Below are 230686 nucleotides of genomic sequence, written 5' to 3'. Positions count from 1 at the left end.
CCTGAAAAGCAGGCCCCCGGAACCTGGACGGTTCCGGGGGCCTGCTCACACGTTCCTGAGCGGAGCGGTTACTTGGACTCGGCCTCGACCTCGGCGGAGTCGGTGGCGGCCTCGGCGGCCTCCTCCGTCTCCTCCTCGTCGTCCTCCAGGTCGACGACCTCACCGTTGGTGTCCTTGACGGTGGCGGCCTCGACGACCACGGCAAGGGCCTTTCCGCGGGCGACCTCGCCGACCAGCATCGGGACCTGGCCACCCTCGACGACGGCCTGGGCGAACTGGTCGGGGGACATGCCGGAGGAGGCGGCGCGGCGCATGAGGTGCTCGGTGAGCTCCTCCTGGCTGACGTTCAGCTTCTCCTTGTTGACGAGCTCGTCGAGGACGAACTGCGTCTTGATGCCCTTGACGGCCTGCTCGCGCGTCTCGGCGTCGAACTCCTCGACCGTCTTGCCCTGGATCTCGAGGAACTTCTCGAGGTTCAGGCCCATCTGGCCGAGCTGGTGGTTCTCGAGGTTGTGCTTGCGGGTGTTGACCTCGTCCTCGAGGAGCTTCTCCGGGACGGGGACCTCGACCAGCTCGAGCAGCTTCTCCAGGACGCGCTCCTGGGCCTGCGTGGCCTGGTCGTACTGCTTCTGGTTCTCGAGGCGCTTGCGGCTGTCGGCCTTCAGCTCGTCGAGGGTGTCGAACTCGGAGGCGAGCTGCGCGAACTCGTCGTCCAGCTCCGGCAGTTCACGCTTGGCGACCTGGCTCACCTTGACGGTGACCTCGGCGTCCTTGCCCTCGGCGGAGCCGCCCTTGAGCTCGGAGTTGAAGGTGGCCTCGCCACCGGCCTCCAGGCCCTTGACGGCGTCGTCGATGCCGTCGAGGAGCTCGCCCGAGCCGATGGTGTACGAGACGCCGGAGGCGACGCCGTCCTCGAGGACCTCGCCGTCGACCTTGGCCTCCAGGTCGATCGTCACGACGTCGCCGTCCTCGGCGGCGCGCTCGACCGGAGCGGTGGAGGCGAAGCGGTCACGGAGCTGCTCGACGGCCTTGTCGACGTCCTCGTCGGTGACCTCGACCGCGTCGACCTCGACCTCGATGCCGGAGTAGTCCGGGATCTCGATCGTCGGGCGGACGTCGACCTCAGCGGTGAAGTTCAGCGTCTCGCCGTCCTTCAGGTCCGTGATGTCGACCTCGGGCTGACCGAGGACGTTGAGCTCCGCCTCGTTGACGGCCTCGGTGTAGAACTTCGGGAGCGCGTCGTTGACGGCCTCCTCCAGGACCGCACCGCGGCCGAAGCGCTGGTCGATGACGCGGGCCGGGATCTTGCCCTTGCGGAAGCCCTTCACCGTGACCTGCTGGTTGATCTTCTTGTACGCCGCGTCGAGGCTGTCCTTGAGCTCCTCGAAGGGCACCTCAATGCTGAGCCGAACCCGGGTCGGGTTCAGGGTCTCGACGGCGCTCTTCACGGTGGGTCTCCTTGGGGGCTGACTTCTGGGATCGTGCCCGGCTTGAGAGACACACGGGCATGCAGCTTGCATAGTAACGGCACGCCGCTGCGGACCCACAATGCGATCTTGGAGAACCCCGGGGCGACCGGGCCGGGGCCCGACGGTCGCCTTCCGAACGCTGGTCGGGGTGGCGGGATTTGAACCCACGGCCTTCCGCTCCCAAAGCGGACGCGCTACCAAGCTGCGCCACACCCCGTCGGTGCGACACGTAGGGTACATGCCCGCCCGCGGTGCGGCTCCCGCCCTGCGGGCCGCGGAAAACAGGGTGTGCACTCGACGCCCCGGACCCGCTACGATGCCTGCGTACCGCGGTCGCCGACCTGCGGTGCAGCCGTGCGGGCGTAGCTCAATGGTAGAGCCCTAGTCTTCCAAACTAGCTACGCGGGTTCGATTCCCGTCGCCCGCTCTCGCGAATGGCCTCCGGCCCGGATCCGCTCCTGTGGATCCGGGCCGGAGGCTTTTTCGCGGGCCTGCGCCGGGCGCCGTGGCCGCCGCGTCAGAAATTGATCGCGCTGATGCTGTCCGCGACCGAGTTGAGGAAGTTGTTGATCGCCGGCGCCATTCCGGTCGACGCGAGGAAGAAGCCGAACAGGATCGCGACTATCGCGGGCCCCGCTTTGAGCGAGCCGCCCCTCATGAGGACGACGAGGACGATCGCCAACAACAGCACAACTGACAGCGAAATGGCCACACTGATCACACCCTAGGTCGGTCCGCTCTCCCGGCCCGGGGGGTACAGGCCCCACCCCCCGCCAGAACCATCGTGCCACCAACCCGGCGCCCCTATGCGGCCCGTGACGCATCGTCGGCCACGCACCCGCGGGTTTCGGCTTGATCGTTTCTATCGTCCGGGCCGCCCCGGCCGGGCACCCCCCGTACGACCTGCAGGGTTTCTCTCAGTTTCCCCTTGGTTCGCACACAGGAAAACCAAGGAATTGCGATGTCCAATTACCACCTGGGCAACAACGGGCGAAACGGTCATTTCACCAGCCACGGACAAACCGTCCGAGCACAACCGCACAATCCGCATGTCGACTTCTGCGCAATCGGGGGTACCTGGAAACGCCAAGGAGGAATCGAGTTGAGGGTTTCACGAAATCGCAGGAGCGCCACTAAGGTGCCTCGGATGTTCCCCACTGCCATCATCCCCACTGGCGCAGTGCGGCCCCCCACGGTCTCCCCGAGTTCCTGGTGGGAGGGCCTGTGACCAACTCGCTGCACCCGCAGGGCGCGCACCGCACCGCGCTCCCGCCGGCCGCGCGGCCGGCGGCGGACGTCGCCCCCCAGCCCCCGAGGACCACGGCCGCCGCTCCGGCCGATGCCCCCAAACCCAAACAGCGCGACGCGTTCTTCGACAACGCCAAGTACCTCGCCATCGTGTTCGTCGCGATGGGGCACGCATGGGAACCGCTGACCGACGGCAGCCGTACCGCCGAAGCGCTGTACATGATCGTCTACACGTTCCACATGCCGGCGTTCATCATCATCTCCGGCTACTTCTCCCGCAGCTTCGACATGCGGCCCGACCGGCTGCGGCGCCTGATCACCGGCGTCGCCGTGCCGTACGTGATCTTCGAGGTCGCGTACAGCGTCTTCAAGCGGTACGCCGACGACGATCCCTCGCACCCGATCAGCCTGCTCGACCCGTGGTTCCTGACCTGGTTCCTGGTCGCGCTGTTCATCTGGCGGCTGACCACGCCGATCTGGAAGGTCGTGCGCTGGCCGGTCCCGCTCGCCCTCGCGGTCGCGGTGCTCGCCACGGTCTCCCCCGACATCGGCGACGACCTGGACCTCCAGCGCGTCCTCCAGTTCATGCCGTTCTTCGTGCTCGGTCTCGTCATGAAGCCCGAGCACTTCCAGCTCGTACGGCGGCGCGAGGTGCGGATCCTGTCCGTGCCGATCGCGCTGTGCGCCTTCGCGGTCGCCTACTGGGCGGCGCCGCGCATGTCGTCGGTGTGGTTCTACCACCGCGACAGTGCGCAGGAGCTGGGCTTCCCGTGGTGGATCGGCGTCATCATGACGCTCGCCCTGTTCGGCTGCTCGATCGTGCTCACCGCGTGCTTCTTCGCGTGGGTGCCGGGGCGCAGGACGTGGTTCACGGTGCTGGGCGCCGGGACGCTGTACGGGTATCTGCTGCACGGTTTCCTGGCGAAGGGCTCCCGGTTCTGGGGCTGGTTCGACGCGGACTGGACGCACCGGCCGTACGGCGAGATCGCCGTCACGCTGATCGCGGCGGCCGTCGTCACCGCGCTGTGCACACCGCCGGTGCAGCGCGCCTTCCGCTTCGCCATGGAGCCGAGGATGGCGTGGGCGTTCAAGAAGGACGCCACCGAGACGGCTCGGGCCAGGCAGCGCTCCTGAGGCCGCTCGGGTAAGGGTGGGTACGCGGGGACGACCCCGGCCCACCCCTACCCGAGCCACGAGGAGCCAGGCCCATGCAGATCGACCTGACGGGACGCACCGCCCTGGTCACCGGATCCACCCAGGGCATCGGCGCCGCCATCGCGACCGGCCTGGCCCGGTCCGGGGCGCGCGTCGGCGTCAACGGGCGGACGCGGGAGCGGGTGGACGAGGCCGTCGCCCGCATCCTGGACGACGCCCCCGGAGCGGATCTGGTGCCGGTGGCGGCCGACGTCACCTCCGAGGAGGGGCTGCGGGACACCGCCGCGGCGCTCCCCCACGTCGACATCCTCGTCAACAACCTCGGCATCTTCGGCTCCGCCGACCCGCTGGAGATCACCGACGCCGAGTGGCGCCGCTACTTCGAGGTCAACGTGCTGGCCGCCGTCCGGCTGATCCGCCATTACCTGCCCGGCATGAGCGCGCGCGGCTGGGGCCGGATCCAGAACATCGCCAGCGACTCCGCGGTGGTGATCCCCGCCGAGATGATCCATTACGGGATGTCCAAGACGGCCCTGCTGTCCGTGGCCCGCGGCTTCGCGAAGCAGGCCGCCGGCACCGGCGTGACCGTCAACTCCGTGATCGCGGGTCCCACGCACACGGGTGGCGTCGAGGACTTCGTGTACGAACTGGTCGACCGGGACCTGCCCTGGGACGAGGCGCAGCGCGCCTTCATGCGCGAGCACCGTCCGCAGTCCCTGCTGCAACGCCTCATCGAGCCGGAGGAGATCGCGAACATGGTGGTCTACCTGGCCTCCGACCAGGCGAGCGCCACCACCGGCGGCGCACTGCGCGTGGACGGCGGGTACGTGGACTCGATCCTGCCGTAGGCCCGTAGGCCCGTAGGCCCGTAGGCCCGTAGGTCTTGACGGTCGTAGGACCCTCAGTCGAGCCCCAACAGCGCGCGCATCCTCGCGTACTTCCTCGTCAATCGCTCCCGGGTCGGCTCGTCGAGGACGGCGAGGCGGTCCGGGTCCGCGTTGTGGGCCAGGTCCGCCTCCTTGACGAGGCGGGCGCCCGGGGTGTCGAGGATGCGCCGCGCGTACTCCTCGGGGGGCTCGCCGGGGTGCTTGGTCAGCGCGCGGACGATGCGCTTCGTCCGGGGCGGGAGCGCGGCCCCGGTCAGCCACTCCTCGGTGAGCGCGTCGTCCTCGACGGCGTCGTGCAGCCACGCCGCGGCGAGCTGCGCCTCGTCGCCTCCCCTGGCCCGGACCCCCTCGGCGACGGCCGCCAGATGTTCCGCGTACGGGCGGCCCGCCTTGTCCACCTGGCCTTCGTGGGCCCGCCGCGCGAGGGCTTCCACTTCCTTCGGCGTGAGCATGCCGCCGAGCCTCTCACACGGGACGGGCCGACGCCTCCAGGTCGTTTGGTAAGCTAAGTATTGACGTTTTCTTGACGTTCTCTTGACCAAAGCCTCTAGTCAGCCCTGACGACCGGGCTTCAAGACCAAGGAGGAACGGGCCCATCGGACACGCAGACACCTTGATCGCCATGGGCGGCGCCTTTCTCGCGGCAGCCGTCCTCGCCCGTCTGGGCGGGCGCATAGGCCTTCCCACCATTCCGCTCTTCATCCTGGCCGGGATACTCCTCGGCCCCCACACCCCGGGCGTCGTGCTGCTCTCCGACCCGCACGACCTGGAGATGCTCTCCGCGCTCGGCCTCGTCCTGCTGCTCTTCTATCTCGGCCTCGAGTTCCACATGGACGACCTCAAGGCGGGCGGCCGCAAGATGGCCCTCGCCGGCGGGACGTACCTCGCGCTGAACGTCGGCGCCGGCCTCGGTTTCGGATTCGCCCTCGGCTGGGGCACATCCGAGGCTCTGGTCCTCGCCGGGGTGCTCGGCATCTCGTCGTCCGCGATCGTCACCAAGGTGCTGGTCGACACCGGCCGGCTGGGCAATCCCGAGACCAAGCCCATCCTCGGCATCATCGTCGTCGAGGACATCTTCCTCGCCCTGTACCTGGCGGCCCTCCAGCCGATCCTGTCCGGCGCGGACTCGCTGTCGGCGGCCGTGCTCGACGGTGGCAAGGCCTTCGGCTTCCTGCTGCTGCTCGCGCTCGCGGCGCGGTTCGGCACGCGGGTCGTCGGCATGCTCTTCAACACCAAGGACGACGAGCTGCTCGTCATCTCCTTCCTCGGTGCCGCGGTGTTCGTGGCCGGGGTCTCCGAGTGGTTCGGGGTCGCCGACGCCATCGGCGCGTTCATGGTCGGTCTGATGCTCGGCTCGACCTCGTCCGGTGAGCGCATCCTGAAGCTGGTGCACCCGCTGCGGGACGCCTTCGGCGCGATCTTCTTCTTCGCCTTCGGCCTCTCCATCGACCCCGGTGACCTGCCGGTCGTGCTGTGGCCGGTGCTCGCGGCGGTCGCGCTGACCCTCGTCATGAACGTCCTCGCGGGCCTCGGCGCCGCGAAGATCTACGGCTTCGGGGCCGGACCCGCCGCGAACATCTCGACCACGCTCCTCGCCCGCGGCGAGTTCGCGCTGATCCTCGCCACGATGGCGGCGGGCGCCGGACTCGACGAGCGGCTCTCGCCGTTCATCGCGGGGTACGTGCTGCTGCTCGCGGTCCTCGGCCCGCTGGCGGCCGGCCGGTCCGGGTGGCTGGCCCGGATCCTGCCGATCAAGGAGCGGTCGCTCGCGGCCGACGAGCCACGGGTCGGCGTCGGGGTGTGACCCCCGCCGGGTCCCTCACGCGTCCCGGCAGATCAGCAGCAGCGCCCGGTCGTCGTTGACGTCCTTGGCGACCGCCTCGATGAGGTGCCAGGCCGCACCGTGGAAGCCGCCGGTCACGTACCGGTCGGCTTCCCCGGTGAGGCGGTCGATGCCCTCGCTGATGTCGCGGTCGGACGTCTCCACGAGGCCGTCCGTGAACAGCATCAGCACATCGCCGGGGCGCAACGTTCCTTTGGTCGCGTCGAACTCGGCCCCGTCGTACACGCCGAGGAGCGGGCCCTCGGCCGCCTTCTCCTCCCAGCGGCCCGTGCCCGCGCTGAGCTGGAGGCCCGGCGGGTGGCCCGCGGAGTACAGCTCGTAGTCCCCGGACTCCAGGTCCAGGACGAGGTGGATCGAGGTCGCGAAGCCCTCGTCCCAGTCCTGGCGCAGCAGATAGCCGTTGGCCGCGGGCAGGAACGCGTGCGGCGGCAGCGAGCCGAGCAGGCCGCTGAAGGCGCCGGCCAGGAGCAGCGCCCGCGAGGCCGCGTCCATGCCCTTGCCCGAGACGTCCGTGAGGACGACCTCCAGCGTCCGCCCGTTGTGGGTGCGGGCCGCCACCACGAAGTCGCCCGAGAAGGACTGGCCGCCCGCCGGGCGCAGCGCCATCTCGCGGTGCCAGCCCGGCGGCAGCTTGGGCAGCCGGCTCTGCGTACGGATCCGCTCGCGCAGGTCGAAGAGCATGGTGCCGCCGCGCCGCCAGGGCACGCCGACCCGGCTGCGGAACTGGGCGATGAGCAGCCCGAAGAATCCGCAGGCCGCGACCGTGAGCACGGTGCCGGGCGTGACGCCCGCCGCGCGCTGGGTGTACGGGCCGAGCTGGAACGATTCCACGATGAGCGCGGTGGCGGCCGCCGCGTACAGGCCGAGCAGGCTGGCGGGGCGCAGCAGCAGGCCGCCCGCGACGATCGGCAGGACGAGCGCGGAGGGCGCGCACCACACCGGGTTGAGGATCGTGGCGGAGGCGATCAGCGGGACGGTGAGCAGCAGTCCGGCCAGCGCGATCCAGTCCGAACCGTCGCCCCGGAAGTAGTCCACTCCGGACTTGCGCACGGCTGTGCGGACCCGGTGGACACGCATCCTCAACCGGGCCGGGAACGTATCGGCTTCCGCGCGCTGAACGCGCCGGCGCCGCTCTCGTCGTACCGCCATTGTTCGTGGACCTTATCCACCGGGTCCGTGCCCGCGCACGGGAGGTCCCACTTGTCCCCCTTTCCGGGCACGCCCGTCAGCTCCCGTACGCGAGGAAAATTCCCTCGCCCGTCGCTGCCCGCCCTGATAGGGATGGCGTATGGCGACCGAACTGCGCACGGTGCGGGACAGCGAGTGGGACGACTGGTACGCGAAGCTGGAGCGGGCCTTCGGCGGAGTGCTGGAAGCGCCGGAGGAGCGCGGCCTGTACCGGGAGCTGAGCGTCCTGGACCGTTCGATCGGGGCCTGGGACGGGGACGAGTGCGTGGGCACGGCGGGCGCCTTCCCGTTCCGTGTCGCGGTGCCCGGCGGGGCCTTCGTGGACGCCGCGGGCGTGACCATGGTCAGTGTCGCCGCGACCCATCGCAGGCGCGGCATCCTCACCTCCATGATGCGCCGTCAGCTCGACCACGTACGCGGGTGGGGAGAGCCCCTGGCCGTGCTCACGGCGTCCGAGCCCGTGATCTACGGGCGGTTCGGCTACGGCATCGGGACCCGCAAGGCCACGGTGCGGGTCCGGGCCCGGCACGTGACGGTCGGCGCGCCCGCGGAGGCCGACGGGGTGCGGCTGCGGTACGTGGACCCGGCGGCGGCCGCCGAGCGCTGCGAGGACGTGTACCTGCGGACCGTGGGGGCGCGGCCGGGCATGCTCGCCCGGACGCCCGGCTGGGAGCGGCTGCCGCTGCTCGACCCCGAGCAGGACCGGGACGGGGCCTCGGCGCTGATGTGCGTGGTCGCCGAGCGGGACGGGCGGACGGTCGGGTTCACGCGCTTCGCGGTGAAGCCGGAGTCCGCGCAGGGCCTCGACCACAACCGGGTCCTGGTGCGCGAGGTCACCGCGGACGAGCCGGCGGCGTACGCGGCGCTGTGGCGGTTCCTGTGCGGCATCGACCTGACGGAGACCGTGGAGTGCCACAACCTCCCGGTGGACGATCCGCTGTTCTCGCTGGTCTCCGACATCCGCCGGTGCGAGGTGCGGGTGCGGGACTCGATGCACGTACGCCTGGTCGAGGTCGGCGAGGCGCTCGAAGCGCGTACGTACCTCACGCCCGTGGACGTGGTGTTCGAGGTGACGGACGCCTTCTGCCCCTGGAACGAGGGGCGCTGGCGGCTCGCGGGCGACACGAAGGGGGCGTCCTGCAAGCGGACCGAGGCCCCGGCGGACATCGCCCTGTCCGTACGGGACCTGGGCGCGGCCTACCTCGGTGACGTGTCACTCCTGGAGCTGGCCGGGGCCGGTCGGGTGCGGGAGCTGCGGCCGGGGGCGCTGGCGGAGGCGTCGGTGGCGTTCGGCTCGGCGGTCGCGCCGTGGCTGCCGCACGGGTTCTAGCGGGGCGGTTGGCAGGTGGGGCACCAGAAGAGGTTGCGGGCCGCCAGTTCCGCCGTGCGGATCTCCGTGCCGCACAGGTGGCAGGGCTGGGGCGCGCGCCGGTAGACGTAGACCTCGCCGCCGTGGTCGTCGACGCGGGGCGGGCGGTTCATCGCCTCGGGGGTGTGCTCGGGGCGGACGGTGTCGATGCGGTTCAGGCGGACGCCCTCGTGCATGAGCGCCACCAAGTCGTCCCAGATCGCCGTCAGTTGGGCCCCGGTGAGGTTCTTGCCCGGGGTGTACGGGTCGATGCCGTGCCGGAAGAGGACCTCGGCGCGGTAGACGTTGCCGACGCCCGCGATGACCTTCTGGTCCATGAGGAGCGCGGCGATGGTGGTGCGGCTGCGGGAGATGCGGGCGTAGGCCCGGGTGGGGTCCTCGCCGGGGCGCAGCGGGTCCGGGCCCAGTCGGTCGTGGATCGCCTGCTTCTCGGCGTCCGTGATCAGGGCGCAGGTGGTGGGGCCGCGGAGGTCGGAGTAGTGGGTGCCGTTCGCGAGGCGGAGGCGGACGGTGTCCGTGGGGGGCGGGGCGGGGGTCTCGCCGAGGGTGTACTTGCCGAAGAGGCCGAGGTGGATGTGGATCCAGGCGTCCTCGCCCCCGAAGCCGAGGAAGAGGTGTTTGCCGTGGGCTTCGGTGCGGGTGAGCTTCTGGCCGGTGAGGAGGGCTGCCGCGTCGGAGAACTTGCCCTGGGGGCTGGTCACGGTGACCTTGCGGTCGGCGAAGCGGGTGGCGTGGTCCTGGGCGAGGCGGTGAATGGTGTGACCCTCAGGCACGCCGGTTCCTCTCGGTTAACCGTGGTTGACGTCCCGGGGCTCTGCCCCGGACCCCGCGCCTCAATCGCCGGCGGGGCTTGATGTGCGGAACCCGCGCCTCAAACGCCGGCGGGGCTTGAAGGTGCCCGACCCGCGCCGGATATCAAGCCCCTGCGGCGATTGAGCAGCGGGGTGCGGGGCGGAGCCCCGGTCTTTTGCAGCCCCGCCGGCGTTTGAGGCGCGGGGTCCGGGGCGGAGCCCCGAGGGGTCAGTCCTGCTGGGGGTGGTGGGCGGGGATCGCGGGGAGGGTGCCCGTTTCCTCGTACGCCGACAGCATGTCGATGCGGCGCTGGTGGCGCTCCTCGTTGGAGTAGGGGGTCGCCAGGAAGATCTCGACGAACTTCGTGGCCTCCTCCTCCGTGTGCATCCGCCCACCGATCGAGATCACGTTGGCGTTGTTGTGCTCCCGGCCGAGCGCAGCGGTCTGCTCGCTCCAGGCGAGGGCCGCACGGACGCCCTTGACCTTGTTCGCGGCGATCTGCTCACCGTTGCCGGAGCCGCCGATCACGATGCCGAGGGCGTCGGGGTCCGCCGCCGTCCGCTCCGCGGCGCGGAGGCAGAACGGCGGGTAGTCGTCCTGGGCGTCGTAGATGTGGGGCCCGCAGTCGACGGGCTCGTGGCCGTGGGCCTTGAGCCACTCGACCAGGTGGTTCTTGAGTTCGTAGCCGGCATGATCCGAGCCGAGGTACACGCGCATGAGTCCGAGTGTGGCACGCCGCGCCCCGGGTAGCCGCCTCCGGGTACCCGGCACAGTCCGTCGTGACCTTGACAACGATCCGGACTCAAAGCTTCCGCTCGGGCACGTCGATGCGTTGAATGCGGACGCACGTTTACTCCGAACGTAAGGACCCGTGCATGACCACGCAGTCGCCCCCCACCTCCGGGGCCACTCCTGAGACGCCGCCCACCGGCGACGGCGAGCTCAAGGCAGGGCTGAAGAACCGGCACCTGTCCATGATCGCCATCGGCGGCGTGATCGGCGCCGGACTCTTCGTCGGCTCCGGATCCGGTATCGCCGCCGCAGGGCCCGCCATCCTCATCTCGTACGCGCTCGTCGGCGCGATGGTCGTCCTCGTGATGCGGATGCTGGGCGAGATGGCCGCCGCGCGGCCCTCGTCCGGTTCGTTCTCCGCCTACGCCGATCAGGCGCTGGGCCGCTGGGCCGGCTTCTCCATCGGCTGGCTGTACTGGTTCTTCTGGGTCGTGGTGCTCGCCGTGGAGGCGACCGCCGGGGCCAAGATCCTCAACGGCTGGATACCGGGTGTGCCCCAGTGGGGCTGGGCGCTGATCGTGATGGTCGTGCTCACCGCGGTGAACCTGGCGGCCGTGGGGTCGTACGGCGAGTTCGAGTTCTGGTTCGCCGGGATCAAGGTCGTGGCGATCGCGGCGTTCGTGGTCGTCGGGCTGCTCGCCGTGTTCGGGCTGCTGCCGGGCTCGGACAACCCGGGCAGCGGGCTGGGGCACCTCACGGATTCCGGGGGCTTCTTCCCCAAGGGGCCCGGCGCGATCCTCACCGGTGTGCTGATGGTCGTCTTCTCCTTCATGGGCTCGGAGATCGTCACGCTCGCCGCCGGTGAGTCCGAGGACCCGCAGAAGGCCGTCACCAAGGCCACGAACTCCGTGATCTGGCGGATCGGCATCTTCTACCTGGGCTCGATCTTCGTCGTGCTCACGCTGCTGCCGTGGAACGACAAGTCGATCGTCGACGAGGGCAGTTACGTCGCCGCGCTGAACTCCATCGGGATTCCGCACGCCGGGCAGGTCATGGACGTCATCGTCCTGACGGCCGTGCTGTCCTGCCTCAACTCCGGCCTCTACACCGCTTCCCGCATGGCGTTCTCGCTCGGGCAGCGGGGGGACGCGCCGAAGGCGTTCGCGAGGACGACGTCGAGCGGGGTGCCGCGGGCGGCGATCCTCGGGTCCGTGGTGTTCGGGTTCCTCGCGGTGTGGTTCAACTACCAGTGGCCGGACACGGTGTTCAACTTCCTGCTGAACTCCTCCGGGGCCGTGGCGCTGTTCGTGTGGCTGGTGATCTGCTTCACGCAGTTGAGGATGCGGGCGATCATCCTGCGGGAGCAGCCGGAGAAGCTGGTCGTGAAGATGTGGCTGTTCCCGTACCTCACGTGGGCGACGATCGCGATGATCTCGTTCGTGCTGGTGTACATGCTGACGGATGACGCGGGGCGGGAGCAGGTGCTGTTGTCGTTGCTCGTGGCGGCGTTCGTCGTGGGGTTCTCGTTGGTGCGGGAGCGGGTGCGGGGCGCTCGGCGGGTCTGATGGGTTGCGGTGGTCCGGGGTTGGCGTCGCGGGGCGCTGCCCCGGACCCCGCTGCTCAATCGCCGCAGGGGCTTGATGGGCTCGATCGCCGCCGAGGCTGGATCGGCTTGAGCGGGACAGGGTGGGTTCAGCTGTCCGAGGTTTCGAGCGGGGTGAAGGTCTTCTTCACCTTTTCGTAGGTCGCGCGGGCACGGTCCTCGACCTCCGGGCGGTACCACGTGCCCACCTGGTAGGACCTGGTGCCGCGTTCGAAGCCGAGGAGTTCGGCGTGCCAGCGGGCGCCCTTGAGGGTGAAGAGGTACTCCCAGACCACCGCGGGACGGCCGCGGTAGGTGGTGCGGGCGAGGCGGATCTTCTCGTAGTCCTGGCCCTGGTGCGCCGCGCGTTCGGACTTCTGCCACGTGGCCAGCAGGTCGTCCTTGGCGAGGGCCGACTGGGCCACCAGTTCCTGGGTGCCGTCGGGAGAGGTGTAGTGCACCTCGGACGCCGTCTTCACCACCCGTTCCCAGCCCTTCGGCGGCACCCACGCGTACCCCGCCTCCTGCCGTGAACCGGCCGGGAGGGTCTGCGTGGGCGCGCGGGACGTGCCCTCGACGGTGGGGGCGCGGGAGGTCGTGGGGGTCGCCGTGCCGCCCGCCCGCGGGTCGTCGTTCGGCAGGGTGAGGGCGAGGGCCGCCGCCACGCCCACGGCCACCACTCCCCCGGTCGCGATGAACGTGGTGCGTCGGCGGTGGTGCGGGCGGGACGCGGGGCGCTCCGGGGCGGGTGGCGGCGGCGCGGGGAGCGACGGGAGCGTCGCCGGGCGCGGCGGCGGGGGCGGGGCCGGCGGTGCCAGGACGCGGGTCAAGGACTCGGTCACCCGGTCCGCGTCGGGGCGGTCCTCCGGCTCCTTCGCGAGCAGGGCCGTCAGGAGCGGTGCGAGGTCCCCGGCCGTGTCCGGCAGGTTCGGTTCCTCGTAGAGAACGGCGTGCAGGGTCGCCAGGGTCGTGTCGCGGCTGAACGGCGAGTTGCCGCCCAGCGCAGCGCAGAGCGTCGCCCCGAGGGACCAGAGGTCGGACGGCGGGCCCTGCGGGCGGCCCGCGACGCGCTCGGGCGCCATGTAGTCGGGCGAGCCGACCAGCATGCCGACCATGGTGAGCGCCTTGGTGTCCTGGATCGCGGCGATGCCGAAGTCGGTGAGCATGACGCGGCGCTGCCCCACGCGCTCCAGCAGGACGTTGCCGGGCTTGATGTCGCGGTGCAGGACCCCGCCCGCGTGCACCTGGCGCAGCGCCTCGGTCAGGCTCAGGCCGATCCGCGCGGCCTCGGCCGTGCTCAGCGGGCCGTCCTCGACGAGCACCTGTTCCAGGGAGCGGCTGTCGACCAGCTCCATGACGATCCACAGCCGTTCGCCCTCGTCCACGACGTCGTAGACCCGCACCACGCCGGGATGGTCGATGCGGGCCGTGGCGCGGGCCTCGCGCAGGGTGCGCTCACGGCGGGTGCGGGCGTCCTCGGGGTCGAGGCCGTCGATGCGCATTTCCTTGACGGCGACCTGCCGGTCGAGCATTTCGTCCACCGCGCGCCACACGCGCCCCATTCCACCCTGGCCTATCGATTCGTCCAGGCGGTAGCGGGACGCCACCATTAATCCCTGGACGCCTCCACTCGTATTCCCAGGCAATCGACTGCACCCCCGAAACACAATGAAACACAACGTCGACACTTCGCGCCGCCCCAGCATAGTGCGGAGAAATCTTGTGGTACCTCTTCAAGTACCGCGAATTACGCCGCGGTTGGGGGAGCACGGGAAAGACCTAGGGGGACGACGAACATGAGTTCACGACGTCAGGTACGTCAGATCAGGACCGCGGGTTCGCTGTGCGCGGTCGCCGTGACGGCGCTCATGGTGCTGCCGGGCGCCTCGGTGGCGGACGACACGCCTGGTCCGGGCAGTGGCGAGGGCGGAAAGGCGGTGGACGCGGCGCCGTCCGGCGTGAAGCTGACCACGACGCTTCCGAAGAAGATCTCGGCGGACAACTCGACCGGCGAGACGGAGGATCTGATCGCGACCGTCAGCAATCAGGGAACCAAGGGAAGCGGCCGGATCATTCTGGCGGTCGTGGGATTCGACGGGCTCGTGGTGAAGGACGTGCAGAACTGCACCGCGATACCCGAGGACAAACTGCCGGAAGGATCGAACAGTGGATTCTCCTGCCCCATCGACAACTTGAAGGCCGGAAAGACACAGTCGTACAAGGTCGCCGCGACATTCGATCTCGAAAAGACCGGGAAGATCTGTCTGCCGGTGCAGAGCGGGGACACGAAGAAGACGTTCTGGCAGCAGGGCCCGGTGCCGTTCGGCACCACGAGCCCGTCGCCGAACGCGCCCGTCACTCCGCTGCTGCTCGGCACGGAGAACAAGCCGGCCGCCCCCGCCGGCGACAAGGGCGACAAGGGCGGTGGCGGTGGCGACGGCCAGGAGAACCTGCCGTCGACCGGCGTCGGCGATGCCGCGCTGCCGCTGGGCGCGGTCGGCGCGGCGTTGATCGCGGCCGGCGGGGCGGGCCTGTGGTGGATCCGCCGCACCGGTACTGAAGGGCGCTAGTCGCCTACTTGTCGGCGAGCTTCCAGGCGGTGGGCAGCGCGCCCATCGCCAGGGCCGCCTTCAGCACGTCACCGATCAGGAACGGGGTGAGGCCCGCCGCGATCGCGGCCGTGAGGCTCATGCCGGTGGACAGGGCCAGGTACGGGACGCCCACCGCGTAGATGATGGCCTCACCGAGCAGGAACGTTCCGGCGGTGCGCAGCACCGAGCGGTCGGCGCCGCGGCGGGCCAGCGCGCCGACCGCGGCGGCGGCCAGCATCAGGCCGATGACGTAGCCGAACGAGGCCATCGCCATGCCCGAGCCGCCCTCCGCGAACCACGGCACTCCGGCCATGCCCGCGAGCGCGTACACGGCGAGCGCGAGGAAGCCGCGGCGGGCGCCGAGCGCGGTGCCGACGAGCAGCGCGGCGAAGGTCTGTCCGGTGACGGGCACCGGCGAGCCCGGCACCGGGATCGCGATCTGTGCGGCGATGCCGGTGAGGGCGGCGCCACCGACGACAAGCGCGACGTTCTTGATGCGGGAGGCGGGGAGGAGATCGGCCAGGACCTGGCCCGGACGGGCAGTCGTGGCAACGGCGGTGCTCATGGGGACTCCGCGTTCTAGGGACCTTGCGGTCGGGCAGGGTGGGACACGGTGACGCTATCCCAGGGGTGTTGGGGCGATCACGGTCGCCGGTCGACAAAGGGTCGAGTACGGCATTGGTGGGCTCTGAACAAACAACGCCGCCCACACCTCGTACAAGGTGACGCTCGTCACCAGGCGGGTCCGTTTTGCGCGTGGGGGCGCCTGAGCGGGAGACTGTGGAGTCCCGCCAAACCGCACCACCCGAGATCGGCTGAAGCCCCATGCACGACGAACCACTCTCCGCCGGGCTGAAGCAGCGCCACCTCACGATGCTCGGTCTCGGCGGGGTCATCGGGGCGGGGCTCTTCGTCGGTTCGGGCGCGGGGATCGCGGTCGCGGGGCCCGGCATCGTCGTCTCGTACCTGATCGCGGGTGCGCTCGCCATGTGCGTGATGCGGATGCTCGGCGAGATGTCCGCCGCGATGCCCGCCTCCGGTTCCTTCTCCGTGCACGCCGAGCGCGGCATCGGGCCCTGGGCCGGGTTCACCGCGGGCTGGCTGTACTGGTTCATGCTCGTGGTGGTGCTGGCCGTCGAGGCGACGGGCGCGGCGCAGATCGCGAACGGGTGGGTGCCGGGCGTTCCGCAGTGGGCGTGGGTGCTGCTGTTCATGGTCGTGTTCACCGTCGCCAACCTGTCGGCGGTGAAGAACTTCGGCGAGTTCGAGTTCTGGTTCGCGGCGCTGAAGGTGTTCGCGATCGTCGCGTTCCTGGTGCTCGGCGCGCTCGCGATCTTCGGGATCCTCCCGGACACCGACCCGGTCGGCCTCACCAACCTCACCGGGCAGGGCGGCTTCCTGCCGAACGGCTGGGAGGGCGTGATCTCCGGGGTCCTCGCGGTCGTCTTCGCGTTCGGCGGCCTGGAGGTCGTCACGATCGCGGCCGCCGAGTCCGAGGACCCGGCCCGCTCGGTGGCCCGCGCGGTGCGCAGCGCGGTGTACCGGATCCTGTTCTTCTACGTCGGGTCGATGCTGGTCATCGTGACGGTGCTGCCCTGGACGGCGCAGAAGGCGGGGATCAGCCCGTACGTCACCGTGCTCGACTCGATCGGGGTGCCGTCGGCGGCGCAGATCATGAACATCGTGGTGTTCGTGGCGCTGCTCTCCGCGCTGAACGCCAACCTCTACGGCTCCTCGCGCATGATCTTCTCGCTGGCCGAGCGCGGCGAGGCGCCGAAGGCGCTGCTGAGGGTGAGCGGCGGCGGAGTGCCGCGCCGCGCGGTGCTCGCGTCGGTGGCCTTCGGGTTCGTCTCGGTGCTGCTCAACCTGGAGTGGCCGGACACGATCTTCCTCTACATGCTCAACTCGGTCGGCGCGGTGCTTTTGTTCGTCTGGGCGCTGATCGCCGTGTCGCAGCTGCGCCTGCGGCGGCGCATCGAGGCCGAGGCGCCCGAGCGGCTGGTGCTGCGGATGTGGCTGTTCCCCTGGCTGACGTGGGTGGCGCTCGCCGCGATGGCCGCGGTCTTCGGCCTGATGCTGACCGACGACGCGGCCCGCCCGCAGCTGCTGTGGTCGGCCGGTGCGACGCTGCTCGTGCTCGCGGTGGCGGGCGTCCGGGAGTTGCGCGCGCGGCGCGCCTGATCAGCACCCGGACGTTCACAGAACGTCGACATGATCATCGCGGCGTGTGAACGTCGTGTCCGTATACCGGAAACCTATTCCCCCTGAGCGGGCCGGGCCCTGACACTGTGGCGGTTTTACACACCGTTTACGTCCCATCGCGGAACCGTCAGGACCGTCACCGCTACTGAACAGGGCACACCCATGTCTGGGAACTCAGCGCAGTCCACTGCCGAGAGCACGGACGCGCGGCCGGAAGGGCAGGAACCGGCCGAGCCGGCGCTGTCGCACGGCCTCAAGCAGCGTCATCTTTCCATGATCGCGCTCGGCGGCGTGATCGGCGCCGGCCTCTTCGTGGGCTCCGGCACCGCGATCGCCGCCGCGGGCCCGTCGATCATCCTCGCCTACGCGATATCCGGCGCGCTCGTCATGCTCGTGATGCGCATGCTGGGCGAGATGGCGGCCGCGTACCCGGCCTCGGGTTCGTTCTCCGTGCACGCCGAGCGGGGCATCGGGCCGTGGGCCGGGTTCACGGCCGGCTGGTCGTTCTGGTTCCTGCTCTGCGTGGCCGTCGGCCTGGAGGGCATCGGCGCGGCCGGCATCGTGCACGGCTGGGTGCCCGGGGTTCCGGAGTGGGCCTGGGTGGCCCTCTTCATGCTGCTGTTCACGGCGACGAACCTGTCGGCCGTGAAGAACTTCGGTGAGTTCGAGTTCTGGTTCGCCGCCCTCAAGGTCGGCGCGATCGTGCTCTTCCTCGTCATCGGCGTCCTGGCGATCCTCGGCGTGCTGCCCGACGTCGACGCGCCCGGCATGTCCAACCTCACCGGCCACGGCGGCTTCATGCCGAACGGCACGGAGGGCCTGATCGTCGGCCTGCTGGCGTCGGTCTTCGCGTACGGCGGTCTGGAGACGGTGACGATCGCCGCCGCCGAGTCGGAGCACCCGATCCAGGGCGTCGCGAAGGCGGTCCGCACCGCGATGTGGCGCATCGCGCTCTTCTACGTCGGGTCGATGGCGGTCGTGGTCGTGCTGCTGCCCTGGACGGCGAAGGAGATCCCGACCAAGGGCCCGTACGTCGCCACGCTCGACCACCTGGGCGTGCCCGCGGCCGGCCAGATCATGAACGTCGTCATCCTGGTGGCGCTGCTGTCCGCCATGAACGCCAACATCTACGGCGCCTCCCGCATGGCCGGTTCGCTGGTCGCCCGCGGCATGGGCCCGAAGGTCATCGGCAAGGTCACGAACGGGGTGCCGCGCGTCGCGGTGCTGATGTCGGCGGTCTTCGGCTTCGTGTGCGTGCTGCTCAGCTACTGGCGCCCGGACGACGTGTTCGCCTGGCTGCTCAACACCATCGGCGCGATCATCCTCGTCGTCTGGTTCTTCATCGCCTTCTCGCAGCTGGTGCTGCGCCGCAAGCTGGAGCGCGAGGCTCCTCGGAAGCTGGTCGTGAAGATGTGGGCGTACCCCTACCTGACGATCCTCGCGCTCGTCGGCATGGTCGCCGTCTTCGTCCTGATGGCGCGCGAGCACGACACGCGGGTCCAGCTGTACTACACGGGCGGGCTGACGATCGTCCTCGCGGTGATCGGCCTCGTCCGGCAGAAGCGGGCCGAGAAGCGGTAGCCGTACGGACTCCAACGCGCAGGGCCCCCGGACCACTTGGTCCGGGGGCCCTTTCGCTGTGCCCGGCCGTTGCGCCCGGCCGTTGCGCCGAGCCTTCCTGCTGTTAGCCTGCACTTGCAATAGAGTTGCAATAAGCAGTCGGAGGGCACGGAGAGACATGGCCACGTACACGCTTCCTGAGCTTCCGTACGACTACGCGGCGCTGGAACCCGTCATCAACCCGCAGATCATCGAGCTGCACCACGACAAGCACCACGCGGCGTACGTGAAGGGCGCGAACGACACCCTGGAGCAGCTGGCCGAGGCCCGCGACAAGGAGCAGTGGGGCTCCCTCAACGGCCTGGAGAAGAACCTCGCCTTCCACCTCTCCGGCCACATCCTGCACAGCATCTACTGGCACAACATGACCGGTGACGGCGGCGGCGAGCCGCTGGCCGCGGACGGTGTCGGTGACCTCGCGGACGCCATCACGGAGTCCTTCGGCTCGTTCGCCGGGTTCAAGGGCCAGATGACGAAGGCCGCCGCGACGACGCAGGGCTCCGGCTGGGGCGTCCTCGCGTACGAGCCGGTGAGCGGGCGGCTCGTCGTCGAGCAGGTCTACGACCACCAGGGCAACGTCGGGCAGGGCTCGACGCCGATCCTCGTCTTCGACGCGTGGGAGCACGCGTTCTACCTTCAGTACAAGAACCAGAAGGTCGACTTCATCGAGGCGATGTGGCGGGTCGTCAACTGGCAGGACGTCGCCAAGCGGTACGCGGCCGCGAAGGAGCGGGCGTACGACCTGCTGCTGGTGCCGTAGCCGGCGCCGCGGCACCCTGATGCGTCCCGCCTCGTGATCGTCTTCTCAACCTTCACGTGCGGCGGGCGGTGAAAAGGACAGACCCCCGCGAGGATGTGACTCGCGGGGGTCTGTTGGTATGCGGGGTTCCGGGGACAATGGGCCGCATGGCGACCGAGGTCGAGCGGCACTGCCCCACGTGCAAGTCCGACGAGCAGCACCGGCACGTGACCCAGAAGGAGAGCGACTGGCTCCGGACGAAGCACGACGTGACCTTCACCAACGACTGGTGGAGGTGCAAGCGCGACGGCTGTCGCACCATCCGGTACTACCACTCCGAGAGCCGGAACCATCAGCTCCCCGAGGACTTCGACGACTAGTCGAAGATCGGGCCCTGCGTGCGCGTGCGCTTCAGCTCGTAGAAGCCCGGGACCGAGGCGACGAGGAGCGTGCCGTCCCAGAGCTTCGCGGCCTCCTCGCCCTTGGGGGCGGGGGTGACGACGGGGCCGAAGAAGGCGATCTGCTCGCCGTCGGCGCCCGGCACCGCGATGACCGGCGTGCCGACGTCCTGGCCGACCAGGTCGATGCCCTCCTTGTGGGAGGCGCGGAGCTCCTCCTCGTACTTCGTGCCGTCCCAGTGGTCGAGGAGCGAGGCGGGCAGGCCGACCTCGTCCAGGGCGCCCGCGACGGCCTCCTTCGTGGGGCCCTCGCCGCGGTTGTGGATCCGGGTGCCGAGCGCGGTGTAGAGGTCGCCGAGGACCTCCGCGCCGTGCTCCTGCTGCGCGGCGATGACGACGCGTACCGGGCCCCAGGCCTGGGTGCGCATCATCTCCTGGTACTCCTCCGGCAGCTCGTCGAGGCGCGGCTCGTTGAGCACCGCGAGGCTCATCAGGTGCCAGCGGACCTTGATGTCGCGGACCTTCTCCACCTCCAGGACCCAGCGCGAGGTCATCCAGGCCCAGGGGCACAGGGGGTCGAACCAGAAGTCGACGGGGGTCTTCTCGGACATGGTTCTCCTCAAGGTTCACCGGGTGGTCTCGGCTGCGGCAACGCGGCCCGCGCCCGGTCCATTCCCCGATGTCCGGTGTCACAGCCGCGTGCGAGGATCGTAGGCGGCTGAACAGTTACGTCACAAAGGAGTGCCGCCGTGCCCGGTGAGAATCTGTCCCGCGACGAGGCCCGCGAGCGGGCGGGTCTGCTGTCCGTCGACGGGTACGAGGTCGCGCTCGACCTGCGCTCCGCGGTCGGCGACTCCACCGGCGAGGGGCCGCGCACCTTCCGGTCCGTGACCACGATCCGGTTCCGGTCGAACGACGCGGGGGCGAGTACGTTCGTCGACCTGATCGCGCCGTCGGTGACGGCCGTGTCGCTGAACGGCGAGGACCTGGACCCGGCGGCCGTGTTCGACGGCAGCCGCATCCAGCTGGAGAACCTGGCGGAGGACAACGAGCTGGTGGTCGACGCCCAGTGCGCCTACTCGCGCACCGGCGAGGGCATGCACCGCTTCGTCGACCCCGAGGACGGCGAGGTCTACCTCTACACGCAGTACGAGCCCGCCGACGCGCGCCGCGTGTTCGCCAACTTCGAGCAGCCCGACCTCAAGGCGCCGTACCGGTTCAGCGTGCAGGCGCCCGAGGGGTGGACGGCGTGGTCCAACGGCGCGGGCGAACTCGTCGACGGCGTCTGGCAGTTCGCGGAGACCAAGCCGATCTCGACGTACATCACGGCGGTCGTCGCGGGCCCGTACCACTACGTGACGGACACGTACGAGCGGTCCTTCGACGACGGGTCGAAGCTCGTCGTGCCGCTCGGTGCCATGTGCCGCAAGGGCCTCGCTCCGTACTTCGACGCCGATGACATCTTCACGGTGACCAAGCAGGGCCTCGACTTCTTCCACGACCACTTCGACTACCCGTACCCCTTCGGGAAGTACGACCAGGCGTTCGTGCCCGAGTACAACCTGGGCGCCATGGAGAACCCGGGGATGGTGACCTTCCGCGAGGAGTTCATCTTCCGCGGCAAGGTCACGCAGGCGTCCTACGAGCGGCGCGCGAACGTGATCCTGCACGAGATGGCGCACATGTGGTTCGGCGACCTCGTCACCATGCGCTGGTGGGACGACCTGTGGCTGAAGGAGTCCTTCGCGGACTTCATGGGGACGTTCTCGATGGCCGAGGCGACGCGCTTCACGGACGGCTGGATCACCTTCGCCAACAACCGGAAGTCGTGGGCCTACCGGGCCGACCAGCTGCCGAGCACGCACCCGATCACCGCCGACATCCGGGACCTGGAGGACGCGAAGCTCAACTTCGACGGCATCACGTACGCCAAGGGCGCGTCGGTGCTGAAGCAGCTGGTGGCGTACGTGGGGCGGGAGGCGTTCCTCGAAGGCGCGCGGCGGTACTTCAAGCGGCACGCGTACGGGAACACCGAGCTGGGCGACCTGCTGTCGGCGCTGGAGGAGACCAGCGGGCGCGACATGGCCGCGTGGTCGCGGTCCTGGCTCCAGACGGCGGGCGTCAACTCGCTGACGCCGCAGGTGATCCTGAACGCCGAGGGGCGGATCACCGAGCTGGCGGTGGTGCAGGAGGCCGCCGAATCGCACCCCGAGCTACGGCCGCACCGGGTGGCCGTCGGCCTGTACCGGCGGGCGGCCGGGGGCGCCCTCGAACGGTACGCGCGGGCCGAGGTGGACGTGGCCGGGCCGCGGACCGTGGTCGGTGAGCTGGCCGGTTCCGAGGCGCCCGAGCTGGTCCTGGTCAACGACGACGACCTCACGTACTGCAAGATCCGGTTCGACGAGGGGTCGCTGGAGACGCTGCGGGAGCGGCTGGGCGACATCTCCGATCCGCTGGCGCGGGCGCTGTGCTGGACGGCGCTGTGGAACCTCACGCGCGACGCGCTGATGCCGGCGCGGGACTTCGTCGACCTGGTGCTGCGGTTCGCCGGGCGCGAGTCCGACATCGGGGTGCTCCAGATGCTGCACGCGTGGGCGCGTTCGGCGCTCGTGCACTACGCGGCGCCGCAGTGGCGCGAGGAGGGCTGGCGGCTGCTCGCCGAGGGCGCGCTGAAGGAGCTGCGGCTCGCGGAGCCGGGGAGCCAGCACCAGTTGACGTGGGCGCGGTTCTTCGCGTCGGTGGCGTCGAGCGAGGCCGACCTTCAGTTGCTGCGGGAGCTGTTGGACGCCGACGGCGGGGCGCGGATCGACGGCCTTGAGGTCGACCAGGAGCTGCGGTGGGCGTTCCTGGAGACGCTCGCCACGTACGGGGCGGCGGACGAGGGGGTGCTCGCGGCGGAGCTGGCGCGCGACGACACCGCCTCCGGCAAGCGGCACCAGGTGCGGTGCCTGGCGGCGCGGCCCTCGGAGGCGGTGAAGGCGCAGGCGTGGGCGCAGGTCGTGGAGTCGGACGCGCTCAGCAACGCGCTGGTGGAGGCGACGATCTCGGGGTTCCAGCAGCCGTCGCAGCGGGGGCTCACGGCGGGGTACGCGGCGAAGTACTTCGAGGTGATCGAGCGGGTGTGGCAGGAGCGGTCGATCCAGATCGGGATGGATGTGGTGCGGGGGCTGTTCCCGGGGTTGCAGGACTCGCGGGAGACGTTGGAGGCGACGGATGCGTGGCTTGCTGCGCATGCGGGGGCGGCGCCGGCGTTGCGGCGGTTGGTGGGTGAGGCGCGGGACGATCTTGCGCGGGCCCTGCGGGGGCAGGCGTGTGACGTCGCCGCCGGGTAGGTCGGGTTGCGGCGCCCCGGGGTTGCGGCCTCGGGGCGCTGCCCCGGACCCCGCTGCTCAATCGCCGCAGGGGCTTGAATGGCTCACCCGGCGCGAGGGCTTGATGGGCTCACCCGGCGCGAGGGCCTGAATGCGGCACACGGTGTTGGTGTTACCGAATTCTGGCAGTTGGGGGCGTAACCCGGGCGTCGCCTGGGGTTTTCGGCAGGAAGTGGGGGCAGCTTTAGGGCGGCGTTGTCCGGGTTTGGATGCGGGGGTGTAACAGCGGTTAGTGGGGGTTCGTGGGGCGGGAATGGCCCAGGCATGAACCACGACACCACCCCCGCCCCGTTGTCCCCGCGGCCCCTGCGTCACCTCACCCAGAACCAGCGGCGCCTGATGAGCATCGCGCAGCTGAAGGCGCACGGTGTGGGCTCCGCGGCCGTGCAGGAGCAGTGCAGGACCGGCGGCGCCTGGCAGCAACTGCTGCCCGGTGTGTACCTGTTGCACCCCGGCACGCCCACCAGCGAGGAGCGGCTGCACGCCGTGCTGCTGTACGCCGGGCGGTCCCCGCAGCGGCGGGGCGGGCAGGCGGAGGGCGTGCCCGCGCAGCCCGCCCCCGGCGCCCCCTCGTACGCGGAGGCGATGGTCACGGGGCTGGCCGCGCTCGCCCTGCACGGCTTCTCCTCCGCTCCTCCGCTCACCTCGCTCGACCGCATCGACGTGCTCGTGCCCCGCACCCGGCGGCTGCGCTCCACCGGCTTCGCGCGGCTGATCCGGTCCGCCGGGCTGCCGTCTCCCGTACAGGTGACGGGAGTTCCCGTGACGCCCGTGCCGCGCGCCGTCGCCGACGCGGTCGCCCAGCTCACCGACGCCGGCACCGTTCGCCGGGTGCTCACCGAGGCCGTACAGGGCGGGCACTGTGAACCCGCGGCGTTGGTGCGGGAGTTGAGTCTCGCACGGCTGCTGATGCGGCCGCACGTCGTGGACGCGGTGGACGCGCTGCTCGCCGAGGGGCGCTCCATCGCCGAGGACCGGCTGTACGCCATGGTGCGCGAGCACGGACTGCCGGACCCCGTGTGGAACGTGGATCTGCGGCTGCCCGGCGGCCCGCACCTCGGCGGCGTCGACGCGTTCTGGCCCGACCACTCCGTCGCCGTCGAGCTCGACACCCGGGCGCCGCGCCAAGGCCACCGGCAGGACGACGACGCGCTGTGGAGCGAGTACGCCCGCAAGCGCGAGCACCTGGAACGGCTCGGTATCACGGTCGTGCACATCACCCCGAAGAAGCTGCGGGAGTCGGCGGAGCAGCAGGCGGCGATCGTACGGACGGCGCTGATGACGGCCGGGGACCGGGATCCGGCGGCGTATGTCGTGGTGCTGCCCCGGTGACGGTTCCGGAGCGGTCGAGGGGGGCCGTGGCGGGTCAGGCCTTGCGGAGGACCAGTTCCGTGTTCCTGTCCCCCGCCGTGCCGGAGAGGGTCGCGCGGGAGCCGGGGGCGTTGAAGGAGAGTTCGCGGTAGAGGGCGGCCAGGCCGGTCTGGCTGAGGTCGGTGAAGTCGGTGCGGTGCGGGGCCGAGGACTCGATGAGGGTGGTGAAGACGGAGAGGGTGCCGTCGTGGTTGTCGGCGACCTCGATGATGCGGGCGAGCTGCGGGAAGTCGACGTGGGAGGCGGTGGAGACCTCCCAGAAGCCGCCGCCGGATCCGGAGTGCGGGGTGATGGCGTTCTTGTGGCTGTGGCCGTTCACCCAGGCGAGGACGGGGCGGTGGGAGGCGAGGAGGGCGGCCAGTTCCTCGCCGCCGTGGCGGCGTTCGCCGGGGTGGCCGGGGTCCTCGCGGAGGTTGCGCATAGTCCTGGCGGTGTGGTGGGAGAAGACGAGGACGTGGTCGCCGCGCCGGTCGGCGTCCTTCAACTGCTGCTTGAGCCAGTCGAGTTGGGACGTACCGATAGAGCCCTCGTAGTGGCCGCCCGGGTCGGTGGTGTCGAGGCTGATGCCGAGGACGTCGTCGGAGACGCGGAACGCGTAGTACTGGGTCGCGGTCGCGAGGTTGGCCTGGGTGTAGCCGTGACCGACGGGGCCGGGGCCCGTGTGGCCGGGGTCGAGGTGGGCGGCGACGTACTCGGTCGGGGTGAAGGGGGCGCGCGACTCGTCCGGGGTCACCCGGCGCATCTTCCGCTTGTGCGAGACGAGGAGGTCCTTGAACGCCGTGCCCTTCGGGTCGCCGCCCTGCCGCACGGTGTCCCAGATCGCCTTGCCGGTGGCGGTGTCGAGGTCCATCAGCTTGTGACCGCCGACGGCGAACTCGGCGAAGTACGGGTCCCCGGGGGCGTAGCAGCCGCCGGGGAGGGAGTCGTGGTTGCCGACGGTGGAGTACCAGGGGAGGTTCAGGCCGGGGCTGCGGAGTTCGCCGATCGCGGCGTCGAGGAAGCCGGGGATGCGGGGGAAGCCGTGGTCGCGTTTGTCGGTGTCGCGCAGGGCGGCGTCCGGGTGCCAGTAGAGGGGCAGGTCGCTGTTCTGGACGCCCTCGTAGTGGCGGGGGTCGCCGGTGTTGGGGCGGATGCGGCCGCCGCTCATCGCCTTGAGGAACCAGTCGAGTTCGGAGCGGGCGTTGTTGTCGGTGTTGTCGCCCGTGGTCATCACGAAGTGTAGGGGTGAGGCGGTGACGGGCGCGCCGCGCAGGGCGTTGACGCGTTCGACGAGGGCGACGGCGCCGGCCACGCTGAGCGCCTCCTGCGGACGCCAGGCGCTGGCCGTCTGCGACCTCAGGTACTCGTAGCGCAGGGGGTGCTGTACGTCGACCAGGTGCAGGTCGGTGAACTGGACGAACGCGGCGAGGGCGGTGCGCTTGGCCTCGCGGGCGCGGTGGGCGGGGGCCAGTTCGGTGCGGACCACGCGGGTCCAGGCCGGGCCGTCGCCGAGGCGGCGGTAGCCGGGGCCGGAGGCGGGGCCGGTGGCCACGGAGGCGAGGGTGGTGCCGCGGGTGTAGGGGGCGAGGGGGGCCGCCGGGGCTTGGCGGGACATGGCCCGTGCGGGGCGGGCGGCGGCGGGGTGGGCGGCGGCGCGGGTCTCGGTCGCGGGGCCGAGGGTGTATCCGAGGCCGGCGGAGAGGGTCACCGCGCCGGTGGCGGTCAGGAGGGCGCGGCGGTGGATCCCCGCGGTGGTGACAGAGCGTGTGCGCGGCATGGCGCGGTCTCCCCGGGTGCGGACGCGTCGGACGGTGACGGCCGGGCCGGTCCGGTTCCGTTTCGGCCGAACCGCCCTTCCGTACTGGATCGTTGGCAGCCGGGGTGGCCTCCGCGTGAACGGCGACGCAACGCGCAGCGCCGATCACGGGACGTGGATCTCGGGGTGGTCGTGGGGGCGCCGCATCGTCACGCGAGGGTGAGGCCGGGGCGTCCCGCCGGTCACGCGGAGTTCATCTTGCGGGGAAGAGGACGTTCGCATCTGCGCCCCGGGGCTCCGCCCCGGACCCCGCTCCTCAATCGCCGGAGGGGCTTGACGTGCCCCCGCGGTGGGTCACGGGGAGACGTGGCCGGTCGGTGGGCGGGAGCGCCAGAGGTCGAGGCCCACGTCGACGAGTTCGACGCGGGGAAGGTCCTGGACCGCGTCCAGGTCGTGCCACGCCGCCAGATCCGTCGACCCGTTCTCCTCGTGCCGCAGCACACCCCCCGTGATCACCCCCTCGTACACGACCCGCACCCCGTGGAAGTCCGCCACCTTCCCCAACTTCCGCGGATAGCGCCTGCGCACGGAGTGCACCCCGAGCAGCACCACCGGCTCGACGACGTACCCCGTCTCCTCGTCGACCTCCCGGATCACCGTGTCGTACGGATCCTCCCCGTGGTCCATCCCCCCACCCGGCAGGGTCCACCGTTTGCTGCCGTCCCCCGCGACCCAGCGGGCGAGCAACACCCGGCCCTCCTGGACGCACACCGCGTAGGCCGCCACCCTGAGCTCTCTGTTCATCCCCCGACGCTAGAGGCTGCCGCGCTCCCGCGCAGGGGTTACGCGCTTGCCGGGCCCGTCACGTTTTGGGCGGTGTGGCGCATGGCGGAAGTACGCCACACACGAAACCCGGCTCGGGCAACTCTCCCCAAACTGTGGTCACTTGCGTAAAGCTGAGCGGTCATCCGGCACCGAAATCCGGATTCCTTTCACCATTTACGTACAGGGATGCTGATGACCACCGATCCCCAGCGCGCACCGATATCCGGCGCGAGACGCGCGGCCCGGCTCGCGGCGGCGGCCGGACTCGTGGCCGCGCTCACCGCGACCGCCGGGCCGATACCCATGGCCTTCGCGGCGGAGAACGACCCGGCCCCGACCCCGGCCGTGAAGTCCGCGAGCGACAAGCTCGGCGCACAGGACGCCGAACTGCTCGCCGACGCCCAGGCCGACGGCAAGAAGAACGTGACCATGATGGTCGCGACCGCCCCCGGGAAGACCGAGCAGGTCGCGGACCAGCTCGACGCCGTCAAGGGCGGCTCCGTGGGCCGCGCCTACGACAAGCTCGGCTACGTCCGGGCGACCGTGCCGACCAAGAGCGCCGAGGCCGCGATCAAGGCGGCCGAGAAGCTCGACTCCGTGCACGGCATCGACCTGCGCCAGGAGATCGCGCTCGACGACCCGACGCCGACCGCGGACACCGCCAAGGGCGCGTCCAAGAAGGCCACCGGCTCGTACAGCGGCCCCGGCAAGGACACCCCCGCCAAGAACCCGTACAACCCGTCCTTCGAGACGGGCGCCGTCGACTTCGTGAAGAAGAACCCGAAGGCGGACGGCCGCGGCGTCACCATCGGCATCCTCGACTCCGGCGTCGACCTCGGTCACCCGTCGCTCCAGAAGACCACGACCGGCGAGCGCAAGATCGTCGACTGGGTCACCGCGACCGACCCGATCGTCGACGGCGACGCGACGTGGCGGCCGATGGTCAGCCAGGTGACCGGGCCGACGTTCACGTACAACGGCCGTACGTACAAGGCCGCTTCCGGCTCGTACGGGATCAGCACCTTCGCCGAGTCCGTGACGGCCGGCGGCGACGCCAAGGGCGACGCGAACCGCGACGGCGACACCACCGACAAGTGGGGCGTGCTGTACGACGCCGCCAAGGGCACGGTGACCGTCGACCTCAACGACAACGGCGACTTCACCGACGACACCCCGATGAAGCCGTACAAGGACGGCTACCAGGTCGGGTACTTCGGCAAGGACGACCCGGCCACCGACGTCGTCGAGCGCCAGCCGTTCGTGGTGGAGGTCCGCAAGGACGTCCCCATGGACCCGTACGGCGGTGACTGGGTCGGCCAGAAGCGCGACTTCGTCAACATCGGCGTCATCGAGTCCGAGCACGGCACGCACGTCGCGGGCATCACCGCCGCCAACTCCCTGTTCGGCAACAAGAACATGAACGGTGCCGCGCCGGGCGCCAAGCTGGTCTCCTCGCGGGCCTGCACCTGGACCGGCGGCTGCACCAACGTCGCGCTCACCGAGGGCATGATCGACCTCGTGACGAAGCGCGGCGTCGACATCGTCAACATGTCGATCGGCGGCCTCCCGGCGCTGAACGACGGCAACAACGCGCGCGCCGAGCTCTACACGCGTCTCATCGACGAGTACGGCGTCCAGCTGGTCATCTCGGCGGGCAACTCGGGCCCCGGCGCCAACACGATCGGCGACCCGGGCCTGGCCGACAAGGTGCTGTCCGTCGGCGCGTCCATCTCCAAGGAGACGTGGGCCGCCAACTACGGCTCCGTCGTCGAGAAGCCGTACGCGATGATGCCGTTCTCGTCGCGCGGCCCGCGGGAGGACGGCGGTTTCGCGCCGCTCATCTCCGCGCCCGGCGCGGCCATCAACACCACGCAGACGTGGCTGCCCGGCAGCCCGACCCCGGAGGCCGGCTACGCGCTGCCCGCCGGTTACTCGATGCTCCAGGGCACCTCGATGGCCTCGCCGCAGGCGGCGGGCGCCAGCGCGCTGCTGATCTCGGCGGCCAAGCAGCAGAAGGTGTCGCTGTCCCCGGCGAAGCTGCGCACCGCGCTCACCTCGACCGCGAACCACATCGCGGGCGAGCAGGCGTACGCGGAGGGCACCGGCCTCATCGACATCGTCGACGCGTGGAAGTCCATCAAGGACAAGGCGAGCGCCCACACGTACACGGTGAAGGCGCCCGTCGACACGGCGATCGACTACGCGCTGAAGACGCCGGGCTTCGGCACCGGCATCTACGACCGTGAGGGCGGCCTGAAGGCGGGCCAGAAGAAGACGTACGACGTGACCGTCACGCGGACGTCGGGTTCGTCGAAGCCGGTGGCGCACCGGGTGTCGCTGAAGAACAACTCGGGCGACACGTTCTCCGTGGCCGGCTCCGGCACGGTCTACCTGCCGCTGAACAAGCCGGTCACGGTGAAGGTCACGGCGAAGCCGTCGTCCGCCGGGCTGCGCAGCGCGATCCTGCGCGTCGACGACCCGCGGACCGAGGGCGTCGACCAGCAGATCATGACGACGGTCGTCGTCTCCGCGCCCCTCAAGTACACGTACCAGGCGAAGGGTTCGGTGCAGCGCAACAGCGTGAAGTCGTACTTCGTGACGGTGCCGGAGGGCGCGTCCTCCCTTGAGGTGCGGATGAGCGGGCTGGCCGCCAAGAGCCAGACGCGCTTCATCTCCATCCACCCGTACGGCGTCCCGGTCGACACGACGTCGACGCCGAACTGCTACCCGAACTACGGGGACGGTTCGGGCAACGGCTGCCGTCCCGACCTGCGTTCGTACGACGCTCCGCAGGCGGGTGTCTGGGAGATCGAGGTCGAGTCGCGCCGTACGTCGCCGCTGCTCGACAACCCGTACACGCTGGACGTCGCCGTGTTCGGTGCGGCGTTCGACCCGGCGGTCGTGACGCTGCCGGAGGCGAAGGTCGGTACGCCGGCCGCCGTCGACTGGAAGGTCACGAACAACTTCGCGGCGATCAGCGGCGGCAAGCTGGAGGGCGGCCCGCTCGGGTCGTCGAAGTCGACGCGGCCGACGATCGCGGACGGGGCGTCGCAGCGGTCGACCGTGGACGTGCCCGAGGGCGCGGACAAGCTCGACGTGACGATCGGCAACGTGTCGGACCAGGCCGCGGACCTCGACCTCACGGTCTACGACGCGGCGGGCAACGTGGTCGGGTCCTCGGCCGACGGGGACTCCGAGGAGTCCGTGAGCATCGCGAAGCCGGCGGCCGGTACGTACACGGTGCAGGTCGACGGGTACTCGGTGCCGTCGGGGTCGACGGAGTACGACTACGTCGACGTCTTCTTCTCGCCCTCGCTGGGCACGGTGAAGGTCGACGGGTCGAAGTCGGTGTCGCTCGCGAACGGGGCGTCGGCGGAGGTCTCCGCCGAGGTTGTCGCGGCTGCGGGCGCGCCCGAGGGGCGGGAGTTCTTCGGGCAGGTGCGGTTGCTGAACGAGCGGGGGGTCGCCGCGGGGGTCGGCAGCGTGAAGATCGAGAAGGTCACGTCCTAGCCTCCGGCTGCGCGTGAGCGGTGGGGCGGTCACCCGTGGGGTGGCCGCCCCTTCCGCTGCCCGCCCCCGGCCCCGCTCCTCAATCGCCGGAGGGGCTTGAGGGGGCGGAGGGGCTTGATGTGGGGCACGGGAGGGTGTTGGCCGTGGGGAGCCAGCGGTGGATGTGGGTGCGGGTTTCGGAGACGGAGGGGCCCGTTTTCCAGGTGTCGCGGGTGTGCGGGGACAGGGGGATGCGGATCAGCGTGTACGTTCCCGGCCGCAGGTCGCGCGCGGCCGCGCCGTCGAGCGTCAGCGTCGTCGTGCGCGCCGGCCGTTCGGGGCGGTAGGAGCGCTCGACGTCGAGCACGACCCGTACGTCTCCGTCGTCGAGCGGGGTGATGCTGGTCACCCGGCCCTCCACCAGCACCCGCGAGCACGCGATGTACGTCACGTACGGGGAGACGGACTTGGCGTCGCCGTCCTGGGCCGCCGCCTTGTCGCTCGCCGAACCCGCGTCGTCGCCCCCGCCCGGCGCGTTCATTCCGAGCCACGCCAGCCCGCCGAGGAGCGACGCGGCGCAGGCCACGACGAGGCCGCCGAACGCGATGCGCAGGGGGCGGCGGCCGGGTGCGCGTGCCGGTGCCGGTGTCGGTACCGGTGCCGGTGCCGGTGCCGGTTCGCGGTCCCGTTCCGGGCGGGACGCCAGCGCCTCGCCGAGACCCCGTACCTGTTCCCTCAGCAGCGCGACATCCGCCGCGACCGCCGCCGCGTCGGGATCGTCGTCCGGCAGCGGCTCCCCCGTCACCGCCAGCATCAGCAGCCGGTCCTCCGACTCCACGTCACACCACCTCCCCTTCGCGCAGCCGCACCCGCAGCATCCGCACCGCCGTGTGCAGGCGGCTCTTGACGGTGCCCTCGGGCACACCCAGTTCCGCCGCGATGTCCCGCACCGGCAGGTCCGCGTAGAAGCGCAGCACCACCACCTGCCGCTGCTCGTCGGGGAGCTGGTCGAGGCCCTCGGCCACGGCCATCGACAGCACGCGAGTGTCGGCGGCGTCCCGCGCGTCCTCCTGGCGCAGCGCCGCGAGCCGCTCGCCGAGGCGTTCCTGGCGGCGCCGCGCGCGGTGCCAGTCCATGGCGAGGTTGGAGGCGACGACCGCCGCCCAGGCGGACACGTCGCGGGGCGCCTCCTGGCCCTTCGCGGTCCGCTCCAGAAGCCTCAGCCGCACCTGCTGCACCCCGTCGGGCAGGTCCCCGTACGGCACCCCGCCCAGCGACAGCACGGCGCGCACCCGGTCCTCTACCGCCGCGTCCAGGGGGTCGTCCCGCCGACCCCTCGGTTTTCCGCGCAGCACTGCGCCTCCCCTCCCCGCGTACGCCCTAGGACGCCGGAGCCGCCGAAAACGTTCGGGGAATGTGGCGGGCGCCATACCGTCCCAGCTCACGGACAATGGATTGGACAAGCGGGACCTGGAGAGACGCATCATGGACACACCCGCCAGGCCGGATGGCCGCTTGCACGAGAATCACGGAGGACCCTGTGAAGGTCGGAATCGTCGGAGCCACCGGTCAGGTCGGCACGGTCATGCGCAAGATCCTCGTCGAGCGGAACTTCCCGGTCGACGAGCTGCGTCTGTTCGCGTCGGCGCGCAGCGCGGGCACGGTGCTGGACGGCGTGACGGTCGAGGACGCCTCCACGGCCGACTACAGCGGGCTCGACATCGTGCTGTTCTCCGCCGGTGGCGCCACGTCCAAGGCCCTCGCCGAGAAGGTCGCAGCCCAGGGCCCCGTCGTGATCGACAACTCCTCGGCCTGGCGCCGTGACCCCGAGGTGCCGCTGGTCGTCTCCGAGGTGAACCCGCACGCGATCGCGAACCGCCCCAAGGGCATCATCGCGAACCCGAACTGCACGACGATGGCCGCGATGCCGGTGCTGCGTCCGCTGCACGACGAGGCGGGCCTGGAGGCCCTGACCGTCGCCACGTACCAGGCGGTGTCCGGTTCCGGTCTCGCGGGCGTGGCCGAGCTGCACGGCCAGGCGCAGAAGGTCGTCGCGGAGGCCGACAAGCTGACGCACGACGGCGAGGCGGTCGACTTCCCTGAGCCGGGCGTCTACAAGCGCCCCATCGCGTTCAACGTCCTGCCGATGGCGGGCTCGATCGTCGACGACGGCCTGAACGAGACGGACGAGGAGCAGAAGCTCCGCAACGAGTCCCGCAAGATCCTGGAGATCCCGGGCCTCAAGGTCTCCGGCACGTGCGTGCGCGTCCCGGTCTTCTCCGGCCACTCCCTCCAGGTCAACGCCCGCTTCGCCCGTCCGATCAGCCCGGAGCGCGCCACGGAGCTGCTGGCGCAGGCGGAGGGCGTCGAGCTCTCCGACATCCCGACCCCGCTCCAGGCGGCCGGCAAGGACGCGTCGTACGTGGGCCGCATCCGTAGCGACGAGACGGTCGAGGGCGGCCAGGGCCTCGCCCTCTTCGTCTCCAACGACAACCTCCGCAAGGGCGCCGCGCTGAACGCGGTGCAGATCGCGGAGCTGGTCGCGAAGGAGCTGTCGGCCAAGTAGGCCGCTGTACGCAGCCCAAGGGGGCGGTCACCGGGTTCCGGTGGCCGCCCCCTACGGCATGGGTCACAGGGCGAGGTGGCGGCGCAGCGCGGCGTCGATGTCAGCCATCCGCTGCCGCGGCACCATGCCGACGCACCGGCCCATCCGGCCCGGCGCAACTGCTCGGACCTGCTCGCACTGCGCTTTGGAGTCCTTGGGCAGATGGCACTCGTCGGCGCTCAGGAAGACTTGGAAGCCAAGGACACGAGAGACGTTCGACGTCAGTGGCACCACGGTGACCACGCCGCGCCCGGCCTGCTCGACGGCTCGGTTCGCGGCGTCGTGCGACACGATCACAGCTGGCCTGACCTTGTTCGCCTCACTGCCGCGCGACGGCTCCAGGTCGATCAGGTAGATGTCACCGCGCCTCATCAGCGATCCCGTCCCCTGACGTCCGGTCCCAGAGAGCGGCGTCCTCGCTCTCGTCCCACTCCGCGAAGGCCTCCGCGTACTCGGCCTCGAGTCGCGCACCGCGCAGGAGCTCGATCGCGTCGTGTATCACGGCAGACCGCGAAGCGGCTTCGGTTCTGCTCACGTACTCGTCGACGAAGGCCACGTCCTCCTGCGGAAGGCTCACACTAATCTTCATACCCTTCATGCTACCCGTAGTAGGAATAGAATGCCTACCCCGGAAGATGCGGTCGCGTGGAAGGATGACCGGAAACGTCACATACGTAGACCGCATCAATCGATGGAGATGACCGCGTGCCTGGCACCAATCTGACCCGTGAAGAGGCGCAGCAGCGGGCGAAGCTGCTCACCGTTGACTCGTACGAGATCGATCTCGACCTCTCCGGCGCGCAGGAGGGCGGCACGTTCCGGTCGGTGACCACCGTGCGCTTCGACAGCGCGGAGGCGGGCGCCGGGACGTTCATCGATCTCGTCGCCGACGCCGTGCACGAGGCCGTGCTCAACGGCCGGTCGCTGGACGTCGCCGCCGTGTTCCGGGACTCGCGGATCGCGCTGAAGCACCTGGAGGCGGGGCCGAACGAGCTGAAGGTCGTCGCCGACTGCGCGTACACGAACACGGGTGAGGGGCTGCACCGGTTCGTCGATCCGGTCGACCAGCAGGCCTATCTCTACACGCAGTTCGAGGTCCCGGACGCGCGGCGCGTGTTCGCGAGCTTCGAGCAGCCCGACCTCAAGGGCACCTTCCAGTTCACGGTGAAGGCGCCCAGCGGCTGGACCGTGATCTCGAACTCGCCGACGCCGGAGCCGAAGGACGACGTCTGGGCGTTCGAGCCGACGCCGCGCATCTCGACGTACATCACGGCGCTGATCGTCGGCCCGTACCACTCGGTGCACTCCTCGTACGAGAACGCCGAGACCGGGCAGAGCGTGCCGCTCGGGATCTACTGCCGGCCCTCGCTCGCCGAGTACCTCGACTCGGACGCGATCTTCGAGGTGACGCGGCAGGGCTTCGACTGGTTCCAGGAGAAGTTCGACTACGCGTACCCGTTCGCCAAGTACGACCAGCTGTTCGTGCCCGAGTTCAATGCCGGGGCCATGGAGAACGCGGGCGCGGTCACCATCCGCGACCAGTACGTGTTCCGGTCGAAGGTGACGGACGCCGCGTACGAGGTGCGGGCGGCGACGATCCTGCACGAGCTGGCCCACATGTGGTTCGGCGACCTGGTCACCATGGAGTGGTGGAACGACCTGTGGCTGAACGAGTCGTTCGCGACGTTCGCCGAGGCCGCCTGCCAGGCGTACGCGCCGGGCTCGAAGTGGCCGCACTCGTGGACGACGTTCGCCAACCAGATGAAGACGTGGGCGTACCGGCAGGACCAGCTGCCGTCCACGCACCCGATCATGGCGGACATCAGCGATCTCGACGACGTGCTCGTCAACTTCGACGGCATCACGTACGCGAAGGGCGCGAGTGTCCTGAAGCAGCTCGTCGCGTACGTCGGCATGGACGAGTTCTTCCAGGGCGTGCAGGCGTACTTCAAGCGCCACGCGTTCGGCAACACGCGCCTCTCCGACCTCCTCGGCGCCCTGGAGGAGACCAGCGGGCGCGACCTGAAGTCCTGGTCGAAGGCGTGGCTGGAGACGGCCGGCATCAACGTCCTGCGCCCGGAGATCGAGACGGACGCCGACGGCGTCATCACCTCCTTCACCGTCCGCCAGGAGGCCCCGGCCCTGCCCGAGGGTGCCAAGGGCGAGGCGACGCTGCGCCCGCACCGCATCGCGATCGGCTTCTACGACCTCGACGACGACAGCGGGAAGCTGCTGCGCGGCGAGCGCGTCGAACTCGACGTGACGGCGACGGAGTCGACGCAGGTGCCGCAGCTCGTCGGCAAGCGCCGCCCCGCGGTGATCCTGCTCAACGATGACGACCTGTCGTACGCGAAGGTCCGCCTCGACGAGGAGTCCCTGGCCTTCGTCACGCAGCACCTCGGCGACTTCGAGGCCTCGCTGCCGCGGGCGCTGTGCTGGGCGTCGGCCTGGGACATGACGCGCGACGCGGAGCTGTCGACGAGCGCCTACCTGGACCTGGTGCTCAGCGGCGTCGGCAAGGAGTCCGACATCGGTGTGGTGCAGTCGCTGCACCGGCAGGTGAAGCTGGCGATCGACCTGTACGCGGCGCCGGGCCACCGGGACGCGCTGCTGAACCGCTGGACCGAGGCGGCGCTCACGCACCTGCGGACCGCGGAGGCGGGCAGCGACCACCAGCTGGCGTGGGCGCGGGCGTTCGCCGCGAGTGCCCGCACGCCGGAGCAGCTCGATCTCCTCGACGCGCTGCTGGAGGGCTCCGAGACGATCGAGGGGCTCGCCGTCGACACCGAGCTGCGCTGGGCGTTCGTGCAGCGGCTCGCGGCGGTCGGGCGGCACGACGAGGCGGAGATCGCCGCGGAGTACGAGCGGGACCGGACGGCCGCCGGTGAGCGGCACGCCGCGACCGCGCGGGCGGCGCGGCCGACCGCCGAGGCGAAGGCGGAGGCGTGGGCCTCGGTCGTCGAGTCGGACAAGCTGCCGAACGCGGTGCAGGAGGCGGTGATCGGCGGGTTCGTGCAGACGGATCAGCGGGAGCTGCTGGCGCCGTACACGGAGAAGTACTTCGCGGCGCTGAAGTCCGTGTGGGACTCGCGGTCCCACGAGATGGCGCAGCAGATCGCGATCGGGCTGTACCCGTCGATCCAGGTGTCGCAGGAGACGCTGGCGGCGACGGACGCGTGGCTGGCTGCCGCGGAGCCGAGTGCGGCGTTGCGGCGGTTGGTGTCCGAGGCGCGGGCGGGTGTCGAGCGTGCGCTGAAGGCGCAGGGCGCGGACGGGGTGTAGGTCCCCGGTTCCGGTGGGGGGGGCGTCGACCGTGGTCGCGGTCGGCGCCCCCCCTCTCGCGTGGCGGGGCTCGCGTCGGCGGCCGCCTGTTCGGTGCGTGGTTTGCGCAGTTCCCCGCGCCCCTGAAAGCACGTTCCCGGCGCCCCCGGAAAAGGGATCGGTGGGTCACACTGGGCTCATGGGGGCCGGGCGGGAGTCACGGGTGGAGAAGGACGCGATGACGGTGGAGATCGTCTACGCGTTGGTGAGCGGCATGGTGATCGGCGGTGTCGTGACGCTGGTCGCCGTCGCCATCTGCAAGGTGCCGCTCACGCCGTACGGGGCGGCGCTCGGCGGTCTCGTCGGCCTGGCACACATCGTGCGTGTACTGCGCCGGTTCGACCGGGAGCGCCGCCTGGGCCGGTGAGGTCCCCGCGTACGGGCGCTGTTACTGCGTGAAGCGCTCGCGCAGCGCCGCGCGGCCCTGCTCCGTCAGGCTGCCGTGCAGCCGCATCCGGGCCACGCCGCCGTCAGGGAACGCGTCGAGGCGTACGTGGGTGGCGACGGCCTCCGTCGGGAGCGGGAAGCGGTGCAGCGTGTCGGGCTGGAGCCGGGTGCGCGGGATGATCTCGAACCACTCGCCGGTCTCGCCGTCACGGCCGCTCAGCGCGATCCAGCCCGCCGAGTTGCCCTTCAGGTACGCCGTGTCGATCTCGACGGCGCGGATGGTGCCCTGCGCCGCGAGGCGGAAGCGGACCCAGTCGTTGGTGCCGTGGACGCGGCGGCGGCGGTTCTCCCAGCCGTCGTCCATCTTGCGGGACGTGCCCGGCAGGATGATCTGCGTCGGCGACGAGTAGAACTTGTCGGACGCGTCCTCGTAGGTGCCGCCGTTGAGCACCGAGATCAGGTCGAACGTGCCGAGCAGGTCGAGCCACTCGGGATCGGGGACGACCTCGCCGTGGACGCGGAGGCGGGCTATGCCGCCGTCGGGGTGCTGGCAGACGCGGACGTGCGTGTAGCGGCGCTCCGACGTGATGGTGAAGGCGTTCGCGGCGTGGCCCTTGACCTGGCTCTTCGGGACGATCTCCTCCCACTTCACGTCGTCGGAGAGCAGCTCCTCCGGGCTCGGGGAGCCGGGGACGTTCGTGGCCTGGAGGCTCACCTTCTGCGGGTAGTTGCCGCGGAAGTGCGCGGTGTCGACGATCACGCCGCGGATCACGCCGGGCGCGCCGAGCCGCACGATGGCCCAGTCGTGATCCTCCGGCGCGGGGAACGGGGAGTCCGCGGTCCCCCGCCGCCTGCGGGTCTCCCAGCCGTCCATGACCTTGCCCTTGTGCCCGAAGTGCTCCGGGTCGAAGACGGCCCGCTCGCGCAGCAGCAGGTTCTCGCGCATCGCGAAGAACTCGTCGTTCGCGGCGATGACCCCGGCGCCGAGGCGCCGGTCGGCGAGGTCGACGAGCTCGGTGAAGGCGTCGGCGTCACCGAAGGTGCGGTAGTCGGCGTACGGGTCGCCGCCTCCGTAGGGGGCGGCGTCGTTGGCGTGCGGGTCCTGGTCCTGAGCGGGAGTCGTCTGGGTCATGGCCCCACTGTCGGGCGCGCGCAGCCGACAGGTCCATCGAAAATTTTCGAGGTGGCCTTTCAGTTCTGCTGAACGGTCAGCGCCTCCAGGACCCTGCGCACGGCCGTCCCCTCCTCCGACCCCTTCCGCACCGCGGCCACCACGTGCCGCACGGGGCGGTCCGCGCCGAGCGGGCACATCACGACGCCGTCCCGGCGCGCCGCCGCCATCCGCGGCACCAGCGCGACGCCCATCCCGGCCTCGACCATGGCGAGGATCGCGGTCCAGCCGGCCGCGCTGTGCGCCTGCTCGGGCAGGAACCCGGCGGCCTCGCACGCGTTCGTGGTGATCTCCGACCAGGGCCCGGACCCGCCGAAGATCCACGGCTCACCGGCGAGATCGGCCAGGCGCAGCCCCGGTTCGCCCGCCAGCGGATGCCCGACCGGGAGCGCCACGTCGAGCGGGTCGGCGAGGAGCGGGACCCGGGTGAACTTGGGGTCGCGGGCGGTCGGCGCGTGCGCGGCCAGCGACAGGGCGAGGTCGACGTCACCGGTGGCGAGCAGCTCGTACGCCTCCCCGGCCTCGGCCTCCCGGACGCGGACGGTGATGCCGGGGTGGGTGGAGCGCAGGTGCCGTACGGCGGGGACGACGAGGGCGGGTACGGCGGTGGAGAACGCGGCGACCCGCACGGTGCCCGTCTCGCCGTGCTGCCACTGCGCCAACTCTGCGTCGGCGCGCTCCAGTTGGGCGAAGACGGCCTCGGCGTGCCGGAGTACGAGGTGGGCGGCGTCGGTCAGCCGCACCCGCCGCCCCTGCGCCTCCAGGAGGGGTACGCCGAGCTGCTTGGCGAGGTTGGTGAGCTGCTGCGAGACGGCTGACGGTGTCATGCACAGGGTCTGCGCGGTGGCGGTGACCGTGCCGCACTCCCGCAGGGTGCGCAGGATCACCAGCTTCTTCACGTCCCACCGGTCGGGGCCCGGCACTCGCTTCTCGCCGCTCATACGCCACAACGTAACCGTTGCGCTCAGGGCAGCAGCCGCGGCACCACCCGCACGTAGACCACCATGCCGACGACCTCGACGAGCGTCTGCGCGACGACCACGACCGCGGCGACGGCCAGCGGGTCGGGGAGGGAGAGGGCGAGGGGCAGGACGACGAGGGAGTTGCGGGTGGCGCCGCTGAAGACGACGGCCCGGCCGGAGGCGGTGTCGAGCCTCAGCAGCCGCGCCACGGCACGCCCCGCGAACGCCATCACCAGCAGGAACAGCACGTAGAACGGCACGACGCGCGCCACGTCCCCGAGGTTGTCGTCCAGCTTCGGGAGCTGCGACGCGACGACGGTCAGCAGGGTGGCGGCCATGAGCGGCACCATCGCCGCCCCCATGGCGCCGGACACGCGCCGCCCGGCGGGGCGGCGGGCGGCCCATGCCTGGGTGAGCCAGGCGAGGGCGAGCGGCACGACGATGAGGGTGAGGAACGCCTCGACGAAGGGCCCGGCCTCGACGACGTCACCCAGCCCCGACCCCATGAACAGGTACAGATACCCCGGCAGCAGCACCATCTGCGCGAGCAGCAACAGGGGCGTGGCCGCGAGCAGCCGTTGGCCGGCGGCGCCCGCGAGGCCGCTGAAGACGATCACGTAGTCGACGCACGGGCAGAGCAGCACGAGCAGCACGCCCAGGCGGATCGCCTGGCCGTCGGGCAGGAACGCGAACATCGCGGCGACGACGAGGGGCACGACGAGAAAGTTCACGCCGAGCACGGCACCGAGAAACCGCCCGGCCCGCACCGAACGGACCAGCTCCGCTGCGGGGACCTGGAGGAAGGTGACGTAGAGCAGGGCGGCGAGGACGGGGTTGATGGCGCGTTCGAGACCGCCCCCGACGCCCGGAGCGACACCCCCGACGAGCCCTCCGGCCACCATCGCCCCCAGATACACGGGCACCTGGTGCCGCTCCATCCACTCCGTCACCCTCACGCCCCGACGTTAACGGCTCCCCGGGCCCACGCCGCCGCCGCGTCACAATTAAGCCCCTCCGGCGATTGAGGAGCGGGGTCCGGGGCGGAGCCCCGGGGCGCAGGGTGGTCGGGCGGCTAGTGGAGCTCCCGCAACCACTCCACCAACAACCGGTTGACCTCAACGGGACGTTCCTGCTGAAGCCAATGCCCCGCCCCCTCCAGAACGTGGGACCCCCACAACCCCGGCAACGTCACCGGATACGCGGCGATCGCCTCCGCCAGCCACACCGTCGACGCATCCGCACCACCCCCGACGAAAAGAGACGGCTGCGTGATCGCCGCCCCGTCGTACCGCTCCAGGTCCTCCCAGTCCCGGTCCATGTTCCGGTACCGCGCGAGCGCACCCCACATCCCCGTACGCTCGAACTCCCCCGCGTACACGTCGAGTTCACTCTCGCTCAGCCACCCGGGCCGCCCCCCGGGGAACCGGTCCCGCAGCAGCCCGTCCCGCGCACGGAAGTGCGGGTCGGGCTCGCCGGCCCCCGGCATCGTCCCGGCGGACATCGCGGCGTAGAACCCCCGCAGCCACCCCCGGACGTCCGGCTCGATCTCGGCCTCCGCCCGCCCCGGCTCCTGGAAGTACGAGACGTAGAACTCCTCCTCGCCCCCGGCCATCCCGGCGAACACCTCACTGGGCCGCGGCCCGCCCCGCGGCGCGTACGGCACGCTCAGCAGCCCCACCGCCCGGAAGACGTCCGGCCGGACCAGCGCCGACGTGGCCGCGATGTTGGCGCCCCAGTCGTGGCCGATCACGACCGCCGACTCCGCGCCGAGGGCCCGCACCACGGCGACGTTGTCCTCGACGAGTTCCAGCATCCGGTACGCCGCGACGTCGTCCGGCCGCGACGACCGCCCGTACCCGCGTACGTCGATCGCGACCGCCCGGTACCCGGCGGCGGCGAGCACCGGGAGCTGGTGGCGCCAGGAGTACCAGGACTCCGGGAAGCCGTGCAGGAGCAGGACCAGCGGGCCGGAGCCCTGCTCCACGAGGTGGGTGCGCCCGGCCGGCGACGGCACGAGGCGGTGGATCGGTTCGGACAGCTCGGGCATTGCTTCCTCCAGGTCAAGGGAGTTTCACTGCGCCCTTCGATCCTGCCGCCACGCCCGCCCCGTCCCCGCCTTTGTTGCCGTTCCGGCAAACCGCGCCGACCCGACCGACGCCAGCACCACCCCGCCCAGGATCAACGCCATGCACCCCGCCTGCGCCCACCCCGTCGACTCCCCGAGGACGGCGCCCGACAGCAGCGCCACGCACACCGGCTGGAGGTAGTACACGGCCCCGGCGCGCGCCGCGCCCACCAGCCCGATCGCCTTGTTCCACGCGAAGAAGGCGACGGCCGACGACACCACACCCACGTACAGCAGCGGCCCCACCGTGCCCGCCCGCACCTCGAAACCGCCCTGCACCGCGACGCTCGCCGCGTACACGGGCAGCAGCATCAGCGCGCCCAGCGCGAACGTCGCGAACAGGAAGGCCACACCGCCGAGTTCGCGCGGCTTGCGGCGCAGCAGCGCGCTGTACGAGCCGAAGCAGACGGCCGCCGCGACCACCCACAGGTCACCGGGCGCGAAGTCCGGCGCGAAGGAGCCCTTGCTGACGAGGAGGACGACTCCCGCGCAGGCGATCAGCGTTCCGGCCACCCGGCGCGGCCCGAGCCGCGTCCCGCCGAGCCGTTCCCAGAGCGCCATGACGACCGGCGACGCGGCCATGATCATGCCCATGTTCCCGGCGGAGGTCGTCATCCCGGCCTGGTTGACGAGGGTGTTGTACGTCGCGATGCCGAGCAGCGAGGCCGCCGCCACGAACCCGAAGTGCCGCCGCAGCAGCGCCCGTTGTCGCCACACCGCTCTGATTCCGAACGGTGCCACCGCCACGAGCGCCACGACCCAGCGCCAGAACGCGTGCTGGACCGGCGGCACGCTGTCGTGCAGCCCGCGCGCGGTGACGAAGCTGCCGGACCAGAGGACGGTGGCGAGGGCGGCGAGCGCGAGACCGGCGCCGAGCCCGCCCGCCGATCGGCCGGCGGGGGTGCGGGTACGGGTACGGTCCAGGACTGCCATCGGGGTCGGGGCCTCTCACGCTCGGGTTCGGGTTCACCTGCCCCGCTACCGTCGCAACGCCCCACCCATCACGTCCATCGAAACTTTACGCCGGTTCCTTTAAGGAAAACAGAACGTTTGCTAGCCCTCCAGATACGCGAGGACCGCGAGGACCCGCCGGTTGTCGCTCTCCCCCGGATACAGCCCGAGCTTCGTGAAGATGTTACCGATGTGCTTGGCGACGGCCTTCTCCGTGACGACGAGCGTCTCGGCCACCCCCGCGTTCGACCTGCCCTGCGCGAGCAGCCCGAGCACCTCGCGCTCGCGGCCGGTCAGCGAGCCGAGCCGCTGGTCGCGGACCTTGCGGGCCAGGAGTTTCGACACGACCTCCGGGTCCATCACCGTGCCGCCGCCCGCGACCTGGTGGATGGTGCGCAGGAACTCGGAGCCGTTGGTGACCCGGTCCTTCAGCACGTAGCCGACCGCGCCCGCGCCGTCCGCCAGCAACTCCCGCGCGTACAGCGGCTCCACGTACTGCGAGAGCAGCAGCACGGGGAGCCCCGGTACCTGTTCGCGGGCCGCGAGGGCCGCGCGCAGGCCCTCGTCGCTGAAGTCGGGCGGCAGCCGCACGTCGACGATCGCGACGTCCGGCCGCTCGGCGACGAGGGCCTTGCGCAGTTCGGGTCCGTTGTCCACGGCGGCGACGACCTCGTGCCCGTACGCGCCGAGGAGCCGCACGAGACCGTCCCTCAGCAGGAAGTGGTCTTCGGCGACGACAACGCGCACGGCACCTCCATGGAGATCTGGGTCGGGCCGCCGGCCGGGCTGTTGACGGCGAGGACGCCGTCGAAGGTCGCGAGGCGGCGTTCGATACCGGCGAGGCCACTGCCCCGGGCCGGGTCCGCGCCGCCCCGGCCGTCGTCCGTGACGGCCACGCGCAGGGCCGTGGTCGCCTCGTCGTAGGCGATGTCGATCCACAGCCGCTCGGCCTCCGCGTGCTTGGCCGCGTTGGTGACGGTCTCCGCGATCGCGAAGTAGACCGCGGACTCGACCGGCGGTTCGGGGCGGGCCGGGAGGTCGACGGTGACCTCCGCCGCCAGCGGGCTGAGCAGCGCCAACGACCGTACGGCGTCGGCGAGTCCGCGGTCGGCGAGGACCGGCGGGTGGATGCCGCGGACCAGGTCGCGCAGTTCCTGGAGCGCGGCGGAGGAGGACGCGCGGGCCTCGGCGAGCAGCGCGCGCACGGCCTCCGGGTCGTCGTTCAGACGGTGTTCGGCGGCGTCGAGGGTCATGCCCATCGCGACGAGCCGGGCCTGCGCGCCGTCGTGCAGGTCCCGCTCGATGCGGCGCAGTTCGGCGGCCGAGGTGTCGACGGCGTCGGAGCGGGTCGCGGACAGGTGGGCGATCCGCGCCGCCATCAGCTCCTGCTCGCTGGGGGCGAGCGTGGCGCGGACGAAGCGGGCGTGGCAGTCGACGGTGCCGGGCGCGAGCCACAGCCCGGCCGTGCCGACGGCGAGGCCGAGCAGGCCCGCCATCAGGCCGGTCGGTACGTCCCGGACGGGGACGAACAGGTACCACAGGCCGTCCCAGCCCGCGTCGTGCGCGAGGTAGGAGCCGAAGACGGCGAGGAAGAGGCCCCACAGCCCGTACAGGACGAGCGCGCCCGGCAGGCAGGCGATGAGGCCGCCGACGAAGGAGTACATCGTCGTCCAGCGCCACTCGCGGAACCGCTGGGCGTCCCCGAACACCCAGCGGTAGCGCGCGAGCGGCCCGAAGCGCTCCTTCTCGACGCGGGCGCCCGGCGTCGTCGTCGACTCGACGGCGATGCCGGACCACTCGGCCGCGAGGGCCCGTTCGCGGTCGACGAGGCGGCGCATGCCCGCCGCGGCCCGGGGCAGCAGGCCCGGGATCGGTGTCCACACCGCGATGTGCACCATCGTCGACCAGTGCACCGCCACCATCGACAGCCACCACAGCCGGTGGCACCGCCTGACCGCCTCGACCCGCTTCATGGTCCCAGCTCCCCCGGCTCGGCCTCGGCGACGACGACCTGCCGTCACCGCAATGAGTATCCGGCGAACTCCTCGGGCACGTCGGTGGACTTAACTCCCCCATCCGCCGCCCCGTCCGCCTCCGCGTCCTGGGCCCACGCCGCGTATCCGTCGGGCCGCACCAGGAGTGCGGTGCGCCGCTCGCTCGCCCAGTGCGCGACCCGCAGGCCGTTCACCTTGTCCGGGGAGCCCTGCGGCAGGATCAGGACGAACTCGCCCGCGCGCAGGGCCTCGTAGAGCCGGCCGCCGCCCTGGAGCGCGATGTCGGGGACGCGGCGGCCGACGAGCGGGTGGGCGCCCCTGGGGGCGGGGTAGCGGAAGCCGATGCCGGTGATCTGGCCGACCACGCGGCCGCGGGCGGGCCGGGCGCGGGTCACGGTGGTGGCGAGGACCGAGCGGGCCGCCAGCGTCCAGGGGCGCTTGGCCATCGCGAGGCGGACCAGGCCGCCGCTGCTGCGCAGCACGGCCCTGCCGACGGGGTGGCGTTCGGCCTCGTACGTGTCGAGGAGGTCCTGCGTGGCGCGGCCGGACAGCACCGCCGCCAGCTTCCAGCCGAGGTTGGCCGCGTCCTGCATGCCCGTGTTCATGCCCTGGCCGCCCGCGGGCGTGTGCACGTGCGCGGCGTCCCCGGCCAGCAGCACCCGGCCGACGCGGTACGAGGGGGCCTGGCGTTCGTCGCTGTGGAAGCGGGACATCCAGCGGGCGTCGTGCATCCCGTAGTCCTGGCCGAGGGCGAGCCGCGCGGTCTCCTTGATCTCTTCGAGGTCGAGCGGGGCGTCGTCGGGCACGTTGTGCGCGCGGTTCCAGGCGATCACCCGGTAGTAGCCGTCGCCGAACGGGGCGATGAAGGCGAAGGCGTCGCCGGCCGTGTTCACGGTGAGCACGTTGTCCGGCTGCTCGGCGAGGCGTACGTCGGCGAGGACGACGGAGCGGATCACGGACTTGCCGGGGAACGACAGCCCCACCGCCGCGCGCACGACGCTGCGCATCCCGTCCGTGCCCACGACGTACGCCGCCCGCAGGTCCCGCGTCTCCCCCTGTGTACGTACCTGGAGCGTGACGCCGTCCGCGTCCTGCGTCAGGCCCGTCACCTCGGTCTCGTACGCGAAGGTGACGCCGGACTCGACGGCGCGGCGCTCCAGGAGCTTCTCGACCTCGTACTGCGGGACGACGAGGAGGTGGTTGAACCGGGAGGGGAGTTCGGCGAGTTCGAGGTAGAGGCTGCCGAACAGGCGCAGCCGCTGGAGCTGTTGGCCCTTCGCCTCCAGCTCGTCCGCCAGGCCCCGCGCGTCGAGCTGTTCCAGCGTGCGGGCGTGCACGGCGAAGGCGCGGGAGAGGTTGCTGATCTGGTGGGAGCGCTTTTCGACGAGGGTGACGGGGATCCCCGCCGCCGCGAGGTCACCGGCGAGCAGCAGGCCGGTCGGGCCCGCGCCGACGACGATCGCCGCGCCGGTGGTGTGCGGTGAGCCAGAGGTGGTCATGTGGCCTCCAGAAGCCGTGACGCCCGGATCGACCCGCCCATCCTGCCCGCACGAACGCGTCGAGGGCACCCGTCGCGTTCAACGCGACGGGTGCCCTCGACGGGAAACCGTTGGTGAGGTGGAGCCTCAGCCCTGCTTCTGCTGCTTGCGGGACTTGTCGCCCAGCATCACCAGTCCGGCGATGACCAGGAACAGGACGATCGGCGTCACCACGTAGAGGCCGAGCGTCTCGATCACGCTCAGGCCGGTACCCGGGTCGTCGCCGTCGTCGCGCGTGAGCGCGAGCGCGGGGGACGACATCAGCAGCATCATCAGCGTCGTACCGGAGGCCAGGGCGCCGGCGCGCAGGGCGTTCTTCTTGTCCACGAGCCCAACGTAGCGAACGCCTAAACGGGGCGCGCGTCCGGGGGGCCTGTAAGGGGCATTCGCCCGGCCTCGTCCGGTGTCCCGTCCGGTGCCGGGGCCGCTGCCGGGCCGCGGTCCGCGAACACCTGGAGCAGGGCGTGCGCGCGGGGTGAGGCGGCCAGGTCCTCCAGGGTGACGGGGCGGCCCTCGGCGTCGGCGACGGGCAGCCGCCAGTTCGGGTACTCGGTCCAGGTGCCCGGCAGGTTCTGCGGGCGCCGGTCGCCCACCAGGTCGGGCAGCCACACCCCGGTCATCCGGGCGGGCGTGCTCAGCAGGAACCGGTGGACGGCCCGCACGGCCTCCTCCTCGTCCTGGGTGCCGCCGCCCGCGAGCAGGCCGGTGCGGGCGAACAGGGCGAGCCAGTCGGCGACCTCCGCCGCCGCCTCGGCCGCGCTCGCCGTGGACAGCCCGAGCCGCTCGCGCAGCCGGACGTCGTCGCCGGTCAGGCGGGAGGCGGTGGGCGGCAGGTCGTGGGTGGTGGCGGTGGCGACGCAGTCGGTGCGCCAGTCCGCGGCGGGGACGGGCCGCCCGTCGCCCTCCCAGTCCCGCTCGAACCAGAGCACGGACGTGCCGAGCACCCCGTGCTCGCGCAGCGTCTCGCGCACACCGGGCTCGACGGTGCCGAGGTCCTCCCCGATGACGCACGTGTCCGAGCGCGCGGCCTCCAGGAGCAGCACGGCGAGCATGGCCTCGGCGTCGTAGTGGACGTAGGCGCCCTCGGTAGGCGGGCCGCCTTCCGGGATCCACCAGAGCCGGAACAGGCCCATCACGTGGTCGATGCGGACGGCGCCCGCGTGCCGCATCACGCCGCGCAGCAGGTCGCGGAAGGGCGCGTAGCCGGTCTCGGCGAGCCGGTCGGGGCGCCAGGGCGGCAGGCCCCAGTCCTGGCCGCGCGCGTTGAACGCGTCCGGGGGCGCGCCCACGCTCATGCCCTGCGCGAAGACGTCGCGCTGCGCCCAGGCGTCGGCGCCGCCGGGGTGCACGCCGACGGCGAGGTCGTGGACGAGCCCGATCGGCATGCCGGCCTCGCGGGCCGCGCGCTGGGCGGCGGCGAGCTGTCCGTCGGTGAGCCAGGCGAGGCGACAGTGGAAGTCGACGCGGTCCATCGCCTCGCGGCGGGCGTGCGCGGTCTCGGCGGAGCGCGGGTCCTGGAGGGCGGCCGGCCAGGTGTGCCAGTCGGGCCCGTACCGCTCGGCGAGCGTGTTGTACGTGGCGTGGTCCTCCAGGGCCGTGCCCTGTTCGGCGAGGAAGTCGCAGTAGGAGGCGCGGCGGCCGGGGGTGAGCGGCACCTCGTGGACCGCCTCCAGCGCGGCCCGCTTCAGCGCCCACACGGCGTCGCGGTCGATGAGCCCGCCCCCGCCGAGCACCGCGTCGCGCAGCCGGGCCGCCTCGCGGGCGTGTCCGGGCACGTACGCGTACTCGGGGACGTCCTCGACGCGCAGGTGCACGGGGTCGGGGAAGCGGCGCGAGGAGGGGCGGTACGGGGACGGGTCGGTGCCGCCGTCCGGGCCCGCGGGCACTGCGGCGTGCAACGGGTTGACCTGGAGGAAGCCGGTGCCGTGCGCGCGGGCCGACCAGGACGCCAGGTCGGCGAGGTCCGCGAGGTCGCCCATGCCCCAGGAGCGGGTGGACAGCAGCGAGTACAGCTGGACCAGGAGGCCGTGGGTGCGGGTGGCCGGGACCGGGGCCCGGCGCGGGGCGGCGATCAGGTGGGCGGTCGACGTGCTGCCGTCGGGGGCCCGGACCGTGAGCGTGTGCTGCCCCTGGGGCGGGCTCTGCGGGGCGCCCGCGGGCGGGGGGTGCTCCCAGCCGCCCGCCGGTCCGTCCGGCACGGTCAGTCGCGTGCCCTCGGGCAGCGCGTCCACCCACGCGGGGCGCGGGCCGCCCAGCCACCAGACCACGGTCGGCGGCAGCGGCCTGCGCGCCCGCTCCGCCTCCCGCTCGGCGAGCGCGGCCCGGATCGCCCCGGGCGTGGTCGCGTCCACGCCGAACGCGGTGAGCGCCGCCGTGACGGCCGCGTCCGAGGCGTGGACGGTGCGGCCCGGGGCCGGAGAGTAGGAGGTGGCCACTCCGTACAGCGCGGCGAGCCGGGCCAGGGTCATGGGCTCAGCCCGCGGCGAGGCCGGTCGGGGTGGGCTCGGAGGTGAGCGGCGCCTCGTCGGTCATGGGCGGCTCGGAAGTCAGGGGGGCGTAGTCCGCGAAGGCGGGCTCGCTGGTGAGGGGCGCTTCGAAGGAGCAGGTGCTGGTGACGTCGGCGTCGTCGAGCATGCTGAGGTCCGCCTGTTTGGAGAGAGCCGAGAGCAGAAGGTGCGCTGATGCGGCCACGAGGGCCTCCTTCGTCGTAAGGCATCGGGAGTCGGGAGCCCTACCCAGAAGGCACGGCCGCAGACCTTTTCCGTGGTGCAACGTGTTGCTGGTCACATTGTGTACGACGAAAGGAAATTGGCCAGAGTGCCGAACACGCCGTAAATACTCCCGTCCCACCAGGGAACTCACGGGTGCGGCCGGTTCCCTCCCCTTGACCGCGTCACGCCTTCTATCCTTGTGCCCCTTGAATCAGGTTCGACCACATGAGGAGTACGCCGTGCAGTTCCGGCGCAGGAAGAGGGCGGCCGCCCTCGCGGCGGCCGTCATCGCCGGAACGCTGAGCGGGGCCACCGGAGCCGTGGCCGCCCCGACGCCGGGGACGACGACCGGGGACGAGAAGCCGGACGTGCGGCTGCCCGCGGTGTGGCCGCGGCCGCAGTCCCTCAAGGCGTCCGACGAGACGGACGGGGTCACGGTCCCCGACGTGGTGACGCTGGTGGCGCCGCCGGGCTCCGACGGGTACGCCGTGGACGCGCTGCGCCAGGCGCTTCAGGGCGCCGGGGCCCAGCGCGTCGAGCAGGTGCGCTCCGAGACCGACGTGCCCCGTGACGCGCGGCTCGTCGTGCGGATCGGCACCGAGTCCCCGCGGGCCGGGGCCGGCGCGGGCGACTTCCGCCCCGGCTCCCGCGCGGGCCGGTCGGAGCCCAAGGGCGGCCCGCTGGACTCGGCGCTGCGCGGCATGGGCGCCAGCGCGCGCGGCGATCTGCCGTCCGGCGGCTACCGGCTGGCCGTGGGGCGCGCGGCGGGTCGGCCGACCGTCGCCATCGAGGGCATCGGGGACGACGGGCTGTTCCACGCGGCGCAGACGTTCCGGCAGCTGATCGACGGGCGGACGGTCGCGGGCGTCGTCGTACGGGACTGGCCGGGCACGGTGGTGCGCGGTCTGACGGAGGGTTTCTACGGCACTCCGTGGACGACGGAGCAGCGTCTGGAGCAGCTCGACTTCATGGGCCGCACCAAGCAGAACCGGTACCTGTACGCGCCGGGCGACGACCTGTACCGCCAGGCCCGCTGGCGCGAGCCGTACCCGGCCGCGCAGCGCGCCGACTTCCGGGAGCTGGCCGAGCGGGCCCGCGCCAACCATGTGACGCTCGGCTGGGCGGTCGCTCCCGGGCAGGCGATGTGCATGTCGTCGCCGGACGACATCAAGGCCCTCAACCGCAAGCTGGACGCGATGTGGGCGCTCGGGGTGCGGGCCTTCCAGCTCCAGTTCCAGGACGTGTCGTACAGCGAGTGGCACTGCGCGGCGGACGCGCGGGAGTTCGGCTCGGGTCCGGACGCCGCGGCGAAGGCGCAGGCGAAGGTCGCGAACGCGGTGGCGAAGCACCTGGCCGAGCGGCACCCCGGCGCCGGGCCGCTGTCGCTGATGCCGACCGAGTACTACCAGGACGGCAGGACGGAGTACCGCTCGGCGCTGGCCCGCGACCTGGACGACGCGGTGGAGGTCGCGTGGACGGGTGTCGGCGTGGTGCCGCGCACGATCACCGGTGGTGAACTGGCGGGGGTGCAGAGCGCGTTCGGCGGCGGCCACCGACTCCTCACGATGGACAACTACCCGGTCAACGACTACGCGCAGGACCGTATCTTCCTCGGCCCGTACACGGGCCGGGAGCCGGCGGTGGCCTCGGGTTCGGCGGCCGTCCTGGCGACGGCGGCGGAGCAGCCGGAGGCCTCCCGCATCCCGCTGTTCACGACCGCGGACTACGCCTGGAACCCGCGCGACTACCGGGCGCAGGAGTCCTGGCGGGCCGCGATCGACGACCTGGCGGACGGCGACGCGCGGACGGAGGCCGCGCTGACGGCGCTGGCGGGCAACGACGCGTCGTCGGTACTCGGCGCGGACGAGTCGGCGTATCTGAAGCCCCTGCTGTCGGCGTTCTGGAAGGCGCGTACGACGAAGGACGCGGCGGTCAACAAGAAGGCGGCGGCCGCCCTGCGGGACGCGTTCACGCAGATGCGCCGCACCCCGTCGGACCTCGACGGCACGTCCCTCGACGCCGAAGTGCGGCCCTGGGCGGACAAGTTGGGCCGGTACGGGCAGGCGGGCGAGGCCGCGGTCGACATGCTGGAGGCGGCGGGCCGCGGCGACAAGGCGGCGGCGTGGAAGGCGGCGCGCCGCCTGGCGGACCTCCGCGACGAGCTGGAGAAGTCGCACGTCACGGTCGGCAAGGGGGTCCTCGCCCCGTTCCTGAAGCGGGCGGCGACGGAGTTCGCGTCCTGGTCGGGCACGGACCGGGACGACGCGGCGAAGGGCACGACGGCCGAACTCCCGCGCACCCGCGCCCTGTCCACGGTCACGGTCCTCGCCGACCCGGGCACGGCGGGCACGGTGGAGGTCCACGTGCCCGGTGAGGGCTGGCAGCGGATCGGCACGCTCGCGGCGGGCGGCTTCACGGAACTCGCGGCGAAGAACACGCGGGCGGACGCGGTACGGGTACGGGGCGCGGACGCCGACGCGGTCGCCCACGTCGTCCCCTGGTACGCGGACTCCCCCTCGGCCTCCCTGTCGCTGGCCCGCACGGAGACCGACGCGGAGATCGGCGGCGGCGCACGGGAGTTGACGGCGCATCTGACGGCGCGGCAGCCGGAGGACGTCCGGGGCAGCCTGACGGCGAAGGCCCCGCACGGCATCAAGGTCGAGGTGCCGCACCGCTCCGAACTCCCGCGCGGCACGAAGGTGGACGTGCCGGTGAAGGTGACGGTCCCGTCGTCCACCCCCGCGGGCACGTACGACGTGACCCTCCGCTTCGGCGACGAGACCCGCACCCTCGCGGTCCGCGCCTATCCGCGCACGGCGGGCCCCGACCTGGCCCGCTCCGGCACGGCCTCCTCCTCGGCGGACGAGACCCCCGACTTCCCGGCCGCCGACGCCAACGACGGCAGGTCGGCGACGCGTTGGTCCTCCCCCGCCAAGAACGGCGAGTGGTGGCAGGTGAAGCTCACCGAACCCACCCGCCTCGGCCTGGTCACCCTCCACTGGCAGGACGCCTACGCCGAGCACTACCGCATCCAGACGTCGAGCGACGGCCGCACCTGGCGCACGGCGGCGACCGTCCGCGACGGCCAGGGCGGCCGCGAGTCCGTCCGCATGGACGCGAAGGACGTCCGCTTCATCCGCGTCGTGGGCGACAAGAGGGCCACGCAGTACGGGTTCTCGTTGTGGTCGGTGGGGGCGTACGGGGTGGCGGGGGACGACCGGGACTGACCCCTCCGGGCGGGGCGGCAAACGGAATCCGGACCACTACTTGTCCCGCCCCGCACTTCACTATGTACTCGATACATATACGCCGTACATACTGAGCCCATGAGCACCCGCCATGTCCTGCTGGGGCTGCTCGCCGACGGTCCACGGCACGGCTACGACCTCAAGCGACGGCACGACGAACGCTTCCCGCAGGCCCGCCCCCTCGCCTACGCGCAGGTCTACACGACCCTGCAACGACTGGTCCGCGACCACCTGGTGGAGGTCGAGGGCACCGACTCCGACGGCGGCCCCGAGCGCACTCTCTACCGGTCGACGGACCGGGGCAGAAGCGAACTCCTGGGCTGGGCCGGGGAGATCACCCCGCCCGCGCCGCACGTCGCCAACGAGATCTTCGCCAAGGTCGTCGTCTCCATCCTGGTCGCCGACCAGGGCGCGGACCCCGCCGCCCATCTGCTGCGCCAGCGGGCCGCGCACATGGCCCGGATGCGCGAACTCACCGCCGTGAAGAGCGATCCGGCCGCCGACCTCACCACCGTTCTCTCCGCCGACTACGCCCTCGTCCACCTCGACGCCGACCTGCGCTGGATGACCACCACCGCGGCCCGGCTCGCCACCCTGACCGCGGAGGTCACCGCAGCATGAGCACACTTCTCACCGCCGAGGGGCTCACCAAGTCCTACGGCAGAACACCCGCGCTCCGCGGCGCCGGTGTCGACGTCCGGCCCGGAGAGATCCTCGCCGTCACGGGCGCCAGCGGCAGCGGGAAGTCGACGCTGCTGCACTGCATGGCCGGCATCGTGCGCCCCGACCAGGGGTCGGTGACGTACGGCGGCGAGCGGCTCGACCGTTTCGACGAGGAGCGGCTCAGCGAGCTGCGCCGTACCGAGTTCGGCATCGTCTTCCAGTTCGGCCAGCTCATACCGGAGTTGAACGCCGTCGACAACGTCGCCCTGCCCCTGCTGCTCGCGGGCCGGCCGCGCGCGGCGGCGCGCGCCGAGGCGGACGCGTGGCTGGACCGGTTCGGCGTCCGCGACAAGGGCGACGCGCGGCTCGGCGAGATGAGCGGTGGACAGAGCCAACGCGTGGCGCTCGCACGCGCGTTGGTGACCGGTCCGCGGATCGTCTTCGCCGACGAGCCGACCGGCGCCCTCGACTCGCTCGCCACCGAACAGGTCCTCACATCGCTCGTCCACGCGTCCCGGGAGACGCACACGGCCGTGGTCCTGGTGACGCACGAGGCACAGGTGGCGGCCTACGCGGACCGGGAGGTGTGCCTGCGCGACGGGGAAGTGCAGGAGACCTCCGTGCCCGCCGTGGCGGTGACCCGGTGAGCGTTTCCTCCGATCTGCGTCTCGCCTGGCTGCTGACCCGCGGCGCGGACCGCCTGGAGCGGCGGCGGGCGGCGTTCACGGCGCTCGGCGCGGCCGCGGCGACGGGGTTCGCGTGCGCGGCCGTGGCCCTCGCGAGCGTCCGCGGCCAGGTCTGGTTTCCCTATGGGAACGGCCTGTTAGACCGGCCGGGCACGCGGCAGGGGGTCGTCGCCGGTCTGTTCCTGCTCCTCGTCCCGGTGCTCGGTTTCCTCGGGCAGTGCGCCCGGATCGGCGCGGTCCACCGCGACCGGCGGCTCGCCGGGCTGCGGCTCTCCGGGGCGGGCCCGAGGCAGGTGCGGCGGATCGCGGCCCTGGAAGCGGGGCTCGCGTGCCTGGCGGGGTCGCTCGCCGGGTTCGTGGTGTTCGCCGTCGCCGGGCTGAACCTGGGCCGGGCGGCCGACCCCCTGGCGTGGGCGGGCGCCGTCGGCGTGGTGCTCGCGGTGCCCGTACTGGGCGTCCTGGTGAGCGCGGTGGCCCTGCGCCGGATCATCGCCTCGCCGCTGGGTCACGTACGGCGGCAGCGGGCGGAGCGGGGGCCGGGACTCGTCGTCGGGCTGCTGCTGCCGGTCCTGCTCGTCGCGCTCGGAGCGGGTCTGGTGCTGTCCCGCGCGAGCTTCGGCTCCCTCTCCTCGCTGCCGCTGTTCGTCGTCGGCGCCGTCGTCCTGAGCGGGGCGGGCGCCGTCTGGGTCGCGGGGACGTCCGCCCGGATCGTCGGACGGCGGCTCGCCCCGCGCACCGAACGACCCGCGGTACTGCTCGCCGCGCACCGGTTGCAGGAGGACGCGTGGTCGGCGGCCCGCAGCCACGCGGCCGTCATCCTGGTCACCGTCGTCGGCGTCGGCCTGGCCGGGATCCGGGAGATCCTGCTCGGTCAGGTGGCGGCGAACGCGGCCGAGACCGGCGAGCCCCAGAACGTCGGCTACTACGCGTACGGACTGAACCTCACCGCCGTCGCCGTCCTGATCGCCCTGCTGATCAGCCTGTCGGCGCTCGCCGTCGGCACCGGCGAGTCCCTGGCCTCGCGCCGCCGGGCGCTCGCCGCGCAGGTCGCGACCGGGGTGCCGCGCCGGACCCTGACCAGGTCGCTGCTCCTGGAGACGGGGCTTCCGCTGGCACCTGCTCTCGTCCTGGCGACCGTCGGCGGAACGGCGGTCCACACGGCGTACGCCACGCTCACGCACCGGCCCGTCCCCTGGGCGCTGCCGCTCCTCGTCCCGGTCGGCGTCCTCGCCGCCTGTCTGCTGGCGGCGGCCCTGGCCCTGCCGCTGCTGCGCCGCTCGGCCGACCCGGCGCACCTCAGGGTGGCGTGACGGCACCGGACACGGAGAACGGGGGCGCGGGAGGTTCCTCCCGCGCCCCCGTTCTCCGTAGCCCCGGTCGCTACTTCGACAGATTCGTCGGCGGTATCGGCGACGCCGCCAGGGACTGCGGGGACGTCGTCGACGCGTACGCCGAGGGGGCCGACACGCCGGCCGTCGGGTCGGCCGGGGGCTCGCCCTCCGGCTGGAGCGGGATGCCGCCGACGATGCGGATGCCCGCCGCGTCGAAGGCCTGCTTGATGCGCCAGCGCAGTTCGCGCGCGATGGTCAGGGACTTGCCGGGCATGGTCTTGGCGGAGACGCCGACCACCATGGAGTCGAGCAGCACGCTGTCCAGGCCGAGCACCTCGACCGGTCCCCACAGCATCTCGTTCCACGGCTCGGACTTGCTCATCTCCTCGGCGACCTCGGTCAGCGTCGCCCGCACCTTGTCGAGGTCCTCGTCGGCGCGGACGGTGACGTCGACGGCGGCGGTGGACCAGCCCTGGGAGAGGTTGCCGATCCGCTTGACCTCGCCGTTGCGCACGTACCAGATCTCGCCCTCTTCGCCCCGCAGCTTCGTGACGCGCAGGCCGACCTCGATGACCTCACCGGACGCGACGCCCGCGTCGATCGTGTCGCCTACGCCGTACTGGTCCTCCAGGATCATGAAGACGCCGGAGAGGAAGTCGGTCACGAGGTTGCGCGCGCCGAAACCGATCGCGACACCGGCGACACCGGCGGAGGCGAGCAGCGGCGCGAGGTTGATCTTGAAGGCGCCGAGCACCATCAGCGCCGCGGTGCCCAGGATCAGGAACGAGGCCACCGAGCGCAGCACGCTGCCGATGGCCTCCGAGCGCTGCCGCCGGCGCTCCACGTTCACGAGGAGTCCGCCGAGCGCGGAGGTCGCGCCGGTCTCGCTCCTGCGGTTCATTCGGGCGACGAACTTGGTGATGGTGCGGCGTATCACGGCGCGCAGCACGAAGGCGATGACGACGATCAGCAGGATCCGCAGACCGACGCTCAGCCAGGCCGACCAGTTCTGCTCGACCCAGCTGGCGGCCTGCCCGGCCTGCTCCTGGGCGTCCTTGAGGGTGGGTTTCGCGGGGTCGGACGAGGCATCGCTCGCCCCCGTGGCCGACAGGACGGACAAGATCACGGCAGGTACCTCCAGGCGTAGCCATCTGCCCGCCTCGGGACAGTGCTCGGGGACAGGAGCGGGCAGATCCACCACACTAACGGGGCATTGTGTGTGGATCGTCGTGATGTTCCAGGGAGAGACCGTGCTCACTCCGGGCCGCCCCGCGGGCCTTGGGTCTCCGGACGCTCCGGACCGGGCAGGAAGTGCCTGTGGTCGAAAACACTCCCAGCCCGTTACGTGGACATGGTGGCGCCATGACCAGCCATGAGGGGAGACTGGCTGGGAGATCGTCCCGGCGCGAGCCACGCGCCGCCGGCGTACAAGGAGGCATCCGTGCCGCATGTCCTGGTCCTCAACGCGTCGTACGAGCCCCTCGGCGTCGTACCGCTCCGCCGCGCGCTCGTACTCGTCCTCGAGAACAAGGCCACGTGCCTCGAGGAGTCCGGCGCCTTCATGCACAGCGCAACACGTACTGTCGCCGCTCCCAGCGTCGTCCGGCTCAAGCGTTTCGTCCGGGTTCCCTACCGGGGGCCCGTTCCTCTGACCCGACGCGCACTGTTCGCCCGTGACGGCGGCCGGTGCATGTACTGCGGTGGCGTCGCAACCAGCGTCGACCACGTGATCCCGCGCAGTCGCGGGGGTCAGCACGCCTGGGAGAACGTGGTGGCGTCGTGCCGCCGCTGCAACCATGTGAAGGCCGACCGTCACCTCGTGGAGATCGGCTGGCGGCTGCGCCACGCGCCGGCTCCGCCGACGGGTCTCGCGTGGCGCATCATCGGGACCGGACACCGGGATCCGCGCTGGCTGCCGTATTTGCAGCCGTTCGGCGCGGACGAGGCGCTGGCCCGGATCGAAGGCATCTCAGCCTGACGCCGATCCGGGCCTTCGTCGTCCCGCCCTCCCCGACCGCCCGAGGGAGGGGTCGCGCACTGCGGGTGCGTGACCCCTCCCCTCCTCTTGACGTCCTCCGCACGGGCGCCTTACCGTCCTCGCACTCTGATAGGAAACCTTCCTAACAGTCACGGTCCGAGGAGACGGGAACCCCGCAGTGGCCGCCACCCCCCGCGACCTGCGCGCCATGAACGACCGCGCCGCGCTCGACCTCCTCGTCGCCCACGGCCCGCTCACCCGCACCCGGATCGGCGAGCTGACCGGCCTGTCCAAGCCGACGGCCTCCCAGCTCCTCGGCCGCCTCGAAGCCGCCGGGCTCGTCCGCACCACCGGCAGCCAGACCGGCCGCCCCGGACCCAACGCCCTGCTCTACGAGATCGCCCCCGGCGCCGCGCACGTCGCCGCCCTGTCCGCAGGACCGGCCGGCCTCACCGCCGTCGTCGCCGACATCACCGGCACCGAGCGCGGCCGCTGCCGCGTCGAGGCCGACGCCGTCGGCGAGGACGCCCGGCACCGCACCGCGCAGCTCGTCGCCGAGGCCGTCGACGGGGCGCTGCGCCAAGCGGGGCTCGGGCGCGGCGACCTGACCGCCACGGTCATCGGCACCCCCGGCGCCATCGACCCGGGCACCGGCCTGCTCCGCTACGCCCCGCACCTGCCGGGCTGGCACTCCCGCACGCTGCGCGACGACCTCGCCCGGGTGCTCGGCACGCCCGTCACCATCGAGAACGACGTCAACCTCGCGGCGGTCGCCGAGCGGCACGAGGGCGCCGCGCGGGGCCACGACGACTTCGTGCTCGCCTACGTCGACGAGGGCGTCGGCGCCGCGATCGTGCTCGGCGGGAGGCCGCTGCGCGGGGCGACCGGCGGCGCCGGGGAGATCGGCTACATGCCCCTGCCCGGCGCTCCCCTGGCGCGCGGCGGCTCCGACGCGGTGGCCCGCGCGGACGGGGGCGGCGGCCTGCAGAGCCTCGTCGCGGCCGCCGCGGTCCGTGAACTCGCGGGTGGCGTGGAGGACTTGGGCGAGGCGATGGGCGACGGCCGGGTCCTGGACGAGGTGGCCCTGCGGCTCGCGACCGGGCTCGCCGCGGTGGTCGCGGTCGTCGACCCAGCCCTCGTCGTGCTGTCCGGGCAGGTGGCCAGGGCGGGCGGCGAGGCGCTGCGCGACCGGGTGGAGGAACGGCTCACCGGGCTCGCCCTGCCCCTCCCCCTGCTCCGCCTCAGCGGCCTCACGGACGACCCCGTCCTCACCGGGGCCCTGAGCGCCGCCCTCGACCGGGCCCGCGCCCGCGTCTTCGACACGAGCAACGCCTGAACCCGCGCGTACGGCTGACGTACGCCCACTTCCACAGAAGGAACCGGTGCATGAAGCTCGCCGTGGTCGGCGGAGGATCGACCTACACACCCGAACTCATCGACGGATTCGCGCGGCTGCGGGACACGCTGCCGATCGAGGAGCTGGTCCTCGTCGACCCGGCGGCCGACCGCCTGGAACTCGTCGGCGGCCTCGCCCGCCGCATCTTCGCCAAGCAGGGCCACCCCGGCGTCATACGGACGACGTCCGACGTGGACGCGGGCGTCGCCGACGCCGACGCGGTCCTGCTCCAGCTGCGCGTCGGCGGGCAGGCCGCCCGGAACCAGGACGAGACGTGGCCGCTGGAGTGCGGCTGCGTCGGACAGGAGACGACCGGTGCGGGCGGCCTCGCGAAGGCGCTGCGGACCGTGCCCGTCGTCCTCGACATCGCCGCACGCGTGCGCCGCGCCAACCCGGACGCCTGGATCATCGACTTCACCAACCCGGTCGGCATCGTGACGCGCGCGCTGCTCCAGGCCGGGCACAGGGCCGTCGGCCTGTGCAACGTGGCGATCGGCTTCCAGCGCAAGTTCGCCAGGCTGCTCGACGTGCCTCCCGCACAGGTGCACCTGGACCACGTCGGCCTCAACCACCTCACGTGGGAGCTGGGTGTGCGCCTGGGCGGCCCCGGCGGCGAGGACGTGCTGCCGCGCCTGCTCGCCGCGCACGGCGACGCCGTCGCCGAGGACCTGCACATGCCGCGCACCCTCGTCGACCGCCTCGGCGTCGTCCCGTCCTACTACCTGCGCTACTACTACCAGCACGACGCGGTCGTACGGGAGCTGCGCACCAAGCCGTCCCGCGCCGCCCAAGTGGCGCAGATGGAGCGCGAGTTGCTGGCCATGTACGGCGATCCGGCGCTCGACGAGAAGCCCGAGCTGCTCGCCAAGCGGGGCGGCGCGTTCTACAGCGAGGCGGCGGTCGACCTGGCCGCGTCGCTCCTCGGCGGCGGGGGCTCCCCTTACCAGGTGGTGAACACGTACAACAACGGCACGCTCCCCTTCCTCCCCGACGACGCGGTGATCGAGGTCCAGACCGCGGTCGACGCGAAGGGCGCGAAGCCGCTGCCCGTGCCGACGCTCAACCCCCTGTACGCGGGCCTGATCGCGAACGTCACGGCGTACGAGGACCTCGCCCTGGAGGCGGCCCTCAAGGGCGGCCGGGACCGCGTCTTCACGGCGCTCCTCTCCCACCCGCTGATCGGCCAGGCCGAGTACGCCGACCGCCTCACGGACGAACTGATCGCGCACAACCGGGAGCACCTCGCGTGGGCATGACCGTCCTCGCCGTCGACGCGGGGAACAGCAAGACGGACGTCGCGGTGGTCGCCGCCGACGGCACCGTCCTCGGCACGGCCCGCGGCGGCGGCTTCCAGCCGCACCGGTCGAACGCCGAACCGGCCGTGGACGTCCTGGCGGAGGCGGTCGACCGGGCGTTCGCACAGGCGGGCGTGGCCGCGGTCGACCACGTCTCGGCCTGCCTCGCGAACGCCGATCTCCCGGTGGAGGAGCGGGAGTTGGCGCAGGCCCTGACCGCCCGCCGCTGGGGATCGCGGGTCGACGTCCGCAACGACACCTTCGCCGTGCTGCGCGCCGGGCTCCTGGAGGACGCGGAACCGCGCGGCGTCGCCGTGGTCTGCGGGGCGGGCGTCAACTGCGCGGGCATGCTCCCCGACGGCCGCACGGCCCGCTTTCCCGCGATCGGCCGGCTCTCGGGCGACTGGGGCGGCGGTGGCGGCCTCGCCGAGGAGGCCCTCTGGTTCGCCGCCCGCGCGGAGGACGGCCGCGGCGACCCCACGGCCCTGGCACGCGACCTGCCCGCCCACTTCGGCCTCGGCTCCATGTACGCCCTGATCGAGGCGCTGCACCTGGGCCGCATCCCGTCGGCCCGCCGCCACGAACTCACCCCGGTCCTCTTCGCCACGGCGGCGTCCGGCGACCCGGTGGCCCGCTCCCTGGTCGACCGGATGGCCGACGAGGTCGTGGCGATGGCGACGGTGGCGCTGCGCCGCCTCGACCTGCTGGAGGCGGAGGTCCCGGTCCTCCTCGGTGGCAGCGTGCTGGCGGCCCGCCATCCGCGACTGAACGACCGGATCGCCGCGTCGCTGGCCGCGAGGGCACCGCGCGCGGTGCCCTGCGTGGTGGCGGAACGCCCGGTGCTGGGGGCGGCGCTCCTCGGCCTCGACGCGGTGGGCGCCCCGCCGCGGGTGCACGCGCGCGTGCGGGAGTTCTTCAGCGCGGCCAGGTGAAGCCGCTGCACCCGATGAGGGTGTAGTCGGACGGGTCGTTCTTCACATGGAAGAACAGCACGGTCCAGTCGCCCGGGTCGTTGCCGAGGGGAATGCCCTTGTCGGCGACCCGCTTGCCCTCGACCCACGACTCGAAGTCGTCGGGGTAGGTGAGCCGGGCCTGCCCGATCAGCGGGTCATCGCCCTTCACCGGCACGTCGTACAGGTCGACGGGCACGGACGAGTAACCGATCTGGAGGTTCTGCGTCGTGCGCCCCTCCCCCAGGTCGTACGGCTTGCCGGTGTCCGGGTCGATGTCGTGCGGGGGCTTCACGGCGGCCGCGACGTAGTAGGGCTTGTGCCCCTTCTCGCCCTGCGGGGCGTACTTGTCGCGGAAGGCCACCTCCACCTCTCCGGTCGCGCGGTCGGGCTCCACGGTCGTCTGGAAGTTCTCGTACCGCTCCTCGGCGGGCATGTTGCACGCGCCGCCCTGTTCGCTGTCGTCGGCCGTCCAGTAGTCGCGGCTGATGCGGTTGTTGTCGATGTACTTCGGCCGGTCCTTCGCCGGGGACGCCGAGGCGCTCGGCGACGACGGCCGCGACGCGCTCGACGACCCGGTCGGCTTCCCGCCGCCCCCGCCGCGCGCGTCCGGATCGCCGTCGCCGCCCATGAGGTTCTGCGCGATCAGCACCGCCGCCACGCCCAGCGCCGCCGCGCCGAGCCCGGCCGACGTGCCCAGGATCCAGCCCCTGCGGCGGGAGGCGGGGGCGGGCGGCAGATACGTGGGCGTGTAGCCGTACGGCGCCGGGGCGCCCTGGGTGGGCAGCGCGTGCGGGCCGGGCTGCGTGGGCGTCGGCGCCGCGGGCGCGGGCCCCGTGGGGACCGGTTCACCGGGGCCGACGAGCGCCGCGTACGCCGGGTCCTCGACGAGCGCGGTGCGCACGGAGCAGCGGGCGATCACCTCGGCGGGCGTGGGCCGCCTGGCCGGGTCCTTGGCGACGCAGGCCTCGACGAGTCCGCCGAGCGGCTCGGGCACCCCCGCGAGGTCGATCGGCTCGTGCACCGCGCGGTAGCTCACCCCGGCGGGTTCGCCCGAGCCGAACGGGGGCCTGCCGGTGGCGGCGTACGCGAGGGTCGCGCCCAGGGCGAACACGTCGGCGGCGGGGCCCGATGCGCGGCCCATCAGCACCTCGGGCGCGGTGAAGCCGGGGGTGCCCGGGGTGCCGCCGGGGTCGGTCAGGGCGGTCTGGGCGGCGCCCCTGGCGATCCCGAAGTCGATCAACTGGGGGCCCTGCGCGGCCAGGATCACGTTCTGCGGCTTCAGGTCCCGGTGGGTGACCTCGTAGGCGTGCACGGCCGCGAGCCCCTCGGCGAGCGCGGCGCCGAGCGCCACGCACGTGGCGGCGGGCAGCGGTCCCTGCGCGCCGACGGCCCTGGCGAGGGTGGGGCCCGCCACGTACTCGGTGGCCAGCCAGTACGGGGCCGCGTCGAGCGAGGCGTCGATGAGGCTCGCGGTGTAGGCGCTGCGCACCGCGCGCACCGTGTCGACCTCCCGTCTGAAGCGCGCCAGCGCCTCGGGGTGGTCGGTGATCTCGTCGCGGATCACCTTGATCGCCACGAGCCGCCCGCCGGGCGACCTCCCCAGATACACCTGTCCCATGCCGCCCGCGCCGAGCCTGCTCAACAGGGCGTACGTTCCGATGACTTGGGGGTCGTTCGCGCGCAAGGGATCCACGGGGAGAGCCTGTCACACGGGATGGAGCTGTTGTTCGAGTTCGGTGAGCTGATCCACGGGCTCCCACCAGGGAACCGACGGGCGTGCGGGCACGTGTTCTGATTCGGGGCCACGCGTGCGCGCGGTCCGTGCGTTCCGCACATGATCCAGTCAATGCCTGTGCGGATGTCGGTCGCGGCAGCGATACTTGCGACCGACGTACGACCATGGGGGAGGGTCGAAGTGACATACCCGTCGAACGGGAGCGTGGCGCCACCGGAGCGTCCCGCCGCCGCGCCGTCGATTCCGGGCGTGCCACCGCAGGCGCAGCGGGGCGGGCCGCCACCCGGTCCGCCCGAGCCGAAGCGGCGTACCGCCTGGGCGGAAGGCGTCGACCGGCTGAAGGCGGCGGCCACGACCGAGCCGGGGCGGCTGCGCATCATCGGGGCCGTACTCGCGCTGCTCGTCGTGGCGTTCGGGGCGACGACGGCGTGGCAGATGACGGACCGTTCGACGGCCGCGGACGACGTGCTGCACTCCAGCCAGCCGCTGAGCGCCGACGCGGCCGACATCTACCGCTCGCTCGCCGACGCCAACACGGCGGCGTCCAGCGGCTTCCTGGCGGGGGGCCAGGAGCCGGCGGCGGTGCGCGACCGGTACGAGCGGGACATCAGGAACGCGGCGGCGAAGCTGGTGACCGCGGCGACCAGCACCGACCCCGACACCCGGTCGGCCCGGACGATCGCGGAGCTGAACCGGCTGCTGCCGCAGTACAAGGGCCTCATCGAGCGGGCCCGTGCCAACAACCGGCAGGGTTTCCCGCTGGGCGGCGCGTATCTGCGGTACGCGAACGAGAAGATGCAGACCGAGATGCTCCCGAAGGCCGAGGACCTCTACAAGACGGAGAACCAGCGGCTGCGCAGCGACTACGACGCGGCGACGCCCTACCCGTGGATCGCCATCGCCCTCGGCGTCCTCGCCCTCGCGGGTCTCGCCTGGGCGCAGCGGCGCAACTACCGTCGTACGAACCGGGTGTTCAACCAGGGGCTGCTCGCCGCCACCGCCGCGTCGACGGTGGTGCTGCTCTGGCTCGTCGTGGGACACACCGTCGCGCGCAGCGGACTCAGTGCGTCCTACGACCATGGCGTACGGTCCCTGAACGTGCTGCACGACGCGAGCATCGCGTCCCTGAAGGCGCGCGGCAGCGAGAACCTGACGCTCGTCAGCCGCGGCGCCGAGACCGTCTCCGTGAACGGCGAGACCAAGGACAAGTACGACGTCGACTTCCAGAAGCAGATGAAGGCACTCGCGACCAAGCTGACCGCCGCGCACGCGCTCGCCGACGACGAGGGCGACGACACCGGCCGCGCGCCCGTGACCAAGGCGAACGCGAGCATGCAGGAGTGGCAGAAACGCCACAAGGACGCCCGCGAGCAGGACGACTCGGGCAACTACCAGGGCGCCCTCGACAAGATCATCGGTTCGAAGCAGGACAAGCCGACGGGTGAGTGCTTCGATCTGGTGGACACGAATCTCGACACGGCCCTCCAGCACGAGCAGCGTCAGTTCAGCACCGAGGCGAGCGGAGGCCGTGACGCGATGACCGGACTGCCCGTGGGCGCCGCCGTGCTGGCGGTGCTCGCCGCGGGCGGCGCGGTGCTCGGTATCGGGCGCAGGCTTTCGGAGTACCGGTGAGAGGGGGTGCGGCGATGAACGACGAGCGAAGGACGACGCGGAGGGTGACCCTGCGCGGCTGGGGCGGCGTGGCGGGCATGGCGGTGGCCTGCGCCCTCACGGCCGTGTTCGCGCTGGTGCTCCCGGTGACGACGCAGGCGCGCCCCGCGGGCGACGGCGGCACCGGCTATGTGCCGGGCGGCGTCGCCGAGGGACAGCCGGCCAGGGCCGCGGCCTGCGACCCGTCGGTGAAGGGCAGGGAGCCGGAGCGCAGCCTGTCCCCCTCGGGCAGCGAGAGCGGCGAGGCGGTCCGGGCGATCAAGGAGCGCGGCTACCTCTCGGTCGGCGTCGACCAGAACAGCTACCGCTGGGGCTACCGGGACCCCAACAGCACGTCGAAGAAGAACGAGTTGGAGGGCTTCGACATCGATCTCGCCCACGAGATCGCGGGCGACATCCTCGGCGACAGGGACGCGATCCGGTTCCGCGCCATCCCCACCAACGAGCGGATCCCGGCGATCCAGCGCGGCGACGTCGACATGGTGGTGCGCACGATGACCATCAGCTGCGAGCGCCTCGAGGACGTCACGTTCTCCACCGGCTACTTCCAGACCGGCCAGCAGGTGCTCGCCCCCAAGACCTCGGACATCGAGGGGTACGGGCCGACGCTCGCGGACAAACGGATCTGCACGGCGGCGGGTTCCACCGCCGAGGAGTCGCTGCGGGAGGCCAAGAAGAAGTCCGTCGACGACGGCGGGCTGCCGCAGAGCACCGACATCTCCACGACGGTGCCGAACCAGCTGGACTGCCTGGTGCGGCTCCAGCTCGGCGAGGTCGACGCGGTGGTCACCGACGGCGCGCTCGCCGCGAGCCAGGCCGCGCAGGACCCGACGGTGCAGCTCAAGGGCGAGCCGTACACCGAGGAGTACTACGGCGTCGCCATGAAGAAGGGCGCGGACGACCTGGTGCGCAGGGTCAACCGGGTCCTGGAGGACTACCGCAAGGACGGCGGCTGGAAGGACAGTTACGACAAGTGGCTGAAGCCGGCGCTCGGAGCGTCCGACGGCCCGCCCGCACCGAAGTACAAGTAGCGGCGCCCGCGCGGCACGGAGCACGGCACGGCAGGGACTTGAGCAGGACTCGGGAAACGAGAGGTGATCGATGGGCGTCGCGGGACCCGCTGGTCCGGTGCTGGACCGGGACGAGGTGGACCGTGCCCTGGCCCGGCTCGGCGCGGAGCACGAGGCGATCGAGACGTCCCTGCTCGCCCTCCAGGACCACGCGGGGCGCCGTCTCCTGGAGGGCGCCCGGCTGACCGGGACGACGCGGGAGCGCTGGGCCTCGGCCGAGCAGGAGATCACGCTGTTGTGGGCGTACTTCGACGCGTACGCGGGGACGCTGCGCACGGCGCGCGAGGTCCGTTCGCGGCGCCGTGTCCCCAGCCGCGGCGACCTGGTGGAGCTGACCGAGCTGCTGCGCGGCGAGTCCGTCACGATCGCCTCCGACCCGGGCGCGGGCGGCTCCTCACCGGAGATCACCGGACCGGCCAAGCTGTCCGAGCAGTTCACGCTGGCGGCGCTCGTCGACCGGATGAACGCGCTGTACGCGTCGTCCCTCGACATGGTGGTGGCCGCCGACGCGGTGTGGTCGGCGCTGCCCGCCCGGATCGACCTGCTCGCCGCCGAGCTGGGCCGCACCCGGCAGCTCGCGCACTCCGTGGGGGTGCGCCCCGGGGAGCACCCGGCGGGCGACGACCTGGAGCGGATCACCAAGTCCCTGGCCCGGATGCGTGAGGAAGTGGTCTCCGACCCGCTGTCGTACTGGCAGAAGGCGTCGGGGAGTTCGGCGCCGGGCGGCGGCCGCCCCGACACCACGGCCTACGACCGGGAGGCGCGCGCCCTGGAGGACGTGCGCCGCGAGATCGAGGCCGTGCTGGGCGTGCGGCAGGACGCGGAGGTGCGGCTCGGCCGGCTGCGGGACGTGCTGTCGCGCGCGGACCGTACGCTCGCCGAGGCGCGCTCGGCGCGCGGTGAGGTGCTGGCGAAGATAGCCGGGTCGGACGTGCCCGCGGTGTCGGGCCCGCCGACGGTGCTCCAGGAGCAGTTGGCGACGGCCGCCGAGTACCGCAGGCACGGCCAGTGGAACCGGCTGTCGCCGCTCCTGGAGTCGCTGGAGACGAAGGCCGAGGACGAACTGCTGCGCGCCCGCGAGTCGTTGACGGCCGTGACGGCGCCGCTGGCGGTCCGCGCGGAGCTGCGCGGACGGCTCGACGCGTACAAGGCGAAGGTGGCGACGCTCGGTTACGCCGAGGATCCGTTCCTAGTGGAGCGGTACGACGCGGCGCGGCGCATGCTGTGGAGCGCGCCCTGCGACCTGCGCGCGGCGGAGGCGGCGGTGCTGAGATATCAGCGGGCGGCGAGAGATGTGCTCGCCGCCCCCATGGACAGGGGGGAGTCGTAGTCGTGGTCGAGGCGGGCAGGTGCACGCGGCCCGGGTGCACGGGGTCGTACGAGGACATGGGCGGGGAGCTGTACTGCGACACGTGCGGCCTCAGGGCGCAGGAGTCCGGCGCGGCGGGTACGCCCGGCAGCGGGGTGGCCTCCGGCGGCTCCGGCGCCACCGTGGCGCCGAACGGATCGCCGGTCGCCGACCCGCGCGCCGCGTCGACGTTCGGCGGCCCGTCCGGCGTGGGCGCCGCGCCCCCCGGCTCCGGCGCCACCCCGGCGCGCAACGGCTCGCCGGTCGTCGGCGGGCCGCGGTTCGGCGCCGGGGACAGCGCCGCCACGCACCGGCCCGCCGCCCGTCCGCAGGCCCTCGCGGCCGCGCCGGCCGCGCCCGCCGCGGCGTCGTCCTGCCAGCGCCCCGGGTGTTCCGGGTCGTACGAGGACATGGGCGGCGGCGAGCTGTACTGCGACACGTGCGGGCTCGCCCCGGTGGTGTCGCCGAGCGGGATGGTGGCGTCGCCGCCGACGGGCATCGCCGGTGGCGGGCACCGCGGTTCGCAGAGCTCCGGCTCGCGGTCCTCGTCCCGGTCGGCGCGGACCTCGGCGCGCTCCTCGCAGTCCCGCAGATCGGTGTCGGGCCGGCTCTCCCGCTCCCTGTCGGGGAGTTCGACGTCGCGGTCGGTGTCGGTGCGCAGCTCCGGGGCGGGCGCGAGCGGTTCGGGCCGGGCGCGGCTCGGCGTGGGCCTGGTCTCGGTGCCGGACGTGCCGCGCCCCGACCCGCGCGCGATGGTGCAGGAGCACCCCGAGGTGCCGGAGCGCAAGCGGTTCTGCTCGCGCTCGGACTGCGGTGCCCCGGTGGGCCGTTCGCGCGGCGACCGGCCGGGCCGGACGGAAGGGTTCTGCACCAAGTGCGGCCACCCGTACTCCTTCGTGCCGAAGCTGGACGCGGGCGACGTCGTGCACGGCCAGTACGAGGTCGTGGGCTGTCTCGCGCACGGCGGCCTCGGCTGGGTGTACCTGGCGATAGACCGCGCCGTGTCCGACCGCTGGGTGGTCCTCAAGGGCCTGCTCGACACGGGCGACCAGGACGCGATGGCCGCCGCGATCTCGGAGCGCCGCTTCCTGGCGGAGATCGAGCACTCCAACATCGTGCGGATCTACAACTTCGTCGAGCACCTCGACCCGCGCACCGGCTCCCTGGACGGCTACATCGTCATGGAGTACGTCGGCGGCAAGTCCCTGAAGGAGATCGCCAACGAGCGGCGCACTCCGCAGGGACGGCGGGACCCGCTGCCGGTGGAGCAGGCGTGCGCGTACGGCATCGAGGCGCTGGAGGCGCTCGGCCATCTGCACAGCCGCAACCTCCTCTACTGCGACTTCAAGGTCGACAACGCGATCCAGACCGAGGACCAGCTCAAGCTCATCGACATGGGCGCGGTCCGCCGGATGGACGACGACGAGTCCGCGATCTACGGCACGGTCGGCTTCCAGGCGCCGGAGGTCGCGGAGCTGGGCCCGTCGGTCGCCTCGGACCTCTACACCGTGGCCCGTACGCTCGCCCTGCTCACCTTCGACTTCCAGGGCTACACGAACGTGTTCGTGGACTCCCTGCCCGACCCCGACAACATCGAGGTCTTCCGCCGTTACGAGTCGTTCTACCGGCTCCTGGTGCGCGCCACGGACCCGGATCCGGCCCGCCGGTTCGCCTCCGCGCAGGAGATGGCCGAGCAGCTGACCGGGGTGCTGCGCGAGGTCGTCGCGCTCCAGACGGGCCGCCCGAGGCCCGCCCTGTCGACGCTGTTCGGGCCCGAAGTGAAGGTCACGGACACGGAGTTGTTCGGCCGCTTCGAGGGCGAGGTGTCACCCCTCGGGGCGCGGCAGACGCCCGTGCGCACGCGGCGGAGGGCGGGGCAGGCGCTGCCGGCCGTGCCGCCGCAGCCCGCGCTGCCGCCGTCCTCCGCCGAACTCGTCAAGCCGTTGCAGGGACAGGGCACGGCGCTGGCGCTCCCGGTGCCGCGCGTGGACCCCGGCGACCCGAACGCGGGGTTCCTCGCGGGCCTGATGACGTCGGCCCCCGCCGAGCTGATCGCGGCCCTGCACGCGGCGCCGACGGGCTCCCTCGAACTGCGCCTGCGGGAGCTGCGGGCCCGCCTGGAGATGGGCGAACTCGACTCGGCGGCCCGGGGTCTGGCGGCCCTGGAGGCCGACCATCCGGACGACTGGCGGGTGGTCTGGTACCGGGGCGTCGCGGCGCTGGCGACCGGCGACCACACCAACGCGGCGCTGTCCTTCGACGCGATCTACGACGCGTTCCCCGGCGAGCCCGCACCGAAGCTGGCGCTCGGCGTGTGCGCGGAGGTGCTGGGCCAGCTCGACAACGCGGCGGAGTACTACCGCCTGGTGTGGTCGACGGATCCGAGTTACGTCAGCGCGGCGTTCGGCCTCGCGCGCGTGCAGCTCGCCTCCGGTGACCGGGGCGGCGCGGTGCGCACCCTGGAGTCGGTGCCCGAGTCGTCGATCCACTACACGGCGGCGCGGGTCGCCGCGGTGCGGGCGCGGCTGCGGGGGCGCATGGCGCAGGGGGTGAACGGGGATCCGCTGCTGGGCGATCTGACGGCCGCCGCGGGGCAGGTCGAGGCGCTCGACTCGTTCGGCCTCGACGCGGTGCGCCGCGAGCAGTTGTCCACCGAGGTGCTCGGCACGGCGCTGGACTGGGTACTCTCCGGTAGGCAGGGTTCCGGTCCTGCGCAGGGCCCCGTGAGCACGGTGGTTCTCGGCAGCGATCTGGACGAGCGCGGTCTCCGCCTCGGTCTGGAGCGCTCGTACCGGACCCTGGCCAGGCTCGCTCAGCGCGGCGAGGAGAGGATCGAACTGGTGGAGCGGGCCAACCGCTACCGCCCCCGGACGTGGGTGTGAGGATGTCGCAGACGCACAAGGCGGCCGCTATGTCAGTGTGTCCCAGCTGCGAGGAGCCTCTGGAAGAGGCAGATCGCTTCTGCGGGGCGTGCGGATACGACCTTTCCTCGGCCGGAGGCCCGCCGCGGCCCGCGGCGGTGGACGCCGCCGCCGAGGAGCCCGCTTCCGTCGAGTGGCCGACCGCGCCGGACCGGGACAGTTCGGACGTGCCCGCCCCGGAGCACCTGCCGACCGACCTCCAGGGCACGGCGTCGGACGGCTCCGAACTCCCCACCGCCGTGCGCTTCGACGGGCCGGAGGCCGACGACGGGTTCCCGCTCGCGGCGCCCGACCCGCGCACCGCGACGCCCGAGGAGCTGGACGCCGCCACGCCCGCGGCCGGCACCAAGCTGTGCGTGGCCTGCCGCTCCGGGCACGTGGACCCGGACGGCTACTGCGAGAACTGCGGGCACGCGCAGCCGCGCGAACGGGACCACATGGAGCAGGAGTTGGACGCGGTCGCCGCGGTCAGCGACCGGGGGCTGCGGCACCACAGGAACGAGGACGCCTTCGCGATCTCCTCCGCCGCGCTGCCCGACGGCTCGGCGGCCGTCGTCGCCGTGGTCTGCGACGGGGTGTCGTCGGCGACCCGCCCGGACGACGCCTCGCTCGCCGCGACCCGCTCCGCCAACGAGGCGCTGCACGAGGCGCTGCCGCGCGGCACGCACCCGCAGCAGGCCATGCACGAGTCGATCGTCGCGGCGGCGGAGGCGGTCAACGCGCTGGCGCAGGAGCCCGAGACGGCCCGCGAGCACAAGCCGCACCAGAACGCGCCGGCGTGCACGTTCGTCGCGTCCGTCGTCACCAAGGAGCTGCTCGTCGTCGGCTGGGTCGGCGACTCGCGCGCCTACTGGGTGCCCGACGACCGCGAGGCGCCCGCGGCCCGGCTCACCGAGGACGACTCGTGGGCCGCGCAGATGGTGGCGGCGGGCCTGATGAGCGAGGCGGAGGCGTACGCGGACGAGCGGGCGCACGCGATCACGGGCTGGCTCGGCGCGGACGCGTACGAACTGGAGCCGCACACCGCGTCGTTCAAGCCGGACCGCCCCGGCGTGATCGTGGTCTGCACGGACGGGCTGTGGAACTACGCGGAGTCCGCCGACGACATGGCCCGGGTGCTGCCCACCGACGCCGCCCGCCGCCCGCTGCACGGCGCGCAGGTCCTCGTCGGACACGCGCTCGACGGCGGGGGCCACGACAACGTAACAGTGGCGGTCCTGCCGTTCCCCGTGGCGCAGACGGGGGCAGGATCGGCGTAACCGCGAGAACAGCGGGCAAATGGTCTTGTTCAGGGGGGACTTGACATTATGGCCAATTTCTCGAAATCGCACGTTCCGCAGTTCAGCGTCGAGGTCTACCAGAACGAGTACCTGCCGGAGGGCGGCCGCGAGGTCAACGCGATCGTCACGGTGACCTCGACCGGGGGCGGCACCGTGGGCGGCGCGGTCGGCGCGCCGCACCTCTACAGCGCGGCGGGCGGCGGTCCGGACGCCGCGGTGGCGCTGATGGTGGACTGCTCCGGCTCCATGGACTATCCGACGACCAAGATGCGGGGCGCGCGCGAGGCCTCGGCCGCCGCGATCGACGCGCTGCGCGACGGCGTGCACTTCGCGGTGATCGCGGGCACGCACGTGGCCAAGGAGGTCTACCCCGGCAGCGGCCGTCTCGCCGTCGCGGACGCGACCACGCGCGGGCAGGCCAAGCACGCGCTGCGCAAGCTGTCGGCGGGCGGGGGCACGGCGATCGGCACCTGGCTGCGGCTGGCCGACACGCTCCTGGGGTCGGCGGACGTCACGATCAAGCACGGCATCCTACTCACCGACGGGCGCAACGAGCACGAGTCGCCGGACGAGCTGCGGGCCACGCTGGACGCCTGCGCGGGCCGGTTCACCTGCGACGCCCGCGGCGTCGGCACGGACTGGGAGGTGAAGGAGGTCACGGGCATCGCCTCGGCCCTCCTCGGCACCGCCGACATCGTTGCCGACCCGGCCCATCTCGCCGAGGACTTCACGCAGATGATGGAGACGGCGATGGGCAAGGAGGTCGCGGACGTGAGCCTGCGGCTGTGGACGCCGCTCGGCTCCGAGGTCGCGTTCGTGAAGCAAGTGGCGCCCACGATGGAGGAGTTGACGGACCGCCGCACCGAGGCGGGCCCGCGGGCGGGCGACTACCCCACCGGCTCCTGGGGCGACGAGTCCCGCGACTACCACGTGTGCGTGCGGGTCCCGAACGCCGAGCTGGGCCAGGAGATGCTCGCGGCCCGCGTCTCCCTGGTGATCCCGCAGCCGGACGGCTCGGCGCAGGCCGTGGCGCCCGGGGCACAGGGCCTCGTCCGCGCGGTGTGGACGGACGACATGGTGGCCTCTACGTCCATCAACCCGCAGGTCGCCCACTACACGGGCCAGGCGGAACTGGCACAAGTCATCCAGCAGGGACTCGACGCCCGAAAGTCGGGCGATGCGGACGGGGCCACCGCGAAGCTGGGCCGCGCGGTGCAGCTCGCGGCGCTCTCTGGGAACGCGGATACGGCGAAGCTGCTTTCGAAGGTGGTGGACGTGGTGGACGCCGCGGAAGGTACTGTTCGATTGAAGGCGAAGGTCGCGGAGGCCGACGAGATGACTCTCGAGACCCGGTCGACGAAGACGGTTCGCGTCAAGAAGTAATCATCGAAGAAACCACCCACGCACTACCGCAAGCCCGGCTTGCACTTGAAGGAGAGGGGGAAGCGCCGACATGCCGACCTGCCCGAACGGACACCAGTCGGGTTCCGACGACTGGTGCGAGGTCTGCGGTCACCGCATGGCCGGTGCCGTGCCCCCGCCCCCTCCGCCGCCCCCGGCCGCCGGCTACGGCTATCCGCAGCCGGCGCCGCCGCAGGCGCCGCAGGGTGGGGCAGGCACACCCGAACTGTGCCCGCAGTGCCGCACGCCGCGTGAGGGCGGCGCGCCGTTCTGTGAGGAGTGCCGCTGGAACTTCCTCACGAACACGGCGACGTCGTACACCCCGGCGGCCCCGAACCCGCCGCTGCCCACGTCGGGCGGCCAGGGCGGTCCCGGTGCGCCCGGCCCCGGGGGCCCGAACCCGGCGCTGCGCTTCCAGCAGCCGCCGCCCGGCCCCGACAGTTACGAGTACCAGGGCTCGCGGCCCTCGCAGATGAACCGGCCCGCGGAGCCGATCCCGCCGTCCCCGTTCGGAAACGAGCCGTCCGGGCAGACGCCGCCCCCGCCGTCGTTCGACGGTCCGGGGCACAACGGCACGGGCGGCGGTGGCCCGCAGGGCTTCCAGCAGCAGTCCGCCCCGCCCGCCCCGGCGCCGCCCGCGCAGCCGGGTCCGCCGCAGCAGGGCCCGCCTCAGGGTCCGCCGACCGGTCACCCCGGTCCGCCGCCGCCCGGTCCCGCGCAGCCCGTGCAGCCCGGGCCCATGCAGCCCCCGCCGCCCGGCTTCCCGCAGCACCACGACCCGCAGGGGCCGCCCCCGCCGCCGCCCGGCCCGTCGTTCGGCGGCCCGGCCGGGGACGACTGGACGCTGACGCCCCCGTCGGGTCCCTCGACGACGCCGCCGCCGTTCCACCAGGAGCAGCAGGGCCCGCTGACGTGGTCGGCGACGATCGGCCCGGACCGCGACTACTTCATGGCGATGATGCAGCGCAGCGGCCCCGAGGCCTCGGGGCTCAACCTGCCCGCGTACTCGCCGGAGCAGCAGCGCCAGCTCACCGGGAACCAGATCTCGATCGGCCGCCGCCGCCACTCCACCGGGGAGTCCCCCGACATCGACCTGTCGGTGCCGCCGGAGGACCCGGGCGTCTCGCACCAGCACGCGGTGCTCGTGCAGCAGCCGGACGGCACGTGGGCGGTCGTCGACCAGAACTCCACGAACGGCACGACCGTCAACGGCGGCGACGAACCGATCCAGCCGTTCGTCCCGGTGCCGCTCCAGGACGGTGACCGGGTGCACGTCGGAGCGTGGACGACGATCACGATCCGACGCGGCTGAGCGGACACGGCGGCAGGACGTTGCCGGGCGCCTCGGGCCTGTCGGCCTAGTGGGTGCCCGGCAATTCCCATGTGTGGGGTCCGTCCGGATCGTCGAGCCAGGCCCACTGGCGGTCGGCGCGCACGGTCATCCCGAACCGTTCGCGCTCGGGCCTGCCCCGCTCCTCCCACAGCGCGAGCGCCTCGCGCGCGTCGAGGTGACCGGAGGCCAGCGCCAGCAGGAACCGGAACAACTGGTCCCGCAGCACGTCGCGCGGCACTCCCCCGAGCCGCGGCCCCGGCGCCCGTCCCCCGCCACCGCGCAGCGCCATGAAGTACGCGGGCGTGCGCAGAAACCGCCCCTGCGCGTACGGCGCCTCACCGGGGCACACGTCGAGAACCACCAGCCCCGTCGCCACCGGGGCGAGAATCCGTGCTCCGGGCGCGCACTGGCCCAGCCACTCCACCGGTATCGAGGGCAGCGCACAGGTCGCCATGATCCGGTCGTAGGGCGCCCGCTGCGGGCAGCCCCGCATCCCGTCGCCCGTGACGACGGCCGGCCGGTACCCGGCGGCGGCCAGGTGGCCGCGCGCCGACTCCGTGATCTCCGGATCGAGGTCGACGGACGTGACGTTCTCCTCACCGACCCGGTGCGCCAGCAGCGCCGCGTTGTACCCGGTGCCCGCCCCGATCTCCAGGACCCGGTCCCCGTCCCGTACGCGCAGCTCCACGAGCATCCGCGCCATGAGCGACGGCTGGCTGCTCGACGACACCAGCTCCCCGTCCCGCAGCCGGGTGGCCAGCGGCTCGTCCGCATAGGCCCCCCGCACCCACCGCTCGCGCCTCTCGGGGTCGGGATGCTCCCCCCACAACCGCTCGTATCCCCCGGGTACGCCGAGAAAGTAGTACGGCACGAACAGGTGCCGCGGTACCTCGGCGAACGCCTCCCGCCACACCGGGTCCGCGGCCCAGGCACCACTGTGATCGATCTCGCGCACGAGTCCGGCCCGCGCCCGTACGGCGAGCTCCTCCAGGTTCCGGGTGTGCTCTGCGCCCATATGTCCACTGTGCTGCGCGTCCGCCGAAACAGCGAGCCCCGCTCCGGAACGGAAGGGTCCTAGGACCCCGGTCCCCGGCCGGTGCGTCTGAGACCATGGAGGGGTGACTGAAACCCCGCGCGACGCACTCCAGGAGCAGACCTTCTACGAGCAGGTGGGCGGCGAGGAGACCTTCCGCCGCCTGGTGCACCGCTTCTACGAGGGCGTCGCACAGGACCCGCTGCTGCGGCCCATGTACCCCGAGGAGGACCTGGGCCCGGCCGAGGAGCGCCTCGCCCTCTTCCTGATGCAGTACTGGGGCGGCCCCCGCACCTACAGCGACAACCGCGGCCACCCCCGCCTCCGCATGCGCCACGCCCCCTTCCAGGTCGACCGCGCCGCCCACGACGCGTGGCTCAAGCACATGCAGGCAGCGGTGGAGGACCTCAACCTCTCCGAGGAACACGAACGCACCCTCTGGAACTACCTCACCTACGCGGCGGCTTCCATGGTCAACACGGCGGGCTGAAGCACTCCAAGCCCCTGCGGCGCTTGAGCAGCGCATTTCAAGCCCCTGCGGCGCTTGAGCAGCGGGGCCCGGGGCAGAGCCCCGATCTTTGGAGCCCCTGCGGCGATTGAGCAGCGGGGCCCGGGGCGGAGCCCCGCGACCGCACCCCCGGCCGGGGCCTCGCTCACAAGGGGCTGACGGAAAGCCCACCGAACCCGGCGGACGCCCTCCGCACCGCCACCGACCCATAAGCGGAGCGCAACCGCACCCACGCCCCCGCCACCACCAGATCGACCTCGGCCCCACGCAGGAACCCAAGGGACGCCGCCGCATGGACCACCCGCACCGGCGCCCCACTCTCACCGATCTCCCGCGACCAGACCTCACCGCCGATGCGGTCGAGCTCCCCCCGCGTACGCTCCTCGGGCGCCAACCGCTCCACACGCGCCCGGAATTCGGCCACCGCCGCCTTCACCAGCCCCCGCAACGCATCCACGTCCGGGAACCCCGCCACCCGCTCCCACCCACGCAGCGGCGGCAGCACCCCCGCCCACGGCGGCCCGGTGACGGCGGCCGGAACCGCCACGGTCGCCGCGGAGTCGTCGATCGAATCGAGCAACTCCCCCGCGGACACGGTCACGTCGAGGGATTCCGCGATCCCGTCCTCGTACGGCTTGAGCAACCGCGCCGTACGCACGGCCAGCACCTCGAACGAAGGCGGCCGCCCGAACACCGCGAGCGCCTGCCCACCGGCCTGCGCCCGCAGCCGCACGGCGGCCGCCTTGTCGTAGTGCAGCAGCCGGCCGAGGAAGGCGGCGAGATCCGCCGCCTCCCCCGCGTCGGCCAGAAACAGCACGGTCGCACTCATGCGACGAGCGCCTCCGAACGGTCCGCGTCGTCGTCCCGGTACTCGCCCAGGAACTCCCGCTCCTCGGCGGTGATCCGCCGCGGCCGCTGCGCCTCGAAGTCGAACGGCACGACGACCGTGGAGGCACGCACGTACACGACGTCCTCGTCCTTGACCTCGTACGACAACGTGAACGAGGCCGCCTTTATCTCACTCACCCACAGCTCGATGTCCACGGGCCGGTGCCGGTGCACCAACTGCCGCTTGTAGTCGATCTCATGGCGCGCCACGACGGACCCCTGCTGGAAGTCCTTGTCGGGCCGGAACAGGAAGTCGATACGGGCTTCCTCCAAGTACCGGAGGAACACCACGTTGTTGACATGCCCGTAGGCATCCATGTCGGCCCAACGCAGGGGGCAGGCGTATACGTGGCGAGCCATCAGCCGCGGGTCAGCTTCTTGTAGGTGGCGCGGTGCGGACGCGCGGCGTCGGCACCGAGCCGCTCGATCTTGTTCTTCTCGTAGGACTCGAAGTTGCCCTCGAACCAGAACCACTTGGACTCACCCTCGTACGCGAGGATGTGCGTGGCGACCCGGTCCAGGAACCACCGGTCGTGGGAGACGACGACAGCGCAGCCCGGGAACTCGAGAAGCGCGTTCTCAAGGCTGCTGAGGGTCTCGACATCGAGGTCGTTGGTCGGCTCGTCGAGGAGCAGCAGGTTGCCGCCCTGCTTGAGGGTGAGCGCGAGGTTCAGACGGTTGCGCTCACCACCGGAGAGCACACCGGCAGGCTTCTGCTGGTCGGGGCCCTTGAACCCGAACGCGGAGACATACGCCCGCGAGGGCATCTCAACCTGCCCGACATTGATGTAGTCGAGCTCATCGCTCACGACGGCCCAAAGGGTCTTCTTCGGGTCGATGTTGGAGCGGTTCTGGTCGACGTAGGAGATCTTGACGGTGTCGCCGACCTTGATGGACCCGGAGTCGGGGGTCTCGAAGCCCTGGAGCATCTTGAACAGGGTGGTCTTACCGGCACCGTTGGGGCCGATGACACCGACGATGCCGTTGCGCGGGAGCGTGAAGGAGAGGTCGTCGATGAGCACCTTCTCCCCGAACGCCTTGCTGAGGTGCTCGACCTCGACGACGATGTTGCCCAGGCGCGGGCCCGGCGGAATCTGGATCTCCTCGAAGTCCAGCTTCCGCATCTTGTCGGCCTCGGCGGCCATCTCCTCGTAACGGGCAAGACGCGACTTGGACTTGGTCTGGCGCCCCTTGGCGTTGGACCGCACCCACTCCAGCTCTTCCTTGAGCCGCTTCTGCCGCTTCTCGTCCTTCTTGCCCTCGACCTTGAGGCGCTCGGACTTCTTCTGGAGGTAGGTCGAGTAGTTGCCCTCGTAGGGGATGGCCCGCCCGCGGTCGAGCTCGAGGATCCACTCGGCGACGTTGTCGAGGAAGTACCGGTCGTGGGTGATGGCCACGACGGTGCCCTTGTACTGGGCGAGGTGCTGCTCCAGCCAGTTCACGGACTCGGCGTCGAGGTGGTTGGTGGGCTCGTCGAGGAGGAGCAGGTCGGGCGCCTCGATGAGGAGCTTGCAGAGCGCGACGCGGCGCTTCTCACCACCGGAGAGGTTGGTCACGGGCCAGTCACCGGGCGGGCAGCCCAGCGCGTCCATGGCCTGCTCCAGCTGACCGTCGAGGTCCCACGCGTCGGCGTGGTCGAGGTCCTCCTGGAGCTTGCCCATCTCCTCCATGAGCGCGTCGCTGTAATCCGTGGCCATGAGCTCGGCGACCTCGTTGAAGCGCTTGAGCTTGCCCATGATCTCGGCGGCGCCGTCCTGCACGTTCTCCAGAACGGTCTTGCCCTCGTCCAGCTCCGGCTCCTGCATGAGGATGCCGACGCTGTAACCAGGAGAGAGGAAGGCGTCACCGTTCGACGGCTGCTCGAGCCCCGCCATGATCTTCAGGACGGTCGACTTACCGGCACCGTTCGGGCCGACCACGCCGATCTTCGCCCCGGGGTACATGCTCAGGGTGACGTCGTCGAGGATCACCTTGTCGCCGTGCGCCTTGCGCGCCTTGCGCATGGTGTAGATGAACTCAGCCAAGAGAAACCGTCCGGCAGTCGAAGTGTGTATCGCAGTAAGGGGCCCGCGTGCTGCGGCTCCACCGCGTGAGGGCAGATACACCCCATCTTGCCGTACGGCCACCGCTGGGCGGAAACCCGTATCGGGGCGGGGCCCTGAACTGGGGGTTCGCGAGGGACTCGGGTAGCCGACCCGTCACTGCTCGTCGCGGCCGGGGCCGCTATCGCCGGATGGGAATCTCGTACACGATCTCGCAGAGGGCGGCGGGCACGACGATGTCCGCGGTCTCCACGGGCCTGCCCTGATCGCTGTAATAGGTCCGCCGGATGTGCGTCACCAGGGCGCTCTTCTGGATGCCCAGCAGGGACGCCTCCTCGGCGGTGGCCTGACGCGGTTCCGGTTGCTCGACGGCGTGGGCGACGGTGACGCTGATCGCGGCCATGCGGTTCACCACGCCCACCCCTGCGTGCGGCCCGCCCTCGGGGAGGACGACGAGGGTGCCGCCGGTGAGGTCGTACGGTTCCCAGCTCGTCGACAGCTGTACGGGGCGGCCGTCGGCCAGGAACTCGTAGACGGTGCGGACGCACAGATCGCCCTCGGCGAGGCCCAGCCGCCCGGCGATCTCGGCGGGCGCCGGCACCTTGGCCTCGGTGCGGCTCTCCCAGTCGCCCTGCTTGCCGACGGCCCGCATGTCCGCACGGAACGGCGACCCGTCGGGCTGCTCGCGCGACGCGGACCGCACCACACGCACGCGCTCCCGCGCCGCGGCGACGTACGTCCCGGATCCGGCCCGCCCCTCCAACACCCCTTGCGAGATGAGCAGTTCCTGCGCCCGCCGCACGACGTTCTCGCCGACTCCGCACTCCCGGGCGAGCCGGGCTCGCGAGGGGAGCCGGTCCCCCGGCGTCCACTCACGCTCCGCGACCCGCCTCCGGAGCACGTCGGCGATGCGGAGATAGGGCGGTTGCTCAGGCATGTGGACAATCTAGTCCACTAGCCCTAATCTGGTTAACCAGCGTTACGTAACGTAGTGTACGAATGACAGGGGGTGGTAGTCGTGACGACTTCGAACGCGAACGCCGAGGCCATTTCCGCGCGACTGACCGCCCTCGGCCTGCATCCACGCCTGGCCCAGCACGCCCATCACGTGTCGATCGAGGCGGAAGCCTCCGACTCGCTCTCCGCCGAGGCGTGGCGGGAGGCCCTGGAGGCGGTGGCGGAGGCCGACCAGTTCGGGCTCCTGGCCCACAGCCTGAAGGGCCGCACGCTCTGGGCCTTCGTGCACAAGGGAACCTCCGCGGCGGACGGCGTCCGGGGGCTGATCGGCTTGGCACCACCCGCGGAAGCGAGAAGAGAACGATGACGTACCCGGACGAGCTGCGGCTCCTCCCCTGGTCAGGACCCGACGGAAAGCCCTGCTACCTGGACACGGACCGCGCGGACAGCTACTTGTCCCGCCTGGCCGACAACACGGAGGCCGTACAACTGGGCATGGCGGCCGAGCTGTTGGAGCACGCGCTGGACGCGCTCGCGGAGAAGGACGTCGCCCAGGACGAACTGCGCCTCCTCGCGACCGAGCTGACAGGCGCCCTCCGCGCCACACTGCGCGTATCGGTGAGCCGCGGCCGCCGCCTCTCCGTCCCCGACCCGCCCTCTTCCGAACGGGGCGGCGAGGAACCCCAGTTGCCGGCGGCGGCGTTCGGCTGACGGCACAGCCCCCGGGCGACAGGCCGCGGTTGGGAAACTGTGCGCACGGACGCGACGCCATCTCGACCGGATGCCGGCGGGGCCGTTGTCCACCTGACGCAGGGCGCGCGCGGGGCATCTGACGTGCGTGCCCCAACCATCGCGGCGGCCCGCCCCGGATGGGGCGGACCGCCGCGACACTCTTGCTCGTCGGCGCTACTCGCCGTCCTCCGGCGACTTCCGCCTGCGCCCGAGGAGAATCGCGGCGCCGCCCCCGAGGACCAGCAGCACGGCGATGCCCGCGATGATCGGCGTCGCGTTGGAGCTGCCGGTCTCGGCGAGGTCCGTACCGGTGGCGGAGCCGGTGCCGCCGACCGAGGCCGGGCTCGGCTGCGCCGTCGTCTGGGTCCTCAGGCCGTCACCGGCCGCGGAGCCCGCCGCTGCGGTCGTCTCGCAGTCCAGGACGCCCCGGAACCGCTTCTCGAAGCCGTGCGGTCCCTTGATCGTGAAGTCGTACGCCTGGTCTTCCTGGAGCGGTATCGTCACCGTCCGCGTCTGCCCGGCCGGGATCGTGTGCCGGGTGCCCATGAGCGTGAAGCTGTACGGCGCGTCACCGCTGTTGGCGGTCGTGATGTCGACGCCGCGCTTCGCGCAGTTCTCACGGGCGGACAGCGCGGGCACCGCGCCCTCGCCCGCCCAGTTCGCCGTGGCGGTCGCGGAGACCGTCGACTCACTGGAACCGGCGAGTATCTGCGTCTGGCTCCTGGTGTCGGAGGCGAAGGCCCGGCCGACCGGAACCGTCGTCGACGCCTGCACCGTCAGCTCCGTCGAACCCGCCTCGGACTGCTCGGGTATCTGGAAGTAGAGGCGGCTGCCGTTCTTGGCGGTGGTGACGGACTCGCCCTTGTCGTCGACGAGCTGGACCCCGCCCGCGACGGCCTCGGCGGGCGGCAGCACCGTGACGCTCTCCGCGTTGGTGTGCACGGTCACCGGGCCGACCCGCTCCCCCGGGCGCCCCGAGACGGCCCCCGGCGTCAGGGTCAGCGAGGCCTGCGGCTCCGCCAGGTCGCGCGCGCTGCGCTGGAGGTAGTCGGCGAGCTTCTCGGCGGCGGGGCTGACGGCGTCGACGTCGACCCGGTCCGAGTAGCGCCAGATCGCGACCTGCGTGCCGGCCGCGGCCTCCTGCTCGGTGAGGCTCCCCGCACGCGCCTTGCGGGCGAGCGCGGCGAGATCGTTGACCTGCGGGTACGAGTTCTGGAGGATCCAGCGGATGCGTCCCGCGTCGGCGTTGTCGTTCAGCGACGTGCTCGACCAGGACGTCTCGCGGTACTTGGCGTCGGGCTGCGTCGGGTTGTGGATGTCGACGCAGTACGTCTGGAGCGACCCGCCGTTCTCGACGGCCATCCGGAACAGCCCCGCCGAGATCGTCTCGTCCTGCCCGTCCTCGTGGATCACCGCCGAGTCGTACGTCTCGAGCCCCGCCAGGGTGGCGCTCGCGCCGCCCCGCTCGGTGGCACCGTCGTCGGCGTGCGCGACCCCCGCGCCGGATATCGCTCCGGCCGTCATGAGTCCCGACACCAGGGCCGCCGCGGCGAGGCGGGCTGCGCCTCGCCCACGCCGTACGGCCCGTGAACACACTGAAAACACGTAATTCCCCTTCAGGCGAGACGTGTTGTCACATGGGGGGTGGTGTCCCGCCGGCAGAATCAACGCCAACCACCGTGATTCGGCTGGCCTTTGGACTCCCGGGCCCGGTCGGCCCGCCATTGCGCCTGACACACATGGGCCCCAGGGAGCCCTGGAGTCACGTTCGGCATCCTAGGGAAATGATCTTGCGTGATCCCCGGCGCTGCCCTCCGGCAACCGATCCGACTCGCAATCGTTATCGCCAACACCGTTACCTGGGCGGGCTTGTCGACAAATCCACGGGTGTGTGGTTGCCGATACGGCGGATAAGGGGGATTTGGCGTACACCGACTTCTTGACGCAATGGCACCCAAAACCGCCGCCGTCCGTCTACCCCACGGGTTGCGGCCCGACCAGCTCCGGCGCCTCCGCCACCTCTGGCACCTCTGGCGCCTCCGCCTCCTCCGCCACTCCTGGCACCCCCGACGCACCCGTCCGCCCGCCGCCACCGGCTGGCGCCCCCGCACCCGACGCACCCGTCCGCCCGCCGCCCCAGGCCGCCGCACCCGCCTGACCGTCCCCCGGTTTCGCGACGTCCCACGGCGAATCGCCGCGCAGCCCCTGCGCCGCGGCGCTCTCCACGCGCGGCTGCGAGGAGCGGCGGAACGCGGAGGTGCCGCGCGAGAGGTCGTGCCCGATCGCGACCGCCTCGATGTCCGCCGACGTCCAGTGCTGCCCGCCCCGCTCCTCGTCGCGGACCTTCAACCTGCCCTGCACCACGACCGGTTCACCGAGCGCCAGGGAGCTCTGCACGTTCGTCCCGAGTCCGCGCCAGGCCCACACCGTGAAGAAGTTGGTGTGCCCGTCCACCCACGTGTTCTGCACCCGGTCGAAGCGGCGCGCGTGCGACGCCAGCCGGAATCGGGCGACCGGCCCGGTCGGCAACTCCCGGAACACCGGCGTCGTAGCGACATTGCCCACCACGGTCACCATGGTCTCGCTGCTCATCTGGAACCCCTCCCGTAACCCCGCACCCGCACCCCACCCGGCCCCATATCGACGTCGACCGGGGTGTCCGTGCGCGGCCCGAGCCCTTCCCGAGCCGCGATCACAGAGTGCCCCCGCGCCGCGATCCCCGCCGACGCCTGTGGCCTACCCGCGGGTTGTGGAAATCCCCGTCACCCCGGTCAACCCCGTCACCCGGTTCACCCCGGTCACCGCCCCGGCTCCCCCGGCCACCCGTACGTACTGCTCGCGCACCTCGCGGTACCGCAGCAGCTCCGCCGCGACGGGGTCCAGCACCCGCGCCCTGCCGCAGGCCGCGGCCGCGTCCCTGAGCCGCCGTTCGGCCTCCTGCCCGTACCGGCGCGCGGGCCCCCGCGCAGCCATCCGGGAGGTCCACTCGACGCACGGACCGCCCACGATCCCGGCGACCATCAGCAACACCGGCACCCCGAGGTTCGGCGGGAGGACGCCGACGACCTGGCCGAGCAGCCACAGCGCGCCGAACACTTGCAGCGCCGTCATCGACATCTGGGCGAACACCGCGATCGGCCACCAGCCGGGCCGCGGCGGGCGTCCGCCCCCGTGCTCCGGGTTCACGTGGTCGTCGGCGACGTCGGAGGCTGCCAGCCCGTCGAGCGCCTCCGGCAGCCCCTCCCCGCCCCGCGTCGCGGCCTCCCGCACCGCCTGCCCCCACGCTTCGGGCAGCCCGGTCGCGGCGGCGTCGCCGACCATCCGCACCGCGTGCTCGACGCGCTGGCGCGCCGTGGTCTCCGTCTCGTCGGCCGGGGCCACGGGGACCGCAACGGTCGACTCGCCCGCGCGCTGGGCCTCGTACCAGCGCCAGAGCCCGAGCCACGGCGTGCCGCAGGCGCGGCCCGCGCCCCGGCTCCAGGCGCGCTCGGCGGCCTGGCCCGCGGCGGCCGCGCCGACCGCCTCGGCGAGCCGGTCCGCGAACTCCTCGCGGGCCTCCTCGCTCAGCCCGCTCTGTCGCCCGGCCGCGTACACCGGCCTCAGATGCTCGGCGGCCGCGTCCACGTCGGCGCCGATCCGGCGGGCCGCGGCCCGGCGTTCGGCGGTGAACTGGTCCAGGCAGTCGCGCAGTTCGTCCACGCCCTCGCCGGTGAGGGCGGAGAGCGGCAGCACCGTGGCGCCGGGCTCCCCGTGCTCGCCGAGCGCGATGCCGTCCTCGTCGAGCAGCCTGCGCAGGTCGTCCAGGACCTGCTCGGCGGCGTCGCCGGGCAGCCGGTCGACCTGGTTGAGCACGACGAACATCACCTCGGCGTGCCCCGCCATGGGCCGCAGATACCGCTCGTGGAGCATGGCGTCGGCGTACTTCTCCGGGTCGACGACCCACACCACGGCGTCCACCAGGCCGAGCACCCGGTCGACCTGCTCGCGGTGCTCCGGCGCGGCGGAGTCGTGATCGGGCAGGTCGACGAGGACGAGCCCGTCGAGCGCCGCCTCCCCGTGCTGCCCCTGCACGGGGCGCCGCCGCGAGCGGCCCGGGATGCCGAGCCGGTCGAGCAGGCCCGCGGCGCCGTCCGTCCAACTGCACGCGATCGGCGCGGAGGTGGTGGGCCTGCGCAGCCCGGTCTCCGACAGGGGCACTCCCGCGAGGGCGTTGAACAGCGTCGACTTGCCGCTTCCGGTGGCGCCGGCGAGGGCGACGACCGTGTGCCGCGAGGAGAGCCGACGCCGGGCCGCGGCCTCGTCGAGCACGTGTCCGGCCTCCGCGAGGGTCGCCCCGTCGAGCCGCGTCCGCGAGAGCCCGACGAGCTCACGCAGCGCGTCGAGCCGCTGCTTCAACTGCCCGTCGTACGCCCCTGAACCGGCCGGCAGGGCCACCTCGCCGCCCTGCTTGGCGACGCGCCGCGCGATGAGACCGTCGTCCCAGGGGGTGGGCTCGGTGCGCCCTTCGGGGATGCCGGGGGCGGTGTCGGAGGCGTGCCGGGGCGCCGATTCCGCGAGGTTGTCGGCGAGGTCGGTCAGATCCGCGTCGGCGGAGTCCACCGGGTCGGGGCGAGGGGCGCGACCGGCGCCGTCTGCGCGCCCCGCGTGGCCGGTGTCCTGGTCGGCGCCGTGGTGGGTGCCGTCGGTGTGATCCGTGGTGGCGGCCAGCGCCCTCACCTCTCCTTCTGCAACAGCGAAAGGGCCGCGATCAGCTCGGCCTGGGATTCCGGGGTGATGTCGAGGGCGTCGAGCGGGGCGAGCCGCCGCTCGCGCTCCGCGCCGAGCACGGTGTCGAGGTACTCGCTCAGGAGCTGCCCGCCGCGGTCGCGCAGCCGCAGGGCGCCCTGCGCGCCGATCCGTTCGGCGAGGTGCTCACCGGCGGTTTTGCCCCGGCGTCCGCCGAGCAGGGCGGTGGCGACGAGCGCCGCGACGGCCTCGGCGTCCGGCGGTGAGGAGTCCATCGCCTGGCCGGCGGCCCGCGCCTCGTCCTCGGCGTACTCCTCCAGCACCCGACGCCACCGCCGTACGGCCATCCCGATCCGCTGCTCGGCGGTCTCGGAGGCGGGCTCCTGCGCGCGCAGTTCGGGGGCACGCGCGCCGGGCTCGCGCCGCCAGTCCTCGTCGACCTGCTCGTCGGCGGCGGTCACCGCGCACGCCAGCAGCGAGCCGAGGCTCTCGACGAGCGCGTCGAGCAACTCACCGGCCGCGCAGTCCGCCGGATAGCTGCGCCAGTGCTTGAGGGCGTTGCCCGACAGCACTCCGCCGTCCCGCAGACGCGCGAGTACGCGCGCGTGCTCCCTCTCGTACGCGTCCTCCACGGCGGTGGTGAGCCGGACCACGGCGGAGTGCTGGGCGGCGACGGCGGCGGCCAGTTCGGGCATCCGGGCGCGCAGCGAATCGAGCGCCCCGCGCGCGGTGCGCAGTACGGCGCGGGTCCGTGCGTCGGGGTCCTGGGCGCGGTGGGTCAGCCAGGCGCGCAGCGGGGCGACGGCGGTGGCGGGCAACAGCCCTCCGTTGCCGGTCGACTCCGGGAGCTCCGGCACGGTGAAACGGGGTACGTCGCCGAGCCCCGCCTTGGCGAGCAGCGCGCCGTACTGCCGCGACACGTCGGCGACGACCTGGTGGGGCACCCGATCGAGGACGGTGACCAGGGAGGCGTCGTACTCCTTTGCGGTACGCAGCAGGCGCCACGGCACGGCGTCGGCGTAGCGGGAGGCGGTGGTGACCATGACCCAGACGTCGGCGGCGCTGATCAGCCGGGCGGCGAGCACGCGGTTCCCGGCGACGAGGGAGTCGATGTCGGGCGCGTCGAGCAGCGCGAGTCCGCGCGGCAGCACCCCGGAGGTCTCCACGCGCAGCACGCGCACCTCTTCGTCGGGCACGGCGGCGAGGTCGTCGCCCTCGTCCTCCCCGTCCCCCTCCAGGCCCCCGTCGGCCTGCTTGGGCATCCATACGCGCGTGAGGTCGGGCAGCACCCGCATCCCGGAGAACCAGTGGTGGTCGTCCGGGTGGCACACGAGCACCGGCGTACGCGTGGTCGGCCGCAGCACCCCGGCCTCGCTCACGACGCGCCCCACGAGCGAGTTCACCAGGGTCGACTTGCCGGCCCCGGTCGAGCCGCCCACCACGGCGAGGAGGGGCGCTTCGGGGGCGCGCAGACGGGGCACCAAGTAGTCGTCGAGCTGTGCGAGCAACTCGGCGCGGTTGGCACGCGCGCGTGGCGCCCCCGCGAGCGGGAGTGGAAAGCGCGCGGCGGCGACGCGGTCGCGCAGCGCGGTAATCGCTTCGAGCAGCTGAGGCCGAACGTCCAAGGTCACCACAACGTGAAGAATGCCCAATTTTGGCTGCTTTATGAAGCATATGACCGCGTCTGCGCGCCGATAAGTCGTGCGTTACGGCACAGGAAGCACACAGCGGGATGGAAGGGGCGACTGGGGGCGCAGGCATAACGAGTGCACAACACCCGAGGCGCATGACGCCAAAAGCGATGCAGGATTCGTACCTACCTGCGATTATCGGGATCGCTTCACCGAACCTCCACATCGTGCCGCGGAGGCGAAGCAACAGGGACAGGGACCCGGGAGCCCTATCCTTGTCCCCGGCAAGGTCACGGATCACCCAAACCACCCGACCAAGCCACCGGCCACACACCGGCCCCCGTAGCTCAGTGGATAGAGCAGGCGCCTTCTAAGCGCTTGGCCGCAGGTTCGAGTCCTGCCGGGGGCGCCTTTCTTAGGCCCTACTCCGGTAGGGCTTTTGGCGTTCAGGGGGATGCATGGCCGATGCGTCTGCATGCCGCCGCTCCCTCGCCGATGCGCGTGACGGCGCCGTACCGTCCGGCTGTCGCCGGGTTTCCGCAAGCCGCTTTGTCTCATACGGGTCGAAGTTTCCGGCAGTGCCGCGGGTTCCTCTCTGACGTGCCACCGGGCGAGGCGTCGTGACGCGCACTGCCCGACTCAGAGGTCAAGTTCCCACTGCGATGCCTCGCTGCTGAAGTCGCCCAAGTCAACCTCCACGTCCAAGACCTTGGCATCCGACGGAGCGTCGAAGGCGTAGGTAGCCGATGCCTTCTTCCCAGGCAGCAGCGTCCCCGAGAAGCTGTCGCCAATGGACTGCGCAGAGTCGAAGACTTGCTCAGCCGTTTCACCCTCCTCGCCCGCACGCGCAGTCACGTAGACAAGTGTGGAATCGAACTTCTCCTTGCCGCTGTTGTCGAGCTTCACTGTGACCTCGTATGCCTTGTTGCCACTCGTGTGACCGGCGGACGTGTCACTCGGCGTGAACTCCGTGGCCTCGTAGACGGTGACTTTCAGGCCGCTTTTGTATCCGGCCGTCTGGCCTGCCGAATACGCCCCGGATGTAGCTGATTCCGCGGGAGGAGAGGACACTCGCGTTGAGGCAGATGACGAGGAAGACGACGATTCTCTGACAGGGGAGCTGGAGCCAGGATCACCGCAGCCAGTGAGCAGGATCGTCCCAGTCACGCCTGTGGCCAGGGAGACGAACGCCCACCGTCGGAGAAGGTGGTAGGCCATACCTCCAGGGCACAGCACCACGGTGCGGGGTGCACCCGGAGCCCTCGCACTGTAGGCCGATCGGGTGACACGCGAGGCCGAGACGCTCGCGCCCCGATACGCGCGAACGCCGCTATCAGCGGGATCCTGGCTGGCAGCAGATCGCCGTTGGCGACGGCGACCTGGTGTTTGTGCGGGAATCTTCCTCGCCTGACACCGTGGTCGCCGCAACGCAGGAGAAGCGGAACGTCTTCGCACTCTGATTGCAGGCTGCAGAGTTCGACCACTTCGTCGACGGTTTGCAGCGACCAACGCCGGGCGTCGTCGGTCGCCAGCACCGGCAATCGACGAACGTGAGTACCGGGTTCGGCAATCCCGGCTCCATGCTGTCCCTCCGGCGGGAAGGATGCAGACATGCCGCCCACCGACCTGTCCGAATTGCCTTTGCCACGCGAATGCCGGGAAGCTCTTGCCCAGCAGAGATCGGAGCGGATCGACGGCCACACCATCACCATCGCCACCGATTGGTGGAACAACGAGATCGCCGCCGCTCGCCTGCCCGGTGCCCCCGTGACCAGGTCGGCTGTCACGCAGCTCAGCCGCGGAGACTTGTTTACAGATGCGGCCAACCTCGGCGCGGGCTCCGAAGAGGAGCTGCTGCGATTTCTGTGGCGCGTTCTCGCCTGGGGCAGCGGCATGAAACTCCGCCTCAACCGCCGGAGGATCCAGGCTGTAGCAGAAGCCCCATCCGCAGCCGTGGCGGTTCTGGGCAAGGCCTTGGAGGCAGCCCGCGAGGGCCCGGCGGGGGCGTATGAAGCTCTACGTCCAGGAGGCCGAAACACTGTTGCGTATTTGGGCCCGGCATTCTCGACCAAGGTCTTGTACTTCGCCGGCAGGGGGGCTCTCGACCACCCGTGCGCAATCCTCGACTCCCAGGTAGCCGCCACACTCAGACACACCTGCAAGTGGGACTCGCTCGGCGGGGGGCGAGTGGCCCGCTAGCACCTACGTCCGGTACTGCGCGCTCCTGCAGCGCTGGGCCGATGAGGAGAGCCGGGCAGTCGGACGCCGCATCGGCGTCGACGAGATCGAGCGCTGGCTGTTCAGACCCTGACCCGCGAACAGCGCCGGCGACTCTCGCTCCGGCAGAACCAGCTGGACACACACCCGTTGGGGATCGTGAGTAGGTGGTCGGCGGTGTGCTGCGCGAGACTCGTGCCGGGGATAGAGGAAGTCTAGGGAGCCGTCGGACTTGAGGGCCAGGCTCTCTGCGTAGTGCTCGTCGGTGGCCTCGTCGTCGACCTGGCAGCGTCCGGCGCTGTCGGTGTCGAAGTCCTCCTGTTCCAGGCGTTGCGCCTGCGACATTCCGAGGCAGGCGTCGGAGCCGTCGCAGTCGTAGGTGGTGATGTTCCACAGGAACAGGCGGTCATCGCTGAACCGAAGGTGTAGATCATCCCGATGCGCGTGTGGATGGGTTCCGGCCTAGTTCGGAGTCGCGGATGGCGACGTCCAGCTCGCGGGGCCGCCGGTGCATTGGGCGGCATCGTGGTTTGTTCACGACCAGAGCGCTCGCGGAGACCGGTAGGGGTCCGCCTTCCGCGTCTCTTTCGAGGGCAGGTTCGCTCAGTCCAGTACCGAGCGCTGGCTCGATGCGTACCGTAGATCGGGCGCGCAGTCGAGACGAGAGCCTCGTTGTCAGCGGCAGCCGGTAAGGTACATCCGCTCATCTCGGAGGAGCGCCTTCCGGGAAGGATCACGGATGTGAATCCCCGACAAATACCGTCAAAACGGCGCCCGGTCAGGCGTGTTAACCGTCACTCGTTCGATGTGATGTGCCGCACAGGCGGAATTGTGATTTCGTTCCCAAAGCCGCATTGAGCTGCACCCTTGCCGGCGCTTCGAGGCAATGCCGCAGTTCAACATGCGATCCCCCGGTACCCAACTGCCGGCGGACAAGGCAAGATGGGGGCAACGCCGCGCCGGCATGTGATCAGGGACACACTTCCTGGGCTCCGCTTGCCGTACGCCGCGGTAACCGCATTCGGACATGGGAAAGGCCCCGCCTGGTCGCCGCGCAAAGCCACAAGGCAGGGCCCTTCGTCAGCACACCGTCTGCAGCGATGCCCCGACCTTTAGGTCGGGGCTCTTCGCATCAGAAGGGCCAGTGGTCTCGCACGATCTTGTAGATCGTGTAGACCGGCCCCAGCCAGCGCACCGCCCTGTACGAGTGGTCACGCCCGCTGCAGTTGCGGCAGTGCCCCTCAGGCTTGTCAGCCATCGGGATCCACCCCTTTCTGGGCCCATGACCATCATGGACTCCCGGGAGGCACACGAGGGAGCGCAGACCCCGGGGGTGGACTGATAGCGCGTACCTTACCCGGGTCCGGGGGTACACCTGTGCGCCCGAACTCACGCCCGCACAAGCCCTCTTGAGGCACTCCGTGTCACTCCAGGGCGCGACGCCCTCTGCCGCTGCTCGGTACGGATGCGTAACAACGCCGCCACCAGCAGGGATCTTTGAGGGGGTGCCGGAGACGCCGTGCCAGTTCCCTTGCGAAGCGAGGCGTAAATCACACATGCGTGATGCATCCGCCTACGTCCGGAAGCGGGCACGAATCGCGTCGTCGGGCGCAGCACGGAAGATGTGCCGGTTCGCCACCCCCTACAGCACCCGTGCGCACATGCCGTGGAGCGTGTTGCTCCGGCTCTGAACGCCATCAAGGACTCGGCCAGCGGCGGTGTCTACGAGACGAACAAGCGTGGGGGCTGTTGCGACTGCGTCGACGAAGATCTCACCAACCGGTGGAGTGTCCGGGTGTTCGGGTGTCAGGTGGCAAAGCGATCCGTGTCGATGAGCTGAACCGCCAGGTTGAGTCATGGCGGCGGTCAGGCCTTGCGATTCGCCCAAGGAGAGGGGCGCGGCGGAAACCACTCCTCCGCGATTGCGTTGACACGGTCATCGGGAACCGCGGGCGCCCGATAGCCGTGCGCGCGGATGTGGGCGCGGAAGTCGTCCGGAATCGCCGCGTGATGCCGTCGGATGTAGTGCTCGAGGTCTACCGGCCACACCCATGTACCGTCGGTGCGCAAAGAGCCGGAACCGGCGATCCGTTCGTCTCCCGTCAGCGCGTCCAGGTCGGCGCCCATGGTCGTGTAGAACTCGGTTCCACCTCCCAGGTAACTCAGAATCTGTTCCTCGTCGGACATCGCGGGGCCTGTTACGGCGTCAATGAGGGATTCCACGTACTTGGTCGGGTCCCCGTTCTCGTTCCCCTCCCGGAAGAATCCGGCGCGTCGCACGGTCATGTCGGTCTCCTTCAGGTGATCAGGGGGAGGAATGTGCGCCAGTACCCCTCGTCGTCGATAACGGGGTCCTGAGCACCCAAGTTCGACCTGACACCGATGCGAGTGGTGGGTGCGGACACCGGAACGCCGAGGTCGTTGGCCACCGATTGAGCGAGTGGAGCGTCACCGATGCCCGAGTAACAGGAGACCAGCCGGACTGGGCCACCGTCGTGGCGAGGGTTGTTACGAATGGCCTCAACAATCTGATGCGGGCTTACTTCGGTCGTGATGCGGTCCACGCCTGCCGGATTGACGTGACCGACGATGAAGGCCTCCTTCACGTCGCCATGAACGACCACGTCGTGCATGCCCGGCACGCGCCGCACCCGTTCCAGGTTCGACCACGTACGACTGTCGTAGCCGAGTGGTACTGGCCGTGCCGTGGTAGATCGGGTATCCCGACGGCATCACGTCATCACCGGCGCGTGCCGGAATTGCAAGAGCATTGGAGTCCGGAGCCCAATAGAGCTTCCACGTGCGTCGCTTGCCCATGAAGTCGGCAGCCGCGCGCTGCCACGGCACCCACTCCTGCACCGAAGACGCCTCCCGCTACGGCCCCGCTGGCCCCGGCTGCCGCTGCCTGGTCGACGTTGATCGATTCCTGGTCACCCGCGGCGATGTGGAGAGGTTGAGCGACTGCCAGGTCGACGGCGATGGACTCGATGGAACCGAAGGCGACGCCGACCATGGTCGTGCCGATGACACCGGCGATCTCGGCGGACACGGTGACTCCGATGCCTGTCGCCGCAGAGATCACGCCCTCGGCCGCGGCCGAGCCCGCCACAGCTCCCGCACCCCCGGTGACGACGGCCAGCAGCACGCCGGCGCCAAGTGCGGCAGCGGCGATGCCGATCTCGGTCCACAAGTGACCGGTCGCCTCGTCGACAGCGTCGGCGTACATGTCGAGGGACTTGGCAACCGAGCGGGCGGACTCGGCCAGGTCGTCGAGCCAGCCCGTCTTCGCACCCTTGTGATAGCGCGCCCAGAAGTCCGCGAAGACCTCGATGGATTGCCCTTCGTTGCCGTCGATGACGCTGCGGGCCGCCTTGTGCGTGGCTGCCGTGACATCGTCGACCGATTCGGCGAAAGCGCGCCAGGCAGACGCAGCCTCGCGCAGCTGGTCGGCGTCAGCGTCCGGCCACCACATACCGAGCTTGAGCAGGGCTTCCTTGAGGATCCCGTCGATGTCCACCGGTCAGTGCCCCTTGGCGACGGAGTCGAAGGCGTCCTTGGTCGCCCGCTCGTTCTCGTCGTGGATCTCGGACATCGCCTTCAGCGCGTCGCCGATGGACTCGAGGCCGGACACGAGGGTCTTCGTGGCGGTGTCGATGCCATCCTTGGCCGGGCCGTACTTGGCGTGGAACTTGTTGCCCTGCTCGTCTCCGCCCCACGGAGCACCGAGCGCGGCGAGGCGGGTGTGCAGCGTGCTCAAGGCGTCGTGCAGCTGGTTGCTCTGCCGGTGGAAGACCGGCGCGGCGTCTCTCAGCTCGTCCGTGTCCACCCGCATGTGCTCACTCATGCCACTCGCTCCCCTCGAGTCACTGGGTCGAGTCACTGCGTCAAGGGTGCGACCGTATTGCATGTACATGACATCAAAATAGGACCGCCGAACCGGTGCGCAGCCCCTGGGTGTGCCCCCCCCTTCCGCGCGTCGTGTCGAATGCGAGTCGAGGAATTCGAGGAACCGATGCGGCACACAGAGAGCTCGGAATGCGGAGCGGGTGCGTACGCGATCAGTTGCGCGGTCTTCCACACGGTCAGCCGCAGGCTGGAGTCCCGCCCGGGGCGCAGGATCAGTCGCTCCACCACACGCTCCGGCGGCGCGCCACCTCGTACAGGGTGGCGGCCTGGTCCGGTGTGAAGGTGCCGGTGAGAGGGGCCAGGGCAGAGACCTCGCGGGCGCGGTAGACGCGGACCGTGAGTTGGGTGGGGGACTTCGTCACGTTCTCGGTTCCGGCGATGACGATCATCGGCTCGACCGGGACCGGGAAGTCCACGTAGCGCTCCAGTACCTCCCGCACCCGCCGGGCCTCCGCCCTGCTCGCGCGCGGGTACGGACGAGGTGTGCCGTGGTCGACGCGGGCCATGTCGTCGCCGATCCACACGTTCTTGCCCTCGTGGTTCTTGGCGTTGACCGTGAAGACGCCGCCTCGGCCGATCAGCAGGTGGTCGAGGTCAGCCCCGTTGGACAGTTCTATGCCGTGCAGGACGCGCCAGCCGGAGGGTTCCAAGCGTTTCAACTCCTCGCCGACACGGCGTTCACCCTCCGCGCCGCTGATCCATGAATCCCAGTCCGTGGGTCGTCGTCGGATCTTCGACCACAGTCGCTCGCCCCTGGTCGGGCCGCGTTCCGCGAGCATGCCGATGAGGCGGGCGCCGGGGCGGTTCCGCGCCAGGTCGTTCGCCGGGTCCAGGGGAGGCAGTGGTTTGGGGCGGCCAGTGACCGGGGCGCGAGGGCGGGGCGGCGCCGGAGGGGTCGGACTCTGGTACTCCCTGAGCGCCTTCAGCGCCTCCCGGCGGTACCGCTCGTCCGTGATCACGATCTTTCCCGTACGACAGTCCATCCAGGCCACCGACGTGCGGTCCGGCAGGTTCACGTACAGCCGGTCCTGCCCGTGGCGTTTCCAGCGCACGACCTTGAGCGAGTCCATGCCACCACCCCCGACGGCGTCCCACGGTCATGGCAGCAGGCGACATCCCGCCGCGCAAGGGTGCACCGTCGGCCAGTGGAAACTGGGGAACGGGGGAGGGACGGGGGGCGGGCGCATCCGCCCCCGCCCCTCCCCCTCAGCCGCCCAGTTCCTCCGCCAAGCCCACGATGATCCCCTCCGGTCCCCGGACGTAGCAGAGGAGGTAGCTGTTCTCGAAGCGGGTGATTTTGCCGAGGAGTTCGGCGCCGTGGGGGCGCAGGCGGGTGACCGTGGACTCGATGTCGTCGACGGCGAACATCACGCGGTGGGTGCCCACGATGTTGTGGGGGCGGTCGCGGGGGTCGGGGCGGGTGGCCTCGGGGGTGCGGTACTTCGCGAGTTCGAGGCGGCTGTGGCCGTCCGGGGTGCGGAGCATCGCGATGGCGCAGTGGACGCCGTCCAGGCCGGTGCACTCGTCGGCGAAGCCGCCCTCCACCTCCCCGGTGCCTTCCAACTCCATGCCGAGTTCCACGAAGTACGCGATCGCCGCGTCCAGGTCCTCGACCACGATGCCGACGTTGTCCATCCGCTGGATCGTCATGGTCAGCTCTCCTTGAGTGTTCCTGGGTGTTCCTGGGTGTTCCTGGGTGTTCTTACGTGTTGTGGGCCGTGCCCCCCTCCATGCTCCCGGGGCGGAGCCCGCCGTTCTCGGTAATCGGTGACCCCCGAGGTCATGGGCCCGGCGGACCACTTCGTCACCGGTTCCGCCGGGACCGGACGCTGAGTGCGTCCCGCCGCGAGCCGGTGCCACCACCTGGCACCACATGGCATCACATGGCATCACGCGGTGCCACCTCATGACACCTACCTTGACCTGCGAAAACACAAGCGCACGACTTCAGGGCTTGCGCATGGCGCCACCATGGTGCCACTATGGCGTCATGGACCTCACGCCCTACGTCGACACACTGCACCGCGAGCTCGCGGTGGCCGCCGAAGCCGGTGGGGACGAAGCACGCGAGTTGGCGGAGCGGCTCACCGCTCCGCTGGAGTCGGCGACCCGGCTCACGATGCTCAACGTGCTCTCCGCCGCCATGGACGAGATCACCCGCGACCTGGCGCCCGGTTCGGTCGACGTACGGCTGCGGGGGCTCGACCCCGACTTCGTGGTGACACCGCCGCCGCGCGACACCCCGGCCGCCCCGGCCGAGCCCCACCACACCCCCGCCCCGCCGCCCGTACCCGAGGCCGACGAGGGCAACACCGCCCGCGTCAACCTGCGTCTGCCGGCCCACCTCAAGGCGCGCGCCGAGGAGGCCGCGAGCCGCGAAGGGCTCTCGGTCAACGCGTGGCTGGTGCGCGCCGTGTCGGCCGCGGTCGACGGCGGCGCGGCGCCCCGTACGCCGGAGAAGACCCGCACCATCGGACAGAGCTTCACGGGGTGGGTGCGCTAGCCGCGCTCCCCTCCCCCACCCACAGAAACGGCGCACCACGTCCCACCAGCGGGGACGCCCCAACGAGCCAGGAGGACGGGACAGCCATGCCTACGTACGACACCGCGGAACCCATCTCGGTCAACGCCCATGTGGGCGCCGGTTCCATCCAGTTCACCGCGAGCGAGCGCACCGACACCGTCGTCGAGGTGCGGCCCGGGAACGCCAAGCGCGGCAAGGACGTCAAGGCCGCCGAGCAGACGGAGGTCTCGTTCGCCCGCGGCGTCCTCACCGTCAGGACGACGGAGCGCCGCGTCATCGGCCCCAGCGGGATCGTGAACATCACGGTCGAACTGCCCGCCGGCTCGGCCGTCGACCTCACCGGCTCCTGGACCCACGTGATCGGCGAGGGCCGGCTCGGGAAGGTCGACGTGAAGACCTCGGGCGGCGACTTCCGCCTCGACACCTCGGGGCCGCTGCGGCTCAGGTCGGCGCACGGCTCGATCCGGATCGACCGGGTCGAGGGCGCCGCCGAGATCACCGCCAGCTCCAGCCAGGTGCGGGTCGGCGTCATCGACGGTCACGCGGTCCTGAAGAACTCGCACGGCACCACCATGGTCGACGTCGTCACCGGCGAGCTGCGGGTGAACGGCGCGCACGGCGACATCGAGATCGGCCGCGCCGAGAGCTCGGTCGCCGCGACGACCGCACACGGCGCGCTGCGGGTCCTCGATGTCGCCCGCGGCACCGTCCAGTTGGAGACCAACTACGGCGCCATCGAGGTCGGCATCCGCGAGGGCACCGCCGCCTGGCTCGACGCCAGCTCCGACAACGGCCAGGTCCGCAACACCCTCACCGCCTCCGAGGCGCCCGCCGAGTCCGAGGACTCCGTCAAGGTCCGCGCCCGCACCAAGTGGGGCAACATCGAGATCCGCCGCGCCAGGCCCTGAGCGCGACGGGATACCAACTCCCTTACGCCACGTACCACTTCACGTCGCACCTTCCCCTACCCGCACCCTCACACCGGAGGGCCCCATGCCTTCGTCTGTCATGTCCACGTCCAGCGATGGCGAGACCGGACAGGTCCCGCTCGCCGTCTCCACCGTCGGGCTGCGCAAGTCCTACGGCGACAAGACCGTCCTCGACGGCATCGACCTGAGCATCCCCGCCGGTTCCGTCTTCGCCCTGCTCGGGCCGAACGGCGCCGGGAAGACGACGACCGTACGAATCCTGTCCACGCTCATCGACGCCGACGGCGGCCAGGCGCAGGTCGCCGGGCACGACGTCGCGGCCTCCCCCGACGGGGTGCGCGCCGCGATCGGTGTCACCGGGCAGTTCGCGGCCCTCGACGACCTGCTCACCGCCGAGGAGAACCTGCTCCTCATGGCCGACCTGCTGCGGCTCGGCAAGCGCGAGGGCCGGCAGCGGGCCACGGATCTCCTCGAACGGTTCGGCATCGCGGACGTCGCCAAGAACCGTGCGGCCACCTTCTCCGGTGGCATGCGCAGGCGTCTCGACCTCGCCATGACGCTCGTCGGCGACCCGCGGATCATCTTCCTCGACGAGCCGACGACCGGGCTCGACCCGCGCAGCCGCCGCACCATGTGGGAGACCGTGCGGTCCCTGGTCGCCGGGGGCGTCACCGTCTTCCTGACCACGCAGTACCTGGAGGAGGCCGACCAGTTGGCCGACCGGATCGCCGTGCTCGACGGCGGCCGGATCGTCGCCGAGGGCACCGCCGCCGAGCTCAAGGCGCAGATCCCCGGCAGCCACGTGCGGCTGCGGTTCACCGACACGGACGAGTACGAACGGGCCGCCGAGGCCTTCCCCGGCGCCGCCCGCGACGACGAGGAGCTGGTGCTGCGCGTCGCCGGTGACGGTGATCTCGCCTCGCTGCGGGGGCTGTTCGACCGGCTCGACGCCGCCGGAGTGCACGCCGCCGACTTCTCCGTGCACACCCCCGACCTCGACGACGTGTTCCTCGCCCTGACCGGCGACGGCACCGACGCCAACCCGCTTCACGTCAAGGAGACCCTGCGATGAGCACCCTCACCTACGCCGTGCACGACTCGATGACGATGCTGCGGCGCAACCTCAAGCACGCGCTGCGCTACCCCGCGGTGTCGCTCGGCGCGTCCATGATGCCGATCCTGATGCTCGTGCTCTTCGTGTTCGCCTTCGGGGACTCGATGTCGGGCGGCGCGGGGCGGGACGCGTACCTGGAGTACCTGACACCCGGGATCGTGATCATGGGTGTCGCCGCCGGGGCGATGTCGACCTCGATCGCCGTCTGCCAGGACATGACCGAGGGCATCATCAACCGCTTCCGCACCATGAACATCACGCGTTCCTCGTTCATGACGGGACATGTGGTGGGCAGCGTCCTCACGACGATGGTGAGCCTCGTGCTCGTGGTGGCCGTGGCGATCGCCCTCGGGTTCCGGCCGAACGCGAACCCGGTGGAGTGGCTGGCCGCGGTGGGGCTGCTGGTCGCGATCACGTTCGCGATCACGTGGCTGGCGGCGGCGCTCGGGCTGAAGTCGAAGACGGTGGAGTCGGCGAGCAACAAGCCGTTGCTGATCCAGTTCCTGCCGTTCCTCGGGTCGGCGTTCGTGCCGGCGGAGTCGATGGCGCCGGGGTTGCGGTGGTTCGCGGAGCACCAGCCGTTCACGCCGATGACGGAGACGTTGCGGGGGTTGCTGACCGGGTCGGCGATCGGGAGCGACGGGTGGGTGGCGCTGGCGTGGTGCGTCGGGATTGGCGTGGTGGGGTATGGGTGGGCGCGGAGGTTGTACGGCGTGAATACGGAGCGCTGAGCGCGGGCGGGTGGGTGGTTCTCGGGGTCGTCCCCGGGGCCACCCACTCGTGGCTCAAAAGATCGGGGCTCTGCCCCGGGCCCCGCTCCTCAATCGCCGGAGGGGCTTGATATGGCTGCACCGTCGCCGGAGGGGCTTGATAGGGCTGCACCGTCGCCGGAGGGGCTTGGACGCCAGCGGAGTTCGGCGTAGGCGCCCGGGGGGACGGTTGGGTAGTGGGGGAGGACGGGGGTTGGCCGGCGGTAGCGCGCGTTCTGGGGTGGGCGGGGGTCCGGCTCGTTGTTGTTCGGCCAGAACGACATGGCGCGTTCGGCCTGGGCCGTGATCGTCAGGGACGGGTTCACGCCGAGGTTGGCGGAGACCGCCGAGCCGTCGACGACGGAGATGCCGGGGTGGCCGTAGAGGCGGTGGCAGGGGTCGATGACGCCGGTGTCCGGGGAGTCGCCGATGGGGCAGCCGCCGAGGAAGTGGGCGGTGAGGGGCTTGCCGAGGAGTTCGCCGAGGTTGGTGCCCGCGAAGCCGTTGATGGACTCGGCGAGCAGGCCCGCCGCCTGCCAGCCCTCGGGTATGTGGACCGGGTTGGGGTTTCCGTGGCCCTGTTCGGCGGTGAGCTGTCCGCGCCGGTCGAGGCGGGTCGTCAGGGAGTTGTCGTGGGTCTGCATGACGAGCCCGATGATGGTCCGCTCCGACCAGTGCCGCAGCGCGACGGTGCGCGCGACGAGGACCGGGTGGGCGAGGAACGCGAGCGCGGCGGCGACGGGCTTGGGCAGGTTCTGCCGGTACTGCGGTACGCAGATCAGGGCCATGAGGTTGGAGCCCTTGCCGTAGCGGACGTTCTCGATGTGGGTGGTCGGGTTCGGGTGCACGGACGAGGTGATGGCGATGCCGCGCGTGAAGTCGAGGTCGGGTTTTCCGTAGCGGCGCGGCCAGGTCAGCGCGCCCACCAGGGCCTCGGAGTTGGTGCGGGTCAGCTCGCCGAGGCGGGGCGACAGGCGCGGCAGGACGCCCTCGTCGCGCATGCGGTGCAGCAGGGTCTGGGTGCCGTACGTGCCCGCCGCGAGGACCACGCGGCGGGCACGCAGGACGGCGCGGGGGCCGCGGCGGCGCTTGCTCGTGGGGACGGTCGTGACCTCGAACCCCTCGTCGCCGTCGCCCAGTTCGCGGACCGAGGTCACCGTCGTCATGGGGCGGACCTCGGCGCCGGCCCGCTCGGCGAGGTACAGGTAGTTCTCGGTGAGGCTGTTCTTGGCGCCGACGCGGCAGCCGGTCATGCAGGAGCCGCACTCGGTGCAGGCGGCGCGCTTCGGCCCCGCGCCACCGAAGTAGGGGTCGCCGGCCTCCGTTCCCGGTGCGGCTGTCGTCGCGCCGTCGGCGTCCTTGCCGTCGCCGAAGAACACGCCCACGGGCGTGAGCCGGAAGGTGTCCCCCGCGCCCATCCGCCCGGCGGCCTCCTTCAGCAGTTCGTCGGCCTCGGTGACGGTCGGGTTGGTGCGTACGCCGAGCATGCGCCGCGCCTGCTCGTAGTAGGGCGCCAACTCCGCCCGCCAGTCGGTGATGTGGCCCCACTGCCGGTCCTGGAAGAAGGCGGGCGGCGGGACGTAGAGGGTGTTGGCGTAGTTGAGCGAGCCGCCGCCCACCCCGGCGCCCGCGAGCACCATCACGTCCTTCATCAGGTGGATGCGCTGGATCCCGTACATCCCGAGGCGCGGCGCCCACAGGTAGTCGCGCAGCTTCAGGGACGTCTTCGGGAGGGTGTCGCGGGTGTAGCGGCGTCCCGCCTCAAGGACCGCCACCCGGTAGCCCTTCTCGGTCAGCCGGAGCGCGGAGACGGAGCCGCCGAAGCCGGAGCCGACGACGAGGACGTCGTAGTCGTACGCGCGTCCGCCGGAGGTCTCAGGCACCGTAGAGCTCCTCGATCTCGCGCTCGTACGCGGCGAGGACGGCCGGCCGCTTGATCTTCAGGGAGGGCGTCAGCATGCCGTTCTCCTCCGTGAACTCGCCCTCGACCAGCGTGAATTTGCGGATCGACTCGGCGCGCGAGACGGCCTCGTTGGCGTAGTCGACGGCCTTCTGGACGTCGGCGATGATCCGCGGGTCGCGGACGACCTCGGACATCGGGGTGTCGGCGGGCAGTTTGCGCACGCTCAGCCAGTGCGCGACCGACTCCGGTTCGAGGGTGATCACGGCGCCCACGTAGCTGCGGTTGTCGCCGACGACGATGCACTGGCCGATGGGCGAGCGGCTGCGCAGCCGGTCCTCCAGGACGGCCGGGGAGACGTTCTTGCCGCCGCTGGTGACGATGAGGTCCTTCTTGCGCCCGGTGATCCGCAGGTATCCGTCGTCGTCCAGTTCGCCGAGGTCGCCGGTGGCGAACCAGCCGTTCTCGTCCAGGACTTGATCGGTCGCCGCCCGGTCGTTCCAGTACGCGCCGAAGACGATGCCGCCCTTGATGAGCACCTCGCCGTCGTCGGCGATCCTGACGGTGGTGCCGGGCACGGGCAGGCCCACGGTGCCGGGGCGCGGTGTGAGGGGCGGAGTGATGGTGGCGGCGGCGGTCGTCTCGGTGAGCCCGTAGCCCTCGTAGATCACGATTCCGGCGGCGTAGAAGAAGAGGTTGAGGTTGCGGTCGAGGGGGGAGCCGCCGCTGATGGCGTAGCGCAGGCGGCCGCCGAGTTCCTTGCGCACGCGCCGGTAGACGAGCAGGTCGTACAGGCCGTGGGCAAGCCCGAGTCCGGGGCCCGGCCCCTTGCTCCCGGTGAGGAACCGCGCGAGGTGCGCCTCGGCGAACCGCACGGCGATCCGGTCGGCGCGCTCGAAGGACGAGCCGCGCCCGATCTTCTCGGCGGTCGCGCGCCCGGTGTCGTGGATCTTCTCGAAGAGGTACGGGACGCCGACCACGAACGTCGGCCGGAACGAGCGGAGTTCGGGCCGCAGCTCGTCGGGCTTGATGCTCGGGCAGTGGCCCAGTTCGATGCGGGCGAGCATGCACGCCACCTGGATCGTCCGCCCCAGGATGTGCGCGAGCGGCAGGAACAGCAGGGTCGACGCGGTCTGCCCGGTGATCGCCTTGAAGATCGGGTGCAGCAGCTCGACGGTGTTCGCGGCCTCGGCGTACAGGTTGCCGTGCGTCAGGACGCAGCCCTTGGGGCGGCCGGTGGTGCCGGAGGTGTAGCAGACGGTCGCGATGGTGTCGGGGGTCAGCGCGGCCCGCCGCTTGTCGACCTCCTCGTCGGCGATGTCGGCGCCCAGGGCGGCGAGTTCGAGGATCGCGCCCACGTCGAGCTGCCGGATGCCGGGGCGGTCGCCCTCGGGCAGCGCGGCGACGGCCTCCTCGGCCGCGGCGGCGTTCTCCGGCGTCTCGACGATCAGCAGCGTCGCGCCCGAGTCCCGCACGATCCACTCGATCTGGCCGGGCGAGGACGTGGCGTAGACGGGCACGGTCTGGCCGCCGGCCGCCCATATCGCGAAGTCGAGGACCTGCCACTCGTAGCGGGTGCGGGACATGAGGGCGACGCGCCCGCCCGGTTCTAGTCCGGCCGCGATCAGGCCCTTGGCGGTGGCGGTCACCTCACGGGCGAACGCGGCGGCGGTGATCGGCCGCCACTCGTCGCCCTCCTTGCGCCGCACGACGACGGCGTTCGGTTCTTCCTCGGCGTTCCGATACGGGATGTCGGCGGGCGTGGACCCGTCCTCCGGCGGCTTCGCGAGCGCCGCGACGCGCGCCTCACGGACGACCCCGTGCTCGTCCTTGACCAGTTCGACCTTGGCGCGGTCGGCCAGATCGCCGTGCTTCCTGGCCCGCTTCAGATCCCGGCGCGCTGTCATATTTCGGCTCCCGTTCGCGCGGCTGCCCCGACACTTGCGTCCTCGAACTTACTCAGGAGTCAACTTACCCACGCGTAAGAAAAATTCAATGTCCGGGTACGAATCGGCGTCAGCGGTGGTGCGACGGGTGTGAGCCTTCGAGGGGCTACGGCGTCCAGACCTCGCCGTCGAGGACGTCGCGCATGCCCACCCACACCATGTTCATCAGGCGCAGCGTGATGCCCTCGGGCGACTGGCCGGGGTGGCGCTCCATCCAGTCGGTGAGGGAGTCGGCGGCGCCGACGAGGGCGTGGGCGACGAAGTCGGCGTCCTCGTCGCCCAGTCGGGCCCCGCGCCCGCTGTCGGAGATGCCGTCGCGGATGAGCCCGGCCACCTCGGCCATGACCGCGCGGCGGGCGTCGGCGACGGCCTCCGCGATCGCCTCGCTCAGCTCGGAGGCCTGCCGGTGCAGCACGACCCAGCTGTCGCGGTGCTCGGCGACGAACGCGAAGAAGGCGGAGAGTCCGGCGTGCAGCCGCAGTTCGGGCGCCGCGCCCGCGCCCCGCGCGGCCTCCTGGAACGCGGCGACGAGCCGCTCGGCCTCGCGTCGCAGACAGGCCAGGAACAGCCCTTCCTTGGACTCCAGGTACAGGTACACCATCGGCTTGGAGATGCCCGCGAGTTCGGCGATCTCGTCCACGGAGGCGGCGTGGTACCCGCGCTTGGCGAAGACCCGCACGCCCACGTCGATGATCTGCTGCTCGCGCACGGGGCGCGGCACGCGCTTCCGTCGCGCCGCCGTACGCCCTTGAGCCGCTCCCGAAGTGCCCGTCACCCTTGTCAGCCTATCTACGTCGCCGTAACCTTACCAATTAGTAAGCTTACTAAGCAGTAAGGTCGGCAGTGAAGTGAGGAGTACGCCCATGAGCGGTGCCGAGGAGATCGCCGCGCTCGACTTCGCGAGCGTCACGCCCGAGGAGTTCGCGCGGATCGTCAAGGGTCTGTCTGCGAAGGAGATCAACGAGATCGCGCGGGACGAGACGCTGCGCTCCCGGGTCCTCAAGGAGGTCTTCGGGCGCATGGAGCGGCAGTTCAAGCCGGACGTCGCGGGGTCCCTGGAGGCGCTGATCCGCTGGAAGGTGACCGGTCAGGACGAGGTTCCCGAGGCGGTCTACGAGACGAGGATCTCGGGCGGCACGTGCAAGGTGACCGAGGGCCGCTCGGACGCCGAACCGCGCGTCACGCTCATCATGGGCGACGCCGACTTCCTCAAGCTGGTCTCCGGCAACTCCTCGCCCGTCACGATGTTCATGATGCGCAAGGTGAAGATCGCGGGCGACGTGGCGCTCGCCTCCGGCCTGACCCGCTACTTCGACATCCCCAAGGCGTGATCCGGCGTGGCCTTCTCTCTTGAACTCAGCGAGGAACAGACCGATCTGCGCGACTGGGTGCACGGCTTCGCCGCCGACGTCGTGCGGCCCGCGGCCGCCGAGTGGGACGAGCGCGAGGAGACGCCCTGGCCGGTGATCCAGGAGGCCGCGAAGATCGGCCTGTACGGGTTCGAGTCGCTGGCCGAGATGTTCGGCGACCCGAGCGGGATCTCGCTCCAGATCGCCAACGAGGAGCTGTTCTGGGGCGACGCGGGCATCGGCATGGCGCTGTTCGGCACGTCGCTGGCGGTCGCCGGGATCTTCTCCGCGGGCACGCCCGACCAGCTCGCCGAGTGGGTGCCGCAGTGCTTCGGTGACGAGGACGACCCGAAGGTCGCGGCGTTCTGCGTCTCGGAGCCGCAGGCGGGGTCGGACGTGGCGGGCATGCGGACGCGTGCGCGGTACGACGAGGCCAAGGACGAGTGGGTGCTGTCCGGCCAGAAGGCGTGGATCACCAACGGTGGCATCGCGAACGTGCATGTCGTCGTCGCCTCCGTCGACCCGGAGCTCGGCTCGCGCGGGCAGGCGGCGTTCATCGTGCCGCCGGGCACGGCGGGGCTCGAAGGCGCCAAGAAGATAAGGAAGTTGGGGCTGCGGGCCTCGCACACGGCGGACGTCTTCCTCGACGACGTCCGGGTCCCCGGGCACTGTCTGCTCGGCGGCAAGGACAAGCTCGACGCGCGGCTCGCGCGGGCCCGCGAGGGGACGTCCGGTTCCCGGGGGCAGGCCGCGATGTCGACCTTCGAGGTCAGCCGGCCGACGGTGGGCGCGCAGGCGCTCGGGATCGCGCGGGCAGCGTACGAGTACGCGCTTCAGTACGCGGGTGACCGGGAGGCGTTCGGCCGCCCCATCATCGAGAACCAGGCGATCGCCTTCGCGCTGGCGGACCTCCGTACGGAGATCGAGGCGTGCCGGCTGCTCATCTGGCAGGCGTCGTGGATGGCCCGCAACGACAAGGTGTTCGATGCGGCGCAGGGGTCGATGTCGAAGTTGCGGGCGGGTGAGTTGGCGGTCGCCGCGAGTGAGAAGGCGGTTCAGGTGTTGGGTGGGGCGGGGTACAGCCGGGAGCATCCGGTGGAGCGGATGTATCGCGATGCGAAGATCTACACGATCTTCGAGGGGACGAGTGAGATTCAGCGGCTCGTGATCGCGCGGGCCATCTCCGGTCGCCACATCCGCTGACCCACCCGTGGTGACACCCCCGGGGCTCCGCCCCGGACCCCGCGCCTCAATCGCCGGCGAGGCTTGAGGGTGGCCATCCGCCGCCGACACCGACGCGCCTGGTGAGCTCGAACCCACGCGATTCACGTCGGTGCTATTCAAGCCCCTCCGACGCGCCCAAGGGACTTGAGTCGCCGCCGTTCAAGCCCCTCCGACGCGCCTCGAGAGGGTGAGTCGGGGCAATTCAAGCCCCTCCGGCGATTGAGGAGCGGGGTGCGGGGCGGAGCCCCGGGGGTTGGAGCTCCTCGGGCGATTGAGGAGCGGAGTGCGGGGCGGGGCCCCCGGGGGTTGGAGCGCCTCCGGCGGTTGGGGAGCGGCTAGTCGTGGTGGAGGCGGTGGGCGGCGGCGAGGGCGTCGGCGAGGTGGCGGACGTCCGGGTCCTCCGTGGTGGACGTCAACCCGTCGACCCGCTCCCGGAGTCGCTCCAGGGACGGCGTACCGGGGAACGGCCGGCCGTTCAGGCTGGACGCGAAGTAGCCCGCGGCCGCCGCCACCCGCAACCGCGGCGCGGTCCCGCCGGACCACAGCTCCCGGCCGAGGTCGGCCACGCCCACCCGGCCGGAGGCCTCGCGGGGAGCCCGGCTCTCCGGATCCAGCCACCGCACCGTCGCCCGCGCGACCTCCCCCTCCGCCCCCTCACGGAGCCTGACCGCGTACAGCGCGGTCACCGTGTGCCCGGGTCCGGCCTCTCCCCCGTCCACCGCGTCGTCGCGGAAGTCGTCGTTCGACACCCGCCGGTTCTCGTACCCGAGCAGCTGGAACTCGTCGACCGCGTCCTCGTCGAACGACACCTGCGCCTTCGCGTCCCGCGCCCGCAACTGCACGTTCTCCGGCAGCTGTCGCACGAACACCTTGCGGGCGTCCCGCTCGGACGACACGTACGTGGTGTGGCCGTCCCCCTTGTCCGCGAGCCGTTCCATGAGCGCGTCCCCGTAGTCGCTGCCCACCCCGACCCCGAACAGCGTGATCCCGTGCTCGCGCCGCGCGTCCGCGATCCGCTCCAGGATGGCGTCGGCCGAGGTCTCCCCCGTGTTGGCGAGCGCGTCGGACAGCAGCACGACGCGGTTGGTGGCCCCGGCCCGCACCCCGTCGACGGCCGTGGCGTACCCCGTCTCGACGCCCGCCTCCAGGTTCGTGGAGTCCGTGGGTTCGAGGGTGTCGACGGCGCGCTGGACCCGCTCGCGGGTGTCGCCGCCGCGCGCCCCGAGCCGGGTCATCGGCAGCACCGTCTCGGCCTCGTCGCTGAAGGTGACCAGGGCGATGGAGTCGTCGGGGCGGAGCTGCTCGGTGAGGGTCGCGAGGGAGGTGCGGACGAGGTCGAGGCGGCCCGCCTCCGACATGGAGCCGGAGATGTCCACGACGAACGTCAGCGCCGCGGGCGGCCGTTCCCCGTCGGCGGGCGCCTGCGCCGTCGCGAGGCCCACCCGCATCAGGCGCCAGCCGTCGCCGCCGGTGCGGGCCCCGTCGACGGTGACCGAGAAGCCGTTGCCCTCGGGGCGCGGGTAGCCCTGGCGGAAGCTGTTGACGAACTCCTCGGGCCGCACCGACTCCGCGTCCGGCAGCCGCCCCTCCGCCAGACTGCGGCGCGCGTACCCGTACGAGGCCGTGTCCACGTCCAGGGCGAACGTGGAGCGCTTGCCGCCCCCGGCCACCCGGTCGGACCCGGCGGACGGTTCACCCGCTCCGGAGCCGCGCCGCGCCTTGTCGTGCGCCGTGCCCGCCGCGTCGTCGGACCCGCCGCCGCACCCCGTGAGCAGCAGCCCGCCGACGAGCAGCGCGGCGCCGAGCCGTACGGCGCCGCGCACCTGGTTTCCCTGCGTCAGTGTCATGTGACCTGTGACGCGCGGGGCGCCCGCGAGGAGCGCTCAAAAGCGTTGCGGCCCGGTCCCGAACCGGTCACGGGTACGGGAGTTGACCGTTCCGTGCCCCTCCCGCGACCCGAGCGTGCCCCGGACCGTCCCATGAGACGCCGCCCGCTAGGACACCACGTCCTTGCGCGCGAACCCGCGGAACGCCAGCGCGAACAGGACCAGCGCGTACGCCACCGACACCGACGCCCCCTGGATCATCCCGCCCCACGCGGGCTGCTCCTGGATCGCGTCCGCCCAGGCGAACTGCCAGTGCGCGGGCAGGAAGTCGCGCCAGTCGCCGAGCGCGGTGACCGCGTCCAGGACGTTGCCGACGATGGTCAGGAAGACCGCGCCGCCGACCGCGCCCAGCGGGTTGTCCGTCTTGGTGGACAGCCAGAACGCGAGCCCGGCCGTGACCAGTTGGGACACGAAGACGAACGCGACGATCACCAGCAGCCGCTGCACCGCCGTGCCCGCCGGCAGGGCGCCGCCGGTCGGGATCTCCAGCGGCCCCCAGCCGTACGCGACCGTTCCGACGGCGAGCGCCACCAGCGGGAGCAGCAGCATCGCGGCGAGGCTCAGCCCGAACGCGACGGCCAGCTTGGACCACAGCAGTCGGGCCCGCGGCACCGGTGCGGCCAGCAGATAGCGCAGGCTCGACCAGTTGGCCTCGGAGGCGACGGTGTCGCCGAAGAACAGGGCCACCGGGACCACCAGCAGGAACCCGGCGGACACGAACAGGCTCGTCGCCGCGAAGTTCGCCGCGGACGCGGTGGCCGTGTCCATCAGGTTGATCCGCCGTCCGCCGCCCTCGCCGCCCGGCTGCCCGCCGATGGCGAACGCGGCGACGAGCACGAACGGCAGCAGCCCGAGCACGGCGGCCATCACGAGTGTGCGCCGCCGCTTCACCTGTCGTACGAACTCCACGCGCAGCGGCAGCGTGCGGCCCGGCCGGTAGCCGTGGGCGAGCTCGGGCGCGTCGTGCGCCGTGGTCTCGACTCCGGTCGTCGTCATGCCGATGCCCCTCCGATCAGCGTCAGGAACGCGTCCTCCAGGCGCCGGTGCGGGCCGACGGACCGCACCGGTACGCCGAGCCGCACCAGCTCCGCGACCAGCCGGGCGGCCGGGTCGGACTCGGTGTCGGCGGCGGTGCCCGGCTCCGCGTCGGGGGCCGGGGCCGAAGCCAGGCGGACCAGGAGGCCGTCGTCCGCCCTGCCCACCGAGGCGACGCCGTCGAGGCCGCCGACCTTCTCCACGAGCGCGTCGGAGACCTCGCCCGCGACGCCCACGAGCAGCGTGTCGCCGGAGCCGACGATGTCCGCCACGGGGCCCGCCTGGACGAGCCGGCCGCGGTCCATCACCACCAGGTGCGTGCAGGTCTGCTCGACCTCGGCGAGGAGGTGGCTGGAGACGATGACCGTGCGGCCACCGCGCGCGTACCGGATCATCACCTCGCGCATCTCGCGGATCTGCGGCGGGTCGAGACCGTTCGTCGGCTCGTCGAGGATCAGCAGGTCCGGCAGGCCGAGCATGGCCTGCGCGATGGCGAGCCGCTGGCGCATGCCCTGCGAGTACGTGCGCACCGCGCGGGCGAGCGCGTCGCCGAGGCCCGCGATCTCCAGTGCCTCGTCGAGGTGCGCGTCCTCGGCCGGGCGGCCGGTCGCCTTCCAGTACAGCTCCAGGTTCTCGCGCCCGGAGAGGTGCGGGAGGAAGCCGGCGCCCTCGACGAACGCGCCGACGCGGGACAGCACCGGGGAGCCCGGCCGGATCGCGTGGCCGAAGACCCGGATCCCGCCCTCGTCGGGCCGGATGAGGCCCATCAGCATGCGCAGCGTCGTCGTCTTGCCCGCGCCGTTCGGCCCGAGGAGGCCGAGGACCTGGCCCTGCTCGACGCGGAAGGACAGGTCGCGTACCGCGTAGCGGTCGGTGGAGCCCGCGTACTTCTTGCTGAGGTCCGTGATCTGGAGCGGGACGTCGGCGAGCGCCGGGTCGGGCGCGGGCGCCGTCGTGCGGCGCCGGGCCGTCAGCAGCAGCCCCGCCGCGATCACGAGCGCCCCGCCCGGCAGCCACCACACCCACGCGGGCAGCGGCGTGGCCGCCGTCCGCACGTCGGGGGCGGTGGGCACGCTCAGGCCGTCGCGCACCGAGACCCGGTACGTCGCGGGCTCGTCCGGCGACGCGTAGCCGAGGTCGGTCGCGGAGAGCACGAGCCGCAGTGTGTGGCCCTTCTGCACCTCGTGGTCGATCGCCGGGAGCGTGATCCTCACGTCCTTGCCGGCGCCGTCCGCGCCGGTCACCTTGACGGGCGTCACGAGCTGCGAGGGCAGCACCTGGCGGGCGCCGCCGGGCCCGGCGTCGTACACCTTCGCGAACAGCACGGCCGTGCCGGTGGAGGACTCCACGTGCGCGGTGACGGTCGGGGTGCCGGTGACGCGCACCGACTTCTTCAGGGGCGCCGAGTCGAAGCGGGCGAACTGGCCGGGGTACTCCAGGGAGAAGCCGCCGCCCAGCGTCGCCGACAGGTTGGCGACGCTGCCGAGGCCCGGCACCGAGGAGATCGACGGCGGTCCGCCGCCCGGCGGGTTCTGGAACGTCTCGGTGGCGGACTTCAGCGGCACCCGCACCCGCTGCTCGCCGCGCAGCCCCGGGTACAGGTCGCCGCTCGCGCCGCGCAGGGTGGCCGCGCCGTCCGTGGAGTCGACGCCGCCGGAGCGGGTGACACGGAACGCGGGGCCCGTGTCGACGTTCTCGTCCTTCAGGTAGCGGTCGAACCAGGAGGTCACGCGCTGGTGCAGCCGGTCGACCTCCATGTCGCCGCCGTCGTGCCCGCCGCTCAGCCAGTCGACCTCGACGGGCGCGCCGTTCGCCTTGACCTGGCGCGCGATCCGATCGGCCTGGTCGAGCGGGAACAGCGAGTCGGTCTGTCCCTGGGCGATCAGCGTGGGCACCTTGATGCGGTCGCCGACGGCCACGGGGCTGCGCTCCTCCAGGAGCTTGCGGGCCGCGGCGTCCGGCTCGCCGGAGACGGCGACACGCTGGTACATGTCGCAGAGCTTCTCCTCGAACTGGCCGCAGCGCAGTCCCGCCTCGGTGGTGCGGGTGCCGAGCCGCGCGGAGCCGGAGGTGAAGAAGGCGCCCGCCCACAGCTTCTTGAAGACGCCGTCGGGGAACAGGGCGTCCGCCAGGTTCCAGTACGTGATCTGCGGGGCGATCGCGTCGATCCGCTTGTCGTGCCCGGCCGCGAGCAGGGAGACCGCGCCGCCGTACGAGGCGCCGGTGGCGCCGACGCGCGGGTCGCCCGGCTTGTCGAGCTCGACCTCGGGGCGCTTCGCGAGCCAGTCGATCATCCGTGAGACGTCGGCCACCTCGTGCTTCGGGTCGTTCAGGCCGATCTTCCCCCCGGACCGGCCGAAGCCGCGGGACGACCAGGTCAGGACCGCGTAGCCCTCGGCGGCGAGCTTCTCCGCCTCGGCGCGGACGTCGGCCTTGCTGCCGCCGAAGCCGTGGGTGAGCAGGACGGCGGGCCGCCGGTGGGACGGGTCGCCCGACGTGAAGTACGAGGTGTCGATGCGCACCCCGCCGCCCATCCGCATCATCCGGTCCTGCCGGTGCACGGCGGCCGTGCCGTCGGAGTCCGCTGCCGCCACCGCCGTCCAGGCGGCCCCTGTCCCCGCGAGCACCGCGAGGGTCGCCGCGACGGCGATCCACCGTCGAGGCCATCCGCGCACCCGCTCGCGCCACACGCGCCGTCGAAAAAGCATGCGTCAACGGTATGCGCCACCGCTGACAACCTCTGCATCCGGTGGTCGGACGCCCTGACCTCCTGTGGGCGTACGGCTTCGGGCCCGTGTACCGCGATCGCTGTACGTCGCGGTCGCGCTGCGGGGCTCTGCCCCGGACCCCGCTCCTCAAACGCCGGAGGGGCTGGATCGGGGCTCATCTGTGGGGGCATTCTGCGAGCGCTCGCAAGAGGGCGTCAAGAGGTGCGACAGCAAGGGCAGTTGGGCGGAATGGTGGGCTACGGAAATCGTTGCGCGAACCATTGACCAGCCTGCGAGCGCATGCAAACGTCCCTCCTCGACAGCGCCCACCACCGAGCCGCTCGTGGAGGCCCCCTATGGGCAGTGCCGCCCCCTCCCGTCGCACCACCCTGTCCGCACTCCTCGCCTCCGGCCTCGGCGCCGCGCTGACCGCCTGCGGCGGGCCCTCGCGGTCCGTCGGCGCGGGCGGCGCCGTGACGCTGCGGTACTTCTTCTGGGGCGACAGCGGCAGGGCCGAACTGATCAACAAGTGCATCGACGTCTTCGAGCGCGACCACCCCAAGATCAAGGTGAAGACCAGTTTCGCCGCCTTCGACTCGTTCTGGCCGAAGCTCAGCACCGCCGCCGCGGGCGGCAACCCGCCCGACGTGATGCACGTCGACTACGCGTGGATCCGCACCCTCGGCGAGCACGGCGTCCTCGCCGACCTGAACGAACTCGCCGGGTCCGGCAAGGAGATCGACACCTCGACCATCGTCGAGTCGGTACGCACGGCGGGCCTGGTGGACGACCGCCGCGTCGGCCTGCCGCTCTCGCACAACAGCGTCGCGCTGCACTACGACGCCGAGGTCTGGGCGAAGGCGGGGGCCCGCCCGCCGACGAAGCGGATGGACTGGGACACCTTCATGGAGCAGGCCCTGAAGGTCACCAAGTACGGCAAGTACAAGCAGTTCGGCATGGACAACCCCGGCCAGAACTACCTGGGCGTGGAGATCTGGATGCGTCAGCAGGGCCTCCAGATGTGGACCGAGAACGGCGAACTCGGCTTCTCCCGCGACGACATGCGCCGCTACTTCACCAAGGTCAACGACTGGCGCAAGGAGGGCGCGCTGGGCGGCCCCGACGTCGTACTGGAGTCGCTGCCCGGCTACGCGATCACCACCCGCCGCGTCGCCTCCAACCTGGAGTGGGACAACCAGGTGGGCGGCCGCAGCGACATGCGCGGCAGCAAGCTGAGCCTCGGTTACGTGCCGAGCGACACCAGCAGGCCGGGCATCTACTCCAAGCCCGGCATGTTCCTCGGCGCCGCCGCGAAGAGCCCGTACCTCAGTGAGGCCGCGCAGTTCATCAACTTCATGATCAACGACCGGCGCGTCGCGAAGATCCTCGGCACCAACATCGGCATGCCGCCCACGACGAGCCAGGAGGGCGCCGCCGAGATCAGCGACCCGAAGGTGCGCCAGGTCCAGACGTACGAGAAGCAGATCGAGAAGACGCTCGCGCCGACCCCGCCGCCGCCCGCCGACGGCGGCGCCTCGCTCAACGTCTATCTCCAGCGCGTCGCCGAGAAGCTGTTCTACGACCGGATCTCCGTGGACCACGCCGTCGACCTCTACTTCGACCAGGCCAAGGTCACCCTCGCCTGACGCACGGCCGCCTCCGCCCCTCCCCGAGAACGTACGGAGCCCCCATGGCCTCTACGACGACGACCGACGCCGCGATACCCCGCGCACGCCGCGGCGACGCCCCCTCGTCCCCTCCCGCCAAGCGCCGCAAGCGGGCCAACGACCGCTCGGCGTACGTCTTCCTCACCCCGTGGATGATCGGCGCGGCCCTGCTGACGCTCGGCCCGATGCTGTTCTCGCTCTACATGTCGTTCACGGACTACAACCTGTTCGACTCGCCGCGCTGGATCGGCCTCGACAACTACCGGCGCATCCTGTTCGACGACCCCGAGGTCCGCGACACCGTCGGCGTGACCCTCCTCTACGTGGTCGTGGCGACGCCGCTCAAGCTGGCCGCCGCGCTCGGCGTGGCGATGCTGCTGCACACCCGGCGCAAGGGGCGCAACTTCTACCGGGCCGCCTTCTACATGCCGTCCCTGATCGGCGCGAGCGTCGGCGCGGCCATCGTGTGGCGGCTGCTGTTCTCCACGGGTAGCGTCGTCGACCAGTTCCTCGGCACCTTCGGCATCCACACCGGCGGCTGGATCTCCAACCCCGACTGGTCGCTGATGTCCCTGGTGGCGCTGTCCGTCTGGCAGTTCGGCGCGCCGATGGTCATCTTCCTGGCGGCCCTGCAACAGATCCCGCGGGACCTGTTCGAGGCCGCGGAGATCGACGGGGCGGGTCCCTGGCGCCGCTTCCTGTCGGTCACCGTCCCCATGCTGACCCCGGTGATCTTCTTCAACCTGGTCCTAGAGATGGTGCACGCCTTCCAGATGTTCAACTCGGCGTTCGTGCTCTCCAACGGCACCGGCGGACCCGCGGGCTCCACCCACGTGTACTCGATGTACCTGTACGAACTCGGCTTCAACGACTTCCGGATGGGCTACGCGGCCGCGCTGACCTGGGTGCTGCTCCTGGTCGTCGGCGCGATCACCGCGGTGCTCTTCAAGACCTCGGGCCGCTGGGTCCACTACGCGGGCGAGGAGAAGTGACCATGGCATCGACCACCACCACGGCCGGCACCCGGTCGACCTTGTGGCACGTGGGCGCGATCGCCCTGCTGCTGGTGCTGCTCTACCCGGTGTTCTGGGTGTTCACGGCGTCCGTGAAGCCCGCCGACGAGATCATCTCCAGCTTCAACCTGCTGCCCTCCAGCGTCACGTGGAGCGGGTTCGGCACCGCGCTCGACGGGATCGCGGAGGTCCCCGCGTGGCGCTTCTTCTCCAACTCGCTGCTCCTGGCGGTCGGTTCCGTCATCGGCAACGTACTGTCGTGCTCCATCGCCGCGTACGCGTTCGCGCGGCTGCGGTTCCGGGGGCGCGGGCCGATGTTCGCGGTGATGATCGGCACGATCCTGCTGCCGACGCATCTGCTGCTCATCCCGCAGTACACGATGTTCCAGAAGGCGGGCGTGGTCGACACCTATGTGCCGCTGCTGATCGGCAAGTTCCTCGCCACGGACGCGTTCTTCGTGTTCCTGATGGTGCAGTTCGTACGGAACCTGCCGCGCAGCCTGGACGAGGCGGCGCTGATCGACGGGTGCGGGCACTTCCGGATCTTCGGCCACATCGTGCTGCCGCTGCTGCGCCCGGCGCTCATCACCACGGCGATCTTCACGTTCATCTGGTCCTGGAACGACTTCTTCGCGCCGCTGGTCTATCTCCAGTCGCCGGAGAAGTACCCGTTGCCGCTGGCGCTGCGGCTGTTCGTCGACTCGACGAGCAGTCAGGACTACGGGGCGATGCTCGGCATGTCGGTGCTCTCGCTGCTGCCGGTGATCGCGTTCTTCGTGGCGTTCCAACGGCTGTTGATCGAGGGTGCGGCGACCTCCGGGATGAAGGGGTGAGCGACATGAGCGGTACCGGGGCGGCGGCTCGCCGGGACACCCCGTACGGGGAGCGGTTCACGCTCTTCGCGGAGGTGCTGTGGATCGGGGTGCTGGTGGCGGCGGGTTCGCTGCTCCTCGTCACGTGGCCGGCGGCGATGGCGGCGGGGTGTGCGGCGGTGCGCAGGTGCGTACCGGACGGGCCTTCGGCGGGGACGGCGCGGCGGTTCCTCACGGACTTCCGGGCGGCGCTGTCCGGTGGGGTGCGGGTGGGAGTGGTGGGGCTCCTGGTGCTCGGCTTCCTGGGGGCGGATCTGCGCCTTGCGGCGGTCGCGGGTGACGTTCCGTTCTTCGGCGTGCTGGCGGTGGTGGTCGCCGGGGCGGCGGGGGGCGTGGTGGTGTACCAGGTACGGATGGCGGCGGCCTGGTCGTCGACGGGGCGCTGGGCGCGGCCAGGGCGGGATGGGCGGGGGGCGGTGATGCTGGGTGGGGCGGTGCTGGTGTCGGCGGTCTGCGTCTGGCAGTTGACGGTCCTGGCCCCCCTGGTCACCGGCGTCCTGGCCCTCGCCGCGGTAGCAGTCGACCGCCGCCCACCCCCGGGGCTCCGCCCCGCCCCCCGCTCCTCAATCGCCGGAGAGGCTTAATGCGCCCAACCGGCACCGCCCGCCCCAGGGGCGCGGGGAACTGCGCAAACGCACAGCGCGACGGCACCCGCCGACGAAAAACCGGGGACGCGAGGAACAGCGCGAAGTTTTAAGGGGCGCGGGGAACTGCGCAAACGCACAGCGCGACGGCACCCGCCGACGAAAAACCGGGGACGCGAGGAACGGCGCGAAGTTTTGAGGGGCGCGGGGAACTGCGCAAACGCACGGCGCGGCGGCACTCGCCGACGAAAAACCGGGGGCGCGGGGAACCGCGTGAGTCAACGTGAGGGGTCACGGTATGCGTAACAACGAACGGCACAGCGGCGCAGCCCCAAGCGCGGAGGACGTCGCCGCCCTCACCGGCGTCTCCCCCTCCACGGTCAGCCGCTGCTTCGCCTCCCCCCACCAGGTACGCCCCGAAACGAGGGCCCGCGTCCTCGCGGCAGCGGAACGCCTCGGCTACCGCCCCAGCCGCATCGCCCGCTCCCTCGCCGAAGGCCGCACCCGGACCCTCGGCCTCATCGTCCCCGACATCGCCAACCCGTTCTTCGCGGTGATCGTGAAGGCCGTCCAGGCCCGCGCCCGCCGCAAGGACTACGCCGTGTTCCTCTCCGACACCGACGAACACCCCGACGACGAGTACGAGTTGGCCCTCACCCTCGCCCGCCAGGTCGACGGCCTCCTCCTCGTCGCCCCGAGGATGGACGGCGCCCGCCTCGGCGAGGTCGTCCACCAGGTGCCGAGCGTCGCCGTGAATCGGAGCGTGTCCGGCGTGCCGTCCGTGGTCGCGCCCAGCGAGGACGGCCTGCGCCAGGCGGTGGCGCACCTGCACGCCCTCGGCCACCGCCACCTCGCCCTGATCCTGGGGGCCCGCAACTCCTGGTCGAGCGAGCAGCGCGGCCACGCCGTCCGCTACGCCGCCGAGCAACTGGGCCTGAAGGTAACGGAGTTCGGCCCTCACGAGCCCAAGTTCCACACCGGCACCCAGGTCGCCGATCTGGCCCTCGCCGCGGGCGCCACCGCGATCGTCGCCCACAACGACCTGATGGCGCTCGGCGTCCTGTCCCGCCTCGCCGACCGCGGCGTCCGCGTCCCGGACGACGTGAGCGTCGTCGGCGCCGACGACACCCTCCTCGCCACCACGGCCACCCCCGCCCTGACCTCCGTCCGCATCCCGCTCGACGCGCTCGGCGAACGCGCCGTCGACCTCATGCTGCGCCGCCTCGACGACCCGGACCGCGCACCCGAAGAACTCGTCCTGGACAGCGAGTTGATAGTCCGACGCTCCACAGGCCCCGCCCCGCGAAAGGAATCCTGACCCCCATGAAGCGCGCCGCGATCATCGGCACCGGCCACCGTGCCCAGATGTACACGAGGGCCCTGGCCGCCCGCCCCCACTATGCCATCGCCCTCCTCGCCGACCCGAGCCCGACCCGGATCGCCCACCACAACCGGCTGCTCGGGACGCTCGGCGCCCCGGAGGCCGCGGCCTGCGACCCGGCCGGCTTCGCGGAGGCGCTGCGCACGCACCGTATCGACGAGGTCGTCGTCACCACCGTCGACGCGACGCACCACACGTACATCAACACCGCGCTGGAGGCGGGCTGCCGGGTCGTCACGGAGAAGCCGATGACGACCGACGCGGAGAGGTGCCGGGCCGTTCTCGACACCGTGGAACGCACCGGCGGCGAGCTGTCCGTCGGGTTCAACTACCGCTACAACCCGGCCCACGAGAAGGTCTGGCAGCTGCTGCACGACGGCGCGATCGGCGAGATCCGTTCCGTGCACTTCGAGTGGCTGCTCGACGTGCGGCACGGCGCGGACTACTTCCGCCGCTGGCACCGCGAGAAGCGGCACAGCGGGGGGCTGCTCGTGCACAAGTCGGGCCACCACTTCGACCTCGTCAACTGGTGGCTGAACGCGGCGCCCACCCGCGTGTACGCGGAGGGCGGCCTCGTCTTCTACGGGCGGGAGAACGGGGAGCGGACCGGGCTGCGGCGCGACTACGTGCGGGCGCACGGCGCGGCGGAGGCCGGCGACGACCCGTACGCGATCCACCTCGCCGACGATCCCAACCTCACGTCCCTGTACGTGGACGCGGAGGCGGCCGGCGACTCCGACTACGTACGCGACCGGAACGTGTTCGGTGACGGCATCGACATCGAGGACGACCTGTCGGTCCTCGTGCGGTACGACTCCGGGGCCACGATGACGTACCACCTCACGGCGTACTCCCCCTGGGAGGGCTACCGGGTGATGTTCAACGGCACGGCCGGACGCCTGGAGCTGGAGGTCGAGGAGAACACGTGGCAGCCGCCGAAGGCCGCCGTGGGCGGGGAGGGCGCGTCGCACGGCGGAGTGGTCATGGACCGGCCCGGCCGCACCTCGATTCTGCTGCGGCCGTTGTGGGAGGCGCCGCGGGAGATTCCGTACGAGTGGTCGGCGGGGTCGCACGGGGGTGGGGATCTGCGGATGCTGAAGGAGCTGTTCGGGGCGGTCGGGGACGGGAGCGACGAGGGGGCGGCGCCCGCCGCCGGGAAGGGGGCCACCGCGCGGGACGGGGCGCTTGCCCTCGCGGTGGGCGTGGCCGGGAACGAGTCGTTGGCGACCGGCCGTCCCGTCGAGACCGCTCACCTGTGGTGAACGCCTCGGGGCTCCGCCCCGGACCCCGCTCCTCAATCGCCGGAGGGGCTGATGTGGCCCGGACCCGCTGCTCAATCGCCATAGGGGCTCCCCACAGCACTACTCGGTCGGGACCGACACCAACCACCGCGTTTCCTGCCGCGGCCTGAGGTAGAAGGCCCAGTACAGCGTCGCCACCGCGACGATCCCACCCGTCCACAGGAGGTACGTGGTCGCCTGTTCGACCAGGATGTAGAGCATCACCGCGATGAGGACCACGGGGACCCCCGGCCACAGCGGCATCCGCCAGGCCGGCCGGTCCTTGTGGGCGTCGCGGCGGACGAACAGGGCGGCCACCGCGACGAGCAGGTACATGCCGGTGACGGAGACGCCCGTCACGCCGTACAGGGTGTCGAGGTTGACGAAGCAGAGCGCCGCCCCGGGGACGCCGACGGCGAGGGTGGCGACCCACGGGGAGCCGAAGCGGCCGAGGCGGGACAGCGCCTGGTTGACCGGGGCCGGCCAGGCCTTGTCGCGGGCCGAGGCGAACAGGACGCGGGAGTTCTGGATGACCATGACGATGCCCGCGTTGACGATGGCGAGCGCGACGCACAGCGAGACGAACGTGCCGACCGCGGAGTTCGACCACGCCACGACCATGCTGCTGATGTCGCCGGAGGTGAGCGCCGAGAGGTCCTTGGCGCCCATCGTGATCGCGACGACCGGGACCAGGATGATCACCGAGGAGATCGCGAGCGTGGCGAGCACCGTGCGGGCCACGGACGTGCGGGGGTTCTCCAGTTCCTCGGAGAGGTAGACGGCCGTCGAGAAGCCCTGCGTGACGAAGAGGGCGATGGCGAGGCCGGAGACGACGAGCATGCCGGTGACGGCGTCGGTGCCGCCGTCCGCGCCCGCGACCTGCATCGAGCCGAGGGAGTCGAGGCCGCGCTCGGAGTGCGCGAAGCCGAGGACGGCGACGAGGGCGGCGGCGATGACCTCCAGGACGAGGAAGATGCCGGTGATCCACGCGTTGGCGCGCAGGTCGAGCAGGCCCGCGAGGGTGGACAGGAGCATCACGCCCGCGCCCGTCATCGCCGGGTCGAGGTGGATGACCGGCTCCAGGTAGTCGGCGGTGCCCATGGCGATCACCGGCGGCACGATGAAGACGACCAGCAGGGACAGGACGAAGACCAGCCAGCCCGCGAGGCGCCCGGCGAGCGTCGAGACCATGGCGTACTCGCCGCCGGCGCTGGGGATGAGGGTGCCCAGCTCCGAGTAGAGGAACGCCACGCCGATGCAGATCAGCGAGCCGATGGCGATGGTGAGGGCGGTGGCGGTGCCGAGGGAGCCGAAGAGGTCGGGGACGACCACGAAGAGCGAGGAGGCGGGCGTCACGCAGGACAGCGTGAGCAGGGTGCCTCCGACGACACCGATGGAACGCTTGAGCTTGTGGGGAGAGCCTTCAGGTGCTGTGTCCGGCAGGGGCTCCACCGTGGGGGCGGTGGTGGAGCGGAGCGTGTCGGTCATGGAGCGGTTCCGATCGACTCGTGCGACAGGGCTGCGTCATGCAACCTCGCCGATATCCGAACGTCAACGCCTGTTTCCCTTCGGAATCCGCACCGCCGTTTCCGTCAACCGCGCGCGATTCTTAAGGTGTTCGCAAAGTCAACCGCCATAGACGCAGCGACTCCCGTGGATGACCTTCACATCGAAGGTATCCACGGGAGTCGGCTTGCATCGCCCGGTTCATCCCCTACGTACGGGAACCGCAGCCGCGGCGCTGAAGTTCACAGTGAACTGTCCGTACTCCGGACGGCGCGAGGCCTCGGCGGGGACCTCAGTGGTTGCGCGGGAAGCCCAGGTCGACGCCCGCGGGGGCGTCGGCGGGGTCGGGCCAGCGGGTCGTGACGACCTTGCCGCGGGTGTAGAAGTGCGTGCCGTCGTTGCCGTAGATGTGGTGGTCGCCGAAGAGGGAGTCCTTCCAGCCGCCGAAGCTGTGGTAGCCGACGGGGACCGGGATCGGGACGTTGACGCCGACCATGCCGGCCTCGATCTCCAGCTGGAAGCGGCGGGCGGCGCCGCCGTCGCGGGTGAAGATCGCGGTGCCGTTGCCGAAGGGGGACGCGTTCATGAGCGCGACGCCGTCTTCGTAGGTGTCCGCGCGCAGCACGCACAGGACCGGGCCGAAGATCTCGTCCTGGTAGGCCTTGGCGGTCGTGGGGACCTTGTCGAGGAGGGACAGGCCGACCCAGTGGCCGTTCTCGAAGCCGGGGACCGTGTAGTCGCTGCCGTCGAGGACGACCTCGCAGCCCTCGGCCGCGGCGCCCTTCACGTAACCGGCGACCTTGTCGCGGTGGGCGGCCGTGATGAGCGGGCCCATCTCGGACGTCGGGTCGTTGCCGGGGCCGATCTTGATCTTCTCGGCGCGCTCCTTGATCTTCGCGACGAGTTCGTCGCCGATCGAACCGACCGCGACGACGGCGGAGATCGCCATGCAGCGCTCGCCCGCCGAGCCGTACGCGGCCGAGACGGCGGCGTCGGCGGCCGCGTCCAGGTCGGCGTCGGGCAGCACCAGCATGTGGTTCTTGGCGCCGCCGAGGGCCTGGACGCGCTTGCCGTTGGCCGAGGCCGTGGTGTGGATGTACTTCGCGATCGGGGTCGAGCCGACGAAGGAGACGGCCGATACGTCCGGGTGCTCCAGGAGGCGGTCGACGGCGACCTTGTCACCGTGGACGACGTTGAAGACGCCGTCGGGCAGACCCGCCTCGGACAGCAGCTCGGCGATCTTGATGGACGCCGACGGGTCCTTCTCGGACGGCTTGAGCACGAAGGTGTTGCCGGTCGCGATGGCGATCGGGAACATCCACATCGGCACCATGGCCGGGAAGTTGAACGGCGTGATGCCCGCGACGACACCGAGCGGCTGCCGGATCGACGACACGTCCACGTTGGTGGCGACCTGCGTGGACAGCTCACCCTTGAGCTGCACGTTGATGCCACAGGCCAGGTCGACGATCTCCAGGCCGCGGGCCACCTCGCCGAGCGCGTCGGAGTGCACCTTGCCGTGCTCGGCGGTGATCAGCTCGGCGATCGCGTCCCGGTTGGCGTCGAGGAGCGCGCGGAACCGGAAGAGGACCTCGGTGCGCTTGGCGAGCGAGGACAGGCCCCAGCTCTTGAACGCCTCCTTCGCGGCGGCGACGGCCGTGTCCACCTCCTCGACCGAGGCGAAGTCGACGTGCGTGGTGACGGCGCCGGTCGCCGGGTCGGTCACCGGGCCGTGATTGCCCGACGCGCCCTCGACGGTCTTGCCGCCGACCCAGTGGTGGACCAACTTCGTGTCAGACATACGGGCAACTCCTGTGACGGCTACGTACTTCTCAGAGGTGGCGGCGTCGACCGGCGGCGTGCCGGTCGTACTCCTCGCGGGCCTCGACGGCGGCGCTGCGCTCCGCTGTCTCGGCCACAGGCACATCCCACCACGCCTGCGCCGGGGGCGGGCCCGACACTGTGTCTGCCGTTTCGGTCTCCACGTAGACACATGTGGGGCGGGTGGCGGCGCGCGCGGCGGCGAGGGCTTCGCGCAGGTCACGGACGGTCTTGGCGCGGTGCACGGTCATCCCGAGGCTGGCCGCGTTGGCCGCGAGGTCGACGGGCAGCGGGGCCCCCTCGTAGGCGCCCTTCTCTCCCGCGAACCGGTACTGCGTGGCGAAGCCCTCGGCGCCGACGGACGCGGACAGGCCGCCGATGGAGGCGTATCCGTGGTTCTGGAGGATGACGAGCTTGACCGGGATGTTCTCCTGGACGGCGGTGACGATCTCGGTCGGCAGCATCAGGTACGTGCCGTCGCCGACGAGCGCCCACACGGGCCGGCCGGGCGCGGCGAGGGCGACGCCGAGCGCGGCGGGGATCTCGTAGCCCATGCAGGAGTAGCCGTACTCGACGTGGTACTGGTCGCGGGAGCGGGCCCGCCACAGTTTGTGCAGGTCGCCGGGGAGCGAACCGGCGGCGTTGATGAGGATGTCGTCGCCCGTCACCAACTGATCGAGCGCGCCCAGGACTTGGGCCTGGGTGGGGCGTACGAGGTCGTCGTCGGCGGCGAAGCAGGCGTCGACGCGGTGCTCCCAGCGCTCCTTGTCGTCGGCGTACGTGGCGATGTACGCGGGCTCGGCGCGGCAGCCGTCGCCGAGCGTCTCGCGCAGGGCGGTGAGCCCCACGCGGGCGTCGGCGACGAGCGGTTGCGCGGAGAGTTTGTGGGCGTCGAAGGCGGCGACGTTCAGGTTGAGGAAGCGGACGTCGGGGTGGGCGAAGAGGGTCGCGGAGGCCGTCGTGAAGTCCGTGTACCGGGTGCCGACGCCGATCACCAGGTCGGCGGTGCGGGCCAGCTCGTTCGCGGTGGCGGTGCCGGTGTGGCCGATGCCGCCGACGTCGGCGGGATGGTCGTACGGCAGCGAGCCCTTGCCGGCCTGGGTGGAGGCGACGGGGATCCCGGTGGCGTCGGCGAACTCCCTGAGCACGTCCTCGGCGCCGCTGTGGTGGACGCCGCCGCCGGAGATCAGGAGCGGACGCCGGGCCTGCCGCAACTCCCCTACCGCTGAGGCGAGTTCGGCGGCGTCGGGTGCGGGGCGGCGCACGGTCCACACCCGCTCGCGGAAGAACTCCTCCGGCCAGTCGAAGGCCTCCGCCTGCACGTCCTGCGGCAGCGCGAGCGTGACGGCGCCGGTGTCGACGGGGTCGGTGAGCACGCGCATGGCCTGGAGCGCGGCCGGGATCAGCTGCTCGGGCCGCTCGATCCGGTCGAAGTACTTCGAGACGGGCCGCAGGCAGTCGTTGACCGACACGTCGCCCGCGTACGGCACTTCGAGTTGCTGGAGCACCGGGTCGGCGGGGCGCGCCGCGAACACGTCGCCCGGCAGCAGCAGGACGGGCAGGTGGTTGACGGTCGCGAGGGCGGCGCCGGTGACGAGGTTGGTGGCGCCGGGGCCGATGGACGTGGTGACGGCGTGCGTGGCCAGCCGGTCGCTCTGGCGCGCGTACCCGACGGCGGCGTGCACCATCGCCTGTTCGTTGCGGCCCTGGTGGAAGGGCATGTCGTCGCCGTACTGGAGGAGCGCCTGCCCGAGCCCGGCGACGTTGCCGTGGCCGAAGATGCCCCAGGTGGCGCCGATCAGCCGGCGCCGGACGTCGTCGCGCTCCGTGTACTGGCTGCTGAGGAAGCGGACGAGGGCCTGGGCGACGGTGAGCCGAACCGTTCGGGTCATCGGTATCCCTCCGTGGCGTGATCGGGGTGGAAGCAGATCCTCCACTCCCGTTCGTCTCCCGGTCCCGCCATGACGTTCAGGTAGTACATGGCGTGTCCGGGCTGGGCGATCGAGGGGCCGTGCCAGCCGTCGGGGACGAGCACGGTGTCGCCGGTGCGGACCTCGGCGAGGAGGTCGGTGCCGCCGGGCCGGGACGGGGACACGCGCTGGTACCCGTACCCGCCGGGGCCCTCGATCTCGAAGTAGTAGATCTCCTCCAGCTCCGTCTCCTCGCCCGGCCGGTGCTCGTCGTGCTTGTGCGGCGGGTACGAGGACCAGTTCCCGCCGGGGGTGATGACCTCGACGGCGATGAGCTGGTCGCAGTCGAAGGCGTCGGCCGAGGCGAAGTTGCGCACCTGGCGGGCGCTGCGCCCGTCACCGCGGTCCTCGACGGAAACCTCCGGCGCGGGGCCGTAGCGGACGGGGAGTCGTCGCCCGCATTTCGCTCCTGCCAGGGCGAACCGGCCTCCCGCACCGGAGGAGATCTCCACCGTGCTGTCGCGCGGGACATAGGCGAAGTCGCTCACGGAACCGAACACGTCCCGCCTGCCCGTCAGTTCGATGTTCATCCCTTCCGCGCGCACGGAGCACCCGCCGGAGAGCGGCAGCACGATCCACTCGCTCTCCCCAGTGTCGAAGGCGTGCGTCCGCCCGCCCCGCAGTTCGAGGATCCGCAGCCCGGCACGGGCCCAGCCCACCTTGTCGGGATCGACGGACAGCGCGTAGGGCCCGTCGCCCGCGCTGCCGCGTGGAAGATGCGTCATCCCTCTACTCTCCTCCTAGGTGTCCGTGCGCGCGCCGCGCAGGAGTCCGACGGCCGTGTCGACGGCCGCCTCGACGTCCCCGTCGGCCGGGTACAGCAGCGAACGGCCCACCACCAGGCCGCGCACGGTGGGCAGTTGCAGCGCGACGCGCCACTTCTCGTACGTGGCGTCCTGGTCGCCGTCCTTGATGTCGCCGCCGAGCAGCACGGCGGGCAGGGACGAGGCCGCCATGACGCGGGCCATGTCGTCGGGGTCGTCGGTGACCGGCAGCTTCAGCCAGGTGTACGCGGAGGTGCCGCCGAGCCCCGAGGCGACGGCGATCGACGTGGTGACGCCCGCCCGGCTCAAGTCGGAGCGCAGCAGCCCCGTTCCGGGATCGCGGCGGGTCAGGAACGGCTCGACGAACACGGGCAGCCGACGCGCGGCCATGGCGTCCACGGCGCGGGCGGCGGCCTCCAGCGTGCGGACGGAACCGGCTCCCGGGTCGTCGTAGTCGAGGCGCAGCAGCAGCTTCCCGGCGTCGAACCGGCACCGCTCCAGGTCCTCGGCCCGGTACCCGGTGAACCGGTCGTCGAGTTCGAAGGAGGCGCCGGCGAGCCCGCCCCGGTTCATCGACCCGACGACGACCTTGCCGTCGAGCACCCCGAGCAGCAGCAGGTCCTCGACGACGTCGGCGGAGGCCAGCACCCCGTCGACGCCCGGCCGGGCCAGCGCGGCGCAGAGCCGCCGCAGGAGGTCGGCCCGGTCGGCCATGGCGAAGGGCCGCTCCCCGACGCCGAGGGCGCCGCGCGCCGGATGGTCGGCGGCGACGATCAGCAACCGGCCGCCGTCGCCGAGCAGTTCCCGCCGCGTCCGCCGCGCGGCGGCCTCCGCGACGGCCTCCGGCCGCTCGGCGCGGATCCGAGCGATCCGCCGGAGGTCGACGTCACCCGCATCGCTCAAGCCCGACTCCATCCCCTGGGGCACGGCATCCTCGGCATCCTCGGTCATGGTGCGCCCCGCCAGAGATAGCCCCGCCGAAGCCTCCTGTCAATATTTTGTCCTGACATTCGAACCTCGTCTTGACACCTCTTCTCGGGCGCCTTGAGGCTGACTCCATGACGACCACGCCCGCGCGCATCCGCATCGGCTCGGCCCCCGACTCCTGGGGCGTCTGGTTCCCCGACGACCCGCGGCAGGTCCCGTACGGGCGTTTCCTCGACGAGGTCGCCGAGGCGGGCTACGAGTGGATCGAGCTGGGCCCGTACGGCTACCTGCCGAAGGATCCGCGGGTGCTCGCCGAGGAGACGGCGCGGCGGGGCCTGAAGGTGTCGGCGGGCACGGTCTTCACGGGGCTGCACCACGGCCCGGCGGTGTGGGAGAAGACGTGGGAGCACGTGGCGTCGATCGCGGAGCTGACGCAGGCCATGGGCGCGCGGCACCTGGTCGTCATCCCGTCGTTCTGGCGCGACGACAAGACCGGCGCGGTCCTGGAGGACTCCCGGCTCACGGCGGAGCAGTGGCGCGACCTGGCGGCGGGGACCGAGCGCCTGGGCCGCGAGGTGGGCGATCGCTACGGCCTGAAGCTGGTGTTCCACCCGCACGCGGACACCCACGTCGACACGGAGGAGAACGTCACGCGGCTCCTGGACGCGACGGACCCGGACCTCGTGTCGCTGTGCCTGGACACGGGCCACTACGCGTACTGCGGCGGCGACAGCGTCCGGCTGATCGAGACGTACGGGGAGCGGATCGGCTATCTGCACCTCAAGCAGGTGGACCCGGCGGTCCTGGCCGCGGTCCACGCCGAGGGGACGCCGTTCGGGCCGGCGGTGGCGCGGGGCGTGATGTGCGAACCGCCGCGCGGCGTGCCGGAGTTGGGGCCGGTGCTGGCGGCGGCGGAGAAGCTGGACACCGAGCTGTTCGCGATCGTCGAGCAGGACATGTACCCGTGCGATCCGGACCGGCCGCTGCCGATCGCCACCCGCACCCGCCGCTATCTGCGCTCCTGCGGGGTCTGAGACCGCGCACGGCCGTCCTGCCCCGCCGGGCGCCGGAGCATGCGCCATCCGTGCGCCCCCTTTGCATCACTCACGTCACAAACGCCCCCATCGCGTCACACATGTCAGGCCTACGCGGGTTCTGCGTCACAGCAGCCCCACAGGCCCTCCCTTCACCTCGGTTCACCTCGTTCACCGGGCACAGGCTGAGTTGATCACGGCGGCACCCCCGAGCCGCCGCGAGAACCGCCAGGGAGGAGCCACCGATGAGCGACCGCAGGCTCTGGTCGTACAAGGACATCGCCGCACACATCAGAGTGCAGCCCGACACCGTCCGCTCGTACCGCAAACACGGCCTGCTGCCCCCGCCCGATCACGTGGAGGGGGGCAAGCCGTACTGGTACGCCGACACGGTCCGCGCCTGGGTGGCCTCCCGTCCGGGCAACCGGGGCCGCAAGGACTGACCCCCTCCCCACCCGCACTGCGACACCACGGCACCCGCCATAAACTTCGGACAAATCGGCCAAAGTGACAGCCAGTCACCGGCACGCCCGGAGGGAATCGCAGTGACGCAGCCCCAACAGCCCTTCGGGGCACCCCAGGCCCGCATCCCGCAGCAGCCGCCCCCGCCGGGACCGCAGATCCGCCCCGGACTCTGGAAGCGCTGCCTGTGGGGCGGCCTGGGGCTGTGGGCGCTGACCGCGGTCGTCACGTTCGCGACCCAGAACACCACGCTGCTGCCGACCCTGATCCTGCTGGGCAGCTTCCTCACCCCGGCGGTCTTCGTCCTGTGGGCGTACGAGCGGCACGGCCGCGACCTGGGCGTGAACCTGATCCTCGGCTGCTTCCTCGTGGGCGGCATCCTCGGCGTCCTGGGCGCGTCGGTGATGGAGTACTACCTCCTGCACCCCTCGGTATGGATGTTCGTGGGCGTGGGCCTGATCGAGGAAGCGGTCAAACTGCTCGCCCTCGTCTACGTGCTGCACCGCCACCCCCGCGTCAGCGGACTGCGCGCGGGCCTGGTCCTGGGCGCGACGGTGGGCTTCGGGTTCGCGGCGTTCGAGAGCGCGGGCTACGCGTTCAACGCGGCGATCACCATGAAGGGCATCGACCTGCGGGCCCTGCTGGAGACCGAGGTCCTGCGCGGCCTGCTCGCCCCCTTCGGCCACGGCCTGTGGACGGCGATCTCGGGCGCGGTCCTGCTCTCCTTCCGCAAGCCGAACGGGCGCTACCGCCTCGCCGGTCCGGTGATCGCCACCTACCTCGGCGTCTCCCTGCTGCACGCCCTGTGGGACTCGATGCACGGCATCGCGATCTGGCTGGTGGCCCGGCTGACCACCACGGACCTGGACCGCGCGCTCTTCGCGCAGGGCTACATCCCCGAGCCCACCGATGCCCAGCAGCATCTCTTCACCCTCTTCTCGGTGGGCGGACTGGCGCTCATCACCCTGCTCGCCCTCGCCTGGGTGCGCAGCCTCGCGCGCCGCGATCCTTCTTGGAAAAATACCCCCTAGGGGTATAGGGTCGAGCGCGTTGAGCGACGCATTTCCCACGAGCAAGGAGTACCGCCATGAGCAGCGCCCACACCGAACTTCCCGAGGCCGGCACCGAGTCCGCCGTCACGGCCGTCTACGAGGTGAAGGGCATGACCTGCGGCCACTGCGAGGGCGCGGTCCGCGAGGAGGTCTCCGAGCTCGCCGGCGTGACCTCCGTCGAGGCGGTCGCCGCCACCGGCCGGGTCACGGTCACCTCGGCCGCGCCGCTCGACGAGGAGGCGGTCCGCGCCGCGGTGGACGAGGCCGGTTACGAGCTCGTCGGCCGCGCCTGAAGACAGGCGTCCGGCACCAATCGGCTGCGTGTGTGCAATTTCGCCTAGAGAACTCTGGACCTACACATAATCCCCACGGCACAATTGCAGCACTCCCCCACAGGGCCCGATATCCACATATCGGGCCTCTTGCGAACGCACGGGACATATGCAAGAGACGCAGATCACACTGATCCGAACGTAACCCTTTGCGGGTCTCGTGAGTCTAAGGAGGCGATGCAGGAACGTCTTGGGGGACGTTCCACATCGGTGGGGCCCGTCTTGGGGGACGGACCCGACAGCGTTGGCCGGGGCACGTGCGCCGGGAAGCTTGAGCGGCCCGCCCGACGGTACGTGTTCCGGCGGCCGACGCACCAAAGACCCCCAGGCCGGATCCCGTGGGGGGAATCCGACCCGGGACAAGGAAAGCGCCCCGACTGTCGGCCCGTGGGGGGACCGACAGCGGGGCGCTTTCTGTACGCCGAACAAAAGGCCGCAGGGGCCCGATCCGGGTACGACCCCGATCAAGCCCCTGCGGCGATTGAGCAGCGGGGTCCGGGGCAGCGCCCCGGGACCGCGACACCGGTACGGCTCAGCGCTCCTCGACCGGAACGAAGTCCCGCTCGACGACACCCGTGTAGATCTGCCGCGGACGGCCGATGCGCGACCCCGGCTCCTTGATCATCTCGTGCCACTGGGCGATCCAGCCCGGAAGACGGCCGAGGGCGAACAGGACCGTGAACATCTCGGTCGGGAAGCCCATGGCCCGGTAGATCAGACCCGTGTAGAAGTCGACGTTCGGGTACAGCTTGCGCTCGACGAAGTAGTCGTCGGCCAGCGCGTGCTCCTCCAGCTTCAGCGCGATGTCGAGCAGCTCGTCGGACTTGCCGAGCGCCGACAGGACATCGTGCGCCGCCGCCTTGATGATCTTCGCCCGCGGGTCGAAGTTCTTGTAGACGCGGTGCCCGAAGCCCATGAGCTTCACGCCGTCTTCCTTGTTCTTCACCTTGCGGATGAAGTCGTCGACGTCGCCGCCCGCGGCCTGGATGCCCTCGAGCATCTCCAGCACCGACTGGTTGGCGCCACCGTGCAGCGGGCCCCACAGGGCCGAGATGCCGGCGGAGATCGACGCGAACATGTTCGCCTGCGACGAGCCGACCAGACGCACGGTGGACGTCGAACAGTTCTGCTCGTGGTCCGCGTGCAGGATGAGCAGCTTGTCGAGCGCGTTGACCACGACCGGGTCGAGGTCGTACTCCTGCGCCGGCACGGAGAACGTCATGCGCAGGAAGTTCTCGACGTAGCCGAGGTCGTTGCGCGGGTAGACGAACGGGTGGCCGATCGACTTCTTGTAGGCGTACGCCGCGATCGTCGGCAGCTTGGCCAGCAGCCGGATCGTGGAGAGGTGACGCTGCTGCTCGTCGAACGGGTTGTGGCTGTCCTGGTAGAAGGTGGACAGCGCGGAGACCACGGAGGACAGCATGGCCATCGGGTGGGCGTCCCGCGGGAAGCCGTCGAAGAACCGCTTCACGTCCTCGTGCAGGAGCGTGTGCCCGGTGATCTCGTTCTTGAAGGTCGAGAGCTCGTCGACCGTCGGGAGCTCTCCGTTGATCAGCAGGTAGGCGACCTCGGCGAAGGTGGAACGCTCGGCCAGCTGCTCGATCGGGTAACCGCGGTAACGCAGGATGCCCTGCTCACCGTCGAGATAGGTGATCGCGGATTTATAGGCGGCGGTGTTGCCGTATCCGCTGTCGAGGGTCACCAGGCCCGTCTGGGCCCGGAGCTTCCCGATGTCGAAGCCCTTGTCTCCCACGGTGCTGTCGATCACCGGGTAGGTGTACTCGCCGTCGCCGTACTGGAGTACTACAGCCTTCTCGTTCTGCTCGCTCACGTCATCCCTCACCGACGTAGTGCCTCTTCTTCGAGGTGCCCTGACTGTCTCTACCTTCCCCCACTTGGCCCAGCAGAGTGCACTCGGGGTCGACCATTGGGCTCATTGGCGGCACTGAGTGCCGCCAACTTGCTCATCCTGCCCCCTTCGCCCTGGTTCCGGAAGTGGTTGTGACCTTCGCGACTCGTCTGATCGATCAAATTCTTTGAACGAGGGCGCCGGACAACCGGAAATCAAGGGCAGTACCCCGTCTACCGGCCGAAATCGTACGCACCGCCTGACCGATCGCCCTGCGCGAACCGACCAGGACGACCAGCTTCTTGGCGCGGGTGACCGCCGTGTAGAGAAGATTCCGCTGGAGCATCATCCAGGCACCCGTGGTGACGGGGATCACCACGCACGGATACTCGCTCCCCTGGGAGCGGTGGATGGTCACAGCGTAGGCATGCGCCAGCTCGTCCAGCTCGTCGAAGTCGTAGGGGACGGACTCGTCCTCGTCGGTCAGGACCGTGAGCCGCTGCTCCTCGGCGTCCAGGGCCGTGACGACCCCGACCGTGCCGTTGAAGACGCCGTTCTCGCCCTTCTCGTAGTTGTTGCGGATCTGGGTGACCTTGTCGCCCACCCGGAAGACCCGGCCGCCGAAGCGCTTCTCCGGCACGTCGGGGCGGCCGGGGGTGATGGCCTGCTGGAGCAGCCCGTTGAGGTTGCCCGCCCCCGCGGGGCCGCGGTGCATGGGCGCGAGCACCTGCACGTCGCGCCGCGGGTCGAGGCCGAACTTGGCGGGGATCCGGCGGGCCGCGACGTCGACGGTGAGCCGCCCGGCCTCCTCGGTGTCGTCCTCCACGAACAGGAAGAAGTCCTTGAGGCCCGTCGTCACCGGCTGGTGCCCCGAGTTGATGCGGTGGGCGTTGGTGACGACACCGGACTCCTGGGCCTGCCGGAAGATCCGCGTCAGCCGCACGGCCGGCACCGGGCTCTGCTCGGCGAGCATGTCCCGCAGCACCTCGCCCGCACCGACGCTCGGCAGCTGGTCCACGTCCCCCACGAACAGCAGGTGCGCGCCCGGCGGCACCGCCTTCGCCAGCTTGTTGGCGAGCAGCAGGTCCAGCATGGAGGCCTCGTCGACCACGACCAGGTCGGCGTCGAGCGGCCGCTCCTTGTCGTACGCGGCGTCCCCACCGGGCTTCAGTTCGAGCAGCCGGTGGACCGTGGAGGCCTCGGTGCCGGTCAGCTCGGCGAGCCGCTTGGCGGCGCGGCCGGTGGGCGCGGCGAGCACGACCTTGGCGCGCTTGGCGCGGGCCAGCTCCACGACGGACCGCACGGTGAACGACTTTCCGCAGCCGGGGCCGCCGGTGAGCACGGCCACCTTCTCGCTGAGCGCGAGCTTGACCGCCTCCTCCTGCTCGGGCGCGAGCTGCGCCCCCGTACGGTCGGCGAGCCAGGCCAGCGCCTTGTCCCACGCGACGTCGCGGAAGGCGGGCATCCGGTCCTCCTCGGTGCGCAGCAGTCTGAGCAGCTGGGCGGAGAGGGAGAGTTCGGCCCGGTGGAAGGGGACCAGATAGACCGCGGTGACCGGCTCCCCGTCCTCGCCCGGCACCTTCTCGCGTACCACGCCGGGCTCGCCGGAGTCCTCGTCGGGCAGGGCGAGTTCGGCCAGGCATTCGATGACGAGTCCGGTGTCGACCTGGAGCAGCTTCACGGCGTCGGCGATCAGCCGCTCCTCGGGGAGGAAGCAGTGCCCCTGGTCGGTGGACTGCGACAGGGCGTACTGGATCCCGGCCTTGACCCGCTCCGGGCTGTCGTGCGGGATGCCGACGGACTGCGCGATGCGGTCGGCGGTGAGGAAGCCGATGCCCCAGACGTCGGCGGCGAGCCGGTAGGGCTGGTTCCTCACGACGGAGATCGAGGCGTCGCCGAACTTCTTGTAGATCCGGACGGCGATGGAGGTGGACACGCCGACGCTCTGGAGGAAGACCATCACCTCCTTGATGGCCTTCTGCTCCTCCCAGGCGTCGGCGATCTTCTTCGTCCGCTTGGGGCCGAGGCCCGGCACCTCGATGAGCCGCTTCGGCTCCTGCTCGATGATGTCGAGGGTGTCGAGCCCGAAGTGCTGGGTGATGCGGTCGGCGAAGACGGGACCGATGCCCTTGACGAGCCCGGAGCCGAGGTAGCGCCGGATGCCCTGGATGGTCGCGGGCAGCACCGTCGTGTAGTTCTCCACGGTGAACTGCTTGCCGTACTGCGGGTGCGAGCCCCACCGGCCCTCCATCCGCAGCGACTCCCCCACCTGCGCCCCGAGCAGCGAGCCGACGACGGTCAGCAGGTCACCGGCGCCTCTGCCGGTGTCGACCCGCCCGACCGTGTACCCCGTCTCCTCGTTGGCGTAGGTGATCCGCTCGAGAACCCCCTCGAGCCGCGCCGTCTGCCGCGCCCCCGCCGCTTGGTTGGACATGATCCGACGGTAGCGGCAGGGTCCGACAACGCGGGAGGGTCCGGCGCCAGGAGGCCGGGCCTACACGCCGCCCATCGGCTCCGGGTCCATGCGCATCGGGGTGCCCCAGACGCGGACGACCTCGTAGTCGGTGAACTCGTGGACCAGGCGGTAGGCCATCGCGGCGTCCGGGCGGCGGCGCTGGGCCGCGAGGTAGAGCTCCGCCTCGCGGCGGTCGTGGCGGGGGGTGCCGCACAGCTGCCACACCTGCCCGTTCCACATCTCCGGGATCCAGCGCTGCTGGGGCTGGGGGCGGTCCTCGCGGGTGCCGTAGCGGGAGAGGACCGGGCGGTCGTCCGTGGGGCGGGGGGCCGGGCCGGGGTCGCCGGAGATCTGGGAGCGGCGGGCCTTGCGGCGGCGGGTCTCGCAGAACAGGCACAGGTCCGGGGCGGATTCCTCGACCGGGCCGTAGGGGTGTTCCTTGCAGCGGGTCGTGGGCTTGTCGCCGGAGACGGCGTCGTCGAGCTGGTCGAGGGCGCGGGTGAGGTCGCCGCGGATCTCGTGGAGCACGTCGTCCGGGGTGTCGCCGGTCAGCTTCTCGCCGTGCTCGCCGAGTACGCGGAGGGCGCGGCCCAGTGCGGTCAGCTGCGCGTGATTCACGTCCGTTGCTCCGTCTTCGTCATCCGTGGGGCCTTGCGGTTCCTCCACCATCGCACGCGGCACCGACAAACCCCGGGGCTCCGCCCCGGACCCCGCTGCTCAATCGCCGCAGGGGCTTGAGCATTCACTCCCACGATCACGATCGCGTCACGACCACTCCCATCCCCCTTGCCACACCCCCGTGTAATCGATTCCAATCCTCCGTGTAATCGATTCCACGCAGCCACAAGGAGGTGGCGCGATGGCCGGTATCAAGGATGTCGCCGCCGCGGCCGGCGTCTCCGTCGCCACGGTCTCCCGCGTCCTGAACGCCCACCCGTCCGTCAGCCCGGCCACCCGCACCCGCGTCCTCGCCGCCGTGGAGTCGCTCGGCTACCGCCCCAACGCGGTCGCCCGCTCCCTGCGCACCGCGCAGACCCGCACGCTCGGCCTCGTCATCAGCGACGTGCTGAACCCGTACTTCGGCGAGCTGACGCGGGCCGTCGAGGACGAGGCCCGCGGGCTCGGCTACAGCGTGATCATCGGCAACGCCGACGAGCGGCCCGAGCTCCAGGACCACCACGTCCGGACCCTGCTCGACCGCCGCATCGACGGACTGCTCGTCTCCCCAACCGACGGCGGCTCACCGATCATGCTGGACGCCGCCCGCACCGGCACGCCCATGGTCTTCGTCGACCGGTGGATCCCCGGCGTGGACGTCCCCGTGGTGCGCTCCGACGGCCGCGCCGCCGTCCGCGACCTCGTCGCGCATCTGCACGCGCTCGGGCACCGGCGCCTCGCGATCATCGCGGGCCCCGCCGCCACCACGACCGGCAGCGAGCGCGTCGACGCGTTCCGCGAGGCCCTCGCCTCGTACGAGCTGGAGCTGCCGGACGCGTACATCGGGCAGGGCGACTTCCAGGCCGACAGCGGGCGGCGCGTCACCGAGGCCTTCCTCGCTCTGCCCGAGCCGCCGGGGGCCGTCTTCGCCGCCGACAACCTGATGGCGCTCGGCGCGCTCGACGCCGTCCGCGCGCGCGGGCTGCGCGTCCCCGACGACATCGCGGTCGCGGCGTTCGACGACATCCCGTGGTTCGTGCACACCGATCCGCCGATCACGGCGATCGCCCAGCCGACCAAGGAGCTGGGCCGCGCCGCCGTGCGCGCCCTGGTCGACCGGATCGAGGGCCGCGCGCCCGAGTCCGTGACGCTCCCCGCCCACCTCGTCGTACGGCGCTCCTGCGGCGAACACCCCCACCCGCGTACCTCAATGGAGAGGAGCACCTGGTGACAACGGAGAGCAGCCCCGAGGAGCTGCTGCGTATCGAAGGGATACGGAAGACCTTCCCCGGCGTGGTCGCACTCGACAGCGTCGACTTCGACCTGCGCCGCGGGGAGGTGCACGTCCTGCTCGGTGAGAACGGGGCCGGGAAGAGCACGCTGATCAAGATGCTCTCCGGTGCCTACACGCCCGACGAGGGCCGCATCACCGTCGGCGGCGAGCACGTCCGTATCCACGGCGCGCAGGACGCCGAACGGCTCGGGATCGCGACGATCTATCAGGAGTTCAATCTCGTTCCCGACCTGACCGTCGCCGAGAACATCTTCCTGGGGCGCCAGCCCCGGCGGTTCGGGCTCATCGACCGGAAGACGATGGAGTCCGACGCCGAAGCGCTCCTCGCGCGCGTGGGCGTGAACGTGTCGCCCCGCGCGCGGGTGCGCGAACTGGGCATCGCCCGGCTCCAGATGGTGGAGATCGCGAAGGCGCTCAGCCTGGACGCGCGCGTGCTCATCATGGACGAGCCGACCGCCGTGCTGACCTCCGAGGAGGTCGAGAAGCTGTTCGCGATCGTGCGGCAGCTGCGCGCGGACGGCGTCGGCGTCGTCTTCATCACCCACCACCTGGAGGAGATCGCCGCGCTCGGGGACCGGGTGACCGTGATCCGCGACGGGCGCAGTGTCGGGCAGGTGCCCGCCGCCACCCCCGAGGACGAGCTCGTCCGCCTCATGGTGGGGCGCTCCATCGACCAGCAGTACCCGCGCGAACGCCCCGACACCGGTGGTGCGTTGCTGAAGGTCGAGGGTCTCACCCGGGACGGCGTCTTCCACGACATCGGTTTCGAGGTGCGGGCCGGCGAGGTCGTCGGCATCGCGGGCCTCGTCGGCGCGGGCCGAACCGAGGTCGTCCGGGCCGTCTTCGGCGCCGACCCGTACGACAAGGGTTCGGTGGAGGTCGCGGGCACCGCGCTCCCCCGGCACGACGTGATCGCCGCGATGGCCGCCGGGGTCGGGCTCGTCCCCGAGGACCGCAAGGGGCAGGGGCTCGTCCTGGACCAGTCGGTCGAGGAGAACCTCGGGCTGGTGACGCTGCGGGCCGCGACCCGCGGTGGGTTCGTCGACCGGCAGGGGCAGCACGAGGCCGCCGAGCGGATCGCGAAGCAGCTGGGCGTGCGGATGGCCGGGCTCGGCCAGCACGTGCGCACGCTGTCCGGCGGCAACCAGCAGAAGGTCGTCATCGGCAAGTGGCTGCTCGCCGACATCAAGGTGCTGATCCTCGACGAGCCGACGCGCGGCATCGACGTCGGCGCGAAGGTCGAGATCTACCAGCTGATCAACGAGCTGACCGCCGCCGGGCACGCCGTGCTCATGATCTCCAGCGATCTCCCCGAAGTCCTCGGCATGAGCGACCGGGTCCTTGTGATGGCGCAGGGACGCATCGCCGGTGAACTCGCCGCCGAGGACGCCACGCAGGACTCCGTGATGGCGCTCGCCGTCAGCAACACCCCGTCCCTCAAGGAGGAGGGCTCCCGTGACCACTGACACGCTCAAGAACACCCAGGCCAAGAACGGGAGCCTGCTGCGGCTGCTCCTCGACAACGGCGCGCTGACCGCGCTCGTCGTCCTGGTCGTCGCCATGTCGCTGCTGTCCGGCGACTTCCTGACCACGCAGAACCTGCTGAACGTCGGCGTGCAGGCGGCCGTCACCGCGATCCTCGCGTTCGGCGTCACCTTCGTCATCGTCTCGGCGGGCATCGACCTGTCCGTGGGGTCCGTGGCGGCCCTGTCGGCGACCGTCCTCGCGTGGGCGGCCACCAACGAGGGCGTGCCGGTCGTCATAGCCGTGCTGCTCGCCGTCGTCACGGGCATCGCCTGCGGTTTCGTCAACGGCCTGCTCATCTCGTACGGCAAGCTGCCGCCGTTCATCGCGACGCTGGCGATGCTGTCGGTCGGGCGCGGTCTTTCGCTGGTGATCTCGCAGGGTTCGCCGATCCCGTTCCCGGACTCGGTCTCGAAGCTCGGTGACACCCTCGGCGGCTGGCTGCCCGTGCCGGTCATCGTGATGGTCGTAATGGGGCTCATCACCGCGGTCGTCCTCGGCCGTACGTTCATCGGCCGGTCCATGTACGCGATCGGCGGCAACGAGGAGGCGGCCCGCCTCTCCGGTCTGCGCGTCAAGCGGCAGAAGCTCGTCATCTACGGCCTGTCGGGCCTGTTCGCGGCCGTCGCGGGCATCGTGCTCGCCTCCCGGCTCGCGTCCGCGCAGCCGCAGGCAGCGAGCGGCTACGAGCTGGACGCCATCGCCGCCGTCGTCATCGGCGGCGCCTCCCTCGCGGGCGGTACGGGCAAGGCCTCGGGCACGTTCATCGGCGCGCTGATCCTCGCCGTGCTCCGCAACGGCCTCAACCTCCTGTCGGTGTCCGCGTTCTGGCAGCAGGTCGTCATCGGTGTCGTCATCGCCCTCGCGGTGCTGCTGGACACCGCGCGCCGCAAGGCGGGCGCCCAGCCCGCCGCCGCGGGCGCCGGGACCGGCGGGCCGAAGCAGCGGATGCAGTACGTGATCGCGGCCGTCGTCGCCGTCGCGATCGTCGGCGGTCTCGCGGTGTGGAACAACACCGGGGGCTCCGGCGGCAAGAAGGACCTGAAGCTCGGCATGGCCGTGTCCACGCTCAACAACCCGTTCTTCACGGAGATGCGGGCGGGCGCGCAGGCCGAGGCGAAGAAGCAGGGCGTCGAGCTGACCGTCACGGACGCGCAGAACGATGCCTCGCAGCAGGCCAACCAGCTCCAGAACTTCACGAGCGAGGGCCTGAGCGCCGTCATCGTGAACCCGGTCGACTCCGACGCCGTCGGCCCCTCCGTGCGCACCGCGAACAAGGCCGACATCCCCGTCGTCGCCGCCGACCGCGGCGTCAACAAGGCGAAGGCCGCCACCCTCGTCGCCTCCGACAACGTCGCGGGCGGCAAGCAGGCCGCGAAGGTCATGGCCGACAAGCTGGGCGGCAAGGGAAAGATCGTCGTCCTCCAGGGCCAGGCCGGTACGTCCGCCAGCCGTGAGCGCGGCGCGGGCTTCGCCGCCGGGATCAAGAAGTACCCGGGCATCGAGGTCGTCGCCAAGCAGCCCGCGGACTTCGACCGCACCAAGGGCCTGGACGTCATGACGAACATGCTCCAGTCGCACCCCGACGTCGACGGCGTCTTCGCCGAGAACGACGAGATGGCGCTCGGCGCGATCAAGGCGCTCGGCTCCAAGGCCGGCAAGTCCGTCCCCGTCATCGGCTTCGACGGCACCCCCGACGGCTTCAAGGCCGTCGAGGCGGGCACCCTGTACGCCTCCGTGGCCCAGCAGCCGCGCGAGCTCGGGAGGATGGCCGTGCAGAACGCCATCAAGGCGGCGAAGGACCAGGACATCTCCTCGGCCGTGAAGGTGCCGGTGAAGGTCGTCACGGCGAAGAACGTCGCCGACTTCGAGTGACGTACTCGTACGGTGACGTACTCGTACCCTTTGGCGTGACGTACGAAGAAAGGCACATCATGAACAGGTACGACCTCCTTGTCGTGGGGTCGGCCAACGCCGACCTCGTGGTGGGTGTCGAGCGGCGGCCCGCCGCGGGCGAGACCGTGCTCGGCTCGGACCTGGCGCTGCATCCGGGCGGCAAGGGCGCCAACCAGGCGGTCGCCGCGGCCAAGTTGGGGGCGCGTACGGCGCTGCTCGCGCGGGTCGGCGACGACGCGCACGGCGAACTGCTGCGCGGGTCCCTGGAGGCGGCGGGCGTGGACACGTCCGGCGTGCTGGTCGGCGGGGCGCCCACCGGGGTCGCGCTGATCACCGTCGACCCGTCCGGCGACAACTCGATCGTGGTGTCGCCGGGCGCGAACGGGCGGCTGACACCCGAGGACGTACGGGCGGCGGGCGAGCTGTTCGCGAACGCGCGGGTCGTCTCGATGATGCTGGAGATCCCGCTGGAGACGGTCGCGGAGGTCGCGCGGAGTCTGCCGGACGGCGCGCGGCTCGTCCTCAACCCCTCGCCGCCCGCCCCGCTCCCGGACGAGGTGCTCGCGGTCTGCGACCCGCTGATCGTCAACGAGCACGAGGCGAAGGTCATCGCCGGTACGGATCTCGGCGACGACCCGGAGGACTGGGCGCGGCAGCTGCTCGCGCTGGGCCCGCGCTCGGTCGTCGTCACGCTCGGCTCCGAGGGCGCGCTCGTCGCGGACGCCTCCGGCGCTCAGCGGGTGCCCGCGGTGAAGGTGAAGGCCGTCGACACGACCGGCGCCGGTGACGCGTTCACGGCGGCGCTCGCGTGGCGGCTCGGCACCGGTGAGCCGCTCGCCGACGCCGCCGCCTACGCCGCGAAGGTCGGCGCGGCCGCCGTCACGAAGGAGGGCGCGCAGGCGTCGTACCCGACGGCGGAGGAGGTGGCCGCGCTGTGAAGAAGGGCGGCATACTCAACCGTCATCTGGCGGGCGCCATCGCCGAGTTGGGGCACGGCGACGGCGTGCTGGTGTGCGACGTCGGGATGCCGGTGCCGGCGGGGCCGCGCGTCGTCGACCTCGCGTTCCGGGCCGGGGTGCCGTCCTTCGCGGAGGTGCTCGACGGGCTGCTGGACGAGCTGGTCGTGGAGGCGGCGACGGCGGCCCACGAGGTGCGGGAGGCGAACCCGGAGGCCGCCGGTCTGCTCGGCGCCCGCCTGTCGCCGCTCGGGTTCGTCACCCACGAGGAGCTGAAGGCGCTGTCGGCGCACGCGCGGCTCGTCGTGCGCACCGGAGAGGCCCGGCCGTACGCGAACGTGCTCCTGCGCTGCGGGGTCTTCTTCTGACCCGAGCGGGCGCCGAAGTTCTGACCCGAGCGGGTGCGGAGGACGCAGCGAGGGGCCCGGTCCGCGGACCGGGCCCCTCGGGCTTTCCCCCTCCTGCGCCGGAACTCCCGATCCCCCCAGATCCCCCTCCCAGGTGTTCCGACACCAGGTACGACACGCGGGCCGCTCGGAGGGTTGTACGCGGTCGCGCAGAAAACTTCCGGATCTTCTAAACGGCGTGCTTCGTGAACCGCTCGGCCGTCTCGGCCAGCACCTCACGCCCGTCGCGGGCCCACAGGCCGTCGTTGAACAGCTCGACCTCGATCGGTCCCGTGTACCCCTGCGCCTCCACGAGGCCGCGCCAGTACCGCATGTCGATCGCGCCGTCGCCGATCTGACCGCGCCCGTTGAGGACGCCCTCGGGCAACGGCGTGGTCCAGTCCGCGAGTTGGAACGTCGCGATGCGCCCCTGCGCGCCCGCCCGCGCGATCTGCGCGGGCGCCTGGTCGTCCCACCAGATGTGGTACGTGTCCACGCAGACGCCGACCTGCTCCGCCGGGAAGCGCTCGGCGAGGTCCAGTGCCTGGGCGAGCGTCGAGACGACGCAGCGGTCGGACGCGTACATCGGGTGCAGCGGCTCGATCGCGAGCCGGACGCCGCGCTCGGCGGCGTACGGGGCCAGCTCGACGAGCGCGTCGCCGATGCGTTCGCGGGCGCCGCCCAGGTCGTACGAGCCGGCCGGGAGGCCGCCCGAGACGAGCACCAGGACGTTCGTGCCGAGCGTGACGGCCTCGTCGACGGCCCGCTTGTTGTCCTCGATCGCGGCCTTGCGCTCGGCCTCGTCGATCCCGGTGAGGAAGCCGCCGCGGCAGTGCGTGGTGACGTTCAGCCCGGCGTCGCGCAGCAGCTTCGCCGCGGCCTCGACACCGTACTCCTGGACGGGGGCGCGCCACGTACCGAGGTGCTGGACGCCGAACTCGCGGCACGCGTCGACCAGTTCGGGCAGCCCGAGCTGCTTGACGGTCATCTGGTTGATGGAGAAGCGGGGGTCCGCGGTGAACTTCTCGGCGCTCATGACGTCACTCCGTACAGGGCGAGCAGGTTCTTCATGCGGGCCTCCGCCAGCTCCGGCTTCGGGAACAGGCCGAGCCCGTCGGCGAGCCGGTAGGCGCGCGCGAAGTGCGGCAGCGAGCGCGACGACTGCTGTCCGCCGACCATCGTGAAGTGGTCCTGGTGGCCGGAGAGCCACGCGAGGAAGACGACGCCGGTCTTGTAGAAGCGGGTCGGCGCCTGGAACAGGTGGCGGGACAACTCGACGGTCGGGTCGAGGAGTTGACGGAAGCCGTCCACGTCGCCCGTGTCGAGGACGCGCACCGCCTTCGCGGCGAGCGGGCCCAGCGGGTCGAAGATGCCGAGCAGGGCGTGGGAGAAGCCGCGCTCGTCGCCCGCGATCAGCTCCGGGTAGTTGAAGTCGTCGCCGGTGTAGCAGCGCACGCCGTTCGGCAGGCGGCGGCGGATGTCGATCTCGCGCTGGGCCTCCAGGAGCGAGACCTTGATGCCGTCGACCTTGTCGGAGTGCGCCTTGATGATCTCGACGAAGGTGTCGGTGGCGGCGTCCAGGTCGGCCGAGCCCCAGTAGCCCTCCAGAGCCGGGTCGAACATCGGGCCGAGCCAGTGCAGGATGACGGGCTCGGTCGACTGGCGCAGCAGGTGGCCGTACACGTCGGCGTAGTCCTGCGGGGACTTCGCGGCGGCGGCGAGCGCGCGGGAGGCCATCAGGATGACCTGCGCACCGGCCTCCTCGGCGACCGCGAGCTGCTCCTCGTACGCGGCCCGCACCTCGGCGAGCGAGGCGCCGGGCGCGATCTGGTCGGTGCCGACGCCGACCGCGATCCGGCCGCCGACGGACGCGGCCTCGGCGGACGAGCGGCGGATCAGCTCGGCGGCGCCCGCCCAGTCGAGGCCCATGCCGCGCTGCGCGGTGTCCATGGCCTCCGCGACGCCGAGGCCGTGCGACCACAGGTGGCGGCGGAAGGCGAGGGTGGCGTCCCAGTCGACGGCGGCCGGGGAGTCCGGGGTGGTGTCGGCGAACGGGTCGGCGACGACGTGGGCCGCCGAGTACACGACGCGGGAGGCCAGCGGGGCGCCGGTGTCGAAGGCCAGAGGCTCGGCGCGCGGCTCGTAGGCCGTCAACTCACCGGCTGCGTTGGGGAGATGGATGGTCACAGCGAGAGCTCCGGAACGTCGAGGCGGCGGCCCTCGGCGGACGACTTCAGGCCCAGCTCGGCCATCTGCACGCCGCGCGCGCCGGCCAGCAGGTCCCAGTGGTAGTCGGCGCCGGTGTAGACGTGCTTGAGGAACAGCTCCCACTGGACCTTGAAGCCGTTGTCGAACTCCTGGTTGTCCGGCACCTCCTGCCACTGGTCGCGGAAGGAGTAGGTGGCCGGAAGGTCCGGGTTCCACACGGGCTTCGGGGTGGAACTGCGGTGCTGGACACGGCAGTTGCGCAGGCCCGCCACGGCGGAACCCTCGGTGCCGTCGACCTGGAACTCGACCAGCTCGTCGCGGTTGACGCGGACGTCCCACGAGGAGTTGATCTGCGCGACGATGCCGCCCTCGATCTGGAAGATGCCGTACGCGGAGTCGTCGGCGGTGGCGTCGTACGGCTTGCCGTTCTCGTCCCAGCGGGTCGGGATGTGCGTGGAGGCCAGGGCGTTGACCGAGGTCACCCGGCCGAACAGCTCGTGCAGGACGTACTCCCAGTGCGGGAACATGTCGACGACGATGCCGCCGCCGTCCTCGGAGCGGTAGTTCCAGGACGGCCGCTGGGCCTCCTGCCAGTCGCCCTCGAAGACCCAGTAGCCGAACTCGCCGCGCACGGACAGGATGCGGCCGAAGAAGCCGCCGTCGATGAGGCGCTTCAGCTTGAGCAGGCCCGGCAGGAACAGCTTGTCCTGCACGACACCGGACTTGACGCCCGCCTCGCGCGCCAGGCGGGCCAGTTCGAGGGCGCCCTCCAGGCCGGTGGCGGTCGGCTTCTCGGTGTAGATGTGCTTTCCGGCGGCGATCGCCTTCTTGAGGAAGTCCTCGCGGGTGTGGGTCATCGCGGCGTCGAAGAAGATGTCGACGCTGTCGTCGGCGAGGACGGCGTCCACGTCGGTGGAGATGTTCGCCGGGTCCAGACCGTGCTTGTCGGCGAGCGCCTTCAGGGCGTGCTCGCGGCGGCCCACGAGGATCGGCTCCGGCCACAGCACCGTGCCGTCGCCGAGGTCGAGTCCGCCCTGCTCGCGCAGCGCGAGGATGGAGCGGACGAGGTGCTGGCGGTAGCCCATGCGCCCCGTCACACCGTTCATGGCGATGCGCACCGTCTTGCGTGTCACGTGAGTCCCTTCCTCCGGCCGGCCGGGCGGCCACTCGTGTACCGCGTATTGCTGCATACGCGAGGCGGCGCCTGCGAAATCTTTCGTAGCAAGCGCTTTCTACTTAAGAAGAAGCTAGCCTCTGGACTGCCGCTCGGACAAGAGCGGATACGAGACCGGGGCCTTCGGGAGCTCTGCCGCGAGCGTCACCGCGGGCCCGGGACCCCTCCCGGAGGCTGACTCGATGACCGTGACCCTGGCGGACGTGGCCGCCCGCGCGCAGGTGTCCCCCGCCACCGTCTCGCGCGTGCTGAACGGGAACTACCCCGTCGCCGCGAGTACGCGCGAGCGGGTGCTGAAGGCCGTGGACGACCTCGACTACGTGCTCAACGGTCCGGCGAGCGCACTCGCCGCCGCCACGTCCGACCTGGTCGGCGTGCTGGTCAACGACATCGCCGACCCGTTCTTCGGGATCATGGCCTCCGCGGTGCAGTCGGAGATCGTCGGGCCGGGCGGCCGGGCGGGCGGGGAGCGGCTCGCGGTGGTCTGCAACACCGGCGGCGACCCGGAGCGCGAGCTGACCTACCTCACCCTGCTCCAGCGGCAGCGCGCCGCCGCGGTCGTGCTCACCGGCGGGGCCATCGAGGACGAGGCCCATGCCGCGGCCATGGCGGGCAAGTTGCGCCGGCTCGCGGAGGCCGGGACGCGGGTGGTGCTGTGCGGACGGCCGCCGGTTCCGGACACCGACGCGGTGGCGCTCACCTTCGACAACCGGCGCGGGGCACGGGAGTTGACGGAGCATCTGCTCGGGCTCGGGCACCGCAGGATCGGCTACGTCGCGGGCCCCCAGGAGCGCACGACGACCCGGCACCGGCTGGAGGGCCACCGCGAGGCGCTGGCTGCGGCCGGGGTGAGCGAGTCGGACGGCCTGGTGGCGCACGGCTCGTACGACCGCACGTCCGGCTACGAGGCGACCACCGAACTCCTGCGCCGGGACCCGGACTTGACGGCCGTGGTCGCGGCCAACGACACGGTGGCGCTCGGCGCGTGCGCGGCGCTGCGGGAGGCGGGCCTGCGCATCCCCGAGGACGTCTCGGTCGCGGGCTTCGACGACCTCCCCTTCAGCATCGACGCCGTCCCGGCCCTCACCACCTTCCGCCTCCCCCTCACCGAGGCGGCGGCCCGCGCGGGCCGCATCGCGATGGGCCGCGAGGCGGCGCCGCGGGGGCGGATCGTGAAGGTGAGCGGGGAGCTGATGGTGCGGGGGTCGACGGGGAAGCCGCGCGGTTAAGGGCGGTTGCCGCCGAGGGAGCCGGTCGGCCCCGAAGGGCGGCCGCCCCCGGCAAGCGCATCCAGGACCGCCGTCGGCCACGGGTGCCGACGCACGCCGCTACTGGCGGACGGCTCGCGGCGGGTGCTGGGCGGCTGGACGGCCGGGGCCCACGGGGGCAGGGGGGCGGCGGCCCGCGAGGCGGCAGCCGGTGCAGGACGCGTGGCCCGCGCGGGCCGACACGTCCCGCACGCGCAAGGGCCGTTGGGACGCGGGGCGGGGGCCCGGCGGTTTGCCCCAGCCCGCGAGGTGGAGGGCCCAGGTGAGCGGGGCGGCGGCCATCAGCACCGCCAGGCCGAGCCAGATCCCCGGGGGCCGGCCGGTGACGCCCAGGCCCGTCGCCGCGGTTCCCGCCGCGGCGACCGCGCAGCCGGTCCAGCCCGCGAGGGTGTGTCCCTCGTCCGTCGCATGCATCCGCCACGCCTCCAGTCCCGTACACCACCGACATTTATTGAGCGATGACTCAAGAACAAGTCGTCCGGACTCTAGCACCCTTCTTGAGTGCTCGTTCAAGAAGAGTGGGTACAGTGGCGGCATGACTGGCGCTACGACGGGCGGCACGGCCGAGGGGAAGACCCGGCCGCGGGGACGGCCGCGCACGTTCGACCGGGACGCGGCGCTCGCCGTGGCCGTCCGGCTGTTCTGGGAGCGGGGCTACGAGGCCACCTCGGTCGGCGAGTTGACCGCCGCCATGGGCATCCGCCCGGCCAGCCTCTACGCCGCGTTCGGCGACAAGAAGTCACTGTTCCGGGAGGCCGTCGAGGTCTACGGCCGGTCCCCCGTCGGCGCCTTCGTCGGCGTGGCGCTCGCCGAGGAGGCGACGGCGTACGGGGCGTTCGCCCGCGTCCTGCGCGAGGCCGCCCGCACCTACGCGGACCCCTCGCACCCCGCGGGCTGTCTCGCCATCAGCGCGGCGACCAACGTGACGGAGCAGGACGCGGAGATCGCCGCGTTCCTGCGCGAGGTGCGCAACGCGGGGGTCGCCTCCTTCGAGGAGCGGCTGCGCCAGGGGCGTGCGGCGGGCGAGCTGCCGCCCGGCACCGACACGGCCGCGCTCGCCTCGTACTTCGCGGCGGTCGTGCAGGGCCTGTCGCAGCGCGCACGGGACGGCGCGGACGCCGAGGAGCTGGGCCGGGTGGCGGAGTTCGCGCTGGCGGCGTGGCCGGGGGGCCGGGGCGGCATCTGACGCCCGCGGCCGTGGACGCGCACCCACCCCGGGCGTACGGTGGGCCGAGGCAGAACCTCTGACTGAGTCAACGATCAGACGCGAGCAGCGGGGTGGCCCATGACCGTGCACGACATCCGGTCCTTCAACCGCTTCTACACGAACGTCATCGGCGCGCTCGACTACGGCCGCCACCTGTACGCCCCGTACACCCTCACCGAGTCCCGCGTGCTGTACGAGCTGGCGCACACCGAGAAGGTCGACGCCGCGGACCTGCGCACCCGACTCGGCCTCGACGCGGGCTACTTGAGCCGGATCCTCAACAAGTTCGAGCGGGACGGGCTCGTCGAGCGCGGCTCCTCCGAGCGGGACTCGCGGCGCCGTCGCATCACGCTCACCGCGCGCGGCAGGGGCGTCACCGAACTGCTCGACGAGCGCTCGCGGGAACGCGTCGGCTCCCTCCTCGGCACCGTCCCCGCCGCCGACCGCACCCGCCTCTCCGAGGCGCTGCGCACCGTCCGCGAGGTGCTCGGCGACGGACGCGCCGCCCCGCACCCCGACAACGTGCTGCTGCGCGAGCCGGGCCCCGGCGACCTCGGCTGGATCGTCTCGCGCAACGCGGCCGTGTACGCGGCCGAGTTCGGCTGGAACACGGACTACGAGGGGCTGGTCGCGCGCATCGTCGCCGACTTCGCCGAGGACCACGACCCGCACCTGGAGCGGGTGTGGATCGCCGAGCTGGACGGGCGGCCGGTGGGCTGCGTGATGTGCGTACGGGACGAGGCGCCGGGCGCGGCGCGGCTGCGGCTGCTGCTGGTGGAGCCGGAGGCGCGCGGGCTCGGCATCGGTGACCGGCTGGTGCGCGCGTGCGTCGACTTCGCGCGGGGCGTCGGGTACCGGGAGATGGTGCTGTGGACCAACGACGTCCTCGCGTCGGCCCGATCGATCTACCAGCGGCACGGCTTCGTGCTCGTCGGCGAGAGGCCGCACCGGTCCTTCGGCGCGGACCTCGTCGGACAGGACTGGAAACTCGCCCTCCATAAGACGGCGGACTGACGGGTAGGGTCCGCCCCATGAAGCTGGCGTTCTCCACCCTCGGTGTCCCCGGTCTCCCTCTCGACGACGTGCTCGCGCTCGCCACGGCGCACGGGTATCACGGCGTGGAACTGCGCGCCCACCCCGAGGAGCCCGTCCATCCCGGGCTCGACCACGCCCAACGGGCGGACGTGGCGGCCCGGTTCAAGGCGGCCGGGGTGGAGGTCCTCGGCGTGGCCGGGTACGCGCGGGTGGCGGCGCCCGGCGAGGACGGGCCGGTGCTCGACGAGGTGCGGGCGCTGGTCGACCTCGCACGGGACCTGGGCGCGCCGTACGTACGGGTCTTCCCCGGCGGGGGCGACGAGCAGGGGCCCGAGGAGGCGGACGCGACCGCGGCGCGGCGCCTGGGCGTCGCCGCCGAGTACGCGGCGGACCGGGGGGTGCGGGTGCTCCTGGAGACGCACGACTCGCATCGCACCGGGGCGGACGCGTCCCGCGTCCTCGGGCTGGTGGGGCACCGGAACGTGGGGGCGTTGTGGGACGTGATGCACACGTGGCTCGGGGGTGAGCAGCCGGTGGCCTCGTACGCGGCGCTCTCTCCGTACCTCGGGTATGTGCAGGTCAAGGACATCGCCGGGGGCGACGACACGACGCCGTTGGCGTTGGGGGCGGGGGTGTTGCCGCTCGCGGAGTGCGTGGAGGTGTTGATGCGGGAGGGGTGGGACGGGTGGCTGTGCTGGGAGTACGAGGCGCGGTGGTACGGGGCGGCGGCGCCGCTTCCCGGGCTTCTCGCGGCGGGCCACGACCACGTGAGCCGGCTCCTGACCGAATCGGCCTGACCCCCTACGCCACGGGGCTCCGCCCCGGACCCCGCTCCTCAATCGCCGGAGGGGCTGGAAATGCGCTGGGGCCACATTCAAGCCCCTCCGGCGATTGAGGAGCGGGGTGCGGGGCAGGGCCCCGGCCTTTGAGCCCGGCGCGGGTCGTCAGGGTGACGCCCAGGGTGAGGAGGGCCGCGGCGGTCCAGTTGAGGGGGGTCATGGGTTCGCCCAGGAAGAGCGCCGCGGACGACATCCCGAACACCGGCACCAGCAACGAATACGGCGCCACCGTCGACGCCGCGTACCTCCGCAGCAACCGGCTCCACACCCCGAACCCGAACAACGTCGTGACCAGCGCCACGTAAAGGATCGCCCCCGCCCCGGGAAGGTCGAGGGACGCCACCGCCTCCACGTCCCGCCCCGGCCCCTCGAACACCAGCGAGAGCCCCAGCAGCGGCACCACCGGAACCGCGCTGGACCACACCATGAACGCGAACGGCGCGTCCGGCGCCGCCTTCCGGGTCAGCACGTTGGACACCCCCCAGAAGGCCGCCGCGATCACGACCAGCGCGAACGCGCCCAGCGGTCCCGAGCCGCCCTCGTCGGCCGCCGCCACCCCGATGCCCGCGAGCGCGACCACCATCCCCAGCAGCCGTACCGGCCCCGGCCGCTCCCGCAGGAACGCGAAGGCGATGACCGCCGTGAACACGGACTGGACCTGGAGGACCAGGGAGGACAGGCCCGCGGGCATGCCCGCGTTCATGCCGAGGAAGAGGAGCCCGAACTTTCCCACGCCCAGCGCGAGCCCCACCCCCACCACCCACCGCCACGCCACCCTCGGCCGCCCCACGAAGAAGACCGCGGGCAGCGCCGCGAGCAGGAAGCGCAGGGCGCAGAAGAGCAGCGGAGGGAAGTGGTCGAGGCCGATGTCGATGACGACGAAGTTCACGCCCCAGAGGGCCCCGACGAGGACGGCGAGTCCGGTGTGCGCGGGTTTCATGCGTCGAGGATCACCGCCCGCGACCTTTTAGCACCAGCGATGATTGCTGCATGGTTGGATGAAGCCACGCTAAAGACACGCGGGACACGCTCTGCCCCGAGGAGGGCGCACGCCATGTTGGACCTTCAGCGGTTGCGCGCCCTGCACGCCGTCTCCGTGCACGGCACCGTGGGCGCCGCCGCGACCGCCCTCGGGTACACGCCGTCGGCCGTCTCGCAGCAGATCGCGAAGCTGGAGCGGGAGACCCGCACGGTGCTGCTCGAACGGGAGGGGCGCGGCGTCCGGCTCACCGACGAGGCGCTTCAACTGGCGGATACCGCGCGCGAGTTGATGGCCATCATGGAGCGCGCCGAGACCGGTATCGAGGAGCGCCGCGGGGTGCCCGCGGGACGGCTGACGATCGCCGCGTTCGCCTCGGCCGCCCGCGGCCTGCTGCCCGGCGCGCTCGCCGACCTCGCCGCGCGGCACCCCGCGCTCGACACCCGCCTGTCCGAGGTCGATCCGCATCTGTCGGTGGACCTGGTGGCGAAGGGCGCCGTCGATCTCGTGGTCGCGCACGACTGGGACATCGCGCCGCTCCCGGCGCCCACGGGAGTCGAACAGGCCGTCATCGGGGACGACTTGTGCGATCTCGTCGTACCGGCCGGTCATCCGCTGGCCGGGCGGGCGGCGGTGCGTCGCGAGGAGCTCGGCGGCGAGCGGTGGGTGTCGCAGCCGCCGGGGCGGGTGTGTCACGACTGGCTGATGCGGACGATGCGCGCCGCGGGTTTCGAGCCGCTCGTCGCGCATCAGGCCGAGGAGAACCCGACGCTGGCGGCGCTGGTGGCGGCGGGCCTCGGCATCGCGGTGCTGCCCCGGCTGGGGCGGGGCACGCTGCCCGAGGGGGTCGCCGTGGTCCGCCTCGACCCGGTGCCACGGCGGCGCGTGTACGCGCTGTGGCGCACCGGAACCTCGCGCCGTCCGGCGGTCCGCGCGGTCGTCGAGGCGCTGCGCGCACAGGCGGACGCACGCCTGGTCCCCGCGCCGGCTCCGGCTCCGGCACCGGCACCGGCACCGGCACCGGCACCGGTTCGGGACTAGCACCTCTGCTCGCCCGTACCGGTTCGAGGGCGGCCCCGGCCGCCCCGTTCACCTCCCCCGCACCTATTTCACGAAATCGCCGAATCCCGGGAACCCGGTCCCGCATGCTTCCGTCAGAAGGACACGCTGCCGGAGAGTCACCGCAGTGCGGTGTCGGCATCGCTGCTGGCTGCGAACGTCGACAAACCCTCTCCGCCGCCTGCGGCCGGCAGCGTCGCCGTCACCGGTGCGCCCCCTCCAAAGTGCCGGTGACGGCCCCTCCTTCGGACCGCCCCGGGGACGCTCGTCCTCAACTGCCGTACCTGCGCGAACCCTTGACTGGCAGAAATTTTCCGGATATCCGTTGCGCGCGGAAGTTTCCTTCAGGCTCCGCACCTCCTCCGGAAGGAGCGAACGTGCCACTGTCCAGACGTATCGTGCTCGCCGCCGCGACGGCTTCGGTCGCGGCCGCGGGGTTCAGCGCCGGGTCCGCGCGGGCCGCGGGCGCCGCCTCGTCCGACCAGGCTCTCAAGAAGATCATCTCCGGGATGTCCCTGGAGGAGAAGGTCGGCCAGCTCTTCGTCATGCGGGTGTACGGCCACTCGGCCACCGACCCCGACCAGGCCGACATCGACGCCAACCTCAAGGAGATCGGCGTCCGCACGGCGGCCGAGCTCATCGACACGTACAAGCTCGGCGGCATCATCTACTTCGCGTGGGCGCACAACGTGCGCGACCCGCACCAGATCGCCGACCTCAGCAACGGCATCCAGCGCGCCGGGCTCCAACAGCCCTCCCGCATCCCGCTGTTGATCTCCACCGACCAGGAGCACGGCGTCGTCGCCCGGGTCGGCAAACCCGCCACCCTCTTCCCCGGCGCGATGGCCCTCGGCGCGAGCGGCTCCCGGGAGGACGCGCGGCAGGCCGGCCGGATCGCGGGCGCCGAACTGCGCGCCCTCGGCATCCGGCAGGACTACGCGCCCGACGCCGACGTCAACGTCAACCCGGCCAACCCCGTGATCGGCGTCCGCTCGTTCGGCGCCGACCCGGAGGCCGTCGCGGGGCTCGTGGCGGCCCAGGTCAAGGGCTACCAGTCCGCGGACATCGCCTCGACGGCCAAGCACTTCCCCGGCCACGGCGACACCGCGACCGACAGCCACACCGGCATCCCGTACATCACGCACACCCGTGAGCAGTGGGAGGAGCTGGACGCCCCGCCGTTCCGGGCGGCGATCGCGGCCGGCATCGACTCGATCATGACGGCCCACATCGTGGTCCCCGCGCTCGACCCGTCCGAGGACCCGGCGACCCTCTCGCACCCCATCCTCACCGGCATCCTGCGCGAGCAACTCGGCTACGACGGCGTCGTGGTGACCGACTCGCTCGGCATGGAGGGCGTACGGACGAAGTACGGCGACGACCGCGTCCCGGTGCTCGCCCTGAAGGCGGGCGTCGACCAGCTGCTCAACCCGCCGGACCTGTCGGTCGCCTGGCACGCGGTGCTGGAGGCCGTCCGGGGCGGGGAGCTGACCGAGGCGCGGCTCGACGAGTCGATCCTGCGCGTGCTGCGCCTGAAGGCGAGGCTGGGCCTGATCAAGAAGCCGTACGTCTCGCACAGCGGTGTCGACCGCACGGTGGGCACGCGCGAGCACCTGGCCGCGGCCGACCGGATCGCGGAGCGCACGACCACGCTGCTGGTCAACAAGGAGGGGCTGCTGCCGCTGTCGCGCCGTACGCACAAGAACGTGCTGGTGCTCGGCGCCAACCCGGCCTCCCCCTCGCTCAGCGACGGGCCGCCGACGACCGTGATCGGCGCGGCGCTCACCGAACTCGGCTTCACCGCGACGGTGCTGCCGACCGGCACGGCACCGACCCAGGCGACGATCGCGCAGGCGGTGGCGGCGGCCGAGGGCAAGGACGCCGTGGTGATCGGCACCTACAACGTCGCCAAGGGCAGCGCCCAGCAGGCCCTGGTGAACGCCGTCGCCGCGACCGGGGTGCCGGTGGTCACGCTCTCCCTGCGCAACCCGTACGACGTCGCCCAGCTGTCCGCCGCCGACGCTCACGTCGCGGCGTACTCGTGGATCGACGTCGAACTGCGGGCCGCGGTGCGGGTGCTGGCGGGCCGGGCGGAGCCCCGGGGCAAGCTGCCGGTGCCCGTGCAGAAGGCCGACGACCCGACGCAGGTCCTCTACCCGATCGGCTACGGCCTGTCGTACTGACCCGTCCGTAGGGGGCGTACGCCGTGAACCGTGCACGCCACCCCCAATCGGCGCAAAGCCCCCCGCGCACCTGGCGTGCGCCCGCCGTGACGGGCCACGCTGGGGAGGTACATCGGGGGGATTGCCATGTTTGCGCGGTGGGTCGGGGTGGGGTGCGCGGTGCCGCTGCTGGCGCTCGCGCTGAGCGGCTGCCAGGGCTCCTCGGGCTCCGACGGCCGCGCCACGCCCACGCGTTCGCCCTCCGGGTACGGGGCGGTCTTCCTCGACGTGGGCGAGTGCAGTTCGCGCGGGCGCACGTCGTTCAACGAGGTGCCCTGCCGCAGCGAGCGCGCGGTGGCCCGGGTCCTCGCCCGGCACGACGGGGAGTCGGCGGCCGGGCCCGCCTGCCCGGCCCCCACCGACTTCGTGCTGCACATCAGCGAGAAGCGCCCCGCGGCCGACGAGAACGGGGACGGGACGGTGGACCGCGGATACGCCTGCATGCGCAACCTGGAGGCCCCGCACCCCGGCGACCCGGGCGGCGGGGGCGGCCCGCGCACCGTCGTCGGCGACTGCGTCGCGACCGCGGGCCGGGGCGAGGTGCGGGAGACGGCGTGCGACGGCTCGGACGAGCGCGCCCCGCAGTACCGGGTGGTCCTGGCGGTGCCGACGCGCTCGGCGTGCCCGTCGTCGACCGCGCTCTACGTGACCCTGGGCGGCAGCAGGCCGGTGGGGTGCGCGGTCAAGCTGTGACAGCCGGGCCCGCGCTCAGCACAGGATCCACCCCGTGCGCACCGACTTCGAGCCCACACTTCCCTTGACCCGCACGCACCGGTTCCCCGCGTGCACGGTGACCGGCCCCGCGTGCCGGGTGTAGCGGCCCTTGTCGACGACGGCCCGGTTGCCGCGGGCCTGGACGCTGACGGACATCGTGCGCCGCTCGCCCGCGCGCTTGGCGTAGGTGACGGCGCAGAGGTAGCCGCGGTTCTTGTAGAGGACCGTGCGGCCCGTCTCGAAGCGCAGGGTGCGGGCGTGGTGGCCGCCGCAGACCGCGGCGGCCTGCGCCCCGGAGACCGCGGGGCCGGCGAGCACGAAGAGGCCGGAGACGAGGAGGAGGGACAGGGCGCGCGCGAGCGTCCGGCGCGACGTGCCCGTGCCTATGCCACCCTCACCGAGCTCACGTCCACGCACAGCGGCCCCTCCCGTCACATCGCCCTCAGCCTACTGTCGCGCTGATTTCCGCAGCACCCACTCCCCCCGTGCTGACGCGGCACACCGGCCGGACGGTTGCGTCCGCTCACGACGAGGTCGCGGCCTCCACCGGCTCCCCCACGAACGTCCGCCACAGCGCGGCGTACTTCCCGTCGCGGCGCAGCAGCTCCTCGTGGGTCCCGTCCTCCGCGACCCGGCCGTGGTCCATCACGATCACGCGGTCCGCGCGGGCCGCCGTCGTCAGCCGGTGGGCGACGACCAGCGTCGTGCGCTTGCCGGAGATGCGGTCGGTGGCCTGGTTGACCTGGGCCTCGGTGGCGAGGTCGAGGGCGGCCGTCGCCTCGTCGAGCAGGAGGATGTCCGGGTCGACGAGTTCGGCGCGGGCCAGGGCGATCAACTGCCGTTGCCCCGCCGACAGGTTGCGGCCGCGCTCGGCCACCTCGTGCAGGTAGCCGCCGTCGAGCGTCGCGATCATCTCGTGCGCGCCGACCGCGCGGGCGGCCGCCTCCACCTCGGCGTCGCTCGCGCCGGGGCGGCCGTACGCGATGGCGTCCCGGACCGTGCCGGGGAACAGGTACGCCTCCTGCGGGACGACGCCGAGGCGGTGCCGGTACTGGGTGAGGTCGAGCTCGCGCAGGTCGACGCCGTCGGCGGTGACCCGGCCGCCCGTCGGGTCGTAGAACCGGGCGACGAGCTTGACCAGCGTCGACTTGCCCGCGCCGGTCTCGCCGACGAAGGCGACGGTCTGCCCGGCGGGGATGCGCAGCCGCACGTCGCTGAGCGCCACCTCCGGCTTGTCGGCGGCCCCGTACGCGAAGTCGACGTCCTCGAAGGCGATCTCGCCGCGCAGCGACGGGACGTCGAGGGGCCGCTCGGCGTTCTTCGTCGACGTCGGCTCGCGCAGCAGTTCCTGGATGCGGCCGAGCGAGACGGTGGCCTGCTGGTAGCCGTCGAAGACCTGGGAGAGCTGCTGCACCGGCGCGAAGAACAGGTCGATGTAGAGGAGGTAGGCGACGAGCGCGCCCGTCGTCAGCGTGCCCGCGTCGATCCGGTGCGCGCCCACCGCGAGGACGGCGGCCGTCGCGACCGCCGACAGCAGCTGCACGAACGGGAAGTACACGGAGATCAGCCACTGGCCGCGGATCCGCGCCTCGCGGTAACTGGCGCTGCCCGCGGCGAACTTGGCGCCGCCGTCCCGCTCGCGCCGGAACGCCTGCACGATCCGCAGCCCGGCCACGGTCTCCTGGAGGTCGGCGTTGACGACGGAGACCCGCTCGCGCGCCAGCTCGTACGCCTTGACGCTGGAGCGGCGGAAGAAGAACGTGCCCACGATCAGCGGCGGCAGCGTCGCGAACACGACGAGCGCGAGCTGGACGTCGATGACCAGCAGGGCGCCCATGATGCCGAAGAACGTGACGAGGGAGACGAACGCGGTGACCAGACCTGTCTGGAGGAACGTCGACAGGGCGTCCACGTCGGTGGTCATCCGGGTCATGATGCGACCCGTCAACTCCCGTTCGTAGTAGTCGAGTCCGAGCCGCTGGAGCTGGGCGAAGATCTTCAGGCGGAGCGCGTACAGGACCCGCTCGCCGGTCCGCCCCGTCATCCGTGTCTCGCCGAACTGCGCGGCCCACTGCGCGAGCACGGCGGCGAGCGCGAGCGCGGACGCCGCCCACACCGCGCCGATCGCCATCTGCGTGACGCCCTCGTCGATGCCGTGCCGGATGAGGATCGGCAGCAGCAGGCCCATGCCCGCGTCGACGGCGACGAGCGCGAGGCTGATCAGCAGCGGCGCCCGGAAGCCGCGCAGCAGGCGCCGCAGCCCGTACGACTCCTCGGGGGTGACGGCCTGCTTCTCGTCGACGTCGGGGGTGTCGGTGGCCGGCGGCAGCGCGTCGACCTGCGCGAGGAGTCCGGGGGTGGCGGGCATGCCGGCGAGCGCGGTGTCCTTCGGCTCCCGGTCCCCCGTCCACAGCCTGGGGGTCACGCCCCGCTCGACGTCGTACTCGGCGTCCAGCTCCGCCCGTACGGAGGTGTCCTCGGCCGGCGCTCCGGCGGGGGCGGTGTGGCCGGGGGAGACGCCGCCCAGTTCGTCGGGGTCGGTGAGCAGGCGCCGATAGAGCGGGGAGTCCGCCTCCAGCTCCGCGTGCGTGCCGATCGCGGCGAGCCGGCCGCCGTCGAGGACGGCGATGCGGTCGGCGAGGCCGAGGGTGGAGCGGCGGTGCGCGATGAGGAGCGTGGTGCGGCCCGCCATCACGTGCTGGAGCGCCTCGTGGATCTCGTGCTCGACGCGGGCGTCCACGGCGGACGTCGCGTCGTCGAGGACGAGCAGGCGCGGGTCGGTGAGGATGGCGCGGGCGAGCGCGAGGCGCTGGCGCTGGCCGCCGGAGAGGGTCAGGCCGTGCTCGCCGACCTTGGTGTCGTAGCCCTCCGGCAGCTCCGCGATGAAGCCGTCGGCCTGCGCGGCGCGGGCGGCCTGCTCGATCTGCTCCTGCGTGGCGTCCGGGAAGCCGTACGCGATGTTGGCGCGGACGGTGTCGGAGAACAGGAAGGAGTCCTCGGGCACGAGCCCGATCGCGGAGCGCAGCGAGGCCGTCGTCAGCTCGCGCACGTCGTGGCCGCCGACGAGGACGGCGCCGTGCGTGACGTCGTAGAAGCGGGGCAGCAGCAGCGAGACGGTGGACTTGCCGGAGCCGGAGGAGCCGACGACGGCGAGGGTCTCACCGGCCCGGATCTCGAAGGAGAGGCCGTCGAGGACGGCGTGCTCGGAGTCCGCGTACGTGAAGGACACGTCGTCGAACTCGACGGTGGCGGGGGCGTCCGCGGGCAGTTCCAGCGTGCCGTCGGTGAGGCTCGGCTCGGTGTCGATGAGTTCGAGGACGCGCTCGACACCGGCGCGGGCCTGCTGCCCGACGGTGAGGACGACGGCGAGCATCCGCACCGGGCCGACGAGCTGGGCCAGGTACGAGGAGAACGCGACGAACGTGCCGAGCGTGACCTGGCCGTGGACCGCGAGCCAGCCGCCGAGGGCCAGCATCGCGACCTGCCCGAGCGCGGGCACGGCCTGGAGGGCGGGGGTGAACTTCGAGTTCAGCCGGACGGTGCGCAGGCGCCCGGCGAACAGCTTGCGGCCGACCGCCTTGAGCTTGCCGGTCTCCTGCTCCTCCTGCCCGAACCCCTTCACGACGCGCACGCCGCTGACGGCGCCGTCGACGACCCCGGCGACGGCGGCGGCCTGCGCCTGCGCGTACCAGGTGGCGGGGTGCAGCCGGGAGCGGCTGCGCTTGGCGATGAACCAGATGGCGGGGGCGACGGCGAGCGCGACGAGGGTCAGCGGCCACGACAGCGACGCCATGATCACCAGGGAGATGACGAAGAGCAGGATGTTCCCGATCGTCATCGGGAGCATGAAGAGCAGGCTCTGGATCAGCTGGAGGTCGCTGGTGGCGCGGCCGACGACCTGCCCGGTCGACAGCTCGTCCTGGCGCCGCCCGTCGAGCCGGGTGATCGATCCGTACATCTCGGTGCGCAGGTCGTGCTGGACGTCGAGGGCGAGGCGGCCGCCGTAGTAGCGGCGGACGAAGGCGAGGACGTAGACGACGACGGCCGCGCCTATGAGCGCGCCCGCCCAGGCGCCCATGGACCGGGAGTGGTCCCCGATCACGTCGTCGATGATCACCTTCGTGATCAGCGGGACGAGCGCCATGACGCCCATGCCGCCGAGCGAGGCACCGAGGGCGAGTACGACGTCCTTGGGGTACCGCCACGCGTACCCCGCCAGTCGTTTCGCCCAGCCCCGTTGTTCCGCCACGCCGTGCCGCCTCCCAGTCGCCTTGACCTGCCGAAGGGCCAACGCGACCGGGAGCGGATTTCATCCCGCCGTAACAATCCGACCGGATCGGCCCGGATCAGCGCGTGGACACGGTCAGTGAACGGTCAGGGAGTAGAACCGGGTGATCTGGTTCGCGCTCTGGTTGTCGTCGCTCGCGAGGAGCAGCCGCAGCGCGCCGCCCGGACCCCGGCCCGTGACCGTCATCGCCTCGATGTTGTCGAGCAGCGGATTGGGCTGGGGCTGGTGGGCGGGCGCGCCGAGCGAGGGGCAGTCCGCCAGGTCGGCGAGGAGCGTCTTGCGGGCGAGGCGGGTGCCGGAGCCGATGGTCTCCATGGCGGAGGTGTCCGCGGCGCCGCGCAGGTCGGCGGCGTAGAGGCGGACCGTGTTCCCGACACCGGCGGTGAAGCCGCGCTCCAGGACGAGGAGGCGGCCGTCGGGGGCGGCGGTGACCTCGGAGATGCCGAGGTCCGGGTCGGTGCGGTAGCCGTACTGGGCGGCGGGCGCGAAGGAGCCGGAGGGCGTGCGCCGCCAGGTCTGGAGCCGGCTCGCGTCGTCGCCGGTGAGCGGGGACTCCATGGAGGCGAGGAGGGTCCGGCCGCCGGGCAACAGGGTCAGGCCCTCGAAGGAGGCGTTGGCGCGGGCCCCGGCGGTGAGCCGGTCCGGCACCGGGAGGCGGTCGAGGATCCGGGCGCCCGTGCGGTCGTAGCGGCGGACCGAGGGCTCGGTCTCGGAGGTGACGAGATACGTGCCGTCCCGGTCGACGACCAGGCCCTCTGCGTCGAGCGCGGCCCCCTTCTCGTCGGCGAGCGCCGCGACGGACCGGGGCACGAGGGTCTTCCGGTCGAGCGTGAACAGGGAGGAGCGGTCGGAGAGCGCGGCGAGCCGCCCGCCCCGGTCGACCGCGAGCGCCGAGATGTTGCCGACGAAGACACCGTCGTACGTGGTCTTGTCGAGGGCGTCGGAGTAGCCGGTGACGGAGACGGCCGGGGAGCAGTTCCCGGCGGCCCCGGTGGCGTGCGCCGGTCCCGAGACCGTCAGGCAGGCGGCGGTCACGGCGACGGCGGCGAGTACGGAACGTGCTGTTCTGCGCGACATGGGGTCACGGTAGGCCGCGTCCGGCGACGTCCGGGCGGACTTCTCCTGAACGGTACGGGCCGCCGGCCGGTATCCACAGGTGGCACCCAGCTTCGGCACAGCGGGCGCCCACGGCCGCCGTGCACTGTGCAGTGGTGACCACTGCGACCGAACCGCTCTCCCCCGCTCCCGCGCCGCCGCCACCGGCCGACACGCCGACCGCGCACCGCGCACCACGCTGGTCCCTGCCCGCGCTGCTGGCGATCCTCGTGCTCGCCGGAGTGCTGTACGCCTGGAACCTGTCCTCGTCCGGCCTCAACAGCTTCTACAGCGCCGCCGTCTACAGCGGCACGCAGAGCTGGAAGGCCTGGTTCTTCGGGTCCATCGACGCGGGCAACTTCCTGACCGTGGACAAGCCGCCGTTGTCGTTGATGGCGATGAGCCTGTCCTGCCGGATTTTCGGCTTCGGCACCTGGCAGATGATGCTGCCGCAGATCGCCGCCGGGCTCGGCTCGATCTGGATCCTGCACTCCTCGGTGAAGCGGGTGTGGGGGCACGCGGCCGCGGCGGTCGCCGCCCTGGTCCTGGCCCTCACCCCGATCACCGTCGCGATCAACCGGGACAACAACCCGGACACGCTCCTGGTGCTGCTGATGGTGGGCGGCGCGGCCCTCGCGCTGCGCGCCACCCGCAACGGACGGCTGCTGCCGCTGCTCGGCTCGGCGGCCCTGTTCGGTCTCGCGTTCAACACGAAGATGCTCCAGGGCTACATCGCGCTGCCCGCGGTCTTCGCCGTGTACGTGTACGCCTCGCACCTGGGCTGGGCCAGGAAGGTCCGCAACCTGGTCCTCGCGGCGGTCGTCCTCGCCGTCTCCAGCCTCTGGTGGGCCACGGCCGTCTCCCTGGTCCCGGCCGACTCGCGCCCCTACATCGGCGGCTCGACGGACGGCACCGCCTGGGACCTGATCATGGGCTACAACGGATTCGGCCGGATCCTCGGCGGCGAGGGCAACGGCGGGGGCGGGGGCGGCGGAGGCAGCTTCGCCGGCACCGCGGGCCTCGGCCGGCTGTTCAACGACACGCTCGGCGGCCAGATCTCCTGGCTGATCCCGTTCGCGGCGATCGCCCTCGTCGGCGGTCTCGTACTGCGCGGGCGCGCCCCGCGCACCGACCTCACGCGCGCCGCGCTCGTGCTGTGGGGCGGCTGGCTGGTGCTGCACTACGTCACCTTCGCCACGGCCGAGGGCACCATGCACCCGTACTACACGACCGCCGTCGCCCCCGGCATCGCGGCGCTGTGCGGCGGTGGCGGCGTGATGCTGCTGCGCGCGTTCCGCGCCGACAAGCGGTGGGCGTGGGTGCTGCCCGTGGCGCTCGCCGTCACCGGGATCTGGGCCGTCGTCCTGCTGCGCCGCGCCTCCGGCTGGAACGGCTGGCTGTGGCCGGTGATCGCGCTCGTCATGGCGGCGGCCGTCGCGGGTCTGCTCGTCTTCCGTACGGCGTCGGGCAAGCGGCTGCGGCTGCTGGCGGTCGCCGTGGCGGCGGCGGTCGTCGCCTCGGTGGCGGGCCCGGCGGCGTACGCCACCGCCACGACGTTCTCCTCCGGGGGCGGCGGTGGCATGGGCGGCACGAATCCGACGGCCGGGCCCACGACGGGCGGCGGCATGGGCGGTCCCGGTGGTGGAGGCCGGGGCGGGTTCCCCGGTGGCGGGGAGATGCCGGGGGGCCAGGAGGGCGGTTCGCAGCAGGGCGGTTCGCAGCAAGGCGGCTCCCAGCAGGGTGGTGGCTTCCCCGGTGGCGGTGAGATGCCGGGGGACGGCTCCCAGCAGGGTGGCGGCATGCCGGGCGGCGGTGAGATGCCCGGCGGCGGTCAGGCTCCCGAGGGCGGCTTCCCTGGCGGCAACCAGGGCTCGGGGTCCGGGTCCGAGTCCGGGTCCGAGTCCGGGTCCGGGTCCGGGTCCGGCGAGCGGCAGGGGTCCGGCCGGCAGGGCGGCGGCCCCGGCGGTATGGGCGGCGGCATGGGCGGCAGCGTCGACAGCGACCTGATCTCGTACCTGGAGAAGCACCAGGACGGCGCCAAGTGGCTGCTCGCGGTGTCCAACTCGCAGTCGGCCGCGCAGATCATCCTCTCCACCAAGAAGCCCGTCATCTCGATGTACGGCTTCACCGGCTCCGACAAGGGCATGACCGTCGCCAAGCTGAAGAAGCTGGTCAAGAGCGGCCAGTTGCACTACATCCAGGTCGGCGAAGGCGGCATGGGCGGTGGCATGGGTGGCGGCAACGACGTCAGCTCCGCGGTCACCGCGTGGGTGAAGAAGCACGGCACGGCGGTGAAGGAGAGCGAGTACAGCAAGAGCACGTCCTCCGACTCCTCGTCGAGCTCGAAGAACACGGACACGGACACGGGCTCGAACTCCAGCTCGCTGTACCGCCTGGACCCGTCCGACGTGTCCTGACCTCACCGCGGGGAGCGGTCACACCGTGAAGCAGCGCCGCTCCCCGCCCCGCACCAGGCACGCCCGAACCGTGGCCGGCACCCCTTCGCCGGCCGCGGTCATCGGCGTGGACAGCGACCGCTCGGCGTCGAACTCGTCCTTCACGACGACGTGTTGGGGCGCGGCCCCGGGGACCAGCACCTCCACCCGGTCCCCGACCTTCCCGAGGTCGACGCGCGCCCACACCGCGCGGCACGCCGCGCCGTGCCGGATCTTCACGACGGTGCCGCCGAGGCGCTGCCGGGCGAGGGTCCTGGGCACGGGGTCGATGCCGCACAGGTACGCCTCCGGGTCCTTGCCCGTGCAGTCGGCGCCCCGGCACCCCTTGGCCTGCATCGAGGCGGCGGCCTGGGCCGACGGGCGGGCGTCGGCGCCCCGCTCCCCGGCCGTCAGCGCGGCCACGGCCCCGGCGGCCAGGGCCAGTACCCCGACGACGGCCGCCGCGACCCGCGCCCCTTTCCGGCGCCGGAGGGGCACATCCGTCGGCGGCGCCTCGGTTGCGGGCGGCCGCCGTGGGGCCGCCGCCCGGCCGCTCCACTGGCCCTCGGCGAGCTCCCACAGCGCGAGCGCCCGCCGCGGCGCGCGGCCCGCGAGGGCGCACAGCTCCTCGACGGCCTGGCGCGGCGGCAGGGCCTTCCCGTTGAGGTACCGCTCCCAGGAGGACTTGCTGTACGGGGTCTTGGCGGCCAGCGCCACGAGGCTGAGCCCGGTGGCCGCGCGCGCCTCGCGCAGCGCCGCGGCGAGCCGCTCCCCCTCCACGGACCCGCCGTCGCGGGACTTCTCCCCGGCCGGTGTCATCGCCTCAGCACCCGCCAGGTGTCCTCGCCGACCACCCCGTCCTGGGCGAGGCCGGACTGCTTCTGGATGCGTTTCACGGCGCGTTCGGTGTGGGGTCCGAAGAACCCGTCGGCGATCCCCGGCGGGAAGCCGTGCTCGCGCAGCAGGCACTGCGCCTCGACGACGCGCCACTGCGCGGACTGCGATCCGATGAGTCCGGTACGGGTCCTGCTGTACCCGGCGTACAGCCGCCCGTCGTCGGCCCTGCGGACCTTGCAGGGGTGGTCGACCCCGGCCTCGAACACGAACGCGCCGTTCCGGGCGGCCTGTTGGGTGCGTGCGCCGGGGCCGGGTCCGGAGTCCCAGGGCCGCGCGATCGCCAGTGCGAGCGCGGCGAACACGACGACGGCGGCCACCGTGCACAGGACGGCGGCGAGCCTGCCCCGCGAGGCCCCGTCCCCGTCGCTCTCCCCGGGTGCGACGCCGGGGTCGGCCGCGACCTCGTGCAGCGCGAGCAGCCGCTCCGCGTCGCCGCCGCAGACCTCCGCGAACGCCGCGACGGCCGAACGGGGCGGCAGCGCCCTGCCGTTGAGGTAGCGGTCCCACGACGAGCGGCTGTATCCGGTGCGCGTGGCGACCACGCGCAGGGTGAGTCCGCTGTGGTCCTTGGCCCGGCGGAGCTGAATGGCGAGCCGGCGGCGCCGCGGATCCAGCGATCCGGGCAGTTCCTTCCAACGAGACATGTCCCCCTCCATCTCGTTTCGTCCCATCCGGTATGGATGCGCCGGGGTCGTTTCCAGTTCCCGCTCCGGCCAACCACCGCACGTACGGGGGACGTTGCCGCGGTCCGACACAGAATCGACGCACGGCGTTCACCCAATCCGCCACGTCCGCGTGCCACGCTCCGCGTTACCCCATTCAACTCGCGTAGAACGGACGGACACCCCACATGCCCGAGCCCCACATACGCACCAGCGCCCGCCGCCACTGGAAGCCGCTGACGCTCGCCGTCGCCGCCCTGCTCGGCGCGGCCGCGCTCCCCACCGCGACGGCGACGGCGAACCCCGTCGCCGCGTACGACGACACGTACTACCAGGACGCCGAGGGCAAGACCGGCACCGAGCTGAAGAGCGCGCTGCACACGATCATCAGCGACCAGACGAAGCTCTCCTACGACGCCGTCTGGGACGCCCTGAAGGCCACCGACCAGGACCCGGCGAACAGCTCCAACGTGATCCTGCTCTACAGCGGCACCTCACGCGCGAAGTCCGCCAACGGCGGCGACAGCGGCGACTGGAACCGCGAGCACGTCTGGGCCAAGTCGCACGGCGACTTCGGCACCGCGACGGGCCCCGGCACGGACCTGCACCACCTGCGCCCCGAGGACGTCACGGTCAACTCGATCCGCGGCAACAAGGACTTCGACGAGGGCGGCAGCGCGGTCGCGAACGGCGGCGGCAGCCTCACCGACGCCGACTCCTTCGAACCGCGCGACGCCGTAAAGGGCGACGTGGCGCGCATGATCCTCTACATGGCGGTCCGCTACGAGGGCGACGACTCCTTCGCCGACCTGGAGCCCAACGACTCGGTCGACAACGGCAGCTCGCCGTACATCGGCAAAATCTCGGTCCTGAAGAAGTGGAGCGCCGAGGACCCGCCGGACTCCTTCGAACAGAACCGCAACGACGTCATCTACGACACCTACCAACACAACCGCAACCCGTTCATCGACCACCCGGAGTGGGTCGAGTCGATCTGGTAGACGGCCGGCCAGCGCGCCGCTGCTCCGCACGGGAGCGGCGGCGCACTGCTCACAGCGGGGGGCTCCACACATGCGTTCGTCATTGCGGGCAGGCAGCCCACTGGCTGCAAACCGCCATACCCTCACGGCGGTTGCTCTGTGTGCCGCGCTGCTGATGACTGGAGGGTGCATGTCCCAGGACGACGGCCGGTACAGCCTCTTCTACTACATCTACTCGTCGGCTCCGTCGACGGATCACACCCGCATCGTGCGTACCCTGCGGTCCGAACTGACCGAGCAGGGTTATGAGATCACCTCATACCGGGAATTCAAGAGTGCCTACGAGTCATCGGTGCTGAGCGCCCGGAACAAGAAGAACGATTACGTGGTGGAGGCGGACACCGTGGGTTCCGGAAAGACGAAGCCTCAACGCTTCTCCTTCGCGGTGCGCACTCCCTGCATGCTTCCCCCCGGCGCACAGCAGCAGCAGATCCCCCTCTGAGCCGGATCACTCCCCGCCCAGATGCGTCGGCGCGAACATCCTGAGAAGTGCCGGGAGGACCACCACGCGTGGTCCCGGCGCCGCGAGCGCCTCGGCCAGGTCGTCGCGGAGCGTCTCCGGGGTCGTGCGCACGCCGGGGACGCCGAAGGATTCGGCGAGTGCGACGAAGTCGGGGCGGGCGAGTTCGGTCGCCGTGGCCTCGCCGAAGGCGTCGGTCATGTACTCGCGGAGGATGCCGTAGCCGCCGTCGTCGACGATGAGCCAGGTGACGTTCAGGTCGTACTGCTTCGCCGTGGCCAGTTCGGCGATGGAGTACATGGCGCCGCCGTCGCCGGAGACCGCGAGGACGGGGGTGGTCGGGTCGGCCGCCGCCGCGCCCAGCGCCGCCGGGAACCCGTAGCCGAGGCCGCCCGCGCCCTGCGCCGAGTGCAGGGCGCCCGGCCAGGCGGACCACGCCCAGTAGGCGAGGATCGTCATGTCCCAGAAGGACGGCGCGCTCGCCGGAAGGGCCGCGCGGACCGAGGCCAGCACGTCCTGTTCCAGGGTGAGTTCCTGCGCGTCGATCCGTTCCCGTACGGCCTTCAGGACCGCGGCGACGCGTGCGGGCGCCGCGTCGTCCGGGCGCTCGGCGACCGTCTCGGCGAGGGCCTGGAGCGCGAGGCGGGCGTCGGCGTGGATGCCGAGGGCCGGGTGGTTGGACTCCAGCTTTCCGGCGTCGGCCTCGATCTGGATGAGGCGGCCGCGCGGCGCGAACGTGTGGTAGTTCGAGGAGAGTTCGCCGAGGCCCGAGCCGACGACGAGCAGGACGTCGGCGTCCTCCAGGAAGTCCGTCGTGTGCCGGTCCTCCATCCAGGACTGGAGCGACAGCGGGTGCTCCCAGGGGAAGGCGCCCTTGCCGCCGAAGGTGCAGACGACCGGCGCGTTCACCCTTTCCGCGAGCGCGCGCAGCTTGCCCGTCGCGTCCGCGCGGACGACTCCGCCGCCCGCGATGATCGCCGGGCGTTCGGCGCGAGCGAGCAAGTCCGCTGCCACGGCCGTGAGTTCGGGGCGCGGCACGAGGTCGTGCGGGGTGGCGTCCACGCCCGTGACGACCGGCAGGATCGTCTCGGCGAGGAGCACGTCCTGCGGGATCTCCACCCACACGGGGCCGTGCGGGGCGCTCAGCGCGGACTCCCAGGCCGCGGCGATCGCCGACGGGATCTGGGACTGCGTACGGACGGTGTGGACGGACTTGACCACGTCCCGGAACGACGCCTGCTGGTCGCGGAGTTCGTGCAGGTAGCCGTGGCGGCCCCCGCCGAGCCCCGCGACCGGGATCTGGCTGCCGATCGCGAGGACGGGCGCCGACGCGGCCGCCGCCTCCTGGAGCGCGGCGAGCGACATCAGCGAGCCGGGCCCGGTGGACAGCAGCAGCGGCGCCACCTCCCCCGTGACCCGGCCGTACGCGTCGGCCGCGAACCCGGCGTTGTTCTCGACGCGCAGCCCCACGTACCTGAGCGACGACCGGCGCAGCGCGTCGAACATGCCGAGCGCGTGCTGCCCCGGCAGGCCGAAGACGGTGGACGCGCCGAGCCCGTGGAGGGTCTCGACGACGAGGTCACCGCCCGTGCGCCCGGCCGGCGGGTTGAGCGCCGCCTCCGTCTGCGCGGGGGTGGGCGTCAGCTCAAGGTCGTGGTCGTGCGTCACTGGGTGCCCGTCTCCTTCTGGGCGCGTGCCGCTCAGGCGCGCGCGTCGGCGATCTGGCGGGACATGATCGTCGTCAGCTCGTACGCCGTGTGCGAGGCCGCGACGGACGTGATCTCCGCGTGGTCGTACGCGGGCGCCACCTCGACGACGTCCGCCGATACCAGGTTGCACGAAGAAAGGCCGCGGAGGATCTCCAGGAGCTCCCGGGAGGTCATGCCGCCCGCCTCCGGCGTACCCGTGCCGGGCGCGTGCGCCGGGTCGAGGCAGTCGATGTCGATGGAGATGTACAGCGGGCGGTCGCCGATGCGCTGGCGGAGCTGGTCGGCGACCTCGTCGGCGCCGCGCCGGTAGACGTCGGCGGAGGTGACGATGCCGAAGCCGAGCTTCTCGTCCTCGGTGAGGTCGGAGCGGCCGTACAGCGGGCCGCGCGTGCCGACGTGGGAGAGGGCGGAGGTGTCGAGGATGCCCTCCTCGACGGCGCGGCGGAACGGCGTGCCGTGCGTGTACTCGGCGCCGAAGTACGTGTCCCACGTGTCGAGGTGCGCGTCGAAGTGCAGCAGCGCGACCGGGCCGTGCTTCTTGGCGACGCTCCTGAGCAGCGGCAGCGCGATGGTGTGGTCGCCGCCGAGCGTCATCATGCGGGCGCCGGAGCCGAGCAGGTCGTCGGCGGCGGCCTCGATGGTGTCGACGGCCTCGTTGATGTTGAACGGGTTGGCGGCGATGTCACCGGCGTCCGCGACCTGCGCGAGGGCGAACGGGGAGGCGTCCTGCGCCGGGTTGTACGGGCGCAGGAGGCGGGAGGCCTCACGGATGGCGTTGCCGCCGAAGCGGGCGCCGGGCCGGTAGGAGACACCGGTGTCGAAGGGGACGCCGACGACCGCCACGTCGGCGGCGCCCACCTCGTCGAGCCGGGGCAGGCGGGCGAACGTCGCCGGGCCCGCGTAGCGCGGGACCCGGGAGGAGTCGACCGGTCCGACGGCTCCGGCGGGGCCGTTGGGAACGCGGGGCGTCTCGTTGCTGTTCATTGCGCGCATGCCTTCTTTCCTGCGAGTGCGTACGAATCGGGTGTCGTACGGGGGTTACTGCGGTGCGCCGACGGCGGCCGGCTCGGGCTCCTCGGCGCCGCGCCCGGCGAGCCGCTCGCGCCAGTTGGCGAGGACGGCGGCGTCGGTGGGCCGGGTGGCCAGGGAGACGGCCACGTAGACGACGAGTGACGCGACGAGGCCGTAGTACACGGGCTCGTTGGCGAGGATGCCGTAGCGCCACATCGCGCCGATGACGGTGAGGCCGCCGACGGCGACGGAGGCGAGGGCGCCCGCGCCGGTGCCGCGCTTCCAGATCAGCCCGCCGAGGATGGGCACGAGCAGCCCGCCGACGAGCAGGTTGTAGGCGACGGTCAGCGCCTCGACGACGTTGTTGAGGGCGATCGAGATGAGGATCGCGACGATGCCGAGGCCGAGGATGAACATCCGGTTGCCCTTGACCTCGTCGTGCTCGCTCTCCCCCGCGTCCTGCGGCTTGATGCCGCGCAGCCGCTTCCAGATGTCGTTGTTGGCGACGGTGGCGCAGGCGATGAGCGCTCCGGAGGAGGTGGACATCACGGCGGCCAGCGCGGCGGCCAGTACGAGACCCCGGATACCGACGGGCAGTTCGTCCTTGACGATCTGCGCGAACGCCTCGTCGGCCTGGCCGAGCCCGGTCGGGTAGAGGACCTTGGCGGCGGTGCCGATGACCGCGCCGCCGATCGCGTAGAGCAGGCAGTAGACGCCGGAGACGGTGCCGCCCCAGCGGGCCACCTTGTCGTTGCGGGCGGTGAAGACGCGCTGCCAGATGTCCTGGCCGATGAGCATGCCGAACGTGTAGATCAGCACGTACGTGAAGATCGTCTCGCCGCCGATGCCCAGCGGGTCGAAGTACGAGGTGGGCAGCGCGGCCTTCATCTCGCTGAAGCCACCGGCCTTGACGACGGCGACGGGCAGCAGGATCAGCAGCACACCGATCGTCTTCACGACGAACTGCACCATGTCGGTGATGGTGATCGACCACATGCCGCCGAGCGTCGAGTAGGCGACGACGATGGTGCCGCCGACGACGATCGCGAGGGTGCGCGGCACGTCGAAGAGGACGTCGAAGATCGTCGCGTACGCGATGGTGGACGTGACGACGAGCATCAGCGTGTACGCCCACATCACGATGCCGGAGATCATCCCGGCGCGGCCGCCGCCGTAGCGCAGGTCGAGCATCTCGGAGACCGTGTAGACCTTCAGGCGGGCGATGCGCGCCGAGAAGAAGACCGACAGGGCGAGGATGCCGAGGCCGATGGTGAACACCATCCAGGCGCCCGACAGGCCGTACTGGTAGCCGAGGCCGACGCCGCCGATGGTGGAGGCGCCACCGAGGACGACGGCGGCCATCGTGCCGGAGTACATGGCGGGGCCGAGGCGCCGTCCGGCGACCAGGAAGTCGCTCTTGGACTTGGCGCGGCGCATGCCCCACCAGCCCATCGCCAGCATTCCGGCCAGGTAGACGACGATCACGATGTAGTCGACGGCCATGGGGACGCCCTCCTTCTCCACTTCTCGGTGGCGTGTCGTGCAGGGAATGTCCGGCTGCGAAGCCCCTCGTACGGGGTCCTTCCGGGGTGGCGAGGACATCCGCCCGTACCCGCACCCACCGGTCGCAAGAAATCTAGGTGGCCGAAAAGCGGCACTGAAGTGTACGTTCCATCCACTGACTGGGGATGGATTGGAGGGATCGTCCACACATGACCGTGACCGCGCCGCCCACCCCGGGCGTTCCGCTCGCCGCGGTGCTCGCCCGCGCCGACCTCGGACTGCGCCGGCTCGCGGGCCCCGACGCGGCGGACGTCCTCGTGCACGGCGCCCACACCTCGGAGCTGCCCGACCCGGCCCCGTACCTGCTGGGCGGCGAGCTGCTGCTGACGGCGGGCGTGCACGCGCAGGGCGCCCCCGCCGGGTACTTCGACGCGTACGCGGAGCGGGTGGCGCGCGGCGGCGGGGTGGCGCTCGGCTTCGGTGTGACGCCGGTCTTCGACACGGTGCCGCCGGAGCTGGTGGCGGCCTGCGAGCAGCGCGGCATCCCGCTGTTGGAGGTGCCGCCGAGGACGACGTTCAGCGGGATCGCGCGCGCCGTGTGGGAGCTGATGGCGCAGGCCAGGAACGCGGAGCTGCGCCGGGTCACGGAGGCCCAGCAGGCCCTTGCCTCGGCCGCGGCGCGCCCCGATCCGCTCCCCTCCGTGCTGCGTCAACTCGCCCAGCGGCTCGGCGGGTTCGCGGTCGCCGTCACCCCGGACGGCGAGGAGCCGTACCACGCGGGGGCGCGGCCCGCGCGGGCCGTCGCCGACGCGCTCGCCGAGCTGACGGCGGTCGTCCGCCCGCACGCCACGCACCTCTTCCCCACCCCGTCGTCGGCGGCGGACACGGTCGGGGGCGCGCATCTGTCGGCGTTCGCGCTGAGCACGGGCGGCGCGCTCGGTCTCGCGACACCGACCCGTACGCCGGGCGACCACACGATCGCCGGAGCGGCCGTCGTCCTCCTCTCCCTCCTCACGGGCGAACACCGCTCGACGGGCGACACGCGCCGCGCGGCGAGCCTGGTCGACCTGCTCCTCGGCGCGGACCGCGAGGCGGCGGCCACGGCCCTCCTCGGCCCGGACACCACCTGGCGGGTGGTCCACGCCCGCCCCCTGGCGCGGCGCCCGGCCCCGGACCTGGCCACGCCCCTGACGGCCACGGCCGACGGACTGACCCGCGCGGTCCTCCCCGCCGACCAGGACGTCACGCCCCACACGGGGTACGTGCTCGGGGTCAGCGCCCCCGTCCTCCCCCACGACCTGCCGCTCGCCGACGCCCAGGCGTCCCACGCCCTCACGCACGCGCGGGCGACCCGGGTCCCGCTCGCCCACCACCGCCCCGCCGACACGCCCCCGGCGAGCCCGCGGGCCCTCGCCGGGAACGCGGCGCTCCTCGAAACGCTGCGCACGTGGCTGTCCCTGCACGGCAGTTGGGAGAGCACGGCCCTGGCGCTCGGCATCCACCGCAACACGGTCCGCCAGCGCATCGCCCGCTGCGCGACCCTCATGGAGGCCGACCTCGACGACCCGGACGTGCGCATGGAGCTGTGGTTCGCGCTGCGCCACGCGCCCTGACGGGGCCGGCGCCGCGTCCACTCCCCGGAACCGATCACCGGCCCGCGGCGGCCCCCGGCACAATGGGCTCATGCCGATACCCGGATTGCCCAGCGACGTCCCGACCCGTGCCGCCCTGATCGAGCACCTCGTCCGCACCCGTATCGCGGGCGACGTGGCCACGCCCCGCGAGAACAACCGCTCGCACTACCGCAAGCTCGCGAACGGCGACCGGCACTACTGGCTGGGCCTGGAACTGGGCGACCGCTGGACGGACGAGGCCGACGTGCTCGCCGTCATGGCCGAACGCTGCGGCGTGGTCTCCGACCCCGACCACCTCTCGGGCCAGGACACCATCGACCCGGAGCTCACGATCGACGCCCTGGACCGCGCGGCGGCGCGGCTGCGCAAGGCCGCGGAGGACCGCCAGCGCGTCCTCCTCGCCACGGGTCACCCCGGCGGCCTCCTCGACGTCCACCGGGCGACGGCCACGGCGCTGCGTGCCGCGGGCTGCGAGATCATGGTCATCCCCGAGGGGCTCGCCACGGACGAGGGCATGGTCTTCCAGTTCGCGGACGTGGCGATGCTGGAGCGGGGCGCCACCCTGTGGCACACGCACTCGCCGGACCCGATGACGGCGATCCTCGACGGCCTGGAGCGCGCGCACCGCCCCCTGCCCGACCTCGTCGTCGCCGACCACGGCTGGGCCGGCTGCGCCGCCCAACGCGGCCTCGACTCCATCGGCTACGCCGACTGCAACGACCCGGCCCTCTTCGTCGGCGAACACGAGGGCACGATGCAGGTCACGATCCCCCTCGACGACCACGTCACGAGCCCGCGGCACTACGACCCGATGGCGGCCTACCTCTTGGACGCGGCGGGCCTCAACCAGTAGTCCCCTACCTCTTGACCGCGTCGCCGGTGGATCCCTTCAGCCTCCGTCGCCGACCGAGCACATCAACCTCCGTCGCGCCGGTCGAGCACATCAACCTCAGTGACCGGCCGAGCACATCAACCTCAGTCGCCGATCGAGCACATCAAGCCCCTGCGGCGATTGAGCAGCGGGGTATGGGGCAGAGCCCCAATCTTTTGCAGGCGGCTCCGTGGCCGACGCCTCGGGGCTCCGCCCCGGACCCCGCTGCTCAATCGCCGCAGGGGCTTGATGGGGTCACCACGGATTGAGCCCCTCCGTGCGGCGCGCCGCGAACCCCGGGGTCGGGTCGAGGAAGACGCGGCGGACCGCCGGGAACCGCTCCCGGATCCGCCGCGAGGCGTCCTCGCAGGCCCACTCGATCTGCGCCGCGGTGGACGCGTCCCGGAAGTCGACCTTCGCCGCGACGAGCGCCTCCCGCGGCCCCTGCACCAACGTGGTCAGCTCCAGCACCGCCTCGACGTGCTCGACGCCCAGCACGATCGTCCGGATCTCGTCCCGGAACGGCTTCGGCAACGGCCGCCCCACCAACAGCTCCGCGTTGGACCGCCCGAGCACCCACGCCACCCACAGCAGCAGCACCCCGATGCACAGCGACGCCGCCGCGTCCCACGCCGCCGCCCCGGTGAGCTGCGCGCCGAGCAGCCCGCCCGCCGCGAGCAGCAGACCGGCCAGCGCCGCGCTGTCCTCCAGGACGACCGCCTTCACCGCCGTGTCGGGCGTGTGCCGCAGATACGTGCCGAAGGGTGCCCGCACCCGCGCCGCCTCGCCCCGGGCCTGCTTGAGGGCGGTCCGCAGCGAGTACCCCTCCAGCAGGAACGCCACGGCGAGCACGATGTACGACACCAGCGGATCGCCGAGCTCCTCGCCCGCGACGAGCGTGTGGATCCCGTCGTAGAGGGAGAAGACGGCGCCGCCCACGAACGTGGCGACCGCCGCGAGCAGCGCCCAGACGTAGCGCTCACCGCCGTAGCCGAGCGGATGCTCCTCGTCGGCGGGCTTGTCGCTGCGCTTCAGGGAGGTGAGCAGCAGCAGTTCGGTGACGGTGTCGGCGAAGGAGTGCGCCGCCTCGGAGAGCATCGCGCTGGAGCCGCTGATGACGCCGGCGACGGCCTTCGCGAGGGCGATGCCCAGGTTGGCCGCCGCGGCGACGAGCACCGTGAAGACGCTCTCCCCGCCCGCTTCTTCCGTTCCGCTCACGCCGTCGTCCACCCGTACATCCATGTACGGGACGTTATGTCCGATCAGCGCGGAACGCGAACGACGCCTTCCTGGATGACGGAGATCGCGAGCCGCCCGTCCTGCGTGTAGATCCGGGCCTGCCCGAGCCCGCGCCCGCCGGACGTGGACGGCGACTCCTGGTCGTAGAGGAGCCATTCGTCGGCCCGGAACGGCCGGTGGAACCACATCGCGTGGTCGAGGGAGGCACCGACGACGTCACCGACGGCCCAGCCGCCCCGCCCGTGGGCGAGCAGCACGGAGTCGAGGAGCGTCATGTCGGAGACGTACGTGGCGAGGCAGACGTGCAGCAGCGGGTCGTCCGCGAGCTTGCCGCGCGTGCGGAACCAGACCTGGGAGCGCGGCGGCTGCGGGTCCCCGACGAAGGCGAACGGCGGCGCGTCCACGTACCGCAGGTCGACCGCCTCACGGGCCTCCAGGAGGCGCTGTACGACGTCGGGGGCGAGAACCCCGTCGACGTACCGCGGCAGCATCTCCTCCGCGGTCGGCAGCGACTCCGGGTCCGGCGCGGCCGGCATGTCCGCCTGGTGTTCGAGCCCGTCCTCGTACGTCTGGAAGGACGCGGAGAGGTGGAAGATCGGCTGCCCGTGCTGGACGGCGACGACGCGGCGCGTGGTGAAGGAGCGGCCGTCGCGGATCCGGTCGACGGTGTAGACGATGGGCGCGCCCGGGTCCCCCGCGACGAGGAAGTACGCGTGCAGGGAGTGGGCGTGCCGGTCGGCCGGGACGGTGCGCCCGGCCGCGACCAGCGCCTGGGCCGCCACCTGCCCGCCGAAGACGCGGGGGACGACGGAGGACCGGGACTGGCCGCGGAAGATGTCCTCCTCGATCTGCTCGAGGTCGAGGAGATCGAGGAGGGATTCGAGTGCCTGATGCATGGGATCAGTTGTACAGAGCAAAGATTCTCTGCTGGTTACAGGCCCATGTTCTTGGCGATGATCGACTTCATGATCTCGCTGGTGCCGCCGTAGATGCGGTTCACGCGGTTGTCCGCGTACAGGCGGGCGATCGGGTACTCGTTCATGAACCCGTAGCCGCCGTGCAGCTGGAGGCAGCGGTCGATGACGCGGTGCGCGACCTCGGTGCAGAACAGCTTCGCGGAGGCGGCCTCGGCGGCGCTCAGCTCACCGGCGTCGAGGGCCTCGAGGGCGCGGTCGGCGACGGCCTCGGCGGCGTCCACCTCGGCCTGGCAGGCGGCCAGCTCGAACTTGGTGTTCTGGAACGACGCGACGGTCTTGCCGAAGACGGTGCGGTCCTGGACGTACGTCTTGGCGAACTGCACGGCGGCCTTGGCCTGCGCGTACGCGCCGTAGGCGATGCCCCAGCGCTCGGAGGGCAGGTTCTTGCCGAGGTAGTAGAAGCCCTTGTTCTCCTCGCCGAGGAGGTCCTCGACGGGGACCTTCACGTCGACGAACGCCAGCTCGGCGGTGTCGGAGGTCTTCAGGCCGAGCTTGTCGAGCTTGCGGCCGATCGAGTAGCCCTCGGACTTCGTGTCGACGGCGAAGAGGGAGATGCCGTGGCGGCGGTCCTCGGCGGTCGGCGCGGCGGTGCGGGCGCAGACGATGACGCGGTCGGCGTGCACGCCGCCGGTGATGAACGTCTTCGAGCCGTTGAGCACGTAGTGCGTGCCGTCGTCGGAGAGCTTGGCCGTGGTCTTCATGCCGGCCAGGTCGGAGCCGGTGCCCGGCTCGGTCATGGCGAGGGCCCACATCTCCTCGCCGGTGACGAACTTCTCCAGGTAGCGCTTCTTCTGCTCGTCGGTGGCGAGCATCTTGATGTACGGCAGGGCGAGCAGCACGTGCACGCCGGAGCCGCCGAAGGAGACGCCCGCGCGCGCGGTCTCCTCGTACTGGATGGCCTCGAACTTGTGGGTGTCCAGGCCGGCGCCACCGAACTCCTCGGGCACGTTGATGCCGAACAGACCCAGGTCGGCCATCTTCGAGTACAGCTCGCGCGGCACGATGCCCTGCTGGAACCACTCGTCGTAGTGGGGGACGACCTCGGCCTCGATGAAGGCGCGCAGGGTCTCCCGGAACGCCTCGTGGTCCTCATCAAAAACGGTACGGCGCACGGAGAACTCTCCCTCTACGACGAGTGTGCGGACAGCGGCCAAGCGACTAAGCGCTTGCTCAGGGCCAGGTTACCCGCGAGTCGCAAGGAGCGTCCAGAGATACAGGTCACTCCGCGGCCACCACGGACCTCACTCTGCGGCAGCCGCCGCGAACGCGCCACGCGCCAACTTGTGCAGCATCGCCGCGGTCGCCGTGCGGCCCGGCAGCGAACCGGGGCGGCTCAGGTGCGGCGTCGAGTTGAGGAGACCGAAGACCGCGTGCACGGCCACGCGCGCGTGCGCCTCCACCAGCTCCGGGTAGACCTTGCGCACCGCCTCCACCCACAGCTCCACGTACTGGCGCTGGAGCTGGCGCACCAGCTTGCGGTCGCTGTCGCGCAGGCGGTCCAGCTCGCGGTCGTGCAGCGTGATCAGGTCGCGGTCGTCGAGCGCGAAGTCGATGTGCCCCTCGATGAGCGAGTCGAGCAGCGCCTCCGGGCCGTGCTCCGCCTCGGCGACCCGCCGCTTGCCGCCGGTGAGCAGCTGTCCGCTGATCCCGACGAGCAGCTCGGCGAGCATCGCGTCCTTGCCGGCGAAGTGCCGGTACAGGCCGGGGCCGCTGATGCCGACCGCCGCCCCTATCTCGTCCACGCCCACACCGTGGAACCCGCGCTCGGCGAAGAGCCGCGCGGCCTCCCTGAGGATCTGCTCGCGGCGGGTGGGGGCGTCGGTTCTCGTGGCCATGAAGCAATTCTAGACAGGGAGGTTAGCGAGCGTTAACCTGACGTCGGACGGTTAACGCTCATTAACTGATCGGTACGGGCAAGGGGGCTCGAAGCGATGCAGGAGGCACCGGAGCTTCACAGTGCGGCGGAGCCCGCTTCGGAGGCCTGGCGGGCCAACGAGGCAGCGCACCGGGCGCTCGGCGAGGAGCTGCGCGCCAAGCTGGCCGCGGCCCGGCTCGGCGGCGGCGAGAAGGCGCGGGCGCGGCACACGGCGCGCGGAAAGCTGCTGCCGCGGGACCGGGTGGACGCGCTGCTCGACCCGGGCTCCCCGTTCCTGGAGCTGGCGCCGCTCGCGGCGGACGGGATGTACGAGGGGCAGGCCCCGGCGGCCGGGGTGATCGCCGGGATCGGCCGGATCAGCGGTCGCGAGTGCGTGATCGTCGCCAACGACGCGACGGTCAAGGGCGGCACGTACTACCCGATGACGGTGAAGAAGCATCTGCGCGCGCAGGAGGTGGCCCTGGAGAACCGGCTGCCGTGCGTCTACCTGGTGGACTCCGGCGGCGCGTTCCTGCCGATGCAGGACGACGTGTTCCCGGACCGCGAGCACTTCGGGCGGATCTTCTACAACCAGGCGCGGATGTCCGGCGCGGGCATCCCGCAGATCGCGGCGGTCCTCGGTTCGTGCACAGCGGGCGGGGCGTACGTCCCGGCGATGAGCGACGAGGCGGTGATCGTCCGCAACCAGGGCACGATCTTCCTCGGCGGCCCGCCCCTGGTGAAGGCGGCCACGGGCGAGGTGGTGACGGCCGAGGAGCTGGGCGGCGGCGAGGTCCACTCGCGGGTCTCGGGCGTGACGGACCACCTGGCGGAGGACGACGCGCACGCGCTGCGGATCGTGCGGACCATCGTCTCGACGCTGCCGGAGCGGGGCCCGCTGCCGTGGGCGGTGAAGGCGGCGATCGAGCCGAAGGTGGACCCGGCGGGGCTCTACGGCGCCGTGCCGGTGGACTCGCGCACTCCGTACGACGCCCGGGAGGTCATCGCGCGCGTGGTGGACGGTTCGCGGTTCGCCGAGTTCAAGTCGGAGTACGGGCAGACGCTGATCACGGGGTTCGCGCGGATCCACGGCCACCCGGTCGGCATCGTCGCGAACAACGGCATCCTGTTCGCCGAGTCCGCCCAGAAGGGCGCCCACTTCATCGAGCTGTGCGACCAGCGCGGCATCCCGCTGCTCTTCCTCCAGAACATCTCGGGGTTCATGGTCGGCAAGGACTACGAGGCGGGCGGCATCGCCAAGCACGGCGCCAAGATGGTCACGGCGGTGGCCTGCACGCGCGTGCCGAAGCTGACCGTGGTGATCGGCGGCAGCTACGGCGCGGGCAACTACTCGATGTGCGGCCGGGCGTATTCGCCCCGCTTCCTGTGGATGTGGCCCGGCGCGAAGATCAGCGTCATGGGCGGCGAGCAGGCCGCGTCGGTCCTCGCGACGGTCAAGCGCGACCAGATGGAGGCGCGCGGCGAGGAGTGGGCGGCCGAGGACGAGGACGCCTTCAAGGCGCCGATCCGCGCCCAGTACGAGTCGCAGGGCAACGCCTACTACGCGACGGCCCGGCTGTGGGACGACGGCGTGATCGACCCGATGGAGACCCGCCAGGTCCTCGGCCTGGCCCTGACCGCGTGTGCCAACGCGCCGCTGCCGGAGAAGTCCGCCGGCTTCGGCGTCTTCCGGATGTGAGGGGCGGACCAGACGTGTTCGAGACGGTACTTGTGGCCAACCGCGGCGAGATCGCGGTGCGCGTCATCCGTACGCTGCGGGCGCTCGGCATCCGCTCGGTGGCGGTGTACAGCGACGCCGACGCGGACGCGCGGCATGTGCGCGAGGCGGACGAGGCGGTGCGCATCGGGCCGCCCGCGGCCACCGAGAGCTACTTGGTGGCGGAGCGGCTGATCGAGGCCGCGGCGGCGACCGGCGCGCAGGCGGTGCACCCCGGCTACGGATTCCTCGCGGAGAACGCGGAGTTCGCGCGCGCCTGCGCGGAGGCGGGCCTGGTCTTCATCGGCCCGCCCGCCGAGGCGATCGCCCTGATGGGCGACAAGATCCGCGCCAAGGAGACGGTGAGCGCGGCCGGGGTCCCGGTGGTGCCGGGCGGCCGCGATCCGGAACTGGCGGAGGCGGCGCGGAAGTTGGGCGCGCCGGTCCTCATCAAGCCCAGCGCGGGCGGCGGCGGCAAGGGCATGCGCCTCGTGCGCGACCTGACGGCGCTGGAGGAGGAGATCGCGGCGGCCCGGCGCGAGGCGCGCGCCTCCTTCGGCGACGACACGCTCCTCGTGGAGCGCTGGATCGACCGCCCCCGCCACATCGAGATCCAGGTCCTGGCGGACGGCCACGGGAACGTGGTGCACCTCGGCGAGCGCGAGTGCTCCCTCCAGCGCCGCCACCAGAAGATCGTCGAAGAGGCGCCCTCGGTGCTGCTCGACGAGGCCACGCGCGCGGCGATGGGCGCGGCGGCCGTGGAGGCGGCGCGCAGTTGCGGCTACCGGGGCGCGGGCACGGTGGAGTTCATCGTGCCGGGCGACGACCCGGCGTCGTACTGCTTCATGGAGATGAACACACGGCTCCAGGTCGAGCACCCGGTGACGGAACTCGTCACGGGCGTCGACCTGGTGGAGTGGCAGGTCCGGGTCGCGGCGGGCGAGCAACTGCCGTTCACGCAGGACGACATCACGCTCACCGGCCACGCGGTGGAGGCCCGCCTGTGCGCGGAGGACCCGGCGCGCGGCTTCCTCCCCTCCGGCGGCACGGTCGTCGCGCTGCGCGAACCCGAGGGCGAGGGCGTGCGCGTCGACTCGGGCCTCACCGAGGGCACGGAGGTCTCCAGCCTCTACGACCCGATGCTCGCGAAGATCATCGCGTACGGCCCCGACCGAAACACGGCGCTGCGCAGACTGCGGGCGGCGCTCGCCCGGACGGTGACGCTGGGCGTGCCCACGAACGCCGGTTATCTGCGGCGCCTGCTGGCCCACCCGGACGTCGTGGCGGGCGAGTTGGACACGGGTCTCGTGGAGCGCGCGACGGACGGCCTCGTCGACGCGGAGGTCCCGGCGGGGATCTACGCGGCGGCGGGCGTGCTGCGCCAGGAGCGCCTGGCCCCGGCCGCGCGCGACGGCTGGACGGACCCGTTCGACCGGCCCACCGGCTGGCGGCTCGGCGGTGAACCGGCGTGGACGGTGCACCACCTGCGGGCCGCGGGCCACGACCCGGTCGAGGTCCGGGTGCGCGGCACCGACGTCCTGGTCGACGGCGAACCGACCGCTCCGGCCCGCCTCACCGCGATGGCCGGCGACTGGCTGGGCCGCGACGGCGACGCCTGGCACATCCAGGACCACGACCCGGTGGCGGCGAGCCTGACGGGTGCCGGGGCGGGCGGCGCGGGCTCCCTGACGGCCCCGATGCCCGGCACGGTGACCGTGGTGAAGGTGGCCGTCGGCGACCAAGTAGCTGCGGGCCAGAGCCTGTTGGTGGTGGAGGCGATGAAGATGGAGCACATGATCTCGGCCCCGCACGCGGGCACGGTGACGGAGCTGGACGTGCGGCCGGGCACGACGGTGGCGATGGACCAGGTGCTGGCCGTCGTCGCACCCGCGGAGACCGAGGACGGCGGGGAGGCCACGCGATGAGCACCCCGCTGCCCATGGTCGTCCCCGCGCAGGGGCTGCCGGCCCGCGTCCGGATCCACGAGGTGGGTGCCCGGGACGGTCTTCAGAACGAGAAGACGGCCGTTCCCACGGAGGTGAAGGCCGAGTTCATCCACCGCCTGGCGCGGTCCGGCCTCTCGACGATCGAGGCCACGAGCTTCGTGCACCCCAAGTGGGTGCCCCAGCTCGCCGACGCCGAGGACCTGTTCCCGCTGGTCCAGGACCTCGGGCCCGGCGTCCACCTCCCCGTCCTCGTACCGAACGCGCGCGGCCTGGACCGGGCCCTGGCGCTCGGCGCGCACCGCGTCGCCGTGTTCGCCAGTGCCACCGAGTCCTTCGCCAAGGCGAACCTGAACCGGACGGTGGCGGAGTCCCTCGCCGTGTTCGAGCCGGTGGTGGCGCGCGCGAAGGAGTCCCGGGCGCACGTGCGCGGCTACCTCTCCATGTGTTTCGGCGACCCGTGGGAGGGCCCGGTCCCGGTCCACCAGGTCGTCTCCGTCGCCAAGGCCCTGATGGACATGGGCTGCGACGAGCTGAGCCTCGGCGACACCATCGGCGTCGCCACCCCCGGCCACGTGCAGACGCTCCTCGCGGAGCTGAACGAGGAGGGCGTGCCGACGAACACGATCGGCGTGCACTTCCACGACACGTACGGACAGGCGCTCGCCAACACCCTGGCGGCGCTCCAGCACGGCGTGAGCACGGTGGACGCCTCCGCGGGCGGCCTCGGCGGCTGCCCGTACGCGAAGAGCGCCACCGGCAATCTCGCCACCGAGGACCTCGTCTGGATGCTGCGCGGACTCGGCATCGAGACCGGCGTCGACCTCGACCGTCTCACCGACACCAGCAGGTGGATGGCCGAACATCTGGGCCGGCCCAGCCCGTCCCGCACCGTCCGCGCACTCTCGAAGCCCCCACAGGAGCAGTGAGGCAGTCATGGATCACCACCTCTCCCCCGAGCACGAGGAACTGCGGCGCACGGTCGAGGAGTTCGCCCACGAGGTCGTCGCTCCGAAGATCGGCGACTTCTACGAGCGGCACGAGTTCCCTTACGAGATCGTCCGCGAGATGGGGCGCATGGGCCTGTTCGGGCTGCCGTTCCCCGAGGAGTACGGCGGCATGGGCGGCGACTACCTGGCGCTCGGCATCGCCCTGGAGGAGCTGGCGCGGGTCGACTCCTCGGTGGCGATCACCCTGGAGGCCGGGGTCTCCCTCGGCGCGATGCCGCTCCACCTCTTCGGCACGGAGGAGCAGAAGCGGCAGTGGCTGCCGAAGCTCTGCTCGGGCGAGATCCTGGGCGCGTTCGGGCTGACCGAACCCGAGGCGGGCTCGGACGCGGGCGGAACGCGGACGACGGCCGTCCGGGACGAGGAGACCGGCGACTGGGTCATCAACGGCACGAAGTGCTTCATCACCAACTCCGGTACGGACATCACGGGCCTGGTGACGGTGACGGCGGTGACCGACCGCGCGCCGAACGGCACCCCGTCGATCTCCTCGATCATCGTGCCGTCCGGCACCCCGGGGTTCACGGTGGCGGCCCCCTACTCGAAGGTGGGGTGGAACGCGTCGGACACCCGTGAGCTGCACTTCGACGACGTCCGCGTCCCGGCCGAGAACCTGCTCGGTACGCAGGGGCGGGGCTTCGCCCAGTTCCTGCGGATCCTCGATGAGGGCCGCGTCGCGATCTCGGCGCTCGCCACCGGGCTGGCGCAGGGGTGCGTCGACGAGTCGGTGAAGTACGCCAAGGAGCGCCGCGCGTTCGGCTCCGCCATCGGCAGCTACCAGGCGATCCAGTTCAAGATCGCCGACATGGAGGTGAAGGCGCACACGGCGCGGCTCGCGTGGCGGGACGCGGCGTCGCGGCTCGTCGCCGGGGAGCCCTTCAAGAAGGAGGCGGCGCTGGCGAAGCTGTACTCGTCGACGGTGGCGGTGGACAACGCGCGGGAGGCGACGCAGATCCATGGCGGCTACGGCTTCATGAACGAGTACCCGGTCGCCCGGATGTGGCGCGACTCCAAGATCCTCGAAATCGGCGAGGGCACGAGCGAGGTGCAGCGCATGCTGATCGCCCGCGAACTCGGCCTGACGTCCTAGCCGGCCGTTCCGGTCGGTATTTCAAGCCCCTGCGGCGATTGAGCAGGCGGCTCCGTGGCCGATGCCGCGGGGCTCCGCCCCGGACCCCGCTGCTCAAACGCCGCAGGGGCTGAAAATGCAGAGCGCCGCAGGGGCTCCGTGGGCTCGACCACGAGACGGAACCGGAAGGCCCCACCCTCTGGACAAGCGGGGAAGTTAGGTTAACCTACCCTGAGTTTACGTCCCGCTAGGCCGCCGCTCCGGCACGTCCGAAAGTAGCCCCCAATGTCGAACGCCCGCCTCCCCCGCCCCACCCGCCGCGGCATCCTCGCCGCGACCGGCGCCATCGGCCTCGGAGCCGCACTCGCCGCCTGCGGCGACGGCGGTTCCAAAGACGAGGGGTCGAGCTCCGCGGAGGCCGGGAAGAAGTCCGGGCCCTGGTCGTTCAAGGACGACCGCGGCACGACGGTGAAGCTGGACAAGATCCCGACGAACATCGTCGCCTTCACCGGCATGGCCGCCGCCCTCTACGACTACGGCGTCGAGGTCAAGGGCGTCTTCGGCCCGACCACCACGAAGGGCGGCAAGGCCGACGTCCAGGCCGGCGACATGCCCGTCGACAAGGTCACGGTCATCGGCAACGAGTGGGGCCAGTTCAACATCGAGAAGTACGCGGGCCTCTCGCCCGAGGTGCTGATCACCACGATGTTCGACGACGCGGGCACGCTCTGGTACGTCCCGGAGGAGTCCGCCAAGAAGATCGCCAAGCTCGCCCCGAGCGTCGGCATCTCCGTCTACGACCGCCAGCTCACCACCCCGCTGGAGCACGTCTACAAGCTGGCCGAGTCCCTCGGCGCCGACCTGAAGGCCGACAAGGTCGTCACGGCGAAGAAGCGCTTCGAGGACGCCGCCGCCCGCCTGCGCAAGGCGGCGAAGGCCAACCCCGACATCAAGGTGATGGCGGGCAGCGCGAGCCCCGACATCTTCTACGTCTCGGGCACGGACCTCTCCATCGACCTGGAGTACTTCAAGGCGCTCGGCGTGAACTTCGTGGAGCCCTCGGTGGCCGCGAAGAAGGCGTCCGGCGGCTGGTTCGAGAACCTGAGCTGGGAGAACGTCAACAAGCACAAGGCCGACATCATCATGATGGACGACCGCGCCCAGGCGATTCAGCCCGCCGACATCGACGAGCCGACCTGGAAGAAGCTCCCGGCGGTCAAGGCGGGGCAGGTCATCGCCCGCTCCCCCGAGCCGATCCTCTCCTACGACAAGTGCGCTCCGCTCCTGGAGAACCTCGCGAAGGCCATCGAGACGGCGAAGAAGGTGTCCTGATCCCATGACGACGACGGCCGAAGCCCCCGCTGTTGCCCCTTACCGATTCTTCGATCTGCAAGTGGTCCGCACGCGGCGGCTCGGCCCGTCGCTCCTCAGGGTCACCTTCACCGGCCCCGACCTCGCCGACTTCCACGGCGGCGGCCGGGACCAGTCCCTCTCCCTCTTCCTGCCGCACCCCGGCCAGGACGCCCCCGTCCTCCCGCCCATGGGCCTCGACGACGGCCGCGCCTGGCACGCCGCGTTCCGGGCGATCCCGGACGAGGAGCGCGCGGTCATGCGCTCGTACACGCTGAGCGGACAGCGCCGCTTCCCCGCGGAGGAGGTCGACATCGACTTCGTGCTGCACGACGACGACCCGACGACGTCCGGCCCCGCGTGCCGCTGGGCCCGCGCGGCCGCTCCCGGGGACAAGGCCGTGGTGCTCGGCCCGGCGGTCGCCGACAACGGCGCCGTGCGCTGCCGCCCCCACGACGACTTCGACCACATCCTGATGTGGGGCGACGAGACGGCGCTGCCCGCGGCGCTCGGCGTGCTGGCCTGGCTGCCCGAACACGTCTCGGCGCACGTGTACCTGGAGGTCCCGCACCGCGAGGACATCCAGCCGGTCATCACGCTCGCGGACGTCTCCGTGACGTGGCTGGTCCGCGACGAGGGCTGCGCCTCCGCCGTCGAGACCGTGCGCGCCGCTCAACTCCCCGACTGCGCACGGCCGTACGCCTGGCTGGCCGGCGAGTCCGGGACCATGAAGGAGATGCGGCGGCATCTCGTGCGGGAACGCGGGTACGACAAGAAGGCGGTCACCTTCGTCGGGTACTGGCGGCGCGGGATGAGCGAGGACGCGCTGCGCGCCGCGTAACGCCCTCCGGGGCACAGCACGCCGCACAGCAGAACATTCCAGCCATTCCGGTCACAGGAACAGGGGGCGGGGTCGCGAGTCGAAATTAGGTTAGGCTAACCTAATCCTCGGGTTCGCGACCTCGCCCTTTTTCCTGCCCCGCCCGGGAACACCCCCACCCCACCCGGAGGAACCGTTCATGCGCTCGCACCTGCTCAATGACACCACCGCGGAGCTGTACCGCAGTTCCGTGACCGAGGGAGTCGAGCGGGTGGCGGCCAAACTCGCCACCACCACAAGGCCGTTCACCGGCGTCACCCCCGACGCGCTCGCCCCCACGGTCGACGCCGTCGACCTGGACGCGCCGCTCCACGACACCATCGCCGCTCTGGACGAGCTGGAGGACGTGTACCTCCGCGACGCCGTCTACTTCCACCACCCCCGCTATCTCGCCCACCTCAACTGCCCGGTCGTCATCCCGGCCGTGCTCGGCGAGGCGATCCTCTCCGCCGTGAACTCCTCGCTGGACACCTGGGACCAGTCCGCCGGCGGCACCCTCATCGAGCGCAAGCTCATCGACTGGACGACCGGGCGGATCGGCCTCGGCCCCGCGGCCGACGGCGTGTTCACCTCCGGCGGCTCGCAGTCCAACCTCCAGGCGATGCTGCTCGCCCGCGAGGAGGCCAAGTCCGCCGACGACCTGAGCAAACTCCGCATCTTCGCCTCCGAGGTCAGCCACTTCAGCGTCAAGAAGTCCGCGACGCTGCTCGGCCTCGACCCGAAGGCCGTCGTCTCCATCCCCGTCGACCGCGACAAGCGGCTCCAGACCGTGACCCTCGCCGCCGAGCTGGAGCGCTGCCGCGAGGAGGGCCTCGTCCCCATGGCCGTCGTCGCGACCGCGGGCACCACCGACTTCGGCTCCATCGACCCGCTGCCGGAGATCGCCGAGCTGTGCGCCCAGTACGACACGTGGATGCACGTCGACGCCGCGTACGGCTGCGGACTGCTCGTGTCGAACAAGAACCGGGACCGGCTCGACGGCATCGAGCGCGCCGACTCGGTCACCGTCGACTACCACAAGTCCTTCTTCCAGCCCGTGAGTTCGAGCGCCATCCTGGTCCGCGACGGAGCCACGCTGCGGCACGCCACGTACCACGCCGAGTACCTCAACCCGCGCCGCACGGTCGCCGAGCGGATCCCCAACCAGGTCGACAAGTCCCTCCAGACCACCCGCCGCTTCGACGCGCTCAAGCTGTGGCTGACGCTGCGCGTGATGGGCGCCGAGGGCATCGGCGGCCTCTTCGACGAGGTCTGCGAACTGGCCCACGAGGGGTGGCAGTTGCTCGCCGCCGACCCGCGCTTCGACGTCGTCGTGGAGCCGAGCCTGTCCACGCTCGTCTACCGCTACATCCCGGCCGACGCCTGTGACCCCTCGGAGATCGACCGCGCCAACCTCTACGCCCGCAAAGCCCTGTTCGCCTCCGGTGACGCCGTCGTGGCGGGCACCAAGGTGGGCGAACGCCAATTCCTGAAGTTCACCCTGCTCAACCCCGAGACGACGCTCGACGACATCCGAGCCGTCCTCGACCTCATCGCCGGCCACGCCGAGCAGTACCTGGGAGACACCCTTGACCGCGCCAGTTGATTTCATCGGTATCGGGCTCGGCCCCTTCAACCTTGGCCTCGCCTGCCTGACCGAACCGATCGCCGAACTGAACGGCGTCTTCCTGGAGTCGAAGCCCGACTTCGAGTGGCACTCGGGGATGTTCCTCGACGGCGCCCACCTCCAGACCCCGTTCATGTCGGACCTCGTCACCCTCGCCGACCCCACCTCCCCCTACTCCTTCCTCAACTACCTGAAGGAATCGGGGCGGTTGTACTCGTTCTACATCCGCGAGAACTTCTATCCGCTGCGCGTCGAGTACAACGACTACTGCCGCTGGGCGGCGGCCCGGCTCACCTCCATCCGGTTCAACACGACCGTGACCTCGGTGACGTACGACGAGAACGACGGTCTCTACACGGCGACCACCGAGGGCGGCGAGACGTACCGCGCCCCGCACCTGGTCCTCGGCACCGGCACCCCGGCGTACGTTCCGGAGGCCTGCCAGGGGCTCGGCGGTGACGGGGTCATCCACAACTCCCGTTACGTGCAGCACAAGGAGCAGCTCCAGAAGAAGAAGTCGATCACCCTGGTCGGCTCCGGCCAGTCCGCCGCGGAGATCTACTACGACCTCCTCAGCGAGATCGACGTGCACGGCTACCGGCTGAACTGGGTGACGCGCTCGCCGCGCTTCTTCCCGCTGGAGTACACCAAGCTCACGCTGGAGATGACGTCCCCGGACTACATCGACTACTTCCACAAGCTGCCGGAGCAGAAGCGCTACTCGCTGGAGGAGCGCCAGAAGGGCCTGTTCAAGGGCATCGACGGCGAGCTGATCGACGCCATCTTCGACCTGCTCTACCAAAAGGGCCTCAGCGGCCCCGTGCCGACGCGCCTGCTCACCAACTCGGCGCTGCGCACCGCGCGTTACGAGAACGGCACGTACACCCTCGGCCTGCACCAGGAGGAGCAGGACAAGGAGTTCGAGCTGGAGACCGAGGGCCTGATCCTCGCCACCGGCTACAAGTACGCCACTCCCGCCTTCCTGGAGCCGGTCCGCGACCGGATCCGCTGGGACGGCCGGGGCCGCTTCGACGTCGCCCGCAACTACGCGATCGACACGACGGGCCGCGGCATCTTCCTCCAGAACGCGGGCGTGCACACCCACTCGATCACCAGCCCCGACCTGGGCATGGGCGCGTACCGCAACAGTTACATCATCGGCGAGCTGCTCGGCACCGAGTACTACCCCGTCGAGAAGACCATCGCCTTCCAGGAGTTCGCAGTATGAGCACCAACGGCACCACCACCGGCACCCTCGGAAAACTGACCCTCCGGCCCGTCGACCCGCAGGCCGACGCCGAGCTGCTGCACGGCTGGGTCACCGACCCCAAGGCCGCGTTCTGGCTGATGCAGGACGCCAAGCTGCAGGACGTCGAGCGCGAGTACATGGGCATCGCCGCGCACGAGCACCACGACGCGTTCCTCGGTCTGCACGACGGCGAGCCGGCGTTCCTGATGGAGCGCTACGACCCGCGGTACGTCGAGCTGGCCGGCCTGTACGAGGCCGAGCCCGGCGACATCGGCATGCACTTCCTCACCGCGCCCTCGGACGTCCGCATCCCAGGCTTCACGCGCGCCGTGATCACTGCGGTGATGGAGCACCTGTTCACCGATCCGTCGGTGCGGCGCGTCGTCGTCGAGCCGGACGTGCGGAACACGGCGGTGCACGCGCTGAACGAGGCCGTCGGCTTCGTGGCGGACCGCGAGATCGACAAGCCGGAGAAGAAGGCGCTGCTGAGCTTCTGCACGCGCGCCCAGTTCGAAGCGGCCACGGGAAGGACGACCGCATGACCATCGCCGACGCCGCCACCCACCTCTCCCCCGAGCGCTGGGCCGAGGCCAACCGACTCCTCATCCGCAAGGCCCTGGCCGAGTTCAGCCACGAGCGGCTGCTCATACCCGAGGCCGCAACCGGCCCCGGCCGGTTCTTCGTCCTCAGCGACGACGGCCTGACCCGCTACGAGTTCGCCGCGCGCCGCCTGCGCCTCGACCACTGGCAGGTGGCCGCCGACTCGATCACCCGCCACCGCGACGGCGCCGAACTCCCCCTCAACGCCCTCCAGTTCTTCATCGAGATGAAGGACAGCCTGGGCCTGAGCGACTCGACGCTCCCGGTGTACCTGGAGGAGATCTCCTCCACGCTCTCCGGCACCTGCTTCAAGCTGACGAAGCCGTACCTGTCCTCCGCCGAACTCGCCGCCTCCGGCGACTTCCAGGCGATCGAGACGGGCATGACCGAGGGCCACCCCTGCTTCGTCGCGAACAACGGCCGCCTCGGCTTCGGCATCCACGAGTACCTCTCGTACGCCCCCGAGACCGCGAGCCCCGTCCGGCTGGTCTGGCTGGCGGCCTCCCGCGAGCGCGCCGCGTTCACGGCGGGCACGGGCCTGGAGTACGAGTCGTTCCTCCGCGCGGAGCTGGGCCAGGAGACCCTCGACCGCTTCGACGGCGTCCTGCGCGACAAGGGCCTCGACCCGGCCGACTACCTCCTCATCCCCGCCCACCCGTGGCAGTGGTGGAACAAGTTGTCCGTCACGTTCGCCGCCGAGATCGCGCAGCAGCACCTGGTGTGTCTGGGCGAGGGCGACGACGAGTACCTGGCGCAGCAGTCGATCCGTACGTTCTTCAACAAGAGCGCCCCGACGAAGCACTACGTGAAGACGGCGCTGTCCGTCATCAACATGGGCTTCATGCGCGGTCTTTCGGCCGCGTACATGGAGGCGACGCCGGCGATCAACGACTGGCTGGCGCACCTCATCGAGAACGACGAGGTGCTCAAGGACACCGGCCTGACGATCATCCGCGAGCGCGCGGCCGTCGGCTACCGGCACCTGGAGTACGAGGCCGCCACCGACCGCTACTCGCCGTACCGCAAGATGCTGGCGGCGCTGTGGCGGGAGTCCCCGGTGGCCTCGCTCGGCGAGGGCGAGCGCCTGGCGACGATGGCGTCGCTGCTGCACGTGGACCGCGAGGGCAAGTCGTTCGCGGGCGCGCTGATCGAGCGCTCGGGCCTGACTCCGCGCGCGTGGCTGAAGCCGTACCTGAAGTCGTACCTGACGCCGCTCCTGCACAGCTTCTACGCCTACGACCTGGTGTTCATGCCGCACGGCGAGAACGTCATCCTGGTCCTGGACGAGCGCGGCGTCGTCAAGCGGTCGATCTTCAAGGACATCGCCGAGGAGATCGCGGTGATGGACCCGGACGCGGTCCTGCCGCCGGCCGTGGAGCGCATCAAGGCCGAGGTCCCCGACGACATGAAGCTCCTCTCGATCTTCACGGACGTCTTCGACTGCTTCTTCCGCTTCCTCGCGGCGAACCTGGTCGAGGACGGCGTCGTGGACGAGGAGACGTTCTGGTCGGCGGTCGCGGACTGCGTGCGCGAGTACCAGGAGGCGATGCCTCAACTGGCGGAGAAGTTCGAGCAGTTCGACATGTTCGCCCCGCACTTCTCGCTCTCCGCGCTGAACCGCCTCCAGCTGCGCAACAACGAGCAGATGGTCGACCTGGCGGACCCGTCGGGCGCCCTTCAGCTGGTCGGTGATCTGGAGAACCCGATCGCCTGACCCCCTGACTGGGAAGGGGCTCGGGAGACGGTCCTCCCGAGCCCCTTTCCCGTACGACAATGTCGGCATGGCGGAAATCATCCAGCGCGACGGCACATGGACGTTCGACGGGGACACGCTGCGACTGGTACCGGGGCGGGACAAGGGCGTGAGCCTGCTCCGCAAGGCCCTGGGCGAACTGACGGTGCCGCTGACGGCGCTCGCCGGGGCCTCCTTCGAGCAGGGCAAGAAGACGGGCCGGCTGCGCCTGCGGCTGCGCGACGGCGCCGACCCGCTCCTCCAGGCGACGGGCGGCAAGCTGACCGAGGCGACGGACCCGTACCAGCTCACGGTCGAGTCGGACCGCTACGGGGTGGCCGAGTACTTCGTGGACGAGGTCCGCAACGCGCTCCTGCTGGACCAGATACCCGCCACGCCCTGCTCCTCGTACCTCCTGCCCGGCCCCGCCGTGCCGCTGTCCGTCTCCGCCGGGGACGGCACGGCGAGCTTCGACGGGGAGCGGGTGCGGCTGGAGTGGAACTGGAAGACGGAGGAGGCGAAGTCCTCGGCGGGTACGCGGGTGCTCGCGCTCGCCGACATCACGGCGGTCGAGTGGCAGCCGGCGGTGGGCCTGGAGAACGGCTGCCTGCGCTTCACGGTCCGGTCCTCGCCGACGAAGGCGCCGGCGAAGTACGACCCGAACTCCATCGAGCTGTGGGGCTTCAAGAAGGACCCGCTGATGGCCCTCGTCGCGGCGGCGGTCCAGGCCCGTCTCCCCCACCCGGACCCGGCCCCGGCCGCCGAGGAGCCCCCGCCCGCCCTGGCGCCCCCCGTGGAGGACGACCACGACGCCCTTCTGCGCCGCCTGCGCGAACTCGGCGACCTCCACCACCAGGGGGTCCTGACGGAGGAGGAGTTCACGCTCGCGAAGGCGGCGGTGCTGAAGCGCCTCTCAAGCCCCTCCGGCGATTGACGTACCCCCTACGCCCGCACCTTCCGGGCGACCACGAACCGGTCGACCTCCGCCCCGGTCTCGGCGAGACCCCGCACGGTCAACTTCGCCGTCCGCCCCACGGGCGCGGGCTCCACATCGACCCGCAGGAACGAGTAGTTGGTGTACCGCACCCGCGACCAGTCCACGGTGACCGCCTTCTTCCCGCCCTCCTCGGTCACGTAGGAAGCGAACGGGTCGATCTTCTTCTCGTGGCCCTCGTACGTGTCGTCGACCGGGAACTCGTACAGGCTCTTGCCCGCCGCCCCGGCGGTCACGTACACCACGCCGTCCGTCTCCGGATACGCCGTGCCCCCGATCGGCAGCTCCTTGGCGACCTTGTCGCCCTTCATCACGTCGGTCCGCTCGTACACGTGGTTGTGCCCGTTGATCACGAGGTCGACCGTGTACTTCTCGAACAACGGCACCCACTTCTCGCGCACACCCCCCTCCGAGGCGTGCGCCGTGGCGGTGCAGTACGCGCAGTGGTGGAAGAACACGACGACGAAGTCGATCCCGGACCCGGGAGCCCGGAACTTCTTCAACTGCCGCTCGAACCAAGCGGTTTGCGTACCTCCGCTGATCCCGAGGTTCGCCGGGATCTCGTACGACACGTCGTTGGCGTCGAGCGAGATGACGGCGGTGTTCCCGTGCACGAACGAGTAGACGCCCGGCAGCTGCGCCGGGTCGGGCCCGTTGCGCGGCGGCGCGAACCGGGCCTCCTGGCTCCCGTACCCGTTCGGCGAGTACCAGGCCTCCATGTCGTGGTTGCCGTACGACACCATCCACGGCACGGACTTGGCGACGCTCTCGGTCTGCGCGAGGAACAGGTCCCAGGTCCGCGCGTCGAACGTGTCGGTCGTCCGCCCCTGTCCTGAGGGGTCCGCGTACGCGATGTCACCGGCGTGCAGGTGGAAGGCGGGGCCCTGGGCGAGGATCAGGGAGTCGTTGGCGAGGGCGTGGTAGCTGACGCCCTGGTCGCCGAAGGCGGTGAACGTGAAGGGCCCCGGGCGGGCGGGCGCGGTCGTGAAGGTGCCGATGGTGCCGGCGAACCGCGGCGAGGCCGGGTCGAAGCCGCGGTGGCCGACCCCGTAGTAGTACGTCCTGCCGGGCTTGAGGCGGGTGAGCTTGGCGTGCACGTAGTACTGGGTGTGGTCGGCGCTGGTCCCGACACCCGCCGGGGTGTACAGCGCGCGCAGCTCGGCCGGGATCTTCCGCGACAGCTCACCGGCTTCGGCGCCGACCCGGATGAACGGGTCCTTCACCGCGACCGGCACCTGCCAGGACACGGTCATCTCGGTGCGCGCGTCGTCCCCGTACGACAGGTGCCGCCCGAAGGGGGCGACGAGCGCCCCGTCGACGGTCTCGGCGGCGGCGGGCGCGGCCGGCCGCGCCGCGGCGGCACTCGCGGCCCCCGGCACGAAGACCCCGCCCGCGACCGCCCCGAGGCTCACGGCCCCGCCCCGCATCACCGTGCGCCGCGAGAACCGACCGCGCAGAAACTCGTGCTGCTCCGCGAGCGACCGCTCGGCAAGCTCATCGGGTACGCCCATCCGTGGAATGTCCATGCCCGGAAAGATGGCCGAGCCATCTATCTCTTGGGAGTACACCAGATGAACGCCCCCCGACCAAGCCCCTCACATTCAAGCCCCTCCGGCGATTGAGGAGCGGGGCCCGGGGCGGAGCCCCGCGTCCGCAACCACGATCAGGCCCACCCGAGCGACCCGCCTGCCCGATTTCGGGCAGAATTCTTGCGAAACCGCCCCCGAACCCCGAGGATCGCTTCGTGCACGACGACCTGATCGACCACCTGACACGCACCACCGCCCTGAGCCGGGGCGAAGCACTGCGGGTGGTCCAGGACGTGCTCGCCTACTTCGACGAGCCGACGGAGGACTACGTCCGCCGCCGGCACCGCGAACTCCAGGGTCAGGGCCTGGTGAACGCGGAGATCTTCGAGCGGATCCTGGCGGATCTGCGCTACCGGGCGGTGTCGCCGCCGGAGCTCTCCCTCCGCCAGCTGCGCCGCATCGTCTACGGCTGAGGGGAATCTCAACACCTATGTGCGGAATCGTCGGTTACATCGGCAAGCGTGACGTCGCGCCGCTCCTCCTGGAGGGGCTGCAGCGCCTGGAGTACCGGGGCTACGACTCCGCGGGCGTCGTCATCACGAGCCCCAAGGCCACCGGCCTGAAGATGGTCAAGGCCAAGGGCCGGGTGCGCGACCTGGAGGCCAAGGTCCCGGCCCGCTTCAAGGGCACCACCGGCATCGCCCACACCCGCTGGGCCACCCACGGCGCCCCGTCCGACGAGAACGCGCACCCGCACATGTCGGAGGACAACAAGGTCGCCGTCGTCCACAACGGCATCATCGACAACGCCTCCGACCTGCGCGCCAAGCTGGTCGCCGAGGGCGTCGTGTTCAGCTCGGAGACGGACACCGAGGTCCTCACCCACCTCATCGCCCGCTCCCAGCAGACCGAGCTGGAGGACAAGGTCCGCGAGGCGCTGCACCTGGTCGAGGGCACGTACGGCATCGCGGTCGTGCACGCCGACTTCCCGGACCGCATCGTCGTCGCCCGCAACGGCTCGCCGGTCGTCCTCGGCATCGGCGACAAGGAGATGTTCGTCGCCTCGGACATCGCCGCGCTGATCACCCACACCCGCCAGATCGTCACGCTGGACGACGGCGAGATGGCCACGCTGAAGGCCGACGACTTCCGTACGTACACCACGGCCGGCACCCGCACCGCGAACGAGCCGACCACCGTGGACCTCGAGGCCGCCTCCTTCGACATGGGCGACCACGACACGTACATGCACAAGGAGATCAGCGAGCAGGCCGACGCCGTGGACCGCGTGCTGCGCGGCCGCATCGACGACCGGTTCTCCACGGTGCACCTCGGCGGCCTCAACCTGGACGCCCGCGAGGCCCGCACGGTGCGCCGCGTGAAGATCCTCGGCTGCGGCACCTCGTACCACGCGGGCCTGATCGGCGCCCAGATGATCGAGGAGCTGGCCCGCATCCCCGCGGACGCCGAGCCGGCCTCCGAGTTCCGCTACCGCAACCCGGTCGTCGACCCCGACACGCTCTACATCGCGGTCTCCCAGTCCGGCGAGACGTACGACGTCCTCGCGGCTGTCCAGGAGCTGAAGCGCAAGGGCGCGCGGGTCTTCGGCGTCGTGAACGTCGTCGGCTCGGCGATCGCCCGCGAGTCCGACGCGGGCGTCTACGTCCACGCGGGCCCCGAGGTCTGCGTCGTCTCGACGAAGTGCTTCACCAACACCACGGTCGCCTTCGCGCTGCTCGCCCTGCACCTGGGCCGCATCCGTGACCTGTCGGTGGCGGACGGCAAGCGCATCATCGAGGGCCTGCGCAAGCTCCCCGCCCAGATCTCCGAGATCCTCGCCCAGGAGGCGGAGATCAAGAAGATCGCCGAGGAGTACGCGGACGCCCGCTCGATGATGTTCATCGGCCGCGTCCGGGGCTACCCGGTGGCCCGCGAGGCCTCCCTGAAGCTCAAGGAGGTCTCCTACATCCACGCGGAGGCCTACCCGGCCTCCGAGCTGAAGCACGGCCCGCTGGCCCTCATCGAGCCGGCCCTCCCCACGGTCGCGATCGTCCCCGACGACGACCTGCTGGAGAAGAACCGCGCCGCGATGGAGGAGATCAAGGCCCGCTCCGGCCGCATCCTGGCGGTCGCCCACCAGGAGCAGGAGAAGGCCGACCGCACGATCGTCGTCCCGAAGAACGAGGACGAGCTCGACCCCATCCTCATGGGCATCCCGCTCCAACTCCTCGCCTACCACACGGCGTTGGCCCTCGGCCGCGACATCGACAAGCCCCGCAACCTGGCGAAGTCGGTCACGGTCGAGTAGTCCCCTCAAGCCCCTGCGGCGATTGAGCAGCGGGGTCCGGGGCAGCGCCCCGCGACCACACGCAAACGGGTCCCGTACGCGCCACCAAGCGCACGGGACCCGTTCACGTAGGGGTCGGAACCGCCCATTGCCCCGACCCGCATGGCTGTCGGCCGGCGGCCGTCACCCCCCGCCCAACAGCACACCGCCAAGCACCGTTCGCCAGTCATTTACCCTTCACAAGGGCACAAAGCACATTTACGCGGCGGTAGATTTATCCAACGGCGAAAATTCAACTAGCGCTCGCGGCACAACCGTTGAGGGATCATCAAAAACCGCTCCGGGGGCCGCCCTCAGGGAATGACGATGACCGGCCGCTGCGCCCTGCGCGCCAGCCGCCCCGCGACCGACCCGAAGATCCGCCCCACGAGCCCGTGCGTCGACCCCACCACGATCGCGTCGGCCGAGTACTCGTGCCCGACCTCCTCCAGCTCGTGGCAGATGTCGCCACCGCGCTCGACGAGGATCCACGGCACCTCGGACAGGTACTCCGCGCAGGCCAGCTCAAGCCCCAGCACCTCGGTGCGGTGGTCCGGGACGTCCACGAAGACGGGCGGCTCGCAGCCCGCCCACACCGTGGTGGGCAGCCGGTTGGCCACATGGACGATGATCAGCCCCGAGCCCGAACGGTGGGCCATGCCGATCGCGTACGCGAGTGCCCGCTCGCTCGACGTCGAGCCGTCGAAACCGACGACGACACCGTGCTTGAAAGCGGGATCACAGGCTTGACGTGTCTCTTCCGCCGCTTCGGGCGTCGCCGTCGGGTCGGCGACCTGCCGCTTGCGGTCCGCGGGTTCGGGGAATTCGTGACCGGCCATGAGTGTCTCGGCGTGTACCTCGTGGGCCTCTAAAGAGGGGACGACAACTGATTCGCGGAGCTGTGTCCGGGAATCATCTTCCCAACCCCATACCCCCAAGGGTACGGCGACACTCCTCCTCTGCCCAGACTCTGATTCCGGGCTCAGACCTGCTGGTACGTCCGCTCCGCAGCGTTCAGGGGAGCATGCACGAGGGGCGACCGTATGGCAATGGTTGCTGCCCCGTACAGGCGGTTTGCGCACTCAACTGGTCCCTTGTCCCGCATCGGAGAAGTGACCGCAGCGGGGTGACGGCGTTGTACCGCCGTACCGAAAGACACAGGGAGCGTTCCGTGCCCGGACCGACCACCGCCCAGCGGCCCCGCGCCGCGCACCACCACGACGCCCGCCGCCCCGGACGGCCCGCCGGGCTGCCGGCCCCGCGGCCGTCGGCGCAGGCGTCCGCGGAGCCCGCCCGGAAGGGGCAGGACGGGGTGGGCGACGTGGTGCGCTGGGCGGCGTTCAGCTGTGTCCTGGTTCCGCTCGTGCTCGTCGGCTACGGCTCGTCCGCCGCGGGCGCCGCGGGGGCCGCGCTGGGCCTCGTCGCGGTGACCGCGGCCTGCCGGGTGCTCCTTGGACAGTCGCAGCGCGGCGCTGCACAGTTGCACAGTGAACAGTGCTGCACGCACCGCGGCCGGCGCGGCAGGTCCGGTCCGGGTACGCATCGCGGGGAGCATCGGGCCGGGTGGGATACGCCGGTTGACTGACCGGTTTCGTCGCGGTTCCACACCGATTTTCAGCCAACTTGGGTCATGCGGCCCTCCCTTGCGTTTCGCCTCCCCCAACCCCCGTTTCACCAGGGCAAAAAGGCCTCTGAAAAGCGCTTGCACCCTACGGGGACCGGCCACGCGGTGAAGGCGCACTTCCCAGCAACGCCCCTGAGTGCGACGCTTCGTGATCGAATGCTTCACGCCAAGTTGCCTTGTCGACAATCGGTCAGGTTCTTAACTGGTCACGACGGCACCACGGGACGCAGTAGATTCGATCATGACTGTCTGATCTGAAGGCGGCGGGGGACTTCGTGCATCACCGAGGGGAAACGTGCAGGAGCGAACAGCCCGTCAAAGTATTGAGGGAGCCGCGATCACCGAGGGGGGCTTAGCAGCATGAGCCACGACTCCACCACTGCGCCGGAGGCGGCGGCTCGCAAGCTGTCGGGGCGCCGGCGACGAGAGATCGTCGCGGTGCTGCTGTTCAGCGGCGGACCCATCTTCGAGAGTTCAATACCGCTCTCCGTGTTCGGAATCGACCGGCAGGACGCGGGAGTTCCGCGCTACCGATTGCTCGTGTGCTCCGGCGAAGACGGACCCCTGAGGACCACAGGGGGACTCGAACTCACCGCGCCGCACGGGCTCGAGGCGATCTCGCGGGCGGGCACGGTCGTCGTACCGGCCTGGCGCTCGATCACCTCGCCGCCACCGGACGAGGCCCTCGACGCGCTGCGCCGCGCGCACGAGGAGGGCGCCCGCATCGTCGGGCTGTGCACGGGAGCCTTCGTGCTCGCCGCGGCGGGCCTGCTCGACGGCCGCCCGGCGACCACGCACTGGATGTACGCGCCGACGCTCGCCAAGCGCTATCCGTCGGTCCACGTGGACCCGCGGGAGCTCTTCGTCGACGACGGGGACGTACTGACCAGCGCCGGCACCGCGGCCGGCATCGACCTCTGTCTGCACATCGTGCGCACGGACCACGGCAACGAGGCGGCCGGAGCGCTCGCCCGCCGCCTGGTGGTCCCGCCGCGCCGCAGCGGCGGCCAGGAGCGCTACCTCGACCGGTCGCTGCCCGAGGAGATCGGCGCCGACCCGCTGGCCGAGGTCGTCGCCTGGGCGCTGGAGCATTTACACGAGCAGTTCGACGTGGAGACGCTCGCGGCCCGCGCCTACATGAGCCGACGCACCTTCGACCGCCGCTTCCGGTCGCTGACGGGGTCCGCCCCGCTCCAGTGGCTGATCACGCAGCGGGTCCTCCAGGCGCAGCGGCTCCTGGAGACGTCCGACTACTCGGTCGACGAGGTGGCGGGCCGCTGCGGCTTCCGCTCCCCCGTCGCGCTGCGCGGGCACTTCCGGCGCCAGCTGGGCTCGTCCCCTGCCGCGTACCGGGCGGCGTACCGGGCGCGCAGGCCGCAGCCGGGCGAGGGGCCGGGGAGGGCCGACAAGCCCGACAGGGCGGTCGAGCTGGCGGGCCTGCCGGGGCCGGAGAGCGCGAGCCCGGTCCCCGCGCAGTCCCGGCGCACCGCGGCCGCGAACGCGCTGGGTCCGCCCGCCGCCTCGATGCCCACGGGCCACCCGGGAGTGCCGGGCCCGCGCACGGCTTCGTAGCCCCGCGCGCAGCACCGGGAACAGGAGCCGACGCCCGTCGTCTGCCAGCGAGCAGGCCCGACCCGTAGGGTTGGGCGCATGAACGATCGCATGGTGTGGATCGACTGCGAGATGACAGGTCTCTCGCTGGCGAACGACGCGCTCATCGAGGTGGCCGCACTGGTCACCGACTCGGAGCTGAACGTACTGGGCGACGGTGTGGACATCGTGATCCGCCCGCCGGACGAGGCCCTGGAGCAGATGCCCGAGGTGGTGCGCAACATGCACACCGCCTCGGGCCTCCTCGACGAGCTGGCGGGCGGCACGACGCTCGCCGACGCCGAGGAACAGGTCCTGGCGTACGTACGTGAGCACGTCAAGGACGCGGGCAAGGCCCCGCTGTGCGGGAACTCGGTCGGTACCGACCGCGGTTTCCTGCTGCGTGACATGCCGACGCTGGAGGACTACCTCCACTACCGGATCGTCGATGTGTCCTCGGTCAAGGAGCTCGCCAGGCGCTGGTACCCGAGGGCGTACTTCAACAGTCCGGAGAAGAACGGCAACCACCGGGCGCTCGCCGACATCCGCGAGTCCATCGCGGAGCTGCGCTACTACCGCGAGGCGGTCTTCGTCCCGCAGCCGGGCCCGGACTCGGACACGGCGAAGTCGATCGCCGCGAAGTACGTCCTGCCTGCGGAGTAGTCCCTGACAAGCCCCCGTGTACGGGGTCCGGGCCCCCTCGGGAAAAGGTGTGCGCGAGCACCCCTTCGGACCCTGTACACTTTTTCTCGGCCGGTCGGAAGAAAGACAAACGACCGGACATGGTGGGTGTAGCTCAGTTGGTAGAGCACCTGGTTGTGGTCCAGGTGGCCGCGGGTTCAAGTCCCGTCACTCACCCTGAAGGGTCCGAAGGCCCCGGTTCGAGAGAACCGGGGCCTTCGGCGTTCCCGGAGCGCGTCCGCTTTCCCGGGGCCGCATCTACGACGAGGCGCGGACCACCAGCTCCGTCGGAAGCACCAGGTGGCGCTGCGTCCCGCGGCGGACGGAGGAGCGCTTGCCCTGGGCGGCCAGCGCGATCTCGTCGAGCAGCAGCTCCGTCATGGCGCGGCCCATGTCGCGGGTGGGCTGGCGCACGCTGGTGAGGCCGGGCTCCATGTGGCGGGCGATCATCGAGTCGTCGAAGCCGACCAGGGACACGTCGTCGGGGATGCGGCGGCCGGCCTCGCGCAGCACCTGGCGGGCGCCGGAGGCCATCAGGTCGGAGCAGGCGAAGACCGCGTCGAGGCCGGTGCCGCGCTCCAGGAGCTCCTCCATGCAGCGGCGGCCGCCCTCCTCCGTGAAGTCTCCGTAGGCCACCAGCTTCTCGTCGTAGCCGATCCCGCTCGCGGCCAGCTCGTCCTGGTAGCCGACGAGGCGGCGCTGGGCTCCGTACACGTCGAGCGGTCCCGCGATGATCGCCACGGAGCGGCGGCCCCGGGAGATCAGGTGCTGGACGGCGAGCCGGGCGCCCGCGTAGTTGTCGGTGTCGACGGAGGGCAGCGGCTCGTCGGCGGAGCGGGGGCCGCTGATCACGGTCGGGATGTCCATCTGGATGAGGCGGTCGGCGAGCGGGTCGTCGGAGTGCACCGAGACCAGCAGTACGCCGTCGACCCGGTGGGCGGCGAGGTAGGCCGCGAGGCGGTCCTGTTCGCGCTCGCCACGGGCGAAGGTGAGCAGGAGCTGGAGCGGGGTGTCGGCGAGGGCGATGCCGACGCCGCCGACCATGCCGGAGAAGTACGGCTCGGAGAAGAACCGGGACTCGGCCTCCGGGACGACGACGGCTATGGAGTCCGAGCGGTTGGCCGCGAGGGCGCGCGCCGCCGTGTTCGGAACGTAGCCGAGCTCGGCGACGGCCTCCTCGACCGCGGCGCGGGTGCGGTCGCTGACCCGCGGCGATCCGTTGATGACGCGGGAGACCGTGCCCCGGCCGACGCCCGCTCGGGCCGCGACCTCCTCAAGGGTCGGGCGCCTGCCGTGCGTGCCGTGAGCCACCATGACTCCTACCTCCCCAGATCTTGAGCGGAATCTAACAGCCCGATAACCGCACGAACTTGGCGTCGCCGGGTGTCTTGACACCCCGGGTTCGAGCGACGACCCTTCAACACATCACCGGTGGGAGCGCTCCCACCCTACTGGACGCATACAGAAGCCGCACGTTCCCCGCCCGAGCCGCACATGAACGAACGGGCCCAGCACAGCAGTTGGCAGTTGGCCGGGGGTCTGCACGTCTCAGCATCAAGAGCAATTGAGCACTTGGAGGACGCAATGCGCACGACTGCCCGAACGACCCGACGCGCGATGACCTTCGCGGTCGTCGCCGCCCTGGCCACAGGGCTGCTTGCCGGTTGTGCGAGCGACGACGGCGGCTCCGGCGACAGCGACGCCGGCGGCAAGGAGGGCGCGACCACGCTGACGGTCGGCACCTTCGGCACCTTCGGCTACAAGCAGGCCGGGCTCTACGACGAGTACATGAAGCTGCACAAGAACATCACCATCAAGGAGAACGTCACCACCCGTACCGACGTCTACTGGCCCAAGACGCTCACCCGCCTCCAGGCCGGTTCGGGTACGGACGACATCCAGGCCATCGAGGTCGGCAACATCACCGAGGCCGTGCAGACGCAGGCGAACAAGTTCGTCGACCTGGGCAAGGAGGTCGACAAGTCGCAGTGGCTGGACTGGAAGAACAAGCAGGCCACCACCAAGGACGGCAAGCTGATCGGCCTCGGCACCGACGTCGGCCCGATGGCGATCTGTTACCGCAAGGACCTCTTCAAGAAGGCCGGGCTGCCGACCGACCGCGAGAAGCTCGCCGAGATGTGGAGCGGCGACTGGTCGAAGTACGTCGAGGTCGGCAAGGACTACATGAAGAAGGCGCCGAGCGGCACCAAGTTCGTGGACTCCGCCTCCTCGATCTACAACGCGGCGCTCGGTGGCGCCAAGGAGCGCTACTACGACAAGAGCGGCAACGTCATATGGGACAAGTCCCAGGGCGTGAAGGACTCGTGGGACGCCGCGATGGAGGTGGCGACCTCCGACATGTCGGCGAAGCTGAAGCAGTTCGACAAGCCGTGGAACCAGGGCTTCGCGAACAGCAAGTTCGCCACCGTCGCCTGCCCGGCGTGGATGGTCGGCTACATCCAGGAGAAGTCCGGTGAGGCCGGCGAGGGCAAGTGGGACATGGCGGCCGCGCCGACCGCGGCCAACTGGGGCGGCTCGTTCATCGGTGTGCCGACGGCGAGCAAGCACCAGAAGGAGGCCATCGCCCTCGCGAAGTGGCTGACCGCCCCCGAGCAGCAGCAGAAGGTCTTCGCCAAGCAGGCCAGCTTCCCGTCGATGCCGTCGACGTACGCGAACCTGAAGCCGAAGGCGGACACCCAGGCGTACTTCTCGAACGCGCCGATCACCGAGATCCTCTCCGAATCCGCGAAGACCATCCCGGTGCAGATCTTCGGCATCAAGGACCAGCCGATCAACACCGCGATCACCGACACGGGCATCCTCCAGGTCGAGCAGAAGGGCAAGTCGCCCGAGCAGGGCTGGGACGCGGCCACCAATGAGGTCAAGGACGTGCTCGGCCAGTGACCAGCTCCAACGAGGCTCTCGCGCAGACCGCGTCGAGCGCCGACGCCGCGCCCGACTCCCCCAAGGAGTCGGGCGCGGCCCGGGGCGCTCAGGGTCGCGGTACGCCGAAGAGCGCCGACTCCTGGCGCAGCCGGCTGTACCGCTGGGACATGAAGGCGTCCCCGTACGCGTTCATCGCCCCCTTCTTCATCATCTTCGGCGCCTTCTCGCTGGTGCCGCTGCTCTACACCGCCTGGTACTCGCTGCACAACGTGCAGCTGGCGAACCTGGACGGCCAGACCTGGGCGGGCCTGGACAACTACATCAACCTGTTCCAGTCGGACTTCTTCTGGAACGCGCTGAAGAACACGCTGACCATCGGCGTGATCTCCACGGTGCCGCAGCTGGCCGCGGCGATCTGGCTCGCGCACATGCTCAACTACCGGTTGCGCGGCTCGGTCGTGTGGCGGGTCGTCGTGCTCACCCCGTACGCCACGTCGGTGGCGGCCGCGACGCTCGTCTTCGTGCTGCTCTTCGCCCCGGACAGCGGAATGATCAACTGGGCACTGGACGCCATCGGCCTGGACAAGGTCAACTGGCAGGAGTCCGACTGGGGTTCGCAGCTCGCGGTGTCGTCGATCGTGATCTGGCGGTGGACCGGATACAACGCGCTGATCTATCTGGCGGCGATGCAGGCCATCCCGGGCGACCTGTACGAGTCGGCGGCGCTGGACGGCGCCAACCGCTGGCAGCAGTTCCGGCACGTGACCATCCCGATGCTGCGGCCGACGATCCTGTTCACGGTCGTCGTCTCCACCATCGGCGCGATGCAACTCTTCGGTGAGCCGCTGCTGTTCGGCGGGGTCAGCGGCACCAAGGGCGGGTCCGAGCACCAGTACCAGACGATCGGCCTGTACATGTACGACCAGGGCTGGATCGTCGGCAACCTCGGCAAGGCGTCCGCGATCGCCTGGTCGATGTTCCTGATTCTGCTGGTCGTCGCCGCGGTCAACATGCTGATCTCCCGACGGCTGAGGAAGTCCCAATGACCACCATCAGTGATGTGACACCGGGCGGGCCGGTGAAGGACGGCGCCGCCGGGCCGCCCAAGCGCCGGCGGATCATGGGGGCGGGCAAGCAGCTGCACGCCGGGCCGGTCACGTACCTCGCCCTCGTGCTGTTCGCCCTGATCTCCCTGGCCCCGCTGCTGTGGACGGCGATCGCGGCCTCGCGCACCAACGCCAGGCTCGCGCAGACGCCGCCGCCGTTCTGGTTCGGCGGGAACCTGTTCAAGAACCTGGAGACCGCCTGGAACCAGGCGGGTCTCGGCACGGCGATGTGGAACTCCATCCTCGTCGCGTCGGCGATCACCGTCGGTACGGTGCTGTTCTCCACGCTCGCGGGGTTCGCCTTCGCGAAGCTGAAGTTCCGGTTCTCCACGACGCTGCTGCTGATGACCATCGGCACGATGATGATTCCGCCGCAACTGGCCGTGGTTCCGCTGTACTTGTGGATGACGGACCTGGGCTGGGCCAACCAGTTGCAGACCGTGATCCTGCCGACGCTCGTGTCCGCGTTCGGCACGTTCTTCATGCGGCAGTACCTGGTGCAGGCGCTGCCGGGCGAGCTGATCGAGGCGGCGCGGGTCGACGGGGCGAGCAGCCTGCGGGTGGTGTGGCACGTGGTGTTCCCCGCGGCGCGGCCCGCGATGGCGGTGCTGGGTCTGCTGACGTTCGTCATGGCCTGGAACGACTTCCTGTGGCCGATCATCGCGCTGACGCAGGAGAACCCGACGGTTCAGGTCGCGCTCAACGCGTTGGGGACGGGGTACATCCCCGACGATTCGGTGATCATGGCGGGGGCGTTGCTGGGTACGTTGCCGTTGCTCGTCGCGTTCTTGCTGTTCGGGAAGCAGATCGTGGGCGGGATCATGCAGGGCGCGGTCAAGGGTTAGCGCCCGCCGGGGCGGGCGGGGCGTTCCTGTTGCGCCCCGCCGGTCCTACGTCTCGGGGCTCTGCCCCGGGCCCCGCTGCTCAATCGCCGCAGGGGCTCGAAGTGTCCGCCGCAGGGGCTTCGAAGCTGCTGAATCGTGGACTCATTACTCACCATGGGAGCGCTCCTATGACCACCACTGACAACACCAGCCCCACCGTCACCTCCCCTCCCGCCGCGACCCGGTTTCCCGCCGGGTTCCTTTGGGGGTCGGCGACCGCGGCCTACCAGATCGAGGGGGCCGTGCGGGAGGACGGGCGGACGCCGTCGATCTGGGACACCTTCAGCCATACGCCGGGGAAGGTGGCGAACGGGGACACCGGGGACGTCGCCGTGGACCACTACCACCGGTGGCGCGACGACGTGCGGCTGATGGCGGACCTGGGGCTGACCGCGTACCGGTTCTCCGTGGCGTGGCCGCGGGTGCAGCCGACCGGGCGCGGGCCCGCCGTGCAGCGCGGGCTCGACTTCTACCGGGGGCTCGTGGACGAGCTGCTCGGTCATGGGATCAAGCCCGTGGTGACGCTCTACCACTGGGACCTGCCGCAGGAGCTGGAGAGCGCGGGCGGCTGGCCGGAGCGGGACACCGCGTACCGGTTCTCGGAGTACGCCGGGATCGTCGGCGAGGCGCTCGGCGACCGCGTCGAGAGCTGGGTGACCCTCAACGAGCCCTGGTGCAGCGCCTTCCTGGGCTACGGCTCGGGCGTGCACGCCCCCGGCCGCACCGACCACGCCGCCGCGCTGCGGGCCGCGCACCACCTCAACCTCGGTCACGGCCTGGCCAGCTCGGCGCTGCGCGGGGTGCTGCCGGCCCGCGCCGAGGTCGGCATCAGCCTGAACCCGAGCGTGGTCCGCGCGCGCACCGAGGCCCCCGCCGACCTGGACGCCCGGCGCCGTATCGACGCGCTCGCGAACCGGGTCTTCTCGGGGCCGCTGCTCAAGGGCGCCTACCCGCAGGACCTGCTCACCGACACCGCGAGCATCACGGACTGGTCGTTCGTGCGGGACGGCGACACCGCGGCCATCCACCAGCCGCTCGACTTCATCGGCCTGAACTACTACACCCCGGCCGTCGTCTCCGCCGCGGACCCCGAGCGCACGGGCCCGCGCCTGGACGGGCACGGCGCCAGCGAGCACACGCCGTGGCCGGCCGCCGACGACATCGCGTTCCACCACGCGCCCGGCGAACTCACCGCCATGAACTGGCCCGTGGACCCGACGGGCCTGACCGACCTGCTGCTCGACTACACCGCGCAGGCCCCGGGCGTGCCGCTCTACGTGACGGAGAACGGCGCCGCGTACGAGGACGCCGTCGATGCCGAGGGCCGGGTGCACGACCCGGACCGTGTCCGCTATCTGCACGCCCACCTCGCCGCGATCCACGACGCGATCGCGCAGGGCGCCGACGTGCGGGGCTACTTCCTCTGGTCGCTGCTCGACAACTTCGAGTGGGCCTACGGATACGGCAAGCGGTTCGGCGCCGTCTACGTCGACTACGAGACGCAGGCGCGCATCCCGAAGACCAGCGCCACCTGGTACTCCCAGGTGGCCCGCAACGGGGGGCTGCCCGCCGAGTCCTGACCCCGGCGGGCGGAAGGGCCGGTGCGCGTCGCGTGGCAGCGACGGGCACCGGCCCTTATTTTTACGCGTATGCCCGATACCTACCGATATGACCGGTCCTGAGGCGCCATGGGTGTGCTCAAGGACCATCCGGAACTCGTCCTGTTCGTGAGCCTCGCGCTCGGCTACCTCGTCGGGAAGCTGCGCGTGGGGCCGCTGACGTTGGGCGGCATCTGCGGGACGCTCATCGTCTCGCTGCTGTTGGGTGCCTGGACCAAGGCCCAGGTCTCCGACGACGTGAAGACGGTGTTCTTCGCGCTGTTCATCTTCGCGCTCGGCTACATGGCGGGACCGCAGTTCTTCCGCAACCTCAACAAGAAGAGCCTGCGCTTCTTCGTGCTGTGCGGCATCGAGCTGGTCTGCGTCATCGGCATCGCGCTCGGCCTGGCGAGCTGGTTCGACCTGGACGTCGGCACCGCCTCCGGCATCCTGGCCGGCGCGGCCACGGAGTCCGCGGTGGTCGGCACGGCCACCGAGTCCATCGGTAAGCTCAGCGACCTGACGGCCGCGCAGATCACCGAGTACCAGGGCAACGTCGCCACCGCGTACACGGTCTGCTACCTGTTCGGCCTGATCACGATCGTGCTCTACACGAGCCAGATCATGCCGATGATGATGCGCATCAACCTGCGCGACGCCGCCCGCGAGCTGTGGGAGCGCACGCGCAGCCGCGGCAGCCTGGAGGCGGACGAGCGCCCCGCGCTGCCGGGCATGGTGGGCCGCACCTACCTGGTGACGACCGCTGACGGCCGTACGGTCGGGGATCTCCAGTCCAGCATGGACGACCGGGTCACCGTGGAGTCGGTCAAGCGGGGCAGCAAGGTCCTCGACGTCACCCCCGGCCTGGAGCTCACCCTCTCCGACCTGGTGCTCCTGGTCGGCCGCCGGGCGAACGTGATCGACGCGGGCCGGGTCATCGGCCCCGAGACGCCGGGCGTGCCCGGCCTCGACTCGCCGCTCGCCGCCCGCGAGGTGTCGGTCACCGACAAGGCGCTCGACGGGAAGTCCGTCGACGAGGTGCAGAAGGCGTACCCCGAGTTCTACAAGGACGGCGTCTACGTCACCGACGTCACCCGCGGCGACCAGGACCTGCCCGCCTCCGGGGACACGGTGCTGCACCGCGGCGACGTGCTGACGCTGGTGGGCGCCCGCTCGGGCCTGAACAAGCTGGTCGCGCGGATCGGCTCGGTGGTCAGGAACGACGCCACCGACTTCATCTACCTGGGGCTCGGCATCGCGGCCGGTTCGCTGCTCGGGCAGGTCGTCGTCAAGTTCGGCGACATCCCGATGTCGCTGGGCACCGGCGGCGGCTGTCTGATCTCGGGGCTGCTCTTCGGCTGGTTCCGCTCGCGCTCGCAGACCTTCGGCGCGTTCCCGCCGCAGGCCGCCGCGACGATCAAGGACATGGGGCTCGCGGTCTTCATCGCCTGCACCGGCCTCGTCTCCGGACCGCAGGCCTGGCCACTGATCAAGGAGTACGGGGCGCTGCTGCCGTTCGCCGGGATCGCGATGGTGCTGATCCCCGCGACGATCTCACTGATCGTCGGCCGCACCCTGCTCAAGATCGAGAAACCGCTCCTGATCGGCGCCATCGCGGGACAGCAGTGCTCGACCCCCGCGATCACCGCGGTCACCCAGGTGGCGCAGTCGTCCGTGCCGATGCTCGGCTACACGATCACGTACGCCCTCTCCAACTTCCTGCTCCCGCTGACCGGCCCCGTGCTCGTCGGCATCCTCGGCAACTGAGAGGACGTCCACCGACATGATCGACTTCCTCAACCGGAACATCTTCCAGCCCTATCCGGAACTCCTGGTCTTCCTGACGGTCGCCTTCGGCTTCCTGCTCGGGAAGATCCGCTACAAGGCCATCGCGCTCGGCGCCGTCACCGGCTGTCTCATCGCGGGCCTGATCCTCGGCGCCTGGACCGAGGTCGAGATCAACGCCACGGTGAAGAGCCTGTTCTTCATCATGTTCCTGTTCGCCCTCGGCTACAAGGTCGGCCCGCAGTTCTTCCGCGGCCTCAAGACCGACGGCCTGCCGCAGGTGCTCAACGCCATCGTCGTCTGCGTCACCGGCCTGCTGATCTGCTGGGTCTTCGCGTCGATGCTCGGCTACGGCCCCGGCCTCTCGGCCGGTCTGCTCGGCGGCGCGCTCACCCAGTCGGCCGTGATCGGTGTCGCCCAGGACGCCATCGGCACCCTGCCGGGCCTGTCCACCGGGGACGCCAAGAGCGAGGCGAACCTCGTCGCCATCGGCTACGCGGTGACGTACCCGCTCGGCACCATCCTGTGCGCGATCCTGCTCGCCACCATCCTGCCGAAGCTCTACAAGAAGGACCTCGCCGCCGAGTCGGCGCAGCTGGCCAAGGAGCTGGACGCCCCGGAGAACGATCCGGACCTGGCCGAGGGCTACTACGAGGTGGTGCTGCGCGCGTACACCATCGAGCGCCCCGACATCGTCGGCCGCAGCATCGACGACTTCGAGAACCAGCAGAAGGAGCTCGGCCACCGCATCTACATCACGCGGGTGCGGCGCGACGGACAGATCCTCGACCACGACCAGAAGACGGTGCTGCGCGAGGGCGACATCGTCGCGGTGAGCGCGCTGCGCGGCTCGCTCGTCGACTACGACGCCCGCACCCACATCGGCGGGGAGACCGACGACGTGGAGCTGCTCGGCTACGAGACGGAGACGCTGCACGTGGTGGCCTCCGAGAAGGCCCAACTGGGCCGGACCGTCGCGGAGTTGCGCCGCGAGCCGTTCATGGTCGGCGTCTACATCGACAAGATCTACCGCTCGGGCGCCGAGTTCCCCTACCGCCTCTCCTCCAAGGTCGAGCGCGGCGACACCCTCGTGCTCACCGGGCCGAAGCGGCTGGTCGACCCGGCGGGTGCGGCGATCGGCAAGCCGGTCCCGACCTCGTTCGCCACCGACATGATCTGGGTGGGCCTCGGCATCTTCCTCGGCGGCTGCATCGGCATCCCGGCGCTGACCGTGTCCGGCGTGCCGATCTCGCTGTCCACGTCGGGCGGCGCGCTCATCATGGGCCTGGTCTTCGGCTACATCCGCGGCAAGTACCCGACGTACGGCAATGTGCCGCCCGGCGCCCAGTGGTTCATGGACACGCTCGGCCTGTGCCTGTTCGTCGCCGTCGTCGGCATCAACGCGGGGCCGAGCTTCACCTCGGGCCTGTCCGAGGCGGGCTGGGGGCTGCTGGTCTTCGGCGCGGTCGCCACCGTGATCCCACTGCTCGTCGGCTTCGCCTTCGGCCACTACGTGCAGAAGATCCGGTTCCCGATCCTGATGGGCGTCCTCGCCGGCGGCCAGACCACGACCGCGGCGATCGGCGCGATCAACGAGTCCTCCCGCTCCCAGGTCCCCACCCTCGGCTACACGATCCCGTACGCCGTCGGCAACGTGCTCCTCACCATCTGGGGTGCCGTGATCGTCCTCCTCCAGCACTGAGCCACCGCACCGCAGTTAGGGAAACGACATGACCAAGACGACGTTCACGCGCGAACAGATCAAGAGTTACGCCCAGCTCTCCCCCTTCGAGCTGAAGAACATCTTCATCGACCTCGCCGAGCAGGCGCAGGCCGACGAGCCGGGCCAGAAGGAGAAGTCCAGCCGCCAGATGCTCAACGCGGGCCGCGGCAACCCGAACTGGATCGCGACCGGCCCCCGCGAGGCGTTCTACGCCCTCGGCTACTTCGCCCTGGAGGAGTCGCGGCGCGTGTGGAACGCCGACAACCTCGGCGGGATGCCGGAGAAGCACGGCGCGTACGAGCGCTTCGACACGTTCGTACGCCGGAACCCGAGCCTGCCGGGCATCGAACTCCTCGCGCAGTGCGTGCAGCACGGCATCCAGCGCTTCGGGTTCGACAAGGACGAGTGGGTGCACGAGCTGACCGACGGCATCACCGGCGACAACTACCCGGTGCCCGACCGGATGCTGGTCTGCGGCGAGCAGGTGGTGCGCGGCTACCTCGCGGACGAGATGTTCGACAAGAAGCCGCCGGCGGACAACCTCTCGGTCTTCGCGACCGAGGGCGGCACGGCGGCCATGTGCTACATCTTCGACTCCCTCATGAAGAACGGGCTGCTGAAGAAGGGCGACAAGATCGCCCTCATGGTGCCGGTCTTCACGCCGTACATCGAGATCGCCGAGCTGCCGACGTACGACTTCGACGTCACGTACGTCTCGGCCAGCAGCTTCGCCGAGACGGGCGTGCGCGAGTGGCGGTACCCGGAGGAGGAGGTCGCCAAGCTGGAGGACCCGGAGATCAAGCTGGTCTGCCTGGTCAACCCCTCCAACCCGCCGTCGCTGGCGCTGAGTTCACGGGTCGCGAACCAGATCAAGGAGATCGTGGCGAGCAAGAACCCCAACCTGATGATCGTCACCGACGACGTGTACGGCACGTTCGTCGAGGGGTTCCGCTCCATCGCCGCCGACCTGCCGCGCAACACGCTGCTGGTGTACTCGTACTCCAAGCACTACGGGTGCACGGGCTGGCGGCTCGGTGTCATCGGGCTGCACGACGACAACGTCATCGACGAGATGATCGCCGCGCTCCCCCAGGAGGAGAAGGACCGCCTGAACAAGCGGTACGGCTCGCTGACCCTGGAACCGGAGAAGATCAGGTTCATCGACCGGCTCGTCGCGGACTCCCGGCAGGTGGCGCTGAACCACACGGCGGGCCTGTCGCTGCCGCAGCAGGTGATGATGACGCTCTTCTCGCTGTTCAACATGCTGGAGGAGGGACAGGCGTACAAGGAGAAGATCCGCTCCATCGTCCGCCAGCGCCTCGAACTGCTCCTCGAAGGCGCCCAGATGAAGATCCACGAGGATCCCCACCGGGCCGCCTACTACATCGAGCTGGACCTGCTGGCCGAGGCCGAGCGCGTCCACGGAAAGCCGTTCGCGGACTTCCTGGAGCAGAACTACGAACCGGTCGACGCGCTGTTCCGGCTCGCCCAGCAGACCGGCGTCGTGCTCCTCAACGGCGGCGGCTTCGAGGGACCGGAGTGGTCGGTCCGCGTCTCCCTCGCGAACCTCGACAACCTGGACTACCTGAAGATCGGCCACCACCTGCGCGGCATCTTCGACGACTACGCCGAGGAATGGCGGGCGTCGCAGGCCTGACCCCGAAGGGCAGCGGTCAGCCGAACGAGGCGAACGCCTTCTGGAAGGCGTTCGCCTCCTGCTCGATCGAGCTGCACGTCGGCTGCGCCGAGCCGGAGGCGCCGCCCTCGCACTGCTTGTCGCGGGTCGCCGACCACATCGAGAGCCCGCCGAGGCCCTTCTCCTTGGCGAAGGAGACCAGCTGCGTGGCGTCGTCGACCGTGAAGACCTCGGACGCGACGTCGTTGACGCCGATCATCGGGGTGATCGCGACGGCCCGCCACGCGTCGGCGTCCGAGAGCCCGAGCGCCGACTTCACCTGCGCCTGCGTGGCGGTCGCCGCCTGCTCGGCGTAGTCGCCCATGTCACCGCTGTACGACGCCCCGTAGTCCATCGCCATGATGTTGACGAGGTCGGGCGAGGCGCCGCCCGCCTTGGCGTTCTCCAGGAAGTTCACGCCGTCCTGGGTGAGGCCCTCGGGCATCACCGGCAGCGTCACGGAGACGTTCAGGTCGGGGTTGTCCTGCTGCAACGTCGCGATGGCCTCGGCGCGCTTGGTGTTGTTCGCCGTGTCGGGCAGCGCGCCGCCCTCGATGTCGAAGTCCACCTTGGTGAGGTCGAACTGGTCGACGACCTTCTGGTACGCCGCCGCCAACTCGCCCGCCGAGGAACACGCCTGGGCCAGCTCGGTGCCGGCGGCGCCACCGAAGGAGACCCGGACGTCGCCGCCGGCCGCTCTCAAGTCGCCTATCTGGGAAGCCACTTCGTCGCTTCCGAGGTCGGTGACGCCGCCCCACTTCGGGGCGCAGTCGCCCCCGGAGGTGAGGAAGGCGAGGTTGTACTCCGTCACGCCGGTGGCCTTCGAGGAGTCGACCAGGTCGAACTTCGGGTACAGCGAGGTGTCGACGTACGGCGCGAACCCGGGCTCCGCCGCGGCGACTTCGGCGGAGGCGCCCGAGGTGAGGAGGAAGGCGCCGCTTCCTGCCACCGCCGCGGCCGCCACCGCGCCGATCGCCTTCTTCCTGCCGCTGAACCTGCGTCGGTGCGTGTTGCTGTTCATCGCGTGCCTGCCTTAGGTCTGCGTGGGGGGTGGCCGCGCCCCGCGATGCGATCAGGGCGCGGCAGCACGCTAGCGATCAGCAACCCGGCAATTCGGGCAGTGCGGGCGGGCGTCGCGGATCTTAGGGTTGGCTTAAGCGAGGGATCGGGACCGGTTAAAGAGACCGGCCGCCCCTCTGCGGTCCCGGCCGCGCCGCCCGTGCCCGCGCCGCCCCTGCGAAGGCCGGTAGCCCTCCAGCTGAAGCCAGATCCGTACCTCGGTGCCGCCGAGCACGGACGCGCCGATCCGGACGTCGCCGCCGGTGGACTCGGCGACCCGGCGCACGATGTCCAGGCCGAGCCCGGTCGAGCCGACCCGGGCGCCGTCCGTGTCGCCCTCGCCCCTGCCGCGCGCCATCGCGGCCGCCGGGTCGGCGATCCCGGGGCCCGCGTCGGAGACCAGCACGATCACGGCGTCCTCGGCGCGGTGCACGTCCACCGCGAAGGCCGTGCCCTCCGCGGTGTGCCGGAACACGTTGCCGAGCAGCGCGTCGAGCGCGGCCGCCAGCTCGCCGCGGGCGACGGGGATGCGTACGGGACGGTCGACACCGGCGACGCGGACCTTGCGCCCCTCGTCCTCGGCGAGCGCCGACCAGAAGTCCATGCGCTCACGGATCACCTCGGCGGCGTCGCACCCTGCGCCGGGCCCGGCGGCGACGGTCTGCGGCTTCGCGTCGCGCGCGGTGCGGATGATGGTGTCGACCTCGCGCTCCAGCTGCTCCACGGCGGCCCGGGTCTGCTCGGCGGCGGGCCCGTCGCCGAGGGAGGCGGCGTTGAGCCGCAGCACGGTCAGCGGTGTCCGCAGCCGGTGCGACAGATCGGCGGCCAACTCCCGCTCATTGGCGAGCAGTTGCACGACCTGATCGGCCATCGAGTTGAACGCCACGGCGGCGAGCCGCAGCTCGGTCGGCCCGTCCTCGGGCACCCGCGCCCCGAGCTTCCCCTCCCCCAGGTCGTGCGCGGCGCCCACGAGCCGCTGCGCGGGCTGCACCATCCGCCCGCCGAGCCGGTCGGCGACCGCCACGGACCCGATGATCAGCGCGATGCCGACACCGCCGAGCACGACCCACGCGGTCGTCACCCCGTTGGTGACCTCGTCCTGGGGCACGAAGACCTCGACGACGGCGATCTTGCCGGTGCTCACCGCGATGGGCTGCAACCACACCGAGCCGCCCGGCACGTCCACGACGGTGGCCCGCCGGATGTCGAGCTGATCGGAGCCGACCCGCTGCTCACCGAGCCGTATCGCCTTGTGCCCGCCGCCGGCCGGGACGTACACCGACATGCGGTCCTCGCCGCCGGTCTGCGCGGTGGCGAGGGCACGGTCGAGCTGATCGCGGTCGGTGGTGATGGACAGGGTCGGGCCGATGGCCGCGGCGGTCCGTTCGGCGCTGGAGAACGCCCGGTCCCGCGCCATCTCCTTGATCACGAGTCCGAGCGGCACGGCGAAGGCGACCACGACCATCGTCGTGACGGCGAGGCACACCTTGACGAGCGCCCACCTCATGCGGGCGGCTCCACCCGAGGAGGCTCCAGCTTCACGCCGACACCCCGCAGGGTGTGCAGATACCGCGGCCGGGCGGCCGTCTCCCCCAACTTCCTTCGCAACCAGGACAAATGAACATCGATGGTCTGGTCGTCGCCGTACGACTGCTGCCACACCTCGGCGAGCAGTTCCTTGCGGGCGACGACCACACCGGGCCGCCCGGCGAGGAAGGTCAGCAGATCGAACTCGCGCCGCGTGAGATCCAGCGGCGCGCCGTCCAGCTCGGCCTGCCGCCGCAGCGGATCGATCGACAGCCCGCCGACCTGGATCACCCGCGAGGGCGGCTCGGCGCCCGCGCTCCCCCGCGACCGGCGCAGCACGGCGGCCATCCGCGCGGACAGGTGCTCCGGCGAGAACGGCTTGGTCAGGTAGTCGTCGGCGCCGTCGTTGAGCAGCCGCACGATCTCGGCCTCGTCGTCCCGCGCCGTGGCGATGATCACGGGTACGTCGGTGATCCCGCGCAGCATCTTGAGCGCCTCGGCCCCGTCGAGATCGGGCAGACCGAGGTCGAGAATCACGACGTCGAACCGGAAATGGGCGACCTCGCGCAGCGCCTCCAGGGCCGTGCCGACGCTGCGCACGGTGTGCGCGGCATCGGTCAGGTGCCGGATGAGGGCTGAGCGTACGAACTGGTCGTCCTCGACCACGAGCACACTTGCCATGGGACGGCACCGTACGCCATCCGGCCGAATGCGGGCCTCTCGCGGGTGACGGAGGTCCGCGCGGGACAGGCGGGGCGGGTGTGGTGCAGTATGGCCCGCGATGCAGGAGACACCCTCGACGCCCCGCACCCCGCACCCCGCCCGCAGGCGGCTGGTGCACGGTGCGGCATGGCTGCTGGCCACCGGCGCCGCGGTGACGCTGTCCTGGTGGGGCGTGCACACGGTGATGACGGGCACGGTGTACGACCCGCCGCGGGCGCTGCCCGTGGCGGTGGCGCAGCACGACGCGGTCGACCCGAGCGCGAAACCCCCGCTCTCCTCATCGACCCACCGCCCCGAACCGTCCCCGTCCCCGTCGACGCGGAAACCGTCCCCGACCCGCACCGCGGCCTCGCCCATGCCCCGCGCCACGAAGTCCGCCGGCACGCCACCGCCCTCCTCCGGCTCCGTGAAGAGCTACGCGACGGAGGGCGGCCGAGCCGTCTTCGACCTCCAGAAGTCCTCCGCCACCCTGGTCTCGGCGACCCCCGCGGCCGGCTGGTCGGTCCAGGTCTGGAAACAACCCACGTGGATCCGCGTCGAATTCACCTCGGGCACGAAGAAGGTCTCCGCCTTCTGCACCTGGCACGACCACGCCCCCACGGTGGAAATCGCCACGTACTGAGCCGGACATCAAGCCCTGGCCCGGCACCCTTCAGCCCCTCCGGCGATCCACTCTCCAGCCCCTCCGGCGATTGAGGAGCGGGGTCCGGGGCGGAGCCCCGGCTTTTCCCGCACCACGGCACGGGTCAACGGAAAACCGACGGCGGCGGCGCCGGAGACGCCTTCGCCGCGACATCGGACACCGCCCCCACCCCACCCGCGAAATCCACCAACGCCCGCCCGTGCTCCACCCGCCCGGGATGCGAATCCCCCGCCGCCCGCCGCGTCAACTCCCCCACCGCCAGCGCCCTCGCCGACCCCACCAGCACCGCGTTCCCGAACCGCTTCCCCCGCAGCACCGCCGGATCCGCGATCAGCGCCACCTCCGGAAACACCGCCGCCACCGTCGCGATCTGCCCCCGCAGGTACGCCAACGGCGGCCCGTCCGCCACGTTCGCCACATACGTCCCGGCGGGCCGCAACACCCTGCGCACCTCCGCCAGGAACTCCGTACTCGTCAGATGCCCCGGCGTCCGTGCCCCGCTGAAGACATCGGCGACGACCACGTCCGCCCACCCGTCGGGAAGCCTGCCGAGCGCCTCCCGCGCATCCGCGGTCCGCACCCGGATGCGCTGCGAGGGGTCCAACGGCAGGTGCGCCCGCACGAGTTGGACCAGCGCCCCGTCCCGCTCCACCACCTGCTGCGTGGACCGCGGCCGGGTGGCGGCGACGTACCGCGCCAGCGTGAAGGCGCCGCCGCCGAGATGCAGCGCCTGCACGGGCCGCCCCGGCTCGGCGGCCAGGTCGATCACGTGCCCTATTCGGCGCTGGTACTCGAAGGACAGATGCGCCGGATCGTCGAGGTCCACGTGCGACTGGGGCGCGCCGTCGATCAGCAGCGTCCAGCCGGCCGCCCGGTCCCGGTCGGGCACGAGCTCCGCGAGTCCGCCGTCGACCTTCTCGACCACGGCCTCCCGCGTCGCGCGCCCGCGCCCCTGCTTCCCTCGTGACCTCGCCATTCGCCCATTATCGACGAGGGCGCGCGCGGCGGCTCAGCGACAGTTGTCCGCCGCTTCGATCAGGCGGGCCGCCTCGTCGAGGGCGGCGCGCAGCACGGCCGGGTCGGTGACCAGGTCGGCGGGCCGCTCGGCGGGGTCCGGCGGGAGCAGCCAGCCCGTGCCCTCGACCGGCGGTTCCGGCCGCGGGCCGAGCGCGAGGCCGCGGCCCTGCGTCTGCGTGCAGTCGCTGCCGGGCAGGTCCCAGCCGTCGGCGGTGCCGGGCGGGACCAGGAAGCCGAGGGTGTCGCCGCCGCCGTCGTGCAGCACGGGGCCAATCGTTTCCGTACAGCCCCGGCGCAGGATGTCGACCGCTTCCAGGCCCTGCCGGGACGGCACGGTCACGAGATCGCAGTCGCCCGGCGGCGGGGAACCGGTCTCCTCGCTCGGCCGGTGCCGGGCCGTCGTCGTCGTAGGAGTGGTGGTCACGGGATGTGACGTCATGGGTAGTGACGCGTCCAACACGTCGGCCCCTCCTCGCTCGTGGGGATCGCCGCATGGTTCAACGCACGCGCGTTGTCAACGGCAACGGCGGCACGCCGCCGCAAAGGATGGCAGTTCATGGCGGATCGTGGGTGAGATATCCGGTTTGTAGCCAAACCCTGCGTGTCGCGGTCGTGACAGCCGGTACCTTCGAGCCTCGCCGGAACGAGGAAGTTGCGGCAGCTATTTCGTCATGCGCTCGCGACTTCCACGGTGCCCGGCACGGTTCGCACGGGAGGACCCGCTCATGACGTCGTCGCCGATTGTCCCCGACGCCTCGGTGCCGCAGTCCGCACGGCCGAACCTCGCCTTCCGGGCGCTGCGCGGCCGGCGCTCGCCGGGGGAGTTCGCGTCCGCGGTGCGGCGCGCGGCCCGGGAGATCGGTGAGCGGGTCAGCTGCGACGCGCGCTACATCGGACGCGTGGAGGCCGGCGAGATCCGCTGCCCCAACTACGCGTACGAGCGGGTGTTCCTGCACATGTTCCCGGGCCGGACCCTCGCGGACCTGGGGTTCGCGCCCCGCTCGGCGGTACGCGGCCGGGGTGCGCGCCCCGCCGCGGCCACCGCCGACCCGCAGCACACGTACCAGGCAACAAACGAGGAGAGCGACGTGCGACGTCGCGCATTCATGACCGGCATGACCGGTTCGACGGCCACCGTGGCCGTCGCCACGCTGACCCCCTTCGGCATCCCCGCCCTTCCCGCCGACTTCGACCGGCATCCGGCGCGTGCCGGGATCGGTGCCGTGGAGGAGGCGATCCGGCGGATCCGGCTGCTCGACGACCGGCACGGCGCCGACGGCCTGTACCGGCGGGCCGCGGCGCCGCTGCGCACCGCCTTCGAGCTGCTCGACGCGGGCACGGGGCCCCGGGACGAGACCGGGCGCCTTCAGACCGGGGCGGGTGAACTGGCCATCTCGGTGGGGTGGTTGGCGCACGACTCGGGGCGGTTCGACGACGCGCGCTCGCACTACGCCGAGGCGCTGGCGACGGCCCGGATGGCGGGCGACGAGGGCCTGGAGGCGCACGCGTTCTGCAACACGGCGTTCCTGGCGCGGGACGCGGGGCGGCCCCGTGAGGCGGTGCGCGCGGCGCAGGCGGCGACGCGGGTGGCGTCCCGGCTCGGCTCGCCGCGGCTGCTGTCGCTGCTCGCGCTGCGGGAGGCGGGGGGCTGGGCGGGCCTCGGCGACCAGCACTCCTGCGAGCGGTCCATCGCGCGGGCGCAGGCGTTGTTCGCGCGGGGGGCGTCGGACGCGGATCCGGAGTGGATGTCGTTCTACGGCGAGGCCGAACTGGAGGGTCTTGAGGCGCAGTGCTGGTCGGCGCTGGGCGGTTGGGACCGGGCGGCGCGGCACGCGCGGCGGGCGGTGACGCTCCAGGATCCGCACTTCACGCGCAACATGGCGTTGTACACGGCGGAGTTGGCGGACGACCTGGCACGCTCGGGACACCCCGACGAGGCGGCCGACGCCGGGCTGCGGGCTCTGACGCTCCTCCAGGACGTGCGGTCGTCCCGTATCGAGTCCATGCTGGCGACGACCGCGCGGGTGCTGCTGCCGCACCAGCGGGCGGCCGGGGTGTCGGCGTTCCTGGACGCCCAATCGGCAGCACGGCACCCGGCGTGACCCCTCGGGGCTCCGCCCCGGACCCCGCTGCTCAATCGCCGCAGGGGCTTCGAAGGGCTACCGGTCAGCCCTGGGTCAGGTGGCCCGTCTCGTTCCAGGATTCGAGGGCCGGGGCGCCGTAGGCCCAGCCCAGGACGGACAGGGACGTCGGGTTCAGGCGGATGCGGGCCGCGAAGTCCAGCGGGAAGCCGAGCCACCGGGCGGCGATCGAGCGCAGGATGTGGCCGTGGGCGAAGACCAGTACGTCCCGGTCCGCCTCGGACCGCGCCCACTCCACGACCTCGTCGGCCCGCGCCGTGACCTGCGCGAGGGACTCGCCCTCGGGCACGCCGTCCCGCCAGATGAACCACCCGGGCCGCAGCTCCTGGATCTGCGCCGGCGTCAGCCCCTCGTACGCGCCGTAGTCCCACTCCATGAGCGCGTCCCACGTCGTCGCCCGGTCCCCGAATCCGGCGAGCTCACAGGTCTCCTTCGCGCGCACGAGCGGCGACGTCCGCACCTCGACGCCGTCGAGCCCGCCGTACGGCGCCCGGCCGAGCCGCTCCCCCAGCAGCTTCGCGCCCCGCCTGCCCTCCTCCAGGAGCGGAATGTCCGTCCTCCCGGTGTGCCGTCCCGACAGCGACCACTCGGTCTGTCCGTGCCGGGCCAACAGGATGCGCGGTGCCATGGAGAGGCCTCTTTCGAAACTACAAGCAACTGCAAGGGACTAAGGGTGAACATGGGGCGAGCGGGAAGGATCGCCCCGTCCATCATCGCGCAACCCGCATGGAGGTCGCCCGCCGGGCAACCCGCAACCGGAACGAAGCGTCTACGGGGGTCAGGGGCAGCCCGCAGAGCCCCACATACACCGTAAAATGGAGCTGTGGCCAGTGGCCGCCGTACAAGGGAACAGGGGGGAGCGGCCCGCATGTCGCAGACCGACGACGCACCGCGCACGGAGGGCATACCCGGCGCCGGGCTCCGCTGGTGGACGGAGCTGCCGCTGATCCTCCTGGTGTACGGCGCGTACACGGCGGGGCGGCTGCTCGCCCGCGGCGACGTGAGCCAGGCCGTCGACCACGGCCTCGCGATCCTCCGGGCCGAGAAGGCCGTCCGCCTCAACCTCGAACACCCGCTGAACCGTCTCTTCACCCGCGAACCGTGGCTCGGCGTCCCCGCCGACTTCTGGTACGCCTCTCTTCACTACCTCGTCACACCGATCGTCCTCGTCTGGCTGTTCCGCCGCCGCGCCGCGATCTACCGCACGGCCCGCACCTGGCTGATGACGTCGACGATGATCGGCCTCGTCGGCTTCGCCCTGCTGCCGACCTGCCCGCCCCGGCTGCTCGCCGCGAGCCACGGCTTCGTCGACACGATGGCGTACTACAGCTCGTACGGCTGGTGGGGCGGCGCGGCCAGCGCCCCCAAGGGCATGGGCGGCATGACCAACCAGTACGCGGCGATGCCCAGCCTGCACGTCGGGTGGGCGGTGTGGTGCGGAATCATGCTGTGGCGGCACGCCCGTTCCCCGTACGTGAAGGCGCTCGGCGTCGCGTACCCGCTGATCACCACGATCGTCGTGATGGGCACGGCCAACCACTACTTCTTCGACGCGCTCGCCGGGGTCGCGGTGATGGGCGTGGGACTGCTCCTGACGAAGCCGGTGCGGCTCGCCGCGGCGTCCGTACGGGAGTGGGCGCAGGGCGTGTTCGCGGGCGCGCCGACCACCCCGTCGGCCACTCGTGCCCCGATTGTCAGTGGAGAGTGCCAGACTTTCCCGGGTGAGCGAATTCCCCGACAGCGCAAGGCAGCCACGTCGCAGGACAGCGGCGACGGGGCTGCGGCACCGGCTCGCTGAACTGCGCGGCCCGGACCATCCGCCGCGTCCGATGGACGCCCGCGCCCTGGCGGCGCTCGCGGCGAATCCGGGCTGCCGAAGGCGGGCGCTCCTGGACGGCGCGGGGGTCGACAAGGCGCGGCTCGCGGACCGGCTCGGCGCGCCGTCCTCGTTCGGCCAGTCCCAGTTCGCCCTGGCGCGCGGCAATGTGTTCGAGGCGCGGGTGAAGGCGGACGGCGGGGCGGAGCTGCTGAAGCTGGTGCACGGGTGCCTGGGCAAGGAGGAGGCCGCGGCCGCGCCCGAGCCCACCCCGGATCTCGTACGGGCCCCCGACCTGTCGGCGATCGGGCCCGAGGGGCGGACGGCGCGCACGGCGCTGGCCCTGCGGGAGGCGGTGGAGTCGCCGGGCACGTGGACGTTCCTCGACCATCCGATGCTGGCGCTCGACGTGGCGGGCAGCCCGGCGTTCCTGGAGCCGGACGCGGTGGTGGTGCATCCGGACGGCGCGTGGACGGTCGTCGAGATCAAATCGTTCCCGATGATCGACGGGTCGGCGGACGCGGCGAAGGTGGGGGCGGCGGCCCGGCAGTCGGCGGTGTACGTGCTGGCGCTGGAGGAGGTCGCGGCGCGGCTGCCGCACGTCGAGGTGCGGGTCCGCGACCGGGTCGTCCTCGTGTGCCCGAAGGACTTCTCGAACCTGCCGGCGGCGTCGGCCGTCGACGTGCGCAAGCAGCGGGCGGTGACGAAGCGGCAGTTGGAGCGGCTGACGCGGGTGGAGGACATCGCGGCGGCGCTGCCGCCGGGCACGGTCTTCGATCCCGACCGGTCTCCGGCGGAGCTGACGGAGGCGGTGGAGGCGGTTCCGGCGACGTACGCGCCGGAGTGCCTGGCCGCGTGCGAGCTGGCGTTCCACTGCCGGGACCGGGCGCGGGAGGGCGGGGCGGTGACGGCGCTCGGGCGGCCGTTGCGGGCCGAGTTGGGGGCGTTGACCACGGTGGGGGCGGTGCTGGCCGCCGCGAGGGGTGAGGCGGGGGATCCGGACGACCCTACGGTGGCGGCGTTGCGGCGGGCGGCGGCCCTCCGGGCGGAGGCGCTCGAAGGGGTGACGCCGTGCTGACCCCCACGCCACGGGGCTCCGCCCCGGACCCCGCTGCTCAATCGCCGCAGGGGCTTGAGTGGACCGCGGCTCAATCACCACTGGGGCTTGAGTGGGAGGTGGGTCGGTGAGTCTGATGGCGCATCTCGCGCGGTTGGAGGCCACCGAGACCGGGCGGGCGCAGCGCAGCGCCACCGTGCGGCACCGGCACCTGTCGCAGCGCCCGCTGGTCCTCGTACCGCTGACGACGGCCGGTGAGACCGGCGCGCCGCTGGGCGCGCTCGTCGGCACGGAGCGCACGTCGCCGCGTCTCCTGGTCGTCCCGCAGCCGCGCGACCGCGACCTGCGGTTCGCGTTCCTGACGCAGCTGGCCGAGGAGGTCCTGCCGTACATCGACGGGTACGCCGCCGACGTGGAGGCCGCCGAGCGCAGCGAGGTCGACGCGGAGACCGGCAAGAAGGTCAAGGTGGAGGTCGAACTGTGCGCGGACGCGCCGCAGTTGATCGTGCCGAGCCGCGCCGGCATCGAGTTCGTCCGCCTCCTCGGCCGCTCGATGCGCTTTCGCCGCACCGCGGAGCAGGACCCGGAGACCCCCTACCCCGCTCCCCCGCACGTCCCGCTCCTCGGCCGCTGGTTCACGCACTTCGGCGAGCGCGCGCGGGTCCCCGGTTCCGCGCTGCTCCTGGCGATGACGGACCTGCTGTCGCGGCACTGGGCGACCGGCCAGTCGAGCCTGGAGGACCAGCACCTGGGCGCGCTCCTGGCGTGGATCGAGGCCCCCGCGGGCTCGTCCGGCGCCGAGGCGGCGCTCCGCGCCGAGCTGGACCGCGACGCGCACGGCCAGCTGCGCTGCCCTCCGGCGGGCCCGGCGACGGACCCCGCGTTCGACAACAAGCTGCTGGCGCCCGCGATCGAGCGCTACGACAAGGCCCGCACACGTCACGCGTCCGCCGAGGACGCCGTCGAGTCCGACGCCCGGCTCGCCGAACTGACCGCGGCCGAGCGGGAGATCCACGCCCTCGTCGAGTCCCGCACCCGCCCCACCTGGGACGCGGTGTGGCGCGGCCTCGACCAGCTGTGCACGCTGCCGGAGGGCGGTTACGCGGCGGAGCGCTGGACCCGCGACCGCTGGTCGTTCACCGGCCACCGCGACCGGGTCGCCGCGGGCGAGCCCCCGCAGCCGCGCCGCGACGACGCGGTGACGGCGGCGAACAAACTGGCGACGCGCGAGCGCGAACAGGCCCGCCTGGACGCGCAGGAGGCGCTCGACGACCCGTTGGTGATGGCGGGCCGACGGCTGGCCGGAGAGGCGTTCGCCGGGGAGGTGACCGAGGTCGTACCGGCGTACAACGACAAGAAGCGGCCCCGCCCGCTCGTGACGCTCCGCACGGACGACGCCACGCGGCTGAGCGCGGGCGTGAAGGTGTACCGCTCCCTCGAAGGCAAGCCGCAGACGGCCGAGTTCGTGGCGTACGAGGAGTACGAGGACGGCAGCGGGGGCGTCGTGCTGCGCGTCCTGGACAAGATGGGCCGAGGCAAGGAACCGGCCGAGGGCTCGCTGCCGGAGAAGGGCGACCGGGTGTGCTGGACGCTGTTCGAGCACGAGCAGCGCGGCGGCCCCAAGCTGCCGGACCCGGAGGAGACGCCGTGGACGCACGGCGGCCCGCCGAGGACGGACGCGGAAGCACCCGACACCGTGACGAAGGAAGACCTCCTGTGACGACGACCGCCGAGCTCACCCCTTCCGCGGCGGCCGGGCTGGCCACCGACGCCATCCTCCGCGACACGCTGCACGGCACGGCGCGCGGCGTCGTCGTCGACTCGCCCCCGGGCGCCGGGAAGTCCACCCTCGTGGTGCGGGCCGCGCTCGAACTGGCGGAGGCGGGCCGCCCGTTGATGATCGTGGCGCAGACGAACGCTCAGGTCGACGACCTCGTGCTGCGTCTGCACGCGAAGAACCCCGAGCTCGCGGTGGGCCGTCTGCACAGCAGCGACCCGGACGCGTACGAGAAGTCGCTGGAGGACCTGCCGAACGTACGGCTGTCGACGAAGGTGGGGGACCTGGCGCCGCTGCCGGTCGTCGTCTCGACGTCGGCGAAGTGGGCGCACGTCAAGGACGTCGAGCCGTGGCCGCACGCGATCGTCGACGAGGCGTACCAGATGCGCTCCGACGCGCTGCTCGCCGTGGCCGGGCTCTTCGAGCGGGCGCTGTTCGTGGGCGACCCGGGCCAGTTGGACCCGTTCGCGATCGTCGGCTCGGAGCAGTGGGCGGGCCTGTCCTACGACCCGTCGGCCTCGGCGGTGTCGACACTGCTCGCCCACAACCCGGACCTGCCGCAGCACCGCCTCCCGGTCTCCTGGCGCCTCCCGGCCTCGGCGGCACCGCTCGTCTCCGACGCCTTCTACCCGTACACGCCGTTCCGCAGCGGAACCGACGAGGGCGACCGGGAGCTGAGCTTCACGGTGGCGTCGGACGGTTCGGCCCCCGACCGCGTCATCGACGAGGCGGCGGCCTCCGGCTGGGGCCTGCTGGAACTCCCCGCCGCGCACACGCCCCGTACGGACCCGGAGGCGGTGCGGGCGGTGGCCCTGGTGGTGCGGCGGCTGCTCGACCGGGAGGGCGTCACGCGCTCCGAGTCCGGCGAGGGCGCGCTGACGGCGGACCGGATCTGCGTCGGCACGGCGCACCGCGACCAGGCGGCGGCGGTGCGGGCGGCGCTGGCGGACCTCGACGTGCACGACGTCACGGTGGACACGGCGAACCGGCTCCAGGGCCGCGAGTTCGACGTCACCGTCGTGCTGCACCCGTTGTCGGGGCGCCCCGACGCGACGGCGTTCCACTTGGAGACGGGCCGGCTGTGCGTGCTGGCCTCGCGGCATCGGCACGCGTGCGTGGTGGTGTGCCGGGAGGGCGTCACGGACCTCCTGGACGAGCATCCGTCGGCGGATCCGGTGCAACTGGGCGTCACGGTGAAGTTCCCCGACGGCTGGGAGGCCAACCACTCGATCCTCTCCCACCTCTCCACCCACCGAATCCCCCACGCTTCGTGAAGCCCCCGCGACCGCGCCCCCTTGCGCCCGGACGGACAATGGAAGACGGCCCCGGCACCGACCGCGGGGTCACCCGGCAAAAGGAGACCGCACCATGGCGGAGCCCGACCGCACCCCACAGCCCCGGCTGCGACCCGCCCCCCTGATCTTCGAACCCGCGGAGGCCTCCGCCGACCCGGAGCACTTCTTCGACCTGGAGTCCATCGACGACCCCCGCGAGCTGCTCACCCGTGCCACGGAACTGACCCACGCGTTCCGCGCCGCCGCCGACCGGTCCATGGAGTTCCAGGCCGTCGCCGCCGCCCAGCTCGCCGACCCGCGCCGCTTCGACCGCCTCACCACGCAGGACATCGCGGAGCGGGCGGACTGGACCGAGGACTACGCGAAGAAGATGGTGGAGTTCGGCCGCGATCTGCTGCGCGGCGCCCAGGACCGGACCACGTAACGGGGCCGTGGCGCGGGCGCGGCGGGGACGCGGCCGGGGGCCCGTAAAGATCATTTGGCATATGCCAGCGGACAAGATACTCCACCCCGCCCCCTCCTGTCCCGATTTCTCACAACCCTTTGGAACCGCCCCCTCACACCCTGTAGATGTATGAGGCATGAGCACTGCGCCTCCGTACTCCCCCCACGTCCCGTCGGCCCCGACCCCCGTCGTGCACGACCGATTCGACATATGCGACGTCACCCCGGAGGGCGCCTCCTGGCTCGCCTCCGCGGGGGCGTACCCGCGTTCCGCGCTCGCGCACTGGGAGGCGCGGCCGACGGCCCCGGTCGTCCTGCCCTGCGGCTCCGTCTTCGACGTGGTGAACGTGCCCGCGATCTTCGGGCGGCGGATGTTAGACCGCCTCTGGGCGGACGGGCCGGGCTCGGGCCCCGTGGCCACGCACCGCGGCCGCATGCTGCTCTTCGCCGCGCCGGGCACGGCGCAGCGCCTGCCGTCGCTCCTGCGGTGGGAGGAGTGGGGGTCCGCCGTGCCGCCGCTCCTCTTCCACGGGGTCGGCGACGCGGTCACGGTCCCCGCGCCCACGGCGCGCGCCGCGCTCCGCCCCGACCAGCTCCGCGAGTCCCGCTGGGTGGTCGCCCCGGACACCCGTGCACCCTGGCTGCCGGGGCCGGAGGTGTTGCGGTGGGCGTGTGTGCGGGCGGCGCGGGCGAGTGCGCAGGCCGCGGTGCGGATTTCGATTTTTCCTGCTGCGGATCAGGGTGCTAATGTCTACGACGTCAACCGGCGCCATTAGCTCAGTTGGTTAGAGCAGCGGACTCTTAATCCGCGTGTCCGGGGTTCGAGTCCCTGATGGCGCACCCACCGTCAAAGCCCTTCGCCTCCGCGAGGGGCTTTCGTCGTTCGAGCGGCGGGCAATCAAGCCCCTGCGGCGATTGAGCAGCGGGGTGTGGGGCAGCGCCCCACGTCTTTGGGGCGGCGGACGTGGCCCCGGCCTCGGGGCCCCGCCCCGGCCCCCGCTGCTCAAGCGCCGCAGGGGCTTGATGGACGGAGTCAACCCGTCGTCGTGACCTTGATCGTCCACGAACCCGAATCCGCGCGGCCCTCCGCCTCGACGCGGAGGTCGGTGTCCGGGACGGTGAAGGTTTCGCCGGGGGTGAGGGGGGCGTCGGCGAGGGGCGGGTAGACGGACTCGCCGTAGCACGCCTCCGTACGGGGATGCGCGTCGAGGACTTCGACGGGGCCGGCCCCGGAGGAGGCGTCACTGTGCACGCGGTACACGAGAACGCCCCGGCTGCACGTCGCCACGTCATTGCCGCCCCCGTCCCGCACCTCCATCGCGATCGCACTGTCGACCCCGGTCCGGACGACCGCGAGTTTGCGGCCGCCCCCGGTCCCGGACGGCGCCCCCGCGCTCAGCGGTTCGAGCGTCAGCCGGGTCTCGCCGCTGCGGTTCACGCACGCCACCTGCCGCCGGTCCAGCCACCCCAGCTTCCACTTGTGCCACCCGAAGAAGTCCGGCGAGAGCCCGAACTGGCTGCCCATGACGTCCCAGTCACCGACGTACGTGTCCCAGTCGCCCTTCCCGTCGGTCGGCCGGTGGTAGAGGTCGGGCAGGTCGAAGACGTGGCCGGTCTCGTGCGCGAGGACGTTGCGGTCGGGCGGGTGCCGCTCGAAGACCGTGACGATCCGGCGGATGTCGGTGCCGTCGGCCCGCATCGGCTCGTCGAAGTTCACGACCTTCGTCGCGTCCGAGTCGACGCCCGGCGCGTCCGGGTCGGCGACGAAGTACACGACGTCGTACTTGCTGAAGTCCGTGTGCGGATCCGCCGCGTCGAGCGCGTCGCGCAGATACGCGCCGCGGTGCCCGGCGTCCCAGTCGCGCTCTATGGCGTACGAGGTGGAGGGCCGCGGCATCTCGGTCCACCGCCGCTGCGGGTGCGGCACCAGGGAGAACTTCCCGTACGAGGCCCGGTCGAAGAACTGGCTGGTGGCCGGGAAGTAGTCGGCGGCCAGCTCCTCGGGCGTGGTCACGGGCGGCGCGTCGGGGAAGGACAGGAAGACCATCACGGCGTTGAGGGGGCGCGTGGGCCTCGGGTACGCCTGGTTCCAGGTGTCCAGCCCTTCGGAGTGGTGGGCCGAGGTGCGCTCCAGGACACAGGGCCCCGCCCACGGGACGGCCGCGGCGGGCCCCGCGACGAGACCGGTGGCGGCGACGGCGGCCAGGGCGGTGAGTCCCGCCGCGAGTGCGCGGGGGCGGGACGTGGCCACTCCCCCGAGTGGCTGCGGACGCGGCAAGTCGACCTCCGGGACGGGAATGCGGGGCACCCCACCCAGAGTGTTGCTTTATGTCATGTTTCGCCCTGTTTATCTGGCCCGGACGAGTGACCCGACCCCCCTCGGATTGATCACAGAACGTCACACTCGATCGCATCCCGATCACCCCCGACAGAAGCCGGGGCAGGCCCGAGCAGAAACGATCTGTCGGAGCGGAGTCGGGCACTCCGGGTCGCCCGCACGGCACCCACCAGGCTGGATAGCCCGTCCGACCTGCCTCTATGATCGGCACACTTTCCTGCCGGGACCCGGCCGCACCAGACCACGCAACCAATCGACGCATCACGGGAGCGAGCGGTGAGCGCACAGCCCGAAGGGCCCACGACCGCGCGCTGGGCCGCCCCGCCCGGCCAACGGCACGATTCGTTCACGGAGAGTGGCCGTCCGCGGCCCGTGCCGCGGCCGCCCCTGCCGAACGCCCTCTACCGGCCCGCGTTCGCGTCGTCCCCGCTGGCGATGGCGGTGGTCGACCGCGGTGGCCGGATCGTCGAAGCCAACGACGCCGCGCACGCGCTGCTGTGCTCGGCGGAGTCCGGGCAGCTGGTCGGCCGCGCCGCCGACGAGCTGCTCGACCTGGGTTCGGACACGCGCACCGCGGAGGCGTACCGGGAGATCCTGCGCGGGCGGCGGGCCCGGCTCAGCCGCACCCGGCGCCTCAAGCACCCCTCGGGCCACTCGGTCTGGCTGCGCGTCACGGTCTCGCCGCTCCCGGACACCGAGGCGGTGCTGCTCTCGCTCAGCGACATCACCGCGCACCGCGGGCTCCAGGACCGGCTGCACCACCTGGAGCTGCACGACCCGCTGACCCGGCTGCCCAACCGGACCCTGTTCTTCGAGCGCGTCGCCGCCGCCCTGGAGGCGGGGACGTACGTGAGTCCGGGGACGACCGGGCGGGTGGGGCTGTGCCTGCTCGACCTCGACGGGTTCAAGGCGGTCAACGACTCCCTCGGGCACCCGGTCGGGGACCGGCTGCTGGTCGCCGTGGCCGAACGGCTCACGCACTGGGCGGAGCACGCCCCGAGCGCGACCGGCGCGCCGCTGGTGGCGCGGCTCGGCGGTGACGAGTTCGCGCTGCTCGTCGAGGACTCCACGGGCGCGGAGCAGCTCGCCGAGTTCGCGCGGGCGGTGCTCGACGTGCTGCGGGAGCCCTTCGACCTCTCGGGTCACCGGGTATCGGTCTCCGCCTCGATCGGCGTGGTCGAGCGGCAGGTCACCGGGACCAGTACGACGGCCCTGATGCAGGCCGCCGACACCACGCTGTACTGGGCGAAGACGGACGGCCGGGCCCGCTGGACGTTCTTCGACCCGGAGCGCAACGCCCACCGGATGACGCGGCAGACCCTGTCGTCGAGTCTGCGGCCCGCCGTCGAGCGCGGTGAATTCACCCTGGAGTACCAGCCGTTGGTGGAGATGGCGGACGGCGGGCTGCGCGGCGTCGAGGCGCTGGTGCGCTGGCGGCACCCGCAGTTCGGCCTGCTGACGCCGAATCGGTTCATCGGTCTCGCCGAAGAGGACGGCTCCATCGTGCAGTTGGGGCGGTGGGTGCTGCGGAACGCGTGCGAGCAGGCGCGGCGCTGGCAGGTGGAGCACCCCGAGGTGGAGCCGGTGTTCGTGAGCGTGAACGTGGCGGTGCGTCAGGTCTGGGACTCGGACCTGGTGGCGGACGTGGCGAGGATCCTGGCGGAGACCGAACTGCCGCCGCGGCTGCTCCAGTTGGAGCTGATCGAGTCCGCGGTGATGGGGACGGCCGGGCGGCCGTTGCAGGCGCTCCAGGAGCTCAGCGAGATGGGGGTGCGGATCGCCATCGACGACTTCGGCACCGGGTACTCCAACCTCGCGTATCTCAGCCGGCTCCCGGTGTCCGTGCTGAAGCTCGACGGGGCGTTCATGCGGGGGTTCCGGGGCGACGGGTCGGCGCCGGCGGATCCGGCCGACGCGGTGATCGTCGAGGCGCTCGTGGAGCTGGCGCACCGGCTCGGGCTCACGGTGACCGCGGAGTGCGTGGAGACGGCGGAGCAGGCGGAGCGGCTGCGGCGGATCGGGTGCGACACGGGTCAGGGGTGGCTCTACTCACGGCCCGTGACGGCGGATCACATCTCCGGGCTGCTGGCGGCGGGCCGGTGACCCGCCGCCGGCCGACGCCGGTGCGCGGTCAGGCGCGCGGCAACCCGTAGGCGTCCGCGATGAGTTCGTAGGAACGCAGGCGGACGTCGCCGCCGTGGGCGTTCGCGGTGAGCATCAACTCGTCGGCCCCCGTGCGCTTTTGCAGGTCGTCGAGGCCGGAGCGGACCTCGTCGGGGGTGCCGTGGATGACGTTGGAGTTCCAGGACTGGACGAAGTCCCGCTCCATCTCGTTGAACTGGTACGCCTCCGCCTCCTCGGGCGTCGGCACGAGGCCGGGGCGGCCGGTGCGCAGCCGGACCATGTTGAGGGCCGCGGCGAGCACCTGGCGGCGGGCCTCGGTGCCGTCGTCGTCGGTGGCGAGGGTGGAGACCCCGATGAGGGCGTACGGCTCGGAGAGCACCGCGGAGGGGCGGAAGTTCTCGCGGTACAGGTCGAGCGCCGGGATCGTGTTCTGCGCGGAGAAGTGGTGCGCGAAGGCGAACGGCAGGCCGAGCGTCGCCGCCAGGCGGGCGCTGAAGCCGGAGGAGCCGAGGAGCCAGATCGGCGGGCGGTTCGGGTCCTGCACTCCGCCGGGGGAGGTGGCCTGGACCGGGCCCGGGACGGCGTGGATGCGGGAGTACGGGTGGCCGTCGGGGAAGTCGTCGTCGAGGAACCGGGTGAGCTCGACGAGCTGCTGCGGGAAGTCGTCGGCGCCTTCGTTGAGGCGGTCCGAGCGGCGCAGCGCGGCGGCGGTGGCGCCGTCGGTGCCGGGGGCGCGGCCGAGGCCGAGGTCGACGCGGCCCGGGGCCATCGCCTCCAGCGTCCCGAACTGTTCCGCGATGACGAGCGGGGCGTGGTTCGGGAGCATGACGCCGCCGGAGCCGAGGCGGATGCGGCCCGTGTGGGCGGCGAGGTGGGCGAGGATCACGGCGGGGCTGCTGGAGGCGACGCCGGGCATGGAGTGGTGCTCGGCGACCCAGTACCGGTGATAGCCCCGGTTCTCCGCGAGGCGGGCGATGTCGACGCTGGTGCGCAGGGCCTGGGTGGCCGTGCGGCCGGCTCCCACGGTGACCAGGTCGAGGACGGAGAGGGGGGTGGGGGCGGTCCCGAGGGCGTCGCCGTGGATCACGGGTCCTCCTGCGAACGTGCGAGTGTGTGCGGCTGGCGTGGGCGTAACGGAGGCGCACTCCACTTTATTCCCGCGCCGCCGCACCGCTCGGGGCTCCGCCCCGGACCCCGCTGCTCAATCGCCGCAGGGGCTCCATATGCGGCGCCGTCCGCGACCAGCCGACAATTGCGGCAGGGCAGGAGACCGGGCAATTGAAGCCTCGCCGGCGTTTGAGGCGCGGGGTCCGGGGCGGAGCCCCGAGGCGTTATGCCTGGATCACCGGTTCCTTCGTGAAGAGCGCGCCCAGCGCAGGCGCGTTGACCCGGCGGTCGACCAGGCGGAGGGCCTCCCAGACCGAGACCTGGTTCGCCGTGAGGACCGGCTTGCCGAGCTCGGCCTCCAGGTCACGCACGTACGCCGCCGTGTGCAACGCCGTGTCCGGCAGCAGCACCGCGTCCGCCTCCGGATGATCCCCGGCCCGCGCCATCGCGAGGACCTCGTCCCACCCCCACGTCCCGACCTCCGCCGCCGTGATGATCCCGCTCCCCCGGACGCTCAGCACCTCCGCCCCGGCCGCCTTGAGGAACGTCGCGAAGTGATCGGCGACGTCCTCCGGATACGTCGCGGCGACCGCCACCCTCCGCGCCCCCACCTCCCGCAACGCGTGCGCGAACGCGAAGGACGTGCTCGACGCCGGCAGCCCCGCCGCCACCGCCAGCCCCCGCACCTGCTCGTGCGCCCCGTCCCAGCCGAAGACGAAGCTCCCGGACGTGCACGCCCAGATCACCGCCTCCGCCCCGGCGAGCCGCAGCTCCTCGACCCCCGCGGCGAGCCGCTCGGGCGCGCCCATCTTCAGCAGCGCGTCGACGCGGTGCGCGTCCTCACCGATGTCGGTGTGCACGACGGGCAGCCGTACATCGCTGTCGATCAGCATCTCGATGCGCGGATAGTCGTCCTCGGCGGAGTGTCCGGGGTAGAGAAATCCCAGTGCGGTCATGCCCTATGTCCACCCTTCCTGTTCCTTCGGCCGCTCCCCCGGCAGGTCCTGGGGGAGTTCCGGCGGGGGCCACACCCGCGCCGCCGGATTCAGCAGCGCCTGGTACGGCCCCACCGCACGCGTACCCAGTCGGGCGAGGGCTGCCCACATCGTGACTTGATTGGCCGAGATCACCGGCACCCGCAGCTCCGCCTCCAGCTGCGGGATGACGTCGTACGTGGGCAGGTTCGTACAGCTGATGAAGAGGGCGTCGGCCCCGGAGCACACCGCTTGCCTGGCCATCGTCGCCACGTCCCGGTAGGGCACCTTCCAGATGTGCCGGGTCAGCCCGAGGTAGGCCCGCCCGGTGACCGTGATACCGGCCTCGGACAGATACGCCTCCAGGGACTCGGTGACCGAGCGGGTGTACGGCGTGACGAGGGCGATGCGGCGCGCGCCCAGCTCGTTCAGGGCCTGGAGCAGCGCCCCGGACGTGGTCAGGCCGGGCAGCGCCCCGGCCCGCTCCATGGCCGCGCACATCGCCCGCTCCCCGGCGACCCCGCCGACGAAGCTGCCGGAGGCACAGGCGTACGCGAGGACCTCCGGCTCGACGGCGCCGAGCGCGCGCACCGCCTCACCGAGGGTTTCGTGCTCACTGACCAGTCGCGCGAGGTCGAGGCTGACCTCGACGGGCACGAACGGCGTGCGGGTGAAGTGGAGGGAGACATGGTCGGGAACCCACCGCCACAGTTCACGGTCGAGGGCGAAGTCGAAGGGGGCGACGACACCCACACCGCGCTGCGGCTGCGGTCCCCCCAGGAATGAGACGTCCATGAGCAGGCCCCATGTTCAGCTGACTGATCAATGCCGGTGTGGTGAATGAGCCGGCGAACCGCCGGGACGTCGGGACAGCGACACAGCGCGAAATCAGGTGCAGGAACCCTGGTGAAGTACCTCTGTTGTCGACGGTAGGTTCCGGTGCCTGCGGGGTCAATCCGCACATGTCAGCAGGTGCCTGTGATCTTTACGGAGTTCCTGAAACCGCTGCCTGTTACCGACTTCTCGCGAACAGGAAAGCCGACCTTCGTTGCCGGACGGTTTCCCCGCGATGTCCGTGCCCGACGATCCGTGCCCGAAGAGGTGAACCTGGGTAGGTGCTCGGCGACGGATCGGCGATCTTTCCCCTGGAGGGCGCATGACGACCGAGCTCACCGGACTGACCGCGCAAAGCCTCGTCGAGGGATATCGCAAGGGGGAGTTCAGCCCCGTCGACGCGACGCGCGCCGTGCTCGCGCGGATCGAGGCGACCGAACCCGTACTGAACGCGTTCGTGCGGGTCGACGCGGAGGACGCCCTCGCCCGCGCGGAGGCGAGCGCGCGGCGCTGGCGGGCGGGCGAGCCGGCGGGCCTGCTCGACGGGGTTCCGGTGACCGTGAAGGACATCCTCCTCCAGAAGGGCGCCCCCACGCTGCGGGGCTCCAGGACCACGTCCACGACGGGGAGTTGGGACGAGGACTCGCCGTCCGTGGCGCGACTGCGCGAGCACGGCGCGGTGTTCGTCGGCAAGACGACGACACCGGAGTTCGGCTGGAAGGGCGTGACCGACTCGCCCGTGTCGGGCGTGACGCGCAACCCGTACGACACCTCGCGTACGGCGGGCGGCTCAAGTGGCGGGGCGGCGGCGGCCGTTGCCGTGGGGGCCGGTCCGCTGGCGCTCGGCACGGACGGCGGCGGTTCGATCCGCATACCGGCCGCGTTCTGCGGGGTCTTCGGGCTGAAGCCGACGTACGGGCGGGTTCCGCTGTATCCGGCGTCGGCGTTCGGGACGCTGTCGCACGTGGGCCCGCTGACGCGGACGGCGGCGGACGCGGCGCTGATGATGGACGTCATCTCCGGCCCCGACCCGCGGGACTGGTCGGCGCAGGGCCCGGTGACCGGCGGCTTCCGGGAGGCGCTGGGCGCCGGGGTGCGCGGGCTGCGGATCGCGTACTCGCCGTCGCTCGGCGGCCAGGTCGCGGTGCGGCCCGACGTCGCCGCGGTGGTGCGCGCGTCGGTGACGCGGCTCGCCGGACTCGGGGCGTACGTCGAGGAGGTGGACCCCGACTTCACCGATCCGGTCGAGGCCTTCCACACCCTGTGGTTCAGCGGGGCGGCGCGGGTGGTGCAGCATCTCCCGGCGTCCCGGAGGCAGTTGCTCGATCCGGGGCTGCGGGAGATCTGCACGCGGGGCGCGCGCTACAGCGCGCTCGACTATCTGGCGGCGGTCGACGCGCGGATGGCGCTGGGCCGGCGCATGGGCGTCTTCCACTCGACGTACGACCTGCTGGTGACGCCGACGGTGCCGATCACCGCGTTCGAGGCGGGCGTCGAGGTGCCGAAGGGGTCGGGGCTGCGGCGGTGGACGGGCTGGACCCCGTTCACGTACCCGTTCAACCTCACCCAGCAGCCCGCCGCATCCGTCCCCGTGGGAGTCGGCGAAGAAGGACTGCCGGTGGGACTCCAGGTGGTGGCGGCGCGGCACGAGGACGCGACGGTGCTGCGCGTGGCGCACGCGCTGTACGAGGCGGGGGTCGCGGGTGAGGGACACTCCGGCCTCAACAGCACTGCAATCCAAGAAAGTTAGGACATCGGCGTTTTGCCGTAATTCTGATATCGGCTTTATCAAGGGCTGAAAGCGATAGGCATACCTTTCGGCCCTTCGGGTAATGGCGCGCCATGGCTCCACCACTTGGTAACAATGAGGGATTCATCGCCAGACCAGTTCGCCGCCGCTCTTTGCTCTACGGTGCGGGAGCGGCGGCGCTGGGTGTGTTCGGCACCGCGGCCTGCACCCGCGTGCCTGAGGAGGGGAAGGTCGAGGGCGGGGACCTGCTGGACCGGTTGCGCGATTCCGGCGAGGTCAGGATCGGTGTGGCGGGCGAGGTCCCGTTCGGCTACATCGACGAGAACGGCGAGGTCACCGGGGAGGCGCCGGAGATCGCCAAAGTCATTTTTCCGCGCCTCGGCGTACCCAGGGTGAAGGCAGTACCCACCCAATTCAGTGCACTCATTCCCGGTCTGACCCAGGCCCAGCAGTTCGACGTCGTATCGGCGGGCATGTACATCAATCCGGACCGGTGCGCACAGGTACTGTTCTCCGATCCCGACTACCTCATGCTCGACTCGTTCATCGTGCGCAAGGGGAACCCCAAGGGCATCAAGTCGTACGAGGACATCGCGAAGAAGAAGCTGAAGCTCGCGAGCGGCACGGCGTACGCGGAGATCGAGTACGCGAAGGCCGCGGGCGTCGGCAACGTACTGGTCCTCCCCGACCAGGTGGCCGGCATGGACGCCGTGCGCCAGGGCCGGGTCGACGCCTTCGCGGGCACGGCCGTCACGGTCCGCAACGTGGTGAAGGGCAAGCAGGGGGTCGAGGCCACCACTCCGTTCCAGCCCGTCGTCGACGGCAAGCCCGCCTACGGGGCGGGCGGCTTCGCGTTCCGGCTGTCGGAGAAGAACCTGCGCGATGCCTTCAACAAGGAGCTGCACAAGATCAAGAAGAGCGGTGAACTCCTGCGCATCGTGGCGCCGTTCGGCTTCACGGAGAAGGAGATGACCGACCTCACGGTCGAGAAACTCTGTCCTCCTGTCGAGGGAGCCGCCTCATGATGTCCGCGAAGTTCTTCGAGAACTGGTTCCTGCCGGGCATCTGGGTCACCCTCGAGGTCACGGTCCTCAGCGCGGTGATCGCCTTCGTCATCGCGTTCGTCATCGGCATCCTGCGCACGTCCAGTCTCTGGATCGTGCGCTTTTTGTCGGGCGCGTACTTCGAGATCTTCCGCAGCACGTCGTCGCTGGTCTTCATGTTCTGGATCGCGTTCACCGTGCCGATGCTCTTCCGCGTCCAGTTCGAGCCGCTGTTCGCCGGCGTCCTGGCGCTGAGCATCACCTACGGCGCGTACGGCTCGGAGATCGTGCGCGGCGCGCTCGCCGCGGTGCCGCCCGCTCAGCGCGAGGCGGGCATCGCCCTCAACTTCACGCGCGCGCAGCGGCTGCGCCGCATCGAACTGCCGCAGGCCTGGCCGGAGATGATCCCGCCGTTCAACAACCTGCTGATCGAGCTCCTCAAGGGCACCTCGCTGGTCTCCCTGATCGCGGTGGCCGACATGACGTTCGCGGGCAACCTCCAGCGGCTCGTCACCAGCGAGAGCGCGCCCATCTACACGCTGCTGCTCGTCCTGTACTTCGTGTTCGCCTTCATCTTCACCCGGCTCATGCGGCTGCTGGAGCGGCACGCCAAGAGCCGCATCGGCCAGGCCCCTGAGCAGGGCGGACTGCGCGTGATCCTCGGCGGGATGCGCTCCAAGTCGACGATCGACGCCGTCACCGGTGCCGGAGGTGCCAAGTGAACTGGGACTGGTCCAATGTCAGCGACTTCATGCCGCTGTTCTGGGACGGCCTGTGGGTGACGGTCCAGGCCCTGTTCTGGGGCGTGATCATCGCCTTCGCCCTCGGCCTGGTGTGGGCGATCCTCCAGCGGTCGCAGACGAAGTGGGTCCGCTGGCCGGTGACCACGGTCACCGAGTTCATCCGGAACACGCCGCTGCTGGTGCAGCTGTTCTTCCTCTTCTACGTCGTTCCCTCGTGGGGCATCTCGATGTCGCCGCTGGTCACCGGCATCGTCGGCCTCGGCCTGCACTACTCGACGTACACGTCCGAGGTGTACCGGGCCGGTATCGACGGCGTGCCCGTCGGCCAGTGGGAGGCGGCCACCGCGCTCAGCCTGCCCAAGGGCCGCACGTGGCGCGCGGTGATCCTGCCGCAGGCCGTGCGCCGTGTGATCCCGGCGCTCGGCAACTACGTGATCGTCATGCTGAAGGAGTCGCCGCAGATCATGGCGATCGGTGCGCTGGACATGCTGGGCGAGGCCCAGAACTACAGCCAGACCACCTTCACCTACGAGGCGATCAGCATCGTCGGCGTCGCCTTCATCGTCATCGCCTACCCGGCCTCTCTTCTTCTGCGAGTTTTGGAGCGTCGTCTTGTCCGCTGACAGCAGCACTTCCCAGGAAATCCCCAATCCCGCCGTCGACGGCAGCGAGCTCATCCGCTTCGACAAGGTCACCAAGCGGTTCGGCAGCAACACCGTCCTCGACAACCTGGACTTCTCCGTCGCGTCCGGCAAGCACGTGACGCTGATCGGCCCGTCCGGGTCCGGCAAGACCACGATCCTGCGGCTGCTCATGACCCTGATGAAGCCCGACGAGGGCACCATCAGCGTGGGCGGCGAGTACCTCACGCACGAGCGGAAGGACGGCAAGCTCGTCCCCGCAGGCGAGAAGCACATCCGCGAGATCCGCAAGAACATCGGCATGGTGTTCCAGCAGTTCAACCTGTTCCCGAACATGAACGTGCTGCGCAACATCACCGAGGCCCCGGTCAACGTGCTGGGCCTGCCCAAGGACGAGGCCGAGCAGCGGGCCCGCGAGCTGCTCGACATGGTCGGCCTCGGCGACCGCTGCGACGCCTACCCCTCGCAGCTCTCCGGCGGTCAGCAGCAGCGCGTGGCGATCGCCCGCGCCCTGGCGATGCGGCCGCAGGTGCTGCTCCTGGACGAGGTGACCTCGGCGCTCGACCCGGAGCTGGTGGCGGGCGTCCTCGACGTCCTGCGCGACATCGCGCACACCACCGACATCACCATGCTGTGCGTGACGCACGAGATGAACTTCGCGCGGGACATCTCCGATCAGGTGCTGATGTTCGACTCCGGCCGGGTCATCGAGTCGGGTCCGCCGGAGAAGATCTTCAGCGAGCCGGAGCACGAGCGCACGCAGGAGTTCCTCAGCGCCGTGCTGTGACCAGCCGCTCACCGAGTGGTGCATGACTTTGACATATGCCACGGTGGCGCGTTCCTGCTGAGGGGCACGGAACGCGCCACCAATCTCCCCAACCGCCGCCCATAAAGCGGGCGTTGGCAGCTATCGTGGACTTCGGCCCAGCTGTCCGGAACCGGTCCTTGCAGGGGGAAACCGTGGCGCTGAAGCACGAGTCTGGTGCGTCCTCGCACCAGCCGCACGACGCGGTGCAGTTCGCACTGCGCGTGCTCGAGACCGTCGCCCACCGGGGCGTGGGCGTGACCGACACGGAGCTGGCGCGGCTCTCCGGGCTCCCCTCCGAGCAGCTCACGGCGCTGCTGCGGATGCTGCGGCGCGAGGGGTACGTGCAGCAGACCGCCGACGGCGCGTACATCACCGGCGAGACCCTGACCAGGATCGGCGCCGCGGAAGGCCGGGCGACCGCGCTCACCGAGAAGCTCCAGCGCACGCTCGACCGGCTGCGGGACGAGGTGGGCGCGGCGGTCTACATGAGCCGTTACGTCGACGGGGAGATCCGCGTCACGCAGT

The 230686-nt window shown here is 71.5% G+C and carries 193 protein-coding genes, 5 tRNA genes and 2 pseudogenes (1 of these 200 cut by a window edge); 110 read left to right on the top strand and 90 right to left on the bottom strand.

Annotated elements, in window-relative coordinates; translation table 11 throughout:
• Positions 1–68: 68 nt before the first annotated feature.
• Positions 69–1448 (bottom strand): trigger factor, encoded by a 1380-nt coding sequence (gene tig / locus ACYBSK_RS05375; protein ID WP_460245339.1) that lies wholly within the window; start codon positions 1446–1448, stop codon positions 69–71.
• A 161-nt stretch (positions 1449–1609) separates the two neighbouring features.
• Positions 1610–1686, bottom strand: a tRNA-Pro gene (locus ACYBSK_RS05370).
• A 139-nt stretch (positions 1687–1825) separates the two neighbouring features.
• Here ACYBSK_RS05370 and ACYBSK_RS05365 point away from each other — a divergent pair.
• Positions 1826–1896: transfer RNA gene (locus ACYBSK_RS05365), tRNA-Gly, on the top strand.
• Between the two features lie 90 nt (positions 1897–1986).
• On the opposite strand, the gene ACYBSK_RS05360 is transcribed toward ACYBSK_RS05365, so the two are convergent.
• Positions 1987–2181 carry a hypothetical protein gene (locus ACYBSK_RS05360; RefSeq protein ID WP_457475681.1) on the bottom strand — a complete coding sequence of 65 codons (195 nt, stop codon included), beginning with the start codon at positions 2179–2181 and terminating at the stop codon, positions 1987–1989.
• Positions 2182–2693: 512 nt separating this feature from the next.
• On the opposite strand from ACYBSK_RS05360, the gene ACYBSK_RS05355 reads away from it, so the two are divergent.
• Positions 2694–3851 (top strand): acyltransferase family protein, encoded by a 1158-nt coding sequence (locus ACYBSK_RS05355; protein ID WP_460245338.1) that lies wholly within the window; start codon positions 2694–2696, stop codon positions 3849–3851.
• A 74-nt stretch (positions 3852–3925) separates the two neighbouring features.
• Positions 3926–4720, top strand: coding sequence for an SDR family NAD(P)-dependent oxidoreductase (locus ACYBSK_RS05350; RefSeq protein ID WP_457475679.1), 795 nt, complete (start codon positions 3926–3928; stop codon positions 4718–4720).
• 53 nt (positions 4721–4773) lie between these two features.
• Here the strand turns inward: ACYBSK_RS05350 and ACYBSK_RS05345 are convergent, their stop codons facing one another.
• The gene (locus ACYBSK_RS05345; protein ID WP_460245337.1) at positions 4774–5211 is read right to left on the bottom strand and encodes an HD domain-containing protein; all 438 of its coding nucleotides are present in this window, start codon (positions 5209–5211) and stop codon (positions 4774–4776) included.
• Positions 5212–5381: 170 nt separating this feature from the next.
• Between ACYBSK_RS05345 and ACYBSK_RS05340 the strand changes: the two genes are divergently transcribed.
• Positions 5382–6563 carry a cation:proton antiporter gene (locus tag ACYBSK_RS05340; RefSeq protein ID WP_457475677.1) on the top strand — a complete coding sequence of 394 codons (1182 nt, stop codon included), beginning with the start codon at positions 5382–5384 and terminating at the stop codon, positions 6561–6563.
• Between the two features lie 15 nt (positions 6564–6578).
• Here the strand turns inward: ACYBSK_RS05340 and ACYBSK_RS05335 are convergent, their stop codons facing one another.
• A complete protein-coding gene (locus ACYBSK_RS05335) occupies positions 6579–7751 on the bottom strand; it encodes a PP2C family protein-serine/threonine phosphatase (protein ID WP_457475676.1) in 1173 nt (390 codons plus the stop codon).
• Between the two features lie 139 nt (positions 7752–7890).
• Between ACYBSK_RS05335 and ACYBSK_RS05330 the strand changes: the two genes are divergently transcribed.
• A complete protein-coding gene (locus tag ACYBSK_RS05330; RefSeq protein WP_460245336.1) occupies positions 7891–9120 on the top strand; it encodes a GNAT family N-acetyltransferase in 1230 nt (409 codons plus the stop codon).
• Here ACYBSK_RS05330 and ACYBSK_RS05325 read toward each other — a convergent pair.
• Both ACYBSK_RS05325 and ACYBSK_RS05320 read right to left on the bottom strand, forming a co-directional pair.
• Positions 9117–9932: an Fpg/Nei family DNA glycosylase gene (locus ACYBSK_RS05325; RefSeq protein WP_460245335.1), complete on the bottom strand. Its 816-nt coding sequence runs from the start codon at positions 9930–9932 to the stop codon at positions 9117–9119. The genes ACYBSK_RS05330 and ACYBSK_RS05325 overlap by 4 nt on opposite strands.
• A gap of 247 nt (positions 9933–10179) precedes the next feature.
• Positions 10180–10668: a ribose-5-phosphate isomerase gene (locus tag ACYBSK_RS05320; protein ID WP_457475673.1), complete on the bottom strand. Its 489-nt coding sequence runs from the start codon at positions 10666–10668 to the stop codon at positions 10180–10182.
• Positions 10669–10826: 158 nt separating this feature from the next.
• Here ACYBSK_RS05320 and ACYBSK_RS05315 point away from each other — a divergent pair, with 158 nt between their 5' ends.
• Positions 10827–12248, top strand: coding sequence for an amino acid permease (locus ACYBSK_RS05315; protein ID WP_460245334.1), 1422 nt, complete (start codon positions 10827–10829; stop codon positions 12246–12248).
• A gap of 127 nt (positions 12249–12375) precedes the next feature.
• On the opposite strand, the gene ACYBSK_RS05310 is transcribed toward ACYBSK_RS05315, so the two are convergent.
• Positions 12376–13875 (bottom strand): protein kinase domain-containing protein, encoded by a 1500-nt coding sequence (locus ACYBSK_RS05310; RefSeq protein ID WP_457475671.1) that lies wholly within the window; start codon positions 13873–13875, stop codon positions 12376–12378.
• Positions 13876–14061: 186 nt separating this feature from the next.
• On the opposite strand from ACYBSK_RS05310, the gene ACYBSK_RS05305 reads away from it, so the two are divergent.
• On the top strand, positions 14062–14835 hold the full coding sequence (locus ACYBSK_RS05305; RefSeq protein WP_460245333.1) for an LPXTG cell wall anchor domain-containing protein: 774 nt from the start codon (positions 14062–14064) through the stop codon (positions 14833–14835).
• 4 nt (positions 14836–14839) lie between these two features.
• Here ACYBSK_RS05305 and ACYBSK_RS05300 read toward each other — a convergent pair whose 3' ends face one another.
• Positions 14840–15421, bottom strand: coding sequence for a biotin transporter BioY (locus tag ACYBSK_RS05300; protein WP_457475669.1), 582 nt, complete (start codon positions 15419–15421; stop codon positions 14840–14842).
• 260 nt (positions 15422–15681) lie between these two features.
• Between ACYBSK_RS05300 and ACYBSK_RS05295 the strand changes: the two genes are divergently transcribed.
• The 4 genes from ACYBSK_RS05295 to ACYBSK_RS05280 all read left to right on the top strand — a co-directional run bounded on the left by ACYBSK_RS05295 (position 15682) and on the right by ACYBSK_RS05280 (position 19797).
• Positions 15682–17037 carry an amino acid permease gene (locus ACYBSK_RS05295; protein ID WP_460245332.1) on the top strand — a complete coding sequence of 452 codons (1356 nt, stop codon included), beginning with the start codon at positions 15682–15684 and terminating at the stop codon, positions 17035–17037.
• A 183-nt stretch (positions 17038–17220) separates the two neighbouring features.
• Positions 17221–18639, top strand: coding sequence for an amino acid permease (locus ACYBSK_RS05290; protein WP_460245331.1), 1419 nt, complete (start codon positions 17221–17223; stop codon positions 18637–18639).
• A gap of 157 nt (positions 18640–18796) precedes the next feature.
• The gene (locus tag ACYBSK_RS05285) at positions 18797–19438 is read left to right on the top strand and encodes a superoxide dismutase (RefSeq protein ID WP_457475666.1); all 642 of its coding nucleotides are present in this window, start codon (positions 18797–18799) and stop codon (positions 19436–19438) included.
• 146 nt (positions 19439–19584) lie between these two features.
• Positions 19585–19797, top strand: a complete 213-nt coding sequence (locus tag ACYBSK_RS05280; RefSeq protein WP_460245330.1) for a hypothetical protein — start codon at positions 19585–19587, stop codon at positions 19795–19797.
• On the opposite strand, the gene ACYBSK_RS05275 is transcribed toward ACYBSK_RS05280, so the two are convergent.
• Positions 19794–20426 (bottom strand): mycothiol-dependent nitroreductase Rv2466c family protein, encoded by a 633-nt coding sequence (locus tag ACYBSK_RS05275; protein ID WP_457475664.1) that lies wholly within the window; start codon positions 20424–20426, stop codon positions 19794–19796. The genes ACYBSK_RS05280 and ACYBSK_RS05275 overlap by 4 nt on opposite strands.
• Before the next feature lie 138 nt (positions 20427–20564).
• Between ACYBSK_RS05275 and pepN (ACYBSK_RS05270) the strand changes: the two genes are divergently transcribed.
• Both pepN (ACYBSK_RS05270) and ACYBSK_RS05265 read left to right on the top strand, forming a co-directional pair.
• Positions 20565–23147, top strand: coding sequence for an aminopeptidase N (gene pepN, locus ACYBSK_RS05270; protein ID WP_460245329.1), 2583 nt, complete (start codon positions 20565–20567; stop codon positions 23145–23147).
• Positions 23148–23450: 303 nt separating this feature from the next.
• Complete coding sequence (locus tag ACYBSK_RS05265) at positions 23451–24518, top strand: hypothetical protein (RefSeq protein WP_460245328.1); 1068 nt, start codon at positions 23451–23453, stop codon at positions 24516–24518.
• Positions 24519–24552: 34 nt separating this feature from the next.
• On the opposite strand, the gene ACYBSK_RS05260 is transcribed toward ACYBSK_RS05265, so the two are convergent.
• Positions 24553–26313 (bottom strand): TIGR03767 family metallophosphoesterase, encoded by a 1761-nt coding sequence (locus ACYBSK_RS05260; RefSeq protein ID WP_460245327.1) that lies wholly within the window; start codon positions 26311–26313, stop codon positions 24553–24555.
• Positions 26314–26646: 333 nt separating this feature from the next.
• Positions 26647–27096, bottom strand: coding sequence for an NUDIX hydrolase (locus ACYBSK_RS05255; protein ID WP_460245326.1), 450 nt, complete (start codon positions 27094–27096; stop codon positions 26647–26649).
• Positions 27097–27309: 213 nt separating this feature from the next.
• On the opposite strand from ACYBSK_RS05255, the gene ACYBSK_RS05250 reads away from it, so the two are divergent.
• Entirely contained in the window at positions 27310–30627 is a 3318-nt protein-coding gene (locus ACYBSK_RS05250) for a S8 family serine peptidase (RefSeq protein WP_460245325.1), read from the top strand.
• A gap of 79 nt (positions 30628–30706) precedes the next feature.
• Here the strand turns inward: ACYBSK_RS05250 and ACYBSK_RS05245 are convergent, their stop codons facing one another.
• Both ACYBSK_RS05245 and ACYBSK_RS05240 read right to left on the bottom strand, forming a co-directional pair.
• Positions 30707–31444: a hypothetical protein gene (locus tag ACYBSK_RS05245; RefSeq protein WP_460245324.1), complete on the bottom strand. Its 738-nt coding sequence runs from the start codon at positions 31442–31444 to the stop codon at positions 30707–30709.
• Between the two features lies 1 nt (position 31445).
• Positions 31446–31961, bottom strand: a complete 516-nt coding sequence (locus ACYBSK_RS05240; RefSeq protein ID WP_460245323.1) for a sigma-70 family RNA polymerase sigma factor — start codon at positions 31959–31961, stop codon at positions 31446–31448.
• A 185-nt stretch (positions 31962–32146) separates the two neighbouring features.
• Between ACYBSK_RS05240 and ACYBSK_RS05235 the strand changes: the two genes are divergently transcribed.
• Positions 32147–33172 (top strand): aspartate-semialdehyde dehydrogenase, encoded by a 1026-nt coding sequence (locus ACYBSK_RS05235; RefSeq protein ID WP_460245322.1) that lies wholly within the window; start codon positions 32147–32149, stop codon positions 33170–33172.
• Positions 33173–33235: 63 nt separating this feature from the next.
• On the opposite strand, the gene ACYBSK_RS05230 is transcribed toward ACYBSK_RS05235, so the two are convergent.
• Entirely contained in the window at positions 33236–33583 is a 348-nt protein-coding gene (locus ACYBSK_RS05230) for a type II toxin-antitoxin system PemK/MazF family toxin (RefSeq protein WP_460245321.1), read from the bottom strand.
• Positions 33570–33800: a ribbon-helix-helix domain-containing protein gene (locus tag ACYBSK_RS05225; protein ID WP_457481662.1), complete on the bottom strand. Its 231-nt coding sequence runs from the start codon at positions 33798–33800 to the stop codon at positions 33570–33572. Before ACYBSK_RS05225 ends, ACYBSK_RS05230 begins: the two co-directional genes overlap by 14 nt.
• Before the next feature lie 116 nt (positions 33801–33916).
• On the opposite strand from ACYBSK_RS05225, the gene pepN (ACYBSK_RS05220) reads away from it, so the two are divergent.
• Positions 33917–36493, top strand: coding sequence for an aminopeptidase N (pepN, locus tag ACYBSK_RS05220; RefSeq protein ID WP_460245320.1), 2577 nt, complete (start codon positions 33917–33919; stop codon positions 36491–36493).
• Between the two features lie 178 nt (positions 36494–36671).
• The gene (locus ACYBSK_RS05215; protein ID WP_457475653.1) at positions 36672–36899 is read left to right on the top strand and encodes a DUF6332 family protein; all 228 of its coding nucleotides are present in this window, start codon (positions 36672–36674) and stop codon (positions 36897–36899) included.
• Positions 36900–36920: 21 nt separating this feature from the next.
• Here ACYBSK_RS05215 and alc read toward each other — a convergent pair whose 3' ends face one another.
• From alc to ACYBSK_RS05160, 11 genes are all read right to left on the bottom strand, one after another.
• Positions 36921–38051 (bottom strand): allantoicase, encoded by a 1131-nt coding sequence (gene alc, locus ACYBSK_RS05210; RefSeq protein ID WP_460245319.1) that lies wholly within the window; start codon positions 38049–38051, stop codon positions 36921–36923.
• 59 nt (positions 38052–38110) lie between these two features.
• Positions 38111–39031: a LysR family transcriptional regulator gene (locus ACYBSK_RS05205; RefSeq protein WP_460245318.1), complete on the bottom strand. Its 921-nt coding sequence runs from the start codon at positions 39029–39031 to the stop codon at positions 38111–38113.
• A gap of 23 nt (positions 39032–39054) precedes the next feature.
• Positions 39055–39990, bottom strand: coding sequence for an arsenic resistance protein (locus ACYBSK_RS05200; protein WP_460246965.1), 936 nt, complete (start codon positions 39988–39990; stop codon positions 39055–39057).
• Between the two features lie 134 nt (positions 39991–40124).
• On the bottom strand, positions 40125–41099 hold the full coding sequence (locus ACYBSK_RS05195) for an alpha/beta fold hydrolase (RefSeq protein ID WP_460245317.1): 975 nt from the start codon (positions 41097–41099) through the stop codon (positions 40125–40127).
• 24 nt (positions 41100–41123) lie between these two features.
• Positions 41124–42110: a DMT family transporter gene (locus ACYBSK_RS05190; protein WP_460245316.1), complete on the bottom strand. Its 987-nt coding sequence runs from the start codon at positions 42108–42110 to the stop codon at positions 41124–41126.
• A gap of 120 nt (positions 42111–42230) precedes the next feature.
• Positions 42231–42875, bottom strand: coding sequence for a response regulator (locus tag ACYBSK_RS05185; protein ID WP_457475648.1), 645 nt, complete (start codon positions 42873–42875; stop codon positions 42231–42233).
• On the bottom strand, positions 42839–44101 hold the full coding sequence (locus ACYBSK_RS05180) for a sensor histidine kinase (protein WP_460245315.1): 1263 nt from the start codon (positions 44099–44101) through the stop codon (positions 42839–42841). Before ACYBSK_RS05180 ends, ACYBSK_RS05185 begins: the two co-directional genes overlap by 37 nt.
• A gap of 44 nt (positions 44102–44145) precedes the next feature.
• Positions 44146–45621 (bottom strand): FAD-dependent monooxygenase, encoded by a 1476-nt coding sequence (locus tag ACYBSK_RS05175; RefSeq protein WP_460245314.1) that lies wholly within the window; start codon positions 45619–45621, stop codon positions 44146–44148.
• Positions 45622–45747: 126 nt separating this feature from the next.
• Entirely contained in the window at positions 45748–45987 is a 240-nt protein-coding gene (locus tag ACYBSK_RS05170; protein ID WP_457475645.1) for a hypothetical protein, read from the bottom strand.
• Between the two features lie 20 nt (positions 45988–46007).
• On the bottom strand, positions 46008–48128 hold the full coding sequence (malQ, locus tag ACYBSK_RS05165; protein ID WP_460245313.1) for a 4-alpha-glucanotransferase: 2121 nt from the start codon (positions 48126–48128) through the stop codon (positions 46008–46010).
• A 4-nt stretch (positions 48129–48132) separates the two neighbouring features.
• Positions 48133–48351, bottom strand: coding sequence for a hypothetical protein (locus tag ACYBSK_RS05160; RefSeq protein ID WP_457475643.1), 219 nt, complete (start codon positions 48349–48351; stop codon positions 48133–48135).
• Between the two features lie 259 nt (positions 48352–48610).
• Between ACYBSK_RS05160 and ACYBSK_RS05155 the strand changes: the two genes are divergently transcribed.
• From ACYBSK_RS05155 to ACYBSK_RS05140, 4 genes are all read left to right on the top strand, one after another.
• Positions 48611–51598 carry a beta-N-acetylglucosaminidase domain-containing protein gene (locus ACYBSK_RS05155; protein ID WP_460245312.1) on the top strand — a complete coding sequence of 996 codons (2988 nt, stop codon included), beginning with the start codon at positions 48611–48613 and terminating at the stop codon, positions 51596–51598.
• 99 nt (positions 51599–51697) lie between these two features.
• Positions 51698–52240, top strand: coding sequence for a PadR family transcriptional regulator (locus tag ACYBSK_RS05150; protein WP_457475641.1), 543 nt, complete (start codon positions 51698–51700; stop codon positions 52238–52240).
• A complete protein-coding gene (locus ACYBSK_RS05145) occupies positions 52237–52929 on the top strand; it encodes an ABC transporter ATP-binding protein (protein ID WP_460245311.1) in 693 nt (230 codons plus the stop codon). Before ACYBSK_RS05150 ends, ACYBSK_RS05145 begins: the two co-directional genes overlap by 4 nt.
• Entirely contained in the window at positions 52926–54278 is a 1353-nt protein-coding gene (locus ACYBSK_RS05140; protein ID WP_460245310.1) for an FtsX-like permease family protein, read from the top strand. Before ACYBSK_RS05145 ends, ACYBSK_RS05140 begins: the two co-directional genes overlap by 4 nt.
• Before the next feature lie 70 nt (positions 54279–54348).
• Here ACYBSK_RS05140 and ACYBSK_RS05135 read toward each other — a convergent pair whose 3' ends face one another.
• Positions 54349–55425 carry a mechanosensitive ion channel family protein gene (locus ACYBSK_RS05135; RefSeq protein ID WP_457475638.1) on the bottom strand — a complete coding sequence of 359 codons (1077 nt, stop codon included), beginning with the start codon at positions 55423–55425 and terminating at the stop codon, positions 54349–54351.
• A 315-nt stretch (positions 55426–55740) separates the two neighbouring features.
• On the opposite strand from ACYBSK_RS05135, the gene ACYBSK_RS05130 reads away from it, so the two are divergent.
• From ACYBSK_RS05130 to ACYBSK_RS05115, 4 genes are all read left to right on the top strand, one after another.
• Positions 55741–56277: an HNH endonuclease gene (locus tag ACYBSK_RS05130; RefSeq protein WP_356376788.1), complete on the top strand. Its 537-nt coding sequence runs from the start codon at positions 55741–55743 to the stop codon at positions 56275–56277.
• Positions 56278–56485: 208 nt separating this feature from the next.
• Complete coding sequence (locus ACYBSK_RS05125; RefSeq protein WP_460246964.1) at positions 56486–57613, top strand: ROK family transcriptional regulator; 1128 nt, start codon at positions 56486–56488, stop codon at positions 57611–57613.
• 50 nt (positions 57614–57663) lie between these two features.
• Positions 57664–58929: a 6-phospho-beta-glucosidase gene (locus ACYBSK_RS05120; RefSeq protein ID WP_460245309.1), complete on the top strand. Its 1266-nt coding sequence runs from the start codon at positions 57664–57666 to the stop codon at positions 58927–58929.
• Complete coding sequence (locus ACYBSK_RS05115) at positions 58926–59900, top strand: N-acetylglucosamine kinase (protein ID WP_460246963.1); 975 nt, start codon at positions 58926–58928, stop codon at positions 59898–59900. The genes ACYBSK_RS05120 and ACYBSK_RS05115 overlap by 4 nt, the downstream gene beginning before the upstream one ends.
• Here the strand turns inward: ACYBSK_RS05115 and ACYBSK_RS05110 are convergent.
• Positions 59884–61614 (bottom strand): serine/threonine-protein kinase, encoded by a 1731-nt coding sequence (locus ACYBSK_RS05110; protein WP_460245308.1) that lies wholly within the window; start codon positions 61612–61614, stop codon positions 59884–59886. The two genes, ACYBSK_RS05115 and ACYBSK_RS05110, sit on opposite strands and share 17 nt — an antisense overlap.
• Positions 61615–61836: 222 nt before the next feature.
• Between ACYBSK_RS05110 and ACYBSK_RS05105 the strand changes: the two genes are divergently transcribed.
• From ACYBSK_RS05105 to ACYBSK_RS05075, 7 genes are all read left to right on the top strand, one after another.
• Positions 61837–63288: a hypothetical protein gene (locus tag ACYBSK_RS05105; RefSeq protein ID WP_460245307.1), complete on the top strand. Its 1452-nt coding sequence runs from the start codon at positions 61837–61839 to the stop codon at positions 63286–63288.
• Positions 63289–63302: 14 nt separating this feature from the next.
• Positions 63303–64358 (top strand): glutamate ABC transporter substrate-binding protein, encoded by a 1056-nt coding sequence (locus ACYBSK_RS05100; RefSeq protein WP_460245306.1) that lies wholly within the window; start codon positions 63303–63305, stop codon positions 64356–64358.
• A gap of 70 nt (positions 64359–64428) precedes the next feature.
• Complete coding sequence (locus ACYBSK_RS05095) at positions 64429–65727, top strand: hypothetical protein (RefSeq protein ID WP_460245305.1); 1299 nt, start codon at positions 64429–64431, stop codon at positions 65725–65727.
• A 56-nt stretch (positions 65728–65783) separates the two neighbouring features.
• Positions 65784–68627: a serine/threonine-protein kinase gene (locus ACYBSK_RS05090; RefSeq protein ID WP_460246962.1), complete on the top strand. Its 2844-nt coding sequence runs from the start codon at positions 65784–65786 to the stop codon at positions 68625–68627.
• Between the two features lie 2 nt (positions 68628–68629).
• Positions 68630–69925: a protein phosphatase 2C domain-containing protein gene (locus tag ACYBSK_RS05085; protein WP_460245304.1), complete on the top strand. Its 1296-nt coding sequence runs from the start codon at positions 68630–68632 to the stop codon at positions 69923–69925.
• A gap of 48 nt (positions 69926–69973) precedes the next feature.
• Positions 69974–71329: a vWA domain-containing protein gene (locus tag ACYBSK_RS05080; protein ID WP_460245303.1), complete on the top strand. Its 1356-nt coding sequence runs from the start codon at positions 69974–69976 to the stop codon at positions 71327–71329.
• A gap of 70 nt (positions 71330–71399) precedes the next feature.
• On the top strand, positions 71400–72659 hold the full coding sequence (locus tag ACYBSK_RS05075; protein WP_457475630.1) for an FHA domain-containing protein: 1260 nt from the start codon (positions 71400–71402) through the stop codon (positions 72657–72659).
• Positions 72660–72705: 46 nt separating this feature from the next.
• On the opposite strand, the gene ACYBSK_RS05070 is transcribed toward ACYBSK_RS05075, so the two are convergent.
• Positions 72706–73695: a methyltransferase domain-containing protein gene (locus ACYBSK_RS05070; protein ID WP_460245302.1), complete on the bottom strand. Its 990-nt coding sequence runs from the start codon at positions 73693–73695 to the stop codon at positions 72706–72708.
• A 103-nt stretch (positions 73696–73798) separates the two neighbouring features.
• Here ACYBSK_RS05070 and ACYBSK_RS05065 point away from each other — a divergent pair, with 103 nt between their 5' ends.
• Positions 73799–74203 (top strand): globin, encoded by a 405-nt coding sequence (locus ACYBSK_RS05065; protein WP_457475628.1) that lies wholly within the window; start codon positions 73799–73801, stop codon positions 74201–74203.
• A 163-nt stretch (positions 74204–74366) separates the two neighbouring features.
• Here the strand turns inward: ACYBSK_RS05065 and ACYBSK_RS05060 are convergent, their stop codons facing one another.
• From ACYBSK_RS05060 to ACYBSK_RS05045, 4 genes are all read right to left on the bottom strand, one after another.
• The gene (locus tag ACYBSK_RS05060; protein ID WP_457475627.1) at positions 74367–75050 is read right to left on the bottom strand and encodes a hypothetical protein; all 684 of its coding nucleotides are present in this window, start codon (positions 75048–75050) and stop codon (positions 74367–74369) included.
• Entirely contained in the window at positions 75047–75469 is a 423-nt protein-coding gene (locus ACYBSK_RS05055; RefSeq protein ID WP_457475626.1) for an acyl-CoA thioesterase, read from the bottom strand. The genes ACYBSK_RS05060 and ACYBSK_RS05055 overlap by 4 nt, the downstream gene beginning before the upstream one ends.
• Complete coding sequence (ettA, locus tag ACYBSK_RS05050) at positions 75469–77133, bottom strand: energy-dependent translational throttle protein EttA (RefSeq protein WP_457475625.1); 1665 nt, start codon at positions 77131–77133, stop codon at positions 75469–75471. Before ettA ends, ACYBSK_RS05055 begins: the two co-directional genes overlap by 1 nt.
• A gap of 199 nt (positions 77134–77332) precedes the next feature.
• Complete coding sequence (locus tag ACYBSK_RS05045) at positions 77333–78088, bottom strand: GntR family transcriptional regulator (RefSeq protein WP_460245301.1); 756 nt, start codon at positions 78086–78088, stop codon at positions 77333–77335.
• An 81-nt stretch (positions 78089–78169) separates the two neighbouring features.
• On the opposite strand from ACYBSK_RS05045, the gene ACYBSK_RS05040 reads away from it, so the two are divergent.
• Together ACYBSK_RS05040 and ACYBSK_RS05035 are read left to right on the top strand one after the other, a co-directional pair.
• Complete coding sequence (locus tag ACYBSK_RS05040) at positions 78170–78475, top strand: hypothetical protein (protein WP_457475623.1); 306 nt, start codon at positions 78170–78172, stop codon at positions 78473–78475.
• Positions 78472–78819: a hypothetical protein gene (locus tag ACYBSK_RS05035; protein ID WP_457475622.1), complete on the top strand. Its 348-nt coding sequence runs from the start codon at positions 78472–78474 to the stop codon at positions 78817–78819. Before ACYBSK_RS05040 ends, ACYBSK_RS05035 begins: the two co-directional genes overlap by 4 nt.
• Positions 78820–79014: 195 nt before the next feature.
• Here the strand turns inward: ACYBSK_RS05035 and ACYBSK_RS05030 are convergent, their stop codons facing one another.
• From ACYBSK_RS05030 to ACYBSK_RS05015, 4 genes are all read right to left on the bottom strand, one after another.
• Positions 79015–80445: a Cys-Gln thioester bond-forming surface protein gene (locus tag ACYBSK_RS05030; protein WP_460245300.1), complete on the bottom strand. Its 1431-nt coding sequence runs from the start codon at positions 80443–80445 to the stop codon at positions 79015–79017.
• Positions 80446–80814: 369 nt separating this feature from the next.
• Complete coding sequence (locus ACYBSK_RS05025) at positions 80815–81432, bottom strand: single-stranded DNA-binding protein (RefSeq protein ID WP_460245299.1); 618 nt, start codon at positions 81430–81432, stop codon at positions 80815–80817.
• Between the two features lie 144 nt (positions 81433–81576).
• On the bottom strand, positions 81577–83556 hold the full coding sequence (locus ACYBSK_RS05020; RefSeq protein WP_460245298.1) for a YfjP family GTPase: 1980 nt from the start codon (positions 83554–83556) through the stop codon (positions 81577–81579).
• The gene (locus ACYBSK_RS05015) at positions 83553–85199 is read right to left on the bottom strand and encodes a dynamin family protein (protein ID WP_460245297.1); all 1647 of its coding nucleotides are present in this window, start codon (positions 85197–85199) and stop codon (positions 83553–83555) included. The genes ACYBSK_RS05020 and ACYBSK_RS05015 overlap by 4 nt, the downstream gene beginning before the upstream one ends.
• A gap of 333 nt (positions 85200–85532) precedes the next feature.
• Between ACYBSK_RS05015 and ACYBSK_RS05010 the strand changes: the two genes are divergently transcribed.
• A tRNA-Arg gene (locus tag ACYBSK_RS05010) sits at positions 85533–85605 on the top strand.
• A gap of 230 nt (positions 85606–85835) precedes the next feature.
• Here ACYBSK_RS05010 and ACYBSK_RS05005 read toward each other — a convergent pair.
• Positions 85836–86414: a DUF4352 domain-containing protein gene (locus ACYBSK_RS05005; protein ID WP_460245296.1), complete on the bottom strand. Its 579-nt coding sequence runs from the start codon at positions 86412–86414 to the stop codon at positions 85836–85838.
• 393 nt (positions 86415–86807) lie between these two features.
• On the opposite strand from ACYBSK_RS05005, the pseudogene ACYBSK_RS05000 reads away from it, so the two are divergent.
• A pseudogene (locus ACYBSK_RS05000) lies at positions 86808–87507 on the top strand (8-oxoguanine DNA glycosylase OGG fold protein).
• Positions 87508–88545: 1038 nt separating this feature from the next.
• Here the strand turns inward: ACYBSK_RS05000 and ACYBSK_RS04995 are convergent.
• The 7 genes from ACYBSK_RS04995 to ACYBSK_RS04965 form a co-directional block, all read right to left on the bottom strand.
• Entirely contained in the window at positions 88546–88671 is a 126-nt protein-coding gene (locus ACYBSK_RS04995; protein WP_457475617.1) for a hypothetical protein, read from the bottom strand.
• A gap of 608 nt (positions 88672–89279) precedes the next feature.
• Positions 89280–89699: a hypothetical protein gene (locus tag ACYBSK_RS04990; protein ID WP_457475616.1), complete on the bottom strand. Its 420-nt coding sequence runs from the start codon at positions 89697–89699 to the stop codon at positions 89280–89282.
• A gap of 11 nt (positions 89700–89710) precedes the next feature.
• Positions 89711–90046 carry a hypothetical protein gene (locus tag ACYBSK_RS04985; RefSeq protein WP_457481656.1) on the bottom strand — a complete coding sequence of 112 codons (336 nt, stop codon included), beginning with the start codon at positions 90044–90046 and terminating at the stop codon, positions 89711–89713.
• 107 nt (positions 90047–90153) lie between these two features.
• On the bottom strand, positions 90154–90930 hold the full coding sequence (locus tag ACYBSK_RS04980; protein ID WP_460245295.1) for a WXG100 family type VII secretion target: 777 nt from the start codon (positions 90928–90930) through the stop codon (positions 90154–90156).
• Positions 90931–90933: 3 nt separating this feature from the next.
• The gene (locus ACYBSK_RS04975) at positions 90934–91257 is read right to left on the bottom strand and encodes a WXG100 family type VII secretion target (protein WP_457475614.1); all 324 of its coding nucleotides are present in this window, start codon (positions 91255–91257) and stop codon (positions 90934–90936) included.
• A gap of 274 nt (positions 91258–91531) precedes the next feature.
• Complete coding sequence (locus ACYBSK_RS04970; protein WP_457475613.1) at positions 91532–92389, bottom strand: nuclease-related domain-containing protein; 858 nt, start codon at positions 92387–92389, stop codon at positions 91532–91534.
• A 136-nt stretch (positions 92390–92525) separates the two neighbouring features.
• Positions 92526–92969: a VOC family protein gene (locus tag ACYBSK_RS04965; protein ID WP_457475612.1), complete on the bottom strand. Its 444-nt coding sequence runs from the start codon at positions 92967–92969 to the stop codon at positions 92526–92528.
• Positions 92970–93309: 340 nt separating this feature from the next.
• On the opposite strand from ACYBSK_RS04965, the gene ACYBSK_RS04960 reads away from it, so the two are divergent.
• The 4 genes from ACYBSK_RS04960 to ACYBSK_RS04945 all read left to right on the top strand — a co-directional run bounded on the left by ACYBSK_RS04960 (position 93310) and on the right by ACYBSK_RS04945 (position 96617).
• Positions 93310–93822: a toxin-antitoxin system HicB family antitoxin gene (locus ACYBSK_RS04960; RefSeq protein ID WP_457475611.1), complete on the top strand. Its 513-nt coding sequence runs from the start codon at positions 93310–93312 to the stop codon at positions 93820–93822.
• An 86-nt stretch (positions 93823–93908) separates the two neighbouring features.
• Entirely contained in the window at positions 93909–94751 is an 843-nt protein-coding gene (locus ACYBSK_RS04955) for a DUF4097 family beta strand repeat-containing protein (RefSeq protein ID WP_460245294.1), read from the top strand.
• 100 nt (positions 94752–94851) lie between these two features.
• The gene (locus ACYBSK_RS04950; protein WP_460246961.1) at positions 94852–95844 is read left to right on the top strand and encodes an ATP-binding cassette domain-containing protein; all 993 of its coding nucleotides are present in this window, start codon (positions 94852–94854) and stop codon (positions 95842–95844) included.
• Complete coding sequence (locus ACYBSK_RS04945; protein ID WP_457475609.1) at positions 95841–96617, top strand: ABC transporter permease; 777 nt, start codon at positions 95841–95843, stop codon at positions 96615–96617. Before ACYBSK_RS04950 ends, ACYBSK_RS04945 begins: the two co-directional genes overlap by 4 nt.
• Positions 96618–96706: 89 nt before the next feature.
• Here the strand turns inward: ACYBSK_RS04945 and ACYBSK_RS04940 are convergent, their stop codons facing one another.
• The 3 genes from ACYBSK_RS04940 to ACYBSK_RS04930 form a co-directional block, all read right to left on the bottom strand.
• Positions 96707–98518, bottom strand: coding sequence for a GMC oxidoreductase (locus ACYBSK_RS04940; protein WP_460245293.1), 1812 nt, complete (start codon positions 98516–98518; stop codon positions 96707–96709).
• Positions 98511–100442 (bottom strand): AMP-dependent synthetase/ligase, encoded by a 1932-nt coding sequence (locus ACYBSK_RS04935; RefSeq protein ID WP_460245292.1) that lies wholly within the window; start codon positions 100440–100442, stop codon positions 98511–98513. Before ACYBSK_RS04935 ends, ACYBSK_RS04940 begins: the two co-directional genes overlap by 8 nt.
• A 145-nt stretch (positions 100443–100587) precedes the next feature.
• The gene (locus ACYBSK_RS04930; RefSeq protein ID WP_457475606.1) at positions 100588–101256 is read right to left on the bottom strand and encodes a TetR/AcrR family transcriptional regulator; all 669 of its coding nucleotides are present in this window, start codon (positions 101254–101256) and stop codon (positions 100588–100590) included.
• 88 nt (positions 101257–101344) lie between these two features.
• On the opposite strand from ACYBSK_RS04930, the gene ACYBSK_RS04925 reads away from it, so the two are divergent.
• Both ACYBSK_RS04925 and ACYBSK_RS04920 read left to right on the top strand, forming a co-directional pair.
• Positions 101345–101812, top strand: coding sequence for an SCP2 sterol-binding domain-containing protein (locus ACYBSK_RS04925; RefSeq protein WP_460245291.1), 468 nt, complete (start codon positions 101345–101347; stop codon positions 101810–101812).
• 6 nt (positions 101813–101818) lie between these two features.
• Positions 101819–103033 carry an acyl-CoA dehydrogenase family protein gene (locus ACYBSK_RS04920; protein ID WP_457475604.1) on the top strand — a complete coding sequence of 405 codons (1215 nt, stop codon included), beginning with the start codon at positions 101819–101821 and terminating at the stop codon, positions 103031–103033.
• Positions 103034–103389: 356 nt separating this feature from the next.
• Here ACYBSK_RS04920 and ACYBSK_RS04915 read toward each other — a convergent pair whose 3' ends face one another.
• The 3 genes from ACYBSK_RS04915 to ACYBSK_RS04905 all read right to left on the bottom strand — a co-directional run bounded on the left by ACYBSK_RS04915 (position 103390) and on the right by ACYBSK_RS04905 (position 108683).
• On the bottom strand, positions 103390–104901 hold the full coding sequence (locus ACYBSK_RS04915; protein ID WP_460245290.1) for a vWA domain-containing protein: 1512 nt from the start codon (positions 104899–104901) through the stop codon (positions 103390–103392).
• Between the two features lie 147 nt (positions 104902–105048).
• On the bottom strand, positions 105049–105936 hold the full coding sequence (locus ACYBSK_RS04910; RefSeq protein ID WP_457475602.1) for an ABC transporter permease: 888 nt from the start codon (positions 105934–105936) through the stop codon (positions 105049–105051).
• Entirely contained in the window at positions 105933–108683 is a 2751-nt protein-coding gene (locus ACYBSK_RS04905) for an alpha/beta fold hydrolase (RefSeq protein ID WP_460245289.1), read from the bottom strand. The genes ACYBSK_RS04910 and ACYBSK_RS04905 overlap by 4 nt, the downstream gene beginning before the upstream one ends.
• Positions 108684–109039: 356 nt before the next feature.
• On the opposite strand from ACYBSK_RS04905, the gene ACYBSK_RS04900 reads away from it, so the two are divergent.
• The 6 genes from ACYBSK_RS04900 (at position 109040) to ACYBSK_RS04875 (ending at position 115462) form a co-directional block, all read left to right on the top strand.
• On the top strand, positions 109040–110329 hold the full coding sequence (locus tag ACYBSK_RS04900) for an ABC transporter substrate-binding protein (RefSeq protein ID WP_460245288.1): 1290 nt from the start codon (positions 109040–109042) through the stop codon (positions 110327–110329).
• 44 nt (positions 110330–110373) lie between these two features.
• Positions 110374–111342 carry a carbohydrate ABC transporter permease gene (locus ACYBSK_RS04895; RefSeq protein ID WP_460245287.1) on the top strand — a complete coding sequence of 323 codons (969 nt, stop codon included), beginning with the start codon at positions 110374–110376 and terminating at the stop codon, positions 111340–111342.
• Positions 111343–111344: 2 nt separating this feature from the next.
• The gene (locus ACYBSK_RS04890) at positions 111345–112196 is read left to right on the top strand and encodes a carbohydrate ABC transporter permease (RefSeq protein WP_460245286.1); all 852 of its coding nucleotides are present in this window, start codon (positions 111345–111347) and stop codon (positions 112194–112196) included.
• Positions 112197–112201: 5 nt separating this feature from the next.
• Entirely contained in the window at positions 112202–112819 is a 618-nt protein-coding gene (locus tag ACYBSK_RS04885) for a hypothetical protein (protein WP_460245285.1), read from the top strand.
• Positions 112820–113117: 298 nt separating this feature from the next.
• Positions 113118–114137 carry a LacI family DNA-binding transcriptional regulator gene (locus ACYBSK_RS04880; protein ID WP_457475596.1) on the top strand — a complete coding sequence of 340 codons (1020 nt, stop codon included), beginning with the start codon at positions 113118–113120 and terminating at the stop codon, positions 114135–114137.
• 5 nt (positions 114138–114142) lie between these two features.
• Positions 114143–115462, top strand: a complete 1320-nt coding sequence (locus tag ACYBSK_RS04875; RefSeq protein WP_460245284.1) for a Gfo/Idh/MocA family oxidoreductase — start codon at positions 114143–114145, stop codon at positions 115460–115462.
• 99 nt (positions 115463–115561) lie between these two features.
• On the opposite strand, the gene ACYBSK_RS04870 is transcribed toward ACYBSK_RS04875, so the two are convergent.
• The 5 genes from ACYBSK_RS04870 to ACYBSK_RS04850 form a co-directional block, all read right to left on the bottom strand.
• Complete coding sequence (locus ACYBSK_RS04870) at positions 115562–116968, bottom strand: APC family permease (RefSeq protein WP_460245283.1); 1407 nt, start codon at positions 116966–116968, stop codon at positions 115562–115564.
• 310 nt (positions 116969–117278) lie between these two features.
• A complete protein-coding gene (gene mmsA, locus ACYBSK_RS04865; protein WP_460245282.1) occupies positions 117279–118787 on the bottom strand; it encodes a CoA-acylating methylmalonate-semialdehyde dehydrogenase in 1509 nt (502 codons plus the stop codon).
• Between the two features lie 31 nt (positions 118788–118818).
• Positions 118819–120699 (bottom strand): 3D-(3,5/4)-trihydroxycyclohexane-1,2-dione acylhydrolase (decyclizing), encoded by a 1881-nt coding sequence (gene iolD, locus ACYBSK_RS04860; RefSeq protein WP_460245281.1) that lies wholly within the window; start codon positions 120697–120699, stop codon positions 118819–118821.
• A complete protein-coding gene (gene iolB, locus ACYBSK_RS04855; protein WP_457475591.1) occupies positions 120696–121502 on the bottom strand; it encodes a 5-deoxy-glucuronate isomerase in 807 nt (268 codons plus the stop codon). Before iolB ends, iolD begins: the two co-directional genes overlap by 4 nt.
• A 15-nt stretch (positions 121503–121517) precedes the next feature.
• Entirely contained in the window at positions 121518–122444 is a 927-nt protein-coding gene (locus tag ACYBSK_RS04850) for a Cgl0159 family (beta/alpha)8-fold protein (RefSeq protein ID WP_460245280.1), read from the bottom strand.
• Between the two features lie 155 nt (positions 122445–122599).
• Between ACYBSK_RS04850 and ACYBSK_RS04845 the strand changes: the two genes are divergently transcribed.
• From ACYBSK_RS04845 to ACYBSK_RS04830, 4 genes are all read left to right on the top strand, one after another.
• The gene (locus ACYBSK_RS04845) at positions 122600–123502 is read left to right on the top strand and encodes a sugar phosphate isomerase/epimerase family protein (protein ID WP_460245279.1); all 903 of its coding nucleotides are present in this window, start codon (positions 122600–122602) and stop codon (positions 123500–123502) included.
• A gap of 245 nt (positions 123503–123747) precedes the next feature.
• Complete coding sequence (locus ACYBSK_RS04840) at positions 123748–123945, top strand: helix-turn-helix transcriptional regulator (protein WP_457475588.1); 198 nt, start codon at positions 123748–123750, stop codon at positions 123943–123945.
• Between the two features lie 102 nt (positions 123946–124047).
• On the top strand, positions 124048–124995 hold the full coding sequence (locus ACYBSK_RS04835; protein WP_460245278.1) for a PrsW family intramembrane metalloprotease: 948 nt from the start codon (positions 124048–124050) through the stop codon (positions 124993–124995).
• Positions 124996–125051: 56 nt separating this feature from the next.
• Positions 125052–125309 (top strand): heavy-metal-associated domain-containing protein, encoded by a 258-nt coding sequence (locus ACYBSK_RS04830; RefSeq protein ID WP_457475586.1) that lies wholly within the window; start codon positions 125052–125054, stop codon positions 125307–125309.
• Between the two features lie 571 nt (positions 125310–125880).
• On the opposite strand, the gene ACYBSK_RS04825 is transcribed toward ACYBSK_RS04830, so the two are convergent.
• The 3 genes from ACYBSK_RS04825 to ACYBSK_RS04815 all read right to left on the bottom strand — a co-directional run bounded on the left by ACYBSK_RS04825 (position 125881) and on the right by ACYBSK_RS04815 (position 130270).
• Positions 125881–127191 carry a citrate synthase gene (locus ACYBSK_RS04825; protein ID WP_457475585.1) on the bottom strand — a complete coding sequence of 437 codons (1311 nt, stop codon included), beginning with the start codon at positions 127189–127191 and terminating at the stop codon, positions 125881–125883.
• A 184-nt stretch (positions 127192–127375) separates the two neighbouring features.
• Positions 127376–129631: an SF1B family DNA helicase RecD2 gene (recD2, locus tag ACYBSK_RS04820; protein WP_460245277.1), complete on the bottom strand. Its 2256-nt coding sequence runs from the start codon at positions 129629–129631 to the stop codon at positions 127376–127378.
• Between the two features lie 60 nt (positions 129632–129691).
• Positions 129692–130270, bottom strand: a complete 579-nt coding sequence (locus ACYBSK_RS04815) for a hypothetical protein (protein WP_460245276.1) — start codon at positions 130268–130270, stop codon at positions 129692–129694.
• A 241-nt stretch (positions 130271–130511) separates the two neighbouring features.
• Between ACYBSK_RS04815 and ACYBSK_RS04810 the strand changes: the two genes are divergently transcribed.
• The 5 genes from ACYBSK_RS04810 to rbsD are packed head-to-tail and all read left to right on the top strand — an operon-like array spanning position 130512 to position 136347.
• Positions 130512–131540: a LacI family DNA-binding transcriptional regulator gene (locus ACYBSK_RS04810; protein ID WP_460245275.1), complete on the top strand. Its 1029-nt coding sequence runs from the start codon at positions 130512–130514 to the stop codon at positions 131538–131540.
• Entirely contained in the window at positions 131537–133069 is a 1533-nt protein-coding gene (locus ACYBSK_RS04805) for a sugar ABC transporter ATP-binding protein (RefSeq protein ID WP_460245274.1), read from the top strand. The genes ACYBSK_RS04810 and ACYBSK_RS04805 overlap by 4 nt, the downstream gene beginning before the upstream one ends.
• Positions 133059–135002 (top strand): ABC transporter permease/substrate-binding protein, encoded by a 1944-nt coding sequence (locus tag ACYBSK_RS04800; protein ID WP_457475572.1) that lies wholly within the window; start codon positions 133059–133061, stop codon positions 135000–135002. Before ACYBSK_RS04805 ends, ACYBSK_RS04800 begins: the two co-directional genes overlap by 11 nt.
• Positions 135003–135061: 59 nt before the next feature.
• Entirely contained in the window at positions 135062–135961 is a 900-nt protein-coding gene (gene rbsK / locus ACYBSK_RS04795) for a ribokinase (RefSeq protein WP_460245273.1), read from the top strand.
• Positions 135958–136347, top strand: a complete 390-nt coding sequence (gene rbsD, locus ACYBSK_RS04790) for a D-ribose pyranase (RefSeq protein WP_457475570.1) — start codon at positions 135958–135960, stop codon at positions 136345–136347. Before rbsK ends, rbsD begins: the two co-directional genes overlap by 4 nt.
• A gap of 208 nt (positions 136348–136555) precedes the next feature.
• Here rbsD and ACYBSK_RS04785 read toward each other — a convergent pair whose 3' ends face one another.
• From ACYBSK_RS04785 to ACYBSK_RS04775, 3 genes are read right to left on the bottom strand one after another with little or no spacing between them, the layout of a single operon-like run.
• The gene (locus ACYBSK_RS04785) at positions 136556–137401 is read right to left on the bottom strand and encodes a sugar phosphate isomerase/epimerase family protein (RefSeq protein WP_460245272.1); all 846 of its coding nucleotides are present in this window, start codon (positions 137399–137401) and stop codon (positions 136556–136558) included.
• Positions 137398–138552, bottom strand: a complete 1155-nt coding sequence (locus ACYBSK_RS04780) for a dihydrodipicolinate synthase family protein (protein ID WP_460245271.1) — start codon at positions 138550–138552, stop codon at positions 137398–137400. The genes ACYBSK_RS04785 and ACYBSK_RS04780 overlap by 4 nt, the downstream gene beginning before the upstream one ends.
• Positions 138549–139706: a Gfo/Idh/MocA family protein gene (locus tag ACYBSK_RS04775; RefSeq protein WP_457475567.1), complete on the bottom strand. Its 1158-nt coding sequence runs from the start codon at positions 139704–139706 to the stop codon at positions 138549–138551. The genes ACYBSK_RS04780 and ACYBSK_RS04775 overlap by 4 nt, the downstream gene beginning before the upstream one ends.
• Before the next feature lie 223 nt (positions 139707–139929).
• Here ACYBSK_RS04775 and ACYBSK_RS04770 point away from each other — a divergent pair, with 223 nt between their 5' ends.
• Positions 139930–140976 (top strand): LacI family DNA-binding transcriptional regulator, encoded by a 1047-nt coding sequence (locus ACYBSK_RS04770; RefSeq protein WP_457475566.1) that lies wholly within the window; start codon positions 139930–139932, stop codon positions 140974–140976.
• A 99-nt stretch (positions 140977–141075) separates the two neighbouring features.
• Here the strand turns inward: ACYBSK_RS04770 and ACYBSK_RS04765 are convergent, their stop codons facing one another.
• On the bottom strand, positions 141076–141429 hold the full coding sequence (locus ACYBSK_RS04765) for an HGxxPAAW family protein (protein ID WP_460245270.1): 354 nt from the start codon (positions 141427–141429) through the stop codon (positions 141076–141078).
• Positions 141430–141550: 121 nt separating this feature from the next.
• Here ACYBSK_RS04765 and ACYBSK_RS04760 point away from each other — a divergent pair, with 121 nt between their 5' ends.
• The 3 genes from ACYBSK_RS04760 to ACYBSK_RS04750 all read left to right on the top strand — a co-directional run bounded on the left by ACYBSK_RS04760 (position 141551) and on the right by ACYBSK_RS04750 (position 144054).
• On the top strand, positions 141551–142201 hold the full coding sequence (locus ACYBSK_RS04760; protein WP_460245269.1) for a TetR/AcrR family transcriptional regulator: 651 nt from the start codon (positions 141551–141553) through the stop codon (positions 142199–142201).
• Positions 142202–142300: 99 nt separating this feature from the next.
• On the top strand, positions 142301–143236 hold the full coding sequence (locus ACYBSK_RS04755) for a bifunctional helix-turn-helix transcriptional regulator/GNAT family N-acetyltransferase (RefSeq protein ID WP_457475562.1): 936 nt from the start codon (positions 142301–142303) through the stop codon (positions 143234–143236).
• 17 nt (positions 143237–143253) lie between these two features.
• A complete protein-coding gene (locus ACYBSK_RS04750; protein ID WP_457475561.1) occupies positions 143254–144054 on the top strand; it encodes a sugar phosphate isomerase/epimerase family protein in 801 nt (266 codons plus the stop codon).
• Positions 144055–144058: 4 nt separating this feature from the next.
• Here the strand turns inward: ACYBSK_RS04750 and ACYBSK_RS04745 are convergent, their stop codons facing one another.
• Positions 144059–145036: an EamA family transporter gene (locus tag ACYBSK_RS04745; RefSeq protein WP_460245268.1), complete on the bottom strand. Its 978-nt coding sequence runs from the start codon at positions 145034–145036 to the stop codon at positions 144059–144061.
• A gap of 114 nt (positions 145037–145150) precedes the next feature.
• Between ACYBSK_RS04745 and ACYBSK_RS04740 the strand changes: the two genes are divergently transcribed.
• From ACYBSK_RS04740 to ACYBSK_RS04730, 3 genes are all read left to right on the top strand, one after another.
• A complete protein-coding gene (locus ACYBSK_RS04740; protein ID WP_460245267.1) occupies positions 145151–146116 on the top strand; it encodes a LysR family transcriptional regulator in 966 nt (321 codons plus the stop codon).
• 395 nt (positions 146117–146511) lie between these two features.
• Positions 146512–148317: a glycoside hydrolase family 3 protein gene (locus ACYBSK_RS04735; RefSeq protein ID WP_460245266.1), complete on the top strand. Its 1806-nt coding sequence runs from the start codon at positions 146512–146514 to the stop codon at positions 148315–148317.
• A 126-nt stretch (positions 148318–148443) separates the two neighbouring features.
• Entirely contained in the window at positions 148444–149049 is a 606-nt protein-coding gene (locus tag ACYBSK_RS04730; RefSeq protein WP_460245265.1) for a hypothetical protein, read from the top strand.
• A 15-nt stretch (positions 149050–149064) separates the two neighbouring features.
• Here the strand turns inward: ACYBSK_RS04730 and ACYBSK_RS04725 are convergent, their stop codons facing one another.
• The 3 genes from ACYBSK_RS04725 to ACYBSK_RS04715 form a co-directional block, all read right to left on the bottom strand.
• Positions 149065–149487 (bottom strand): hypothetical protein, encoded by a 423-nt coding sequence (locus ACYBSK_RS04725; protein ID WP_457475556.1) that lies wholly within the window; start codon positions 149485–149487, stop codon positions 149065–149067.
• 106 nt (positions 149488–149593) lie between these two features.
• On the bottom strand, positions 149594–153319 hold the full coding sequence (locus tag ACYBSK_RS04720) for an ABC transporter ATP-binding protein (RefSeq protein ID WP_460245264.1): 3726 nt from the start codon (positions 153317–153319) through the stop codon (positions 149594–149596).
• 114 nt (positions 153320–153433) lie between these two features.
• Entirely contained in the window at positions 153434–154435 is a 1002-nt protein-coding gene (locus tag ACYBSK_RS04715) for an esterase-like activity of phytase family protein (RefSeq protein ID WP_460245263.1), read from the bottom strand.
• Between the two features lie 134 nt (positions 154436–154569).
• Here ACYBSK_RS04715 and ACYBSK_RS04710 point away from each other — a divergent pair, with 134 nt between their 5' ends.
• On the top strand, positions 154570–156870 hold the full coding sequence (locus tag ACYBSK_RS04710) for an ArnT family glycosyltransferase (RefSeq protein WP_460245262.1): 2301 nt from the start codon (positions 154570–154572) through the stop codon (positions 156868–156870).
• Positions 156871–156888: 18 nt separating this feature from the next.
• On the opposite strand, the gene ACYBSK_RS04705 is transcribed toward ACYBSK_RS04710, so the two are convergent.
• Complete coding sequence (locus tag ACYBSK_RS04705; protein ID WP_460245261.1) at positions 156889–157707, bottom strand: helix-turn-helix domain-containing protein; 819 nt, start codon at positions 157705–157707, stop codon at positions 156889–156891.
• Complete coding sequence (locus tag ACYBSK_RS04700) at positions 157704–158429, bottom strand: helix-turn-helix domain-containing protein (RefSeq protein WP_460245260.1); 726 nt, start codon at positions 158427–158429, stop codon at positions 157704–157706. The genes ACYBSK_RS04705 and ACYBSK_RS04700 overlap by 4 nt, the downstream gene beginning before the upstream one ends.
• A 206-nt stretch (positions 158430–158635) precedes the next feature.
• Here ACYBSK_RS04700 and ACYBSK_RS04695 point away from each other — a divergent pair, with 206 nt between their 5' ends.
• Both ACYBSK_RS04695 and ACYBSK_RS04690 read left to right on the top strand, forming a co-directional pair.
• Entirely contained in the window at positions 158636–159448 is an 813-nt protein-coding gene (locus tag ACYBSK_RS04695) for an endonuclease I family protein (protein ID WP_460245259.1), read from the top strand.
• A gap of 169 nt (positions 159449–159617) precedes the next feature.
• Complete coding sequence (locus tag ACYBSK_RS04690; protein ID WP_460245258.1) at positions 159618–159929, top strand: hypothetical protein; 312 nt, start codon at positions 159618–159620, stop codon at positions 159927–159929.
• 6 nt (positions 159930–159935) lie between these two features.
• Here the strand turns inward: ACYBSK_RS04690 and ACYBSK_RS04685 are convergent, their stop codons facing one another.
• Genes ACYBSK_RS04685 through ACYBSK_RS04675 form a run of 3 tightly spaced genes read right to left on the bottom strand, consistent with a single transcriptional unit; the run spans position 159936 to position 164170 of the window.
• Positions 159936–161615: a thiamine pyrophosphate-binding protein gene (locus ACYBSK_RS04685; protein ID WP_460245257.1), complete on the bottom strand. Its 1680-nt coding sequence runs from the start codon at positions 161613–161615 to the stop codon at positions 159936–159938.
• Positions 161616–161647: 32 nt separating this feature from the next.
• Positions 161648–162640, bottom strand: a complete 993-nt coding sequence (gene speB / locus ACYBSK_RS04680; RefSeq protein ID WP_457481653.1) for an agmatinase — start codon at positions 162638–162640, stop codon at positions 161648–161650.
• Positions 162641–162694: 54 nt separating this feature from the next.
• Positions 162695–164170, bottom strand: coding sequence for a sodium:solute symporter family protein (locus tag ACYBSK_RS04675; protein ID WP_457475547.1), 1476 nt, complete (start codon positions 164168–164170; stop codon positions 162695–162697).
• 209 nt (positions 164171–164379) lie between these two features.
• On the opposite strand from ACYBSK_RS04675, the gene ACYBSK_RS04670 reads away from it, so the two are divergent.
• Both ACYBSK_RS04670 and ACYBSK_RS04665 read left to right on the top strand, forming a co-directional pair.
• Complete coding sequence (locus tag ACYBSK_RS04670; RefSeq protein WP_460245256.1) at positions 164380–165783, top strand: PucR family transcriptional regulator; 1404 nt, start codon at positions 164380–164382, stop codon at positions 165781–165783.
• 70 nt (positions 165784–165853) lie between these two features.
• Complete coding sequence (locus tag ACYBSK_RS04665; protein ID WP_460245255.1) at positions 165854–166657, top strand: phosphatase; 804 nt, start codon at positions 165854–165856, stop codon at positions 166655–166657.
• Between the two features lie 273 nt (positions 166658–166930).
• Here the strand turns inward: ACYBSK_RS04665 and ACYBSK_RS04660 are convergent, their stop codons facing one another.
• The 4 genes from ACYBSK_RS04660 to ACYBSK_RS04645 form a co-directional block, all read right to left on the bottom strand.
• Positions 166931–167917, bottom strand: a complete 987-nt coding sequence (locus ACYBSK_RS04660; protein WP_457475544.1) for a cation diffusion facilitator family transporter — start codon at positions 167915–167917, stop codon at positions 166931–166933.
• A 20-nt stretch (positions 167918–167937) separates the two neighbouring features.
• Positions 167938–168810, bottom strand: a complete 873-nt coding sequence (locus tag ACYBSK_RS04655) for an acyl-CoA thioesterase (RefSeq protein WP_460245254.1) — start codon at positions 168808–168810, stop codon at positions 167938–167940.
• A gap of 35 nt (positions 168811–168845) precedes the next feature.
• Positions 168846–170003, bottom strand: coding sequence for an acyl-CoA dehydrogenase family protein (locus tag ACYBSK_RS04650; RefSeq protein WP_460245253.1), 1158 nt, complete (start codon positions 170001–170003; stop codon positions 168846–168848).
• Between the two features lie 129 nt (positions 170004–170132).
• A complete protein-coding gene (locus tag ACYBSK_RS04645; protein ID WP_457475541.1) occupies positions 170133–170726 on the bottom strand; it encodes an SACE_7040 family transcriptional regulator in 594 nt (197 codons plus the stop codon).
• Positions 170727–170822: 96 nt separating this feature from the next.
• On the opposite strand from ACYBSK_RS04645, the gene ACYBSK_RS04640 reads away from it, so the two are divergent.
• From ACYBSK_RS04640 to ACYBSK_RS04590, 11 genes are all read left to right on the top strand, one after another.
• Entirely contained in the window at positions 170823–172445 is a 1623-nt protein-coding gene (locus ACYBSK_RS04640) for a carboxyl transferase domain-containing protein (RefSeq protein ID WP_457475540.1), read from the top strand.
• 14 nt (positions 172446–172459) lie between these two features.
• Positions 172460–174388 (top strand): acetyl/propionyl/methylcrotonyl-CoA carboxylase subunit alpha, encoded by a 1929-nt coding sequence (locus ACYBSK_RS04635; protein ID WP_460245252.1) that lies wholly within the window; start codon positions 172460–172462, stop codon positions 174386–174388.
• On the top strand, positions 174385–175335 hold the full coding sequence (locus ACYBSK_RS04630) for a hydroxymethylglutaryl-CoA lyase (RefSeq protein WP_460245251.1): 951 nt from the start codon (positions 174385–174387) through the stop codon (positions 175333–175335). Before ACYBSK_RS04635 ends, ACYBSK_RS04630 begins: the two co-directional genes overlap by 4 nt.
• Positions 175336–175342: 7 nt before the next feature.
• Entirely contained in the window at positions 175343–176503 is a 1161-nt protein-coding gene (locus tag ACYBSK_RS04625; RefSeq protein ID WP_460245250.1) for an acyl-CoA dehydrogenase family protein, read from the top strand.
• A 264-nt stretch (positions 176504–176767) separates the two neighbouring features.
• The gene (locus tag ACYBSK_RS04620; protein WP_457475536.1) at positions 176768–177814 is read left to right on the top strand and encodes an ABC transporter substrate-binding protein; all 1047 of its coding nucleotides are present in this window, start codon (positions 176768–176770) and stop codon (positions 177812–177814) included.
• 4 nt (positions 177815–177818) lie between these two features.
• Positions 177819–178673: a siderophore-interacting protein gene (locus tag ACYBSK_RS04615; RefSeq protein WP_460245249.1), complete on the top strand. Its 855-nt coding sequence runs from the start codon at positions 177819–177821 to the stop codon at positions 178671–178673.
• A 178-nt stretch (positions 178674–178851) separates the two neighbouring features.
• A complete protein-coding gene (desA, locus tag ACYBSK_RS04610; RefSeq protein WP_460245248.1) occupies positions 178852–180297 on the top strand; it encodes a lysine decarboxylase DesA in 1446 nt (481 codons plus the stop codon).
• The gene (locus tag ACYBSK_RS04605) at positions 180281–181546 is read left to right on the top strand and encodes a lysine N(6)-hydroxylase/L-ornithine N(5)-oxygenase family protein (protein ID WP_457475533.1); all 1266 of its coding nucleotides are present in this window, start codon (positions 180281–180283) and stop codon (positions 181544–181546) included. The genes desA and ACYBSK_RS04605 overlap by 17 nt, the downstream gene beginning before the upstream one ends.
• The gene (locus ACYBSK_RS04600; protein ID WP_457475532.1) at positions 181543–182109 is read left to right on the top strand and encodes a GNAT family N-acetyltransferase; all 567 of its coding nucleotides are present in this window, start codon (positions 181543–181545) and stop codon (positions 182107–182109) included. The genes ACYBSK_RS04605 and ACYBSK_RS04600 overlap by 4 nt, the downstream gene beginning before the upstream one ends.
• A complete protein-coding gene (locus ACYBSK_RS04595) occupies positions 182106–183881 on the top strand; it encodes an IucA/IucC family protein (protein ID WP_460245247.1) in 1776 nt (591 codons plus the stop codon). The genes ACYBSK_RS04600 and ACYBSK_RS04595 overlap by 4 nt, the downstream gene beginning before the upstream one ends.
• A gap of 67 nt (positions 183882–183948) precedes the next feature.
• A complete protein-coding gene (locus tag ACYBSK_RS04590; RefSeq protein WP_457475530.1) occupies positions 183949–184833 on the top strand; it encodes a DUF4429 domain-containing protein in 885 nt (294 codons plus the stop codon).
• 8 nt (positions 184834–184841) lie between these two features.
• Here the strand turns inward: ACYBSK_RS04590 and ACYBSK_RS04585 are convergent, their stop codons facing one another.
• A complete protein-coding gene (locus tag ACYBSK_RS04585) occupies positions 184842–186404 on the bottom strand; it encodes a purple acid phosphatase family protein (protein WP_460245246.1) in 1563 nt (520 codons plus the stop codon).
• A gap of 233 nt (positions 186405–186637) precedes the next feature.
• On the opposite strand from ACYBSK_RS04585, the gene ACYBSK_RS04580 reads away from it, so the two are divergent.
• Positions 186638–186895 (top strand): hypothetical protein, encoded by a 258-nt coding sequence (locus ACYBSK_RS04580; protein WP_457475528.1) that lies wholly within the window; start codon positions 186638–186640, stop codon positions 186893–186895.
• 17 nt (positions 186896–186912) lie between these two features.
• Positions 186913–188730: a glutamine--fructose-6-phosphate transaminase (isomerizing) gene (glmS, locus tag ACYBSK_RS04575; RefSeq protein WP_457475527.1), complete on the top strand. Its 1818-nt coding sequence runs from the start codon at positions 186913–186915 to the stop codon at positions 188728–188730.
• Between the two features lie 332 nt (positions 188731–189062).
• Here the strand turns inward: glmS and ACYBSK_RS04570 are convergent, their stop codons facing one another.
• Positions 189063–189587, bottom strand: coding sequence for a universal stress protein (locus ACYBSK_RS04570; RefSeq protein WP_457475526.1), 525 nt, complete (start codon positions 189585–189587; stop codon positions 189063–189065).
• A gap of 332 nt (positions 189588–189919) precedes the next feature.
• Between ACYBSK_RS04570 and ACYBSK_RS04565 the strand changes: the two genes are divergently transcribed.
• From ACYBSK_RS04565 to ACYBSK_RS04550, 4 genes are all read left to right on the top strand, one after another.
• Positions 189920–190333, top strand: coding sequence for a hypothetical protein (locus tag ACYBSK_RS04565; RefSeq protein ID WP_457475525.1), 414 nt, complete (start codon positions 189920–189922; stop codon positions 190331–190333).
• Positions 190334–190732: 399 nt separating this feature from the next.
• Complete coding sequence (locus ACYBSK_RS04560) at positions 190733–191944, top strand: GlxA family transcriptional regulator (protein WP_460245245.1); 1212 nt, start codon at positions 190733–190735, stop codon at positions 191942–191944.
• 78 nt (positions 191945–192022) lie between these two features.
• On the top strand, positions 192023–192625 hold the full coding sequence (gene orn, locus ACYBSK_RS04555; protein WP_460245244.1) for an oligoribonuclease: 603 nt from the start codon (positions 192023–192025) through the stop codon (positions 192623–192625).
• 122 nt (positions 192626–192747) lie between these two features.
• A tRNA-His gene (locus ACYBSK_RS04550) sits at positions 192748–192820 on the top strand.
• A gap of 81 nt (positions 192821–192901) precedes the next feature.
• On the opposite strand, the gene ACYBSK_RS04545 is transcribed toward ACYBSK_RS04550, so the two are convergent.
• Positions 192902–193957, bottom strand: coding sequence for a LacI family DNA-binding transcriptional regulator (locus ACYBSK_RS04545; protein WP_457475522.1), 1056 nt, complete (start codon positions 193955–193957; stop codon positions 192902–192904).
• A 270-nt stretch (positions 193958–194227) separates the two neighbouring features.
• On the opposite strand from ACYBSK_RS04545, the gene ACYBSK_RS04540 reads away from it, so the two are divergent.
• The 7 genes from ACYBSK_RS04540 to ACYBSK_RS04510 all read left to right on the top strand — a co-directional run bounded on the left by ACYBSK_RS04540 (position 194228) and on the right by ACYBSK_RS04510 (position 204282).
• Positions 194228–195547 (top strand): ABC transporter substrate-binding protein, encoded by a 1320-nt coding sequence (locus ACYBSK_RS04540; RefSeq protein ID WP_460245243.1) that lies wholly within the window; start codon positions 194228–194230, stop codon positions 195545–195547.
• The gene (locus tag ACYBSK_RS04535; protein ID WP_460245242.1) at positions 195544–196575 is read left to right on the top strand and encodes a carbohydrate ABC transporter permease; all 1032 of its coding nucleotides are present in this window, start codon (positions 195544–195546) and stop codon (positions 196573–196575) included. Before ACYBSK_RS04540 ends, ACYBSK_RS04535 begins: the two co-directional genes overlap by 4 nt.
• Positions 196572–197480, top strand: a complete 909-nt coding sequence (locus ACYBSK_RS04530; protein ID WP_460245241.1) for a carbohydrate ABC transporter permease — start codon at positions 196572–196574, stop codon at positions 197478–197480. The genes ACYBSK_RS04535 and ACYBSK_RS04530 overlap by 4 nt, the downstream gene beginning before the upstream one ends.
• A gap of 167 nt (positions 197481–197647) precedes the next feature.
• Positions 197648–199099, top strand: a complete 1452-nt coding sequence (locus ACYBSK_RS04525) for a GH1 family beta-glucosidase (protein WP_460245240.1) — start codon at positions 197648–197650, stop codon at positions 199097–199099.
• A 108-nt stretch (positions 199100–199207) separates the two neighbouring features.
• Positions 199208–200884 carry an aspartate-alanine antiporter gene (aspT, locus tag ACYBSK_RS04520; RefSeq protein WP_460245239.1) on the top strand — a complete coding sequence of 559 codons (1677 nt, stop codon included), beginning with the start codon at positions 199208–199210 and terminating at the stop codon, positions 200882–200884.
• A 16-nt stretch (positions 200885–200900) separates the two neighbouring features.
• The gene (aspT, locus tag ACYBSK_RS04515) at positions 200901–202604 is read left to right on the top strand and encodes an aspartate-alanine antiporter (RefSeq protein ID WP_460245238.1); all 1704 of its coding nucleotides are present in this window, start codon (positions 200901–200903) and stop codon (positions 202602–202604) included.
• 28 nt (positions 202605–202632) lie between these two features.
• A complete protein-coding gene (locus tag ACYBSK_RS04510) occupies positions 202633–204282 on the top strand; it encodes a bifunctional aspartate transaminase/aspartate 4-decarboxylase (protein WP_457475515.1) in 1650 nt (549 codons plus the stop codon).
• Positions 204283–204298: 16 nt separating this feature from the next.
• On the opposite strand, the pseudogene ACYBSK_RS04505 reads toward ACYBSK_RS04510, so the two are convergent.
• The 3 genes and pseudogenes from ACYBSK_RS04505 to ACYBSK_RS04495 all read right to left on the bottom strand — a co-directional run.
• A pseudogene (locus ACYBSK_RS04505) lies at positions 204299–205192 on the bottom strand (chitinase); the annotation flags it as partial.
• Positions 205193–205453: 261 nt separating this feature from the next.
• Positions 205454–206866, bottom strand: coding sequence for a sensor histidine kinase (locus ACYBSK_RS04500; RefSeq protein ID WP_460245237.1), 1413 nt, complete (start codon positions 206864–206866; stop codon positions 205454–205456).
• Positions 206863–207567: a response regulator transcription factor gene (locus ACYBSK_RS04495; protein WP_457475513.1), complete on the bottom strand. Its 705-nt coding sequence runs from the start codon at positions 207565–207567 to the stop codon at positions 206863–206865. The genes ACYBSK_RS04500 and ACYBSK_RS04495 overlap by 4 nt, the downstream gene beginning before the upstream one ends.
• Positions 207568–207667: 100 nt before the next feature.
• Between ACYBSK_RS04495 and ACYBSK_RS04490 the strand changes: the two genes are divergently transcribed.
• A complete protein-coding gene (locus ACYBSK_RS04490) occupies positions 207668–208231 on the top strand; it encodes a hypothetical protein (protein ID WP_460245236.1) in 564 nt (187 codons plus the stop codon).
• 124 nt (positions 208232–208355) lie between these two features.
• Here the strand turns inward: ACYBSK_RS04490 and ACYBSK_RS04485 are convergent, their stop codons facing one another.
• Complete coding sequence (locus ACYBSK_RS04485; RefSeq protein ID WP_457475511.1) at positions 208356–209228, bottom strand: spermidine synthase; 873 nt, start codon at positions 209226–209228, stop codon at positions 208356–208358.
• 33 nt (positions 209229–209261) lie between these two features.
• Positions 209262–209708 (bottom strand): hypothetical protein, encoded by a 447-nt coding sequence (locus ACYBSK_RS04480; protein WP_457475510.1) that lies wholly within the window; start codon positions 209706–209708, stop codon positions 209262–209264.
• 286 nt (positions 209709–209994) lie between these two features.
• Between ACYBSK_RS04480 and ACYBSK_RS04475 the strand changes: the two genes are divergently transcribed.
• Positions 209995–211371 carry a tetratricopeptide repeat protein gene (locus tag ACYBSK_RS04475; protein ID WP_457475509.1) on the top strand — a complete coding sequence of 459 codons (1377 nt, stop codon included), beginning with the start codon at positions 209995–209997 and terminating at the stop codon, positions 211369–211371.
• 64 nt (positions 211372–211435) lie between these two features.
• Here ACYBSK_RS04475 and ACYBSK_RS04470 read toward each other — a convergent pair whose 3' ends face one another.
• Positions 211436–212038 carry a histidine phosphatase family protein gene (locus ACYBSK_RS04470; RefSeq protein WP_457475508.1) on the bottom strand — a complete coding sequence of 201 codons (603 nt, stop codon included), beginning with the start codon at positions 212036–212038 and terminating at the stop codon, positions 211436–211438.
• A gap of 240 nt (positions 212039–212278) precedes the next feature.
• Here ACYBSK_RS04470 and ACYBSK_RS04465 point away from each other — a divergent pair, with 240 nt between their 5' ends.
• From ACYBSK_RS04465 to ACYBSK_RS04435, 7 genes are all read left to right on the top strand, one after another.
• The gene (locus ACYBSK_RS04465; RefSeq protein WP_457475507.1) at positions 212279–213208 is read left to right on the top strand and encodes a phosphatase PAP2 family protein; all 930 of its coding nucleotides are present in this window, start codon (positions 212279–212281) and stop codon (positions 213206–213208) included.
• Positions 213209–213239: 31 nt separating this feature from the next.
• The gene (locus ACYBSK_RS04460) at positions 213240–214304 is read left to right on the top strand and encodes a hypothetical protein (RefSeq protein ID WP_457481652.1); all 1065 of its coding nucleotides are present in this window, start codon (positions 213240–213242) and stop codon (positions 214302–214304) included.
• 106 nt (positions 214305–214410) lie between these two features.
• A complete protein-coding gene (locus tag ACYBSK_RS04455; protein ID WP_457475506.1) occupies positions 214411–216003 on the top strand; it encodes a hypothetical protein in 1593 nt (530 codons plus the stop codon).
• Entirely contained in the window at positions 216000–217334 is a 1335-nt protein-coding gene (locus ACYBSK_RS04450) for an AAA domain-containing protein (RefSeq protein WP_460245235.1), read from the top strand. Before ACYBSK_RS04455 ends, ACYBSK_RS04450 begins: the two co-directional genes overlap by 4 nt.
• A gap of 94 nt (positions 217335–217428) precedes the next feature.
• On the top strand, positions 217429–217779 hold the full coding sequence (locus ACYBSK_RS04445; RefSeq protein WP_457475504.1) for a hypothetical protein: 351 nt from the start codon (positions 217429–217431) through the stop codon (positions 217777–217779).
• Positions 217780–217936: 157 nt separating this feature from the next.
• The gene (locus tag ACYBSK_RS04440; protein WP_460245234.1) at positions 217937–218575 is read left to right on the top strand and encodes a bifunctional DNA primase/polymerase; all 639 of its coding nucleotides are present in this window, start codon (positions 217937–217939) and stop codon (positions 218573–218575) included.
• Positions 218566–218639, top strand: a tRNA-Lys gene (locus tag ACYBSK_RS04435). The genes ACYBSK_RS04440 and ACYBSK_RS04435 overlap by 10 nt, the downstream gene beginning before the upstream one ends.
• A 193-nt stretch (positions 218640–218832) precedes the next feature.
• Here ACYBSK_RS04435 and ACYBSK_RS04430 read toward each other — a convergent pair.
• Positions 218833–220107, bottom strand: a complete 1275-nt coding sequence (locus tag ACYBSK_RS04430; protein ID WP_460245233.1) for a M6 family metalloprotease domain-containing protein — start codon at positions 220105–220107, stop codon at positions 218833–218835.
• Between the two features lie 306 nt (positions 220108–220413).
• Between ACYBSK_RS04430 and ACYBSK_RS04425 the strand changes: the two genes are divergently transcribed.
• Entirely contained in the window at positions 220414–222240 is a 1827-nt protein-coding gene (locus ACYBSK_RS04425; protein ID WP_460245232.1) for a putative bifunctional diguanylate cyclase/phosphodiesterase, read from the top strand.
• A gap of 28 nt (positions 222241–222268) precedes the next feature.
• Here the strand turns inward: ACYBSK_RS04425 and ACYBSK_RS04420 are convergent, their stop codons facing one another.
• The 3 genes from ACYBSK_RS04420 to ACYBSK_RS04410 all read right to left on the bottom strand — a co-directional run bounded on the left by ACYBSK_RS04420 (position 222269) and on the right by ACYBSK_RS04410 (position 225137).
• Entirely contained in the window at positions 222269–223348 is a 1080-nt protein-coding gene (locus ACYBSK_RS04420) for an LLM class flavin-dependent oxidoreductase (RefSeq protein WP_460245231.1), read from the bottom strand.
• A gap of 244 nt (positions 223349–223592) precedes the next feature.
• Positions 223593–224324 (bottom strand): maleate cis-trans isomerase family protein, encoded by a 732-nt coding sequence (locus ACYBSK_RS04415; protein WP_460245230.1) that lies wholly within the window; start codon positions 224322–224324, stop codon positions 223593–223595.
• A 3-nt stretch (positions 224325–224327) separates the two neighbouring features.
• Positions 224328–225137, bottom strand: a complete 810-nt coding sequence (locus tag ACYBSK_RS04410) for a maleate cis-trans isomerase family protein (RefSeq protein ID WP_457475498.1) — start codon at positions 225135–225137, stop codon at positions 224328–224330.
• A gap of 361 nt (positions 225138–225498) precedes the next feature.
• On the opposite strand from ACYBSK_RS04410, the gene ACYBSK_RS04405 reads away from it, so the two are divergent.
• The 6 genes from ACYBSK_RS04405 to ACYBSK_RS04380 form a co-directional block, all read left to right on the top strand.
• Positions 225499–226926, top strand: coding sequence for an amidase (locus tag ACYBSK_RS04405; protein WP_457475497.1), 1428 nt, complete (start codon positions 225499–225501; stop codon positions 226924–226926).
• Positions 226927–227018: 92 nt separating this feature from the next.
• A complete protein-coding gene (gene ehuB, locus ACYBSK_RS04400) occupies positions 227019–227951 on the top strand; it encodes an ectoine/hydroxyectoine ABC transporter substrate-binding protein EhuB (RefSeq protein ID WP_460245229.1) in 933 nt (310 codons plus the stop codon).
• On the top strand, positions 227948–228691 hold the full coding sequence (ehuC, locus tag ACYBSK_RS04395; RefSeq protein WP_457475495.1) for an ectoine/hydroxyectoine ABC transporter permease subunit EhuC: 744 nt from the start codon (positions 227948–227950) through the stop codon (positions 228689–228691). The genes ehuB and ehuC overlap by 4 nt, the downstream gene beginning before the upstream one ends.
• Positions 228688–229335, top strand: a complete 648-nt coding sequence (gene ehuD / locus ACYBSK_RS04390) for an ectoine/hydroxyectoine ABC transporter permease subunit EhuD (protein ID WP_457475494.1) — start codon at positions 228688–228690, stop codon at positions 229333–229335. The genes ehuC and ehuD overlap by 4 nt, the downstream gene beginning before the upstream one ends.
• Positions 229325–230140: an ectoine/hydroxyectoine ABC transporter ATP-binding protein EhuA gene (gene ehuA, locus ACYBSK_RS04385; protein ID WP_457475493.1), complete on the top strand. Its 816-nt coding sequence runs from the start codon at positions 229325–229327 to the stop codon at positions 230138–230140. Before ehuD ends, ehuA begins: the two co-directional genes overlap by 11 nt.
• Before the next feature lie 173 nt (positions 230141–230313).
• Positions 230314–230686 carry the beginning of an IclR family transcriptional regulator gene (locus ACYBSK_RS04380; protein WP_457475492.1) on the top strand. The gene runs 398 nt beyond the window's last position, so the window shows 373 of its 771 coding nt (coding positions 1–373); its start codon is at positions 230314–230316; its stop codon lies beyond the right edge, outside the window.

It is taken from the genome of Streptomyces sp. BYX5S (assembly GCF_054724165.1).
This window is presented reverse-complemented; position numbering and strand designations above follow the sequence as displayed.

What these genes read in the sequence shown, in the direction of transcription:
- ACYBSK_RS05350 (WP_457475679.1), top strand. Translation starts at nt 3,926, where the DNA reads ATGCAGATCGACCTGACGGGACGCACCGCCCTGGTCACCGGATCCACC.
- ACYBSK_RS05345 (WP_460245337.1), bottom strand. Translation starts at nt 5,211, where the DNA reads ATGCTCACGCCGAAGGAAGTGGAAGCCCTCGCGCGGCGGGCCCACGAA.
- ACYBSK_RS05340 (WP_457475677.1), top strand. Translation starts at nt 5,382, where the DNA reads ATGGGCGGCGCCTTTCTCGCGGCAGCCGTCCTCGCCCGTCTGGGCGGG.
- ACYBSK_RS05335 (WP_457475676.1), bottom strand. Translation starts at nt 7,751, where the DNA reads ATGGCGGTACGACGAGAGCGGCGCCGGCGCGTTCAGCGCGCGGAAGCC.
- ACYBSK_RS05330 (WP_460245336.1), top strand. Translation starts at nt 7,891, where the DNA reads ATGGCGACCGAACTGCGCACGGTGCGGGACAGCGAGTGGGACGACTGG.
- ACYBSK_RS05320 (WP_457475673.1), bottom strand. Translation starts at nt 10,668, where the DNA reads ATGCGCGTGTACCTCGGCTCGGATCATGCCGGCTACGAACTCAAGAAC.
- ACYBSK_RS05315 (WP_460245334.1), top strand. Translation starts at nt 10,827, where the DNA reads ATGACCACGCAGTCGCCCCCCACCTCCGGGGCCACTCCTGAGACGCCG.
- ACYBSK_RS05310 (WP_457475671.1), bottom strand. Translation starts at nt 13,875, where the DNA reads ATGGTGGCGTCCCGCTACCGCCTGGACGAATCGATAGGCCAGGGTGGA.
- ACYBSK_RS05305 (WP_460245333.1), top strand. Translation starts at nt 14,062, where the DNA reads ATGAGTTCACGACGTCAGGTACGTCAGATCAGGACCGCGGGTTCGCTG.
- ACYBSK_RS05300 (WP_457475669.1), bottom strand. Translation starts at nt 15,421, where the DNA reads ATGAGCACCGCCGTTGCCACGACTGCCCGTCCGGGCCAGGTCCTGGCC.
- ACYBSK_RS05295 (WP_460245332.1), top strand. Translation starts at nt 15,682, where the DNA reads ATGCACGACGAACCACTCTCCGCCGGGCTGAAGCAGCGCCACCTCACG.
- ACYBSK_RS05290 (WP_460245331.1), top strand. Translation starts at nt 17,221, where the DNA reads ATGTCTGGGAACTCAGCGCAGTCCACTGCCGAGAGCACGGACGCGCGG.
- ACYBSK_RS05285 (WP_457475666.1), top strand. Translation starts at nt 18,797, where the DNA reads ATGGCCACGTACACGCTTCCTGAGCTTCCGTACGACTACGCGGCGCTG.
- ACYBSK_RS05280 (WP_460245330.1), top strand. Translation starts at nt 19,585, where the DNA reads ATGGCGACCGAGGTCGAGCGGCACTGCCCCACGTGCAAGTCCGACGAG.
- ACYBSK_RS05275 (WP_457475664.1), bottom strand. Translation starts at nt 20,426, where the DNA reads ATGTCCGAGAAGACCCCCGTCGACTTCTGGTTCGACCCCCTGTGCCCC.
- ACYBSK_RS05265 (WP_460245328.1), top strand. Translation starts at nt 23,451, where the DNA reads ATGAACCACGACACCACCCCCGCCCCGTTGTCCCCGCGGCCCCTGCGT.
- ACYBSK_RS05260 (WP_460245327.1), bottom strand. Translation starts at nt 26,313, where the DNA reads ATGCCGCGCACACGCTCTGTCACCACCGCGGGGATCCACCGCCGCGCC.
- ACYBSK_RS05255 (WP_460245326.1), bottom strand. Translation starts at nt 27,096, where the DNA reads ATGAACAGAGAGCTCAGGGTGGCGGCCTACGCGGTGTGCGTCCAGGAG.
- ACYBSK_RS05250 (WP_460245325.1), top strand. Translation starts at nt 27,310, where the DNA reads ATGACCACCGATCCCCAGCGCGCACCGATATCCGGCGCGAGACGCGCG.
- ACYBSK_RS05230 (WP_460245321.1), bottom strand. Translation starts at nt 33,583, where the DNA reads ATGAGGCGCGGTGACATCTACCTGATCGACCTGGAGCCGTCGCGCGGC.
- ACYBSK_RS05225 (WP_457481662.1), bottom strand. Translation starts at nt 33,800, where the DNA reads ATGAAGATTAGTGTGAGCCTTCCGCAGGAGGACGTGGCCTTCGTCGAC.
- ACYBSK_RS05215 (WP_457475653.1), top strand. Translation starts at nt 36,672, where the DNA reads ATGGGGGCCGGGCGGGAGTCACGGGTGGAGAAGGACGCGATGACGGTG.
- alc (WP_460245319.1), bottom strand. Translation starts at nt 38,051, where the DNA reads ATGACCCAGACGACTCCCGCTCAGGACCAGGACCCGCACGCCAACGAC.
- ACYBSK_RS05205 (WP_460245318.1), bottom strand. Translation starts at nt 39,031, where the DNA reads ATGAGCGGCGAGAAGCGAGTGCCGGGCCCCGACCGGTGGGACGTGAAG.
- ACYBSK_RS05200 (WP_460246965.1), bottom strand. Translation starts at nt 39,990, where the DNA reads ATGGAGCGGCACCAGGTGCCCGTGTATCTGGGGGCGATGGTGGCCGGA.
- ACYBSK_RS05195 (WP_460245317.1), bottom strand. Translation starts at nt 41,099, where the DNA reads ATGCCCGAGCTGTCCGAACCGATCCACCGCCTCGTGCCGTCGCCGGCC.
- ACYBSK_RS05190 (WP_460245316.1), bottom strand. Translation starts at nt 42,110, where the DNA reads ATGGCAGTCCTGGACCGTACCCGTACCCGCACCCCCGCCGGCCGATCG.
- ACYBSK_RS05180 (WP_460245315.1), bottom strand. Translation starts at nt 44,101, where the DNA reads ATGAAGCGGGTCGAGGCGGTCAGGCGGTGCCACCGGCTGTGGTGGCTG.
- ACYBSK_RS05175 (WP_460245314.1), bottom strand. Translation starts at nt 45,621, where the DNA reads ATGACCACCTCTGGCTCACCGCACACCACCGGCGCGGCGATCGTCGTC.
- malQ (WP_460245313.1), bottom strand. Translation starts at nt 48,128, where the DNA reads ATGACCCTGGCCCGGCTCGCCGCGCTGTACGGAGTGGCCACCTCCTAC.
- ACYBSK_RS05150 (WP_457475641.1), top strand. Translation starts at nt 51,698, where the DNA reads ATGAGCACCCGCCATGTCCTGCTGGGGCTGCTCGCCGACGGTCCACGG.
- ACYBSK_RS05145 (WP_460245311.1), top strand. Translation starts at nt 52,237, where the DNA reads ATGAGCACACTTCTCACCGCCGAGGGGCTCACCAAGTCCTACGGCAGA.
- ACYBSK_RS05125 (WP_460246964.1), top strand. Translation starts at nt 56,486, where the DNA reads ATGAACGACCGCGCCGCGCTCGACCTCCTCGTCGCCCACGGCCCGCTC.
- ACYBSK_RS05120 (WP_460245309.1), top strand. Translation starts at nt 57,664, where the DNA reads ATGAAGCTCGCCGTGGTCGGCGGAGGATCGACCTACACACCCGAACTC.
- ACYBSK_RS05115 (WP_460246963.1), top strand. Translation starts at nt 58,926, where the DNA reads ATGACCGTCCTCGCCGTCGACGCGGGGAACAGCAAGACGGACGTCGCG.
- ACYBSK_RS05100 (WP_460245306.1), top strand. Translation starts at nt 63,303, where the DNA reads ATGAACGACGAGCGAAGGACGACGCGGAGGGTGACCCTGCGCGGCTGG.
- ACYBSK_RS05095 (WP_460245305.1), top strand. Translation starts at nt 64,429, where the DNA reads ATGGGCGTCGCGGGACCCGCTGGTCCGGTGCTGGACCGGGACGAGGTG.
- ACYBSK_RS05090 (WP_460246962.1), top strand. Translation starts at nt 65,784, where the DNA reads ATGGGCGGGGAGCTGTACTGCGACACGTGCGGCCTCAGGGCGCAGGAG.
- ACYBSK_RS05085 (WP_460245304.1), top strand. Translation starts at nt 68,630, where the DNA reads ATGTCGCAGACGCACAAGGCGGCCGCTATGTCAGTGTGTCCCAGCTGC.
- ACYBSK_RS05080 (WP_460245303.1), top strand. Translation starts at nt 69,974, where the DNA reads ATGGCCAATTTCTCGAAATCGCACGTTCCGCAGTTCAGCGTCGAGGTC.
- ACYBSK_RS05075 (WP_457475630.1), top strand. Translation starts at nt 71,400, where the DNA reads ATGCCGACCTGCCCGAACGGACACCAGTCGGGTTCCGACGACTGGTGC.
- ACYBSK_RS05070 (WP_460245302.1), bottom strand. Translation starts at nt 73,695, where the DNA reads ATGGGCGCAGAGCACACCCGGAACCTGGAGGAGCTCGCCGTACGGGCG.
- ACYBSK_RS05060 (WP_457475627.1), bottom strand. Translation starts at nt 75,050, where the DNA reads ATGAGTGCGACCGTGCTGTTTCTGGCCGACGCGGGGGAGGCGGCGGAT.
- ACYBSK_RS05055 (WP_457475626.1), bottom strand. Translation starts at nt 75,469, where the DNA reads ATGGCTCGCCACGTATACGCCTGCCCCCTGCGTTGGGCCGACATGGAT.
- ACYBSK_RS05045 (WP_460245301.1), bottom strand. Translation starts at nt 78,088, where the DNA reads ATGCCTGAGCAACCGCCCTATCTCCGCATCGCCGACGTGCTCCGGAGG.
- ACYBSK_RS05035 (WP_457475622.1), top strand. Translation starts at nt 78,472, where the DNA reads ATGACGTACCCGGACGAGCTGCGGCTCCTCCCCTGGTCAGGACCCGAC.
- ACYBSK_RS05025 (WP_460245299.1), bottom strand. Translation starts at nt 81,432, where the DNA reads ATGAGCAGCGAGACCATGGTGACCGTGGTGGGCAATGTCGCTACGACG.
- ACYBSK_RS05005 (WP_460245296.1), bottom strand. Translation starts at nt 86,414, where the DNA reads ATGGCCTACCACCTTCTCCGACGGTGGGCGTTCGTCTCCCTGGCCACA.
- ACYBSK_RS04995 (WP_457475617.1), bottom strand. Translation starts at nt 88,671, where the DNA reads ATGGCTGACAAGCCTGAGGGGCACTGCCGCAACTGCAGCGGGCGTGAC.
- ACYBSK_RS04990 (WP_457475616.1), bottom strand. Translation starts at nt 89,699, where the DNA reads ATGACCGTGCGACGCGCCGGATTCTTCCGGGAGGGGAACGAGAACGGG.
- ACYBSK_RS04985 (WP_457481656.1), bottom strand. Translation starts at nt 90,046, where the DNA reads ATGCACGACGTGGTCGTTCATGGCGACGTGAAGGAGGCCTTCATCGTC.
- ACYBSK_RS04975 (WP_457475614.1), bottom strand. Translation starts at nt 91,257, where the DNA reads ATGAGTGAGCACATGCGGGTGGACACGGACGAGCTGAGAGACGCCGCG.
- ACYBSK_RS04970 (WP_457475613.1), bottom strand. Translation starts at nt 92,389, where the DNA reads ATGGACTCGCTCAAGGTCGTGCGCTGGAAACGCCACGGGCAGGACCGG.
- ACYBSK_RS04965 (WP_457475612.1), bottom strand. Translation starts at nt 92,969, where the DNA reads ATGACGATCCAGCGGATGGACAACGTCGGCATCGTGGTCGAGGACCTG.
- ACYBSK_RS04960 (WP_457475611.1), top strand. Translation starts at nt 93,310, where the DNA reads ATGGACCTCACGCCCTACGTCGACACACTGCACCGCGAGCTCGCGGTG.
- ACYBSK_RS04955 (WP_460245294.1), top strand. Translation starts at nt 93,909, where the DNA reads ATGCCTACGTACGACACCGCGGAACCCATCTCGGTCAACGCCCATGTG.
- ACYBSK_RS04950 (WP_460246961.1), top strand. Translation starts at nt 94,852, where the DNA reads ATGTCCACGTCCAGCGATGGCGAGACCGGACAGGTCCCGCTCGCCGTC.
- ACYBSK_RS04945 (WP_457475609.1), top strand. Translation starts at nt 95,841, where the DNA reads ATGAGCACCCTCACCTACGCCGTGCACGACTCGATGACGATGCTGCGG.
- ACYBSK_RS04935 (WP_460245292.1), bottom strand. Translation starts at nt 100,442, where the DNA reads ATGACAGCGCGCCGGGATCTGAAGCGGGCCAGGAAGCACGGCGATCTG.
- ACYBSK_RS04925 (WP_460245291.1), top strand. Translation starts at nt 101,345, where the DNA reads ATGAGCGGTGCCGAGGAGATCGCCGCGCTCGACTTCGCGAGCGTCACG.
- ACYBSK_RS04915 (WP_460245290.1), bottom strand. Translation starts at nt 104,901, where the DNA reads ATGACACTGACGCAGGGAAACCAGGTGCGCGGCGCCGTACGGCTCGGC.
- ACYBSK_RS04910 (WP_457475602.1), bottom strand. Translation starts at nt 105,936, where the DNA reads ATGACGACGACCGGAGTCGAGACCACGGCGCACGACGCGCCCGAGCTC.
- ACYBSK_RS04905 (WP_460245289.1), bottom strand. Translation starts at nt 108,683, where the DNA reads ATGCTTTTTCGACGGCGCGTGTGGCGCGAGCGGGTGCGCGGATGGCCT.
- ACYBSK_RS04900 (WP_460245288.1), top strand. Translation starts at nt 109,040, where the DNA reads ATGGGCAGTGCCGCCCCCTCCCGTCGCACCACCCTGTCCGCACTCCTC.
- ACYBSK_RS04895 (WP_460245287.1), top strand. Translation starts at nt 110,374, where the DNA reads ATGGCCTCTACGACGACGACCGACGCCGCGATACCCCGCGCACGCCGC.
- ACYBSK_RS04890 (WP_460245286.1), top strand. Translation starts at nt 111,345, where the DNA reads ATGGCATCGACCACCACCACGGCCGGCACCCGGTCGACCTTGTGGCAC.
- ACYBSK_RS04885 (WP_460245285.1), top strand. Translation starts at nt 112,202, where the DNA reads ATGAGCGGTACCGGGGCGGCGGCTCGCCGGGACACCCCGTACGGGGAG.
- ACYBSK_RS04880 (WP_457475596.1), top strand. Translation starts at nt 113,118, where the DNA reads ATGCGTAACAACGAACGGCACAGCGGCGCAGCCCCAAGCGCGGAGGAC.
- ACYBSK_RS04875 (WP_460245284.1), top strand. Translation starts at nt 114,143, where the DNA reads ATGAAGCGCGCCGCGATCATCGGCACCGGCCACCGTGCCCAGATGTAC.
- ACYBSK_RS04870 (WP_460245283.1), bottom strand. Translation starts at nt 116,968, where the DNA reads ATGACCGACACGCTCCGCTCCACCACCGCCCCCACGGTGGAGCCCCTG.
- mmsA (WP_460245282.1), bottom strand. Translation starts at nt 118,787, where the DNA reads ATGTCTGACACGAAGTTGGTCCACCACTGGGTCGGCGGCAAGACCGTC.
- iolD (WP_460245281.1), bottom strand. Translation starts at nt 120,699, where the DNA reads ATGACCCGAACGGTTCGGCTCACCGTCGCCCAGGCCCTCGTCCGCTTC.
- iolB (WP_457475591.1), bottom strand. Translation starts at nt 121,502, where the DNA reads ATGACGCATCTTCCACGCGGCAGCGCGGGCGACGGGCCCTACGCGCTG.
- ACYBSK_RS04845 (WP_460245279.1), top strand. Translation starts at nt 122,600, where the DNA reads ATGACGACCACGCCCGCGCGCATCCGCATCGGCTCGGCCCCCGACTCC.
- ACYBSK_RS04840 (WP_457475588.1), top strand. Translation starts at nt 123,748, where the DNA reads ATGAGCGACCGCAGGCTCTGGTCGTACAAGGACATCGCCGCACACATC.
- ACYBSK_RS04830 (WP_457475586.1), top strand. Translation starts at nt 125,052, where the DNA reads ATGAGCAGCGCCCACACCGAACTTCCCGAGGCCGGCACCGAGTCCGCC.
- recD2 (WP_460245277.1), bottom strand. Translation starts at nt 129,631, where the DNA reads ATGTCCAACCAAGCGGCGGGGGCGCGGCAGACGGCGCGGCTCGAGGGG.
- ACYBSK_RS04810 (WP_460245275.1), top strand. Translation starts at nt 130,512, where the DNA reads ATGGCCGGTATCAAGGATGTCGCCGCCGCGGCCGGCGTCTCCGTCGCC.
- rbsK (WP_460245273.1), top strand. Translation starts at nt 135,062, where the DNA reads ATGAACAGGTACGACCTCCTTGTCGTGGGGTCGGCCAACGCCGACCTC.
- ACYBSK_RS04785 (WP_460245272.1), bottom strand. Translation starts at nt 137,401, where the DNA reads ATGAGCGCCGAGAAGTTCACCGCGGACCCCCGCTTCTCCATCAACCAG.
- ACYBSK_RS04770 (WP_457475566.1), top strand. Translation starts at nt 139,930, where the DNA reads ATGACCGTGACCCTGGCGGACGTGGCCGCCCGCGCGCAGGTGTCCCCC.
- ACYBSK_RS04765 (WP_460245270.1), bottom strand. Translation starts at nt 141,429, where the DNA reads ATGCATGCGACGGACGAGGGACACACCCTCGCGGGCTGGACCGGCTGC.
- ACYBSK_RS04760 (WP_460245269.1), top strand. Translation starts at nt 141,551, where the DNA reads ATGACTGGCGCTACGACGGGCGGCACGGCCGAGGGGAAGACCCGGCCG.
- ACYBSK_RS04755 (WP_457475562.1), top strand. Translation starts at nt 142,301, where the DNA reads ATGACCGTGCACGACATCCGGTCCTTCAACCGCTTCTACACGAACGTC.
- ACYBSK_RS04750 (WP_457475561.1), top strand. Translation starts at nt 143,254, where the DNA reads ATGAAGCTGGCGTTCTCCACCCTCGGTGTCCCCGGTCTCCCTCTCGAC.
- ACYBSK_RS04745 (WP_460245268.1), bottom strand. Translation starts at nt 145,036, where the DNA reads ATGAAACCCGCGCACACCGGACTCGCCGTCCTCGTCGGGGCCCTCTGG.
- ACYBSK_RS04740 (WP_460245267.1), top strand. Translation starts at nt 145,151, where the DNA reads ATGTTGGACCTTCAGCGGTTGCGCGCCCTGCACGCCGTCTCCGTGCAC.
- ACYBSK_RS04730 (WP_460245265.1), top strand. Translation starts at nt 148,444, where the DNA reads ATGTTTGCGCGGTGGGTCGGGGTGGGGTGCGCGGTGCCGCTGCTGGCG.
- ACYBSK_RS04715 (WP_460245263.1), bottom strand. Translation starts at nt 154,435, where the DNA reads ATGTCGCGCAGAACAGCACGTTCCGTACTCGCCGCCGTCGCCGTGACC.
- ACYBSK_RS04705 (WP_460245261.1), bottom strand. Translation starts at nt 157,707, where the DNA reads ATGACACCGGCCGGGGAGAAGTCCCGCGACGGCGGGTCCGTGGAGGGG.
- ACYBSK_RS04700 (WP_460245260.1), bottom strand. Translation starts at nt 158,429, where the DNA reads ATGTCTCGTTGGAAGGAACTGCCCGGATCGCTGGATCCGCGGCGCCGC.
- ACYBSK_RS04695 (WP_460245259.1), top strand. Translation starts at nt 158,636, where the DNA reads ATGCCCGAGCCCCACATACGCACCAGCGCCCGCCGCCACTGGAAGCCG.
- ACYBSK_RS04690 (WP_460245258.1), top strand. Translation starts at nt 159,618, where the DNA reads ATGTCCCAGGACGACGGCCGGTACAGCCTCTTCTACTACATCTACTCG.
- speB (WP_457481653.1), bottom strand. Translation starts at nt 162,640, where the DNA reads ATGAACAGCAACGAGACGCCCCGCGTTCCCAACGGCCCCGCCGGAGCC.
- ACYBSK_RS04675 (WP_457475547.1), bottom strand. Translation starts at nt 164,170, where the DNA reads ATGGCCGTCGACTACATCGTGATCGTCGTCTACCTGGCCGGAATGCTG.
- ACYBSK_RS04670 (WP_460245256.1), top strand. Translation starts at nt 164,380, where the DNA reads ATGACCGTGACCGCGCCGCCCACCCCGGGCGTTCCGCTCGCCGCGGTG.
- ACYBSK_RS04665 (WP_460245255.1), top strand. Translation starts at nt 165,854, where the DNA reads ATGCCGATACCCGGATTGCCCAGCGACGTCCCGACCCGTGCCGCCCTG.
- ACYBSK_RS04660 (WP_457475544.1), bottom strand. Translation starts at nt 167,917, where the DNA reads ATGGATGTACGGGTGGACGACGGCGTGAGCGGAACGGAAGAAGCGGGC.
- ACYBSK_RS04655 (WP_460245254.1), bottom strand. Translation starts at nt 168,810, where the DNA reads ATGCATCAGGCACTCGAATCCCTCCTCGATCTCCTCGACCTCGAGCAG.
- ACYBSK_RS04645 (WP_457475541.1), bottom strand. Translation starts at nt 170,726, where the DNA reads ATGGCCACGAGAACCGACGCCCCCACCCGCCGCGAGCAGATCCTCAGG.
- ACYBSK_RS04640 (WP_457475540.1), top strand. Translation starts at nt 170,823, where the DNA reads ATGCAGGAGGCACCGGAGCTTCACAGTGCGGCGGAGCCCGCTTCGGAG.
- ACYBSK_RS04630 (WP_460245251.1), top strand. Translation starts at nt 174,385, where the DNA reads ATGAGCACCCCGCTGCCCATGGTCGTCCCCGCGCAGGGGCTGCCGGCC.
- ACYBSK_RS04625 (WP_460245250.1), top strand. Translation starts at nt 175,343, where the DNA reads ATGGATCACCACCTCTCCCCCGAGCACGAGGAACTGCGGCGCACGGTC.
- ACYBSK_RS04620 (WP_457475536.1), top strand. Translation starts at nt 176,768, where the DNA reads ATGTCGAACGCCCGCCTCCCCCGCCCCACCCGCCGCGGCATCCTCGCC.
- ACYBSK_RS04615 (WP_460245249.1), top strand. Translation starts at nt 177,819, where the DNA reads ATGACGACGACGGCCGAAGCCCCCGCTGTTGCCCCTTACCGATTCTTC.
- desA (WP_460245248.1), top strand. Translation starts at nt 178,852, where the DNA reads ATGCGCTCGCACCTGCTCAATGACACCACCGCGGAGCTGTACCGCAGT.
- ACYBSK_RS04600 (WP_457475532.1), top strand. Translation starts at nt 181,543, where the DNA reads ATGAGCACCAACGGCACCACCACCGGCACCCTCGGAAAACTGACCCTC.
- ACYBSK_RS04595 (WP_460245247.1), top strand. Translation starts at nt 182,106, where the DNA reads ATGACCATCGCCGACGCCGCCACCCACCTCTCCCCCGAGCGCTGGGCC.
- ACYBSK_RS04590 (WP_457475530.1), top strand. Translation starts at nt 183,949, where the DNA reads ATGGCGGAAATCATCCAGCGCGACGGCACATGGACGTTCGACGGGGAC.
- ACYBSK_RS04585 (WP_460245246.1), bottom strand. Translation starts at nt 186,404, where the DNA reads ATGGGCGTACCCGATGAGCTTGCCGAGCGGTCGCTCGCGGAGCAGCAC.
- glmS (WP_457475527.1), top strand. Translation starts at nt 186,913, where the DNA reads ATGTGCGGAATCGTCGGTTACATCGGCAAGCGTGACGTCGCGCCGCTC.
- ACYBSK_RS04570 (WP_457475526.1), bottom strand. Translation starts at nt 189,587, where the DNA reads ATGGCCGGTCACGAATTCCCCGAACCCGCGGACCGCAAGCGGCAGGTC.
- ACYBSK_RS04560 (WP_460245245.1), top strand. Translation starts at nt 190,733, where the DNA reads ATGAGCCACGACTCCACCACTGCGCCGGAGGCGGCGGCTCGCAAGCTG.
- orn (WP_460245244.1), top strand. Translation starts at nt 192,023, where the DNA reads ATGAACGATCGCATGGTGTGGATCGACTGCGAGATGACAGGTCTCTCG.
- ACYBSK_RS04545 (WP_457475522.1), bottom strand. Translation starts at nt 193,957, where the DNA reads ATGGTGGCTCACGGCACGCACGGCAGGCGCCCGACCCTTGAGGAGGTC.
- ACYBSK_RS04540 (WP_460245243.1), top strand. Translation starts at nt 194,228, where the DNA reads ATGCGCACGACTGCCCGAACGACCCGACGCGCGATGACCTTCGCGGTC.
- ACYBSK_RS04530 (WP_460245241.1), top strand. Translation starts at nt 196,572, where the DNA reads ATGACCACCATCAGTGATGTGACACCGGGCGGGCCGGTGAAGGACGGC.
- ACYBSK_RS04525 (WP_460245240.1), top strand. Translation starts at nt 197,648, where the DNA reads ATGACCACCACTGACAACACCAGCCCCACCGTCACCTCCCCTCCCGCC.
- aspT (WP_460245239.1), top strand. Translation starts at nt 199,208, where the DNA reads ATGGGTGTGCTCAAGGACCATCCGGAACTCGTCCTGTTCGTGAGCCTC.
- aspT (WP_460245238.1), top strand. Translation starts at nt 200,901, where the DNA reads ATGATCGACTTCCTCAACCGGAACATCTTCCAGCCCTATCCGGAACTC.
- ACYBSK_RS04510 (WP_457475515.1), top strand. Translation starts at nt 202,633, where the DNA reads ATGACCAAGACGACGTTCACGCGCGAACAGATCAAGAGTTACGCCCAG.
- ACYBSK_RS04500 (WP_460245237.1), bottom strand. Translation starts at nt 206,866, where the DNA reads ATGAGGTGGGCGCTCGTCAAGGTGTGCCTCGCCGTCACGACGATGGTC.
- ACYBSK_RS04495 (WP_457475513.1), bottom strand. Translation starts at nt 207,567, where the DNA reads ATGGCAAGTGTGCTCGTGGTCGAGGACGACCAGTTCGTACGCTCAGCC.
- ACYBSK_RS04490 (WP_460245236.1), top strand. Translation starts at nt 207,668, where the DNA reads ATGCAGGAGACACCCTCGACGCCCCGCACCCCGCACCCCGCCCGCAGG.
- ACYBSK_RS04485 (WP_457475511.1), bottom strand. Translation starts at nt 209,228, where the DNA reads ATGGCGAGGTCACGAGGGAAGCAGGGGCGCGGGCGCGCGACGCGGGAG.
- ACYBSK_RS04480 (WP_457475510.1), bottom strand. Translation starts at nt 209,708, where the DNA reads ATGACGTCACATCCCGTGACCACCACTCCTACGACGACGACGGCCCGG.
- ACYBSK_RS04475 (WP_457475509.1), top strand. Translation starts at nt 209,995, where the DNA reads ATGACGTCGTCGCCGATTGTCCCCGACGCCTCGGTGCCGCAGTCCGCA.
- ACYBSK_RS04470 (WP_457475508.1), bottom strand. Translation starts at nt 212,038, where the DNA reads ATGGCACCGCGCATCCTGTTGGCCCGGCACGGACAGACCGAGTGGTCG.
- ACYBSK_RS04465 (WP_457475507.1), top strand. Translation starts at nt 212,279, where the DNA reads ATGTCGCAGACCGACGACGCACCGCGCACGGAGGGCATACCCGGCGCC.
- ACYBSK_RS04460 (WP_457481652.1), top strand. Translation starts at nt 213,240, where the DNA reads ATGGACGCCCGCGCCCTGGCGGCGCTCGCGGCGAATCCGGGCTGCCGA.
- ACYBSK_RS04445 (WP_457475504.1), top strand. Translation starts at nt 217,429, where the DNA reads ATGGCGGAGCCCGACCGCACCCCACAGCCCCGGCTGCGACCCGCCCCC.
- ACYBSK_RS04440 (WP_460245234.1), top strand. Translation starts at nt 217,937, where the DNA reads ATGAGCACTGCGCCTCCGTACTCCCCCCACGTCCCGTCGGCCCCGACC.
- ACYBSK_RS04415 (WP_460245230.1), bottom strand. Translation starts at nt 224,324, where the DNA reads ATGACCGCACTGGGATTTCTCTACCCCGGACACTCCGCCGAGGACGAC.
- ACYBSK_RS04410 (WP_457475498.1), bottom strand. Translation starts at nt 225,137, where the DNA reads ATGGACGTCTCATTCCTGGGGGGACCGCAGCCGCAGCGCGGTGTGGGT.
- ACYBSK_RS04405 (WP_457475497.1), top strand. Translation starts at nt 225,499, where the DNA reads ATGACGACCGAGCTCACCGGACTGACCGCGCAAAGCCTCGTCGAGGGA.
- ehuB (WP_460245229.1), top strand. Translation starts at nt 227,019, where the DNA reads ATGGCTCCACCACTTGGTAACAATGAGGGATTCATCGCCAGACCAGTT.
- ehuC (WP_457475495.1), top strand. Translation starts at nt 227,948, where the DNA reads ATGATGTCCGCGAAGTTCTTCGAGAACTGGTTCCTGCCGGGCATCTGG.